Here is a 230,686-nt window from a genome sequence, read left to right as displayed (position 1 = left end):
CGACCTCTCGCTTGAGGCCGCACGCCAGCTCCACATGGTCAACCGCGGCGTTACCCCTGTCCGGCTCGAACTGGTCGCCTACGACAGATAGTCTGCCCGATAAATCCGTCAGGATCTCCGTCGATCATCTAGCGGGATCACCAGTTTGCGAGTAACTTGGGGGAACGATGCCGAATCGTTCCCTCAAGCTATTTCGCGACCAACTCATTTACTTACTTGCACCTATAGCCTTTGTTTCGCTGCTGACCGTGCCCTTGGCTCGCGCTCAGATGACGATCACGACCCGCGAAGGCCGGGTCTCAGGCGCGCTCTCGCCGGACGGCTCCGTCGAAGCCTTCAAAGGAATCCCATATGCCGCACCTCCGGTAGGAGCACTGCGCTGGCAGCCGCCCCAGCCTCCGGTCGCATGGCAGGGAGTCCGCAAGGCTGATCACTTCTCCGCAAGCTGCATGCAGGTTATCCGTGGCGAGCACCTGCCCTGGACGCGGGAGTTCATGGCGCAGTATCCCATCAGCGAGGACTGCCTCTACCTGAACGTGTGGACGGCGGCCAAGCGCCCAGCCGCTCTCCGCCCAGTGCTCGTCTGGATTCACGGCGGCGGGCTGGTCGAAGGCAGCGCCGCCCCTGCGGTCTACAACGGCGAGCACCTGGCCGGGCAGGGAATCGTCGTCGTCTCGATCAACTACCGCCTCGGCGTCCTCGGCTTCCTGTCCCTTCCCGAGCTCACCAAGGAGTCGCCGCACCACGCCTCCGGAGACTACGGTCTCGAAGACATCGTCGCCGCGCTCAACTGGGTTCACCAGAACATCGCCGCCTTTGGAGGCGATCCCAGCCAGGTCACCATCGCCGGCCAATCCTCCGGCGCAGCCGCCGTCATCTACATGACCGCATCCCCACTGGCCAAAGGTCTCTTTCGCGGCGCAATCGCGGAGAGCGGCGCCTACATCTCCCCTCCCGCGACAACGACGCTGGCCGCGGCCGAAGAGCAAGGCACGAAGCTCGCCGCATCGCTCGGCCTGCACTCCCTCGAACAACTCCGCACGCTACCCGCTGCCAGCCTGATAGCCGCCCAGCAGAAGACACGCTTCCGGCCCGACGTCGACGGCTGGTTTCTCCCCGACACCATCTCCGCCATCTTCGCCCGAGGCAAGCAGAACGACGTCCCCACCATCACCGGCCTGAACGCCGACGAAGACAGCGCATCCTCAAAGTACGGAAAGCTGACTCCGGCCCAGTTCACGCAACAGGCCCACGAGCGCTACGGCGACCAGGCCGCAGAGTTTCTCAAACTCTACCCATCCGCCACTCCCGAGCAGGCCTCGCTCGCACAAAAGGCCAGCTCCCGCGACGACAACCGCGTAGCCATGTATCTATGGGCCGCCAACCGCGCGAAGACCGCGAAGACGCCCGCCTATACCTATTACTTCAATCACGCGATACCCTGGCCCGGCCATCCCGAGTTCGGCGCCTTCCACTCAGCCGAGATCCCCTACTGGTTCCGCAATCTCGACAAGCTCGACCGGCCCTTCACCCCAGCCGACCGCCAGCTCTCCCGCGAGATGTCGGCCTACTGGCTGAACTTCATCCGCACCGGCAACCCAAATGGCGCGAACCTGCCCCACTGGCGCGCATATCGCGGAGGCAGCAAAACCACGATGGAGCTCGGTTCAAAGCCGGGCCCGATTCCGGTAGCAGGCACCGAAGCATTTAATTTCTGGCAAAAGATCGAGCTGAAGACAGAAAAATGAGCACCACACGGGTGCTCATCTCATTGGAATCACTTGGTGCCGAAGGGGGGACTCGATTTATCGAGGCTCACTGAAAACACGTAAGTTACAGAAAACACGAGCCGCACGAAACGCGAAAAACGGCACTTACGCGGTATTAACACACGTATTACACACGCGGGATTCAGCGTGGCTTGCGATCAATAATGAGAAATGGAATCAGCATGGACACGAGCAGACCCGCGGTCGTTCTTGCTGAAGTATCGAATATCGGCGTGAACGCCGCCGCGAGCGCGACCAGAAAAGCGATATAGAGAAGCGAACGGTTCCAATCTACCTCGGCACTCGTCTTACCTCGGTTTTGATAAACCATCCCGATCAACGCGACCGGAATTGCAAGCCAGCTCGCCAGGTACACATTATCTTTCAGCCAGTGCATGGGGATAAGTGTACTTGCAATACCGCATGGATATGCTTTGATTAAGTTAGGTTCGTCCTTTGAAAACTTGGGGTACTACACAACATTTAAATGGATTTTTCAAAAGCCCTTGACGCTATCAAGGCGGGCAAGCGCATTGGGCGTACCGAATGGAAGAACGCCCGGTATGTATTTTTGGTGCCAGGTAGCAAGTTCGAGGTGAGCCGCGAACCGCTCAACGAGTTCTTCCCAGCAGGTACAGAGGTAGAGTATCGCCCGCACATAGACATGTGTGGTGCGGACGGAACGATAGGCACATGGTCGCCATCAATGGTCGATTTGATCGCAGAAGATTGGACAGAAGTCGAATAAACTAACCGCCCCAAGTTTTTAGAGCGTGTAACTGAATTTATGTCGTGAGATAGAACCGACTTCACACACGTATCCCACACACGTATTTTTCGATTTGCTTCCTATCCCATTCACAGCAAACAACTAATCTCTGGTGCCGAAGGGGGGACTCGAACCCCCACATCCTTGCGAATACATGGACCTGAACCATGCGCGTCTGCCAATTCCGCCACTTCGGCAGCGATCGAAGCGCCTCTGATCTTGATGACCGGGACACACTCACCGCGAAGTTTTAGTGTTACAAACAGCGGCCTCCGTGTCAAACTGCGCTCGCGCGGTACTCTCTGAGACTTCCTCAACTGGATCGCGTCTACCCTCAAGAGGTAATGTGTCTGGCATGACGGACTCGAACCACAGAAGTATCCCGGCGCTGTCCGGTGATGAGAACATACCCGAAGAGCACGCGGTCGAGATTCGCCGTCTGGCCCACGACCTCAGCAACGCACTGGAGATCATCCTCCAGACCAGCTACCTGCTCAGCACGGTCGAACTGAAGGCCCCCGCCAAAGACTGGCTCGAAATGCTCGACAGTGGAGTCAGCCGCGCCCTCGAGTTGAACCTTGCACTCCGCACCTACATCAAAGAGCACACACCAGCCTAGCGGGACCGCGAAGCCACCCGCTTTTTCGTAGCAGCCTTGGCAGGCTTCTTCGCCGGCTTTTTAGCGGCGGCTTTCTTGGCGCGAGGTCTCACCGCAGTCTTCTTAGGTGCCTTCGCTGTCGGCTTCTTCTTCCTGGAATTAACCTTGCTGCCATTCATCTTCGCCAGCTTGGCCTCATGAGCAGACATCAGGTTCTCAATCTGTTCAATCAGAATGCGCGTATGGACAGGCTTGACCAGCAGCTTGTCCGCGCCCATCTCCTGCCAGTCTTCATCAGCCACTGGAAACGCTGTCAGCAGCGCGACGGCAGGGTGGTTCGCCGCTGAGCGCGCCGCTTCGATTACCTCTCTGCCAGCCTCATCGTTCTCCATGCGCATGTCGGTGATGATCATCTGGTAGTCGTTCTTGTGCAGCATCAGCTTGCCCTCGCGCGCCGAGGCAGCAGTGTCCACCTCGAAGCCGCTGATCTCAAGCACAGCCTTCATGGTCAGCAGCACGGCCACCTCATCGTCCACCAACAGAATGCGTCGCGCCATTACGAAAACTCCTCGATGCGGTTTGCAAGTCACCATACAGCATAGCTGCAACGAACGCCAAAGGCTTTCACCGTCAAAATACGGCGTTGTCACTGGTGCTATACTTCACCTTACGGCGCGGTGGCTCCGTAGTCAGGGGTTCGCGCATCAAATTTTAACCAGGCATGGCGGAGATGAACTCCGCTGTGGAGGCGACTTATTCCACCAATCGACAAACGCTCCGCAAAGTCTTTTATCCGCACCAACGAACGTATTCGCGCACGCGAAGTCCGCGTCATCGACGAGAATGGCGAACAGCTTGGCGTCATGGCTCCCTTCGAGGCACTGAAGATCGCTCGCGAACGTTCACTCGACCTCGTCGAGATCTCCCCAAACGCCGTCCCGCCCGTCTGCAAGATCCAGGACTACGGCAAGTTCCTCTACGAGAAGGACAAGAGCGAGCGTGCCGCGCGTAAGAAGCAGAAGGTCATCACCATCAAAGAGGTCAAATTCTCGGTCACGGTAGACGAGCACGATTACCAGACCAAGAAGAACCAGGCCCTGCGCTTCCTGACGGAAGGCGACAAGGTCAAGGCTTCGCTGCGCTTCAAGGGCCGTCAGATGGCCCACCGCGACCTGGGCTACAAGATCATCAACCGTCTCATCGGCGACCTGGGCGAAGCCGCCGTCGTCGAGTTCATGCCACGCATGGAGGGCACCACGCTCCACGCCATCCTTGCTCCGGGCAAAAAGAGCGAAGCGGCTCCCAAGAAGCCAGCTCCAGCTCCGGCCGCACCTGCCTCAAATCCTCCTGCTGCCATCGAAGCCTGATCTCATAACACCCCCGCTACAGTGACCGTCTCGGTCGCGTGCGGGGGTGTCGCATTTCCTACACCCTACATCATCCATCGCATGGCGCTCTCAACGGCGAAGTACCGTTTGTGCGCCACACAAGCCTTTGCCGGCGTACGTAGGGCCTTGTAGCCCTCAAGAAAGGCCGCAAGCCTCGATCATGTGTCTACAAGCTGGCTAAAACCTGGCGTGACAGCGGTTGCTCGCCCAAATTGCAACCGATTTTGCACTTGACTGCCCTGAGGCCTCTTCACCGCCCATAAGCCGCTTCCGCACGTCTGAATCCGGAACTTTATTCCGCAAAATGCAAGCGTGAAGATGCTCCGGACGAGGGAATTGGGCACTTCCGTTCCACTACCATCATGGTCACTATGCAATGGTTTGCGTATACGATCAGTTAACTGTTACCTCGGTAACATTACACTATTTATAGTGCTGTATGTTTTTGAAACCATTGGACTTATACCCGGAGTCATCCTAGAGTACACCTAGCTGGATTGTCCAGCAAATTCGTTACTAGGTAAATACAACTTTAGGGGTAGTCATCATGAAGAACATTGTCCGCGCTTTCGTCGTTGCTCTCGCTCTCACCGGTTTCGCGGCCTCCACGCAGATCACCAACACAGCCTCGACCTCCAGCAAGGTCACGATGGCCAAAGTCAGTGCTGCCCCTGTCCCAAGCTGCCCCCCAGATGATCCCAATGCCTGTGGCATGAAGGGCTGGTAAGACCAGTTCTATTGACGTGATTGGCGGTCTGCTGGGTGGCAGACCGCCAGTAGTAATGCAAATTCTTGCAGAATTCCTTAGATTTTTCTTGTGTCCGTCCCAACTCTAGGCTACGCTTGAGGTTGCCGTAGAGGGGATCGACCATGACCGAAATGTCGGTTATACATTTCCTGACTTGCTTATCACCAATACTTTGCATTGTTGTCGTCTATCTGCTGCTGCGCTCTAAAGTGGCTCGTGCATACCTGTATTTGGTGGCTCTGCTTTCTGTAAAGGCTCTTAGCACATGTGGCCTGGTGGCTTTGCTCTATCTTGTTGGCCACGGCGTGAGCAAATACAAGCTGTACCCCATCTACTTCTACACGTATTGGTCGAGCTTCGCAGTTGAGGGTGTTCTCGCACTTTTTGTCATCTATGGCATCTTCCTGCTTGCGATGGATCCATTGCCAGGCCTGAAAAAGCTAGGCGTGCTCATCTTCCGCTGGGTCGGCGCCATCTCTATCGCAGTGGCGCTCGGGGTTGCCTTCACGCCTCATGCATCAGGCATCAAGTTCATGACGGCGACAATCACTCAGCTACAGCAAACTACGAGTATCCTCACACTCTGCTTGTTGCTATTTGTCTGCTTCGCGATTCGTCCGATGGGTCTCTCTTACCGCAGCCGTATCTTCGGAGTTAGCCTCGGTCTTGGCATGATGGCCACGGCGAGTCTCTGCACTGCCGCCATGATCTCGCACAGTGGGAACATGTATACGACGCTGAGCATCGTCTGTGTAATCGCTGAGTGCTCCGCGCTCCTCACCTGGTCGGCGTACTTCACCTTCCCGGAGCCGCAGCGCAAGATGATTCTGCTGCCGACAACATCGCCCTTCCTCCGTTGGAACCAGATCGCAATGGTTCTCGGCGACGAGCCGGGCTATGTTGCTCTTGGCGAAGTTTCCCCGGACGTCTTCGCTCCTGCCGAGCTTGAGATCATGCGCCGTGCCTCTGCCAAGATGCAGCCCGCGCTCGAACCTCCGGCCGCAATGCACTCGCTATCGGCATAGAGTTTTCAACTTCTCTTCTAAGAAGACAGACGCAATAAGCACCAACAAGAAGGCCGTCCCACTCGGGACGGCCTCCTTATTTCTTGTTGCGTTGAACTACTCGCGTTCGGACTCCGACCGCTTCCAGTTGATCAGGTCTCCCAGCGTGGTGCTGCTCGACGAGGACGACGACGAGCTGCCCTTCGGCGACTTCTCGCGCTCCTTGTAGCTCTCCACCTCGGCGCGGCTGGCTTCCTCGCCCACGGCGCGAATGCTCAGGCCAACCTTCTTCTCTTCCTGATTCATCTTGACGATCTTGAACTCGTGCTCCGAGTCCACATCCAGATGCACAGGGTGGTTGCTCTGGTCGACTGCCTCCGACACATGGCACAGGCCCTCGACGCCTTCAGCAATCTCAACAAAAGCGCCGAACTGCGCCGTGCGCAGGACCTTGCCCTTGATGACATCGCCCACGCGGTGTTGTGCGAAGAACGTATCCCACACATCCGGCTGAAGCTGCTTGACGCCGAGTGACAGGCGGCGGTTTTCCGGCTCAACGCCCAGAACAATCGCCTTCACCTTCTCGCCCTTCTTGAGAACCTCAGAAGGATGCTTGATGCGCTTGGTCCAGCTCAGGTTCGAGACGTGAACCAGGCCATCGATGCCATCCTCGATCTCAATGAAGGCACCGAAGTCGGTCAGGTTGCGCACGCGACCCTCGACGATCGAGCCGGTAGGATACTTGTCCTCTAGCTGCTCCCAGGGATTGTCCTGAAGCTGCTTCATGCCAAGCGAGATGCGGCGATCCGACGGGTTCACGCTCAGAATGATCGTGTCAACCTCGTCGTTGGGCTTGACCAGCTTCGAAGGATGCTTCATCCGCTTCGACCAGGTCATCTCCGAAACGTGGACGAGGCCTTCGATGCCCTGTTCCAGCTCGACAAACGCGCCGTAGTCGGTCACAGAAAGCACGCGACCGCGCACCTGCGCGCCAATCGGATAACGCTCGATCGCGTCCAACCATGGATCAGGCGTCAACTGCTTGAAGCCAAGCGAGACGCGCTGCTTATCCTTATCGAACTTCAGCACCTTCACCTGAATCTCGTCGCCGACGTTGACCAGGTCACGGGGATGCGTCAGCCGTCCCCAGCTCATATCGGTGATATGCAGCAAGCCATCGAGGCCGCCCAGATCAACGAACGCGCCGTAGTCGGTCAGGTTCTTCACGGTGCCCGTCAGCACGCTGCCCTCTTCAAGCGTCTGGAGCGTGACGGACTTCTTCTCGTTCTGCTCCTCTTCGAGCATTTCCTTACGAGAGATCACGACATTGCCGCGCTTCTTATTCAGCTTGATGACGCGGACTTCGATCTCGGTGCCGATGTACCCGTCCAGATTGCGGACCGGGCGAATCTCCACCTGCGACCCAGGCAGAAATGCCTTGATGCCGATGTCCACGGTCAGACCGCCCTTGACGCGGCTGAGCACCAGGCCCTTCACCGGGGTCTTGTCGGTCGCGGCCTGTTCGAGCTTGTCCCAAACCTTGTGGCGCAACGCTTTCTCGTAGCTGACGAGATATCCGCCCTCTGGTTCCTCGCGCTCGACGACCACTTCGACGACATCGCCGGCCTGGAACTTCGGCACGCCGTTAATGTCCAGTACCTGGTCAAGCGGAATAAGGCCCTCGGACTTCAGTCCGATATCGACGACCACATGCTTATCGGTGATCTTGATGACAGTTCCGTTGACGATCACCTCTTCGGCGGTCAGCGTCTGTGCAGCTGCGGACTCAGCGGCCTGCTCGCGGTCAAAGTTGGCGAGTGCCGCGGCGAAGTCTGCTGCGTCATAATTCAGGTCGTCGTCGGAGATCTCTGCGGCAGCCGTCACCGTAGCGGTGTGGCCATGCGCAGCGGATGCTTCATGGGCGGTCTCATGGGTCTGGGTTGAGGTGGAATCAGACAGCGCGGTATGCTCCGCTGTCGCTTCGGGCGCGAGGACTTCGGTTTCGGTGGTCAGGGGTTTGCTCTCGTTATGATCGGAATGGTTGTCTGGCATGTGTACGCGGACTCCGGGATCCAGTGGACCCATCCCATCCGGACGTCGGTTGTGGCGGAGACGATGAGGCGGCCGGCTGGTTTGGCTGGCCGTTTTTCATCCCCGGAACAGCTTGGGCGGGAAGAGATGAATCAGGTCTTGCTTTGAATCCATTGCCTGGCTCCCACACGCAATGGCTCACAGATAAAGGATAGAACTTTGGCCTACCCGAGTCAACAAACGTGCGGCGAATTCACTAGGCTTCTACATTCTTCCCGCCGCTATACTCCTCGATATGGATCGTCTCTGGACCCCCTGGCGTTACAACTATGTGACTCAAGCCGAACCTCAGGCACGCACCGGGGTTCCACCCGCGCTGAATGCCTGGCCACCATCGGAGGCCGAGGATCGCCACTGTGTCTTCTGCAACATGGTTGCCGCCACCGACTACGCCATTGCCCGTGGAATGCAGCGCGACGACGCAGAGAAGGCAGCCAACATCGTCCATCGCGGTCTGCACTGCTTTGTGTGCTTGAATGCGTATCCATATTCAACCGGGCACGTGCTCATCTCGCCGTACCGGCACGTCGACTCGCTCGCGAAGCTCTCGCCGGAGGAAGCGCACGAGTTGATTGAGATCGCACAGCGCGCCGAAACAGTGTTACGGGAGGTCTATCGCCCAAGTGGTCTGAACATTGGTTTGAACCTGGGTGAAGCGGCAGGTGCAGGGGTCGCCGGACACCTTCACCTGCACGCTCTGCCACGCTGGACGGGCGACACAAATTTTATGACTGTCACTGCAGAAACTCGTGTACTTCCCGAGGCACTGGATGTAACATGGACGAAATTGCGGAGCGCGTTCCGCAGTTGATACAACCAACATGCACGTCAAGCCCATCGAAAGTTAGTAAGAAGGCGACGACTACTCGCCAGTATCGAGGGTCCAATGACATCGTTGCAGAGCACCTCCCCCGCCTCTCTTAGGTCAGGTTCCCCGTCTGTACGCGAACACCGCGGCGGCTTGGTTTCTGATCAGCGTCCTTACATTATTAACGGTCAACGTCGTAAGCCTGCTTCCTCTGTGCAGCAATATCTCTCCCTGTTTCCTCACGAGGCCGAAGATGCGCGCCTCACCGGTTCGACTCGCTCGCTTTTTCGCAGGCTGTTGGCTTTGAATCTTCCCAATGCCCAGGCAGATGTGAATGTCTCGCAGGAGCTTAAATGCGAGATCATTCAGGGTCTTTTCGGACGTTCGCGCTCGAAGATTGCCTGAACCCTACTCTGGTTGTTTGAACCTTGAAAAGTGAAGAGGCCTCGCCACTGGCGAGGCCTTTCGCTTTGCACCAATCTCATTCCATGACGCGCGCGGAGAACTAAGGCTGCGACGCTGAAGGCGGTGCGCTGCTGGCGTCTTCACGATGGTGGTGCATATCTCGCGAAGGCACGCGTGTCGCCTCAAAGCTGGTGATCTTCCAGACCCCATTCGGCTGCCGCTGGTAAACCCGCGTGTACCGATAGGTGCCTTGGATCGTGACGCCGTCATTTGTTCCCGTTACATCGGCGCGCGAGGTCACAATGGCGATGGCGCCCACCAGCTTAATCTGCATATCGCCCAGGTCAATCCGTGTCAGCACGACGCGGTGGTCGCGCACGCGGCTCAACTGCTGCGCCTTCGTGCTCACCTGTCCTGTCATCGAGATGCCGATGTAGTCGTCAGAGAGCATCTTGTCCATGGTGGCAATGTCGCCTGCCAACCGGGCCGTACGCCATTGTTCTTCAAGCGCCTCGACCTGCTTTTTGGCATCATGTTTCCGCTCGTGCAGGCCTTGATTGGCAAAAGCTGGCCGCGCCGCTTGTCCCACTGTTGCCAGTAACACCGTGGCCGCCACCAGAGAGCCCCGAATTGGACGACCACTGAACCTCATAGGCGTACCGGATGGTAGACCGATTTAGCTCCTCAAGTCAAAACAACTTTCGTGGCATCTCGTTACCAGTCTCTTTATTAGACGCTCAGAGGACGCAACCGCGCTGTACGAGCACTGGCCGACGAAAATCGCATTAACAGATCGCAGCCAGGTCTTCCATCTCGCGGCCAAGCATCTTTTGGTACAGCCCACCCGCCGCATACTTCTGGAAGTGCGCCGACGCGCGATGATGGTCCAGCGCCGCCTCGTCCACATATTGCTCATACAGCAGCACCGTGCAGGGTTCGCCTTCGACGAAGTGCGGAATATAGCTGATGCAGCCCTCTTCCTTCCGGGTCTCCTCGGTCAGCTTCCGCAGAATCGCGGCAATCTCCGCCTGGTCTTCATGCTCGAACTTCATCCGGACAGTAAAGCTCACCATACAGCCTCGCTTATGCCTTCAGCGCTTCTTCAAACGCAGGCAGGTTCATCGTCTGTTCACGGTCAGGCCCAGTCGAAACCATGCCGATCTTCGCACCCGATTCCTTCTCGATAAAGTGCAGGTACTCCTGCGCCAGCTTCGGCAGCTTGTCGAACTCCGTGATGCCCTCGGTCGAAGCCTGCCAGCCCTTCAGCTTCGTATAGATCGGCTCAATCGCGTCAAACCCGCGCATGTCCGCGGGAATCACGTCTGTGACCTTGCCATCGATCTTGTACCCGGTGCACACAGGAATCTCCGCGCACTCGTCCATCACGTCCATCTTGGTTACGACCAGCCACTCTGTGCCATTAATCATATTGCTGTAACGCAGCAGCGGCAGGTCCAGCCATCCGCAACGCCGCGGACGCCCCGTCACCGCACCATACTCCTGCCCGCGCGCCCGTAGCAGGTCGGCCGTATCGTCATGAATCTCGGTCGGGAACGGCCCTTCACCCACGCGCGTCACATAAGCCTTCGTCACGCCGATCACTGTGCCAATCTGCGTCGGGCCCACGCCCGTACCCGTCACCGCGCCGCCAGCCGTAGCCGACGAAGACGTCACAAACGGATACGTCCCATGGTCGATATCCAGCAGCGCGCCCTGCGCTCCCTCAAACATCACCTTCTCGCCATTGCGAATCGCATCGTTCAGCATCACGGCCGTGTCGGTCACGAACGGAGCTACCTGCTCCGCCGCGCGCGCGTACTCCTCATACATCGTCTTCGGGTCCAGCGGCTCGGTACCGAAAAGAGCATGAGCGATCGTGTTCTTCTCATGGCAGGCATTTTCGATGTGCGTCCGCAGCAGCGCCGAGTTCAGCAGATCGACCACGCGCAGCCCGCTGCGATGCATCTTGTCCTCATAGGCCGGACCAATGCCGCGACTGGTCGTGCCAATCTTCGTGCGCCCCGGCGCATTCTCCGCCGCCAGCTCAATCATGCGGTGATAGGGCAGAATCACCTGCGCGCGGTTCGACACAAAGAGCTGCCCATCCACCGGAAGCCCCGCATCTTTCAGCTTCTTCACCTCGTTCAAAAAGGCCATCGGGTCCAGCACCACGCCATTGCCGATCACGCCCTTGCACCCCGGCCGCAACACGCCGCACGGAATCAACTGGAGAACGAACTTCTTGCCCTGAATAATGACGGTATGCCCGGCATTGTGGCCGCCCGCGTAACGCGCTACCACGGAGAACTTCTCCGACAGCACGTCCACAATCTTGCCTTTGCCTTCATCGCCCCACTGGGCACCCAAAATAACCGCTGATCTCGGTTGAGTCACTTGAGGTAAATTCTCCGAAAAGGATTGGTACGGCCGGAAGTCGCGCAACCTGGTCGATCGCGCGCTTACATCTAATGATATCGTGTCCGAGTCCCCAGTGACTGCATCGAATAGCCGGAGCCGATACCATGCCAGCCAAAGTCAACCGCCAGACCGTCGATCTCTCCGCATATCCCGACCTTGTCGTCATCTATCTGGGAATGCGCGTCAAGCGCCTCACCGGCCTCAAGACCCTGATAGGCCAGGGCCCGGAGATTGCCAAATCTGTAGAAGCCCGTCCCGACGGCCTTCTCCTGCACGAAAACTTCCTCTTCTCGCTGTTTCCCACTCACGCAGGAATGCGTCAGTATTGGCGCGATCTGGACTCGCTGCTGCGCTGGACGCGCTCGGAGCCGCACCGCATCTGGTGGACAAACTTTCTCAAAGATTCCGGAGGCACCGGCTTCTGGCACGAAACCTATCTGCGCAAGGGCGGCATGGAGGGCGTCTATGTCGACGTGCCAGTCAAAATAGGCTTCATGCACTTCGCCCCGATCGTTCCAGCGCGAGGCCCCATGTTCTCGGCCGCCCACCGCGCGAGCCAGTCACAGCCAGGCGACCTGAAGCCAGCCATCAGTGAAGAAGAACTCTACTCGACGGAGTCTGAGCGTAGTAGCCGGTCCGTGTCCGGGCAATAAGTCCCGCGCGGTTCACCTGCACCACGATGCTGTGGTACTCATCCGGCTTCTCCGCCGGCGCCATCTGCAATTGCAGCACGTAATATCCATCGGCATCGGCAACACACCGCGCAATCTCGCCCGCGATATCGTTGCTCGAATTCAGCACCATGCCTCCGCTCTGCACCGCCAGCACCTGCAGCGCCAGGTTGCCCGACTGCACATTATTGATCTTCTTCACGCCATCGAGAAATGACTTGTAGTAGAACTGCTGCGTCGATCCCGCATCCGACATGCCCAGCGGATCGACCGCATACAGCGTGATCTCAGCCCGCCGCAGCAGCGCCGACATGGCCACTACATTCCGGAAGAGTCCGTTCAGCTCTCTGTTCGTCATCTCGATATTCGGTCCGGAGAGCATCGGCCATCCCGGGCTGATCCACACCACCAGCTTGCGCCCCGGCGTGCGCGCCTCTGCATCGGTCAGCGACTCCAGCGTCTGCAGCGAAAGCTGATATCGCTCAGCCGCGCCATAGAATCCCGCCGACCGGCGAATCGTGCGCATCCTCGCCTCGTGCGAGTCCAGGGTCGCCAGCAGCGCAGCACCATCTGCCGAGGGCGCATTCTGCATCTGAACTCCGTTATCGCTGAAGAAAGCCAGCGTAATCGGCTGCGTCATCTTGCCACCGTTCTGCATGAAGAAATTCTTCAACTGCTCGCGCTCATAGGCAACCACGCTGTACGCCGTGTTCACCTCGTCCACCAGCAGAATCACCTTCACCGGATCGCTGCTATTCGGCTCAACCTCGCGGAACGAGTCCACCTTCTGCGGCTTCTTGTTATCGAACACCGCAAAGTCCTGCTGGTGCAGCCCCCGCACCAATTTGCCAGACTTGTCCGTCACGGCCACATTCAGCGTCAACGTGGTTTCGGGCGCCGCTTCCGTCGTTTGCTGATTCGCAGCCTCAGGCTGTTGTGCCAGGGCAGTGAGAGAAAGGCACAGCAGACACAGCCACGTTCCATAGCTCTTCATCGCAGTCTCCCCGCTGGCGTCGCAGCGTCGCTTCCGCACGAAAGCGAAGCACCGTAAACCGCCGCGCCAAGCCACTACATCCTACAGCTTTCCCCCCGCAGCCGCTGCGACAATCCAAGGCTCAAGGCAAAGTTGGGTGGTGAGTGCGGTTTTACCCGACCACCTATACTTGCACCATCGCCATGCCCGAACTTCCCGAAGTAGAGACCATCGCCAACGGCGTCCACCAGCGCACCCACGGCCAGACCATCCTCGCCGTCTGGACCAGCAACAAACCCCAGACCTTCAAGTCGCCCCCCGCGCAAATCGCCGAAGTCCTCACCCAGTCGCGCATCGACCGCGTCCACCGCGTCGGCAAGACCATCGTCCTCGACCTCACGCATGGCCAGCGTCCGGCGCAGTTCCTCGTGCATCTCGGCATGACCGGCCGCCTGCTCGTCTCCACGCCCGAGACCCCGCACCCGCCCCACACCCACGCCATCCTCACGCTCGACGGCGGCCCAGATGGAATCAAAGAACTCCGCTTCGTCGACCCGCGCCGCTTCGGCCGCCTCTCCGTCACCGAGGCCGAGTACACAGGCCCAGGCCGCGAGCCGCTCACCATCTCCATCGAAGACTTCATCGCGCTCTTCCGCAAACGCAAAACCCCCATCAAAGCCGCGTTGCTCAACCAGTCGCTGCTGCACGGCGTCGGCAACATCTACGCCGACGAAGCCTTGTTCCACGCAAAAATCCGCCCTACCCGCCACGCCGGACGCCTCACTCACGACGAGCTCACCCGCCTCCGCGCCGCGCTCATCAAAGTCCTCAAAGCCGCAATCAAACTAGGCGGCTCATCCGTCTCCGATTATGTCGACGCCGAAGGTGTAGCCGGCTTCTTCCAACTCCACCACCACGTCTACAGCCGCACCGGCGAACCCTGCCGCGTCTGCAAAACCCCCATCAAGCGCATCGTCCTCGCAGGCCGCAGCACTCACTACTGCCCCAGCTGCCAGAAGTGAAGAGAAGCGGTAAGAGCGCATCTCCAGTTGGCCGGTTACCCCGCCAAAACCCCACGCACGGTATAAACTTGCGGGCTGAGGTGATCTCCGTCCGAGATGGAGAGAGGTGAGGATGACTCTGCAGGAGCAGTTCGGGCAGATTGATGTCTACCTGTTCGACCAGATATTGCGAGGGAATATCTCGCCGGGGATGCGGGTGGTGGACGCGGGGTGCGGCGGCGGCCGGAATATTCAATATCTGCTGCGCGAGGGGTATCAGGTCTTCGGCGTGGATGTAAGCGCCGAAGCGGTCGCAGCGGTGCGGAAGATGGCAAGTGAGCTGGCGCCGGGACTGTCGGCTGAGAACTTCCAGGTGGCCCGTGTAGAGGCAATGCCGTTCACAGATGAGTTTGCTGACGTAGTGGTGTGCCACTCGGTGCTGCACTTTGCGCAGGATGAGGCGCAACTGGAGGCGATGGTGCGAGAGCTGTGGCGTGTGCTGCGGCCGGGCGGGATGCTGTTCTGCCGGCTAGCGTCGACGATCGGCGCGGTGCCAGGGATGGCGTTCGAGCCGCGCGGCGGACGGCGCTTCCGAATGTCACATGGGGTAGAGTGGCTGCTGGTGGACGAAGCGCTGTTGATGGAACTAACGCGCACCCTGGGCGGCGAACTGGTGGACCCGCTCAAGACAACCGTGGTGCAGAGGCAGCGGTGCATGACAACGTGGGTGCTGAAGAAGAAGGCGCAGCAAGGGGAGGAGCGGACGTTCGTCAGCTCGGGAATGCCGGCGCTAAGGCCTTAAAGACAAGGCGTATCGTCGGCCGGAGACCGCACGACTACCAGAAAGCAGCTTCGTTGCGAAATCCTCCGGCGAGTGCCTTAAATCCCCGCCGCCTGCTCCGCCGTCACCGCCGCGCCAATCACCCGCATCTCCGGCACATCGTCCACCGCTTCCAGCGAGTAGCTTTGCAGCGGACTCATCTTCACCATCTCCTGCATATAGAGCCGCAGCATCGTGATGTCGAGAAAGTGTAGATTCGGCCCCGTCAAATAAACCTTGCTTGGCCCGCTCATATGAATCGAAGTCGCCGTCGCTGCCGCCAACGCGCGATGCCACAGCCGCTTGAACTCAACGCAGCGCGGATCGCCCTTCTTCGCGCCAGCAAACACCTCTTCCGGCTCCATGTCGAGAAACCGCAGCCGCATCGCGCGATGCCCCATGATGCCTTCAAGATGTCCGTGCCCACCGCATCCGCAGTAGCGCTCCTTCTCGTCGAGCGTCACCACCGTATGTCCACCCTCCCACGGTCCCGGAGCAAACGGATACCGCCCATACCCAATCCCATTGCCCAGCGTCCAGACCCGAATCATGCTGTCCAGCTTGCCATGCGCCGAAGCCAGCCCCGCTGCCATGCCATCGGCATCGTTCAGCACCGTCACGGGAGCGTCAATCCCGCGCGCCTTCAACTGTGCCGACAGCAGGTCTCGCATCCGCGCGCCCTTCAACTGCGGCAGATTCGGCGACTCTTCCACCACGCCATCCTTTACCAGTCCCGGCAGCGCCAGTCCTACAGCTGCAATGTCCTTCGCGCCACCTGCCACCATCCCGGCAAGCTCCGCAATTTTGTCCACCAGCGCCTCGGTGTGCAGCTCGATCAGTGCATCATCCTCATCGTGGTTCTCCGGAAAACGGCGCACCGGCCCCGCCAGCTTGTGGTCTATCACAAGCCCCACCGCAATCCGCTCCGATAAATTCACACCAATCGTCTTCGCCATCGACAGCCCTTGCCCTTTCCCGTGCATGCGCGCCCGCTAATCGAGCTTGCTTACACGGTTCAGCCCATTGAATGCGGCCACTTTGTAACACTCCGCCAGCGTTGGATAGTTGAACACCGTATCCACGAAGTAGTCCAGCTTGCCGCCCAGCGCCATCACCGCCTGGCCAATGTGCAGCAGCTCGCTCGCTCCTTCGCCAATAATGTGCACGCCCAGAATCGAGTGGTCCTTGCGATGAAAGATCAGCTTCAGCCGCCCCGTCGTGTCGCCGCGAATCTGCCCGCGCGCAATCTCGCGATAGTACGCCACGCCCACCTCGTACGGCACGTCCTCTTCCGTCAACTGCTCCTCGGTCTTGCCAATAAAACTGATCTCCGGAATCGTATAAATCCCATACGGATACAGCCCCGGATTCGACAGCATCTGCTCATCGCCAAACGCCCGCGCCGCCGCCACGCGACCCTGCTCCATCGAAACCGAAGCCAGCGAAGGAAACCCAATCACATCGCCCACCGCGAAGATCGTCGGCACCTTCGTGCGAAAGTCCTTGTCCACCGGAATGCGCCCGCGCGAGTCGGCATCAATCCCCACAGCCGCCAGGTTCAACTCATCCACATTCCCCTGCCGCCCAACCGCATACAGCAGCGCATCGCCCTGCACTTTTTTCTTACTCTCCAGATTGGCCACAACCGACCCATCCGGCATCTCCTCCACCGACTCGACCTCTTCATTCAGCCGCATCGTCACCCGCGAATCGCGCAGGTGATAGCTCAGTGCCTCCACAATCTCCTGATCGGCAAACTCCAGCAGCCGCGGACGCTTCTCAATCAGCGTCACCCGCACACCCAGCGCAGCAAACATGCACGTATACTCCACGCCAATCACACCGCCGCCCACCACAATCATCGTCTTCGGCAGGTTTACCAGGTCCAGCACCAGATCGCTATTAATAATGCTGTGCCCATTGATCGGCACCTTCGGCGACGACGCCGGCTTGGTCCCCGTGCCAATCAGCACATTCTTCGTCTCATACACCGACGAGCCGCGCGAGTTCGTCACCTTGATATGCGTCGCGTCCTCAAAGCTCGCCACGCCCACCAGCATGTCAATGTTGTTGCGCGAAAGCTGCGCGTCAGTCACATCGATCTCGGTCTTGATCACATGCTGCACCCGAAACGCCAGGTCCGCCATCGTGATCTTTTCTTTCACCCGATAGTTCATCCCATAGATCGACTTGTAGTTGTATCCCGAAAGATGCAGCACCGCCTCGCGCATCGTCTTCGAAGGAATCGTGCCCGTATTGATGCACGCTCCACCCACCACCTCGCGCATCTCCACCAGGGCAACTTTCTTGCCCAGCTTGGCGGCATAGATGGCCGCCCTCTGCCCGGCAGGCCCGCTGCCAATAACGATCAGATCGTAAACGCTACTCATATCTTCAATGGCTCACAAAACGACACCATCCCACGACGGCGCAGATGGTCATTCCCGTTATCGGCCCTGTCAGTCCCCGTCGTGAGGAGGCCGCTTATCGACCACGCCGCCGAATCTCTGCACAAGCGAAACTACCACAAGGATATTACGCCTTCCGCTTTGCAGCGATTTGAGGCGGCGAAAGAACAAGTACACCGAAAATGGGAGACGTTGTCGCTGCGCCACGAATCAGTCGTAGAACATCGCTGTCTCAATCCCAGTCGCCCAGGCCCGAATGGCTTCGCGCTCGTTTTCCGGCAGGGATTCCCAATCTTCCTTCGGAATGATCTCGCTCCGGCCTCTTTTAGCATGCGGCCCGGACACAATACCCCATCCCTCTCTGGTAGTTCGTGGGTCCTTCCGGCCCACCGCAAACCACCACTCCAGAAAGCTCTTGTACTTAATATCGGAATCTGGAATCAGGCAGAGGGGTCGTCCCGCAATCAAGCCATACCCCAGCGGAGGATCGAACATCTGCTGCGCGAGGATGAGTTGATGAATCCGCTCAACTCTGGCAGCATCCTCTTCACTCAGAGGGAAAATATCATCGTCATCCATCCTGCAAGTCTACTGCTACGCGGGTGAGTCTCCTGGTGCCCATCCATCGCGTTTTTGCGATGGGTGGGAATGTACAACTCTGCCCAGCCTGATTTTGGCGCTCCCATCCACCGAATCTTCCGCTGGTCCTAAACTCAAAAGATGATGCACCGCTACGCCATCACCAGTCGAGCACTCTTCTCAGGCGACGAATCCGAAAAGCAGGCCGCGCTCATCACCCAATGCGCCCGCTGGTCCCGCGAAGGCACCGACTTCATCCAGCTCCGCGAAAAAGATCTTCCCGCAGCCGCACAATCCCAGCTCGCACGAGACATCCTCCAAACCATCGCCGGAAGCAAAACCAAACTCCTCATCAACACCCGCGCCGACGTAGCCCTCGCCACCGCCGCCCACGGAGTCCACCTCACCGCCGCACCCGGAGAACTCACACCCACGCAGGTCCGTCAGCTTTACGCAACAGCCAACGCACCAGAGCCAATCATCACCATCTCCTGCCACACCATCGAAGAAGTCCGCCGCGCCATCCAGCACAAGCCGTCCGCAATCCTCTTCGCGCCAGTCTTCGGCAAAAAGATAGCGGGCGAAGCCGACCTCCCAGCCGCAGGTCTCGACAAGCTCCGCGAAGCCTGCATCGCCGCAGCCCCAATCCCGGTCTACGCGCTAGGCGGCATCACCCACGAAAACACTCCATCCTGCATGAAAGCCGGAGCGGCAGGTATCGCCGCCATCCGCCTATTTCTGGGGTGATTCACTGTCCTTTCGAGGGTTCCGGTTTGCCGCAGACATCGCAAAGATGCCTAGTAGCCCACACAGGACAGCGAGGCATAGGTCGCCCATCTCAGCAGACAGCCGATTCGCCCCCGTGAAGCTCCGGATGGCCCATCCTTTTCCTTTGTCCCCATCCAGGCAGGCCATGCCGCCGATGAAGAACAGCAGCCACGCGGCACCTTGCAGAAAGTTCTTCCAGATGGATTTCTTCGCGGCCATAAGTGGGTGCCAGAATAGCACCCACTATCTTACTGCCCGCTAAAACCGCTCATCCGCCGAAGGCCCATACAGCGCCGGGACCAGCCCTTCATTCAGCCTGAGATACACCGTCAACTGCCCGCGATGGTGCGCCCAGTGATTGATCACGCCCGTACGAATATTTTTGTACCGCGGCAGATTGCTCACCTCATATCCATGCGCAAGCAGCCGCCAGTTCGTCATCAGGTGCTCATCGGTCGTGCTCTTCAGCGCAGCCTCGGCCTTGGCAAGATTCTCATCGAACTGCGCCAGCAGCTCCGCGCGCGTCGTCCACTCCTTCGGCTTGTCTTTGTTCTCGCCCACAGGAGCGAAGTCCAGCTCATCGCGATTGATCATCGCGTCAATCCACCCCGGCATCGACGCCACCAGCGAAGCCAGATACCCCAGCGGCATCGACTTCTCATGCGGCTTCCAGTCATTCCGTCCCTCAGGCACGCGCTCCAGCGTCTTTCGCGTTCCCGCCGCTTCCTGCTTCAGCTCATCCAGAAACATCTCCGTCATCTTCATCGCTGTTCATCCTCCATGCCGATTCGATTCGCCCACGACCTGAAAGTATCCTCTCCCTGCTGACACCCTCCTGTCAGCAGCCTTCACCGGCACGTTTAAATCCCGTTGCTCAGGAATCCAGTATGATGTTGCGGCCGGGCCCTGAACCCATTTCCGAGGACCATGACATGATCCGACTCACCCTCGCCACAGCCTTTCTCGCCGTAGCCACCGCTGCGCTGCCAGCCCAAACCACACCGCAAACAGCCCCGGCCCAGGCTCCAGCAGCCGCAACAGCAGCGGCCCAACCCAACCTCTCCGGCGCCTGGAAACTCAACGTCGCGAAGAGCGACTTTGGCCAGGTTCCGCCGCCCAACAGCGAACTCGAGATCATTCAGCAGACCGCCACTGCCATCACCATCGCCGCCGCCAACGACAGTGACGACACCGGCAAGCAGATCTACATCCTGCCCATCCCCATCGCCGCAACTGAAGCATCCACGCCCGCCGGAAACTTCTCCACCACCGACGATTTCAAAATCCTTAGCTCAAAAGCCCAGTGGCAAGGAGCAACCCTCGTCGTCGACCAGAAGATGAACTACAAGGGCTCCAACGGCACCGTCCACTCCGTCTACTCGCTCTCCGCCGACGGCAAAACCCTCACGCGCCAGACGCACTACTCTCTCGACCTCGGCGAGTTTGATGTCACATACATCTTCGACAAGCAATAAACCGGCATCCCACTGCATCTAAACATCAGCGGCCTTCAGCGGCTCCCTGACAAAGAGCCAAAAGGCCGCTTCATCGTTTCGTCCGAAGCAAGGCAGACCAAATGACACTCCAGTTCTTCGCCACAGTCACCGGCAGCATTCAAGGCGCATTCAAAGGCGAAACCCTCTCCACCAAGCTCGCCAACAAGATTCCCGGCGTAGCCCTCAGCTACAGCGTCCTCGAACCCGAAGGCGCAGCCACCACGAAATGCCAGCAGCGGCCCGTCCTCTTCACCAAGCTCTGGGGAGCGTCCTCACCGCAGTTCTACCAGGCCGCCTACACGGGCGAAGTCCTCACCTCGGTCCTCTTCGAGTTCTTCCTGCCACTCTCTGACGGCAGCCAATCCCTCGACCACACCATCCTGCTCTCCAACGCGACCGTCTCCCTCTCGCGTCAATCCGTCCACGCCGGCCAGCACGACGGCCCCCTCATCGACACCCGCTACCTCCACGAGATCGGCTTCCGCTTCGAGAAAATCGAGATCACCAGCCTCACCGCCCACACCGAAGCCCACGGCCAGTGGTAGTGACTACTGCTTTGTTAGATCAGATCCGCCGCTTTTGTTGGCACACTGACCGCCGGAAACGGTGAACATTACAGGATTGATCTCCGTTTCACTCATGTCTGTAAACGGTCCATAGAAAGTCAAATTTGACCCATCGTCCATAACAAAACCCATGGTGACGAAGTTTCCAGCGATCTCATTCAGATATAGGCTGCCTGTGGTCGTACCCTGTTTGAAGCATGATGATCCCTGCACCGAAATAGTTCCGCTCAATGGATATCGAGTACGTGTGCTCCCGTTCGTCGATTGAATCGTCTGCGGGATATCCTCGGAGATCTGCACACTCGCGCTGACGCCAGAACCAAGCTGCACGCCGCTAATCGCTCCGGCATAGGTTCCAGCGACCGGCGCAAAGGGAACTGCTGTGAACGTCTCTGTCTGGTTCAAACTGCAGCCGGACGCCGCGGCAAGATTGATCGTATAAGTTCCGTTCCACGAACTGCTGTTGTTCACCGGAACAGTCCCATCAATCGTGACCTGAACGGTGTCGGCTACTGGCTCTGTCACATGAAATGTGCCATCAGGCGCAAGCGTGCCGGTAAATGCCAGAGAGTATCCTCCAATGAGCGGTGTGCCCGATTGGCATTGAATTTCTAAGAAGCCACCGCCTGTTATTTGATTGCCATTGACTGTCAGAGTTGTCGATAGCGGCGGATGTTTGAGCTGTGAATCTGCAACCAGATTCCAATTTCCATTCAATCCCGCACCCGAAACTGGCGCAGTAGCGGTCCCGCACGAAGTCAGCCCGACCAGCATCAGGCAAACCGAGGTACACAGTAACTTACGGTCCAAATTCATAGTCAGGTGTCGTAGGCAGCCATCTTAGCATTGCCGCAGCTCTCCACAGTTCAGCATTTGACCCCCACCCTCAACCTGCATACCCTTAAAAAGTGCTTATCACCCCCATCCAACTAGTCGAAGAGCCGCTCCACTTCGACGAGACCATCGCCCCCGGCGCGCTCGACTACGCTCCAGACGTCCGCCAGATCACCCCACTCCCCATCAAAGGCCAGGCCGACCTCGTCGTCGAGCACCACGGCGCCGACCCCTTCACCCGCGGCGCCGCCCACGATGTCAACGACATCCGCCTCCGCGCCCACTTCGCCGCCGGGTTCGAGGTCCAGTGCGGTCGTTGCCTTGAGCCCGTCCAGGTTCCCGTCGAGGGCGACTTCGATCTCATCTTCCGCCCCAACTCCGCCGAAACCTACTCCGGCGAGCACGCCATTACCCCCGACGAGACCGAAATCGGTTATTATCAAGACAGCGGTCTTTTGCTCGAGGATGTGGTGCGCGAGCAGGTGTTGCTCTCCCTGCCCAGCCGTATTCTCTGCAAACCAGACTGCCAGGGGCTTTGCCCGCGCTGTGGTCAGAACCTGAATCAAGCGAAATGTTCCTGCTCGTCGGTCCCCGACGATCCACGCTGGAATGCGCTTGCCGGTCTGGCCGAAAAGCTCGAGCCGAAGCACAAATAAGGTTTTGCCGCGCCAGCACCATTCGGCGGCGGCCATCGAAAGGGAACAGCAATGCCTAATCCAAAACGGCGTCACTCCAAGCAGCGCACCGCAAAGCGCCGCAGCCACGACTTCCTCACCCCGACCGGCACCTCCGAGTGCCCGAACTGCCACGAGCGCAAGCTCCCGCACCGCGCCTGCAAGAAGTGCGGCGAGTACAAGGGCCGCTCCGTCATCGCCACCAAAGAAGCCGTAGCTTAACACTCACAACCCCAAACCCTGCTACGATTCGCTGATGCCGATTGACATCGTTGTAGACGCGATGGGTTCCGACAAGGCCCCCGAACCAGAGGTTCGCGGGGCTGTTCTTGCTGCCCGCCAGTACGACGTCCGCGTCCACCTCGTCGGCCCCGAAGACAAGATCCGTCCTCTGCTCCGCCAAGCCCTCCGCGGCCAGCGCCTGCCCGTCTTCATCGTCCCCGCCAGCGAGTGGATCACCATGGACGACAAGGCCGCCCAGGCCGTCCGCGCCAAGCGCGACTCTTCCATGCGCGTCGGCCTCCGCATGGTGCGCGAAGGCCTCGTCTCCGGCTCGACCCACGGTCCCGGCAAGGCCGCCGCGTTCTTCACCGCAGGCAACACCGGAGCGGCCATGGCCACGGCCAAGATGGTGCTCGGCATGCTCGGCGGAGTGCATCGCCCTGCGCTCGCCACCATCATGCCCACCTCGCGCGGCGTCCCCTCGCTGCTGCTCGACGTCGGCGCCAACGTAGACTGCGACCCCGACAATCTGGTCCAGTTCGCCGTCATGGGCAACATCTACGCAAAGAACGTCCTGCACATCAACACCCCACGCGTCGGCCTGCTCTCCATCGGCGAAGAGGACTCCAAAGGCAACTCGCTCACCCGCGACACGCTCCCCATGCTCCGCGCCCTTCAAGGCATCAACTTCATCGGCAACGTCGAAGGCCGCGACCTCTTCAACGGCCACTCCGACGTGACCGTCTGCGACGGCTTCGTCGGCAACGTCGCCATCAAATCGATCGAAGGCTGCGCCCACCTGATGAGCCAGTCCCTGCGCGAATCGCTCAAATCCACCGTCACCTCGCAGGTCGGCGCGCTGCTCTCCCGCCGCGCCTTCGCCGACTTCAAAAAGCGTCTCGACTACTCCGAGTACGGCGGCGCACCACTGCTAGGCGTGCGCGGAGTCTGCATCGTAGGTCACGGCTCCTCAAACGAACGCGCCATCATGAACGGCATCCGCGTAGCCGCCGAATTCGCCCAGGCCGAAGTCAACTCCGCCATCGAATCCACCCTCCAATCCGCCTGAAGGCACAGGTGTATCGTGCCCCAAAGCACGCCATCCGACAGAGATAGCACAGGTGTATCGCGCCCCAAAATTCACGTCATCTCGACCGGAGCAGCGCGGTAGTATCGCGCTGCGCAGTGGAGAGACCCCCGCATTTCGCTTTTGCTGTTGCTTGTTTTCTCGACCCACCCAGCACCCACGAGTGATACATTGGTCAGCGTCATGAAAACCTCTGCAAACGTTTTCTCAATCGCCATCCTTGCAGCAACTCTCGCTCTGCCCGGCGCGCGATCCCAGACGACCGCCTCCATCCCCCATCTCGAAAAGCGCGGAGCCACCACGCAACTCATCGTCGACGGCCACCCCATGCTCATGATCGCCGGCGAGCTCTACAACTCCAGCTCCTCCAGCCTCGACTACATGAAGCCCGAGTGGAAGCAGCTCGCCGACATGGGCATCAACACCGTCCTCACGCCCGTCTCCTGGGAGCTCGTCGAGCCCGAAGAGGGCCGCTACGACTTCACGCTCGTCGACGGCCTCATCGCACAAGCCCGCGAGCAGCACGTCCACATCGTCTTTCTCTGGCTCGCCGCGTGGAAGAACGGCGTCTCCAGCTACCCGCCCGTCTGGGTCAAGCGCGACACCCAACGTTTTCCGCGCGTCATCATCGACGGCCGCCCCACCACCACGCTCAGCACCTTCTCGTCCGCCCTGCGCGAGGCCGACGCCAAAGCCTTCCACGCGCTCATGGAGCATCTCCGCACCGTCGACACCGACCACACCGTCCTCATGATGCAGGTCGAAAACGAAGTCGGCGTCCTCGGAGCCTCGCGTGACCACTCGCCCGCCGCCGAGCAGGCATTCGCCGGCCAGGTCCCCGAGCAGTTGATGAGCTACCTCACCACGCACAAAGCCTCGCTCAACGACGAGCTCCGCACCCTCTGGGACGCCAACGGCGCCAAAACCCGCGGCACCTGGACCGAGGTCTTCGGCGACAGCGCCCGCGCCGACGAGATCTTCATGGCCTGGCACTACGCCCGCTACCTCCAGGCCATCGCAGCCGCCGGCAAAAGCGCCTACCCGCTGCCCATGTATAACAACACCTGGCTCGGCGGCGGCGACACGCCTCCCGGCAACTACCCCAGCGGCGGCTCGCAGCCCCGCGTCATCGACATCTGGAAGGCCGCCGGCAACTCGCTCGACATGCAGTGCCCCGACCTCTACGCCTCCGACTTCTCCGGCTGGACCAGCCGCTACCACCGCCCCGACAACCCGCTCTTTATCCCGGAAACCAACGGCGGCAGCACCGGCGCAGCCAACGTCTTCTACGCCTTCGGTGAGCAGGCTTCCCTCGGCTTCTCTCCCTTCGCCATCGACGCCGGAATGCACGGCGACACCTGGCCCGGGCTCAGCCTCGAAAAGATCACACAGGGAAGAGACGAACTCGCCGCCAGCTATCACGCAATCGCCCAGATCGAACCCTTCATCCTCACCGGCCAGCAATCCGGCGACATCCACGGCTTCGTGCTCAGCCAGGACCACCCCATGGTTGACTTCGTCATGCACGGCCTCACCGTCCACGTCAGCCTCGACCAGATCTTCGGCAACGGCGCAAAGAGCGGCTACGGCCTCATCCTCGAAGAAAGCCCCGGCCACTTCCTCGGAGCAGGCAAGGGCTTCCGCGTCTCCTTCACGCCTCGCGACACCAAAGCCCCCGAGGTCGGCATCGCCTCCATCGACGAAGGCCGCTTCGACAACGGAACATGGATCGCAGGCCGCCGCCTCAACGGCGACGAAAGCGACCAGGGCGGCTACTGGCGCTTCGACCAGCGCGAAGTCCACATCGAACGCGTCGTCCTCTACGAGTACAAATAATCACCGCACACACGGATGCGGGTGCCCCACAGCCTGCCCTGAGCCTGTCGAAGGGTCTCGCTTTGAGACGTGGGGTTTTTCGTTGAAGGGCAATTCTCTCGAAGCACACGATTCGTCCGCGCCCAATACCTTGCCGCCCATCCGCACGTCTCAAGCCAATCCCTTGCCCCGTTTGTGGGATTTAATTCCAAAGCAATCAGCGTAATGTGATTCCTGAAGAGTCTCGTTTTGCTGGTCATTCCTGAGCGCTGTCCGGAAGCACGGACACAGAGCAGCTAAAGACCAGGGAGGCAGCATGCTTACGTTCACTGTAGGAATTCTGATTGCTGTAGTGGTTCTCTTTGGTTTTGGTTTCATCGCGACGGCTTCCATCGGATGGTTCTTCAAATACCGAAAACCACAAGACTAGCGATCAGCGAAAACATCTCGATAAGATTCGCGCCGCTCAGGGAACATATATCAATCCAGGCCCGTAAGATTAGCGCATGAGAGCTGTTCTTTTCCTGCTGATATCTGCGCTGATGATCACTTCGGGCGCATCACGTCTCGCTGCACAAAATCTGGCCATTGCAGACGCAACCGTCTACACCTCGCCTCATGCGCCTGCGCTTCACCACGCGACCGTCGTAATCCACGATGGAACAATCACTGCTGTCGGCCAGCACGTGCATGTGCCACAGGGAGCGGACACACTGCAATGCAATGGTTGCGTAGTACTGGCTGGCTTCTGGAATGCTCATGTGCATTTCATGGAGCCGAAGTGGGACGACGCTGCCCATCAGCCCGCGGAGAAGCTCGAAGGCCAGCTTCAAGCAATGCTGACGCACTCCGGCTTCACCACCGTCGTCGATTGCGGATCGGACGGAGAAAACACCATTGCTCTCCGCCGCCGTATCGAAAGCGGCGAAATCGCGGGACCAAAGATCTACACCGCAGGCGTGCCCATCTTTCCTGCGCACGCACTCCCCTATTACCTCGACGGCATCCCCGTTGCCTTGCGATCCAAACTAGGCCAGCCCGAAACTCCCGCCGAAGCGGCGGCCTTCGTGGATAAGAACGTTGCCTTGGGCACCGATATCACGAAGCTCTTCACCGGCTCGATCGTGAAACCCGATCAGATCACTCCCATGGCCCTGCCCATAGCGCGAGCCGCAGCCGAAGAGGCACACCGCCACGGCCAACTTGTCTTTGCCCACCCGTCCAACTTGGAGGGGACGCGCGTCGCGGTAGAAGCTGGCGTGGATGTGCTCGCACACGCTCCCGAGGCAACCCGCGGCATCGACGAGCCGTTCCTGCGCAAAATGGTTGCGCAGCATATGACAATGATTCCGACGCTGAAACTCTTCTCACAAGACAAGACCATTGCCCAGATCCGCGACCTGGTGAACCAATTTCACACCATGGGAGGACGGCTGGTCTACGGCACGGACACCGGCTTCTTGCCCGACTACGACCAGAGCGAAGAATTCCGCCAGTTGAGCCAGGCCGGCCTCGGTTTTCGCGAAGTCCTCGCCATGTTGACGACTGCTCCCGCCGAATTGTTTAAAGTAGCCAGCAATCAAGGCAAAGTCGCACCCGGCATGCGCGGCGATCTTACGGTGCTAACGGAAGACCCCGCGTCAGGCGATCCCATTGCGTTTACGAAAGTGCTCTACACAATTCGCGGCGGCAGAGTCAACTTCCGAGCGCAATAAGCCAGGATCGTCCAACTCGCCGCGCAACGTCGGCTTAAGCTATTCAGAAGAGCCCGGCGTGGAGGTCTTGTAGCATGGCGAAGCTCGTGTATGAATTGAACCAGTCCCTGGACGGATACGTCGACCACCAGAAAATGGGACCACCCCGTCCCGCGCTCTTTCGTCATTTCATCCAGCGGGTGCGCGGCTTGACCGGCATGATATACGGTCGCGGCATGTATGAAGTCATGCGTTATTGGGACGATGACCTTCCGGATTGGGATGCGGAGGAACGCGACTACGCTGCGGCATGGCGAGCCCAGCCGAAGTGGGTTGTGTCACGCTCCCTGAAGTCTGTCGGTCCCAACGCCACACTCGTCGAAGGCGACGTGGAGGCGGCGATACGCGGGCTGAAGATTCAGCATGACGGGGAGATTGAAGTTGCCGGACCAGTCTTGGCAGGAAGCCTGACCGGCCTTGGTCTTATTGACGAGTATCGAATCTACCTCCACCCCGTCGTGCTCGGTCATGGCAGGCCATTCTTCACCGGCCCTCGGCCGCCGCTTCACCTGGTCGCCAGCGATCGAATTGTCGAGGACGTGATCAGGCTGACATACGTTCCTGCGTAATCGTGCGACTCGTCCGACGGACTGCGCCGGCTCATCGCCTAAACCAAATCCCGTACAGGCTCCCGGGCACTACGCTTTACCCCAATATTCACCGCCACAATCAAGGCCGCCGCACCAATCACCCACGTAATCAAAAACGCCGTAAAGGGAAACCGGAACCCCGCAGGCGATCCAACCAGCTTCGGCACAGAAGCAAACCACGTATCCGGACCCCACACCAGAAACGCAAAGATCGCCAGCATCGCCGTTTCGATAAAGGCCGCCTTCCGCGCCAGCACATTCGCCAGCAATCCCAGCCCACAGGCCATCTGCCCAATGCCGGTGATATAAGCCCAGCTTATCCGCGAGGGCAGCCACGCCGGAACCAGGCTGGCCGTGATCTGCGCATAAACCAGGTGTGAAAGTCCGATAGGAAGCAACGCCGCTCCCATCAGGATCGTCGCCGCGCGCACTCCGCGCTCACCCGTGATGTACCTGAAAAAACCACGACTCTCCACTTCCGAGAAGCGCGCAAACAGCACCCACCCGCCAGCCAGCAGTACCGCAGTCTCGCCAAACCCAAGCCAGACGCCCAGAATCTTCGGGGCCGCAATCAGCGCAGGAACCTTCAGGCACTGCCACACAATCAGAAAAGGGAAGAGCACACGCACAGCGATGCGGAACGTCGGACGAAACACCAGCAGAACACTGAGCGCCATCATGAAGAGCCCGCAGGCCACGGCAACCATTCCGCGACCGGCAAACGCCGGAACTGGCTGCCACGTATACGCAAAGTCCCGAGACACAACCGAGACGACACCCATGGCGAAGATTCCGGCCGCCAGAAGATACACTGCAAGCTGCTGACCACGAACCATTGCACTCTCCATTTTCGTTTCGCGGCAATTCTATAGCAGAGGTAAAGCGTTTGAGCACGAAATAGAAGACAAAACCGCTGTCAAGCCCCCAAACTGCTGAAAAGCCCCGTAACCATCACAAACAAAACAGGATATTTTTCAGGAAAACCTGGCGGTTTAGTTTCTCCCACCCCGCTAAAATAGAGAGATAGAACACAAGAAGGCCCCGGAAGAACTCCGGGGCTTTTGCACGCCTAAACCATTTCTTCAGAAGACTTTACCTTCAAGCCCAATCAAATGAAGACTTTGCCAAATCTCGCGCAGCCTAAACCATTTCAATCGAAGACTTAGCAATTAAAGACGGGGGAGGGGGGTCACTCCTCGTACAGCGCCACCCCATACTTCTCCCCAACGGTCCCCAGCAGCTCGAGATCCGGAGCGGTGGGCTTCGTCGGACGGGTCGCGGCAGTCGGCATCCCCAGCTCCAGGAAGTACCCCTCCATCGACCCCGGGGCGACCACCGTCTGGAAGCTCGAAACCTCCTTCGCCACATTCCGGTACCCGTGCGGCACGTTCGGCGGCATGTGTACCATGTCCCCCGCCGAGGCCCGAAAGACCGAAACCTGCCCATCCCGCACCGCGTGGAACTCGAACTCCCCATCAAGAATCTGGAACGTCTCCGCAGCCGCGTGACTGTGCATCAGCACCTTCGCCCGGCCCGGAGGCACGGCAGCCTCAAGGATCGCGTAAGCCCCCTCCGTCTCAGCACTGCGCACCTGAAAGGTGATGAGAGACCCAAAGAGGTCGAGAGTCAGGCTGGATTCAGGCGTGACCGGTTCATGCTCAGCGTGGTCATGGGGAGTCGCCATCCGTCAGAGTCCCTTCCGTGGACGTAAGTTCCAAGTTTAGAGTGTGGTACACGCAACCCGGTTGTCCACCAGGAAAAGAACTCACACCACGGGTGGAACCCCAGCGATTACTTGAGCCACTCCTCCACCACACCAGCCGCCTTGGCCAGAGTCCCATCGAGAGCGCCGGCGTCCGATCCGCCGGCCTCGGCCAGATCAGGCCGCCCACCGCCCTTACCGCCCACCAGCGCCGCAAGCTGCCCAACCACTTTCCCCGCCTGGACTCGCGAGGTCAGGTCCTTAGTCACCCCCACGATCAGCGACACCTTGCCATCCACCGCCGCGCCCAGCACGACGACGCCCGAGCCGAGCTTGCCGCGAAGCTGGTCCACCAGCTCCCGCATCTGCGCCTTCTCGATCCCATCCACCCGCTGCGCCAGCACCTTCACGCCCTTCACCTCAACGGCCGAGGAAGCCGCATCGGCCACAGACGAAGAAGCAGCCTTCATCCGGACAGCATCCAGCTCGCGCCGCAGCTTCTTCATCTCCTCGTCCTGTGCGGCGAGCCTGTGCCGAAGCGCGTCCGCCGGAGCTGCGTCGGTCGCGCCAACCACCTGCCCAACGACGCGCGTCACATCAAACCCGCGCCGGAACTCACTCAGCGCGCCCGTGCCCGAGACCGCCTCGACACGCCGTACACCGCTCGAAACCGAGCTTTCGCCAACCAGCTTCAGCAACCCGATCTCGCCGGTAGCAGCCGTATGTGTGCCGCCGCAGAGCTCAGTCGAAAAATCGCCAATCTTCACCACGCGGACGCGGTCGCCATACTTCTCGCCAAACAGCGCCATCGCGCCCAGCTCGTTCACGGCAACATCGATCGGAACATCGACCAGCGTCTCGACTTTGGTATTGCCCATCACCTCGCGGTTCACGATGTCTTCAATGTCCTGCAACTCCTCATCAGCCACAGCGGAGAAGTGCGAAAAATCGAAGCGCAGCCGCGAAGCATCGTTCAGCGAACCAGCCTGCTTCACATGCGTCCCGAGAGTCTGCCGAAGCGCCGCATGGAGCAGGTGCGTTCCGGTGTGATTCCGCTCGGTCGCGCGCCGGTTCACAGCATCGACGACGGTATCGACCGTATCGCCAACCGCAAGCGTCTGGCGCGCCACAACCTTATGCGCAAAGACGCCCTGCACCGGCTTGGTCGCGCCGCGCACCTCGGCCACGACGGAGTTGTGATCGCCCGAATACAGCCAGCCGATGTCGCCAACCTGGCCGCCCGAGTCCGCATAGAAGCTCGTCGCGTCCAGCACAACCTCGCCCTCGTCGCCAGCCTTCAGCTCAGGCACGCCGACGCCGTCTTTCACCAGCGCAAGAACGCGAGCGCCATCCACCCGCAGCGCGGAGTAGCCTTCAAACTCCGTCTTCGGCAACTCACGATAGACAGGAGCCGCAGTCTTCTGCGAACCACCCTTCCACGAAGCGCGAGCACGGGTCTGTTCTTCAGCACGTGCTTGCTCGAAGCCTTCCATGTCGAAAGCGACGCCTGCGTCACGCGCTGCATCGACCATGAAGTCGAGCGGCATGCCGAAGGTTTCATATAGGTGAAACGCAGCCGCTCCAGATCGCAGCGTTTCTTCGGTCATCTGCCGCAAGCCTAGCTCCAGCGTGCGTGCAAACTGCTGTTCTTCGGCGAGCACAACCTTCGCCACGCGATCAGCGGTCTCCTTCAGTTCGGGATAAGCCGCAGCCATCTCATCGCGCACGGCGTAGACCATCTCGTGCATGAACGGCTTCTCCTGCCCGAGCAGCCGACCGTGCCGAATCCCGCGCCGCATGATCTTACGCAGCACGTAGCCGCGTCCTTCGTTGGCAGGAAGCACGCCGTCGGAGATGAGGAACGTGGCCGCGCGCGAGTGGTCCGCGATAATGCGCAGAGAAGCTCGCGAACGCTCGTCGATCTCGTGGTCTGCTTCCACTTTGTGCCTGGTCAGCTCTTCGGCGCGCTTGATGAGAGGAGTGAACAGGTCGGTCTCAAAGTTCGAGAGCACGCCCTGCAGCACGCAGGCGATGCGCTCAAGCCCCATTCCAGTGTCAATCGAAGGCTTCGGCAGCGGAGTCAGCACACCGTCACTTGAGCGGTCGAACTGCATGAACACGAGGTTCCAGATCTCGACATACCGCGCATCATCTTCACCAAACAGCTTATCGACGGACGGATCTTCACCAGCAGCCTGACCGAGATCGTAATAAATCTCCGAGCACGGCCCGCAAGGCCCGGTGTCGCCCATGGCCCAGAAGTTGTCCTTAGCGCCCATCTCGAAGATGCGCTCTTTGGGCACCCCCACGTCGAGCCAGAACTGGTACGCCTCGGCGTCGCGCGGCACCTTCGCATCGCCCTCGAAGATGGTCACGTACATCTTCTTCGTATCGATGCCGAACCAGTCCGGCGAAGTAAGCAACTCCCACGCGTAGGCGATGGCGTCTTTTTTGAAGTAGTCGCCGAAGCTGAAGTTGCCCAGCATCTCGAAGAAGGTGTGATGGCGGCGAGTGAAGCCGACGTTTTCGAGGTCATTGTGCTTGCCGCCCGCGCGGACGCACTTCTGCGAGGTAGTTGCGCGCGAGTAGTCACGCTTCTCCGCACCAAGGAAGACGTCCTTAAACTGGTTCATGCCCGCGTTGGTGAACAGCAGCGTGGGATCGTTCGCCGGCACCAGCGAAGAAGAGTGCACCCTCCGGTGTCCCTTGCCTTCAAAAAAACGCAGAAAATCTTCCCGAATCTGGTTGCCTGAACGATTGATCATAGATGGTTCAAGTTTATCAGCGACAGCTCAGTGACCGCCTACTCCGGGGCGCCATGTGATTCCTTCGAGGCGCAGCAGCGGCTTGCGTGTGGCACGAAGAGCTGAAAACTCTTCACGCACCTGAACCATCTCCATCGCGCAGACCAGCGCGTCGAATGCATCTTCGCTGGCGTAAGCCTTCGCCAGCACGTTGCGCGAGAGCGTTGCATAAGCCACGTCGTTTCTCCGCTTCGCCGCAAGATAGGACTTGCGTGCAATTGCGTTGCTCTTGGCGACCGCTCCCGTCAGAAGGCGCGTATACATCTCGACCAGCAGCGGCGCGGGCTTCTTCGCTCCGATTGCGGAGTGCTCAAATGGCCAGACGCGAAAGCCCGCTTCGTGCAGCCTCAGCAGAAACGGCATTGCGCGGAGAGAGCCAGTACCTACGCTGCCGCTGCCGCCGATCTGAAACGGCGACTTCGGCGTGATGCCTTTTACTTTTGCTGCGCGCTCGGGATCGCCTGTGAGCATCTTCGGGGTGATCTTGTTATCCATGTCGGTGAAGCGCATCGAGCGCGCAAGCCCTTCGCCGCAGAACTGTGCTGGCCGTTTGTGCGGCGCGCCCCAGAAACGTTCATCGCGGGCGACTTCCTTGCATTCCCGTGCGAGCCATCGCTCGCCTTGGCCTGCGGAGGCGAAGCGCCAGAAGTCAAACACGGTTGCGCATTGGTGCTCTTCAAGAAACCACGCCGGAAAGCTGAAGCAGCAGTCCACGCCGACGACCATGCGCGGAGTCTCGCGTGCCATCTCGATCAGCCATGCGGCCAACTCATCGCGCGTGCGACCTGATTCGAGCGCCACTCGCCCGGTTGAAGCCGTCCATACCCCTGCCCAGATCTTTTTGCGCTGGCCTGATCCCTTATCGCCTGACCAATCGACCGCGACCACCCTTTGTAAGTCATTCGACGGCATCATCTTGAATCATCCCACCGACGCCGGAACTTTTCATCTTCGTGCGGCGTATCTTGCAGTGGAGACGAATCGATGCTCAAACTCCTGCTCTTCTGTCTGTTGTTGCTTTTTTGTTGGCCACTTGCGATTGCTGCGCTTCTGCTGTATCCACTCATCTGGCTGGTATTGCTGCCGTTCCGGCTGGTGGGGGTCGTCGTTGGTGGAACGTTTGAATTGATTGCCGCGCTCTTTTATCTGCCCGCGCGGCTTGTGCGAGCGATTTAAACAGAGCTATCGGGCCCGCTGTCCTCAAGGGATTCTTCCACGGCAACCTCGTCAACCTCAATGTCCCATTCGCGCAGGACTTTGTAGATGGCCCCCGCTGAGAAGCCTGCCCGCTGTAACCGGCCCATTACGCGGGCAGTCTCCTTTTGACGGTTCTCGTCGCTTGGCTGCTTGATCCGTTTGCGCGCGATGTATTCGCGGGCAAGCGCGGCCTCGTCCACGTCTTCGTAGACCGATTCGATCGTCTTTGCGATGAGGTCTTTGTGGACGCCTTTTTGCATCAGGTCCTGCTGGACTCGGCGGCGGCCGTACTTCTCGTTCTCTTTACGCAGGCGCGTGTAATCGGCGGCAAAGCGCGTGTCGGAGAGGTACTGCCGTTCTTTCAGACGCGCCACCACGCGGTCCATGTCGCGTTCGCCAGCCTCGCCCGCTTGGGCGCGTGTCTTCATCAGGCGCTTGAGGTCGCGCACGGTACGCATCTTGCGCGCCAGTGTGGCGACGGCATACTCGAACAAGGCGTCTTCGCCGAGGGGTTGCTTACTCTTTCGGGAGGTGAACGCCATCAGTGTGTCCCTGCCATCTGCTCTTGGAATCTGCGATTTGAGCAGCAATGCATCCGATATCTCATCGCGCAAGTCTACGAGGCTGAGGGCGCGAGCGCCAGTGCCTGATCTTAAGCTACTTCGCGTGCAGGATGCGAGGCGCTGCCAACGGGCAGCTCTACCATGACAGCTGCTCCGTGAGGGTGCAGGTTGAAGGCGCTGATCTCACCGCCGTGCTCGCGAACAATGCCGTGACAGAGGCTCAGCCCAATCTTCGCGCCTTCGCCCGCCTCCACGTCAGCGCCGGTGTAGAACGGATCGAAGACCCGCGCGGGTTCGCGGAAACCAGGTCCGGTGTCGCTGATGATCAGGTGCAACGTGCGCTCATCGCAGTTGACCGTCACTCGAATTAGGTGTGCCTCGCTGTCATCGTCTAGTGGCGAAGCGACGCCGAGTTCCATAGCCTTGCCCACTGCCTGGGCTGCATTGTTCAAGAGATGCTCCATGACCTGTCGCAGCCGCTCCTTATTGCCGCGAATGATCGGAACCGCGTCTGCTGTTTCGACAACCAGCCGGATTCCGCGTCGCTCAAGTTTTTCCGAGCACACGACAGACAACTCATCGAGTAGAGATGGTATCTCGACTAACTCGTCACCGCCAGCAATGGGCTGCCAGTAGTTGGAAAGGCTGTCTACGGTCTCGCGCATTCGTCGGGCTTCTCGTGCAATCATCTGGGCATCTTCGCGCACGCGCGGCTCTTGTGTGGTGTCGGCAATCAGCTCGGCGAAACCCAGCACCGAGGTCAACGGATTGCCCAGGGCATGGGCGACGCCTCCTGCAAGCAGGCCGAGTCCTGCCAGCTTCTCCGCCTTGAGCAGACGCTCAGCCAACGCCGCGTTCTCTATGGCCCGTGCCAGTTTGGCTGCGAGTGCTTCGATGTTTGCCATTGCTTCGACCACAGCGCTTCGTCGTACGCTCAACAGGCCATCGGCGCAGACAACCAGCGCACCTAGAATTCGACCGCTGGAGCCCCACATGGGGGTGAAGACTGCGCGTCCACAGCCTGTGTCTTCGGCACCTTTGCCCAGCACGATAGCAAAGCTGTTCGGCGTAATACGCATACCGAATTCGTAGGTCCCGTGATTTGCAGTCTGGCCGCGCTCAACTTCCATCAACGATTCACACCAGGCATCCAGCGCTTGTGCGGTTTGTTCGTCCAGACCTTTGCTATCTTCGGTTTGCAGACGACCTGTAGCGCCGCGAACAAGCATTGCAGCGCGGGAAAACGCACTCTTTTCGGCCACCATGCGGCATACTCGGTGTGCCAAGCCTCGCATCTCTCCTTCGTCAGGAATGCGGGTATCTAGCCGGGTGTAGGCTTCTAACTCTTCATGCAGTCGTGTTTTCTGCCGTTGCCGGGCATCCTGAACGCCGGCCTTGCGTCGCGCAATCCATGCCGATCCAGCCAGACAGGCGACTGCCCCAGGCCAGAGCCAGCGCACGGCCGCAGGCCAGGCTTCAAGATACGGCGATGCCCACATCACCAAACCTCCACAAATAGCGTCTATCCTTGGTTAGGATGCTTCGCGACGCATAATGAGCTTGCGTCATCTTGAACGGGAGTTCCATGCGATGAAAAACCTCTCCACTCGGTTTACTCCAGCTTCTTTGCCTGGTCTTGTTGTGGTATCGGCGGTCGTGGTGTTTCTGCTTGCATCTGTCGCAAATCCATACGCTTCCGCACAGGAGGGTTTTGGTCCGATTGACGCCACCCTGCCCGCTGGGCTGACTTCACAGCAGATCGTCGACAAGTTTGCGGCGCGCGAGAGCGTCTTCGATGTGGCACGCCGCAACTACACGTGGCAGCGGTCAGTAAAGGTGGACACTATCAACGACGACACCAATAAGGTGGATGGCGAGTATTACGAGGTCACAGACATCGTCTTCGGTGAAGATGGCAAACGTGCAGAACACGTGGTTTTTGCGCCACAAAATACACTCCAGCGTGTCATGATGTCGCCAGCGGACTTCCAGGACATCGAGCACCGATTGCCCTTCATTTTGACCACCGAAGATCTACCCCAGTACGACATTACTTACGTTGGCCGCCAACATGTGGACGAGATCGACACATACGTCTTCGATGCCAAGCCCAAAGTCATTGAGAAAAACCATCGTTACTTCCAAGGCCGCGTTTGGGTCGACCAGCAAGACTTCCAGATTGTGCTTGTTAACGGGAAAAATGTTCCTGACGATCTGCGTAAGGGGCACGAAGATCTCTCACCACCGTTCACGACCTACTACGGCCAGGTCGATGGCAAGTACTGGTTTCCTATCTATACCAAAGCAGAGGGCATTCTCCATTTTGGACTAGAGGGTGGTGGAGATGTGCATCTTCGTAGCGTCGTCAAGTACACCGACTACAAGCAGTTCCACACTTCATCTCGCATCATCTACAACGGACAGGACATCACCAACAACAAAACGCCGGATGATTCAGGCAAGCAGACGAAGTAGTTACGACCAAAGCGCGTTGCGCACGCCCTGAGGAGTTCAATTTCTGCCGCTATCTGTGATAGCTTCAGCGGCAGGAGAGATGCGGGATGTCTTACAGCGAGAACTACGAATGTGATGTGTGTGGCGACCAAAAGGGCGAAGAAGGAGATTGGTGGCTGGCCTGGGTGGATTGCTTTCAGGGATCGAAGCCAGAAGACAATCAACCGTTAATTAAGCTGACCCGGTGGGAACCGCACCAGGCTCGGACTGACGGAGTGAAGCATCTATGCGGCGCGCGCTGCGCGGGGATGCTGCTCGATCGCTGGATGAATGAGCAACACGCTGACCCGGACGCGCACTGCGAGACGAAGTAATTGAAGAAAAGTATGAGGAAATTTCGCCGGTAAGGGGTATCGGCGGGAGTAACCGGCGTTGTTTTCACAGGAGGGGTGTTCATGCGACCTCTTAAACTTGGGTTGTGCAGAGCCTGATGAAGAGAACGTGGAATTGGTCTGGATGTGGGGTTTGCGCGGCAGTTTTGTGCTGCGGCCTATCGGTGGGAAGCGCATGTGCGGCAAGAGTGGGGAGGACCCCTATGCGGCATCATGTGGAGTTAAGTCTGTGGGAGCAGGCCGAGCGCGGGCGTGAAGCGTTGGAGGCGACTCCTGAAGATAGCCGTACACGTGCCGACTATACACGAGTCATGGACGAATTTCGTGCTGTCTATCACACGAATCCTGCGGACATACATGCACCGGACAGCGTGAACGCAGTGGCTGAGTTGCTGGCCGAGCAAGGCCGCAAGCTGCACGATCAGAAATATTTGAAAGATGCCATCGGACAATACGAGTTTTTGCGGACGCAGTATCCCGGCAGCTCACTCCGCGTGCCTGCGCTGCTGGCCGAGGCGCAGATCTACGAGAACGATCTGCACAACAAGAAAGCCGCACGGGCAACCTATGCGTTGTTCCTGAAGAAGTATCCAGGAAGCGAGTTGGCCGAGGAGGCTCGTGCAGGGCTCGATTCTTTGAATCAGGAACGTGGGGCTGGAGAAGATGGATCAGGGAACAGCAAACGAACAGGTTCGAACCCTTCAGTTGCTCTGAGCCCCACTCATCGCAATGTAGATACGAGTGCTAGTGCGGGTTCATTTGCTCCGATGCCTACAACCGGCGCAGCCGATCGCGTCGAACCAGCCCCCTCTGCGAATGCCAGCGGCGATACGGCTGCAGCGCTTGACTCTGCAGGTGTCCCTTCGCAAGCCGTTCCCATGCATGTTGCCAACGCTCGTGCGCGACGCCATGGGCAGTTGGCGCTGGTCACAGGCATTCGGCATTGGTCTACGCCAACCTACACACGAGTAGCCATTGACCTGGGGGACGATGTGACATACGAGGCGGCACGCGTGCCCAATCCCGATCGCATCTACTTCGACCTGCACGGGACGAAGCTTGCTCCGGGTTTGGCGGGCAAAAGTTTTGCTGTTACGGATGATGGTTTTCTGAAACGGATTCGCGCGGCGCAATTCTCGAATGACATGACCCGCGTCGTGCTCGATGTGAACGATGTGACGGAGTATTCAGCGTTTCTGTTGCCGAATCCTTATCGGCTGATTATCGATATTCACGGAGGCAAGCCCGGGAGCGGAGAGTCGGGCGCTCAAAATACCGAGGTGGCCGCTAATGGCTCTGCGCCTGCTCCTGCAGCTGCTGTGGTGACGCAGCCGACAGCGAGCCGTCCTGTGCCGAACACCGTTGCCGAGAAGACCGCAAACGCGGCCGATGTGGCTGATCTAAGCGCGCTGCCGGGACGTGTGGATGCAACTGCACAGCCAACATCGCAGCCTATCTCGGCGGTTGTAAAAGAGTCCGCTAATTCGACGAAAAATGCGGATCGCCGCCTGAGGCATCGAAAAGTTGAGACTCCCGGAACTCCTGCTCGGGCAGCCATACCGACTGCTGACGGTGAAACTTCATTGGTACGCGCGCTTGGCCTGAAGATTGGGCGTATTGTGATCGATGCAGGTCATGGGGGACACGATTCAGGCACGTTGGGCGTGGGCGGCATTGAAGAAAAGGATATTGTGCTTGACGTTGCACTACGGCTGGGAAAATTGCTTCACGATCGTCTCGGCGCAGAAATCATCTACACTCGCTCTGACGATACGTTCATCCCGCTCGAGACTCGAACCGCTATTGCGAACAAGGCGCAGGCGGATCTATTCATCTCGATTCATGCCAACTCTTCGTCCGATCCCGATGCGCGCGGAGTCGAGACCTACTACCTGAACTTCACGACGCAGCCGGATGCTCTGGAAGTGGCAGCACGAGAGAACGCAGTCAGCGATCAGTCAATTCACCAATTGAGCGATCTGGTCAAGAAAATCACTCTTAAGGACAAGATCGACGAATCGCGGGAGTTTGCCGCCGACGTGCAACAGAGCCTCTATGATGGCCTGCGTAAAGGAAACGCTGGTCTGAAAAATCGTGGCGTGAAGAAGGCTCCATTTGTGGTGCTGATCGGCGCAAACATGCCATCTATCCTGGCTGAGATCTCCTTTGTCACCAATCCTGAAGATGCAGAAAAGCTTCAGGAGCCCGCATACCGCGAGCGAGTTGCCGAGAGCCTCTATCGTGGCGTGGCCAAGTATGAGTCCGGTTTGAGCGGAACGCGGATCAAGATGGAGAGAGCGAGTGCAAACTAGGCAGAAGCACCGGTGGTAGGCGTCTCGCTTACTTATCTCCTCTGGTGTAGTCTGACCGGTAGCAGGTTCGAGTTCGATGTTGCGCCGTCCGATGAAATTCCGAGTAATGACTACGCTGTTGCTGTGCCTTGGACTAGGTGGGGTGTCGACATGTCTGAGTGCGCAAGCCACAAGGCTCGTTGAACCTCCTGCGCCTTTGTTGCCAGCTAAGCTCGGCAAGTGGGTCAAGGCAAGTGCATCCGGCGTGAGCGGCGCACAAGTGCAAGCGAGCTCAGACGCTCCTCTGTTGGCCGAAGACGGCATTCAGCGCAGTGAACGCGCGGTCTATCATTCGTCATCGAACACAACCGAATCCGTCTCTGTCACTGCCTACCAGTTTGTAGATGCAACGGGCGCGCATGCGGCTTTCAGTTACTTCCTGCGTCCCGGGCGGCAGTATCGAGGACCGAAGATCGGCGATGAGACAGGTGATGGCTATCTCTTTCGCAGTGGCGCAACGGTAGTCTCGGCTGACTCAAAGATCAGCGCGGTTGCTACAGATGCCATGCTCCAAGATCTGTCGCAGCGGTTGCCGAAGATCGGCGGATCGAAGGGCTTGGCGCCACTCCTTCCTACATATCTTCCTGCTAAGGGTCTCAGAACCGAAACTGTGAAGTACGCGGTGGGGCCTATTGGTTACAAGGCAATGGGTGGTGTGCTTCCCCCTGAGATCGTCGGTTTCGACAAAGCAGCCGAGGCTGTGATGGGAAGCTATGAGGGTGAAGGCACGCTGACTTTGCTGATGTACCCGACACCGCAGATCGCCGGTATCCATGGCAAGTTGATCGAGGTGGAGATGAACCATGAAGGTCGCGCTGCAGGAACCGTGCGACTTCGTCGCGATGGGCCGTTGCTGATGCTTACAACTGGACCGTGGAGGCTTGTCGACGCGCAAAAGATGGTGGAAGGCATCCATCTGCGCGAGGTGATGACCTGGAACAGACCTTTGCCACCCGACTTTCATACCGAAGTCACGAAGACATATAGTCTCCTGACAAGCATCGCCATTTTCTGCGGCATGGGCGCGCTGGCGGCAATTGTGCTCGGGCTGTTTTTTGGTGCAGGTCGAGCAGCCATCAGGGTGTTGCAGGGCAAACCGGCTGCAAGCGAGCCAGAGTTTTTGCGCATCGACCTGAGTGGAAGCTCAACCAAGTTGCGAACCGGCTCTCCGGGTACTGAGCCTCCTAGTTAAATCGGTACTGCACATACATTGGTGCAACGATGAGGCTAAGCGGCTGATTTGATAGTTGTTTGAAGGTGCGCTCTCTGCCAAAAAGCGAACAAAAAGAGAAAATGGGTGTCGTTGTTGTAGAATGAGTAACTCCCGTAACTATCTCCTAAATAACGACTTATTTTGAACCAGATTTGGCCTTGACACCGGATTTTGCCAACCATAGTATTTCGCCAGAAAGTTCTGATGGCTTTGCCTCCGTTGGAACTATTCTCCCTAATGAAGAGGCCACCCTGTTGCCGGGTGGCCTCTTCGTCTATACATGCCGAAAATGCTCGCATAGCGCACTGGCAGAATCTACGTAACGAGCTAGCGATGGATCTACATGGCTGTATGTTCAATTTTGAAGAGATCATATGATTCAAATCACCTCCGTTATGTTAGTTTTGGCTAAACGAGCAAGGAGGTCGGACCAATGTTGCGTTCGATGGGGTGGATTTTTGTCTCTCTAACAGTGGGTTTGTGTTGGGGACAGGATACGCGTGTGGTGACGGAGCCGAAGATTCCAGCATCCTGTACGGAACTCGCCGCGCATTTGAAGTCTGTGGACAGCAATATCGTTCTAGCGGATGAGAGCAAGCTCGATACAGAGCGCATTCAGGCCGCAGTGGACTCCTGCAAGCCAGGAATGGCTGTCGAATTGAAGGCTGCAGGAGGCAACGATGCGTTCCTGACCGGGCCCCTCGAGATGCGTACCGGCGTTACACTCCTGATCGACAAGGGCGTCACGCTATACGGTTCGCGCGACCCAAAGGTGTATGAGTGGCAAGGTTCAGGTGTCGCTCCTGGTTTGTGTGGGACCATTGCACCTGTCATTCCAGCGGTCTTTCCTGCGCCGCAGAAACCTGCTCCGTTGCGCGGAGGGTGCAGGCCTCTCATCAGCATCATGAATGCGAAGAATGTTGGCATCATGGGCGACGGCGTTATCGATGGCCGTGGCTACGCGCAGCTTATCGGCAAGGACTATAGCTGGTGGCAGATGGCGCGCAAGGCCGAGCCGAAGAACCAGCGCTACTTCACTCCGCGCATGATCGTCGCCAGCCACGCCGATGGGCTGGTGCTCTATCGGATTACGCTGCACAACTCGACCAACTACCACGTCAGCGTGAATGGCACGGATGGCTTCACGGCATGGGGAGTGCATCTCGAAACGCCGACCACGCGCGGCATGGACGCGCGCAATACCGACGGCATCGACCCTGGCTCCTCGACCAACATCACCATCACACATAGCTGGATCGACAACGGCGACGACAACATCGCCATCAAGACCGGCGTCACCCACATGAGCGTGATCGACAATCACTTCTACAACGGACACGGCATGTCGATCGGCAGCGAGACATTCACCGGCGACAGCTACATTCTGGTAGACCGGCTGACCGAAGACCATACCACCAGCGGCATCCGCATCAAGAGCAACGTCACGCGCGGCGGACTGGTGCACGATCTGGTCTATCAGAACATCTGCATGCGCGGGGTGAAGAACCCCATCGCCATCAGTCCCTACTACACAAACCAGACGACGGAGGGGTTTGAGGATCCGCATTACACGGGCAACCGCATCCCCGACTACAAGGCGATCACTCTTCGGAACATCGAGGATACGACGTCTGGGGACGTGCTGATTGCCGGTATCGATGATGCGCATCGGACCGAGATCACCCTTGACGGTGTTAAGGTGAATGGCATCAGGCCTGATCAGGTGCATGGCCGATTTGCCACAGTTACAGTGGGGTCGGGAGGAACAAACCTCGATTTCAGCAAGACAGAGATCAAGGTTGTTCCGTCTGACGGAAGCAATGGCGCGGACACGCTATCAGGCTGTACAGACAAGTTCGTTCCGATGCAGTAGATATGCGGAGGGCATTGCATGCCAGGCTACCGTCAAGTTCGAACTTAACCGCAATCCAGGGCCGAGGATTTTGCATCGCCAGCGTTGTCCGTTAGAATGATGGAGGCAGGCCGATGTAGCTCAGTTGGTAGAGCAACTGATTCGTAATCAGTAGGTCAGCGGTTCAACTCCGCTCATCGGCTCCATTCCTCCCTTGTAAAACTTTATCTTTAGAGAAATTCATCTAAGCAATTCATCTGAGACGAGATCCGGCTCCTCTCGTTTTCAGTCGATGTCCTTGCGCAAGCAGAAAAAGGCCCGCACGGTTTTGCCGTGCGGGTCAACTGGAGGTCTTTATGAAAAGATCTATATGTCTTTTGCCAGTTAGATACGCTGGTAGCGGGCGTTCGGTTCAAAATTATTGTTTCAGTAGGTGGGTCAGATAATCGAGAGCCCGCGGGTCCTGCGACTGCCCCAGCCAGAAGACGGCTTGCCGGCGCACAATCGGGTCTTTGTTCGTTTCGGCTACATGAATGAGCTGCGTGACGGCATCGGGTGCGGGCAGGCGGGAGAGAGCGAATACGGCTGAGCGTCGCACCTGTTCATTTGGATCATTTTCAGCTGCGTCCGTTAGGTTAGCCGTGACAAGTTTACCTCCCTTAGCAGCCATCCAGAACTGGGCTCTTTTGCGGACATCGGGCGAAGCGTCTTCGTGCGCCATGCGAATCAGCTCGGTCAGGGCCTCGGGCTCTTTGGAAAGGGTGAGATCAAAGGCAAGCTTTTCTCGGAACTCGGGATCGGCGTCGGTACGAGAGAGATGCTCAATGGCAGACAGTCCATCGTGACCGCGTTGATTAGCGAGCCAAAACGCTGACTTTTCGCGTAGCCGTAGATCGTTTCCTGGACTGGCAAGCTCGATCAGCGTCGTTGTCGCCGAAGGTGCGGCATGGATAGAAATGGCGAAGATCGCGCTGTCACGAAGATGTGACTCGGTCTTTGCACTCGCCAACGTGTTGAGCAGTTGAACGCTCTCATTGGGATTTGCGTTCGTCAGCCAGACGAAGCGGAGTCCGCCTGCGTCGAGCTGGCGGTTGGGCGATTCAAAGCGAAGTTTCGTGATAGCACCGGCCTCTATGCGAAAGAGGATATTGGTGTGGTCGAAGGTCTGCTTCGCCTCGTCTCCGGTGGATTGTCGTCCGGAGTTGTGGTCGTTTTCAAGGTATGCGACCTGGTCGTTACCCCAGCCTGCGGAGAATTTCTGCGTGGTGGGCACAGCATAGCCAATCCATAGCGGGCCGGTTTGATGTTCGAGTGAATCGATGGTGCTGGCAAGATTGCCCGCAGACTGTGTGCTGACCTGGGCGTGGAGGACTTCTGGCTGCTGCGCGTGGATCGCAGGCGCGACAGCGAGGGCGGCGATGACAACAGCAGTGGTGAGGATGCGCATGGTGTGGCTCCTGTAGTGTTGGTCGAGATGTTTGGCGTGGATTACTTGCTCAGCAGTTCCAGCATGTAGTCAGTCGCGGCCTTGTCATGCATCAGGGCGAGCCGGCTGACGATATCGCGCTTCATGTCGAGGTTCTTCTCGCTGCGGGCAAGCTCAACCATCCGTGGCGCATCCTGCGTGATGAAGAAGGCGTTGATGACAGCGCGCTTGACCTCGGGGTCGGATGTGGTGCGGTAGACCTCGGCCAGGGTATTGTTCGCGCTCTTGCCCTCGAAGACGGCCATGGACTGTATGGCTTCGCGTTGAAGGCCCGGGTCCATCTTGCCGATCACGGCGTCGTGGAGGATGGATTGGGCTTCGGGCGATTTGTTTTGCGCGAGGATGAAGATGGCGCGGTGCTTCATCCCGAGCGAGGACTTGTTGTCGGCAAGGATGTTACGCAGGATGGGCAAGGCCTTGGCGGGGTCTTGGCGAAGCAGCGAATTCAGCGCGAGCATCTTGATGTCTTCGTTCGGATCATCGTGGCCGGAGTGCATTTGAAAATGAAACTCCGGTGTGACGTTGACATTGGGGTTGACCTGAATATCTGGATCGACGTGGATGTCGGGAATGTTCACCTGGACGTGCATATCAAGCGCGAGCGCCTTGCAGTCGCGGTTCCAGTGGCTGTCTGGAAACTGTGCAAGGAGCTGGTCGCAGGTACCAATAGCGATCTGTCGATTGCCCAGCCTGTTGAGCGAGTATGCCTTCCAGTAGAGGGCTGCGTCAGCACGTCTGCCGTGTGCATTGATGACCTTGTCGAAGTCGGCGATGGCGTCGCTCCATCGCTGCTGGTTCATGGCGCGGGTGCCGGCAGCGTAGTCGGCATCGCTGCTTGCGCTGGGAGCGGCAAGGGCATGCGTGGGCGACGCGACGGCGAGCGTAAGAAGCAGGGCCGGAGAGAGAAGTACGGTTCGGAAAAATGTGTTCATTGGATCGTTCCTTGTTGCTGGTGGGTTGGGGTGTCGTTCTGGTGCAGCACGCGAAGGTCAAAGAGAAGGCCGCTGGTGTTCATCTCGATGCGGAGTCGCCAGGCGCTTTCGGGTGTGGGTGGCTCGTTGTCGAGCGTGGTAAGCACGCGGCCCAGATCGTCGAGCACGGCCGCTTCGGCGAGGTCGCCGCTGTTGCGCGCTTGCCGCACATAGACAGCGTTGGTCAGGAGAAGTGCGTGGGCTTGGTCGCGTGTCTCGCTGTCGAGCGGGCCTTGCGTGTTGTTGACCTCGGTCAGCAACCGCTCGGCGGCATCGATGTGGTTCGCAATGTTCGGGTCAACGGGCTGAGTCGTCAGCGGACCACGGCCGTTGATGGCGTAGTTAGGCTTCACCAGTCTGCGCGAGTGAATGCCAATCGCTGCAATCAGAACGAGCGCGGCGGTCATGAGTCCGATGGTGGGCCACACCCAGCGAGTCCACCGGAAACTCTTGCTCTCCGGCGCAAGTACGCGCAGGTTGCCGCGCAGGCGCTGCCAGTTGTGCTCAAGGTTGGGCTGAGGAACAGGATTGGCCGAGAAGATGCGGAGTGTTTCGGCGATCGAGTCGGAGACGGCCGCGCACTCTCCGCAAGTGTCAAGATGGCGGCGGATGGCATTCTCATCATCACTCTCGTGAAGCTGATAGGCAATCAGTTCCTCTTCGGTGAAATGCTTCATTGCACGCCTCCTGCAAGTGGGGCAAGTGACCGGCGAAGTTTGCCGACGGCCCGAAACACGGCTTGTTTGGCAGAGTTTGCCGGCACATTCAGCGCGGCGGCGATCTCGGAGATAGGCATATCCTCCATGTGGCGAAGTGTGAATGCGGTGCGCTCCATGGGCGTCAGCGTATCGAGCGCCGCACGTCGCAAGCTGGCAGCCTCGCCGTCGAGCAGCACACTCTCCGGACTGTGCGCGTTTGTCGCGGCGACGGTCACTGTGCCTCCGTCTGTTGAGGGCTCGTCAGCGATACGCGGTGCGTGGTAGCTCAGGTCACGGTTGCGGCGTTCGACGAGATTGATGGCGGTATTCATGGCGATGCGCGTAATCCAGGTAGAGAAGGCTGAGTCTTGTCGGAAGCTCGGAAGTTTGTTGTAAGCGCGGAGGAATGCTTCTTGCGCAACCTCCTCGGCGTCGGCCTCATTGCCGGTGATGCGAAAGGCGATGCGATAGACGGAGTGAAAGTTCCGTTCCATCAGGACACGGTAGGCGTCCCGATTGCCGGTCAGTATCTGTCGGATCGCCTCTGTCTCCGCTTTGTCCATTCGCCACTTAGACAACGGTTCTCACCCACGGTTAGGTCGCGATTGCGGAAAATTTATCTCTGCTCCAGACCAAATGCAAATCGGGGGCCGCAGCGGTTAGATACCGCACGACCCCCGATGACCCCGCCTGTACTGCTCTGCTAGGTCAGGCTTTATAACCCATTCCGGCCAACACTCCACGCATGTATGCGAAGCTCTCAACGACGCCCGGCATGGGGTCGTCTTCGTGAATTTCATACTCCAGATCCACCTGTCCGGGATAGCGTATATCGATGAGTGTGCGGAAGATATCGCGCACAGGCATTAAGCCCTCACCTACGGCTACCTGGCTTTCCTTCACCCGAGCCTGAGCCAAGTCCTTCATGTGAATGTCGAACAGGCGCGGGCCCGCCTTGCGGATGGCCTCCACCGGATCGGTTCCCGTTCGCATCGTATGGCCCACGTCAATGCAGCAGCCAATGCGCGGGTCCATGTTCTTGACGGCGGCCAGTACGTCGAATGGCGAAGGAAAGTTCTTGTCTTCAGGGCCGTGATTATGGATGCCGACGCGAATGTTGTATTGCTTGATGAACTTCTCGAGGCGCGGTAGTACTTCGTGTGTCGGTGCGCCGACGATCAGAGGAATGCCAGCAGCTTTGACGTATTCGAACTTTGCTCGCATGTCGTCATCATCGTCCTTGTTGAACGTGATGGTGCCTGCGGCGGTCAGCTTAAATCCAGCTGCGCGATATTCTGCAGCGCGCGGGGCAACTTGGTCGAGCGGCTTCATGGGCAGGTGAACGTCTTTCAGGTTCAAGTAGGGCGTCTTCAGTTGATGCATGAAGTCGATCAGGTGAGCCTGGTCAAATTTCCTGAAGGTGTAGCTGGCAATCCCCAGCCGGATAGGGGAGTCTGGCATCGGGCGCGGGGGCGCTGCGAACGCGCTTGCAGGTTTGGAGACAAGTGCGGCGGCGCCCAGCATGGCACCGCCGCGCAGGACAGTGCGCCGGGAGATGGAATGGCTCATGCACGGCATCGTACCGGCATGAAGGTAGCGTAGTCCAGGGTTTTTGTTGTAAATATGGATTATTTCCTGGAGCAAGCCTTGTGCGGGGCAAAGTCTGGCGTTTAAGATGCTCATGCGCTTGAATCCCCCTGATGGCGTCGCTCAAAAGAGATGCGCTGCGAAGCAGCAAAGGAGCACAAATGCAAGAGTTTTCCAGACGTAGTTTTCTTGCCGGGGCCGGAATGACGGCCGCGGCGTGCGCGGCGCGACCGCTCTTTGGTATGGCCGCAGCCTCGGGGTCACCTTTTAAAGTCTCTGTCATCACTGACGAGATCTCGCAGGACTTCGATCATGCCTGTTCAGTCGCATCGAAGGAGTTCGGCCTAGGCTGGGTCGAACTACGCGGCATGTGGAAGAAGAGCCTGCATGAGCTGAGCGACTCGGAGCTTGGCCAGGTAGAGTCGATCCTGGCGAAGTACGATCTGCGTGTGACCGATATGGCCAGCCCAGTGTTCAAGACTGATTGGCCAGGCGCGCCGAAGCGCCATCCGGACAAGAGCCAGGACTTCGGTTCGAACGAGACATTCAAGCAGCAGAGCGAACTGCTCGCGAAATACATCGATCTAGCCAAGCGTTTCAAGACGAATAAGGTTCGGTGCTTCGACTTCTGGCGACTAGAGAACGTCGCCCCCTATCGCGCGGGGATTAACGCCAAGCTGGCTGAGGCTGCGGCCACCTGCGGCAAGCAGGGCACTCTGCTGGTGCTCGAGAATGAGTTCGAATGCAACACGGCTACTGCGCGCGAAGCTGCCGATACGCTCGCTGGCGTACCCTCGCCTTATTTCGGCATGAACTGGGACCCTGGCAATGCCGTCATGCGTGGAGAACTTGACGCCTTTCCTGCTGGCTGGAACTTGCTGCCGAAGAAGCGCATCTTCCACTGTCACGTAAAGAGCGCCATGAAGGATGCCTCCGGCAAGATGGTTTGGGCGCCCGTAGGCAAGGGATACGTAGACTGGACAGCACAGTTCCGCGCGCTCAAGCAGATTGGCTATCACCAGGCCGTCAGCTTGGAGACGCATTGGCGTGGCGCTGGCACTCCTGAGGCGAGCACCCGCATCAGTTTTGCGGGCATGAAGCAAGCGCTTGAAGCCTCCGGTACTTGGTAAGGGCTGCGTAGCAATAAACTGCCCCAGTGAGGAGATTCACCACTGGGGCAGAGCCATATTTAGTAGAGGTACGTTCTCAAAGCTCTACTCAATGATATAAAGGCTGGCAGATGAAATCGTTGTCGTGCGCGTACCGTCTAACTGATACTCAGCAGGCAGCAATGCATCGGGATTCTAAATCAGACTCTTCAGCTTCTTCCTAAAAGACCAGTCCATGCAACGTTTTCTCTTTACGCGCAAGCAGACCGCCTCGAACAAGACGCCACGCTGGATTAATCGCAACCTGCTCTTTAATCTCATCCGTACGCGCCAGTCTGTCTCGCGCGCCGATCTCGCGCGCCTTTCAGGGTTGCAACGTAGCACGGTCTCACTCATCGTTGAAGAACTGATCGCTGACCGCTGGATCCTCGAGGGTGCAACCGGGCGCTTGCCGCGCGGACGCCGCCCCACCATGATTCAGCTGAACGATCAGCGGGCTGTCATTGCGCTCGACATCCATCCTTCACAGACAACTGTGGCTGTAGCTGACTTGGGTGGGAAGATCGTTGCTCAGAGTGTCATCTCGCTCCCACACGGCGCGAAGGAAGCGTTGCCGGCGATTATCGCGGGGATTAAGAAGATGATCGCCGCACACAAGGAGAAATCATTCGACGGCATCGGCATCTGCCTTCCCGGCCGTGCTGACCTCCACCTTAAGAAGCTCATCTTCGCGCCAAATCTGAACTGGCCAGTCATGGGTATCAAATCGCGCATCGAGCGTGCTACTAATCTGCGCGTTGAGATGGACAACGTGGCCAATGCCTGCGCGCTCTCTGAAGTCTGGTTCGGCGACAGCGATGGCACGCATGACCTTGTCGTGGTCAATGTTGCTGAAGGCATCGGTACCGGAATCTTCGCCAATGGTCAATTGCTGCGTGGAGACAATGGCATGGCAGGTGAGTTCGGCCATGTGCAGATTGATCCTGACGGGCCCCTCTGCGGTTGTGGCAACCATGGCTGCTGGGAGACGCTCGCCTCGAACCGCGCGGCGCTGCGTTATTACGGAGACCTCGCATCTTCGCAGCCAAAGGCTACCTTCGATCAGCTTCTCCGTCTTTCCCAGGCTGGCGACCAGGTTGCGAACGAGGCCCTCTCGAAGATGGCGGTTCAGCTTGGGCGTGGAATCCGCATGATCTCCTCTGCTCTTGCGCCAAACGAGATTATCGTTGTCGGAGACGTCACCGCGGCTTGGCACACGCTTGGCCCCGTCGTTGAAGCTGAGCTCAAGAAAAACTCACTCCGTGCCAAGCTGCCGCATTTGCGTCCTGCGTACGATGGCAACGCAGCGCGACTGCGTAGCGCGGTGGCGCTGGTACTGAGCGAGAGTTCCGTATAGTTGCGACAGAAGGCCCTGCAACTTAATCCAATCCAAAGGCACGGCAGATGAAGCGTCAATATATCGGAGAGTTGATTGCGGAGACGATAGCGGTCTTCATCATCATTGCATTTGGCGACTCGGTGGCCGCCATGTACACGCTGTACTCTCCCAGCCCGTATCAGGGAGCATATTGGGGCGTGTGCATTGCATGGGGGCTCGCTGTGACCATGGCGATCTACGCCACCGGATCAGTCTCGGGCACGCACGCAAATCCGGCGGTCACGCTGGCGCTTGCCATGTACCGCAAATTTTCGTGGGCCAAGGTCGTTCCCTATTGCATCGCGCAGGTGGTGGGAGGATTTCTAGGTGCGGGGCTCGTCTACATGCTGTACTCACCCGTCATCAACCACTTCAATCAGGTCTCGAACCTGACACGTGCGGCTGGCGGAGCTGCTGGAGTGTTCTTCACCCATCCCGGCCTGGCGATTACTCCCATGCACGCCTTCGGTGACGAGATTGTCCTTACGGCGGCTTTGATCTTCGGAATTTTCGCAATCACCGAGCAGTACAACGAGATGGCTCCCGGCGCGAACTCTGGCGCACTGATCATCGGCTTGCTCGTGGCCCTGATAGGCGCATCGATGGGCTATCTGGAAGCTTGGGCCATCAACCCTGCCCGCGACTTCGGCCCGCGCTTCTTTTGCTTCTTTGCCGGATGGGGAAGCGCAGCGTTGCCATCACCACAAAACTACTGGTGGGTACCAATTGTCGGCCCGTTGATCGGCGGTGCCCTTGGTGGCGCAGTCTATCAGTATTTGATCCGTCCATATCTCCCCGCCCATCTCCGCGCGTTGAGCGGCGAATCAAAATAGCCGCACGGTGCTAACTGATCGCACCGGCTGCTATTACTATTCGTGTCCTTCCCAATCCTGCGCACGGCCCAGCGCCTTATGCCACAACGCGCGAACCTTACTCCGTGATTCAGCGCCAATTTTCGGTTGGAACACTCGGTCTACCTGCCATTGCTGCGCAATGGAGTCGACGTTCGGCCAATAGCCCACAGCAAGTCCAGCAAGATACGCTGCACCAAGCACGGTAGCTTCAGCGTTTTTCGGTCGCACCACCGGAATACCCAGCACATCTGACTGAATCTGCATCAGCAGATTATTCTGCGAGGCTCCTCCGTCCACGCGCAGTTCGGCCAGTGGCACCCCAGCGTCCATCTGCATGGCCTCCAGTACATCTGTCACCTGAAGCGCAATGCCCTCAAGCGCAGCCCGCGCAATGTGTGCTCGCGTCGTTCCCCGCGTCATCCCCAGCAGAGCTCCACGTGCATACTGATCCCAATGCGGAGCACCGAGCCCTGCAAAGGCGGGCACCATGACTACGCCGCCAGCGTCCACAACCGACGAAGCAAGTTCTTCGATCTCTGCTGAGGTGCGAATGATCTGCAACTCATCTCGCAGCCATTGCACCACTGCGCCTGCCATTAGCATGCTGCCTTCTAGCGCATATTCCACTGCATCGCCGATCTGCCAGGCGATCGTTGTTAGAAGGCGGTTCTGCGAAGAAACAGGTTTCGTGCCTGTATTCATCAGCATAAAGCTGCCTGTGCCGAAGGTGCACTTTGCCATACCGGCTTTGCTGCACATCTGCCCAAACAGTGCGGCCTGCTGATCGCCGGCGATGCCGGCAATCGAAACTCCGTCAAGAATGCCCTTCGTCGTCCCGCAGTGACCGCTCGATGCAACCACCTTCGGTAAAACCGCTCGCGGAACACAGAAGAGCTTCAGCAACTCTTCATCCCAATCGAGAGTGTGGATGTTGAAGAGCATCGTCCGGGACGCGTTTGTCGCGTCGGTGACGTGCGCCCTTCCTTGAGTCAGCTTCCAGATGAGCCAGCTATCCACCGTGCCGAAGGCGAGTTTGCCCGCTTCGGCGCGTTCGCGTGCGCCCGCAACGTTGTTCAAGAGCCAGTTCAGCTTGCTGGCGGAGAAGTACGCATCAGGTAACAAGCCAGTCTTTGCTTGGATCATTGCCGCTTCGCCACGCGTCCGCAGCGCATCACAGAACTCCGCCGTCCTCCGGTCCTGCCAGACGATTGCGTTGTAGACCGGTTCTCCCGTCTCGCGGTCCCACAGCACCGTAGTTTCACGCTGATTCGTGATGCCGATGGCGGCGATATCGCGCTCAGTAAGGTTTGCCTCTGCGAGGGCCTCCGTAGCGACCCCACTCTGTGAGGACCATATTTCTGTGGGGTTGTGCTCTACCCACCCTGGTTGGGGAAATATTTGCTGGAAAGGGTGCTGTTTGATGGAAACGACGCTGCCGGTCTCGTCGATGACCATGGCGCGCGAACTGGTTGTTCCCTGATCAAGTGCAAGAATGTACTGCCTGTTGGCCAAGTTGAACACCCCTCTATGTTTCGGCTTCAGAAAGCAGTCACGTCCTTATTTTGCGACGTATTGCGGTCTGGAAGTTTGCCGTAAAGGATTCTACCCGTAGCCCCGCATCGGAGAAAACGTTCTCACTAAAATAAATATTAGTTTTTTACCTGGATAAATTAATCAAGGTGTTCTGCTGTTCACCTTCGCAAATTCCAAGTCAATAGATAAATGCTGAAAAATTTATGCACATGGAACTTTTTCTACAAGAACATCCTTGCGAATATTATGATGAGAGCCTCGGAAGTTCAGTAAAATTGTGGCATATTTTCCAATGGAAATATAAATAGATCGCTCTCTCTGGCCAAAGTGATAAGGACGCTGATGACAGCATGTTTGAACGGGAAGACGGCAGTAGTGATTGGAGGTACGCAGGGAATTGGCCGCGCAATCGCACTTGGCTTGTCTGGCGCAGGTGCTGGAGTCGTTGCAAGCTCCCGCTCCGCGCAGTCTGTTGAACAGATGGCGCAAGACCTGGAGGCATACGGGGCTGCCACGCTCCGGATCGTCTCCGACGTGGCAGATCGTAGCTCTCTTGAAGCCTTACACGATGCCGTGATCGCAGCATTCGGCAAGGTGGATATCCTCGTAAATTGTGCAGGCATGACCTCGCGCGTCCCAACGCTTGAATGCTCTGAGGAAACATGGGACCGAATCATGGACGTCAATCTGACTGGAACGCTGCGCGCCTGCCAGATCTTCGGCAAATCAATGCTCGAGCGGGGGTACGGCAGAATCATCAATATTGCGTCACTTTCCACCTTCGTTGCCTTTCACGAAGTTGCTGCCTATGGCGCCAGCAAAGCTGCTGTCGCTGCATTGACACGCTCTCTCGCTGTCGAGTGGTCGTCCTCCGGAGTCTCGGTCAATGCAATTGCACCAGGCATCTTCCCCACGGACCTCAATCGCAAGATTATCGAGTCGCCGCGAGGCAAAGAGTTGCTCCTGCGTTCGCCAATGCGCCGGTTCGGAGCAGTTGAAGAGGTTGTAGGTGCGGCGGTGTATTTTGCCTCCGACGAAAGCTCATACACGACGGGCCAAATCATCGTCGTGGATGGTGGGCAGCTTGCCAGTGGGGTCAACCAATAGGAGCCGCGATGCCTGAAAAGGTTTCAGTTGCGAATGGAAGTGCCAAAGGTGTGAATCGGGTAGATCTTGCCTACTCCAAACTCGCCTCCAGCGAAGTCGCACGCGATATCAATCGCGACATCGTGCTGGAGTTGGTGCGCACGCGTCAGCCCGTCTCTCGCGCCGATCTTTCGCGCATCTCGGGACTCCAACCAAGCACGATCTCGGCCATCATCGAGCAGCTGCTCACTGAGAAATGGGTCGTCGAAGGTGCTGCGGTACAACGCCCGCGTGGACGCCGACCAACACTCATCTCGCTGAACGACGATCTCGTTATGCTCGCCGCAGACATCCGGCCCAACCAGGCGATTGTTGCAGTTGTGGACCTGAACGGGAGGTTCCTCGCCCGCGAGGTCATTCCTCTGGTCTCCGAGCCTGAGCGGGGTGTTAACAACATGGTCGAGTGCATGAAGCGGATGCAGAGGTCACATCCGAGCAAGACGTTCGAGGGCGTTGGCATTAGCCTGCCCGGCCGCGTCGATCCAGCCACGCAGAGGCTAATCCTCTCGCCTAATCTCAAGTGGTCGCAGTACGACATCAAGAGCGCTGTCGAAAAGAGAATCAGTCTGCGCGTCGAGTTAAGCAACGCCGCCAACGCCGCGCTTCTGTCGGAGATGTGGTTCGGCCGCATGGATGGTGTGCGCAATGCTGCACTCATTACCATTTCCGAGGGCGTGGGCACGGCCATTCTCGCCAATGGCCAGATCATCGTGGGTAAAGATGGGCTCGCCGGCGAGTTCGGTCACATCCCCATCGATCCCTCCGGTCCACAATGTGGTTGTGGCATGAAAGGCTGCTGGGAGATGTTCGCCTCTTCGCGCGCCGCTCTTCGTTACTATGCGGAGCTCAATCAGGGCGCGCCACCCATTACAATTCAGGAACTACTACATCGCGCCGAAGACGGTGACAAGCACGCCGTCTCCGCCCTTACGAAACAGGCAGCGCACCTCGGTCGCGGCCTCCGTCTCGTTACTGCTGCGCTCTCGCCTGAGGTCATCCTGCTGACTGGCGATATCACCGCGTCCTGGTCCACCTTCGGGCCAATCGTTCAGAATGAGCTTGAATCCCAGATGCTTGCCGGCACAGCACCTAGAATTATGATCACAAGCGATGGCGAACTTGCCCGTCTGCGCGGAGCCGGTGCAATTGCATTACAACGTCACTCAGGCTACTATCACTCCCCACATGCGGCGCAACACGAACGCACTACGCACAAGCCCGTCTCAAGGAGACGGCGTCTTGCCCCAACCAACGGTAAGCGCTAAACGAAATTAGAGCAGCTTACCAATTGAACAGTGTTCCATCCTCAAGCCGTGCCACAGGAAGGTACATCCGTTTATACGGAAACCGCGCCGCCAGCTTTTCGTCAATGTCCACGCCATGTCCGGGTTGCTCACCCGGCTGCATGTATCCATCATTGAACGTGTAGGCATGGGGAAAGACCTCATCGGTCTCGGCGCAGTGTGGCATGTGCTCCTGAATACCGAAGTTCGGAACGCTCAGTCCAAAATGCAGAGCGGCACCCATGCAGATGGGAGAAACGTCCGTCGGCCCATGGCAGCCCGTCTTCACTCCGTAGAGCTCGGCGAAGCTGGCGATGCGGCGCATGTGCGTAATTCCTCCTGCGTGCGCAACTGAAGCGCGAACGTAGTCGATCAACCGTTCCGAAATCAGCTGTTGGCAGTCAAAGATCGAGTTGAATACCTCGCCTACAGCCAGCGGCGTAGTCGTGTGCTGTCTCACTAGCTGAAACGCCTCCTGGTTTTCTGCTGGAGTCACATCTTCAAGCCAGAACAAGCGAAATTCCTCCAGGCTTTTGCCCAATGCAGCTGCCTCAATCGGTGTCAGTCGATGATGCGCGTCGTGCAGCAGCGCCACATCGAAGCCGACCTTCGCACGCACGGCTTCCATCATCTTCGGAGCAAAGCGCAGATACTTCGGTGTGGACCAGACCTCCTCGCGCGGGATGCTCGCGTCAGCCGGCTCATAGGGCTTGTCGCCATGCGGAATTCCATAGGCGTCAGCTACACCAGGTACTGCGCACTGCACACGCACGGCCTTATAGCCAAGCTCGATGTGATGGGATACCGAATCCAGCAGTTGCGCAATATCGTGACCGTTCGCGTGCGTGTATACAGTCACGCCCTCGCGGCATTTGCCTCCGAGCAGTTGATAGAGCGGCATATTCGCGCGCTTTGCCTTGATATCCCACAGAGCCGTGTCCACGGCGGCGATGGCCGCCATTGTCACAGGCCCACGCCGCCAGTAGGCTCCGCGATAGAGATACTGCCACGTGTCCTCGATGCGGTCCGCGTCCCGCCCAATAAGGCAGGGAACCACATGCTCCTGCAAATACGCTGCAACTGCCAGCTCGCGCCCATTCAGCGTGCCGTCACCCACGCCGTAGACGCCGTCTGTAGTCGTAATCTTCAGCGTGACGAAGTTGCGTCCAGGGCAGGTGACAATGACCCGCGCGTCAATGATCTTTGTTTCCATGAATCTCCTCTTGCGGACCCTTTCGTCGTACTGACCGCTCTGAACCAGAGGCAGGGGTTATCTCAAGATAATCGATTGGCGCCGGCTCCTTACCATCCGGCACGCCAATGATGCTGATGCGATCACCAGAGTGTAATGCGACGTCGTGAGAGGTATGTCGCGTCGATGTGTGCCCATCCAGCTTCTGCGAAGGCAGCGTGTCATCCGCTTTCCACGTGTCGATTGCCGTGCCATTCACCTCAAGCGTGAACCTTGAAGCGCCTTCGCGCAGATCAAAGTATTGCACCGCAATGTCATACCATCCAGTTGCACGTGTGAACCCCATGCTGGCCGAACACGATGCTGTGTGACAAACCACCGCTTTGCCGCCTGATGCTGTCTCCCAGGGTGTCACGGCAACCGGAACGTACCTCTCAAGCTGCATCGCTTCGGCTTCAGTGCGGTCAGGATAGTTGCCCACGCGTCCCTTGTCGTCGGCAATGCCTGACATGCGATGGAACCAGTTCACTACTGCATCGCGCCATACCAGCGAGTGACCGGCCTGATAATTCAGTCGCCGCAGGACCTCAAAATATGTTCTGTCCGGAACCTTGCCTTCCAGCGTCTCCCACGCCGGAACCTGCACCGCAGCCGCGGTGGCTCCCGCATAGTGCGTGTCATAAATGTACTGAATCACTGTCTTGTGGTCATGAAGCCTGTAGGTGTACGGAACGTGGTGCATGAACAACAGCAATTCATCGGGACACGCCTTCAGCGTTTCGTATTCCGCTGCCAGGCCGGCAGGATACTGTCCGATGTACCCGGTCCCCGTTGCTACCGTGCGGTCCATACCGATGCCATTGTGATCGGCGCGAATCCATTGTCCCCACCCGTTCCGCTCAGCCGATTCAATTCCCGGCCCGTAGTGCACGCCGATGATGTCGGTTAGTGTCCCCACGCCGAGCGGTCCGGTGTACTCCTCATAAATGTGCCATGAATTCAATAGCAACGTGTCAACAACGCTCCGGACATCTGCATCGTTGCCGAACGTCAGCCGTGTCCATTCATCGCTGATCGTGGCCGACGAGAGCACGGGGTCCCATGCCAACCTGCCAAACCCATACAGATTAGCCATTGCCAGCGGATGCCCCAGCCAGTAATCATCAAGCCCAACATTGGCAACGCCGACAAATCCGCCCATCGGCCTCCTGAACGTTCTGCCGGTCACGATGTCGCGCACCATGCTGTAGCGCATTCCCGATACATGCATATCGGTATCGAGCGCTGTCTTCCACATCGGCACGAGGAATACCAGATGCCGTTGTTGCCCGGTATACTCCTGCGTAATCTGAAGTTCGATGGCTTCGTTGGTCTTATGCAATCCGGCAAACAACGGTGATACCGGCTCACGCACTTGGAAGTCAATTGGCCCATTCTTGATTTGCACAATCACGTTGTCGTCGAATTGTCCGTCGAGCGTATGGAAGTTGTCGTAGCCCGCGCGCGCACGATCGGCCTTCGGATCGTGCCAATCCAGATGATGGTTATAGACAAAGCCCCGATACAATACCACGCCGCCATGCGGCTTGAGTGCCCGGGCCAACACATTGGCCGCTTCGGCTGGAGTTCTCCCGTACTGCAAGGGTCCGGGCTGACCCTCTGAGTCTGCTTTGATGATGACGCCGCCAAAGTCCGGAATGGCTTTATAAATTTCATCCACTTTTGCGCGCCACCAGGCAGCGACCTCCGGAGCAAGCGGATCAAACGTCGAAAGCCTCCCAATCGCCTGCGGACTATTCATCGCAATTGAAAGTGACAGCTTCACTCCATACGGACGAAATGCAGCCGCAATGCGCGCAATCTCAGCGAGCTTCTCCGGTCTCAACAGGCTCGGATCTGCATTCACGTTATTGATCGTGCAGCCATTGATTCCCACGGAAGCCAGCAGCCGCGCGTACTCCCTGGCGCGAGACATATCCTGGCGCACATCGCCTTTGTCGAAGAAGATCGACCGCCCCGCATAACCGCGCTCAATCGATCCGTCGGGATTGTCCCACTCATTCGTCCAACGCACCGCTGCAGACGGGGCCTCGACATCATCAAGCTGAGTTAGAGGTCGCTCCTCGGCAATCATGCGCAGTAGTGTGAACGCACCGTACAAGGCCCCGCGTTCATCCGCGCCCTCAACAATCAGCAGCGAATCCTTGCCCGCAACAACACTTCGTAGACGAAACCCCTCAGGCTGAAGAGGTTTCTTTTCGCGCAGTGACGGCCGCCATGCAGCAATCTCCTTCGCTGTGCCTATAACGATCAGGTCATGATCTTTGCTAGCTTGTACGGCATCGGTATCAAGCCGCAGAATCCGATGCAACATCCCCTCGAATCCACGATGCAGTTCGTCCGCAGCCGAAATCTCCACCGCCGAGTCCCCCAACCTCAGCACCGTATTGGGCATCGCAGTCCCGGCAGGGAAGACACGCTGTGCGTCCACGGCGTTGTAGGCAAGCCAGGCTGCTTGGGGATCGACCGGCTGTCGCGCTCCCGGTACAGGCGAAGCGAACAGCACGCTTGCCGAAACAAGCACGCACGACCCGAGCAAGAAAACGGCCCGTCGCACATTCAACCATGCGACAGGCCATCTGCTTTTGTGTTGAAACGCGTCCATTATCGTGGCAGGTCCTTGTCTCCCACAATGCTGAAGCTCTTCGTCTCGCCCTCATTGGTCTCGCCTGGCTGTGCTCCTCCCACGAAGATCGAGTACTCGCCAGCTTGAATGCTGCGCTTACCGTCAGCTGCAACGGTGCTAAGGCTGCGCGGTCGGATCACGATGTGGATATGCTGCATCTGTCCAGCCTCAAGCGGTGTGCGGGCAAATCCAACCAGCGCATGAATTGGCGTTGTCGGCGAAGCCGGAGCTTTCAGGTAAATCTCCGATACCGCATCGCCTTTCCTTTTGCCAATGTTCTTCACGTCTGCATCCACAGTCAACGGCTCTCCCGCCGTCAGCTTGTTGGTCGAAAGCTTCACGTTGCTCCACTTGAAGCTCGTATAGCTCAGACCATAGCCAAAGCCCCAGAGCGGAGTCCCCTTGAAGTACCGGTAAGTTCGGTCAGCCATCGAATAATCATCAAATGCCGGCAATTGTTTCGTGCCTTCATAGAAGGTCACCGGTAGCCTGCCTGCTGGATCCGTGTCTCCAGCCAGCGTTTCCGCGATCGCCGTTCCGCCCTCTTCGCCGGGATACCACGCCTCCAACACCGCCGCTGCATGCTCTTTGGCCCACTGCATTGCCAGCGCACTGCCGTTCAGCATCACCACGATCACTGGCTTGCCCGTAGCAGCTACTGCCTCCAGCAGGTGCTTCTGAGCATCTGGTAATTCGATCTCAGTACGGTCGCCACCGTTGAATCCCTCGACATGGATGTTCATCTCCTCGCCCTCCAGATTCGGAGAAAGCCCCACGAACACCACAGCGACATCGGCCTTCTTTGCTGCTTCGACGGCATTCTCTCGCTCTGTATCGATTGGGGGCATCCACTCAAATGTCAACCCAGCGCCAAACAGCCGCGCATGGTGTGAATACTCAATGCGCAGCTCATGCGGTTTTGTATCTGTGAGATTCAGAGTGAACGGCTCAAGACCATTCGAGCGAAACTCTTTGGCTGGCGTCTGTGTGTACGAGACCTGTTTGCCATCCACAAACACGCGAACATTCTCCGCGTCCCCGCACGGATAGCAATGCGCCAGCTTGAACATGAACGGATAGCTGCCCGGCTTCGGCGCTGTAATTGTGCCAGTCCAGCGCACACCAAACGCCGACATATCTGTGCCGGGGCCTGGCGACGCAGCGTCCCAGTCGAAGTCGATGAACTGGTCCACTCGGGTGAATACGGGCGAGCCTGTGAAATCGATGTTGTTGAAGTACTCGCCCTTCAGGCCAAATCGTTTGTCGCCCTTCGCCGGATGCAGCAGAGCGCGTGGCACCACCACTGGCAATTCCGAGACATACGGCGAACCCTGCGCATACAGAATGTTTGTCGCGCCAAACTTAGCTCCCATACCTCCCAGCGGCAGCACCGGATGCGAGGGAATCGCGTTGTAGTTGCCTTCAATCGCTGCCAGCGAAGCTGCATTCGGCCCAATCACAGCAATCGTCTTCACGCTCTTCTTGAGCGGAAGAATCCCGTCATTCTTGAGCAGAACCATCGACTTCTCCGAAACCTTAAGCGCCAACTCACGGTGGGCCGGAGAGTCCACTTCCGAAAACGGAATCCGCGCATAGGCCACGTCTGCCGGCGGATCGAACATCCCCAGCTCAAACCGTGCCGTAAACAAACGCTTCACCGAGATATCAATCTCGCTCTCCGAGATCAACCCATCGTGCACGGCTTTTACCAGCGTGGAATACTCCTTACCGCAACTCGTATCCGTACCCGCGCGCACTGAAACAACCGAGGCGTGCTCGAGGTCTGGAGCGAACTTGTGGCCTTCGGCAACGTCCGTAATCGCTGCGCAATCGGAAGTGACATAACCTTTGAAGCCCCAGTCCTTGCGTAGAACATCCTTGAGCAAAAACGTGTTTGCGCACGCGGGCTCACCGTCAATCGCGTTGTATGCGCACATGATGCTGTCAGCCTTGGCCTCTGTTATCGTCGCGCGAAACGCGGGCAGATACGTGTCCTCCAGATCGTGTGGCGAGACGTCCACGTTGGCAACGTGCCGCGTGCTCTCCGGTCCCGAATGCACCACATAGTGCTTCGGCGTGGCGATCGTTTTGTAGTACTTCGGGTTGTCTCCTTGCAGGCCCTCGACAAACGTGACGCCCATTCGAGATGTCAGGAACGGGTCTTCCCCGTACGTCTCCTGTCCGCGTCCCCATCTCGGATCGCGAAAGATGTTAATGTTCGGCGACCAGATATCGAGTCCATAAAAGATGCTATGAATGTTGTGCCGCACTGCCTCGGAATGCTTTGCCCGTGCTTCAGTTGAAATCGTCGTTGCAACCTCGTGCATCAACGGAACGTCCCATGTTGCGGCCAGCCCAATCGCCTGCGGAAACACCGTCGCGTAGCCCGACCGAGCGATTCCATGCAACCCTTCACTCCACCAGTCGTACTCCGGAACATCCAGACGTGGAATGGCCGCTGCATGGTTCTGCATCTGCGACACCTTCTCTTCGAGCGTCATTCTTCCCACAAGGTCATCCACGCGCGCCTGAACAGGCTGTGAAGGATCGAGATAGAGCGGCGCCTTCTGTGCCATGGCAGCGGCAGAGGATAGCGTGACCGAGGCAAGTGCGGCGAGTCGCGCATAACGCAAATACAAAGACGGGACAGTCCTGGTCTTCCGAGGCATGGGACCTGCTTTCAGCTAAAAGGATTTCTGCCCTGCCACTGTATCCCGTCGGAACAAGAATAGGCAATAGTAAATCGAATTAGTAGAGATTTTCGCTTATACATGGGGAGGCGCGGTTTCGTCCTCGCCTGCGCGCAGACGCCGCCCTCGCACCATATACACGGCCGCGCCCGCAACCAGAATCACCGCCACAATCCGCATCTGCTTCAGAAAGTCCGGACGTGAGAACAAAATGAAGCTGAATCCGCTCAGTGCAAGCAGAACTGGCAACGGGTAGAGAGGCATCCGAAAGCCGCGCATCCTGCGTTCCCGCCGGTGTTTCGGCAGAAGCACTGCAATGCCCTGCAACAGAAACTGAAACAGAATGCGGACGACGACCAGCGTCGTAATCACCTCCTGCAACCGGAAGACGCAGCACACGAGCGTGACCGCACCCAACGTCAGCAAAGCGCGTTGCGGAATGCGGTGTTTCGGATGCAGCACACCAAACCATGCAGGGAAGTTGCCGTCCCGCGCTGCAGCAAACGGAATACGCGAGTATCCCATCAGGAGCGCAAAGACCGACGCCATCGCTGCCAGCGCAATCAACACGACCACAACGCCAGCGGCCCGGTGTCCATAGATGCGCTCCATGAAGACAGCCATGGTGAACATCCGCGCTCCGCTCGACTCACCAGCCATCTCTTGCCATGGCAAGACACCCAGCACGCTGATGTTCATCAGCAGATACAGCGTGCCGACGATGGCGATTGCGCCCAGTACCGCACGCGGAATCGTCCGCCCGGGATCGCGCACCTCTGCGCCCAGAAAGCACACGTTGTAGTAACCCCAGTAGTCGTAAGCCGAAATCAGCATTCCCGCGCCCAGCCCGGCAAAGAACGCACCGCCCAGGTGGAACGCGCCGGCAGGGAAGTCGAAGGCCATGTGCGGATTGAAGTGAGTAAAGCCAGCAAAAATGAGAAAAATGAGTGTCAGCCCAACTGCGAGCCCCAACCACCTCGCTACGCGCCCAATAAATCCGATGCTCCGATTCAGAAGCAGCAGTGCGATCACGCAGACACCCATTGCCATCAGCGTCTGCCCGCTCAGAACGACGGGCACGCCCAGGATTTTTGCGGATGCAAATGGTTGGACCGCCTTCGGCACAAAGAACGAAAGGTACTGCGAGAAACCAATGCAGCCCGAAGCAATCGACAGCGGCGCACTGAACAGCACCTGCCACGCATACAGAAACGCGAAGACGCGCCCCAGTCCGCGCTCGCCATATAAGTGCTTCAGGTAAGCGTAAGAGCCGCCGGCCTCAGGATACGCGGTGCCCAACTCACTCCACACAAGCCCGTCACAAAGCGACAGCGCCGCACCCATCAGCCATCCAAGCATTGCCTGTGGCCCGCCCATCACTCCGACGATCAGCGGTAGCGTCACGAACGGGCCCACGCCTACCATGTCGATGACGTTCAACCCCAGCGCCGAGCCAGTGGAAAGACCACGTTGCAACTCTTTCGGGTTGTCGGAAGAAAGCGCCATCGTTTGCGAGCCGTTCCACTGCTGATGTGCCCGCACCTGCGGGCGATTCTCATTTATAACTAGACATATCCCCCGAGGTATACACAGGTAATGATTCCTGCCAGCAGAACCTTTCCTCACGCCATGCTGCGTGAGATATTCGAGCAGCCCACCGCCATCGCCGACACCCTTGCCGCATACACCGAAGGCTCGAGCCTCCGTGAGGATACCTTCCTCGATGCTCGCCAGGCGCTGGCTGGCCGAGAAAGCCTGCTCATCTCCGCCAGCGGCTCCAGCCGCCACGCCGGCCTGATGGCCGAGATCCTCTTCGAAGACCTGGCCGGAATCCCCGTCGACGTCGAATACGCCAGTGAGTACATCTACCGCTCCACCCAGACGCTCAAGAACCCATGCTTCATGGTGATCTCGCAGTCCGGCGAGACGGCGGACACCTCCGAGGCTTTGCGTGAAGCGACCGCGCGAGGCACCTCCACCATTGCCATCACCAACAAGCGCGATTCCACGATGGCAAAGCTAGCAACCTGCTCGCTGCCTACCATGGCTGGCATCGAGCGCGCCATTCCAGCCACGAAGAGCTTTACCACCCAGCTTGTCGTGCTCTCGCTGCTGTCGCTTTACGCAGCTCGGATTCGCGGCCGCATGACCCGCGCTGTGGTTGAATCGCATCTCCACAACCTGCTTGAAGTACCCGCCGAGATGGCTCGGATGCTGCCCGAGTGGGAGTCGCAAATCGCCGCTCTCGCGCCGCATCTTCACAACGCCGAGTCATTCCTCTTCCTCGGACGTGGCGTCCACTACGCCATCGCCCGCGAAGGCGCTCTCAAGCTGAAAGAGTCGGCCTACATCCAGGCCGAAGGCTATCCGACGGGTGAGTTGAAGCACGGCCCCAACGCACTGGTTAATCCTCAGACCCCGCTGATCGCCTTGGCGACGCGCGACCCACACGCTCCCGATTCGCTGCTTCGCTATGAGAAGACGGCAAACCTGTTGAGCGATATGAAGCAGCAAGGCGCAGAGGTCGTCGCGATTGTCAGTGAAGGCGACAACCGTATCGCGCAGCTGGTTCAGCACACCATCCATGTACCTCAGGCAGTCGAATACATCTCACCACTCTACGAAGTTGTGCCCTTGCAGCTTTTGGCTTATTTCATGGCTATCGGCCGCGGCGTCGACGTGGACAGCCCCCGTAATCTGGTCAAGGCAGTCGTCCGCGAATAGCTATGTGGTATGACCAATTCCGGGTATGATGCTCCTTGAGCGCATTTCGCGCCACAGGGAGACAGTATGGGCAGATTTTCTATCCGGTTAGTCGCGGCGGCAGCCGTTGCGGCAATGTCGCTGCCGGCGTTGGCGGCGGGCAAGGTCTGCAACGTGCAGACCTATGGGGCAAAGGCTGACGGTACAACCAAAGACACGCACGCTATTCAGGCAGCTATCGACGACTGCGCCAAAGCAGGCGGCGGTACGGTGGAACTCTCGGGTGGAACATTTGTCTCCGCGCCCATTGTTCTCAAGAGCAACATCACACTCGACATCGACAAGGGCGCGACGCTCTTCGGCTCGTCAGATCATGCCGACTATCCCGCGAAGACAGAGTTCCGGGCACCGGGTACGCAATCGCTGGTCAGCGCCACCGATGCCGAGAACATCACAATCACCGGCGGCGGCACCATCGACGGCAACGGTGCAAGCTGGTGGGAGATGGCGCGCTCCGAGCGCGGAGCAGGCATCGTAGGCAAGGTCGTCTTCCGTCCCCGCCTGGTCGTCTTCGACCACTGCAAGCACATCCGGCTGGAGAACATCACCGTCCAGAACTCACCAAGCTGGCAGATTGTTCCCTATTACACCGACGACGTCGTGATCCGCAACGTGCGCGTGCTCGCGCCGCAGCACTCGCCGAACACTGACGCCATCGACCCGTTCAGCTCCTCGAACATCGTCATCGACCACGTCTACGCCGATGTAGGTGACGACAACATCGCCATCAAGAGTGGCCTCATCAACTCGCCAGGTCCGGACGCACCGAGTAAAAACATCACCATCACCGATTGCGACTTCATGCACGGTCATGGCCTCTCCATTGGCTCCGAAATCGCAGGCGGAGCACAGAACATCCATGCCGAGCGCATCCACTTTAAGGACACCGACCAGGGCATCCGCATCAAGGCCAATCGCGACCGCGGCAACGATGTCAGCAACATCTCGTTCAAGGACATCACGATGGACAATGTCCGCACGTCGATCCTTATCAGCGAGTACTACCCGAAGGTGCTGCCTCAGGGTGATGTTGCGCCCGCGCCCGTCGGCAGGCTCACGCCACACTTTCACAACATCACCATCGAAAACGTGAAGTCGATCAATAGCCCATGGGCCGGTGTGATCGTTGGCCTGCCCGAATCGCCGGTCAAAGACATTGTCCTCAAGAACGTCGATATTCAGGCAAAACGGGGCATGACGATTGCGTATGCGACCGTGACTGGTACGAACGTAAAGATCACAGCGGAAGATGGGAAGGGAATCACGCTGGGACCGGAGGGTACAGCGACGTTCAAATAACCGATAGCTTCAGCACGATTCGATAGGCAAGAGCGCGGCCTGAACCTCAGCCGCGCTCTTGCCTGTAATACGAAGCACCTTGCTGCGTCCGGAAGCGCCGCTCACCAGCGAGATGCGCGTACGCGGCACCTTGAGCAACGCGGCGAGATAAGCAATCAGCGCTTCGTTCGCGCGACCATCGGTAGGCGGAGCTGCAATCGAAATCTTCACCGCTCCAGCATGAAGACCAGCGACATCATTCTTGCGCGCGCCAGGATGCACACGAACAGCAAGCGTGCATCCATCTTCTACGTTCTGCACGAAGCTGGAAGGTTCGTAGTTCATGCGCTTGACTCTTCTTTGAAGTACACGCGCTTGCCGAAGATAGCCGTACCAATGCGCACGCAGGTGCTGCCTTCTTCGATAGCGACGGCGAAATCGTTGCTCATCCCCATCGACAACTGCGCAAGCGCAGGGTGCGCTTTTTGAGCAGCATCACGCAAGCGGCGCAGCTCACGGAAATAGGGCCGCGCAGTCTCCGCATCCTCAGACCAGGGCGGAACCGTCATCAATCCGACAGCCTCAAGAGCGGGCATCTCCGCGATAGCGTTAAGCAACGCAGGTAACTCAACCGGAGCGAGTCCATGCTTCGTCTCTTCATGGCTCAGCTTAATCTCGACGAGCACCGGCAACTTCTTTCTGAGCGCAGTCGCCGCGGCGTTCAGACGCTGAGCGATCTTCAGCGAATCGATCGCATCAATCGCATCAAACAGCTCAGCCGCTTTATTCGTTTTGTTCGATTGCAGTGGGCCAATCAAGTGAAACCGCGCGTCAGTAAGCTGGCTCAGGTGCTCAGATTTCTGTTGAAACTCTTGCACACGGTTTTCGCCAAAGAGCCGGTGGCCAGCAGCGTAAGCTTCCAGAATGGCCTCGACCGGGTGCACCTTGCTCACGGCCATCAATGCAACCTCCGCCTGTGGCCGGTTGCAGCGTCGGCAAACGGTAGCGATCTGATCGTTCAGACGCGCGAGATTCTCAGCAATAGACATATTCCATGATTTTAGAATCAAGAGATGCTGTGAGAGTTTGGCCAGATTTTATGGGTGGCGATGTAGCACGTGTGTGGCGATATCTGGCCAGAATTCGCGGAAGGTATTGGTCAGAGCATCGCGTCCGAGAGCATAGGCATACTTCTCTGAGATCTGACCGACGGTGCGAGTCTTGCTCGGATAATACGTCGTTGAGATGGCCTGAGCGATGCCACGCCCGAAGATCTCCGAGTTGTTGAAACGTTCATTACCGCTGTAAGTGCGGGTAATGAACACGCGGCTGGAGGCGTAGAAGGCACGATTCCAGATACTGCCCTCACCTTTAGCGAAGTACCGCTCGTCCTCGTGGAAAACAGTCGGCAGCGCGAAGATGACAAGGTAGTTGCCATCTGTCTTGTCCACGAAGCCTCGCCAATAATAGCGGCCGAAACCAGCAACACCTTTGCCAAGCTGAGGGTGCGAGTCATTTCCCTCTGCCAACAGCGATGTAATGCCGACGAAGATGTAGGAGGAGTAATCGAAGCTGTTCTTCGTTGCGATACCAAAGGCTTCTTTCGGTGTCGGTGGCGGAGGAATTTCTCCCGCACTGACAGCGCGATAATTTGGCATGATGCCGAGAATACGCTTGGGCTGTTGCTTAGAGGGATTGACCGCAGATGCTGGCTTTACTCCGTCAGCGTTTTGATCGCTACAACTTGAGGACGACTGACCATTGTCGGCAAGCGCAGCAATTTGCACATCGGGTACAGGAGCGTCCGGAAGCGCCGCAGGTTGCTGAGCATACACCGCTAGCGTGGACATCAATACAAATGCGAGTAGAAAAAATATCAAACTTGAGCTCTCTGAATTAAATGCCTCCCACCCATCCGCGTCATGAAATTGGTCGGATAACGTTTAAGTTAGATACATTTTTTGTAATAAAGGTTCCTTTTAAAGGCGCAGCAGCCCTATTAGTCACCGCTTCGGATGAGATTGAGGGCCTTTCATCTCGTAGTTACACGGTGGGCAAACGAAGTCGAGGCCATGCCGACCCAGCCATTACTCTAAGATCTCGCTGTTCTCCGGCTTTATCGCCCGTGCTCTTCCAGATATTTTTCGACCTCAAGTGCCGCCATGCATCCTGAGCCTGCTGCGGTGATAGCCTGGCGGTACCGGCGATCCTGAATGTCGCCACACGCGAAGACACCCGGGACGATCTCCTCGTTCAACGTAGTGAAAACGTTGCTTTTCGTCAGAATATATCCATCGGGATCGAGATCCAGCAGGCCAGTAAACGCCTTCGCGTTGGGTTCGTGCCCGATGCCAAGGAACATCGCTGAGACAGGCAGGATCGATTCTTCACCACTGGCTCGGTTCTTGAGCCGCAAACCCTTTACGTCCTTTTCCTCAACGCCCAACACCTCTTCGACCGTCGTGTTGGAAAGGAACTTGATCTGCGGATGGGCCATTGCGCGCTCAAGCATGATCTTCGATGCGCGGAAGCGCTCGCTACGGTTAATAAGCGTAACTTTGGTCGCAAAGCGCGTCAGAAATAGTGCCTCTTCCATCGCGCTGTCTCCGCCGCCAATGACTGCTATCTCCTTGCCAGAGAAGAAGAACCCATCGCACGTGGCGCACGAGCTTACACCATGGCCAATCAACGCTTGCTCCGATGGCAGGTTGAGCCAGCGCGCGCTCGCTCCCGACGCAATAATCAGCGTATGCGTCTTGATGACGTCGCTGCCAATCTTCAACTCAAACGGATGCTTCGATAGATCTACAGAACTAAGATGAGCCATGCGCAACTCCGCGCCAAAGCGGACGGCCTGCCTCTTCATGTTCTCGATCAGCTCAGGTCCTTGGACGCCTTCGGGCCAACCAGGAAAGTTCTCAACCAGGGTCGTAATGGAGAGCTGCCCGCCAGGTTCGTGGCCTTCCAGCACAAGCGGCTTCAGGTTCGCGCGGGCGGTATAGATGGCAGCAGTGAGTCCGGAGCAGCCGGAACCCAGGATGACAGTGTCGCGTGTCGTATTTTCGTGCATATTGGCTCTCTTAGTGTAAATGCGTTGCGAACGAAAAGGATGCAGGGACGGTTTTGGTGAAAGAATTGGCTATGGCAAACCTGACACTGGTCTACGGCATGAGACTGCTGCCCGCCGACGAGATCGCCTCAGTGGGCGACGCCCCGATCCAGCTTAAAAACGGCAACGACGCGCGCGTCACGATGCATGTTTTAGAGGGCAGTCGTGATGAGATCGAGGCTCAGTTACGTATGAGTCTCGATGCGTTCTTCGATTTCTACCCCGAGATTTAGCGGCCCGGCGTAACGTTCCGGTTGGCTGTCCCGAATTGAAGCACTCAGGCTGTTCCGTTAGTCCTGTGACGAAAGTACAGGAGAGAGCGGAGGAGAGGTCTGGTGCGGTTTCAAGGGATATCTGGGTGCCTATTCATTATGACCGTCTTGGCGCTGTTGTCCGCGCCTCCAACCGGTTACGCACAGCTTGCGTCGGGCGCAAGCGCGCCGCCCGCAACCCTCGACGATGCGCTGCACCAGATGGCCGATAAGGCTGATGTAATCTTCGCCGGACAAGTCATCGCAATCCATCAACATGAGGGACAGAGCGGGGCCTCGGGCTTCGTCGAAGTCGATTTCCGTGTCGATCAGGCAGTACGCGGCTGCGCTGCTGGCATGCCATATGCACTCCGCGAATGGGCGGGCCTCTGGGAAGGGGGTGCTAGACGTTATCACGTAGGCGAGCAATTGCTGATGTTCCTCCACGCGCCTGGCCCCTCAGGCCTTAGCTCGCCCGTCAGCGGGATGGACGGTGCAGTGCCGATTCACGGTGGCAGCTCACCACTGACGGCAGGAGCGACCACGGCCCAGTATCCGATGGCCGATCTTCGTTGGGTTGGTACGCACGTCATGCACCCAGTCTCTTATCGTGCCGAACTCCCTCATTTCAATCATCGCTCCGGTGTGGTCATACCCTTTCTTGATCCGCGGCCAATGGTGCGGGCAAATGCGGAGAGCGCAGTGAGTGCGAACGTGCCTGTAACGTCTACGCTCGAATATCTCACAACGAACACAGCATCTGCTTCTGCGCAGCAGGCGCCCGTGCAGTCAGTGATTGGCATGATTCGCTCATGGCAGAAGGCGAGCGATGCTACGCATTGATACTCTTCAGCCACGTGCGGTGCGCTCGGTAATCATGTTTGCAATCTCCTTGCTGGTGATTGCCCCATCTCTCTTCGCAGGTGGACCACGCTGGGCGACAGGGTACCCGTACTTCACAACGGAAGGGCAGCCCATCGTCTGGTACACGAACCAGCCGCAGTATTTCACCGATCCAGGCGATCTCAGCATCTATGTGAACCACGCAGCCGCAGATGCCTTGGTTGCCGCCGCAGCCAATGTATGGAACGTATCTACGTCGAGCTTGGTCCTAAGCCAGGGCGGGGTGCTCGATGAGCATGTCAGCGGCGCCAACGTTTATCCTTCTATTTCCGGTCTGGTCTTTCCTTCAGATGTTCAAAGCACAAATTACCAGTCCAAACAAATCGCCATCATCTATGACTACGACGGCTCAGTAACAGATCTGCTGCTCGGCAGCGGAGCCAGTGATCCATCAAGCTGCCGCCAGAACGCTGTCACGAACAGCGTGGATCTGATCTCGCCCACCGGATACATTCAACACGCCATCATCGTGCTCAACGGCAGATGCACGGGTCCCGCTCCTGAGCAGCAGCTGCAGATGCAATACCAGCTCATGCGAGCCTTTGGTCGAGTCCTTGGACTGGCATGGTCACAGACCAACGATAACGTCTTCACCTACAGCCCGCAGCCCACCTATAACCAGGCAATGAACTGGCCGGTTATGCATCCCATTGACATCATCTGCGGGCCATACACCTACCAATGCATGCCGCAACCGTTCACCTTGCGGGCAGACGATATCTCCGCGCTCGATGAACTTTATTTCATTAGCCAGAGTCAGGCTCCTCCCGGAAAAACAGATACGTTATTGAATGCCAATCAGGTCTATGGTCTAGTCACGTTCCCGACAGGGCAGGGCATGCGGGGCGTCAACGTGCTGGCGCGCCGCTGGGAATGGTTTACCGCGACCTCTTCCGAAGAGGACTGGTACACCATATCTTCGGTCTCTGGTTCGCTTTATAAGAGGAGGTATGCAACTTCAGTCACTGGAACCGATAATTCAGCCGAAGGCAGCATGGGCACAACCTACAACTACTATGAGGGCTACTACGATCTTGCCCGCATTCCCATGTTGCCCGGAGGCTGGCAAAACGTCATCATCGAGACTGAACCGATAAACCCTCTCTACACAGGTCAGTATGCAGTCGGTCCCTATACCGACAACACCGTCGTACCGTCTGGTTCAAACGCGCCATCCATCGACGAAGTCTTGCCAAGTTATCGCGAATCGGGTTTCTGGATCAGTACAGCTAACTCCGCCAGCACCTGCAATCCTGGCAACGATGGCATCGAAACAGCTCCCGTCCCATCAGGGGCTACAGGTTGGTGGACGGGGCTTATCTGTCAGGATGGGCACACCTCATGGTCCACATTTTCCATTAAGGCGAATCGCACCTTTACCGTCGAGGTTGCCGCCCAGGACGAGCAGGGCTTTGCAACCTCTCAAAAGGCAATGCCGGTAATTGGTTTATGGAATGTCTCTGATCCAACTGGAACCTTGCCCACATTTGCCTCGCAAACAGAGCCATTCAACAGCCCTGCTATTGGCGTCACATCGTTGACCGCGCAAACCACGCAGGCGGCGCCGCTGCGCATGGCTATCGCGGACGAGCGCGGCGATGGGCGTCCTGACTACAACTACCAGGCCCGTATCCTGTACGCTGATTCGATCTCCCCTGCGCAGGTCGGCGCCGCTGGCGGCGTAGTCACTATCACAGGTACAGGCTTCCGTCCCGGCAACACCGTCACAATCAACTGTGTTGCCGCAACCGTCTCCAATTGGACTGCGAACACGATTACGGCAACCGCACCTCCACTGTCTGCGCTGGGCGGCGGCACTGCGCTGGTGGCCGATGTTGCGGTCAACGATCTTGTCACCGGCGGCACAACCATCATGTCGCAAGCGCTCACGTATGGGGCGCCACAGCCCAGCCTGGTCCTGGTCTCCGCTCCATTGGGGACCGTTATCTCCGGCGTAGCGGCGACCACGCCATTTTCAGTCCGGGCCGTGGCATCTGACGGTGTGACTCCAATCCCCGGTGAATCGATCACCTTCTCAGCAAGCATCGGCAGTATTGCATTTGGGGCATGTGGAGCAAGCACCTGCACCGTATCCACAGACGCCTCAGGCACTGCCTCCACTACGGTTACCCCGCTCACTGCCGGGCCGATCACATTATCCGCATCAGGCGCGCCGGGAACCATTACAGCTTCCTTCGTCGCTGCGACCGACGTCAGGACGCTCACGCCGGTGAATCCACTGGAGTACATTGCGGCGCAGGCCGTTACCACATGGCCCTTGACCGCAACTCTTAATGACAGCCTTGCGCCGGTGGCAGGAGTATCCGTCAACTGGCTTCCGGCAAGCGGGCCCATCAGCGTCTCGCCTCCTCAGTCTCTTGCGAACTCTTTGGGAACCGCCCAGGCGATGGCGACAGCAGGGCCGCTCGCCGCGGGTGCACAGGCCTCGATCACGGCCTGCGCCTGGGCGACAGTTTGTGGAACATTCACTGCGCAGGCTGTCGATCCCGCTAGCTTTCGATTGGTTCTCATCAGTGGAGCAGGTCAGTCTGTGCCCGCCAGCGAAACCCTTGTGCCCATCGTTCTCGAAGTCACTGACGGCGCGTCAAATCCCGTAGCGGGAGCATCCGTTCAAATTCACCAGACGATCAACGCGTGGCAGCAAGCGTGTCCCGCGCATGGCCGCTGCCCAACGACTCCTGTGAACTCCTCGTCCGCCTCAACGGTTCAGTCCGACGCCAACGGCCTCGTGACGATCACCCCCATGCAGTCCACTGGGACCGCTGAGATCACAAACATCGCAGCGTCCGCCGGATCACAGGGATTCGTCTCGCTCTCCATCCAAAAGCATCCCTAGTGCAAAGCCGCATCAGCAAAGCGAAAAGAACCCGTCGGCCCGTCCTGGGCATCACAATAGAGTAAAAGTTAAGAGTGGTTCGGGAGAGCGAATACATGGGACAAGCGGAGACGCCAGGCAGAGTAGGTGTGCGCAAACGAGTAGTAATTTTAGGAGGAGGCTTCGGCGGCATCAACGCAGCGATGCGTCTCGGCAATCTTCCCGTCGATGTCACGCTGGTCGATCGCAGAAACCACCATACATTCCAGCCGCTTCTCTACCAGGTTGCCCTCGCCGTTCTTTCTCCCGGAGAGATAGCGCAGCCCATCCGCTCCATTCTCCGCAATTACCAGAACATCGAAGTTCTCATGGACGAAGCCATCGGCTTCGACCTCACAGAGCAGCGTGTGAAGTTCAAAACCGGGGCGGAGCTTGAGTACGACTATCTCATCGTCGCCACCGGATCCACGCACTCCTACTTTGGCCGCGACGACTGGGCCAAGCTTGCTCCGGGTCTCAAAACCGTCGAAGATGCCACCGAGATTCGTCGTCGCGTCCTCCTCGCATTCGAGCTTGCCGAACGCCAGATGCAGGAGTTGGGAAGCCACCCACCGCTGAATTTCGTCATTATCGGAGGCGGGCCGACAGGCGTTGAGCTTGCGGGCGCGATCAGTGATATCGCAAAGCTTTACATGACGAAAGATTTTCGTCACATCGATCCAAAGATGGCGCAGGTCCTCATTCTCGAAGGCTCCCCGCACGTCCTCGCTGCATACCCGGAGGACTTGCAGGCGAGCGCTCTCGAACAGCTCACAAAGCTGGGCATCAAGGTCCGTACCAACGCGCACGTCAGCGATGTGCAGCCCGGCTATGTCATGGTCGGCGACGAGCGCATTGACGCTGTCGTCACCCTGTGGGCCGCCGGCGTGCAAGCCTCACCACTCGGCAAGCTGCTTGGCTTCCCGACCGATCGCAGAGGCTGTGTGCTCGTCGATCAACACCTCAATCCTCCAGGCCATCCCGAGATCTTCATCTGCGGCGACCTGGCGCACGTCGAGCAGGACGGCAAACAGGTTCCCGGCGTGGCGCAGCCCGCAATGCAGATGGGCGCTTATGCGGCGAAGCGCATAGCCCGCTTGGTCGCAGCTGATTTCGGCAGCGACGGCAGCGGCATCAACGCGCCGTTCCGTTATTTCGATAAAGGTGACATGGCGACGATCGGCCGCAAAGCCGCGGTTGCCAACATCAAGTGGCCGTTCAAAGGACGCTGGAGCGGCTTTCCCGCATGGTTCGTCTGGCTCGTCGTCCATGTCTTTTTTCTTATCGGCTTCCGCAACCGGCTTGCGGTTTTCAGCCAGTGGGCGTGGACGTACGTCACCTTCAACGACGGTGTGCGCCTCATCACAGGCTCACAAGACCTGCCCGGCTGGTCCGATCAACCGGGCGCAAAGCCGCTCGACCTCGGTTCCCCAAACGCATAGCGGCGCTTTCAGTGCGGAAACACCCGCATGGTCTCGCCTTCTTCCAGCACCTTGATCTTTTGCGAGATCCCTAGCCGCTTTGCTTCTTCAAGCAGCCGCTTAACCGGCTCGTCCATCGGCTCGCGCCCTAATTGAAAGGTCCCGAAGTGCATCGGCACCATGCGCTCTGCATCCATCTCGACAAAGCCGCGCAGCGCATCCTCGGGGCTGGTGTGTACGACACGATAGCTGTCAGGAAAATAGGCTCCGATTGGCATCAGAGCAACACGTGGCGTCAGGCGCTCTCCAATCTCGCGGAAGCCAGTAAAGTAAGCCGTGTCGCCTGAGTGGTACACGCTCTGCTTCCCGAACCGGATCACGTACCCGCCGTATCCCCGATACGTGTCGCGAAACATGCGTGCACCCCAGTGCTTGCACGGAGTCATCGTGATTTCGAGCCCTTGCACCTCGGCCATGTGCCACCACGCCAGCCGTCGTACCTTACGAAACCCCAGCCCCGCGACCAGGTCCTCAACGCCTTCAGGCACAACGACCTCAGGAGTCTGGCCCGTCTGTCGGCGCGTGGATCGAATAATGCGCCGGAGTGACGTGATGTTCAGATGGTCCATGTGTGCGTGGGTCAACAGCACAATGTCAATCGGCGGCAGCTCATCAATGCGCAGCCCTGCGCGCCGCTGCCTGCGCAACAAAATCAAATGGTTAGCAAAGACAGGATCAATCAACACACGACGCCCGCCGATTTGCACCATAAACGACGAGTGCCCAATAAATGTCACGCCCAGTTCGTCGGGCCCAACGAGTACAGCAGGTTGCGGTGTGCCTGTCATTGGCCGTGCGTGACTCTCCCGCGCCAGCCGCGCTAGCTGCCTCATCTTCGTCACCAGAAACGGCTGCTGTCGCCACCAACTGATCATAGGCCGCCCACGAAAGAATAGATGCCGTTCCGGGCACACGCGCATCACGCTCGCGTTATTTTGCAGCCACCGCCCTTGCCGCCTCGTCTTCGGCAGCCTTCATCTTCGCTGCCCATGATGCATAGGTCAGTTTGTCTTTCATGGCCAGCCAATCGGCATCGGGCAGCACCATCAGGTCTTCGCGCCTGATCGCGGGAAACCCAGTCCCCAGTGCATCCAATCCGCCTCCGCGGTCTTCACGCATATAGTTCCTGGAGATGTCTGCATCAGTCGCGCGTGCCCATGTGCTCACGTGCGTCGTAGGCTCATTCACAATCGTCTTCTCATCCCATATCGCAAAATGAATCTGTTTGTTGAGCCACTCCACACCATCGCGATCCACCCACGAAGGTCTGTGGTCGATTCCGGGGTAGAAGATCGTCGTAAACATGTTCTTCTCTGTTCCGCGAATTGCAATCGCCCGCTCGCGCAGAGCGGCGAACCATGCAGCATCGTGATGCGGAATGTCCATCACGCGATCAGCAGCGCCGTTCATCACATACATCGGCCCCCGCGCAGCATTCAGCGCATAGAGAACCGCACCACGATCGCCCAGCACCTCAAGCGAGCGGTACGGTGGCGACTGGCAGGGCAGGGGGTTGGAATCGAAATAGCCTCCCGGCCCGTCGAAGTCGCCACCACCGCTCAACAGCACCGCATGAATCCGCGTATCGATAGCGCCGTTGATCCCTGTGATGAACGATCCCATCGAAAATCCCACAGTCGCAATCCGCGAAGGATCGACCTCAGGCCGAGAGATCAGATAGCTTACCGCCTGCATCACATCCACCTGCATCAAGCCCGCAAGCCGCTGCCCCCAGTCTGTTCGTGGCAATCCAGCAGGAGGGTCGACCCATTTGTCATGCGCCCCCGCGCGAGACTTCTTGTCGATGTTCCTTTCGCCCTCGCCAATCGGGTCATACGTCACAACCACCGCGCCGGCCTTCGCGAAGAGCATCCCGCTGTAGAACGCATACCAGGTGAACTTGTCCCCACCATGTCCATTCACCACAACAATTCCGGGTAGCTTACCCTTCCACTTCACCGTCTTTGGGTCAGGCCGATAGACGATCGCAGGCACAACCATGCCGTCAGCAGTGTTGTAAGTAACACGGTCAGCCAGTACGCCAGGCATCGGCGAAAACGTAGACCACGTCTTCGCATCGAGCTTCGGCAGCGGCGAGGGAATGTACAGTTGCTTACGAATCGTCTCCCGCCACTTTGCCAGCCGCGCAGCCTGTTGCTTTGCTGTCAAATCCTTTGCCGGAACCTCCGGCTTCACCGTCGCACCAACACCTGCCGTGCGCCTCTGTGCCGCCGTTGGCTGCTGAGCGTGAAGCGTTCGAGCGCCAAAGCAAACAAACACGACCAATCCAGCACCGATCCAACTCCACCTCGCCCGCAAACGCACTATGCAACCTCCGCTTTCATAACCAAGTTACACATCTGTCTCCACACGCTACAATCTCCCTGCACCTATGAACCTTTACATCGCCGTTCTGGCCATCATTGTTTTGACGTTGCTGATCGTCTCCTTGACGCGCCTCAGCAAAACCAAAACCAAGGCCGACTATCTCGTCGCAGGCCGTTCGCTGCCCGCCTTCGTCCTCATCTTCACGTTGCTCTCAAGCTGGATCGGCTCCGGCTCGCTGCTCGGCGGCGCTGAGAACGCCTACAAGCACGGCTTCGTCGCGCTATGGCAGGGTGGCGGAGGCTGGGCCGGACTCTTGCTCATCTACTTCATCGCGCCGCGCGCCCGCAAGTTCGCGCAGTTCACCATCCCCGACCTGCTCGAAGCCCGTTATAACCAGACCGCCCGCGTGCTCGGCGTCATCGCCATCCTCTTCACCTACACCGCAATCACCAGCTATCAGTTCGTCGGCGGCGGAGACATCCTCCATCTCATCTTCCCCACCTTCATCACGCCTGCGTTCGGCCAATACATCGTCGCGGTCTTCGTCATCGTCTTCACGATGATCGCCGGCATGGGCTCGGTCGCTTACATGGACGTAGTCATCGGCCTATTAGCCACCTTCGGCCTGCTCGCCGCGCTGCCGGTACTGGTCCACGAAGCCGGAGGATGGTCCGCCGTTCATGCCGCTCTTCCGGCAACGCACTTCCGCCCGCTCGGCGACCTCGGCTTCATCCGTGCAATGGAATTCTTCCTGCCCACCTGCCTGCTTCTGCTCGGCAACCAATCGATGTATCAGAAGTTTTTCTCGGCGAAATCCGAGAAGGCCGCCTCGCGCGCCGTCGTAGGCTGGCTCATCGGCACGGTCATACTTGAGACGGTTATCGTCGTCATCGCCATCGTCGGCTCCGCTCTCTTTCCCACCGGCGAAGTCTCAAAAGCCCCGCGCGAAATCCTCGCCTACTGCGGCCTCCACGGCCTCAACGCTGACGGCCCGCTGCGTCTGCTCGGCGCGCTGCTCGTAGGAGCCATCTTCGCGAAGATCGTCTCCACGGCCAACAACTATCTCTTCTCGCCCGCAACCAATCTTGTCAACGATGTCTTCGTCCGCTATCTCTCGCCTGGCGCATCCAACAAGCGCATCCTCATCGTCAGTCGCCTCATGGTTGTCTTCCTCGGCATCTGGGCGCTCTACCAATCGCTGCACGTGCAGTCGGTGCTCAAAAAATCTCTTTATGCCTACACCATCTATGCAGCGGCTCTAACGCCGGTCATCCTCGCTGCATTTTTCTGGAAGCGCGCCACCGCAACCGCAGCCGTCGCCAGCATCGCCGTCGGCACCTTCGTCACCCTCTTCTGGGACACGCCGTTCGTCCATCACAATATCCCACCCATCATCAGCGATCGTGACGCAATCTTCCCTGCACTCATCGCTTCGGTGGTTTGCCTGCTGATTGTCAGCTTCTTCACCACGCCGCCCACCCGCGCGCAGCTTGAGCCATTCGGCGAAGCTTGATTAAAAGTGAATGGCCTCCGGAACATGTCGGTTCCGGAGGCCATCCGCGTTAGGTTAATCCGCACCCATCGAGAAGGTTGCCAACGCATCTTCCGGATACGCTCCCATACCGAACTCAGGCACATCCAGGCCAGCCAGTTCGGATTCCTTCGAAACGCGCATTGAGCGGATCGAGTTGACAATCTTGAACACCACGAAGGTCAAACCGAATGCATAGACAGCCATCAGCGTGGCTCCGCACAGCTGCACCACAAACTGCTTCGGGTCCCCGTGAAGCAGCCCCGTCACGCCCTGGCCAGCCTTGCCCAGATAGGACGCAGTGCCCACGCCGTTCCAGCCCGCCCCGTAGGTTCCGTCTGCGAAGATGCCAACGCATACCGCGCCAAACCAGCCGCAGTATCCGTGAACTGAGATTGCTCCGCACGGGTCGTCAATCTTCAGTACGCGCTCATTGAACAGCACGCCTCCGCATACAATCGCGCCCGCGATCGCGCCGATGATTACAGCTGATGTCGGCGAGACAAACGCGCACGGTGCTGTGATCGCCACCAAACCAGCCAGCATTCCGTTACAGGCCATCGTCACGTCCGGTTTCCCGAACATGAAGTACCACAGTGTCAGCGCTACGGCCGCGCCGGCCACTCCCGCCAGGTTGGTATTGACTGCGACGATTGAGATCCGCAAATCAGTGGCGCCCAGCGTTGATCCGGGATTGAAGCCCATCCAGCCAAACAGCAGGATGAACGTTCCGGTCACAACGTAGACGAGATTATGCGCCGGAAACGCGCGAGGCTTGCCGTCAGGCCCATACTTGCCCAGCCGCGGTCCCAGCACAACCGCTAGCGCCATTGCCGCGAATCCGCCCACGCCGTGTACGACGGACGATCCGGCGAAATCGATATAACCATGCGCCCAGTGCTCGGACAGACCCAGTTGCGACATCCAGCCGCCACCCCACACCCAGCACGCAAATACCGGATACAGCAGTCCGCCGATGAAAAGTTCGCATAGCAGAAACGCCCAGAACGTAATCCGCTCGCAGATTGCGCCAACGATGATATAGCCGGCGGTCTCCATGAAGACGACTTCGAACAGGATCAGGCACATCGAGCTTGAGTCATACGCCGGGCCGCTCATAAAGAAGCCCTTGCCGCCAAGAATGCCGTGCAGCCCGCCGCCTATCAGGAAGTGGTTCAGCGTTGGCGAGCCGCCGATAGTGGCGGGCGCGGCGTTAATCGCAGTGCCTCCGTACTGGAACGCAAAGCCGCAGACCCAGTAAGCCAGAAACGCGAAAACGTATGCGGCGAAGTTCAGCATCATCAAGTGGCCTGCATTCTTCTTCCTCACCAGGCCGCAGGTCAGCAACGCAAAGCCCGCCTGCATGAACAGCACCAGATATCCGGTCAGCAGCGTCCACGAGAAGTTTGTAGCAATCTTCAGATGGCCAACCGCGTCGGCTACATGAAGTGCAATCGGCTCGCGTGCGGCCGCAGCCTGATAGTCGTCATAGGCCTTCTTCGCCGTTGCATAGTCTGGCGCGCTGGGATCAGTCGGCGCGGCAACCACAATCGGATTGCCCGCCGCATCAGTCACAGCAGTTCTGTCTCCGGTTGCCAGGCCTGCGGGGTCGGGCTGCGGGGCCTGCTGTGCCAGCGCAATATTGATGGTGCCGCTCAGTGCCAGCACAAAGGCAAGGGCCAAGGCTTTCTTCAGCAGACTGCGTATGGGACGTCTCAAAAAGTCTTGCTGCATTTTTGTCGTTCCTTTCTTCTCACGGTTACAGTGCATCTCGGCAATGTTGGCAACAGCGCGGATCTCATATCGCGGTTGGGCCACGCTCGCCTGTCCTTATGCGGACAACCTCGTCCACCGAACTTACAAAGATCTTTCCGTCGCCGATCACGCCGGTCCGAGCGCTTGTAATGATGGCCTCCAGCGCCGGCTCGAGCATCGCGTCATTCACCACGACACTCAGGCACAGCTTGGGCAGCAAATCAACCGTGTACTCCGATCCGCGATACGTCTCGGTATGCCCCTTCTGCCGCCCAAACCCACGGGCCTCCTGAATGGTGGCGCCGGTGATTCCTAAGTCATGAAGGCCTCTCTTCACCTCATCCAGTTGTGAGGGCCGGATTACAGCATCTATGCGCTTCATCGATAAGTTCTCCTTTTTCACTCGCCAGAGTGAACAGCGAACGATGGGTAGTTTGAAGATTGCTTGAATGGCCAGAACCTACTATCGTGATTTTTCGTTGTAAATATGGAATTTTCCGCACCGCGTTATTGCGATAGAAAATCGCCAGCTCAGCTATCTTGCGCAAGCCGCAAACACTGATAAACAGAGGAGATGCGGCGACGCCGGCGTATTATTATGCGCCCCATCAAAGTTTTTTATCGCTGTGCTTCGCCATGGGCCGCAACCAGAATTCATACCCGCCAGCATCGCCTGCGAGACGCCTTCAGGACCTAATCGCGGCCATCCGTCTGCTGCGTCTAAACTGTCAGAACAGACCAATGACAATGCGCCGTCTCATTCCGGCAAAATACTTTGTAAAACTGTTTGCTCTGGTGCTGACAGTCGGACTCGCCCTTACAGTCGTCCCGACCGCTATGTCGCAGCAACAGCCGAAGGCACTTCCCCCGCCGGACGCAGCCGCTACAACGGCGCCGCACCGCACGCGCCTTATTCTCAAAGACGGAAGCTACCAAATCATCATGAGCTACCGCGTCGTAGGCAACGTCGTGCACTACATCAGCGCCGAGCGTGGTGGCGAAGAAGAAGAGATCCCCGCTTCACTCGTTGATTTCGACGCCACGCGCCGCTGGGACCAGGCGCACTTTGGCCCTTCAGGTGACAATGCCAACCCAAATCAGCCGCCTCCAATCGACCCCGAACTCCTGAAGGAAGAGGCAGACCGCGCTGCATTGACGCCAGAGGTAGCCAAAGACCTCCGCCTACCGGAAGACGACAGCACTCTCATCCTCGACACCTACCGTGGCACCCCGGAACTGGTTCCTCTGGCCCAGTCCGACAGCGATCTCAACCGCGACACGGGCCACAACATCCTGCGCGCAGCAATCAATCCGCTTTCTGCCGCCCACCAGATCATCACCCTCAAGGGTGAGACCGCCAACGTACAGGTCCATGTCGCCCAGCCAGTCCTCTATCTTCGCGTAGGCGACGAAGCTGTCCCATCCACAGCCGGAAAACCCTTCACTGTGGACACGCACGGCGCCACGAGCATCGTTAAGAGCGGGCCACCAGGAGGCTCGCCGGAAAGCCGCTACGTCATCGTCCGCGCCGACGTACGCACCGGAGAGCGCGTCATCGCAAGTTTCCAGATCCCTTTGCTCGGCACCGGCCACCTTCAGGAAGATGTCGTCGAAACCACTACCGAGCTTCTACCCGGCGGTCACTGGCTGAAGATCACGCCCACTCGTCCACTCGACTTCGGCGAATATGCGCTGATGGAGGTCATCTCCGACACCGCGGTCAACCTAAGCGTCTGGGACTTTGGCGTCCACCCAGTCGCTCCGGAAAACCGCGATGTGATCAAGCCCGAGCCTAAACGCCCAGCGACGCTCGAGCGTCGAACGGCCGGGCAATTTTAGGATTCAGATCGATCGAACCGGTCCGCGCTCCACATAAAGGCCGCCAACGGCCTGCCTCGAATCACGGCCGATTTGCGTCACGCGTTCCCGTTCCATCAAGAGTCCCTTACCCGCGACGGCAATATTGTCGCGCGTCGTCTTGGCCTCATACATCATTGTGTCGGCTGCTTTCAGAATCGTCGGTACGGTATCGCCATCTTCAGGAAAAGTTGCCAGCCCAAAGCTTCCAGACAAGTTCAGCGCCAGTCCTGCGCCTTCCAGAAATTTGCTTGAACGCAGATCGTCGCAAAGCGCCATAACCACACCTGTTGCAGCAGCCTTACCCATGCCGGGCAACAGTGCCACAAACTCATCTCCTCCATACCGGAATGCCGAATTGTTCGGCCCCAGCAGGCGCTTCATCAATCCACCTACTTCAGACAGAAGACGGCTCCCAATCAGATGCCCATGCGTGTCGTTGACCGACTTGAAGTGGTCCAGATCCACAAACAAGAGGCTAAACGGCTTGCCTGTTTTCACCTCGTCCGCAAGCATCGTGTAAAGATGCCGTGCATTGAACAGTCCGGTCACATCGTCCGTGATAGTGAGTTCCTGAATCAGCGTCATCGAGCGCGCATTCTGGATCGCAATTGCCGCATAGTCGCACAGAATTCTCAGAAACGAGACCGAGTACTCCGAAAGAAGGTCCATCTTGCTGTTGAGCAGTTGAATCACTCCCAGCGTCTTATTGCCGGACCGTACCGGCACGCATGCAATCGACTGGATATTCAACTCCGGATGGCTCGCCGCAAACTTCGCCCAGTTCTTATCCAGCTTCACGTTCGGCACAACCAGTGGATTGCCCGTCGACGCCACCCACCCGGCAACACCTTCACCCATCGCTACGCGCAAGCCTTTCAGGCTCTCCGCATTCTCGCCCACTGCAATGGCGTAGTAAAGCTCATTTGCTGTCTCATCTACCATCAGGAAAGACCAGCGCTCTGGCCCGAAGAACTTAGCCATCTTATCCATGATGGCGCCCAGAATCTCTTCCAGTTCCAGACTTGCCGTCAGCGCGCGCGCCACATCGTGGAACACCCGCAGGTGATCCATCTGCCGGCCATCGATGACTTCAAACTGACGTTTGTCTCTCAAGAGCTTCCTTCAGTAGCCAATCGTACGTTTTGTCTTGCAACTTTATGTGAATGAAGATACGGGCCCGGTCTGCTGGTTGTTCCATGTCCAATCTATTGGTCTGTGGTGGCGGAAAGAGTTCAACGGGTTAATGCTTGGGCCTGCCTTCTCTATATGAGCCACAATGCATTCAACGGTCTAGGCATCCAGGAAATTTGCTGTCATGATCGTCGCAAGTTCACGGACGCCCGCAGCAAACAACCTTAAGCCCCTACCATCGAATACCTCTATCAAGAGGTATCGCTAGTCGCAAGAAAATGCAACTAGCGATAAGCAAAGTGTCCAAAATGAAGTAACAAAGGGGGTTGATAGATGGCTCTTACCCTTTTGCCGCCTGCACGGCCTTTGTCAGGGCCGGAACCACTTCGAACAAATCACCCACCACCCCGTAGTCCGCTACCTCAAAGATGGGCGCGTTCTCATCCTTGTTGATGGCGATCACAGTTTTCGAGCCTTTCATCCCAACCAGATGCTGAATCGCGCCCGAAATTCCGACCGCAAGATACAGCTTTGGCGAAACCGTCTGCCCGGAACTACCCACCTGCCGCTCCATTGGCAGCCAGCCGTTGTCACAGATGGGGCGCGAGGCTGCCAACTCGGCGCCCAGTGCCTTCGCAAGCTCGTCCACAATGGCAATGTTCTCCTGCTCGCCGATGCCGCGGCCGACAGAAACAATTACCGGCGCCGCGCTCAGATCCACCGTCTGAGCCGATTCGCGGAACAACTCACCCGGCTTCGTGCGAATCTGCGGCAGCTCAAGCGTTGGCGCAAACGTCTCGACCGCTGCACTTCCAGTCTCGACTGTATCGCCACGAAACGTTCCAGCCTGCACCGAGACAAAGCACGGCCCAGCACCAGTATGGCGATAGTCGGCATTCAGCTTGCCCTGCAGCAACTGTCGCACGAAGACCGGCCCGTCATGCACAGCGATCACGTCACTAATCAAGACCGAGCCAAACCGCGTCGCCAGCGCAGGGGCGAAGTCCCGGACCTGATAGGTATGGGGCATCAGCACATAAGCTGGAGCAGCCTGCTTAATCACCTGCTCCAGCGCTGCCACATAGCCATCCGGAGTGTAAGTTTTGAGCAGAGCGTGTTCCACTGCATACACCTTAACGAGCTTCTTGCCGCTTAGCTCTGAAGCCAAAGCGCTCACGCCTTCCGCCACGACTGCAGCAGAGCACTCAACCCCCAGCTTCGCCGCAAGCTGTTGCCCGGCGGCGAGCGCTTCAAAGCTCATGCGATTCCATTGACCACCGCGCTGTTCCATCACTACAAGAACGCCGCTCATATCACCCTCACCTCAAACTTCAACTTCTCCACGATCTTCGCCGCGACCTCTGCAGGCGAGCCAGTCAGCATCTCTGTCTTCTTCTGCTTCTCCGGCAGATACACGCGCTCGAGCGTAATAGAGGGCGACCCGGCCGCAGCCGCAGCCTGCACGGTCTTCGTCTCTTTGGTCTTAGCTTTCTTGATGCCCATCAGCGTGGCGTAGCGCAGCTTGTTGCCTCCACTCTGAATGGTCAACAGCGCAGGCAGAGGCATCTCGACATGCTGAAACCAGCCGTCTTCAAGCTCGCGTTTCACCTTCAGGCCGTTGCCCGTCACCTCAACCTGCATGATGATCGTCGCGTGCGGAATCCCCAGCAGCTCCGCCAGCACCACGCCAGTCTGTCCCAGCCCCAGGTCGTCGGACTGCAATCCGGTCAGAATTAAATCAGGCGACTCAGCCTTCATCGCATCCGCAAGTATCTGTGCAACGCCCAGAGTATCGCGCGCGCTCAGGTCGTCGGCCTCGATGTGAATAGCACGGTCCGCACCCTTAGCCAGCGCCTCGCGCAGCGTGCTGGTTACGCGCTCCGGCCCCGCACACACGACCACCACCTCACCGCCGTTCTTTTCTTTCAATTGCAGAGCCTCTTCCAGCGCATACGCATCCGGCTCGTTGATCGTGTAATTCAGATCGCTTTCGTCAATCCATTTGCCATCGGAGGCCACGTGTACCTGCGCGTCCCGTTCAGGCACCTGCTTGATTGCAACCAGTATCTTCATCGCTCTCCTGTTCCTAATCCCTATTCCCCGCATCTGGCAGAGCGCGCGCCGTCAGTTGTGCAATGTCCAGCAACTGCGGAGGAGTCTTACTCACCTCTGCCAAAGCATCCCGAAACATCGTATTGCAGAAGGGGCATGCCGTGCCCACCACCTTCGCGCCCGTCCCTGCCAACTCAGCCGCCCGGACGTGGCTCACCCGCTCGCCCTTCTCTTCACCAAGAAATGCAAGCCCGCCGCCAGCGCCGCAGCAGAAGCTTCGCTCGTGCGAACGAGGTGCTTCAACCAACTTTCCAGCCTGTTCGACCACTGCGCGTGGTTCATCGTACACATCGCGATACCGTCCCAGATAGCACGGATCGTGATACACGATGCTCTCGCCGTCATCTCCAGCAAGCGTCTGCTTCGGCAGCATGCCGATGTGCCTGGCCATGAACTCCGAGTGGTGCTCAATCTCCGGAGCAACGCCATACTCGCGCCAATCGTTCGCAATCGTTCTGACGCAGTGCGGACAGATGGCGACGATCTTCTGCACCTTCGCCGTCTCGAATGCCTTCAACCCAGCCTCAGCGAGTGTCTGAAACACAAGGTCATTGCCCAACCGCCGCGCAGGATCGCCCGTGCATTTCTCTTTCTTCAGCACACCGAACGTAGTGCCCAGGTAGTTCATCACACGTGCAAAATCAGCAATAATCTCGCGCCCTTTAGGGTCGTAGCCGCCCATGCACCCAAGCCACAGGCAATACTCCTGCGTGCCGTCGAAGATGGGGAAGCTTTCCTTCTGAATAAACTTGTCACGCTCCATCGCGCTCAACCCCAGCGCATTGCCATTCTTTTCAAGCGCCAGAAACAGCTTCGTCCCGTAGTTGTCTTCCCATGCTCCAGTGTTGGTCGCGCCACGCCGCAGCCCCACAATCACCGGCACATGCTGAATCCCCACCGGACACTGATACTCGCAGCTTCCGCACGTCGTGCACTCGAAGACCGCCTCCATCGAGAGCAACTCAGCAAATTTGGTCTCCGGCCTCGCCTCGGCCAGTAGCGCAACGTCGCTTGCGGGCCCGAGTTCGTTCAGGTAGCTCCGCACACCCAGAGCAATCTCTTTCGGATTAAGCACCTTGCCCGTGTTCGCCGCCGGACAGTGCTCCGTGCATCGCCCGCACTCAACGCAGCTATACACCTGCAGCGCGACCAACTGAGTTACATCCTTGCCCGTAACCAGCCCGAAATCCTCATCACCGCTCAGCGGAGGAATCTTCGAGAAGCCATCGCGCTTCAGAAACACCGTCACCGGACTGATCACGAGATGCAGGTGCTTGGTATGCGGAATCAGCGGCAGAAACGCCAGCAGCGTCAGCGTGTGCGTCCACCACAGCGCCTTCACCGCCGCGCTGCCCGGGCTCACGAAGAACGCCCCCAGATAGCTCACCATCAGCAGGAAGATCAAAAACGCAATCCACCCGGACTCGACCGAGACCTTCTTGCCCAGCCAGATCGGCCTGACAAAGAATCTCCGGATGAACAAGCCAGTAATCCCGATGGCAACTAGTACAGCCCACGCCGCCGCAAACGAAAAGTAGAACTCCCCGACGTAGCTCTCAGGAGAGAGAAACCCCACATGCAAACCGTTCGCGATATGGTTGGTCGTCACCAGCGCAAACGCCAGAAACCCCCAGAAGACAAACGCGTGGGCCAGTCCCGGCAGCGGCCGCTGGCGAATCACCTTGCCCTGGCACAGAACCTCCCAGAAGAAGTCCCACACCCTGCGCCCGATGGGCCGCAGCGAGAAGTCAGCATCTTTTTTTGAGTGCAAAATTCTGTTCAGGATTGGCCCGAAGCGCTGGAAGAACAGCGTCACAGAGACCGCAATGCCACTCAGCAGCAGAACTACTTCGGTTGTCGAAAAATGTTCCGGTTCAGCCAGCGTATGGGGGAGCCATGTCCCAATCAACGGCAGCGCTCCCGAAGATCCAGCGCCCGACACAGCGACAAGCGTCACATCGACCATCCGAACCCATCCGCTCACGGCGTATCAAACACCGCAGACAAAGCTCAGGCAGCAGTCGTCAACAGCCAAGGTCCGCAACATGACGGACCAACTAGTAGCTGAAGAACTCCGTGCTTCCGCGCCGATAGCGAATTCCCATGACCGCAAACACGATGCAGCCCAGAAACAGCAGTGCGTCCCAATAGACCATTGGCTTGTCCCAGCCTGGCGACAAAGTCCAGTCCTGCCCGGCCCAGCAGAGAACCAGCAGGGCCACAATCAGGCACTGCCAGCTCAGCGTCAGGCATGTTTGCCCGCGCCGCCGCCGCCGGTCGAGTTGCTCGACCTCATCCGGGCTCAAATTCCGTTCTTCAATGGGAAGCAGTGTATTTGCCATGTCTCTTCCAGGTATCTCCCGCGTCTGGTTCGGTTTTGAAGGCGCCGCGTCCCGCCGGACAACGGCTAGCAACCATTAAAGCACAGCGCCTCTGCTCACCGAAGCAGCGCAGGAGAAAAGCGGTCAACTTCTTCGACCCGAAGCATATCTGAATCTGTATTCATCAGTAAAGCCCATGCAGAGAAGCAGCTTCTGGTGTGGTCCAATCGGACGACCCAATCTAGATGAACGCTACCGACTGGATTCCTACCACATCAAACCGTTTCCGGCAGCGAACATTCTTGCAGCCCACCATGTCGTCGCGCCGCACCATGTAGCTTTGGGCCTTGGCGAACCGCGCACGGTCGCGCTCATCGGCCCCTCTGGGCAACTGTGTCTTCTTCCGCCGCACCAGCCAGCTCAACTCATACTCCCCCTGCTGCCCGCAGTGCGGACAGGTCATCACATGCTTCCTTTGCTCTGCCCGCTCATCAAAAAAGTCGCGCTCTTCCATACCCGCACCTCGTGGCCGCAAGCAGGATGCTTCTATGCCACCCTGCCATCCTGCACCACAGTGGGCGCGATCGGCAAGAGTAGGGCATAATCTCCCATGTGCCGGAAAGGGCCACAGTTCGATGACAAAACCGAAGCGGCAGACATTCTCGAAGGTCAAGGCGGTCAAAGCCAACGCCCGCGAACGCGTCGGAACGCCTCCGCCTGAGCGCGTCCTGCCCGATCCGAAGCAGAAGCGCGCCGCGAAACCCAGGCACAAAACCACACTCGCAGACCTGCTCAGCGCGACCGAGCACCAATAAGGAGAACTCCGAATGAAGCCAATCCAAGCTCTCGCGAAGAACAACCGCATCTCGGCGCTCGCAGGCGCACTCGTCATGGCTGCCTCGCTCGCCGCAATGCCGGCGTCTGCCCAGACCATTCAGGTCAACAAAGAAAACCGCACCATCGCGGTCACGGCCACAGACAAAGTCACTGCCATGGCCGACACAGCCACCGTGCACGTTGGCTTCATCGACTACGGCCCCGACAGCGCCTCAGCCTACGCCACCGGCTCACGCATCTCGAACGCCATCATGGACGCTCTTACCGGCGCTGGCATTCCGAAAGATTCCATCGAGAGCGAGAACCAGAACGTCTCCCCCGTGCAGCCCTATCAGGTCGAAAAACTCTCCGAAGCCGAGCGAGCCAAGCGGCAGTTCCAGGTAACGCAGAGCTGGACCGTCCGCGTGCCAGCCGCCGACGCCGCAAAGACACTCGACCTCGCCGTCAAGGCCGGAGCGAACCAATCCGGCCAGATCGACTGGTCGTTCAAGGATGAGAACGCCCCGCAAGCCGAAGCCGCGGCCAAAGCCCTCAAGCATGCCCGCGAACAGGCCGAGCAGATGGCCCAGAGTCTCAACGCCAAACTCGGCGCGTTGCTCTACGCCAGCAACCAGGTCGAAGCCGCCCCGGTCCGCCCGCTGATGATGAGCATGGCAGCTAAAGCGCAAGCCGAACCTGCACCGCTCGCCATCAATCCTCGCCAGATTGAAAAAACTGCCACCGTGTATGCTGTCTTCGCCATCGAATAGCGGGTGAGCCCTGGAGGGAACACATGACTGTCCTTAACTACCGCGATCCCAGACCTAGCCCTGAGTCCGAAGCCATCTACCGTCGCTGGCTCTCGCAGCTCAACGACGACTTCACCAGACACCAATCCCCTGACCGCCGCTCAGAGATCGTCCGCAACGAGCTTTACCAGATTTACCTCGGCCGCGCCCACAGCGGACGCTCCACAGCCTCGCTCACCACCGAACTCGCCTCGAACGTCCTCGTCGAATCCTTCGACCCGCGCAACATCACGCTCGAACCCGAGTACTACGGCGACGTCAACCCCGAGCAGTACGCCATCCGCAAACCTCTCATCTATTTCTGGCAGATGTTCGACCGCTCCCCTCTGGGCCTGAACAACTGGCTCGGCTACCGCTTTCGCTGCATGTTAGGCCGGCACGTCTTCAAGCACCTCGGCAAACACGTCAAAATCTTCCACAACGTCGAGTTCACCTTCGGCTACAACCTCACCGTCGAGGACTACTGCACCATCCACAAAAACGTCATGCTCGACGACCGCGGCGAGATCATCCTGCGCGAAGGCACCAGCGTCTCCGACTACGCCAACATCTACTCCCACTCGCACGACATCCACCAGCAGGCCGACGTCACCAACAAACCGACCATCCTCGGCCCCCGCGCCCGCGTCACGTATCACGCAACGGTGCTGGCCGGCGCTAACATCGGCGAAGACACCATGCTCGGCGCAATGGCCGTCGCCACCAAGCCCATCCCGCCGTCGGTCGTCGCTGTCGGAGTCCCAGCCAGGACGAAGCGCCAAAAGACACAGCCCAGCGCGACGGGATTCTACAAAGAATAGGAGCGCAAGGAGTAACCAGCCGGACGCGACGAACCCGCACCGTCTCCGATAAGCTGAAAGAGACATGAATCAGGAAGCCTTACTGATTGCGTTTCAGGTCGTGGTCCTTGTCCTTGCCTTTAGCGTCCACGAGTGCGCGCATGGCTGGACGGCATGGAAGCTCGGCGACCCCACCGCCCGGATGCTGGGCCGGGTCACGCTCAATCCGCTCAAGCACCTCGACCCCTTCGGCTCCGTCCTGATGCCTCTGATTGCGCTCGTCTACCACTGGCCGCTCATCGGCTGGGCCAAGCCTACGCCCGTCACCCCGCGCAACTTCAAGCATTATCGACGCGACGACATCCTGGTCACACTCGCCGGGCCCGCCAGCAACCTGCTCTCTGCCATCGTCGCCCTGATTCTGCTGGTGATTATCAAACACGTGGCTCGCGGTGGCGCCAACGCCGTGGCTACCGCAGTTGCACTGGTGAGCAATATCCCCGGAGTCGTAGCCGCAGGTCTCCCTGTACTCACACCGGTCGCGCTGCTCCTGTATTACGTCATCCTGATCAACCTTCTGCTCTTCGTCTTCAACCTGATCCCCGTGCCTCCACTGGACGGCAGCCACATCCTGCGCCACTTCCTGCCCTATAAGGCGCTCCAACTTTACGATCGCATGGGCATGGTGCTTCTGATTGTGCTGTTTCTGGTGGGCGGCAGCTTTATCTTCACGCTCTTCAATCCGCTCTTCAGCACCTTCAACCACCTGCTGTTTACGCTTTAGGCTTCACGCGAAGCCTCTTTGCATTTCCATTCCGTAGCGGAGCGGAGGAATCTGCTGTTTCTGCCCAACCAACAGCTTTAGGCGGACGGGCGCGAATCATTTACCCTTGCACTTGAACCGCAAATGACTGACAACACCTCCAACTCCTCACGCCCCCGCGTCCTGAGCGGCATGCGACCCACAGGCCGCCTGCACCTGGGCAACTACATGGGCGCGCTCTACAACTGGGTCCGGCTCCAGCACGACTACGAGTGCTACTTCTTCATCGCCGACTACCACGCCCTCACGACCGACTACGCCGACCCCAGCCTGCTCAAGCAGAACATCTTCGAGGTCGCGCTCGACTTCCTCTCCGCCGGTCTCGACCCGGAGAAGTGCACCATCTTCGTCCAGTCGCACGTGCCCCAGCACGCCGAGCTGCACCTGCTCCTCAGCATGATCACGCCGGTAAGCTGGCTCGAGCGCGTGCCGACGTACAAAGACCAGCAGGAGCAGCTCCGTGAGAAGGACCTCGCCACCTACGGCTTCCTCGGCTACCCGCTGCTCCAGTCAGCAGACATCCTCGCCTACCAGCCCGACTTCGTTCCCGTCGGCCAGGACCAGGTCTCGCACGTCGAGCTGACCCGCGAGGTCGCGCGCCGCTTCAACTACTTCTACAGCCCGAAGCGTGTCGTCTCCGGCGAAGGCTCCGCCGTCATCACCGAACCGGACCCAGACCATCTGCTATTACCCGAACCACAAGTGCTCCTGACGCCATCGCCGAAGCTGCCCGGCACCGACGGTCGCAAGATGTCCAAGAGCTACGGCAACAGCATTCTGCTCTCAGCCACGCCCACCGAAGTCGCGTACAAGATGCAGAGCATGACCAACGGCGGCCAGCGTCCCACGGCAGATGTTCCCGGCGACCCCGACATCTGCCCCGTAGGCGACATGCACCGCCTCTTCAGCTCCGAGCAGGTGCTCACCCAGATCACCACCGGCTGCCGCACAGCGGCCATCCGCTGCGACGAATGCAAATTGCTCGCGGCCAACTCCATCAACCACCATCTCGCTCCCATCCGCGAGCGCCGCGAAGAGCTCGAAGATAACCCCAACAAGGTGTGGGAGGTGCTGTATCTCGGGCGCATTGAAGCCGAGAAACGAGCAGAGCAGACGATGCAGGCCGTCCGCGCCGTTACTGGCCTCTCACGCGACCGTTCCGGCGTCCGCCTCGAGCGGGCTGCATCCAGCGTGCAGGATGCCGAGGACGCGCGTAATCTGTCCAGCTTCAAGCACTGGTGGGACTCACCCGCCCCTCTGCTCTCGCGCAACCTCAGGGAACTTTGGAAGAGAGACCTCGTCCCGACAGGCACACCACTCAAGCCCGATGCCGATGGCGTCTGGATTACACAGAACAACCGCCGCATCTTCGTCGCCACAGCTACGCAAAGCAATGGCAACGAATCGTGGAACTTCTCCGTCAAACCCAAGTCCTACGAGATGCTGGTTCTCCTCTGCTGGGGCAGCGACTACCGCCTCCGCGACTTTGTTGTTCCGCAGAAGCTCTATCTTGCCCAATGGGTCGCTGCCAAAAAGCAGGCAGGAAAGAATAACATCGAGTTTTCGGTGAAACACGAAGGCGGCAAATATGTCCTCAACCTTCCCGGTGCGTCCGGCATCGATGTCACCGCAACCGAAGCGGGCTATCAAATTCTCGGCGACTAAAACAACACCGCATGGCTGACGAAATCATCCAACCCGAAGCTGCCGAGCAGCACGAAGCAGGCGCAGAGCCGCAGGAGCCATTCCAGCTCCAGCACCCACCCGTGCCCGAACCACCGCCCGCCCCCAAACCGACCGCCGCCGAAAAAGAGAAAAAGGAAAAAGAAGAAGCCTCGCAGTTTCCTTTCTCCGTCACCGTCGGCCTGGTCTACGACGGCCCGCTCGACCTTCTGCTCGACCTCATCCGCAAGCAGAACATCGACATCTACGACATCCCCATCGCCCGCATCACCAGCCAGTTCCTCGACTACACGCACCACCTGAAGCAAGTTGACGTAGACTCCGCCGGCGAGTTCATCTACATGGCCTCCCTCCTGATTCACATCAAGTCGAAGATGCTCCTGCCGCGCGACCCCTCCGACGTCACCGGCGCCGACGCAGAAGACCCGCGCCGCGAACTGGTCGAGCGCCTGCTCGAACACGAGCGCTTCAAAGCCGCCGCGCAGATGCTGCTCCAGAAGCAGCAGATCGAAGAGGCCACCTGGTCCAACCCCGGCCTCAGCAACTTCCGCCGCGAACAGGGCGAAGACGCCAGCCTCGAACAGGAGATAGCCGCCGACACGGTCGATCTCGTCCGCGTCTTTCAAGAGATCCTCACGCGCCTGCGCGAGCGTCCCGTCCTGAACGTCGATGAGGAGTCCGTCACGGTCGCGCAGATGCTCGACTACGTCAAGCGCCGCCTCATCATGGAAGACAAGCCCGTCAGCCTGCGCCGCCTGCTGCACAACACCCACACCGAGCGTGCGTTGATCTGCATGTTCCTTGCCATGCTCGAGCTGGTGCGCCTCCAGGCTGTACTCCTGCATCAGCCCGCACTGCACGGCGACATCCTCGTCAAGAAATCCGCAAACTTCGATCAAGCCGTAGCCGACCACGCCCAGGCCCGCGACGACTGGCGATAGGGCAGGGAAGCTGCATCATTTGCATTTCCATTCCGTAGCGCAGCGGAGGAATCTGCTGTTTGCATGCTGATGCACGATCCCTACCGCGCCCTCGCCTCATCAAAGCTCTTCCGCATAGCAAAGAACGCAGGCGTAGGCTTGTAATCCGCATCAAACGGCAGCGGCCTCTGCGCCCGCGCCGGATGCAGCGGCCGAAACTTTGTCCCTCCATTCAGCCACGTATTTTTATCCGTAACGCCCCACGTCAGCACAGCCTTCACCTCCGGCCCACGCAGCACGGTATCCAGATAATTCCCATAAACCTCGGCAACGGTCTTATCGCGCACAGCGATATCGTCCGAGGCGACACCATCATCCTTCACATCCATCTCGGTGATGAAGACCTGCAAGCCCATCCCGCCCGCGTCATCAATCAACCGGCGAAGCCCTTTGCCATACGTCTCCGTCCCGCCCGCATGAATGTGCGACTGAATCCCAAGCGCATCAATCGGCGTCCCTGCCGCCTTAAACCTTCGCAGCAACCCAAGCACTGCATCGCGCTTCTTCTGCTCTTCATCTGTGTCGTACTCGATGCCGTAGTCGTTGTAAGTCAAAAGCGCATGAGGATCAGTCTCGCGCGCAGTCCGATAAGCAAGATCAAGATAATCCGACCCTAGCATCTCGAACCACGGCGACGAAGACCGCAACCCATCCGCACGCCCATCCTTGATCCAGATGGCCTCATTCACCACGTCCCACGAGTGAATCTTCCCCTTGTACCGACCGGCAACCGTGTTGATATGGTCAACAAGAAACTTCCGCGCGTTGTCTTTGTTCACCGTCGTGTTGAACCATTTCGGCAACGCCTCGTGCCACACAAAGTTATGCCCACGCACCTTGATCCCATGCGCCTCGGCAAACGCAACCAGAGCGTCCGCATCAGTAAAGTTGTAGCTGTTCGGCGCAGGCTGCAGATAGCCAAACTTCATGCAGTTCTCCGGCACAACAATGCTGTACTGTTGCGCAATCAGCTTGCGAAAGGCCGGATCACTGCGGAAAAGCCCAGCATTCACGGCGCAGCCGGTCAGCAGCCCGCGCGCGGCGGCATGTGCCTTCAGCGAACCCGCACCCGTAATCTCGTCACCATCCGAAGTGTCGCCAGTCTCCGCCAGCAAGCCTGGCACGGAAGAAGCCGCAGCCAGCACAGCCGCATGTTTGAGCCATTCTCTGCGAGTCAACTCTCTTGGGGCCTGCGTCATTTGCCTGGGGTCTCCTGTACTCGCAAGCAATCATAAGCGGTGTTGGGTATGCTTAGGGAAGACCACAGAGACCATGAGCCTCAAAGCCAAAATCGAAGCCGTCATCTACGCCTCGGAAGAACCCGTCACCCTTGCCCAGCTCGTCGGCCTGCTTGGCCACGAGGGCCAGTCCGAGCTCGATCACATCGAGTCAGCGCAGCAAGCGCTCTCGTTAGAAGAGCAGTCCACCGAGGCAGACGAATTCGGCGAAGCCGAGCAAGCCGCCGAGCGCGACCGCGCCCTGCACGAAGCCGCCGAGCACGAGGCCGCAGTGCTGCGCGAAGCTCGTCACCATGCACAAATAGACAACGCCGCGATGAGTTCGGAGGACGATGCCGAGCCCTCCATCGATGCGGCCATTGCCGAACCCGAACCCGCGCCAGCAGAGCAGGCAAGCGCACCTGTAACACCCGAGGACAAGGACGAGAAAAAAGCCGCGCGCGAGAAAGAGCGCAAACTGCGCGAGTATTTCCGCGCTATCCTCGACCAGCTCATCGGCGACTACGCCAATGGCGACCGTGGTCTCGAAATCCGCGAGGTCGCAGGCGGCTATCGCATGGCCACCAAGCCCGAGTACCACGACGCCGTCCGCGGCTTCGTCAAATCGCTCAAGCCGCCCCTGAAGCTCTCACTCCAGGCGCTCGAAACCCTGGCCGTCGTTGCCTACAAGCAGCCCGTCACCGCGCCAGAGATATCCGAGATCCGTGGCGTCGACTCCGGCGGCGTGCTCGGCTCGCTCATGTCGCGCAAGCTCGTCACGACTGCGGGCCGCAAACAGGTCATCGGCCGTCCCATCCTCTACAAAACCACCCGCGACTTCCTCGTGCGCTTCGGCCTCAAGGACATTGGCGAGCTGCCCAGCATCGAGGAGTTCGAGAAGATGGCCGGCGAGCTGGCCGAGCAGGAAGAGATTCCCATGCAGCACCCCGCCGAAGAAGCCGAGCAAGCGGAAGGCGCAACATCGCCAGACGAAGACGAGCCATCAAGCACGGTTGAAGCTGCCAGCGCAATGACAACCGACGAAGCAGCCGAAGACGCTGCTGCAAAAGAAAGCCAGCCAGAGACCGAGCCCGAAGCTCAACCCACAGAGTGACGATCTGCACATCGACTCGAAGTTTGCTTCGAGTATCTTCGCCTCAGGCGCGAAAGGCGCAGACAGGCGATAATAAGTCTCTATGTCTCAGAACACCGAACCCCAGGGCGACCGCCTGCAGAAGATCCTGGCCCAGGCAGGCATCGCCAGCCGCCGCAAGGCCGAGGAGCTCATCCTCGCCGGCCGCGTCCAGGTTAACGGCAAGGTGGTCACCGAGCTGGGCACCCGCCACGACGCCACGCGCGACCACATCCGCGTCGACGGCAAGCTGCTCCACGGCCCCGAGCGCCATCGCTACTATATGCTCAACAAGCCGCGCGGCTACGTCACTACCCTCGACGACCCCGAAGGCCGCCCCACCGTCATGGACCTGATGGCAAAGCAGAAAGGCCCGCGCAGTGAGCAGGCGCGCCTCTACCCCGTAGGCCGCCTCGACTACCTCAGCGAAGGCCTGCTGCTGATGACCAACGACGGCGAACTCGCCAACGCGCTCTCAAAAGCTGCAACCGGCGTCGAGAAGACCTACCTGGTCAAAATCAGCGGAGCCCCATCCTCCACCGGCCTCGACCAGATCCGCCAGGGCATCATGATCGACCGCGGCCGCCTCAACGAAGTCCGCTCCGGCCGCCGCGATCGTGTCATCACCGCTCCGGCAAAGGTCGAGCAGGTGCGAGGAGGCGACAATCCCTGGTTCGAGCTCACCTTGACCGAGGGCCGCAACCGTCAGATCCGCAAGATGTTCGAGGAGATCGGCCATCACGTCGAAAAGATTCGCCGCATCGGTTACGGTGCACTCCGCCTCGACGTCCCCCCCGGCGAGTTCCGCGAGCTGACCCCCGGCGAGGTAACGGCGCTCGGCCGCGCAGCCGAAGGCAAAAAGGTCGTCCCCAAAAAGAGAACGCCCGAATTTGCCCAGCTCAAATCTCCAGCAAAAAAGAAGGCCGCAAAATCACCTCGCAGCTATACCGCAAAGCCAGCTCGCAGAGGCAATTCCCGTCAGGGCCATCGCACGGAGCGGTGAAGGGTATCCACCTTGGCTCCCCCATTCATCTAACACTTTCGTCTCTTGACTCGCTGCGTTGGCGGCGCAAGAATACTTCCCGCTGTGTAGCCTGAGGTGCAACAGGTTTCCTCAGGTTTTAATCATGAGGGTGATGACAATCGGCCGGTGAAAAGCATCCAATACTGGTAGTGAAGGAGCAATACGCAGTGGCAATTGAAACAGCGACCTTTGGTGCAGGATGTTTCTGGGGAGTAGAAGCCCGATTCAATGAACTCACAGGTGTTATCGACACGGCCGCAGGATACGAAGGCGGCAACCTCGAACACCCAACCTATCAGGACGTTTGTACGGACCGCACCGGCCACGCGGAAGTTGTTCAAGTCAAGTTCGACCCATCGCGTATCAGCTTCGACGCTCTGCTCGATGCATTCTTTGCGCTGCACGACCCTACACAGGTCAACCGCCAGGGTCCGGACTTCGGCACCCAATACCGCAGCGTCATCTTCACCCACAACGACGAGCAGTTCCGCGAAGCCAAAGCCCGCATCGCCGAGCTAAACGCCTCAGGCACCTACCGCAACCCCATCGCTACGCAAGTAGTCCCGGCAATGTCGTTCTGGAAAGCCGAGGAGTACCACCAGCGCTACCTCGAAAAACGCGGCATGGTCAGCTGCCACATCTAAGTCCAGGGCGGAGGTGTAACACACCTCCGCCGGTCAACGCGAAACCCCAGTGCCTTCGTGCGGAGATAGCTTCTCGCGCCCACTGCTCTCAGCTTCCTGGATGAGCTGTTGCAAAGCCCTCTGCGCCATCTCCACACTGACCTGCGCGAGACAGTGAAGTTCTGTCGCCACGCACTCCGTCGTGCATGGTGCGAGCTGGTACTCTGGCTGCACAATAGCAACCCATGGTCCAAGCGGGTGAGAGCGGAGCGGCGATGCATGATGGCTCGGTCTGCTGCCGCTCGCAAAGGCAGTCACCAGCAACGACGGCACGCCGCACGCTCCGGCTACATGGGTTGTTCCGGAGTCATTGCCAATAAAGCACTGCGCTCTTCCGCAAACAGCGGTGAGCTGTTCGAAGTCCGTTTTGCCTGAAAGGTTCAGCACGTCTCCGCCAAGATATTTGCTGATAGTCTCGGCGGCTTCGGCTATCTCGGGTCCGCCAACGATTACCGTCCGCCAGCCACGAGACAAAAACTCCAGCCTCGCCAGTTCAGCAAAATCCCGGGCGGGCCAGGCGCGTCGCGGCAACGACGCTCCGGGACCAATCACAGCATAAGGCCGGTTTGCCAGGCCAAGGCTCGCCAGGTAATCCCGCGCTTTCTCGCTCCTGGCAATGGCAACCATGCTCTCTACGGGTTGCTGAATATCGACCGGCTTCTTCAACAATCCGGCAAGCTGTAATACTTCGCTTGCTCGAGAGACTTCGTGAATGCCGTGCATCTCCCGCACCTCTGCGGTCAGCAGCGGCGAGATACCGAACTGGCTCTCCCATCGTTCGGGTTCCAACTCGGGGCTGTAAGCCACGCGCGCTTTGCCGCCAAGAAGCCAAGCGAGGTGATGAGAAAACCAAGGCTCGACACCGCCCCGAACTACGACAACCGTATGAAAGCGCAGAGGTCGCAGATCACGCCGCCACCAACCGATTACGTCAAAGAAAAAAGGGCGCGGCAGGAGACCCTTCTTTGGCCTGCGCGCAATTGAGTAGAGGTGATCGACTGCGGGATGCAAACCGATCAATCGCCCAGCTCCCGACGTGAAGTAGCTGATCTCCAGATCAGGGTTTTCCCGGCGCAGCGCGTCCAGCAGCGGGAAGATCATCACCTTGTCACCGAGGTGAGGAATCAGATCGCAGATGGCGAGCTTGCGAGGCCGTTCGGCCTTCTCCGGTGGCGATTGCGGAGCATACAGCTTGAACAGGCGCCCTGCTATAGCGAAGTTAAACCCGAAGCGGAGGATTCTTTTCAGTCTGGATACCACACGTCTGCGCCTCCCTAAGTCTGCGGTGTCACACTCAGAAGCATACAAACCGCTGAAGTGACGGCTCAAATTTGAACCGTCACTTCGGACGACCCGGCGTGTAGCCTCTTAAATCGTAACGCCACTGGATACCAGAGTGGGGTAGCAGAATATGCCCGATTGGGAAACAGACGGCGCATAACTCTTTGTCTAAAACTGCGCTTGTACGCGTCTTCACACCAGAATGGAGATTGACGAATCTTGTCAGGAAAAAACTGTTCGAAGGGCGTGAATAATTTAGACAGCGTCTTCGTGGTCAATTGATACTCAAAAAAACGACTGCGTGAATGATATTCAAGAGTTGCGACAAAAATATCGCCCCTGAAACAATCGTTGATTGCTTTTACTATGCCGCTGCGGATTTCATCCGGAATATGTTCAAACACAGAGACAGAAGCAATGTGGGTTATCTGTGGATTTTGTTGCAATAATTGTGCGAGAGACTCATAGTTCCCCAGGCTGCGATGAAAGATGATGTTAGGAAGGCAGCCTGTTACTTCCCCAATGTTCATATCCAGCACATGCACTTCACGAACAAAGGGGGCGATCACTGTCGTAAAAAAACCTGCTCCCGTAAGCGGTGAACCTCCGCCGATATCCAGTACGACGGAGTCAGGCGTGAGATCAAGCAATTCGATCGTTTGATGATATTCCCAAAATCGCTGGCTTAATTTGCCCCCGCCGTAGTTAGCTCCATCCCATTCCGCCGGACTGTTTGTGTTACCGTATGCCTTCCAAAGGGCCGCCTTGAGTTTCTCTGTGATAGGTGACATCTCGTAAAGTTATACCTCGATCGAAATTTGGTCTGAACGGAAAACGCGGAAGAGAAGCCTAGGCTCTACTCTTAAATGACATCCACCTGAATCTTCCCCTCGTGGATTGGGTTTGACGGTAGATATCGGCCTTGCAAAATCTGCCGTACCTGCCATGTTGCGGGAAATACGATAAATAATACATAAGAGACGATCGTTGCTGATAAGACCCCGATCACTCCAAGGCGCTGCACAAGAACGATCGAGAGCACAAGATTCACAGCCGCTGCGACACCCGAGTAAATGGCCTGCAATTTGAGTTGCTCGGTGGCCGCCAGCAAAGCTCCCTGGTTGACAGTTATGGCCAGCAGAATTATCCAGAAGCACATACTCCATAAAAGGAGCCGATCCGGGACTGCGACTGACCCAGCCCACACCCTGATAATCCACCGTCCCGCAAATCCAAGGAACAGAGCGGCCGACGTGACGGTCAATACGGTAGCACGCATGATCCGGCGATATGCCGAGCGAATCCAGACAAGATCATGTCCAGCGTACGCTTCCGAGAGCGCCGGCCAGAGAGACGGTATCAGGAGAGACTGCAATACAGAGGCATAGCTCACCAGCTTCCAGGTAACCGCATAGGGCGTCACGTGTTCGGCTCCCAGGAAGTGCGCGATGATGAGATTGTCCGTGTTGAAAACCACCAGTCCTGACAATTGAAGAATAAAGAAGAGCATTCCCTGGCTCATGATCTCTCGTACCAGGGACAGGCGCACCCTTTGCGGTGCGGGACGGATGTGTGGTTCATGCCGAAGCGCCATCCACAGATTCAGCAGGACGGTTCCACTCAGCATCGCTGCGCAGAAGGCCGTCATCAGTGCAACGACCGAGCCTCGTAGCTGGACCACCAGGATGATCGCAGCCAGGCCCAGCACGCTGCTGATGATGGTGAAGGTATTGGCTACAGGCACACGCTGATAGCCGCCCATGACCTTCGCGGCAAGGCCAAGCGGCAGCGTAAGCAGAAAATACACATACGAGATGGCCGCGCAGATCTCCGCATTGCGGGCCATGACCGGATCGCTCAATCCGAACAACTTCCCCCAGTCGATGAAATGCCAGCCGAAGGCCCCAACGGCCCCTAAAGCCATAGCGACGGCAAACGTGGCCCAGAACGCCGTAGCGTAGTAGCGCTTGGCCATATCGTCGGACTGCTCCGCATAAGCGCGCGAGATGCAGTTGACCAGCGTATTGGCTATACCGAGATCAAACACCGTCAGCATGGTGACGGTGGTGCTGATGGTCACCCAGAAGCCATACTGCTCGGGGCCCAGGTAGCGAACCGTAATCGGCAGACCGATCGCGTTGACTAGAACTGCCACTACCTTTGCAACGGCACCCGACGCTCCACCCATGAACAGACGGGCCAACCGCTGGTCGTTCTTTAATTTGGAGCGCAATGCCTGAATCATCAATGCCTAGTTTACTCGTTGAACTTGTCCTGTCAGGAGACAGCGCGGACCCGGTAGCTGGTCATCTGTGCTATACTGTAGGTGTACTCGTCGAATCGGGTGCGGGCACCGCAGGCAAGGACCGCTGGAACATTGCCGGTCTGGCCAGAGACTGCGAACGGCCTATTCCCACCGCTTCTTTTCCGAACGAACGGAAACCGCGCTGGTTGCTCTGGCTTGAGAGGCGTCATCGGACGCATCTCGCCGTCGAGCAGCAACGCCAAGTCCATGACGACAGCAATGCTGATCTCTTGAAATCCACGGTACTCGTGTACCTCTGCATGGAGCCATGCAGACTGAACCTCCCTAAAGGAAACATTTTGACGACCGCAATACTCGACCAGCCGGAAACCATCCAGGCCGCGTCCACAACCAACTCCACCGAAGCGCGTCAATCCATGCGCTTCAACGATCTCAATATCTCCGATTCTCTGAAGTCCCGCCTCACGCAGGCAGGCTTCATCACCCCGACACCCGTACAGGCGCAGGCCATTCCACCCGCGCTCGAAGGCGCGGACGTTCTCGCCACGGCCTCAACCGGCACCGGCAAAACCCTCAGCTTTCTCGTCCCCATCATCGAGCGGCTCGAAGCCACTTCCGCTCCAAGCACACGCGCGAAGCGCAACCCCATCCGCGCACTCATCCTGTTGCCCACGCGTGAGCTGGCCATGCAGGTGCTCGAGGTCTACTGGAAGCTCGTTCCCCATGCGAAGCACGACGCCGTGCTTGTCTGCGGCGGCCTCTCTGAGAACACCCAGCTCGACCAGCTCGACCGCGGACCGCGTCTCGTCGTCGCCACGCCGGGCCGTCTCGAAGACTTCCTTCGCCGCCGCGAGATCTCCATCAACGCGGTCGAGATGTGCGTCCTCGACGAAGTGGACCGCATGCTCGACATGGGCTTTCTGCCCGCCATCCGCCGCATCGCCGCTGCGATTCCGCGCCAGCGTCAGACCATGTGCTACTCCGCAACGCTCGACGCCAACATCCAGGAGATCGTCCGAGACTACGTCCGCAACCCGGTCCGCATCGAGATCGGCCAGACCTCCAAGCCCTCCGACAGCGTCGAGCTGCGTGCCTACACCGTCATGCAGGACCAGAAGCTCGGCCTGCTCGACCAGATGCTCAACGAGGAGCAGGGAACCTTCCTCGTCTTCTCCCGCACCAAGCACGGCGCCGATCGCATCAGCCGCAAGCTCGAAAAGCTCGGCCACGACTCCGACGCCATCCACGGCGACCGCTCGCAATCGCAGCGCACCGCCGCGCTCAAGGGCTTCGCCAACGGCAAGCACCGTGTCCTGGTCGCCACCGATGTCGCCGCACGCGGCATCGATGTGCAGGACATCGCACACGTCGTCAACTACGACCTGCCCAACGCCAGCGAAGACTTCGTGCACCGCATCGGCCGCACGGGCCGGGCAGGCGCGAAGGGCATAGCCTCGACCTTCGTCATGCCGCAGGAAAGGTCCGACGCCCGCAAGCTCGAGCGCGAACTCAAAATAAAGTTCGACTGGCGCGAGGCCGATAAGAATCTTGAGAAAGAGGAGCGCAACAAGCCCCTCGATCTTAATGCACTCAACAACGTCACAGCGACGCCTGACCGCGGACTCGAAGCCTTGCTGGCACTCGAGACGCGCACCTGGCGCAAAGACTCTCCAGCCGCCCCAGACAACAACTCCGGCAGCAGCGCAAAGGGAAAGTCGCGCCGCCGTCGTCGCGGCAACGCGGGCGGACAAAACCCATCCTCGCCCGGCAGTCACGGACATGCAGGCAATCGCAGCAGCTCACGCGGCAGCCATCCACGCGGACGCTCCGGTCCTGCGCGGCGCGGACACTAACAGCCACATTGCAAATCCAGCTTCGCCCGCCCGGTCAACCAGCCGCGCGGGCGAAGACGCGTATCATCGAAACAAGCCGTGTCCGACAACATCCCAAACCTGAACGAACTCTCCGAGATCGTCGAAGACGATCGCAACTTCGTCCTGCGTATCGTACAACCCGGCCTCGCCGGTCTCATGGACGGCTCAGTCTCAACGCTCGCACCCATCTTCGCCACGGCCTTTGCCACCCACAGTTCGCACACCACGCTGCTCATCGGCATCGCCACCGCAGTCGGCGCAGGCATCTCGATGGCATTCTCCGAGGGCCTCTCCGACGACGGCTCGCTCACCGGACGCGGCAACCCCGTCTTCCGTGGCATCGTCACCGGCCTGATGACCTTCATCGGCGGCTTCCTCCACACGCTGCCGTTCCTGATCGCAAATGTCCACCACGCCCTCACCCTGGCCTATGTGGTCGTAGGCGTGGAGTTGATTGTCATTGCTCTCATCCGCCACCGCTATTTCAAGACCAGCTTCGCACTCTCCTGCCTGCAGGTCATCGTCGGCGGAGGCCTCGTCTTCGCCGCTGGCGTGCTGATTGGCCAGTCTTAAAGCCGCATATTCCATTAGCAAAACTGTTTCTGCAAATGACAATAATTGTCGGCGATTGACAATTATTGTTTGGCCCATTAATAATTCTCCGAGAAAATTGGACAGACCACTTATTGCCCGTTCGCTCTGTCCAACCTGCGTGAATTTCTTGTGAGGCCCTTGTATGCGTACTTTGAAATTTAGCCTATTTATCCTGCTTTTTTCCCTCCTGCCCGCGCTTCTCGTTGGACAGGCCGACCGTGGCGGCATCAGCGGTCGAGTCACAGATAACACCGGAGCGGTTCTACCTCAGACCACAGTCACGCTTCGCAACGAGGGGACTGGCGTCGTCCAGACAGCCGTCACCAACGCCGACGGTGTCTACACCTTCCAGAACCTGAACCCCGGCAGCTACGACATCACGGTCAACCGCTCCGGCTTCAAGAAGGTTGAGCACGCCCACACGGTTGTCGACGTCAATCAGGTCAACCAGCAGGACATCTCGCTCCAGATCGGCGGCAACTCCGAGGTGGTCGAAGTCACCACCGGCGTCCAGCAGCTCCAGACCACCAGCGGCTCCATCGGCATGGTCGTTGAGCAGCGCTCCATCCAGGAACTCCCTCTCGTCTACAGCAACCCGTTCACGCTCGAAGTCCTCGCACCCGGCATCCTCGTCTCCGGTGTCAACCCGGATATCCACGCCTACGACAGCAGCACGGCAACGGTCTCCGTCAACGGCTCCGTACTGAACTCGCTCGAGTACCGCCTCGACGGTGCGCCCGACAACCGCATCCGCCTCTCCGCTTACACACCCGGAACCGAGTTCATCAACCAGTACAAGGTAGAAACAGCCAGCTACGATGCGACCGAAGGCCATTCCTCCGGCGGCTTCGTCAACACCTCGCTCAAAAGCGGTACCAACCAGTTCCACGGCGTAGCCTTTTCTTCCTATCAGAACCCCACGCTCAACACTAACTACTGGCACCTCGCGCCTGGCATTCCTGCCAAAGCGGTCTGGTTGCGCGAAGGCGGAGCAATCGGCGGGCCCATCAAGCGTGACAAGCTTTTCTTCTTCACCGGCTACGAGCACAGCCGTGCGGCCACACCAAATGTCCAGACGCTGACCATCCCCAGTCTCGCCGAACGTGGCGGCAACCTCTCCGAGCTCTACGCGCTCGATCCCAGCCATCCAGCAGGAACCAGCAACAAGTATCAGCTCTATGACCCAACCACTGGCCAGACTGAAACGGGTGGCCCTTGCGGCACTGGCAAGACCTGCGTAGTCCGCCAGCCAATCCCTGGAAACATCATCACCAACATCAACCCAATCGCTGCTGCTGCGCTCAAGTACTACCCCACGCCCAACACCACACCGAATTCAGCAGGCGGTGGCAACTTCTCCTACGCAGGAGCCGAGCCTGACTACTACTGGGCGACCATTGCGCGCGTCGACTACACCATCAACCCCAAGCAGCAGCTCTTCGGCCACTGGGTCCAGAGCCGTCGCTTCCAAAAGGGTAAAAATGCATATTTCACGCCCGTCAGCGGAACCAATCTGACCTATCAGAACAAGGGCGCGGCCTTCGGCTACACCTACACCATCAACCCCACGCTCGTGTTCGACGCACACCTCACCTGGACGCGCTTCGTCAACCAGAACACCGTCCCTTCACAGGGCATTCTCAACGCAACGACGATCGGCATGCCTAGCTATCTGGTCGACGGCCTCGGGCCCACTGCGGACTTCTTCCCGCGCCTCGACATCACCGGCTACCAATCGCTCGACTCCGATAACGGTGTCCTCTCGCACGACGACGTGACGCTCGGCTCCGTGCAGATCAGCAAGCTCGTCGGCAAACACTTCCTTCGCGCCGGTTATGAGTACCGCATGTACAACACCAACGGCGGCATCAATACGCAGTCCAACGGCCGCTATCAGCACAACGGCTCCTACACCACGGCGACTAACTCGACCTCCGCACAAAGCATCGGCTTCGGTCTTGCGCAGTTTGAGTACGGCCTGCCCCAATCCTCGGCCATCACCATCAACTCCGATCTCGCTTCGCGCTCCAACTACATGGCAGAGTGGCTGCAGGACGACTGGAAGGCGCAGCCCAACCTCACCATCAACCTCGGTGTGCGTTTCGAGTACGAGGGCCCCAACAACGAGCGCAACCAGAAGGCGAACACCTACTTCGACTTCAACGCCGTCAATCCAGTGGCTGCCGCTTCGCAGGCAAACTATGCTGCCATCGCGCCCACCAACCCGCTGCTTCCCGCAGCTTCGGCCTTCACGGTCAACGGAGGTCTTCGCTTCCTTGGTGATCCTTCCACCCCGTTCCCTGGTCACCAGACCTACCACACACAGATCCTGAACGTCCTTCCGCGCGCGGGCTTCTCTTATGAGTTCGCCAACAACACAGTCGTGCGCGGCGGTTTCGGTATCTTCGACGACTCGCTCTCCACCTTCTACATGTCAGGTGGCAACTCCGGCTCGACTTCAACATTCCTGCTGAACCAGCAGGGCTTCACCCAGACCACCACAGCCAGCGGCTCGCCCGACAGTGGACTCACCTTCACCAGCACGTTAGCGAATCCCTTCCCGGCAGGCATTGCGCAGCCGACAGGCAGCTCGCTTGGTCTTGAAACATTCATCGGCCAGTCTGTCACCTTCCAGCCCACAAACCCGAAGACGCCCTACAACATGCGTTGGAGCCTCGGCCTCGAGCACCAGTTCGGCGCGTGGCTGGCAGACATGGCATACGTCGGCAACCACGGCGTGCACCTGCCCATCCAGAAGGATTACGACGCCGTTCCCGCGAAGTATCTCTCCACCTACACTGCGGGTTACGACGCCAACATCAACTCCGCGATGTCCGCGACAGTGAACAACCCCTTCTACAAGGTGCTTCCGAACACCGTAAGCCTCGGCTCCTCGAAGACGGTCGCCGTCAGCCAGCTTCTGCGACCCTATCCCGAGTTCACCGATGTCACTGCCTACATCACGAGCGGCATGTCCATTTACCACTCGTTCCAGGCAACCGTCGTTCGCCGCTTCACCAACGGGGCCAGCTTCACCTCGGCCTTCACCTGGTCGAAGTCGCTCGACGCAACCCAGTACCTCAACCCCTCTGATTCAGCTCCGTGGTATGGCCTCTCAGCAAATGATCGCACCTTCCGTATCGCCAGCTCGGGCATATATCAGCTCCCGTTCGGGCGCGGACGTCGCTTCCTCAACCAGGGCGGCATCGTCTCCGCAATCACCGGCGGATGGCAGGTGCAGGGTGTCTACCAGGTGCAGAGCGGTCAGCCACTCAGCTTCACCGGCTCAAGTCTGCCCATCTATCTCGGCACAGGCAGCCCATCCAATTCAGCCTGGGGACGCTCCGGCTATAAGAAGAGCATCTCCGGTCCTGGCAACCCGGGCAATTGGTTCAACACCGCTGACTGGGCCACGACGACCAGCAAAGCGACCAGCGGCCTGATCCCCGGTGTCTACGGCAACCAGTATCAAATCCGCACCATGGGTCTCCGTTTCGACGGACTTCGCGCGGACTTCCTCAATCAGTTCGATGGCGCCATACAGCGCGACTTCTCGCTGTCCCGGGTCTACGAGCCTCTCGTGCTCCAGATCCGTGGCGACTTCATCAACGCCTTCAACCACCCTGTCTACAGTGCTCCCAGCAGCGACTGGACCAACAGCACCTTCGGCGAAATTACTGCTCAGGGCAACCAGCCGCGAATCTATCAGTTCGAGGCGTTCCTCCGCTTCTAGCCAGACAAGTAGTGCATCCAAGGGCAGCGCGGCATGCGCTGCCCTTCTTTTTTGCTCGAAAACCATTGCCAGCCGCATGAGAAAATAGATAGCGATGATCTCCGTTTCCAATGTCACGATGCGCTATGGCTCGAAGCTCCTCTTCGAGGATGTCTCCGTCACCTTTACCCAGGACCGCCGCTACGGTCTCACCGGCCCCAACGGCGCCGGCAAGTCCACCTTCATGAAGGTGTTGACCGGCGAGATCGACGCCCAGAAGGGCACGGTGGTACGCCCAAAGAAATTGGGCGTACTCAAACAAGACCAGTACGCCTTCGACGACTTCCGCGTGGTCGACACCGTCATCATGGGCAACAAAGCCCTCTGGGCCGCGCTCGCTGAACGCGAAGAGATTTACGCCAAGCCCGAACTGACCGACGAAGACGGCTCACGCCTCGGTGAGCTCGAAGGCATCGTCGGCGACGAGGACGGCTACGAAGCCGAAGCCAACGCCGCCGTGCTCCTCCAGGGCCTCGACATCCCCGACGAACTGCACGAGCGCAAGATGTCCGAGCTGCAGGGCGGCCAGAAGGTCCGCGTGCTGCTGGCGCAGGCGCTCTTCGGCAACCCGCAGGCGCTCCTGCTCGACGAGCCCACCAACTACCTCGACCTCGACTCCATCCACTGGCTCGAAAACTTCCTCAACCGCTACAACGGCACGGTCATCACCATCTCGCACGACCGCCACTTCCTCAACTCCGTCTGCACGCACATCGCCGACATCGACTACGAGACCATCATCACCTACACCGGCGGCTACGACGACATGGTTCTCCAGAAGACCCAGGTCCGCGCCCGCATCGAGAGCCAGAACGAGCAGCGCGAAAAGAAGATCGCCCAGCTCAACGACTTCATCGCCCGCTTCTCCGCCGGCACGCGCAGCTCGCAGGTCAACTCGCGCAAAAAAGAAGTCGAGCGCCTCGCCACCACCGAGCTTGCCCGCTCCAACATCCAGCGCCCCTACATCCGCTTCGAGATGCTCCGCCCCTCCGGCAAGCACCTGCTCGAGTTCGAAGGCGTCAACAAGAGCTACACCCAGCCCGACGGCAAGGTCGAGCACGTCATCCGCAACTTCTCCGCCTCCGTCATGCGTGGCGACAAAGTCGTCCTCATCGGCCGCAACGCGCAGGGCAAGACCACGCTCTTGAAAGCCCTGCTCGCCAACGTCGGCCTCGACGAATCCGACGCTTCAGCCATCGACTCCGGCACGGTCAAATGGGGACATGAGGCCCAGGTCGGCTACTTCGCCCAGGACCACACCTCATCGATCCCGAAGGGCACCACCGCAGCCGAGTGGCTCCACACCTTCGACCCCAAGGCGACGAAGGAAGACATCCGCGGCATCCTCGGCCAGATGCTCTTCCGCGGCGAAGAGGGCATGAAGAAGACCGAAGCGCTCTCCGGAGGCGAAGCCGCACGTCTGCTCTTCTGCAAGCTCATGCTCCAGAAGCCCAACGTCCTCGTCCTCGACGAGCCCACCAACCACCTCGACCTCGAAGCCATCAACGCCCTCAATCAGGCTCTGCAAAAGTACGAGGGCACCGTCCTCCTCGTCACCCATGACCAGGACCTCATCGAGGAAGCAGGCACGCGCATCTGGCACTTCGAGGGCGGCCCCACCGACTTCCGCATCACCGACCACAAAGGTCCCTACGAAGAGTACGAACAGCAACTCGCCCTCACCGCCAAGTAGCACCAAAGACCGACCACGGATTTCGCGGATTAAACGGATAAGGCTTTCCAGTCTTTATCCGCGCCTATCCGTGCAGATCCGCGGTCGGCTTTCTTGCCTACAATAGAACAATGCCGACCACCGAACCACAGAAAGCCCCAAGCCGCAACGTCCTCGGCCAGCCGCTCGCCACCTGCGGCCGCGAACCCACGAACCCAACGACCGGCTTCTACCGCGACGGCTGCTGCAACACTGGCCCTCAGGACCTCGGCCTCCACACCATCTGCTGCATCGTGGACGAGCCATTCCTCGCCGCATCCAAAGCACTCGGCAACGACCTCTCCACCCCGCGTCCCGAATTCGGCTTCGAAGGTCTCAAACCCGGCGACCGCTGGTGCGTCTGTGCCGCCCGCTGGCTCCAGGTTCAACAAGCCGGAGCCGCCTGCCCCGTCGTCCTCGAAGCCACACACGAAGAGACCCTCCAGATCGTTCCCTTCGAGATCCTCATCCAGTATGCAGTGATTCCTGACCAGCTTCACTAACGCCGCCGCCGCGCTTTGCGTCAACGCCGTCGCCCCCAACAAACTGCACTGTGCGCGGTCGCCGGAAGCCCATCTCTCTCAATGAATTACGGGTATGGCTCTTCCATAAAAAATTGACATGGTTTTGACACCAAAACCCCAGCTTCGCGCATCGAACCACTAGAATTAAGTCATCCATTTCAGATTGCACGAAATTTGCGTATGCGGCAGACACCACAGCCAAAGCGCATGTATATTGGGCACCCTCATTCACACACCACTCTTGTTATCGGTGTCGGTCTTGTACCTTTTTTGCTAGGAGCCAGTGATTATGAACCATATATCTTGCTGTAAACGTGTAACTTATCTCGCCGTAGCGGCAATCCTCACCTTAGCGTTAGCGCTTCCGGCCCGCGCCCAGACCTCCGGTACCGGAACCATCAGCGGCACCGTCACCGACACCACCGGCGCGACCGTGCCCAACGCCCAGATCATCATCACCGACACCGACACTGGAGTCGTCCGCACCCTCACCACCAACGGCGACGGCATCTACACCGCCACCTTCCTCCAGCCCGGCCACTACGAGGTCCTCATCGGCGGCGGGGCCTTCAGCAAGATCGACCGCAAAGACCTCGTCCTCACCGTCGGCCAGACCCTCTCGATCGACGCCGCGCTCTCCGCCGGCACCGTCTCCACCCAGGTCGAAGTCTCCAGCGAAGTCCCCATCCTCGACACCGAAAAGACCGAGGTCTCCCAGACCATCGGCCAGCAGATCATCAGCAACCTCCCCGTCAACAGCCGCAACTGGAGCGCCTTCGTCCTCAACACCCCCAACGTCGCCCCTGACGGCGGCACCGGCCTGGTCAGCTTCCGCGGCATCTCCGGCCTCTACAACCAGAACTACGTCGACGGCGCGAACAACAACGAGATGCTCTTCTCCGAGGCGCGCGGCCGTTCCTCAGGCGCCCCCTACGTCTACTCGCTCGACTCCATCAAGGAGTTCCAGGCCGAAACCTCCAACTACTCCGTCGAGTTCGGCCAGGCCGCCGGCGGACAGGTCAACGCCATCACCAAGTCCGGCACCAACAACATCCACGGCGACCTCTTCTACTACCTCCGCTACCCGTCATTAAACGCACTCGACCCGCTCACCAAGTGGAGCGCCCTCTACAACACGCCGAACCCGCAGGCCGCGGCCTTCCTGCTCACGCAGCCCATCCATCAGCAGCAACAGTTCGGCGGCTCCGTCGGCGGCCCCATCATCAAAGACCGCCTCTTCTACTTCTTCACCTACGACGGCTTCCGCCGCGTCGGCAAGGCGCTCTACTACAACAACAATCCCGTCTCGCTCACGCCGACCGCCAGCAACTCCGCCGGAACCGTCATCTCACCCACGCAGTGCCCCACGACGATCACCGCCACACAGTGCACCTCGGCCATCAACTTCATCCTCGCCAACGGCTACGGTGCGCCCTCGCGCTTCTCCAAAGAGAACATCTTCTTCCCGCGTCTCGACTGGCACATCAACAGCCGCAACGACGCCTTCGTCAACTACAACTTCGCCGACTTCGACTCCACCTACGGCTACAACGGCTCGAACACCTTCAACGGCAGCTCGCCCACGACCAACGGCCCCACCAGCTATCACGAGCGCTTCCTCGTCGGCGGCCTCACCACGCAAGTCTCCGGCATCTCCATCAATCAGGTTCACTGGCAGTACGGACGTGACCTCGAAACCGCCGGAGCCAACGCCGCCGCGCCCAGCATCGCCATCGGCACCTTCACCTACGGCATGCCCAACGCGCTTCCTCGCACGGCAGAGCCCGACGAGCACCGCACCCAGATCACCGATGTCTTCTCCACCACGCGCGGCCATCACACGCTCAAGTTCGGCGGCGACTTCAACCTCGTCCACGAGATCATGATTAACCTCTACCAGGGTGGCGGCGTCTACTCCTACGGCGGCAGCACCAACGCCCTCAACTTCCAGAACTGGGCCACCGACGCATTCGCCGGCCAGCCCGGCGACACCGACCCCTACGCCGGCTACCGCTTCACCAGCTTCGTCCAGACCATCGACCAGGTTAACCCCGCTTCCAAGGCTGGCCAAGACGACTTCTGGATGAAGATGTTCGACGGCTTCGCCGAAGACGCCTGGAAGATCCGCCCCAACTTCACCCTCACCGCCGGCATTCGTTACGACATCCAGATCACGCCGGCGCCCATCAAGAACAACACCAACTTTCCCCCACTCTCCACCTACTACAGCAGCACCATCAAGAACACCAACCGCATCCAGCCTCGTCTGGCCTTCTCCTGGTCGCCCTACAACGGCACCGTCGTGCGCGGAGGTTACGGTCTCTTCTCCGGCCTCAACCAGGGCAGCACCTACTACGCCATGCGCGTCGAAAACGGCGTCATTCAGGTGAACTACAACTTCACCGGCTGCGGCACCAGCCTTGCCGCAAGCACCCCGACCTGCAACCCCACAGCCGTCGGCCTCTCCTTCCCCGACGTCCCATACCCGGTCCCCGGCCCGCCGCTTTCGACCGCCGCGCATCCCGTTGGCGGCAACGCGCCAGCCGTCTCCGGCTCCGGCGTTCTCGGTGCGCAGAGCTTCCACGGCCTCGATCCCAACTTCGTCCCACCGCTCGCGCACGAAGCTGATCTCGGCGTCGAGCAGGCCCTGCCCGGCAAGATGTCGCTCGCCGTCGGCTACGTCGGCACGCGCGGTCTGCGCCTGCCCGTCTTCGTTGACGCCAACCTTCGCGGCCGCACGCCCTCGGGAGCACGCACCTACAACGTCGTCGACGCGAACAACAACCTCATTCGCCAGATGACGGTTCCGGTCTATCTTGTCTCCGACCGCGCCATCCCCACGCTCCAGTCCTACAACACCGGCTTCTCGGTGGCCAACACCTGGTACCACTCGCTCGCCGTCACCGTGCGCCGCCCCTTCGCCAACGGCCTTGAGCTGCTGGCCAACTACACCTGGGCCCACTCCACCGACACCGGCCAGGTCGGTGGCGCCAGCGGCACCTTCTACGGCGGCGACGTTCCCCTCGATCCCAACAAGCCGAGCCGCGACAACGGCAACTCCGACACCGACATCCGCAACCGCTTCGTCATGAGCTTCGTCTACCAGCCGAAGGTCATGCAGGACAACAAGTGGGTCAAGCTTGCCTTCGACGACTTTCTCTTCTCCGGCGGCTTCACCGCATCCGGCGGCCAGCCCGTCTACCTCAGCATGAGCGGCACCGTCTACTCGGGCGGCGCGGGCAGTTACGGCTCCGGCGGCAACATCTACGGCGGCGCCATCAGCTCCGGCTCCGGCTTCGCCACCTCCGGCCGCCCGCCACAGATCGGCCGCAACAGCATCTACGCCCCCGGCTTCAACAATCTCGACATGCGGGTCACGCGCGACATCCCCATCCATGAGAACGTCAAGCTCCAGCTCATCGGCGAAGCCTTCAACGTGCTCAACCGTCGCATCATCACCGGCGTCAACGGCACGTACTCGATCTACAACACCGTCGCCGCTCCCACAACCAAGGCACCCAACCCGGCCTGCAACTCCGCCACGCAGACCCCCGGCACGGCAGCCGCTCCACTCCAGGGCTGCATCGCACCATTCACCGCAACCGGCTCCTCCGCGTTCGGCGCCCCATCAAGCACAGCCAACACGCTCTACGGTCCACGCCAGTTGCAGGTCTCAGCCAAGCTCTTCTTCTAAAGAAGCGAGGCGCAACCAAAACCAAGCGGCTCCGGTCATCCGGAGCCGCTTTCATTTTTGCGGCTTCTGAAGCGAACGGACGATGGTGAGCAGCCTCCCAAGGTTTTCCATTTTCCGTCAGCTATGAATGCAGATGCTTGCATATGCGCAGACAGGAACCTCATTAAACCCGGGAAATCCGAACCATTCATTTGGCATGTTGCGTGCACTCAATTCCAACGGCTAATCAAAATGCTGTCTCTCCAGCTAGGGCTCAGGTACAGGTTGGGTCTTAATCTCTCGTTGCGTGCTGGGTGCAGCGTCATGCCTTGCATGTAACGGTTTCAGGCAATCAATCCACTTAGACCAACGTTCTGAGGAGAGGGCAATGAAGATCAACTGCTTTGCAACACTCGCTTTGGTAGCAGCTGTTGCGCTGGCACCGGCTGCCATCGCCGACCAGCTGGATTTCTCATTCAACGGAAACGGCATCAGCACTTCCGGTTCGTTCACCTATACACCATCCACCATCGTGCCCGGTGCTGAGGAAATCACCGGAATCACAGGAACATTCTCCGACTCCAACGTAGGCGTCTCCGGCGCAATTATGGGTCTGTATTCGCCTGTGAGCTACGTGAATACCATCCCTGGCGTAGCCTCCACGACGGGCGGCCTGTCCTACGATGACCTCTTCTTTCCTGGCGGCAACTCTCCCCAGGACTGCGCGGGCTATCCGTTCACCGGCGGTGTGTTCGACATCTTCGGCGTCGCATTTAACGTCGGAACCGCCGGCTACGTCGGCGAGATCTGGAGCAACGGCGACATCCCCGGTCTGGGCACTGTTTACGCGGCAGGGCTGGCGAATGCGGACGGCCTGGTCGACAATCCCAACGCAGGCCCCAGCGCTCCTGTGCCTCCAGGCGAGTATGGCGACCTGACCATCACACCCGAGCCCTCGTCCGTGCTCCTCCTCGGCAGCGGACTGTTCGGTCTGGCTGGACTGGTAAAAGAGCGCAGGAACCGCCGCAAAGCGTCTCGTTCGTAAAAATACTTTGCCAATGCCTGCCTGCCCATCTCGGCAGGCAGGCATTTTTTGTCTAACAGTAGATTGCTATCTCCTCTGCGCTTATAAGGGCCAAAGGCCCGCTTCATACCAGCCTGGAGCGCAAGCCCCAGGTTAGGAATCCGCGAAGATCCAAAGGGCTGAAAGCCCGCCTCATCGATGTAAAGAAGAGATAGAAGGAATGGTGCGCCCGAGAAGATTCGAACTTCTGACCTACAGCTTCGGAGGCTGCCGCTCTATCCAGCTGAGCTACGGGCGCGTATCTTTAGCCTAACAGCTACAGGCGTCCTCAGAAAAGCCGCGCGCGTCTAACCATTCGGGCCCACCCAAACCTATGGCAGGCATCACACTTGCTGTAAAGTAGTCAGTTGCCATCCTTCCGCGCAAGCGGGAGGGTCGGCTCCTCACCCTAACTTCACCGTCGCCACTAATCCTCGCACGAGAAAGAGAGACCTCATGACCAAGTTCCGTTCGCTGAAGATGCTGTCGCTCGCCGCCTGTCTCCTCTTCGTCGTCACTGCCGCCCACGCGCAGACCGAAGCCCCGAAGAAGCCGATCCTCAGCCCGCCAGCCACCGCCGAAGTCACCCTCAACGGCCAGCAGATCACCATCCACTACAACTCCCCATCCATGCGCGGCCGCAAGATCATGGGCGGTCTCGTCCCCTACGACAAACCCTGGCGCACCGGCGCGAACCCCGCAACCACCCTCATCACGCCCGTCAATCTCAAGATCGGCACCCTCGACGTCCCCGCCGGCACCTACACCATCTTCACCCTGCCCAGCCAGACCCAGTGGCTCTTCATCGTCAGCAAGAAGACCGGCGAGTGGGGCATCCCGTACCCCGAAGGCAACGACCTCGGCCGCACGCCCATGACCGGCGCCACGCTCCCCAGCCCGCAGGAGTCCATGTCCATCTCCTTTGAAAACACAAAGGGCAACACAACCGAGCTGCACGTCAAATGGGAGACAACCGACGAGTACGTAACCGTCACTGCCCAGTAGAGTCCGCGGCTTCCTTATCCAGTCGCAGCCGCTCCATCACCGCGCTCACCAGCTCCTTCGCGCCGGTGATGTTCTCAGTCACTGCCTGCAAATCGAGCGCCGGAACATTCGGGTTCCGCGCGCTCGTGCAGTACACGCCATGCTGGCCAATCAGGATCAGCGCATCGGTCAGCGCGTCCAGCGTCACCGCCAGCCGCCCCCGCGCCTCGCCCATCATGAACTCATACTTCTCAAGCTCATCCTTGCGGTCATAGAAGACAGACACGCTACCACTCCTTCGCAGCCGAATCGACCGCAACCGGAGTCGAAGCCGCAGGAGCTTTCCATCGCAGCACAGGCTTCCGAGCCGCCGTCGTCTCATCCAGCCGCTGCGCCCGCGTCGTATGCGGAGCCGTCTGCACCAGCTCAGGATTTTCCTCCGCCTCGCGCGCAATCTGCTTCAGCGCATCGATCAGCAAATCAAGCTCCTCGCGGCTCTCGCTCTCCGTCGGCTCAATCATCATCGCGCCCGGCACCACCAGCGGAAAGCTGACCGTGTAAGCGTGGAAGCCATAATCAATTAGCCGCTTGCCCATATCACCGGTCTTCACGCCATTCTTCGCCTGCCGCTTGTCCGAGAAGACAACCTCATGCAGCGAAGGAGCCTTGTACGGCAGCTCAAACGTATCCGACAGCTTCGCGCGAATATAGTTCGCATTCAGCACCGCATCCTCAGTCGTCTGGCGCAAACCATCCGGCCCATTGGCCAGAATGTAAGCCAGCGCCCGCACAAACATCCCGAAGTTGCCATAAAACGCGCGCACACGGCCAACAGTCTGGGGCCGGTTGTACTCCAGCCCAAGCGTCCCATCCGCGCGCGTCACCAGCACCGGCGTAGGCAGAAACGGCTCCAGAATCTTCTTGCAAGCCACCGGCCCCGAACCCGGACCACCACCTCCATGCGGAGTCGAAAACGTCTTATGCAGATTCAAATGCATCACGTCCACACCAAAGTCGCCCGGCCGAGTCTTGCCGCACAGCGCATTCATGTTCGCGCCGTCCATGTAGAGCAGCGCGCCCTTCGCATGAAGCACATCGGCAATCTTATGAATCTCGCTCTCAAACACGCCAATCGTCGAAGGATTCGTCAGCATCAGCGCGGCGGTATCTTCATCCACCAGCCGCTCCAGCTCGGCCACATCCACCATGCCCTGCGCATTCGACTTCAGGTTCGCAACCTCATAGCCGCACACCGCAGCCGTCGCCGGGTTCGTCCCATGCGCCGAGTCGGGAATCAGAATCTTCTTCCGCGGATTCCCCTTCGCCTCGTGATACGCCCTTGCCAGCAGAATCCCGGTGAACTCGCCATGCGCACCCGCCGCCGGCTGCAGCGTAATCGTGTCCATGCCGGTAATCTCAACCAGCGCATCCGAGAGCACCTTCATGATGCCCAGGCACCCCTGCGACAGCGACTCCGGCTGATAAGGATGCGCATCCGCAATCCCTTCAAGCCGCGACACCAGCTCATTGATGCGCGGGTTGTACTTCATCGTGCACGACCCCAGCGGATACATCCCCAGGTCAATCGCATAGTTCCAAGTCGAAAGCCGCGTGAAGTGCCGAATGATCTCAATCTCACTCAACTCCGGCATCACACCCAGATCGGTACGCGCCGCCGCGCCGAGCAGGGAAGCAGCATCGACAGCCGGCACGTCCAGCTCAGCCAGCCGATAAGCTTTCTTCCCCGGCGAAGACTTCTCAAAGATCAAGTCCTCATTCTGATTGACGTGTGTCGTCGCCTTTTTCGGGCTTCCAGCAAACTTTTGCTGCTTGTCTGAGATCTTCTTGGATATCTTGTTCACTTCGGAAGGGGGTGTTATCTGGGACATGCGAACTCACCTTCTTAATTCTTTCTGCAGTTTCTCGGTCAGAAACATAGTTATTTCGTTCATACAAAACTCCAACGGAGAGCGCACATACAGCGAAGACAGCATCAACGACCTGCTTCTTTCGCAACGAGCTCCTACCGACTAACCAAACAGCAGACGAGAAGATTAGCAGTATCAGTATTACTCGCGGCAGCGCTCTAAGGGTTCTCATCGGCGTTCTCCAATCTTGTACGCACCACCAAGATTAGCGATTCGAGAATTAGGGGCTCTCCTCAAGCATCTCCGTTGCCGCGTCCATTTGCGCCCTCGTCGTCAACTCCGTCACGCACCAAAGCGAAGCATTCGGCCCAAGCTCTGGATACCACTTCGCCAACGGCAGGCCGCCGATAATCTTCTTCTCCAACAGATCGGCATTCACAGCCTCAGCGCTCTTCGGCGTCTCCAGCACAAACTCATGGAAGCGCGGCGCGCCCTCAAACAACACCTTGCCGTGCTTGCCAAGTGCGCTCTTCAAATAAGCAGCCTTCGCAAGATTTTGTTCAGCCAACTCCTTCATCCCCTGCTTGCCATACACCGTCAGGAAGATGGTCGTCATCAGCGCCACCAGCGCCTGATTGGTGCAGATGTTCGAAGTCGCCTTCTCGCGCCGAATATGCTGTTCCCTCGTACTCAAAGTGAGCACAAATCCGCGCCTGCCGTCCTTGTCCTTCGTCTCGCCGATCAGCCGCCCGGGCATCTGCCGCAGAAACTTCTCCTTGCACGCAATCACGCCGCAGAACGGCCCGCCAAAGCTCGGCGCAACGCCGTAACTCTGAGCCTCCATCGAAACGATGTCCGCTTCAACTGGAGGCTTCACAATCCCCAGCGAAATCGCCTCGGCAATCGACACAATCAGCAGCGCACCCTTCGCATGAGCAAGCTCCGCAATCGCGGCAACATCCTCAATCGTGCCGAAGAAGTTCGGCGACTGAATCAGCACGCAAGCCGTGTCCTTCGTAATCGCCGCATCGAGCGCAGCCAGATCCACGCGCCCATTCGCGCCGTAGCCAACCTCGGCGAGCGGAATCTCCTGGTGCTGCGCGTAAGTCGCCACCACCTCGCGGTACTCCGGATGCACCGTCCGCGCCACTACCGCGCCATCGCGCCCGGTCACGCGCACCGCCATCATGATCGCCTCCGCCGCGCCGGTCGAGCCGTCATACATCGACGCGTTGGCGATCTCCATGCCGGTCAGCTCGCAGATCATCGTCTGGAACTCGAACATCGCCTGCAGCGTGCCCTGCGAGATCTCCGGCTGATACGGCGTATAGCTTGTCAGAAACTCGCCACGCTGCACCAGCGAATCGATAATCACCGGCCGATAGTGCCGATACACACCCGCGCCCAGAAAGCTCGCATAACCGGCAGCGTTCGCGTCGGCAAACGCACGAAAGCGATCCAGAATCTCCGACTCGCCATGCTGATGAGGAATCTTCAGGTCGCGCTTCAGTTGATACTCAGCAGGAATGCTCTGGAACAGATCATCGATCGACGCCGCACCAATCTCGGCCAGCATCTCTTCACGGTCCCCAGGGGACTTCGGCAGATAACGCATCGTTAGTGTCCGGTCTCCTCGGCAATAAACTTCTCATAATCGGCAGCCGTCAGCAGGCCATTGGTCTGGCTCGCATCGGTCAGCGACACCTTAATCAGCCACGTCGTATTCGCGTCCGTGTTGATCAACTCCGGCTTGTCCTTGAGCGCGTCATTCACCGCCGTCACCGTACCAGACACCGGCGCGAACAAGTCCGAGACCGCCTTCACCGACTCGACCGAGCCGAACGTCTTGCCCGCCTCGACCGCATCGCCCACCTTCGGCAGGTCAACAAAAACAATGTCGCCCAGCGAGTCCTGCGCGTAGTCCGTAATACCCACGCTGCCCGCCGAGCCGTCAGCCGCAATCCACTCGTGTTCCTTCGTGTACCTGTAATTCGCCGGATAAGCCATATTGTTGGGGAATCTCCCTCTCCATTGTAATGCGGAAAGCAGACTACACGAGTGCGCCCGGACGAGTCCAAAGCGCGGATGTGGATTATTCGGCTGTAATTGCGCCTACTTCTTCGCCCGCTTATAAAACGGCAGCGGCACCACACGCGCCTTCACCATCTGCCCGCGAATCTCCACCGCAACCTCTGTGTCCACCGCCGAGAACTCCACCGGCACATAAGCCATGGCAATATTCTTCTTCAAAAACGGCGAGGGCGACCCGCTCGTAATCTCACCCACCCGCTTCCCATCGAGCGAGAACACCGGATACCCATCCCGCCCAATCCCGCGCTCCACCATCTCCAACCCAACCAGCTTGCGCTTCGGCCCACCGTCAGCCTGAATCTTCACCAGCGCATCGCGCCCAACGAAATCGCCTTTGGATTCGTAGTCGAGCTTGGCATACCGCCCCAACCCAGCCTCAAACACATTGATCGTGTCCGAGATCTCATGGCCATACAAAGCCATCCCAGCCTCCAGCCGAAGCGTATTCCGCGCACCCAGCCCACACGCCAGAATCCCAAACTCCTTACCGGCCTCCAGCACCTCAGCCCACACCCGTGCGCTGGTCGTCTCGTCCGAAGGAATGTAAATCTCAAATCCATCCTCGCCGGTGTAGCCAGTGCGGGCAATCATCACATTGTGCAAGCCACACACCTGCCCCCACGTAAACCAGTAATTCTTAATCGTGCTCAAATCCGTCGAAGTCAGCTTCTGCAAAGTCTCCGCAGCCTTCGGCCCCTGAATCGCAATCTGCGTGTAGAAGTCGCTGTAGTCGTTCATGTGAACGCCGGGCATCCCACCAATCACCCCGCGCACCCACGCCACGTCCTTCTCGCGAGTACCAGCATTGATCACGATCAGGTAGTCGTTGTCCGAGAGCTTATGCACCACCACATCATCGACAAACGTCCCATTCGGATAAAGCATCGCCGAGTATTGCGCCTGCCCCACCTGTAGCTTCGACGCATCATTCATGCACAGCTTCTGCACCGCCGCCAGCGACCCCGGCCCGCGAAATTGAATATCGCCCATGTGCGACACATCAAAGACGCCCACGCCCGTCCGCACAGCCATGTGCTCCGCAATCAACCCGCAGCAATCGACAGGCATATCCCACCCGCCAAAATCAACCATCTTCGACTTGGCGGCGCGGTGAACAGCATTCAAAGCAGTCTTGCGCAGTGCGCTCGTTGCAGTAGATTCAGACATCGTTCAGAAGACCTCGCAGGCGCATCGCGCGCAAGCCCTATCGTATCGACCGACAGTTCCGAGGGTCAATTTACCGCGGAGAAATCAAACCGTCACCGACTCCCGATACTCCCCAAACACTCCACGCAGCACATTCGCAATCTCGCCCACAGTCGCATAGCTCTCGACCGCACGCAAAATCCGCGGCATCAGATTCTCCCCGCCACGCGCAGCATCCTCCACGCCGCGCAGCGCCGCAGCATGAACGCCAGCATCCCTCCGCGCACGCAGCGCCCGCACGCGCTCCACCTGCCGCTGCTCCAGCGCAGCATCGATCCGCTGAAGAGGAACCACAGCCTCCTCCGCATCTGAACCAGAAGCAAACTCATTCACGCCGACCACAACAGCCCGCTTCTCATCCACATCGCGCTGGTAAGCATAAGCCGCATTCTGAATCTCCCGCTGCACATACCCCTGCTCAATCGCGCGCAGCATCCCATACTTGCCGCCCCCGCCTTTTGAAGAAGCATCGAATCGCGCAATCGCCGCCAGATACTCCTCCGCACGCCGCTCAATCTCATCCGTCAGCGACTCGACATAGTACGAACCCGCCAGCGGATCCACCGTCTGCGCCACGCCACTCTCATGTGCCAGAATCTGCTGCGTCCTCAGAGCAATCCGCGCAGCATTCTCCGTCGGCAGCGCCAGCGCCTCATCAAACCCATTCGTGTGCAGGCTCTGTGTTCCGCCCAACACCGCAGCCAGCGCCTGCAGAGTCGTGCGAACGATATTGTTCTCCGGCTGCTGCGCCGTCAGCGTCGAGCCAGCCGTCTGCGTATGAAACCGCAACATCCAGCTCCGCGGGTTCTTCGCGCCAAACCGCTCACGCATCACGCGCGCCCACATCCGCCTCGCCGCGCGAAACTTCGCCACCTCTTCCAGCAGATTGTTATGCGCATTAAAAAAGAAGCTCAGCCTCGGAGCAAACGCATCCACATCCAACCCCGCATCCAGCGCAGCCTGTACGTAAGTCATGCCATTGGCCAGCGTGAACGCGACCTCCTGCACCGCCGTGCACCCGGCCTCGCGCATGTGGTAGCCCGAGATCGAAATCGTATTCCACTCCGGCACCTCCTCCGCGGCCCATGCAAAGATATCCGTCACCAGCCGCATCGCGTGCCGCACCGGATAGATGTACGTCCCGCGCGCGATGTACTCCTTCAGGATGTCGTTCTGCACCGTGCCACTCAGCCGCCGCACCTCTGCGCCCGCACGCCGCGCCACCGCAACATACAGCGCCAGCAGAATAGAAGCCGTCGCATTGATCGTCATCGAGGTCGAGATCGCATCCAGCCGAATCCCCTCGAACAGCCGCTCCATATCCTCGATCGAATCAATCGCGACCCCAACCTTCCCCACCTCACCCATCGCCATCGGGTCGTCCGAGTCATACCCAATCTGCGTAGGCAGATCGAACGCCACGCTCAACCCTTTGGTCCCATGCGCAAGCAAAAATTTGTAGCGTTTATTCGACTCCTCAGCGTCGCCCATCCCCGCATACTGCCGCATCGTCCACAGCCGCCCGCGATACATGGTCGGCTGAATCCCGCGCGTAAAAGGAAACTCCCCCGGCGCACCCAGCTCACGCGCAGCATCGAACCCCGCCAGGCTCTTCGCGTCATACACCAGTTCGACCGGAATCCCCGAACTCGTCGTCGGACTCGCAGGATCAGCCTTTGGCGATTCAGTATTTGACGAACCAGTCTTCGGCGTCTCGCTCATGCCGCACAAGTGTACAGCCGATGTGTTGTCTTCGAGGCCGGGTGATCGCGCGAACGTATCCCTGTCAATTGTCATCCTTCCGCGCACCGGGGTCCCCGGCGAGCTTGCTCGCTGGGGTGAGAAGCGGGAGGACCTGCTTTTGCTTTGCTAACCAGACTCCTACTGCCCGCGCCCTCTACGCCGAGCCTTCAGAAAGCTCGTCACACAGAAGTACGCAAACACCGCCGCCATCACCACCGCCCACTCGAACCGCTCATGCGCCAGATGATTTCCCGCCACCTCATGCATCGCCTCACGCCACTTCCACGCCCCACCCACCGCAGACAGCGCAAAGATCCCAAAGAACACGCCGGTAAGCTCCAGCCAAAGCACGCCCGACAGCTTCACCACAGGATGCCAGACCGCCTGGCCAAACCGCTTGCTGCCTTGCTTCAACCCTGCGCTGCTCACCGACACCTGCGAAGCCGCACGCGCCGCCTGCTGTCCCAGCCGCTCACCCGAAGTCGCAGCCGCAGCCGCCGTCTTCTTCGTGCCGGCAGGCTTCGTCCCAGCCGAAGGATTCGGTGCAGCAGCCGCGTCTACAGCCGAGACCAGCGTCTTAGCGGCAGCCCGCGCTCCCACACCAAGCGCCCGGCCAAAGCGAACCGAATCCATCCTTTAAGTGTAGCCGTTATTCGCGCACTCGCGAAACTCTGCCAAAAACAGCAATCCCGCGCCACACCTCGCGCATCTCATCCATCAGGTATGGCCGAGAACGCAAGCACGTCGAGCATCAAGGCCCTCCTCTGGACGGTTGGCGGAGTCTGCGCCGCAGCCGTGGGTCTTCTCGTCTGGAACCCCTACAAAAAACGCATCGTCGAAGATTTGGCAAACAGTTTGCATACACCTCATACGCCTGTTGACCAGCCCGAAGAGCAACTCGTCCCCCATCTCAGCGCCGACGACTGACCCCGATTTCCACCGCGTAAAACCGTTGCGGCGCTCAAGAATTTCGGCGTATGCTGACTCCAGAAGACGTGCCCGCAATGCCGTTCCCGCGTGTCTCGTGCGCCGGGAATACCCGATGCGAGGTTTGGATTCAAAACCCACCCAGCCCGGAGGCGGCATTGAACCAGAAGGTCAAAAATCTCATCCAAAAACTTGGCGAGGCGATCCACGAGTCCGTCGCCGAATCCGAGGACATCGCAGGTGTCGTCCGCAACATCCGCGAGCAGGGCTTCGACGTACTTCTCATGCTTGAGGCGACCATCGGCCTCAACGAAGTCGAGCCCGAAACCGCCGACAGCGAAGCCCACGAAGAGCCGCAGGGCCCCTTTACCGCAAACGACCTCTCGTTCCTGAAGTCATTGCGCATCAGCCTTACCGAAGACGGCCATGCTCCCGAAACCATCTCCGGCGACAGTTCTCCCGGTCTGACAGACGAACCAGAGCAAGACAGCGAATAACCAATCTGCCTTCAAAAAGCCCAGCTCAAAGCCGGGCTTTTTGCTTGTGTCCTGAAAAGAATTCTCATCAGTGGAAGGTTTGTCGTTCTAAGTGGAGTCTGGGTGCAGGGTCACTTTAAATCTTGCTTGCGTTTGTTCATTCCCGCACCAAACGCCACTCCGAGCGCCACTCCGATTGCGATTCCGACTGCAATGTTATGCAGCGCAACCCCGATGGCGACTCCTAAGGCTATTCCAATGCCAATTCCCGCGCCTGCATTGTTCTTCATGTCAGCCATGCTCTCACGGCCTCCGCTTAGAAACGGGCCCGATAACTGGTAGTGATCTTATCCGATCCTGCCGCTTCTATGCACAGAAGAATTGCCAGCCAAAACCCAATGCCGGGTGCCCATTCATGTGCAGTTTCATTGGCATAAATGGGGTTCCGAAAGACCGAGAACAGCCTCCGCATCCGTGCCAGTGCTCAGTCACACATCGCAAACCTTAACCTCCGCATGGTAGACTCCCCTTTCTCCCGGAGACGCGCGGCCTCATTCGCGCATCCCAGAAGAAAACAGCAGTTGCAGTCATTCATCTGTCGAGGTAGTTGGAGCTATGAAAGATACTCTCGGAGTTCTTCTTGCCGGCGGCGCCGGTGAACGTCTCTTCCCCCTCACCCGCGATCGCGCCAAGCCGGCCGTGCCCTTCGCAGGCCAGTACCGCATCATCGACATCACCCTCTCCAACTGCATCAACTCCGGGCTGCACCGCGTCTACATCCTCACCCAGTACAAAGCGCTCTCGCTCAACCGCCACATCCGCGAAGGCTGGGGCTCCGTCGTCGCCAACGAGCTCGGCGAGTTCATCGAGATCCTCCCGCCCATGCAGCGTGTCAGCAAAAGCTGGTACCAGGGCACAGCCGACGCCGTCTACCAGAACATCTACTCCATCGGCTCCGAAGAGCCCAAGCACGTCCTCATCCTCTCCGGCGACCACATCTACAAGATGAACTACGCCCGCATGCTCCGCCAGCACAAGGACTCCGGCGCCGACGTCACCCTCGCCACCCTCCCCATCAGTCCCGACGAGGTCTCTTCCTTCGGCGTCGTCGAGGTCGCCCGCAACGGCGAAGTCACCGGCTTCGTCGAAAAGCCAAAAGAGACCAACATCCGCTCGCCCTTCACGCCCGACATGGTCGACGTCTCCATGGGCATCTACATCTTCAACACCGACGTCCTCATCCCCGAGCTCATCAAGGACGCCGAAGACCCGCAATCCAAGCACGACTTCGGCCACAACATCCTGCCCAAGCTGCTCGGCCGCTTCAAGATGAACGCCTACAACTTCGTCGACGAGAACAAGCAGAAAGCGCTCTACTGGCGTGACGTCGGCACACTCGAGGCCTACTACGAGGCCAACATGGACATCGCCGGCGTCACCCCCACCTTCAACCTCTACGACAAGACCTGGCCCATGCGCACCCGCCCCTACCAGTACCCGCCCGCGAAGTTCGTCTTCGGCGAGCCCGGCCGCACCGGCATGGCCATCAACTCCATCGTCTGCGCCGGGTCCATCATCTCCGGCTCGGTCGTCCGCAACAGCGTCGTCTCCCAGGACGTGCGCGTCAACTCCTACGCCGACGTGGACTCATCCATCATCTTTTCCCACGTCAACATCGGCCGTCACTGCCGCATCCGCCACGCCATCATCGACCGCGACGTCCATATCCCCGACGGCACCGTCATCGGCTACGACCCCAACGAAGACAAGAAAAACTACTTCGTCTCCGCCAGCGGCCTCACCGTAGTCACCCGCGACTACTCCGTCTACGAGAACCCCGTCTCACCAGAGTTCCTCCAACACGGCAACTCCTGACGAAGCAAGGACAGGGAGTGAAGTACAAGGTTCGTTCTGCTTAAGGGCATGGCTTTAGCCGTGCCGCAAACGCTGCAAATACTGAGGAGGCTTTAGCCCCTGAGGTACGGCTTCTTTCAGCAATGCCGGGTGCCCAAGGTCTCTTGTCTCTGTTGTTGTCGTTGCCTCTGAGATAGGCCCGGACTTCAGTCCGGGCAACACCAGCCGCCCCAAAAAGGGGCTTCAGCCCCTGGGACAGGCCCATCACAAATCAATCATCCCCCAGCGGGTTCGCCATCGCATAATACCCACGCCGAGCCTGCACCTTCGTGTCCTTCCCGCAATCCACCTGAAGCGACCGGAACGTCCCATCCAGCTTCAGATTGGTCGGCGTATAGCTGGCCAGGTACTGCGTCCTGAGCTCATCCTGAATCTGATCAAACGCCTCCTGCAGCTTCTTCGTATTCCTGCCGACATTGATCACGCGCCCGCCCGTATCCTTGGCCAGCTTGTCCATTGCAGCCGAGCCCGTGTAACCAATCCCGAAGCTGCCATACGCATACGGATCAGCCAGCAGAATCACATACACAATCGCGTTCGACTTCTGCGCCGCCTCTGTCGCCGTCTTCAGCGTCTCCTGCGACCCCTCATCCTGACCATCCGTCAGGATGACGAGAATCTTCCGCCCCGCCTCCTGCCGCAGCTTGTCATGCGCCGCCAGAAAGACCGCGTCATACAGCAGCGTCCCGCGCGGAGTCGCATTGCCCGTCACCGAACCCGTACCCGCGCCCGTATTGATCTCCGCCTTATCCATCGCCCGCTGTATCTCACGCGGCGAGTTCGTATAGTCCGCCAGCAGGTTCACATTAATATCGAACGAGATCAGAAACGCCTCGTCCTTCGGCGTCAGCACATCTTTCAGAAACTCTGCCCCCGACGCCTGCTCCATCGGCAGCACATTCTGTTGGCTTCCGCTCGTATCCAGCAGAATCCCGATCGTCAGCGGCAGGTTCTTCTCCTGCGTAAACTTCTTGATCGTCTGCGGAGCATGGTCTTCGTCGATGTGGCAATCGTTCTTCGTCAGGTTGGTGATATAGCCGTTCTTGTCCCGCACCGAAAAGTACAGGTTCACCAGGTTGACGTTGACCTTCAGGGTCTCCATCGGGTTATTGCTGTCCACAGGCTGGGCCGGAGCATCACTGGCGGGCGGAGGCATATCCGGCGAAGGTGCCTCCTGCGCCCGAAGGGCAGGGACGAGGCACAAACACACAACAACAGCGGCAGCAAACAGGCGCATACCTCATTAGACGACGAACCCGCCCCCGAGTCAGCGAAAAAATCCTCCACACTACTCCCCAACAGCCGTCATCCTGAGCGAAGCGACCGCAGGGAGCGGAGTCGAAGGACCCCGACACCGCCAACCCCACCCATATCCTCCAACCCTTTCAGCCACAAAGCCGGGTGCCCCACTCATGACGCAGCTTTATCGCGTCGTGAGTGGGGCTGTTGCTGTTGTCGTTGCCTCTGAGATAGGCCCGGACTTCAGTCCGGGCAACACCAGCTGCCCCAAAAAGGGGCTTTAGCCCCTGGGACACGCCGGGGCAAAAAACCAGGCACAACATCCACCCGCTCCCCCGCGTCCAAACCATAGAAACTGGCGGCGCACCTGACGCGCTGATATTCTGGTAGTTGCTACATTCCAGCCGACAGGCTGGCTTGGAAGATGGGGGTTTGAGTGGTAAGAACAAGCATACTGGCCGGCTCACTGACGTTGGCCCTGATCGCGTCCGCGGCATACATGCCCGCGCAGAGCGCATCTCAGCAGCAGGCGATTCCCGACGCACCCAAGCCCCAGGCGAACCTGCCCGTTGACGGCATCACCCCCGGCATCGGCACCACGCCCACCGACGCCGGCTTCTCCACGCAGTCCACATCGTCCGACGACCAGGCCCCACCCAGCAGCCTTCCGCCGACGACCCAATCGCCGCAAGACGTAGGCCCCAAGCCCGACCTCCCGGCCGCCGGACAAGGCCCGCAGTACGTCCTCCACGTCCGCACCAACTTCGTCGAAGTCCCCTTCACCGTCAAGGACAACAAGGGCAGCCTCGTCCCCGGCCTCACCTGGCGCGACGTGCGCGTCTACGAGAACGGCCTCCGCCAGCAGCTTGCCCTCTTCACGACCGACCCATTCCCGCTCTCCGTCGCCCTCGTCATCGACCAGAGCATGACCTACGACAACATGACCAAGGTGAACAACGCGCTCGAAGCCCTCCAGGGCGCATTCGCACCTTACGACGAGGTCGCCGTCTTCACCTACAACAACGGCCCGCGCATGCAGACCGCCTTCACCGGCGCGCAGAGCGCCCGCCTCACCGCCGTGCTCGATCGCTCCAAGAGCACAGGCCGCGAGCCCATGTACTACGATCAGGGCGGCCCGCTCAGCCAGAACATCAACCTCAACGGCGGCGCACTCGCCCACATCGACCCCAATACCAACTCCACGCACGGACGCTCCATGAGCGGCATCCAGAACGTCCCCCGCGACCCCCACACGCTCAACGACGCCATCCTCGCCGCCGCCACCGAGCTCGCCAAGGCCCCCAAAGGCCGCCGCCGCATCATCTACGTCATCAGCGACGGCCGCGAATACGGCAGCCAGGCCAGCGTCAAAGAGGTCATCAAGTTCCTCCAGACCAACAAAATCGCCGTCTACGGCACGCTCGTCGGCGACTCGTCGCTTCCCGTCATCGGCTTCCTCAATCACATGCACCTGCCGCTCAGCATGCGCGACAACGTCCTGCCCGTCTACACCACCGCCACCGGCGGCAACCTCGACGGCGAATTCCGCCAGCGCGGCATCGAGCAGAGCTTCGCCAAGATCGCCGAAGAAGCCCGCACCCAGTACACCGTCGGCTACTACACGCACGAGCCTTTCATCGACGGTAAGTACCGCACCATCGAAGTCAAAGTGATGCGTCCGAACCTGACGGTCATCGCCAAGAAGGGCTACTACCCCACCGCCGGCGACGCCGCCCCCGACATCACGCGCACGCACTAAGCGTCGTTACAGTACTAAAGAACTTGGTGCCCCACCTTCGGCGCAGTTGTATCGCGCCCAGGGTGGGGTTCGCTCTCGACATTACCCATCAAGCCACATGGACCTGCTCCTTCACGCCAACGCCCTCTTCGCGCTCGCCGCCGCCGTCCTCTGGGGCGGCGGAGACTTCTCCGGCGGCATGGGCGCCAAGCACGCCGGCGGCTCCATGGGCTCCGCGCTCCGCGTCATCCTCGTCAGCCACGCCACCAGCTTCACCGCATTGCTCCTCATCGTCTGGCTCCGCGGCGACCCCTTCCCGCACGGAGCCCCGCTCGTCTGGGGCATCGCCGCAGGCGTCACCGGAGGCCTCGCCCTCATGTGCTTCTACGTCGCTCTCTCGCGTGGAGCCATGGGCGCATCCGCCGCCGTCAGCGGCCTGCTCGCCGCCGCCATTCCCGCCGCAGTCTCAGCCGTAGCCGAAGGCTCCCCGGGCCTGCTCCACATCTTCGGATTCCTCGTCGCAGGCCTCGCCATCTGGCTCATCGCCGCCGGACCCAACGCCGAAGCCAAACCCGCATCGACCGGCACCATCTGGCTCGCCATCGCCGCCGGCATAGGCTTCGGCATCTACTTCGTCGCGCTCAAGCAGGCTGGTGCAGCAGGAGTCTTCTGGCCCATGGCCACCGCCCGCATCGGCAGCCTCAGCACCTGCTCCCTTGCACTCATCGCAGTCATGCTCACAGCAAAGCGCAATCGAAAATCAAGCGCAAACACAGGCAGCCTGAACCGCCGAGCCATCACCTGGGCGCTCTCGACCGCGTTGCTCGACACCTCCGGCAACCTGCTCTTCATCGCCGCCACGCGCGCCGGACGCCTCGACGTAGCCGCCGTCCTCGCCTCGCTCTACCCCGCCTCAACCATCCTCTTAGCCGCATGGATGCTACGCGAACGCCCCACCCGCCGCCAGGGCATCGGCATGGCCATCGCCGCCGCCGCCGTAGTCATGATCACGCTCTAAGCGCCATCCTTCCGCGAAGCGGAAAGCCGCACCAGCCCACGCGCGGCAGTAGAGTACTCTGACAACAAAATGTCTCTCTCCATCAAGAACACCCGCCTCCACTGGCTGATCCTTGCTCTATGCCTCGCAGGTAGCGAGCGCAGCGCGCCAGCGCAAACGCAGACCCACACCGCATTCACCAACGGCGCCGTAACCGAACACCTAGCCTGGCGCGACACCGCCGGAAACCTGATCAACGCCCACGACGGCGGCATCCTCTGGGCCGACGGCAAGTACCACTGGTACGGCATGGCACTGCGCCCGCTGCCCGCAATCAACGGCCCCGACGGCGGCCAGAAGACCACCCTCGGCGTAATCATGTACAGCTCCACCGACCTCTACAACTGGACCTACGAGGGCGTGGTGCTCGCCTGTTCGACCGACCCGGCCAATCCGCTCCACTGCCCCATGCGCTTCGAGCGGCCCAAGATCCTCTACAACGCCCACACGAAACAGTACGTCATGTGGTTTCACTACGTCGGCTATCCCGGAGACCACGGCAACACCATCGGCGCCGGAGACGCAGGCGTCGCAGTCAGCAGCCGCGTCAACGGCCCCTACACCTTCAAGGGCTACTCCAGGCCAATCGACGCAAAGGGCATCGTGCGCGATTGCACGCTCTTCCAGGACGACGACGGCTCAGCCTACTTCATCTACGACCGCGACGTGCGCGAGCCCGGCCCAGGCTTCGGTCGCGTCCTGCACATCGTCAAGCTCACCGACGACTACCTGGGCTTCTCCAACAAGTGGTACAAGATCGCGAACGCCGAGCGCCGCGAAGCCCCCGTCATGATCAAGCGCAACGGCACGTACTACCTCATCACATCAGCCGAGACCGGCTGGAAGGACAACGCCGCAAACTACTATCGCGCGACGAACATCATGGGTCCATACACCGAGCTTGGCAATCCAACCTCAGGGCCGTACGCCGATGTGACATATCACGCGCAGGGAACATGGGCATTTTCCCCGCACGGCCACAAGCATGAAGTCATCTTCATGGCCGAGCGCCACATCACGTCAAAGATGACGGACAGCTCCTACATCTTCCTCCCGGTACATTTTGGCGCGAAGTCCACCCTGACCTTGCCGTACAGAACATCGTGGCAATGGAAGCTCTGGCCACACTGAAAACGCATCGGGTGCGGGTGCCCCAGAGCCTGCCCTGAGCTTGTCGAAGGGTCTCGATTCTGAGACCTGGGTTAATTCGAGCAAAGCTCGAACCGCCTTCCCATCCCCGCCACAGATCTGTCATCTCGACCGGACTCTGAGCTACTTCCCAAACAGCTGTCATCCTGAGCGAAGCGACCGTAGGGAGCGGAGTCGAAGGACCCGATACCGCCAGCTCCCGCCCATACCCTCCAACCCTTTCAGCCACAACACTCTGGCATTTAGCCGGGTGCCCCATTCATGACGCAGCCGTATCGCGTCATGAGTGGGCCATTCGAACAAAGCTCGAACCGCATTCCCTCTCACTCACAGAACTGTCATTTCGACCGGAGCGGAGAACTGGGGTGGAAGAAACCCGCTTTTCTACCACCACGAACCACAAACGCACGTCATCTCAACGGAGCGCGCAACGCGGAGCGGAGAAACCCGCTGTTGCCGTTGTTCTTGTCGTTGTCGTTGCTCTTGCTGTTGTCGTTGTTCTTGCCGTTGCTTCTGAGATAGGCCCGGACTTCAGTCCGGGCAACACCGACACGCCCCCAAAAAGGGGCTTTAGCCCCTGGGACATGTTTCATTCGCAAGACGCAAACCGTTTTCTCGAAAGTCAAATCAGAACTGCACCAGGCGCACCGGCAGCCCACCACCGCCAGCCCGAAGCGCAGGCGCTACTTCGTGGTCGTAGGGGTGGTCGTCGAATCCGTCTTCGCCGCGTCGGTCACGCTCTTCTTGGCGTCGTTGGCGTCGTCCGTAATGCCCTTCATGCCTTCCTTGAAGCCGCGCAGACCTTCGCCCAGGCCCTTGCCCAGCTCAGGCAGCTTCTTCCCACCAAACAGAACAACGACGATCAGCGCAATCAGAATCAGATGCCACGGTTGTAGTAGATCACCCATACTCTTCTCCCGCAGCCGGAGACAAATACGCGCACGGCTGCATCCCTTTATTGTCGCACATCGGGAGGCATCCAGAATACGTGGCCCCCACCCCGTCAGATGTGCCCCGAAACGTTATATCTTGGATAGTGACACACAAAGCTGGTTCAGCTCGAAAAGCACGTGCGAGTCCCGGCGCGGAGAAGGATGTTGCGATTGAAGAACGCTGTATCGAAGGCAAAGCAAACCATGACGGCACGAGCGCCAAAACACACAGCGCTCACAATCCTTGGAATTTTCGCGGCAGCGGTCCTCACGGCAGGCGCAGCCACAGCGCGCGCGCAGGACTCATCCACCCAGCAGACGACCTCCATCACACTGCCCAGCAAGATCGCCGTCGCCGCGCCCGTCACCTACGACAACAAGTACGAGCTCTACGGCGGCCTCAGCTTCATGAACTTCCAGGCCGGTCAGGCCCTGCCCAAACGCATGAACCTCGGCGGCGGCGAGCTGCTCGGCACCTACTGGCTCAATCACAAGCTCGGCCTTGGCCTCGACTACCGCGGTGAAGCCGGCACCACCCCGGTCTACGCCAGCGCGGGCCAGTCTCCGTACAACATCAGCCGTCCGCTGGTCTACATGAACATGCTCATGGTCGGCGCGCAGTACCGCGGCCCGAAGAACCAGTTCATCGCCGTCAATTACCACGGCTACATCGGCGCGTCGAAGGGCATCTTCAACGCCACGCAGAAGCAGAACCAGCCGCAGTTCTACAACCTCACCGGCCTCTACACCAACCGCACCAAGCCAATCGCCGCGCTCGGCGGAAGCCTCGACTTCAACCTCAGCAAGCGAGCTGCAATCCGTCTCCAGCCCGACCTGATCCTGGAACACTTCGGCACCGAAACCCGCGAGTTCTTCGGCATCTCCGGCGGCATGGTCTACCGCTTCGGCAAGCGGTAGTCCGCTCTCGTTTTTGTCATTCCCGCAAGGAATCTGTATTTGTCTTCTTGTTTGTCATCCCCCCGCAAGGGGGGATCTGCTTTTACCCGAAGCCATCCTCCCGCTACCCAAAGCTCGTCATCCTGAGCGGAGCGCGCAGCGCGAAGTCGAAGGACCCCGAGGCCGCACACTCACCCATACCGCTGACCCCTTTCAGCCACAAAACCACAAAATCGCCGAATGCCCATGTCCTGATTCCGGAACAAGGTCATTCGAGCAAAGCTCGAACCGCTGCCACCGTCGCAGAGGGCCAAAGGCCCGACTCATACCAGCCTGGGGTGAAACCCCAGGTTTGCGAACAAACAGAACCACGGAGGGCTGAAAGCCCGATTCATAGCTTTCGAAGAAAGCACTGGATTCAAACGCCGCGCGCCTTTGTCTTTGCTGTTGTTTTTGCCTTTGTTGTTGCCTTTGCCTTTGCTGTTGTTTTTGCCTTTGTTGTTGCCTTTGCCTTTGCTGTTGTTTTTGCCTTTGTTGTTGCCTTTGCCTTTGCTGTTGTTTTTGCCTTTGCCTTTGCTGTTGTTTTTGCCTTGCTGTTGCCTTTGTCGTTGCTTCTGAGATAGGCCCGGACTTCAGTCCGGGCAACAAACGGCCACCACCAAAAAGGGCTTTAGCCCCTGGGACATGCCGTCATCCCGCCGGGTGTCCCAGAGACTGCCCTGAGCCTGTCGAAGGGTCTCGATTTTGAGACCTGGGTTCATTCCGAGTCCGCCACCCAACAATTGTCATCCTTCCGCGAACGGGGTCCCCAGCCAGCTTGCTGGCTGGGGCAGGCAGCGGGAGAACCTGCTTTTCTCTTTACCATCAATCACCTACAAGAAAACCCACAAAAATCCCCAGCAAAATCCCTTGTCAAGCCCCCAAATCACATAAACCTCTCAATCCACAAGACTTGGACTTGGCGGTCTCTGCCACCCAAAACTGCTAAACTTAAATCATGGAGCAAAACCAAAGCCTCAGGGGAGCGACCCCAGAGGCTTACTCTTTTCTTATGAAGACTTTACCATTCAAGTCCAAGGCTAACCCAAATCGAATGAAGACTTTGCGCAAAAAGCAGGGGGAGGGCCCCTCGTGCTGATTCCCTCCATCGACCTCCTCGGCGGCCGCATCGTCCAGCTCGTCCAGGGCGAGCGCCTCAAACTCGCCTTCGACGACTTCGACTACTGGATCGACCGGTTCTCCAAGTACCCCATCGTCCAGCTCATCGACCTCGACGCCGCCATGCGTCAGGGCGACAACCGCCAGCTCATCGAGATGTTCGCCAGCCGCCTGCCCTGCCAGGTCGGCGGAGGCCTCCGCACCGCCGCCGACGGCCGCGCCCTCCTCGACGCCGGTGCCCGCCGCGTCATCTACGGCTCCAGCCTCTTCGGAGCCTCCGGCGTAAACAAGGAATTCGCCGCCGGTCTCAGGAAGGAGCTCGGCGAAGACTCCCTCGTCTTCAGCGTCGACACCAAAGCCGGCCGCGTCGCCGTCAAGGGCTGGAAGGACTCGGTCGACCTCACCCCCGAGGAAGCCATCACCTGGCTCGAAGACTACTGCTCCGCCTTCCTCTACACCCACGTCGACACCGAGGGCACCATGTCCGGCTTCCCCATCGACGTCGCCGCAATCCTCCGCTCGACCACCGCGAAGCAACTCATCGTCGCCGGAGGCATCAAGGAGAAGGCGGAGGTAGACGCTCTCGACGCCATGGGTGTCGACGCCGTCGCCGGCATGGCCGTCTACTCCGGAGCGATGGAGGCCTGACCGAGCAACTCCGTCAGGCAGGGATATGACGCGAGACGAAGACAAGGTCGAGAGGACATTCCGCCGGTTCCGCAAGTCGCTGGACCGCATCCTGCGCACCAACGCGCCGAAGGAAGTCCACGACCTCCGCACCCGAAGCCGCCGTCTCGAAGCCGCCATCCACGCCCTAGAGCTCGAAGACGAGCCCGCCGCGCATCGCCTCCTCAAAACCACCACCCGCCTGCGCAGGAGAGCAGGCAAGGTCCGCGACCTCGACGTCCTCACCGGATTCACCCGTCAGCTTGCCGTCCCGGGACAGGAGGAAGCGCTGGCCGCCCTGGCCGAGCACCTCTCCGCCCAGCGCAAGAAAGCCGCTCGCAGGCTGAAGTCCACCGTCTCCAATCACCGGGAGGCAGCTAGGCGCGCTCTGAAGCGGTGCCGCAAGCAACTACTGGCTCACCTCGACGTCCAGGAGAAGATCGAGTTCGCAGCCGCCACCCTCCAAGCCGCTCTGTCCATCTCACCTCGGATTGGCGCCGCAGATCTTCATCGCTACCGAATCAAGCTGAAGGAGCTGCGCTACACACTCGAGCTCTCCGCCAACAGTGACGCAGAGCTGGTAAGCACTCTGGAGGAAGCGACAGGAGCCATCGGCGAATGGCACGACTGGAGCGAACTCCAATCCATCACAACCGAGCTCTTTCAAGAGAGACAGGAGTTCGACCTGCTGAACGCAATCCGCTCCACTGCCTCCGCAAAGCTCCACAACGCTCTCACGCTGGCCGGCGAACTGCACAAGCGCTACTTCAGCAGGGCAACCGCACACTAACGCCAGCGCGCTGCAACTCAGTCTTCAGCTCCCGCGAGTCGGTCACGCCAAAGTGGAAGATGCTCGCCGCCAGCGCCGCATCGGCTCGTCCGCGACCGAAGACCTCAGCAAAGTGCCCCGCAGTTCCCGCGCCGCCCGACGCGATCACCGGAATCTGCACCGCCGAGCTCACCGCCGCTGTCAGCTCGCAGTCGAAGCCTGAGCGCATCCCGTCAGTATCCATCGAAGTCAGCAAAATCTCACCAGCGCCGCGTTCCTCAGCCTCACGCGCCCACTCGACGACCTTCTGTCCGGTAGGCTTCCGCCCCCCGCTCACGTAGACCTCAGCATCCTCAACTCTGCTCTGGCCGCGCCGAGCGTCGATCGCAACGATCACCGCCTGCGCCCCGAAGCTGCCGCCGATCTCACCAATCAACTCGGGCCGCGCGATGGCCGAAGAGTTGATGCTCACCTTGTCCGCCCCCGCACCGAAGACCGCCGCCGCGTCCTCGGCCGAGCGAATCCCGCCGCCGACGGTGAACGGAACAAACAACGCCGCTGCGGTCCGCTTCACCGTATCGAGCAGCGTCCCACGCCCCTCGTGTGTAGCCGTAATGTCGAGCAGCACGATCTCATCGGCCCCCGCGGCCGCATGGCGATGCGCCAGCTCCGCCGGATCGCCCGTGTCGATGATGTCCACAAACTGAACACCCTTCACGACCCGCCCGCCGCGCACATCGAGACACGCAATGATTCTCTTCGTCAGCATCACAACTCCACGAAGTTCTTCAAAACCTGTAAACCAACCGCACTCGACTTCTCCGGATGGAACTGCACACCCATCACGTTGTCGCGCTCCACCACACCAGTAAACGCACCACCGTAGTTCGTTACCGCCGCAGTCCCCTCAACCAAAGGAGCACGCCACGAGTGCGTGTAGTAAACGAAACCGCCATCCTTCACGCCGCGCAGCAACTTCGAGTCCGCACGCACGTCTTCGAGCGAGTTCCAGCCGACGTGAGGTGACTTCAACTCCGCGCCGTCGTAGAGAGTAGGGAAGTGCTCGCACGCGCCAGCAAAATGCCCAAGACCAGCCGTACCCGGAGCCTCCGTCGAACCTTCAAACAACCACTGCAACCCAACACAAATCCCGAGAAACCACGCACCACGAGCCACACTCTCGCGCACAGCCTCAGTCAAGCCGAGATCATGCAAAAGCTGCGTAGCCTGAAAATGCCCAACGCCAGGAAGCACAATCTTGCTCGCCTTACGCACCTCGTCAGGCGACTGCGTAACATGAGTCTCCGCGCCAAGATAATTGAGCGCCTTGAGCACGCTAGTCAGGTTCCCCGCTTTGTAGTCAATGACGGCTAACATGTCTGCACCATCCACAACATCCAACTGATCCAAAGATACGAAGAGATCACGGCTCCAGTTGCGAATGCGAGGCGCTTCCAGCCATTGCCAAACAGGGACAAAGTGAGAGCAACAAGAGCAAGAAGTAAACCGCACCATAACCCGAGAGACCGCTGCCGACAGATATCAGAAACGCGAATATATTGCCAAGCAATAAGGAATATGAGGTCAACGAGTAGCACGCAAAAACTAGTCCAAGCTAGCTTCCTTCGCAAATCGAGAGGAAGGCTCACAGTAACCCCTTCGTGCTCGGCAGCATCTCGCGCATCCGTTCATCGCGTGAGCAGGCTCCGCGCAACGCCCTCGCGAATGCCTTGAAGATTGCCTCGATCTTGTGATGATTCGAGCGGCCATACATTGTTTTCACGTGCACATTCGCCTTCGCTCCACGAGCGAAGCCGTCGAAGAAGTCGGCAAGCAACTCGCTCTGAAAATCGCCTACGAGCCGTACCTTTACCTTGTCATCGACGACATAAGCGACGCGCCCGCTGAGGTCCACGGCAGCAACGGCGAGTGTCTCATCCATCGCCATCACAAAGTAGCCAGCGCGCATGATGCCTTTCTTGTCGCCCAGAGCTTTGTTAAAAGCTTCGCCCAGAGCGATGCCAACGTCCTCAACCGTGTGGTGCTGGTCAACGTCGAGGTCGCCCTTGCAAGCGAGCGTCAGATCAAACCCGCCATGTCGTGTGAAGAGCTCCAGCATGTGATCGAAGAAGCGAATGCCAGTCGAGACTTTGTAGGCGCCCTGACCGTCGATGGTGAGTTTTAGCGCGATCTGCGTCTCAGTTGTGTTGCGCTTGATTGTTGCGGTTCTTACGTTCTTCGCCATTACTCGAACTCCCTTATGCCGCTGCTCGCTGAGCCAGACGGCCTGCTGATTTGCTCCTTGCTCCAGCCAATCTCCTTCAGGCAAGTCTTTAACGCCTCAAGGCCGCGTGTCACATGCTCCTCAATGCCAATGGTGATGCGGACATATCCATCGCAGCCTGGATCGGCGGAGCGGTCGCGCAGTAGCACACCATGTGCACGCATCGCTGTGACCAGCTCTTTATGTTTCGGGCCAATATTCATGAGCACAAAGTTTGCCGCGCTGGGAAAGAACGGCACGCCAAGCTGGCGAAGGCTGTCCATCATGCGCTCACGCCCGACACGAACTTGTTCGACATACCAACTCAGATACTCTTCATCCGCAAGAGCCACAGGCAGGCAATCGAGCGCAACGCCATTCACGTTGTAAGGCGAGCTTACTTTGCGCAGATACTTCACCAACTCCGCATTGCCGGCGAGCATCCCGATGCGCAGGTTCGCGAGGCCGTAAGCCTTCGAGAACGTTCGCGCCACGATCAGGTTCGGCACGCTGGCCAGGTCCTGCATGACCGATTCACCGTGAAAGTGGTAGTACGCTTCATCCACCATCAGCACAGCCTTCGGCGCAGCTCTGGCAATTGCCAGCAAATGCTCCCTGCTCACGGTCGCGCCCGTCGGATTGTTTGGCGAGGCAATGATGATGAGCTTCGTGCGCTCCGTAATTGCTTCCATGAAACGCCCAAATGGGAACTCTAGCGTCGCGTCCGCCTGGACTCTCTTCAGGTGCGACGTCATCATTTGTATGCTCACGTCATACATAAAGAACGACGGTGTGCAGATGATCGCCTCGTCTTCAGGTTCCAGAAAAGTGCAGCACACTAGATGGATTGCCTCGTCCACGCCGTTGGCCAGGAGCACTTTGCCCTCGCCCAACCCGAAGTGCGCAGCAACAACCTTCTCCACGCCCTCGCGCTCGGGATACTTCGTGAGCCCCTCGGCTGTAATCTGACTGAGCCTTTCCATGACGCGTGGAGAAGGAGCCAGGGTGTTTTCGTTGAAATCCAGCCGTAGCGCGGTGCGCTCGGCGAGAGGAGGATGATACTCTGGCATCTCTTCGACCAGTCGGCGCACTTTCACTCTGCTCTTATTTGTAACAGTATCCGTTACACTCATCGCATCCTCACTCGAACGCTTGCAGCGTGGGCAGTCAGCCCTTCGGCTTCTGCAAGCGTAATCGCGTGCGGGCCAACTTTTCCGAGTCCTTTGCGCGTGTACTCCTGCACCGTAATAACTTTCACGAAATCCGTCACGCTCAAGCCACCACGAATACGACCAAAGCGGCCAGTGGGCAGAACATGATTTGGGCCAGAGACGTAGTCGCCCATCGACTGCGGAGCATAGTCGCCCACAAACACACTGCCTGCATTGCGAATCCACTTGAGATCAGCAGGCGAGTCCACGGTGAGGTGTTCTGGAGCCAGACGGTTAGTTAGATCCTGCGCCGCTGCAGCGGTTTTGGTAATGAAGATTACACCCTGCGCAGCAAGCGACTTTTTTGCAATCGCATTGTTCTTGGATTGTATTTTGACTTCAGTCGCAACCGCACGTGCTAGGGCCTCATTGCTCGTAATTAGCACGGCAAGCGCTTCCGGATCGTGCTCTGCTTGTGCCGCAAGGTCCGCGGCGATTCCTTCTGCTGAACCTTTCTCACTCGTGACGACAATCTCAGTCGGCCCAGCAGGCATGTCGATGCCGCATTCGCTGGAGACGATAACCTTTGCTGCCGTAACAAAGAGGTTTCCCGGTCCGACAATCTTGTCCACGCGCGCAATGGTTGGTGTGCCATAGGCCATCGCGGCAATCGCCTGCGCTCCGCCCACGCGGTAGAATTCGGTTACGCCGGCCAGCCACGCGGCTGCCAGTGTCTCACGCGCCGGCTTCGGTGAGCACACAACAATGCGCTCCACCCCTGCAACCTGCGCTGGCGTGACTGTCATCAACAATGTCGAAGGTAACGGATACCGACCTCCTGGCACATAACAGCCTACGCTCCCAAGCGGGCGCACAATCTGTCCAGTCTTCACACCATCTGCTGGCGCGAAGCTCCACTCCTTCGGTAACTGCGCTTCGGCAAAAGCGAGAATGTTTCCACGCGCCACCATCATCGCTGCCTGTAACTCGGGAGAGGTGTCTTCCCATGCCGCGTGCATCTCTGCACGTGAAACCTGCAGTTCTTGCCCTTTCAGGCCATCAAATTCTGCGGCATATTTCAGCACAGCCTTGTCGCCATGTTTGCGTACATTGACTAAAATCCGCCGGACGACCGACTCTACGCGCGCTGTATTCACGGCGCCGCGCTGCTCCAACGTCTCGATCAACTTTGCTGCGGCCATCGTGCTGCGGCCAAATGTCTTTACCAGCTTCATCAGAAGTGCCCCAAAGTCAGCAGTCAGCTTCCGAGTCTGAATAAAACCCGGGAGCTGACTACTGAAAGCTGTTCTACACAACTACTTTGCTCAGCGGATACTCAACAATCCCCGTCGCGCCCACTGCTTTCAGCTTCGGAATCACGTCACGCACCAAAGACTCATCGAGGATCGTATTCAACGCGACCCACGCCGCATCACTCAACTGTGAGACAGTCGGCGAGTTCAATGCAGGCAACACGCCGAGCACTTTATCGAGATCTGCTTTGCGGGCATTCAGCATCAGGCCTACGCGGCCCTGCGCAGCAATTGCGGCATTCAACATCAACGCGATGTTCTCAATCTTGTTGCGCTTCCACTGGTCCTTGACTGCTGATTTGTTGGCGATCAACTGGGTTTCACTTTCCATCAGAGTTTCGATGATGCGCAGGCGGTTTGCCTTGAGCGACGATCCAGTCTCGGTTACTTCGACGATGGCGTCGGCCAGCGTCGGCGGCTTGACTTCAGTTGCGCCCCAGCTAAACTCCACCGTCACAGGAATCTTCTTTTCGGCAAAGTATCGCTTGGTAAACTCGACGAGTTCGGTGGCAATCGTCTTGCCAGCGAGATCTTCGGGCTTCTGGAACGGCGAATCCTCAGGCACTGCGAGCACCCAGCGCACCTTCTGACGGCTCTGCTTGGAGTAGGTGAGGCTAGTAATGTATTCGACGTCCGTCTGATTTTCGAGCACCCAGTCGTTACCCGTCAGGCCTGCATCGAGCGCGCCATGTTCAACATAACGGGCCATCTCCTGTGCGCGGACGAGCATGCATTCGATCTCGCTGTCGTCGATCGTTGGAAAGTAGCTGCGCCCATTGGCGAAGATGCGCCAGCCTGCGCGCTCAAACAATGCGATGGTCGCATCCTGCAGACTGCCCTTGGGGATACCAAGCTTCAGTTTCTTTGTCACGTCAGCCATTACTTTGTCTCTCCCATCACAGCGATTGGTTTGGTGAAGCAGCTAACAGTTCCCTCGTGGCACACCAGTCCATCCCCTTCGACCTCAACTTTGAACAGCAGCGCATCGTTGTCGCAATCGGTCGAGGCCGAGATCACGCGCAGCCGGTTGCCGCTCGTCTCGCCCTTCATCCACAGCTTCTGCCGGGTCCTGCTCCAGAAGGTGACAAAGCCCGACTCCAGTGTTTTCTGGTAGCTGATTTCGTTCAGGAAGCCGAGCATCAGCATCTCGCCTGTCTTCGCATCTTGGACGATGCCCGGAACCAGGCCGTCCATCTTTTCAAAGTCGATCTTCACTGACATTTTCTTGTTCTCCATATATTTTCGTCTAAGGGCCGCGGCGCGCCCGCAAGCAGGAAAAAGGCCCGCTCGCGGAGTGCGCGTTAGCGGGCCTTTTTGAATCCTTGGTAAGCGTTCGTTACTTCGCTACGCCGGACACAGCCGCCAACACGCTCATCGCATGATGGTGATGGTGCCCGTGATGGAAGCCCTGAAAGCTCATCTGTGCTTTTAAGACTAGCCGTCGCGTGATTAGAAGTCAACCGCAATGCCCAGATTCCTCAGAATTTCATGCAAATCCGCGCTCTTGCGTGCCGGCAAGGCGTTCAGAGGGTCTGGTATTGACGTGTCCGGCACACTACCGTACTCTTTCGCTTGAACGTCCTGAGCTTTACCACTTTCCCTACGGAGAAAATACCCTATGCGTAATCTTCGTCATAAGCTACTTGCTGTTGCGCTTCTTTTCGCGTCGGCGCCGCTCTTGTCCGCTGCCCAAACGAAGAGCACATCCAAGGCGGCCAAGCCTGCGGCCTCCTCATCCTCTTCGGCTGCTCCGCTTGACATCAACACAGCCACAGCTGATCAGCTCAAGGCATTCAACGGCATCGGTGATGCGTATGCCGCGCGCATCATTGCTGGGCGCCCTTACACTGCGAAGAACCAGCTTGTCACTCGTGGCATTATCCCGCAGGCAACGTACAACAAGATCAAGGACCAGATTATTGCCAGCAAGCCGAAGAAGTAGTCCCAGCAAGTTGCCACAAGCAGAAGCTGGCCGTTTTCAAATGGCCAGCTTTTGCTTTGTGAGCGAGATGTATTTCTTTTATTTCAACTCCATTATGACAATTCTTCCGTCGGAGTTAAATCTGCCTCCTGTGGCAGTCTTCGCCGTTTGTAGCGGATTATCCGGAGTCACATAAGCCGCGCTTGAAAACACGCCTGCAGCGTCGAAGCTCTGCAACAGAAAGTCTCGTTCTTTGTCGATCTCGGGATCGATCTTGTGAGTGACACCGCCGTTTCTCTGGTCTTTTTCAAACCCTATGTCGTGCGTGGCGGAACCTACCCACAACGGCTTCCCGTCGATCATCTGGTCCGTCTTCCACGCCCGCAGATGGTGCCGTTCCGCTGCGACCATCAATGGGTCGGCGCGCGCAAACGACAGGTCCTGCGGCCTGCCAAACAGGTACAGCGTGCTCATCGGCATCTCGGTATAAGCCTCATGACTCATTGTTGCCATTAGGCCATGTAACAGAGCATCGCCCACGCTCTTGTCCACGGATGTCCATCCTGCGGTCTGAAATGCGGCCTTTACCTGGTCTTCTGTTCCCACTAGGGCGTAGTTCACCATGTCGCCCTCGTGCCCATCCATGTCTGACACGCGTCGGGGAATATTGGCGAACGTTGACGGTGAGACTAATCTGCTGACATTGGTGGCAGCGGTAGTTGTTTGCGCAGCAGCTTTCGGTTCTGCTGCAAACGTTACCTTGACCTTGTAGTTTCCCGTAGCGGTGAGATCGTCGCTCAGGTTTGCACGAAGATATAGCCTGCCTCGCGTCGGAACCGTAACCTCACTCTTTGCGCCGATCAGAAAGGGAACCGATGCATTGACATCGCTTACCCGGCCAATCAACGCTCCAGCGTTGGCGCTATTTAGCGGAAACTGCCGCAGCAAGTCCTTCCATCCGCGTGCTTCGCCATCTGGGCCAAGCGACTGACCATTTGTCAGGTTCATTGTTCCCGTTGTCGTAAAGCTTGCTTTCTCGCCGGCTTCGAGCACCACACCTGTGTCGAGCCAGTCGCTGCCCGTCACGGTGAACTCGTAGCTGCCTTTATGTGTGGTTGCCGCGTCAGCTTTTGCCGTGTTGGCGCTGGCAATGGTTCGCATGCTGACGATGGCCTGAACACCCGGCAACGCGACGGGTGGCGTTGCAGGAGATGAAGATGTTGTCGAGGCAGACTGTCCCGCCGCAGCCAGCGTCAGCACACCAGGTACCATCAACGTCATCCCCAGTACAACTTTTGCTGCACATGCTGCCATCTCTCTGCCTCCGGGTTCCATTAAAATCATATTCAGGAATCTCTGCTGCTCTTGTTAAGACGCGCAGTGCTGACGGACAGTGAATATGCTTCCCACGCGCTTCCAACTCGTCCAAGCATCAGTCCGCCTCGCGGCGGCTATGGCGATTCTCGCGACACTGACGGGCTGCCAGGCGATGGTGGGCAATCCATCTACCGCGCAGGTCCGCGTCGTTGATGCTTCGCCAGATGCCCCGAGCATCGACCTCTATCAGGACTCAGACGGCATTGCCTACAATCTGGGCTTTGGCGCAATTTCCTCGTACGTTCCCACTGTGCCCGGTACGTATACCATCTCGGCTGCGACTGCCGGAACTCACCAGGTGCTCTCCTTTGTCAAACCGACACTGGCAGCCGCAGGACAATACACCATTCTGATTGGCGATACTGCTGGCAATCTCCAGCAGCTCACACTCAAAGACCAGAACCAGCCCGCACCTGCCGGGGAAACCTCGCTACGTTTCTTAGATGAAGCAACGCGCTCCGGCCCGGTTGATGTTTACCTCGTCCCATCGGGGCATGCGCTTGTAACGGTAAACCCTCTTCTGACCAACGTCAGCTTTGGCGCGAATACTGGCTATCAGAACATTCCCTCGGGGACTTACTCGCTGGTTGTTCTGCCTGTAGGGGCAAATCCTGCCAGCACAGCTGCTGCCAGTTACACAGGGGCGAAGGTGACGTATCCAGGCACAGCCGCTCGCACCCTCATCTTCATCGACCAGCCGCTGGCCTCCATGCCCGGCATCCAGGTCATCACTGCGGACGACTACGACAACCCCGCCTGATCCTTCTTTCGACTCCCATACGCGTGTAACCTCCGAGGCATCCATGTGCGTTGAAGCGTGCGCGTACCCAGAAAAACCGCAAATGTCGCGGCGCCTTCGAGAAATATAAAACCGCACGCCACCGCAACACCCGCAAATCACCTGGGTCTATCCGAACCGTAAGCGGCAGCAAGCAGCGCCAAATAGCCGCCGAGAAAGCATAAGAAGGAGCCTCGTCATGCATCTCACTAAACTCGCCCTCATCGCCTCGCTCACACTCGGCCCCGTAGCCATCATTGCTCAGTCAACCACCAGCACCCCAACCACTACGGCGCCAGTCCACCGCGATATCAATCAGCGCAAAGAGAACCAGCAGGACCGCATCGGGCAGGGAGTCAAGAGCGGCCAGCTCACCGCCGGCGAAACCTCGCATCTTGAGAAACAGGAGTCGGCAATCAACCACGAAGAGCACAACATGCGTGCTCAGGACAACGGCCACCTGACCAGGCAGGACCGCCGTACCATCAACCGGCAGCAGAACCAGGAATCCCGCCGCATTTACCGCGACAAACACAACGCTAGCAAGCAGTAGTGTTTCTGTAGTTTGGTGTGCCAATGAGGTGTCGAAATCGAGATTTTATGAACACCCACCAACAGAAAAGCCGCGGAAGGGTTTTCTTCCGCGGCCTATGTTTTCCTCGTACAAAAACTAGTAACGATACTGCTCTGACTTGTACGGCCCTTCTACAGGAACACCCAGATACTCCGCCTGTTTGGGAGAGAGCGTCGTCAGCTTTACGCCAATCTTTTCCAAGTGCAGCCGTGCTACTTCTTCGTCCAGCTTCTTCGGCAGGATGTAGACGCCGGGCTTGTATATATCTTTGTTCGTCCAGAGATCCAGAGCCGCTAGCGTTTGGTTCGAGAAGCTTGACGACATCACGAAACTCGGATGTCCTGTTGCGCAACCCAAGTTGACCAGCCGGCCTTCGGCTAGCACAAAGATGCTGTTGCCGGTAGCGAACGTGTACTTGTCCACCTGCGGTTTGATGTTCAACCTCGTTGCATCTTTGGCTTCATTCAACTGATCCATCTGAATCTCGTTGTCGAAGTGGCCAATGTTGCAGACAATCGCCTGGTCCTTCATCAGCCGCATGTGCTCCAGCGTGATGATGTCCACGTTGCCCGTGCAGGTTACATAGATATCGCCGCGTCCCAGCGTCTCTTCGAGCGTCGTGACCTCATAGCCTTCCATCGCAGCCTGCAGCGCATTGATCGGGTCGATCTCGGTCACCACGACGCGGGCGCCCATGCCGCGCAGCGAAGCTGCCGAGCCCTTGCCCACGTCGCCGTAGCCGCAGACTACGGCAATCTTGCCCGCGACCATCACGTCGGTGGCGCGCTTGATGCCATCGACCAGCGACTCGCGGCAGCCGTACAGGTTGTCGAACTTGCTCTTGGTAACGGAGTCGTTCACGTTGATGGCCGGTACCAGCAGTTTGCCCTGCTCCATCATCTTGTACAGCCGATGAACGCCAGTCGTCGTCTCTTCGGCGACGCCCTTCCATTCCTTCGCCAGCTTCGTGAAGTACGTCGCGTCTTCGGTATGAATCTTCTTGAGCAGGTTCTTAATCACCTGCTCTTCCTGATTGCCGGACGGAGTATTCACCCAGCCATCGCCCTGCTCCAGCTCGACGCCCTTGTGAATCAGCAGCGTCACGTCGCCGCCATCGTCGATGACGATCTGCGGGCCCAGGCCGCCCTTGTGCCGCAGCGCCTGATCGGTGCACCACCAGTACTCTTCCAGGGTTTCGCCCTTCCACGCAAACACGGGCACGCCCGCCGCAGCGATTGCTGCCGCCGCGTGATCCTGCGTCGAAAAGATGTTGCAGCTCGCCCAGCGCACATCAGCGCCGAGAGCAACCATCGTCTCAATCAGCACAGCTGTCTGGATTGTCATGTGAAGTGAGCCGGTCACGCGAACGCCCTTGAGCGGCTTGTCCTTCGCGTACTTGTTGCGGATCGCCATCAGGCCCGGCATCTCCTGCTCGGCGATGTCGATCTCCTTGCGTCCAAACTCCGCCAGCGAAAGGTCCTTAACCTTGTACTCCGTCGCCACTTTATCAACCGTTGCTGTAGCCATCACTACCTCATCTGAAACATTGGTTTTTATAGATTCCGTGCCCTTCTAGAATACCAGCCGAAGGCTGTTTTACACGGGTTTGGGTCAACTTGTTACCTTTGCAGCAACCGTCTTCGGACGCCTTACCGCCAGCGCTAGCAGCGCCGCCACAACAGCCATCCCGCTCATCACGAGCAGTCCTCCGGTAAAGCTATGCGTCGCATCGCGCAGCCTGCCTGTCATATACGGACCGGTAAACCCACCCACTCCGCCGACGATCTGCAAAATCGCCACAGCACCTGCCGCCGCAGTACCACCCAACATGCTTGTAGTCAGCGTCCAGAAGGGGCCCATCATGCTCCACAAGCCCACGGCTGCAAGCGTCATCGCGCACAATGCAATCACCAACCCATGCGCAACCGCAGCCCACGCAAACCCAATTGCCGACAGGAGCAGACACGCGGCAATGTGCCATCGTCGCTCATCGCGCCTGTCCGAGCTCCATCCCACCACCAGCGTCATCACCGCTGCCGCAAGATAAGGCAGCGTGGAATAGCGGTCGATCAGAATGGAGCTCACCGCACCATGAGAAACGCTCGTCAGAATCAGCGGCATCCACAAGTTCACGATATACACGCCCACCTGGCTCACAAAATAAGCCCCAGCCAGCACCCACAACGCGCGCAATTTGAACGCATCACCAAGTCGATGACGCGCCGCCGCACCCGAAGCCTCGCTGTCGCGTTTCAATTCTTCATCCAGCCATGTCTTCTCTTGCGTCGTAAGCCAGCGCGCCTCATCCGGATGGTCGCGCAGCAAAAACAGCACAGAAATGCCAAGCAAAATCGTTGGCATGCCTTCGGTCAGAAATAGCCATTGCCATCCGGCCAGCCCGTGCCAGCCATCCATGCGCAGCACTGCGCTCGATAGCGGCCCACCCACAACGCCAGCCAGCGAAGTCGCAATCATAAACCGCGAGATTGCGCGCGCTCGTTCCTGCGTAGGAAACCAATAGGTGAGATAGACGATCATGCCAGGAAAGAATCCGGCCTCGCTCACGCCAAGAAGAAATCGCAGCACATAAAATGACTCTGCCGACTTCATAAACATCAGGCAGGTCGAGATCACGCCCCACGAGATCATGATCCGCGCCATCCATCGCCGCGCGCCGACGCGCGTCAGCATCAGGTTGCTCGGCAGATCGAATAGCGCCGACCCAAGAAAATAGATGCCCGCGCCGGTGCCATAAACGGTATTGCTGAAGTGCAGGTCGCGCTGAATATCCATGGCCGCGAACCCCACATTCACGCGGTCCAGGTAGTTCACGATGTACAGCAGAAACATATACGGAATCAGCCGCCAGGTAATCTTCCTGTACAGTGCCCGCGCATTTGCGGTATCAAGGCCCATTCACTTTCCTCAGTGATCCACTCGCGACTGTTTTTCTTTCATGCCATCAGGACCAGACGTCGACCATTCGATCAGCCTCCCATCGTAGCGAGCGCAAAGCGCGCTTTTGTTCGTTGAGACTGCTGACGCCGTCTCAAAATTAGCAGGCACCGTCCATTGAAAGGCATCTGCATCAGTCAGGTCCCTGCGGCTGTCTCCGGGGCGCAGACCGTTGCGGTTATTGACGTAATATGCATGGGAGGCACTATCGTAGGCCAATATCTGGCGAACGTTCGGCCCGAGTAGAAGGACCATCGACACGTAGTAACTAGGATATCCGCCGGCATCGACAAGCACTACTTCACTGGCGTATGAGTTGGCTTCGAGGTGTTCTTTCAATTGTGTGAAGTAGGCCCGATCAAGATCTGCACCGAAAGTGCCCCATATGTAGCCACCAGATGGATAAAGCGCAGTCTGCATCAGGCGGATTTCGAGGAAACCGCTTACGGCTAACAGACAGAAGATGAAACAACTTATGCGCGCATGCCGACTTCCCAGCTTAACGGGGCCGAAGCTGGTAAGGGAAATGGCCAGCGCAATGCTTAGCCAGAAAGAGAAAAGCGCGCCGTAGTAGGCGGCAACATGAGACGGGAGAAAGAAGAATAAGGTGATGGATGAAAATGCAGCTACCAGCAGAAATGCTATGTCTCGCGGCCGTGGCCCGAATATGCGCGGACACTTCCATGCCAGAATGCCCACGGCCAGGGTCAACGACACGCCCAGCAGGAGAATGAGGTTATTGAGCAGTTTGAATGCAGCGGGGAATCCTGTTCCAAGCAAATACCAGGAAATAAATCTGAAGGGTACAAGGACTCCGCCCAGCGTTGCTTCAATCGGATAAGGTGTGCGCGACTGCATCAGCGACTTGGCGTGAAGGAAGACAAATGCGGCCGTCGCCGAATAGACCACGAACGCAATCACGGCGCTACGGATTCTATGGGACATCTTGACGACAGGGACCGGTCCTGGGTGGAAGAAAAGGAGCGCTGCGATAATCAGCGGCATCACAAACGAACTTTGCTTCGTCAGAGTCGAGAGAAAGAACAGCCCCCAGGCAACAACATGGTATGCGATTGCTTTGCGACTCGTACTCCTGCAGGCCCGTAGTATGGCAAGCGTGGCAAGAGCACACAGCAGAACGACTGCCCCATCGCAAACATCACAGGCCCAGGCATTTTCCGTGAAGAGCAGACCCCGGGACATGTAGAGAACGGAGGCTGCCGCTCCTGTAACTTTGCCATAGCCCAATTCGCGGGTCAGCACAAAGGTAATCATGCTTCCGAAGAGGTTGATGACGAAGTTGCAAGCCAGAAATGCGTGTGCGTGAAGTCCGAAAAGCTTCAGCATATAGCCGAAATACAATACCGTGCTGAGCGGGCGGAAGTTTCCGTCGATCGAATCCAACGCATGCCAACTGTAGATCGGGTGAAGCAGGACTATCTTGCGAATCGAGGCTGCCGCGAGCAACATCCAGTCGTCTTGCACGAAGCCGCCGGCGAGGAAGACGGGCAGCCAATATAAACAAAAGGCTCCGGCAAGAGCAGCAAATATATATACAGCGGAGACACCTTCAAAGGCGGCGGATCTTGATAACAAGATGCGCAAGACAACAACAAGTGCCACGAATAAAGACGCTGCAAGCAGTGCCGGCCCTAGGTGCTCCATGCCATACGCGACCCGAAGATTATCAGGATGGATATGAGCATGCAAAAGGCTTGCCGTAGTGCCAGTAAGAAAAAGGCATATAGAAAGTAGTACAAAGAAGATATTCTCAACTTCGGAAATTGCGTCTCGCATCCACAACCTGGCCTCTCACTGATCTGCTGAAATCTTGCCGGAGTATAGCATCGCCGCTTGAAACGTTGGATGCGCGCGATGCATTCTCAATCAGTGTTTCTGTTGTGTCTTTGCCGATCTCTCCACCGCCAGCAGCTTTTTCTTGCGCTCCACTCCCCACCGATACCCCGCGATTGATCCATCGCTGTGAATTGCCCTGTGGCACGGCACCAGCACAGCCAACGGATTCGATCCAATGGCCGAGCCTACAGCCCGCGCGGCTTTCGGCATCCCCAGCTCGCACGCGATCTCGCCATAGCTCCGCGTCTCTCCACGCGGTATCTCTCTGAGCGCCTTCCACACTCGCTGCTGAAACGCCGTGGCCCGCACATCCAGCGGAAACTTCGCCGCACGCGGATGCTCGCTCATCTGACTGGCCACAAACTCGACCGCCTCTGCAAACCAGCCTGTGTCTGCCTTTGCCTGCACCAGCTCGGCCTTCGGAAAACGCCCACGCAACTCCTCCACCAGAGCTGTATCGTCTTTGCCAAATGCAATCGAGCACACGCCCGCATCGGTCGCGGCGACCAGCATCCGCCCCAGCGGGCTCGCCGCCGTTCTATATCGAATCACCAGTCCCGCACCGCCAGTCCGCATCTTCTTTGGAGTCATGCCCAACACCTCGCTGCTGTTTTCGTACAACCTGCTGCTCGAACCAAATCCGGCGTCATAAATCGCGTCGGTCACTCGCCCCATACGCACCTTTTCACGAAACCGACCAAGCCGTTGCTGCCTGGCAAACTCTGCCGGACTCACGCCCAGCACGCGCTTGAATCCGCGCAGCAGCGCGAGCCTGGAGATACCCATGCTCCTGGCCAGGTCTTCCAGCCGCGTTCGCTCATCCGCATGGGCGCGCAGATATTCAGCGGCCGCAAGCACAGCCCGTTCCTGCCGGTCAGGGCGAGCTCCCGCCCGCTTCGGCTCGCAGCGTTGGCACGATCTGAATCCGGCTTCTTCAGCCAATGCAGGGGAAGGGAACAGGACGACGTTCTTCCGCGCCGGCTTGCGGCTTGCGCAGCTTGGCTTGCAATAAATCCCCGTCGACTTCACTGCATAGACGAACCTTCCGTCCGCGCTCCGGTCGCGTTCAAGCACCTGCTGCCATTCGACGGCAGAAAAATAGTCCGGCTCTGCTGCTTTCGCGGTCTCAGCTATGGATGCCATCGCCATATCAGTATCCTCCCGCAGGGGTGCCGCGCGCACTCCGCTTTGTTCACTTGAACTTCAGGATTTGGTTGCGATCGAGCGTTTGAACAGTCTGGCCGATGAGCCGGGAAGAGGCACGTTAAATGACCAGGAGCAGACCATGAGGTCTGCTCCTGGATGATTCGAATGCAGGTTTTGCTATGCGCTCGCTGTCTGCTTCAACCCAGCCTGCTGCCTCAGGGCATCAGCCTTGTCTGTCTCTTCCCACTTGAAGCCCGGTCCACTGCGTCCAAAGTGACCATAAGCCGCGGTCGCCTTGAAGATTGGCTTGCGCAGGTCCAACGTCTCAATGATGCCTTTCGGCGTTAGCGAGAAGTTCTTCCGCACCAGCGCCTCGAGCTGTTTCTCATCAACCTTGCCAGTGCCGAAGGTATCAACTAGCACGCTCACGGGCTCAGCCACACCAATTGCGTAAGCTAGCTGCACTTCGCAACGATCAGCCAAGCCAGCGGCAACGATGTTCTTTGCTACGTAGCGCGCCATGTAAGCAGCCGAACGGTCAACTTTCGTCGCGTCCTTGCCGCTAAAAGCTCCGCCGCCATGCCGACCCATGCCGCCGTAGGTGTCAACAATGATCTTGCGGCCAGTCAGGCCGGTGTCGCCCATCGGTCCACCGACCACGAAGCGCCCTGTCGGATTGATGTGGTATTTCGTATCCTGGTCCAGCAGGTTGGCAGGAATCACAGCCTGGATCACGTTCTTCAGAATGTCGGCGCGCAGTTCATCATTGCCAACGGTCTCAGCGTGCTGGGTCGAGATAACGACTGCGTCCACGCGCACTGGTTTGTGGTTGGCGTCATATTCCACTGTCACCTGGCTCTTGCCGTCAGGCCGCAGATACGCCATCTTCCCGTTTTTCCGCACCTCGCTCAGCTTCAGCGCCAGCTTGTGCGCCAAGGAGATTGCTGTCGGCATCAGCTCAGGCGTCTCGTTAGTGGCATAGCCGAACATCATGCCTTGGTCGCCCGCGCCGCCCGTGTCAACGCCCATCGCAATGTCGCCCGACTGCTTGTTGATCGTAGAGATCACAGAGCAGGTGTTCGAGTCGAAGCCATACGAAGCGTTGTCGTAGCCAATCGCTGCTACTGTGCCGCGCACCAGCCCCTGAACGTCCACATAAGCCTTTGTCGTAATCTCGCCTGCTACAACCACTAGGCCAGTGCAAGTCAGCGTTTCGCAAGCCACACGGCTGTAGGGATCCTGCGCAAGGCAGGCATCAAGAATTGCGTCTGAAATCTGGTCGGCAATCTTGTCGGGATGGCCTTCGGTAACGGATTCACTGGTGAACAAAAAACGGTCGCGTGTCGCCAAAACAAACTCCTTGGGGAAGTAGGTGTCTGCCCGCACAGGAAGTCCGAACAGTGTCCAACCTTTCTATTTTACCCACCTCCTGCCGCTCGCGCCAAGCCACACATCGACTCGCTAGTCGCTGCATTGAACGGCAATATTCAGCATTGAGTGGCGTAACAGGGAGACAAAAGAATCGGCGCTTGCCATCAGGCAAACGCCGTAAAGGGCAGCATTAACATCAATTGAAGGCTAGAAGGTAAATTTTCCGGCGAACTGTACGATGCGCGCATCGCGGTAGCCCGTAACTTCGCCAAAAGTCGAAGAAGAGCCGACCGAGGTGGTTACTGACTGCACATTCGTATGGTTCACTGCATTGAAGGCTTCTGCCCGGAATTGGAAGTTTAGCCGCTCCCAGATGCGGAAGTTGCGATAGATGCCGAGGTCAACTCGGTTGAAACCAGGGCCATTGATCGTGCCGCGCCGCGCCGTTCCAGGAACGGAGCTACTCGGTGATGGAGCCGCAAACGCACCGGTATAAAACCACAACTGGTTATAGCCCTTGTTGTGAATTTGCACACCGTGCCCACTGTTAGGATCGCCAATCTGGTCTGGGCGAAGGCCGGCATTTGTATTTCCGAGTGCGCTCAAGCCCGCGTTGTCTGTGATGTAGCCCGTATTGGTGCGCCCGTTGTAAACACTGGTCACACCGCTGGGTAGGTTGTAGGAAGGCGAGTAAGCCGAACTGGACGATACCGTCAGCGGAAGTCCCGAGTTGATCGCGTAGATACCTGAGACCTCCCATCCGCCAATCAATCTTCCCTTCAGGCCATGCTGGCTGCGATACCACGGCAATTCCCATACGCCATCGAAGTTTAGGATGTTGGTACGATCAACTGCGGCACGGCCATAATCTGCATTGATGTTGAAAATGTTTTGGATAAAGCCAGAGTAATCGGCCTGAGCATTGGTCAGGTCGCGGGACCAGGTGTAGTTTGCATCGATGTAGCTCTTTCCGCTAAAGCGTTTTGTCACTTTCACCTGGAGCGAGTTGTAATTCGAGCTGAAGATAGTGCGAAGCGCATCAATTGCAAAATATCCTATATATGGCTTGATCTGGTTCAACACACGATCGCAGGTGGAGTTCAGGAACGATTGCTGACCGGTGTCCGGGTCAATGCAGGCGCTTCCAGAGTTCGAAGGCTGCACCTTGCCTACCCACGCGCCTGGTGCAGGCTGGTTCATGTTGAGTGCCCCCAACAGATGTGTGCCATGATCGCCAAAGTAGCCCACATCCATCATCATTGTTGGCGTGATCTGTTGCTGAATGTCCAGCGAGTACTGCTGCACGTAGGGGGTCTTGTAATCAACAGGAATGGCTTGAATGCGCCCGGGAGTCGACGAAAGCCCGGTCAATGCGCCGCCCGCCGGGCTGTCGAAAGAAGTCTGGCCAACAGAGTAGGTGGCAACAGAAGGCGGATTGCCGAACACGGTTGTCTCGTAATAGCTGACTTCGGCATCGTCGAAGCCCCAGCCATAGCCGCCGCGAAGTGCAGTCTTGCCATCGCCGAACACATCAAGCGCAAAGCCAAAGCGTGGAGCGAAGTTCGTCTTCTGCGCGGCGCCCACCTTGTTGCCATACGGAGAAGCCTGATTGTTGTTCGCCGAACTCGGCCCATTGAAGATCATGCCATTGATGTAGTTGATCCCCGCATAGTCGGCGCTGCCATTCGGTGTCGTAGGCTGCCCCGCATTGCTGCCCGTCTGATTGCACGGCGCTGTGAAGCAGATCAGCCCATTGGCTGAGATTGTGGGCGCTCCCGCTGCGCTGTACTTCGACGGATCGAAGTTGCTCAGCAGGCCGTTCGCATCCCAAGGCTGTCCATAGTACGCATAGCGCACTCCAAGATTCAGCGTCAGCCGAGGCGTAGCCTTCCAGTTGTCCTGCAAAAACGCCTCGTACAGAGATTCTTTGATGTCAGTGACAGGGTCCTTCGAAAGCTGGCTGAAGCCGCCGTTCGCATTTCCTGTCAGCAAGTTTGCAAATCCTTGTGCCTCCGCCGCGCCTGAGTTGCTGTTTGTGGGAACGCATCCCGGCGTCGGGCCAGAGGCTGGGCAGGCATACTGTGAATCATTGGCGAAGCTAAACGAGCCCTGCGTTCCGGTCGTATTGTTTTCGAGCTTCTGATAGTGGTTATAAGAGAAACCCGCGATGATGGTGTTGGTGTGCAGGGTCTTCGTGATATCGCCGAAGACCTGGTGGTTTGTTCCGTGATCGGTATAAGCGACCGAACCATTCAACGTGGTCATTCCGCTCACACCAATCGTGGGCACCAGGCCAACCGTGTTGGCATAAGGCAGCGTCGGCTTGATGTCGGGAGATTGAGCCGAACCGAGGAAGCCGGCCGGCGTACTTACGATATTGCCATTGGAATACGCATAGCCTGCGTTTACCACCATGGTCGGATTGATGATGTATGTGCCATGTCCCAGTTGTTGTGTTCCAGGATTGACGACCGTTGCCGTATTCGCACCTGGAATCGGCACTGTGGTGAATTGCCCCTGAGACAACACCTCGGGGAAGGTATCGTGCAGATAGCGATAAAACACGGTCAGCTTCTGCCCAAACTGCTGGTCAATGCGGATAACTGAGTCCAGATTATTAAACTGGTTCTTGAAACTCGAGAAGATCGAGTGCGGGTCGGAGTTGTGCGCGATGTCATAGGACTCATCCGGCACAGGGACTCTGCTGTACACATCCTTCATATAGGACTGCGCTATCGGAGAGAGGTTCGTCACCTGCGTTCCCGTTGCCGTACAGGTGTTCGTTTGGTTTGCGGAGTTGGTCGTATATGCGGTGCAGACCGTCACCGGACCAGTCGTCCAGGCCCCATTAATCTTCTGGCCTGACTGGGAGAAATCGCCTGCGCGCTCCGATGCCTGAGGCACAAGGGCCTGCACGCCCGAAGCGTACTGAATAATCCTCTGCCACTCCTCGGAGATAAAGAAGAATGTCTTGTCCTTGCCGTTATAGACCTTCGGAACAAAAACCGGCCCACCCAGCGAAAACCCAAAGATGTTGTAGCGATAGGGAGTCTTCGGGAAGCCCAGATAATCGTTAGCATAGCCGTTGGCATCGAACGCATCGTTGCGAAGGTATTCATACGCGCTGCCGTGGACTGAATTCGTTCCGGATTTTGTGACGACATCGATCTGCCCTGAAGCATTGCGGCCGAATTGAGCGCTGTATTGTCCGCGCAGAGTCTTGAACTCTGCAATTGCGTCCGGGCTGGGATAGGTATAGAGCGTCAGGTTTGCGCCGCGATCGACATTATCGGCGCCATCTATGGTCCAATTGTTCGAGGTATTACGTCCGCCGTTTACCGAGAAATTCACCACACTCGAAGCGCCGCTCAGACCTGAAGGTCCACGGGTCAAGTCGTCTGTGCTGCCGCCGTAGGCCACGCCCGGCTGAAGATTCATTAGCGTTTCATAGTTCCGCGTCACGAGCGGCATTTCGTTCAATTGTGTGCTGTTGATCAGACCGGCTGAGGTTGCATCCTGCAGATTAACCCGGGCCTCTTCAGCGCTCACCGTCACCGTCTCGTTCACATCGCCAGCCACCAGCACCCGGTTGACTGTAAGTGCGTCGTTCACGTGCAGCACAATGCCAGTCACATTCACCGGCTTGAACCCCGAATCGGAGATGTGAACCGTATACGTGCCCAAGGGAAGCGAAGTGGCTGTAAAGTAGCCTGTGGAATTGGTCATAACGGTGCGGATCGTGGCCCCGCGGTCCGTGTTCGTCATCCCGACTGTAGCACCCTTCACTGCCGCCCCTGTCGCATCGGTAATTGTTCCGCTAATGCTGCCGGTCGTCGTATCCTGCGCCCGGGAACCAATACAACCGATTCCGGTTATCGCTACAATCATGGCCGCATTCCGTAAGTAGCGTCTTAATCTGTTCATCTCAACTGCCTCCTGAAGCTTTCCTCTGATTGCCCTCTGCTGAATCTTCCGTTCCCTATAGCCGACACGGCTTGCTTCGCTTAGCCAGCCCCGAGACAGCGCATCGTGGCGCCGCCACCCCCAGATATCTCAACGGATCGCGCGCCGCACTCAGGTGCACTCATCACCGAACCGTTGATTCAAGAAGAACCAAATGTGGATTACTTGGTTCAATTGGTACAGATGTTCCGGAAATTGATGTAACGTTAATCCGGCATGGCACGAGTGTCAAGAGGTTTCTCGGCTGTCAACAGCCGATTCCTTACACCAGCAGCTATGCCAGGCACTATGCAGCCAGAGAATATGGTTGACATCACGGCATCCGGTGACGAAGGTGGTTCCATGCCCCTCAGCAAGGAACATCGCCACTTTGCGTACCAGCCTCAGCTGGCGCGCCCGCTGGACCAGCTCAGCGAGCGCCATCAAAGCATCATCCGCCCTGTCTTCGAGGGTCCGCGAGACTTCGTTTTACTGAATGTGCGCGACATGGCGAACCGTTTGGGTACCGCGCCCACTACGGTTGTCCGCATTGTTCAGTCGCTCGGCTTCGGCAGTTATAAGGAGTTTCAGCACTACCTCCACGATCTCTCAGTTACCAGCACCACCATCCTCGATAGCATGCAAGCCGCCGGCCACACCGACCAGCCCCCACGTTTCCTCCGCGACCTGCGCAGGCAGATCGTTGAGAACCTTGATTTTGTCGAGGGTCACATCGACCTCCAGCAGATCCTTGAGATAGCTACACGCATTCACGAGGCAAGAAAAACTCTGCTACTCGCTGGCGACATGGCTTCGCCCCTTGTCGATTACATGGAGTATCACCTGACGATCGCTGGCCTGCCCGTCCTTGCAGCCACAGCGCCCGGCCGCGCAACCCACCTCGTTCGCTCCACAGAGAAGGGGGATGTTGTCATCGGCATCAGCTTCCGGCGAGGCCTGCGCATGACCATCGAAGGTATCGAACATGCTAAACAGAACGGAGCTTACTGCGTTGGTATGACCGACTCGATGCTCTCGCCACTAGCTCGTTTCACTGACGATCTGCTGGTTGTGCCCATCGACAGCCTTTCATTTGCCGCGAGCTACGTCGCCCCGCTTGCGGTTATAGATCTAATCACTGCCGGTGTCGGCAGTCTGCGCCGCAAACAGGTTGTCAAGCGCCTCAAAGAGGCCGACCAGGAGCAAAAGCACGGATACCGCTGGTATCAGACCGAGTCGTAGTATCGAACGCTAAAACAGTCGCTCGTGCATGGCAAACCGCCATACGATCCAACCAAGCGCTATCAGCGCCGCAACCATCACTGCTACGCCAACCCACCTTATATCGGCAGCCTGTCTTGCCCCACTCCGGTTTCGTCGGACATTCTCAGCAAATTCTGCCCAGTCATCTTCGGTTCCAGAAGAACCGCTTTCGCGCAAACTTGCCTCAAACCGTTCAATCCAAGGGCTCTCTTCCAGTCCTACAGCCCGAAGATAGCTGCGAACAATGCCCTTGCGAAAGACGCCACCGGGTAGGGAAGAGTACTCTCCGGCCTCTAGCGCCAGAAGATGGCGAGACGAGATCTTGGTCTCCTCGCTGATCTTCTCCAGCGGGATCCGGCGTCGTTCCCTTTCTCCTCGTAACTCGTCTGAGAATCGTTCCATTCGTCCGTTAGTATTCCGAGGCACAGGATAAGCCCATTCCGTCAGCCCTGATCCAATCGCAGAATAGGCCTGCATCCCATTGAAGTCAAAGTAGTTTCGTTGGTATGTCACTCTTTATATAATCCTCCGAATGAAACAAGCCGTATAAGACATGCAAGACGCTATGCTGCTTTTTGTACTACCTCGCGATGGCTTTTGTTGCTCTTTCGCGGAACGATAAAATTCGCGTATGCGGCCACAACAATCGCAGTCAGGAGCATTGGCGGAAGTGAAGTATTGCATGGACTCCGATTTTGAAAATATGTGAACCCGAACATCCAATTGTGCTTGAGGAACCATGCACCGTATTTACAGCACGTCCTTGGATGCAAATGCGGAAATCCGCACGGCACAGAGCAGTTCGCAAAAACACTTCCCCCGGATGTGCACACTTCTATTTCAATCCTGAGCGGCAATGGGGCGGAGAGGCACCTGAAACGCCAAAGTAATTAGCCCGGTTATACTCAGTTCTACACAGATCTCTGCTCGCAAAACGGGTTAATCGGGACTTTATGACGCAGGCACTCTTCGACAAGTACTACTATTCAAATGCGAATTTTGAAGGTGGAACGCGCCCGTTTTTCAGGCTCTGCAAGGAGCAGATACCCTCTGGTGCCAGAATTCTTGAGATTGGCTCTGGGCCAGGAAACGAATGCTCTCAAATGCTGAGCGGAATTGGTACAGTTGTCGGCCTGGACATCGATCCGGATGTCAAGAACAATCAGTGGCTCTCCGAAGCGCATGTCTTTGATGGCAAGCGGATGCCATTTGCGGATTCTTCCTTCGATGCCTGTGTCTCCAACTTCGTTTTGGAACACGTATCTCACCCAGCGGAGCACTTCGCGGAAGTCTCTCGTGTTTTGCGTCCAGGCGGCGTCTACTGTCTCCGCACACCAAACCTCTTCCACTACGTTTCGGCCTGCGCTCACCTCATGCCTCATTCCATGCATTTGATGCTCGCCAATCGGTTGCGCAAACTGGCCGAGGATGCTCACGATCCTTACCCCACATGGTTTCGTGCCAATACGCGCAATCGGCTTAGAGAATTATGCCAGGCCAATGGTCTGGGAGACCCGGTCGTGACAATGATTGAGCCGGAGCCCTCCTATGGCCGCGCACACCCTCTGCTCTTCTATCCCATGATGGCCTATGAGCGAATCGTCAACTTATCAGATTTATTGTCGGGCTTTCGCATCACAATGCTGATGGTCACTCACAAGTGTGCTTAAAATGGGCTATCAAGAATATAAAACGAGCAACTGAACCGTGCGCCTGCCCTTTCCAGAACGCGTTTCGCCGTTTCACGCTGCAATGTTCGCGGCTCTTCTGTGCTTCGTCCAAATACTGGAAGGAACATCGCCGGCCTTTTCTCTCTGCTGCTTCCTTTTCATCTTTGTTGCGACCGTTGCCTTCAATGTCGCCGGTGGGTTTACCCGCCCTTCGGGTTCGTACATTTTTTTCTATGCGGTATTGACCGTCATCTTCGGATTGGTATGGAAGGCCATTCTGGGGGAACCAGCCGATTCAAACCTCGCGGCTCCGCAGCTCACGATCGAAGTCTTCCTTGGCGGGATATGTTCCATGCTTGCTGCTGTCTATATCAGTCGCAGGTTGACCACCAAAAAGCCCATCCTGGGAGTGATGATCGAGCCTGCAAGGATGTTCAACGCCACCATGGGATGCATGCTCGTCGGCACCCTCATCACCGTGCTGATCATAATTTTCCCTCCGAAGGACGGCACTGTACTGAGCGCAGTCCGACAGGTTAACAGTTTTCTGCCCATGGCCCTCATCATTGGGGTTATTTACCAGATCCGTAAGACTGGCGGCAGGAGCACCCTTAATTTTCCGGTCGTATTGTGCTTCACTGTGATCTTTGCTTATGGGCTCCTTGGGTTTAGTAAAGAGGGAATGCTCACGCCCTTCCTTTGCTGGCTGATTGGCGCCAGCTCCATGCGCTACCGCATTTCTTTCATCCAAATTGTCTTTGGCATTTGCATCGGGATATTTACCTTTCAATTCTTAGTGCCTTATTCGCAGTATGGCCGAAATTTTCGAGGCGCAACCTTCAGCGACAATCTCTCTAGCGTTGTGACTGAATTGTCTGAACTTGGAGATGTACGCAAGCAGTACCATGAGCAGGAGGCTGCTACAGGCGAAGAGCAAGCAGTCCATTATTTCAATACACCTCAGGGCTTCTTCGATCGCCTTCAAATGGTAGCCATGGATGGCGCCCTTATCAATGTAACCGCGCAAGGACACGTCTTTGGTCTCTCTCCTATAGGGGCTGGTTTTGCGAACTTGGTTCCCCACTTCCTCTGGGCAAACAAGCCCAGGCTTCACTATGGAGACATATATGCCGATGAGATCGGAGGAATCCTCGCCGAAGACGATACCACCACCGGCATCTCTTTCTCGCCTAGCGGAGAAGCGTTTCATCTTGCTCGGTGGCTTGGGGTACTGGTCGTTGCTCCCGTGCTCTGGATTATGTTGTTCACCCTCTATGATTCTTTGTGCGGGGACACTCGCGAAGCCCCCTGGGGCCTCGTCGCCATCTTGTTGCTTGCTCACCTCGCTCCAGAAGGGGGATTGTTAGGCGTGATCTATATGCTTGGCTATGGCACTGTAGCGCTTGTCTTCGCTGCAGTTGTTGCTTCGTACGTCATGCCCATTTTAGGAACCCTGATCGCTGGACCTGAGAGACTCACGTTTCGCCGAGTCCCCCGCGCTCGCAGCGCCGTCGCTCGATCCTCTTTATCTTCTTCGGGTCGCTGAGGTCTCTTCGGACGGCTTTCTTCGCGAATTCCCATACACTGATATATAGGTATGAACAAACTCGTCGTCGGCAATCTTGTCCACCGCCCCTTGCGCTCGCTCATCAGCGTCTTTGCTGTAGCAATCGAAGTCATCATGATTCTCTCGATTGCGGCCATCATGCTTGGCATGCTTAACAGCAGCCGTACGCGCACCAGCGGTATTGGCATGGATATGGTGACGCACCCCGGCGTCAGCTCCAACCTCGTGGGCATGTCGGGTGCGACCGCATCGATTCAAGTGGCCGATGTCCTCCGTACGCTCCCCCACGTCAAGGTTGCGGCACCGGTCAACATCCAGCTCACATCCGGTCATAGCCTCGAAAATATCTACGGCATCGACTATGCCTCCTACAACGCGCTGAAGCCGTTCGTCTTCCTCTCCGGAGGCGCATTTACCGGCCCAAACGATGTCATCATTGACAACTACGAGGCGGCGCGTGGCTTCAAGGTTGGCGACACGATGGACATCATGCACCACAGCTTCCGTATCTCAGGCATTGTCGAGAATGGCAAGGGAGGGCGCAAGTTCATCCCCATTGACACGATGGATGAGATCGGCGGAACGCCCGGCAAAGCCAGCCTCTTTTATCTCAAGCTCGACGATCCGAAGAATACAGCGATCGTCCGCAAAGAGATCCTCGCCACACCAGGCATGTCGCAATACGATATCCAGACGCTCGATGAGGTCCTCTCCCTGCTCACGCCTGACAAGCTGCCTGGCTTTAACATTGGCCTGCGCATCGTCATTGGAACAGCTGTCATCATCGGTTTTCTCGTTATATTCCAGTCCATGTACACGGCCGTGCTCGAGCGCACGCGAGAGATCGGCATTCTCAAGTCACTTGGCGCATCGCGAGCGTATATCGTAGCCGTTGTCCTTCGTGAGACTGCCTTGCTCGCGATCGCTGGCATGGCGCTCGGCATCATAGTCACTTATCTCATGCGTGCTATCTTCCATTTTAAATTTCCAACACTGGCTTATGACGTCACTTTCGGATGGGTAACGGCTTCAGTAATCATTGCTTTTTCAGGAGCCATGCTGGGTGCGCTTTATCCTGCTCTCAAGGCGGCCCGCAAAGACCCAATTGATGCTCTATCATATGAGTAGATTAGGTTGACACTCATATACCCCTGAGTTTTCTGATTGTGTAGAATCGTTACGCATATCAAATTGCCATCTTCCTACGCAGAGCTTCATGGCAAAAAGAATTGATCAATTGGACGGAATCCGTGCGGTAGCTATCTCTTTGGTAGTTATCCATCATCTTTTTCATGTCCGGCTCCTTTGGATGGGGGTCGACCTCTTTTTTGTTCTCTCGGGGTTTCTGATCACCGGGCGTTTGCTCGAAAACAAAGGTAGAAGTATCAGGGGGTATTTCGGGCACTTCTACGCACGCCGTGCGCGCCGCATTCTCCCTCCATATCTTCTTCTATTGCTCATTACCGTACTTGTTTTCGGCACATGGTGGCTTCGGTCGTGGTATATCTGTCTCTTCTTAACTAACTTTGCTGTTGTTGTGGGCGCGCAACTGCCCGAATCACTCTGCATTTTGTGGTCGCTCGGAGTGGAAGAACAGTTTTATCTTGCATGGCCCTTCGCAGTCTATTTCCTTGGTGAAGTGACAATTGCGTGGCTGGCTGCTTCGTTGATTTTTGTTGCTCCATTGCTGCGCTGGTTCTGCACGCCACTCTTTCCCAGCGTCTGGTTTATCTACACGCTTACGCCATTCCGCATGGATACGCTTGCGGCAGGCGCCCTAATCGCAATCATCTGGCGACGCCGCCAATATTGGATTAAGCAATTTGGCCATTTTGGCCCCATTCTCTCGCTGGTGGCAGCTGGAGTCCTTGGTTTGCTCGCAAAAAACTCCCGATTCACAACATCGGCAAACACACGAGAGTCAAACACGTTCATCTATGAGCTCACCCTGATAATCGTGACGGGTATCGTGCTATGGGCCTTGAGCGGACGGGCTGTACGCATCCTCACATTCGCCCCTGTGCGCTATCTTGGGCGAATTAGCTACACGGTCTATCTTGTTCACCTCACTGTCTTCGCATTGGTGGCTCGCTATGTGAGGGGAACGACCGAAACAGTTTTGGCAACCCTCTTCATCACACTCTTGTTTGCATCCGCTTCCTGGTTCCTACTGGAAAGACCAATTCTCGGGAGGCCAGAAAACAAAGTGATCTCCTCAATAAGGCCCATTCCTCCGGTCGACGAGCTCGAGCAGCAGACGATTCAACTCAAGGGAGCCAGGTTTACCAGCCTGCCTTAAGCGAAGCTAAACAACCCCTAAATATAGCGTTATCAATGGGACTCCAGCCTTAATGGTCCTGCTGGTGCCTCTACGTGGGAAGCCGCTGCCGGGTGATTCAGCATCGCTATTTTCATCTTTCCAGAACAAAAAGCCGTAACCAAAATCTGTCAGCAGGCTTCTAACCGTATAACAGAGAGCCAGCCATGGCAAACTGTACACCCAGGAGGATGTAGATGAAGAATTCACTCAAAGCAATGATGTTGAGCGCGGCGACAGCCGGTCTGCTCGGCGGTGGCGCCGTTACTCTCAACGCTGCTCCGCTGCACAGCACCTCGGTTTCGTCTGCAAGCTCGTACCTCGGTCAGTCTGCGACCTCGACGAGCTTTAAGAAGGACAAGCACTCCTGTAAGGGCAAGAACGACTGCAAGGGCAAAGGCGGTTGCAAGTCCAGCGACAACGGATGCAAGGGCAAGAACAGCTGCAAGGGCAAAGGCGGCTGCGCAACTGACGGCTCCAAGATGCCGAGCTAGTCTGGCGAAACGAACGGGGGCTTTCCTGCGAAGCGGCTCTCAAAAATCTTCGCGGGAAAGCGCCTGGTTTGAACATCTGGTTTGGCAGCAAAATGACAGGGTGAGCAAGCGCGATGCCGGCAAATCGCTTTAACGGATTTACGAACTACGGAGTTGGCATTGGTCTCCGCGTGCCGCACTACAGTCACATCCTGGAAAAGAAGCCAGTCGTCGACTGGTTTGAAATCATCTCGGAAAACTACATGGTCGACGGCGGCCGCCCTCTTGCCGTTCTCGACAGCATCCTCGATCAGTACAAGGTCGTCCAGCACGGCGTCTCCATGTACTTCGGCTCGGCGGACAAGCTCAGCCGCGACCATTTGAAACGCCTCAAGGCGCTCGTGCGCCGCACAAAAACCCCGTGGCTCTCCGACCATCTCTGCTGGGGCAGTGTCGATGGCCGTTACACGCACGACCTGCTCCCCATGCCGTACACCTTCGAAGCCGCAAAGATCACCGCGGAAAAAATCCGCCAGGTACGCGACTTCGTCGAAGTCCCCGTCGTCGTCGAAAACGTCAGCAGCTACGCCGAGTTCCACGTCTCCGAGATGACCGAGTGGGAGTTCCTGAACGAGGTCGTCGAGCGCGCCGACTGCGGCATCCTTCTCGACGTGAACAACATCTACGTCTCATCGCAGAACCACAACTTCGACCCCAAAGTTTACGTCGAATCGGTCCCCGCCGATCGCGTCGCGCAGATCCACATCGCCGGTCACTCCAAATTTGAGAAGTACATTCTGGATACGCACGACCATCCCGTACTCGACCCCGTCTGGAAGCTCTACGCCCGCGCCATCGAGCGTTGCGGCCCAACAGCAACCCTGCTCGAGTGGGACGACAACATCCCATCCTTCGACGAAGTCCACGCCGAAGCACTCAAAGCCAACCGCTATCTGCAAGCCGTCGCGGCCAAAGAAAAAGAAGCTGAGTGCGTGCGATGAGTAGCGCTCTCGAACAAATCCAGCGTCGCATGGCCGCCGCCGTCATGCAGCCGCTCACGCTCTCCGAGCAGATGAAGCAACGCAACCCCGCAGGCCGCTCAAACGCAACCGAGGCCGCCGACTTCATCAAGCCAAACGACCGCCTCACCTCCTTCGAGCGCCTCGAAATCTACAACCGCCAATACTGGTTCCGCCTCTTCTCCAGCTTTCAGGAAGACTTCCCCGGCGTTGAGGCCATCGTTGGCCGCAAGCGCTTCCAGTCACTCATGCGCGCCTATCTCGAAGCCTGCCCTTCGACCTCCTTCTCTCTGCGCAACCTTGGCTCGCGTCTCGTCGCCTGGCTCGACGAAAACCCATCCTACACCGGCCCGCACATCGAGGCCGCCCGCGAGATGGCCGCGCTCGAATGGGCACACATCGAAGCTTTCGACGGCCTCGCGCTCCCACGCCTCGCACCCGAGATGCTCCTCGGCGTCGGCGAAGACTCGCAGATTGCGCTGCAACCCTACCTTGGCTTTGTTCGTGCCCACTACGCCGTCGACGACGCGCTCCTCGCAGTCCGCAGCGAAACCGGCAGCAGCAACGGCTCCAGCAACAATGCCTCCACCGGCTACATCGCGCGCAAGCTCCGCACCATCCGTTCGCTCCCGCGCGAAGACGTCTTCCTCGCCGTGCACCGCCACGACGACTCCGTCTACTACAAGCGCCTCTCCCGCGAAGACTTCCAAATACTCTCCGCTCTCCGCGACGGAAAAACATTAGGCGAGGCAATCGAATCAGGCTTTGATGGTAGCGACACACCCGAAGATCAGCGCCCCGCATATCTCCAGTCCGCCTTCGCCCACTGGATGGAACTCGGCTGGTTCTGTATCCCGCCCGAAGAAAGAGACCGCGCGTAATGAAGATCCTCGCCAAACTCTACTTGAACTGCGCCCACTGGGCCTCATCGCTCAAGTCGCCGTTTTTGCTCATCATCCGGCTCTACTGGGGATGGCAGCTCATTCAAAGCGGCTGGGGCAAGCTTCACCATCTCGACCGCGTGACCGACTTCTTCACCAGCCTCAACCTGCCTGCGCCAGGTGTGACTGCGCACTTCGTCTCCAGCCTCGAGCTCATCGGTGGCATTGCGCTTGTCCTCGGCGTCGCCACGCGCCTCTTCGGTCTCATGCTCACAGTCAACATGCTCGTCGCCTACTGGACTGCCGACCGTGATGCCTTGACTGCGTTCTTCTCAGACCCCGGCAAGTTCTACAACGCCGACCCCTACACCTTCCTCTTCGCCGCGCTCATGGTCTTGATCTTCGGCGCAGGATTCTATTCAATAGATGCGCTCCTCGAAAAGCAGTTCCGTAAGCATCTTGAGCAGCCATGACGGAAGTCGTAACAGTTCGTGACGAATCCGCAATGATCGCCGCCATTCTCGCCGGCGACAAGCGCCAGTTCCACGACCTCATCCGTCCCTTCGAGCGCAGCGTCTATCTGATGGCCTTCTCGCTTCTCCGCAACGAAGCTGAAGCCGAAGAAGTTGCGCAGGAGGCATTTCTCCGTGCCTTCCGCAGCCTCGCCAGTTTCCGGGCGCAATCAAAATTCTCCACTTGGCTCATCAGCATTACGCTCAACGAGGCCCGCACCCGCCTCCGTCGCAGCCAGCGATTCAAAGTGGAATCGCTCGATGCACCCGAAGATGACCAACGCCACATCACGCCCGCCCTCCTGCGCGACTGGCGCGAAGTTCCCTCCGAAGCTGTCGAGCGCAGCGAAGTTCGCGCCATCCTGAGGCAGGCAATCGAAGAACTTCCGACGATCTACCGCGAGGTCTTCATGCTGCGCGACGTCGAGGAGATGAGCGTCAACGAGATTGCAGAAGCGATGAACCTCGGCGTCAGCGCTGTGAAGGTCCGTCTGCACCGTGCGCGCCTGATGCTGCAAAAGCGGCTCGCGCCCGAGCTCAAAAGCCGCGTAACCCCGGAAAAAAGGAGGTGGCGATCATGGTTTTAGAGTGCAAACACGTGTGGGACCACATCTCCGACTATCTCGACCACTCGCTAGACCCCGAGATGCTCGCGCTCGTCGAGAAGCACCTCGAGCACTGCGAACTCTGCTCGGCCATTCTTGACTCCACGCGTAACATCCTCATCCTTACCGCCGATGATCGCGTCTTCGAACTCCCAGTTGCCTACAGCGAACGCCTCCACGCCCGCCTCGACGACGAACTCGGTCTTGCTAGTGACCATGATGGATGATGTGGTGCAGGATGCTTTCCGACGCCACTAGCACCAGAGTCAAATAAGCCAGCGCAATCTGTATTCGCTCCGACCGTACCTGCTTCGGCGTCGCTGGCTTCACTCGCCACGCTGAAGCAGGTCGAGCCCGTAGTGAGCGAATCCGCCAGATCACATACAGATTGACGAGCGATCCGACGGCCGCTAGCGTCAGCATCGGAATACGGATCGCATTCTGGTGATACCCGATGGCGGGTCGGTCGATGCCGACGGTGGCCACCGCCAGCGCGCCCAGCCCAATCAGCACGCGAACCCCGCTGATCGCCATCACAGCAGTACATGCGCTCTGCACAAGAACAAAAAAAAGACTAGTCAGATTCAGTGCCCAGGTCTTTGCGCCAGTAGTTTCATCCATCAAACAATTCTAGAAGATCCAGTATTCAAAGGGGTTACTTCCGCGCTTTGGAGTTAAATAAGCGCAAGCTCAAATTTTTGAAAATTAATATAGATTAATAAAAAAACTATATTGACAAAACCTATTTTCATTAATTATTGTCACGAACTAAATACAAATTCCTGTTGGCGTTTCTGACAGCCGCAGGTTAGCGGGCCAAGAGACACCACCGGCATCTTCGAGAGAAGTGATGGTGAAACGTTACACACATGCTGGAATACGTTTTCTTTGGCCAAAAATAGGAGGCTGATAACGATGATCAGCAAGATAAGCATCAATGATTCATATCCGAGACCACAGATATCTTTCGGACTCCCCACGCAGGCAATGAGCGCAACCGTCAAGCTACTTCTGGCGCTACTGGTCGTTGCAGGAGCGTTCACGACCGCTGCCTACGCTCAATTTTCGAGCAGTCTCCAGGGTACGGTGTCGGATTCCACCGGCGCTGTGATCCCGGGCGCGACCGTCACATTGACAGACACCGACACCCGCGTCTCGCAGACGGCTACCTCCGGCCCCAAAGGAGACTACCGGTTCATCAGCGTAGCGCCTGGTCCCTATGACGTAATTGCAACCGCCAAAGGATTCGCATCCCACACCACCTCCGTGCGTCTGCAGACCGACCAGATGATGAACGTGCCATTTACGCTGACCATTTCGTCTCAATCCCAGACTGTCGAAGTGACGGGGCAGGCCCCTGTTCTCGACACTGCTGAAACGCGCACCCAGATGACCATCACAACCGATCAACTGGACTCGCTGCCTCTACCTGCCCACAGTTTGCTTTCGCTCACGACTCTTGCACCGGGCGTTACTGGCCTCGGCGCAGAGGGAACCGACAACTATGCGGCTGAAACCGAGGTCGCGGCAAGCGCGAACGGCCGCAGCAACCTGGGCAATGTCTATGTCCTTGATGGTCTGGACATCACCAGCGACATCACTCCCGGCGTTTTGAATCTCGTTCCAAATCCTGACACCGTGCAGGAAGCCACCGTCCAGGTGAATACCTATAACGTGGACTACGGTCGCAACAGCTCTATCGTGGAAGTAATGACCAGCCGCGCCGGCACGAACAAGTATCACTTGATGGCCAGCGACTATTACACTGCTGACTGGCTGCAGGCGCGCACAGAGTTCCAGCCCGAACAGACCACTAAAATCGCCAAGTACCACCTCAACAACATGTCGTTCACGCTCGGCGGCCCCGTCCCGAAGTTGAAGCAGACCTACTTCTTCACTGGCTGGGAGCCTCTTATTCAGCAAGTCCCCGGCACCTCACAGACGACCTATGAGGATCCGGCGTTCACTTCCTGGGCAAAAACACAGTGGCCAAACTCGATTGGAGTAAAGCTCCTCTCGCAGTTTCCAGCCAGCAACGCCTCCACGACCAGCGTCGCAACGTACGGAAGCGACCTCTATCCGACCACCTGCGGCACTGCATCAGCCGCATACATTCCGTGTGCGTTGCCGATCATCGATAACGGTGTCTTCAACGCGTCCACCACGCGGAACGGCCTGCAGTACAACATTCGCGGAGACAAATACTGGAGTAAAGACCGTGTCTACGTGAACTACTACCGCACCGGCCTCGATCTCGGCGGGCCGTCCGTCCGCGTGGACCACGGCACGCCGCAGCACTACATTGTGCGTTCCGTTCAGGGCAATGAGACCCATACCTTCAATGCCAACACTATCAATGAGGCTGCTTTCGGCTTCCTCCGCATGGAGGGCCTCAACAACGCGACCGGCCCGTTCCATGTGCCCATCATTACTGTTACTGGAGGATGGGCAACGCAGCTCGGTGTCAGCCAGGCCGACGAAGACTACGTGCAGCACCACTACATCTGGCGCGATGCGGTCACTCACCTCTACAAGTCACACAGCATCCAGGTCGGTTATCAAGGCTTCCACGGTGACAACCTGACCTTCTTCGGGCCCTGGTTCTCGCAGCCGGTATATAACTTCCAGTCCATCCCTGCGTTTTTACAGGATCAGATCTATACCGAGACGGGTGTTGCTTATAACCTCGTGACCGGCCAACTGGCAGGGATCACAGGCGGGAGCGTGCAGGCACATGGCGGTACCATCGGCATCTTCGCCCAGGACACCTGGAAGGTAAATAAGAAGCTCACGCTCACCTACGGCCTCCGTTGGGACAACTTCGGCAACCCCGCTCCCAACAGCGGATTCACCGAGGCCACGTTCTTCTATGGCCAGGGCACAACTACCGAGGACCGCGTTGCGAACGGCTACGTCAAGCAGGTCCCGCATTCCTTCAGCAGTAGTCCGAAGGCATGGAGCCCGCGCATCGGCGTTGCGTTCGATCCGACCGGACAAGGTAAGTGGTTTGTCCGCGGCGGCTGGGGCATGTACCACGACTGGATCACGCTCGGGAACATCCAGAACGAATTCGGCAACCCGCCCGCACCCGTTACCGTCACCTTCCAATCGAACTCGAGCGGCCCCGCGCCAATCTACAGTGTCGGCACCTCTGACACCTACCCATTCGGATTCACCTATCCGCAAATCCCAACGACCGGTCTGAACAGCGCGGGCGGTATCACCGGCATCCAGTCCAACATCGCCGCGAACGACTTCAACCTGCACGCGTCCAACACCTTCAACTACAACGTCACGCTCGAACGCTCTCTCGGGATTAACTACTCGATCGCAGCGGGCTACTCAGGGTCACACTCCACCGGGCTGTTCACCAACGCCGCGGGCCGTTCCGGCAATGCATACTACGGCGTCGACATCAATAACTTCCCAGGCAGCCTGATCCAGAACAACGGCAAATTCGTCCGTCTGAACCAGAACTTCGGCAAGATCATGTACACCACGAACGGCCCAACCGCCACCTACAACGCGTTCATCGCCGAGTTCAAGGGCCGGTTTCTGCATCGTGGTTCCATTGACACCTCCTACACGCGCTCAAGCAGTTGGGACGACGACGGCAGCTACCCAACGGTCCAGTCCAACACCGGCAACTACAAACAGTACTGGTCGCACTCGTACTGGGACGTTCCCAGCCGTGTCTCGATGTTAGTCGACTATGCACTGCCTGGCCTGCATGCCGGACCGGGTTTTCTTCACCTCCTGACGAACGGCTGGAAGCCGAGCGCCATCACCATCCTCCAGAGCGGCACGCCCTTCACTGTGGCGAATGGAAATGCATGGAAATCAGGAGAGGTTGCAGGCAGCGTGCTCTCGAAGACGTCGCCCGGAGACTATAACGCCGACGGCACCAACAGCGATCTACCAAACGTTCCCACCTATGGATACAAGATCCCAACCGACAGAAACCACCAGCTTGCCCGCACATCAAACGGTAGCGGTTTCACTACGGGTCCTGGAGTCTTTGCGGTCAGTGATTTCACAGCTCCCTCAACGCTTCCGGGCGAAGGGAATGAAGTCATCAATGGTTATCGTAATCCTGGGTATGCCAACACTGACTTCGCGCTACTGAAGAACACACGCATCCGTGAGCGCGCAAACCTGCAACTCCGGATGGAAGTCTACAACCTCTTCAACTACGCCAGCCTTGGTGGAATCAACGGCAGCACGAACAGCTCCTCTTTTGGCAAAGTAACCAGTCAGCACAACGCTCGCTTCCTGCAACTCGGAGCAAAGGTCGAGTTCTAGAAGGGTACTGAAGAATCTACCTTACGGCACGGGGTCTACCCGTGCCGTAAATTTTGTCCTGCTTAAGGTGACATGACCTGTCCGTTCAATCTTCAAAACAGAAAGCGCATTTTATAGTTACCGCAAAATCAAAAATCCATCGGCTTTTTCCCCTCTTCACTCGTCACTACACCAAAGAAACAAATCAGTACGATGGGAGAAAGACCGACCATGAAGACCAGTCGTCGCAAGTTCCTTGCCACTGCACTCTCAGGAGGCGCGGCGATCGCAGCACTTCCGCACGCTGCACATGCGCAGTTCCTGAACGCACCACGCCACGGTCTGCCAGGAACGCTCGAAGAGCGCTACGCAAAACTCGACGCCATCCTCAAACAACCCGTCTTCAAGCGCGAGCTCTTTCACGATCCCGTCATCATCGAGAGCGTCGAGCTGCTCGTCAACGGCAAGCAATATCTCTGCCGTGTTCGCTCAAAAGACGGCCACGAAGGCATCTCCGTCTCGAACGCCGAACAGATGTCTGTGCTCTACCCCATCTTCGTCAAGCACATCGCCCCATTCTTCATCGGCAAAGACGCGCGCGATCTCGAATGGCTTATCACTGAATCCACCATCTATCACAACAACTACAAGGCCAAGGGACTCGCCATCTGGGTTCCCATCTCTACCATCGAGTTTGCCATTCTCGACATGTTCGGCAAGATGGCCAACCTCCCCATGGGCCTGCTTATCAGCGATAAGATCTACAACCACAGCATCTCTGTCTACCAGGCCAACGGCGAGCGCGGCATCTCTGCCGAAGAGACCATCGAGCATCTCAAGGAAGAGGTCGCCATCTCCAAAGCGAAGGCAATCAAGTTCAAGCTCGGCGGCCGCATGAGCCACATCGAAACCCCACCGGGCCGCAGCGAGAAGCTCATTCCGCTCGTGCGTAAAACCTTCGGCGACCAGATGATCATCTCCGCCGACGCCAACGGCTCCTACAACGTTGCCGAAGCCATCCGCATCGGCAAGCTCATGCAGCAGTACAAATACGCGTTCTTCGAAGAGCCGGTGCCGTTCGACTGGTACGAAGAGACAAAGCAGGTAGCCGACGCACTCGAAATCCCCATCGCCGGTGGTGAGCAGGAGCCCAGCACGCACAACTTCCGCTGGCTCGTCGCCAACGGCGGCCTCTCCATCGTCCAGCAGGACATGTTCTATTTCGGCGGCATGGTGCGCTGCATGAGGGTTGCGCGCATGGCGAACGCCTTCGGCAAGCAATGCATCCCGCACATCTCCTCAACCGGCCTCGGCTACGTGTACATGATGCATTTCGTCACTGCCATCCCGAACTCCGGCCCGTACCACGAGTTCAAGGAGTTCAACAACGAGCTGCCCTATCACTGTGCTACATCCACCCTGCGCAGTGACAGCAACGGCGTCATCCGCGTTCCCACTGGCCCCGGCTTCGGCGTAGATATAGACCCTGATTTCCTCAATCAAGCCACCGTCCTCAAAGCATAGAAAAAGACGAGGAGGATCTACTATGATCCGTGAGCATATGCTGTCTGAAGCTGAAGAACGGCTCTGAGTGGCGCGGAGATTTCAAGATCGATGAACACGAAGCACGTGGTTGTAATGGGAAGTTACGTAGCTGACGTCGCCTTCCGCACCACGAAGCTGCCGGCCTGGGGAGAGACCCACATGGGCGTCGAATTTAAGCTCGGCCCCGGCGGCAAAGGCTCCAACCAGGCCGTCGCCGCGGCACGCGCAGGAGCAAGGGTCAGCTTCATCAGCAAACTCGGCAACGACCCCTTCGGCGATCTCGCCCGCAAAACCTACCGCGAAGAAGGTATCGACACGCAATATCTGCTGGAGACCGAATCTGCAACCGGAGCAGCCGCGATCATCATCGACGCGGCCAAAGGCGAGAACGCCATCATCGTCGTTCCCGGTGCATGTTACGAACTCACGCCAGACGAGGTAGATCAGGCGCGGTCTCTCATCGCAAACGCCGCCGTCTTCATAGCGCAACTCGAACTTTCGCTGCCAACTGTTGAGCACGGCATTCGTCTTGCACACACCCTCGGCGTCGCCACTGTGCTCAATCCCGCGCCAGCCTGCACGCTGCCCGAAACCCTCTTCCAGTACTGCGACTACCTCACGCCCAACGAAACCGAAGCGGAAAAACTCACCGGTATCCGAGTCGCGTCTATTGCCGAAGCCGAGCAAGCGGCAGACGCGCTGCTTGACCGAGGCGCGCATAACGTCATCATCACCCTTGGCTCGCAGGGAGCGTTCGTCAAAAACGCAACCGTCAGCCAGCATGTACCCGCCTTCGATGCAGGCCTGGTCGTCGAAACAACCGGCGCAGGCGACGCTTTCAACGGAGCCTTCGCTGTAGCACTGGCAGAAGGGAAGGGGATAGTCGAAGCAACCCAATTCGGCTGTGCCGTAGCAGCCATCTCCGTCACCCGGCCTGGCACAGCACCATCAATGCCATATCGCACCGAGGTAGACGCGCTGCTCCAGCGTCGATAGCGGTAGTGGGCCCGCACGCACTATCATGTTCACGGTGAAGCCCATGGCTATCAGGCAACAAGAACAACACGCCGCTCCGGCAGTCGAGCTCAACGGTCACCCGCTCGAGCCCAATCGCTGCATCCCGCTCAACCTCGACTGGATCGAAGAGGTCCGCGTCAACACTAGTGCCGTCGAGCGCCGCGCCTCCACCATCGACACCCGCCGCTCGGTCAAGAAGCAGTGGCAAGCCGCCTGGCTCCTCCGCGCCATCGCCTGCATGGATCTGACCACCCTCAGCGGCGACGACAGCGTCGAGCGCGTCAAGCGCCTCTGCGCCAAGGCCCGCCACCCGCTCCAGCAGCACCTCGTCAAAGGGCTCGGCATCGAAGACCTCCACCTCACCACAGGAGCCGTCTGCGTTTACCACGCCTTCGTCGAAACAGCAGTTAAGGCTCTTGAAGGAACGAACATCCCCGTCGCCGCCGTCTCGACTGGATTCCCCGCAGGCCTCTCGCCTCTCGAACAGCGCGTCGCCGAGATTCGCCGCTCCGTCGAAGCTGGAGCACATGAGATAGACATCGTCATCACTCGCTCACATGTCTTCAATGGCGAATGGCAGGCGCTCTACGACGAAGTCGCCGCCTTCAAGGAAGCCTGCGGCCCCGCGCACATGAAAGCCATCCTCGGCACCGGCGATCTCCTCACGCTCCGCAACGTTGCCCGCGCCAGTATGGTTGCCATGATGGCAGGGGCAGACTTTATCAAGACCTCGACCGGTAAAGAAGCTGTCAACGCCACAATCCCTGTTTCGCTCGTGATGGTCCGCGCCATCCGCGAGTACGCCGAGCGCACCGGCTACGCCGTCGGCTTCAAGCCGGCTGGCGGCATCAAGACCGCTAAGCAGGCGCTCACCTGGCTGTATGTCATGAAGGACGAGCTAGGTCGACCCTGGCTTGAACCCAGCCTCTTCCGCTTCGGTGCCAGCAGCATGCTGGCCGACATCGAGCGCCAGCTCGAGCACCACCTCACCGGACGCTACTCCGCCGCCTACCGCCACCCCATCGCCTGAAGGAGACCATCGTGAGCAACCCTATCGTCGAAGAGTTCTACGCTATGGACTACGGCCCTGCTCCTGAAGACCCGAAGGAGACGGAGCGCTGGCTCGACGGCCACCATCGCCGCTTCGACCTCTTCATCAACGGCGAGTGGCGCAAGCCGTCCTCAGACGAGTACTTCACCACCAGCAACCCGGCCAACGGAGACAAGATCGCCGATATAGCCCAGGCCACTGCTGCTGATATAAACGCTGCTGTCGCCGCCGCGCGCAAGGCACTTCCCGCATGGCAGGCGCTCAGCGGCCACCAGCGCGCCCGTTATCTCTACGCGCTCGCGCGGCAGGTGCAGAAGCACTCCCGCCACCTCGCCGTGCTCGAGACCATCGACAACGGCAAGACCATCCGCGAAAGCCGCGATCTCGACATCCCGCTCGTCGCCCGCCACTTCTACCATCATGCCGGCTGGGCGCAGTTGTTAGAGAGCGAGTTCCGCGGCTACAAGCCCTGCGGCGTCGTTGGGCAAATCATCCCGTGGAACTTCCCGCTGCTGATGTTCGCCTGGAAGGTCGCCCCTGCGCTCGCGGCTGGAAACACCGTCGTCATCAAGCCAGCCGAGTACACGCCGCTCACTGCGCTTGCGATGGCGGAGCTCGCGATGGAGATTGACCTTCCACCCGGCGTGCTGAACATCGTCAACGGCGACGGCCGCACTGGCGCGCTTATCACAGAGCACGAAGGCATCGACAAGATCGCCTTTACTGGCTCGACTGAAGTAGGCCGCATCATCCGCAAATCCACCGCAGCCTCCGCCAAAAAACTCTCGCTCGAACTCGGCGGCAAGTCGCCCTTCATTGTCTTCGACGACGCTGACCTCGACTCCGCCGTTGAAGGCCTGGTCGATGGCATCTGGCTCAACCAGGGCCAGGTCTGCTGCGCTGGCTCACGGCTGCTGGTGCAGGAGCGCGTCGCAGATGTCCTGCACGAGAAGATTCGCACCCGCATGAAGACGCTCCGCATCGGCTCGCCGCTCGACAAATCAGTAGACATCGGAGCCATCGTCGCGCCGGTTCAGCTTGAGCGCATCCGCTCGCTCGTCGATCAAGGCGTCGCCGAAGGAGCAACCTGCTGGCAACCCTCTTCGGCACTTCCCGCCAAGGGCCTCTACTTCCCACCAACGCTGCTAACCGACGTCCAGCCCACAGCGACGGTCGCGCAGGAAGAGATCTTCGGCCCGGTGCTCACGTCGATGACCTTCCGCACACCGGCCGAAGCAGTCGAACTCTCCAATAACACCGCCTACGGTCTTGCCGCCTCCATCTGGAGCGAGAGCATCAATGTCGCGCTCGACGTCGCCTCGCAGGTCAAAGCGGGAGTGGTCTGGGTCAACAGCACCAACCTCTTCGACGCCTCCTGTGGCTTCGGCGGTTACCGCGAAAGCGGCTACGGACGCGAAGGCGGACGCGAGGGCATGTACGAGTATCTCGAACCGGCATGGCTCACGGAAAAGCCGAAGAGCAGTTCCACGACTGCACCCGCACAGCACATAGCGCAAAATGGCCAGAACCCCGGTTCCATCGACCGCACGGTGAAGCAGTACATCGGCGGCAAGCAGGCGAGGCCGGACTCCGGCTACAGCTTCCCCGTCTACGCACAAGACGGCGCGCTCCTCGGCGAAGCCCCACTGGGCAACCGTAAAGACATCCGCAACGCAGTCGAGGCAGCGCGCAAGGCTGAAAAGTGGGCGAAGACCACCGCGCACACGCGAGCCCAGGTGCTCTACTACCTCGCCGAAAACCTCATGCAGCGCAGCGCTGAGATCGCCTCCCGGCTCGCACGCGTCGTCGGCGAAAAGCAAGCCGCAGCCGAGGTCGAACAGAGCATCGAGCGCATCTTCACATATGCGGCATGGGCCGACAAGTACGACGGCCAGGTGCACAACCCTCCCATGCGCAACGTCACCCTGGCCATGAACGAAGCCATCGGCGTCATCGGCATTATCTGCCCGGACGAGGTTCCTCTGCTTGCATTCTTCTCGCTCGTGCTTCCAGCTATAGCTGCGGGCAATACGGTGGTCGCGGTGCCATCGGAAAAATACGCAACTATTACGGCCGACCTCTACCAGGTCTTCGACACCAGCGACCTCCCGGGCGGAGTCGTGAACCTCGTTGCCGGACATCCCTCTGAACTGGCAAAGACGCTCGCCGAGCACGATGACGTGGACGCCATCTGGAGCTTCCGCAGCCTGGAAGATGCAACGCTGGTCAAGGCCGCATCCATCGGCAACCTGAAGCAGACCTGGACCAACGACAAGTACAGCCTTGACTGGTTTGACGCCGCGCAATGCAATGGCCGCTACTTCATGCGGCATGCCACGCAGGTCAAAAACATCTGGGTTCCATATGGAGAATAGGGGGTTTGCTCTAAACCTGGGCAAAGCATCAAATCGATGCGACTAAAGCCGTACCTCGGCAATATAATATGCTGCGAGCATAATATAGATTATCGGCATTGCGGCCTCTGGACGTAGATTCGGGAGATCGGACACCTACCGTAGATGAACATTCGAGAAGTTGCCAAGCGAGCCGGAGTCTCCACCGCCACAGTGTCCCGGGTTGTGAATGGGACGGTCCCTGTCAGCACTCACACCGAACGCCGCGTGCGCAGCGCCATCAAGGCCCTGGGCTACTACCCGAACTCACACGCGCGCACCCTCGGCTCCGGCAAAAGCCACATGTACGGACTCATCATCTCCGACATTACTAACCCATTCTTTCCCGATATTGCCAAAGGATTCGAGCGCATCGCCGTCGAGCACGGTCAGGAGCTGCTCATAGCCAACACGGATTACCAACCCCAGCGTATGCAAGTCTGTGTCCGCCGCATGCTCGAACGCAAAGTTGACGGCGTCGCCATCATGACATCGGAGATGGATCAGCAATTGATTCAGCTTCTCAATAAGCGTGGTATCCCCATCGTCTTTCTCGACACCGGCAAAGTCGGCAGGATGACCAGCAATATCTTTATCGACTACGACATCGGTATTGAACACGCTATCGCTCACCTTGCATCGCTCGGCCATGAGCGAATTGCATTTATCAGCGGTCCTCCCACGCTGCCTTCGGCGCAGACCCGCAAAGATGCATTTCTTCGTTCCTTGAAGAATCGCGGCATCAAGCCCAGGCCGGATTATATGAAGACGGGCAACCATCATATTGACGGTGGCCAGTCCGCGATGGCGCAGCTTCTGAAGATGAGCACCATACCGACGGCAGTGCTGGCTTCGAATGATCTGACAGCGATTGGGGTTATCGGCGCGATTCATGCGGCTGGGCTGCGCGTGCCGGACGATATCTCAGTCGTGGGCTTCGACGACATTGAACTGAGCCAGTATCTGCAACCACCCCTGACCACCGTGCGTGTTCCGCGGATGGAGATTGCCTCGCGTGCATTCACTGCCTTGTATGCCGCTAGTCACAAAGGCGCAGATCATGGCATTGAATACCAGATCGCTACCGAGCTGGTCATTCGCCAGTCCACGGGGCCAGTCAGGTCCGTCTAGAACGCGTAATAACGGAACCGGTCTTTCTCGACACAAATCATACTCGTCGAAACAGCTTGCAGCGGTATCTGCAACTGGCTCCCCATTTACGTCTATATGCGGGAAGTCTGTTATGGGCTCCTCTGCCTGCCTGCCCGAAGTATTTGCTGGCAAAATAAATATGTAATTAGTAAAAATTTTCTTGACAGTAGGTTTCGGCGGCTTGTAGATTTCCATCTGCAATGAATTTGTTTTATGTGCGAATCATAGGAGCCAGCCATGCAAGCCATTCGAACGCTAGAGAAAAAGTTCGCCCAGTTCAGGGCGACGACAATCGTCACTCTCATATTGATGTGCGCGGTGAGCCTGACCGTCACAGCCTTCGCTCAAACTTCCTCGTCTTCTATTAATGGTGTCGTAACCGATCCAGCACAGGAGGTCGTGCCCGGGGCCAAGGTCGTGCTGAGGAACATAGCGACCAACGTTGAGCGCGAGACGGTTTCGAATGGAGCCGGAGACTATTTTTTTTCCAGCGTGCCGCCTGCGCGTTATACCCTCACATTCTCTGCGCCGAACTTTCAGAGTGAGACGGTTGCTGCCTTCGACGTAGCGGTAGCACAGGCCGTGACGATTAATGCTGCACTCAAAGTAGGCGACGTGGCCCAGACCGTCACAGTGCAGGCGGTAGGCAGTCAGGTGGAGAGTTCGACTGCGCAATTAGGTACAGTCATTGGCGAGAAGGCAGTGAACGATCTCCCCCTGAATGGCCGCAACTTTACGCAGCTCCTCACCCTGACGCCAGGCGTAACTCCGATCAGCACAGGACAGAACGGCAGTGCGAGCAATACTGCAGTCGTTGCCTCCAGTAGTTACTCATTTCCTTCCATCAACGGAGCGGGTAACCGGTCCACGATCTATCTGGTGGATGGCATGAACGACAACTCGGCCTGGTACAACACGTACGCCGTCCCGCCAATCATCGACACCGTGCAGGAGTTCAAAATCAACTCGCACAACGACTCGGAGTATGGTGGCTCGCTGGGCGGGGTTGTAAACCTTGTCACGAAATCGGGAACAAACAACCTGCATGGATCTGCGTGGGACTTCCTGCGCAGCAATAGCTTCGATGCGCAACCATTTTTCTCCTCGCCACCGGCGTATCACCTGAACATGTTTGGTGCGCAGGCGGGTGGCCCTGTGATGCTTCCACGGCTCTACGACGGTAGGGATAAAACATTCTTTGAGGTTGGTTTCGAGGGGTCGCATTACTCCAAGGCCGGATCAACCAAAATTTTGATTCCTACGCCGGCCCAGCTCAATGGCGACTTCAGCAGCGCGCAGACCGGTGTGACCAAGAGCGGGACTTGCGTTGCCGGTGACACCAAGGTGGAATCCTACCCGTGCCAGCTCTATGACCCAACCATTGCCAACAATGCAGCGACACCAGCCCGTCCGGGGTACGCAGGCAATCAGATACCCCTGTCCGAGATGAATCCGTACTCGCTGGCCTTTGTCAACGCTGTATTTGGTGGCCTCACTCCGATTGTCATTCCAGGAATTGCTCCGACGACGGATAACTACCAGATCACAAGCCCGACGAGGCAGGAGACATACAACTATACGGGCCGGATTGACCAGCACATTGGCTCGAAGGACTTCATCTTTTTCCGCTATGCGGCGATCCAGTGGTATCAGACCGCGCCCAGCACACTTCCAACCCTGTTTTCTTCGACGCAGATTCCCGCGCAGCAGTATGGAGCAAGCTGGATGCACGTCTTCAGTCCAACGATGAGTATGCAGGTGCAGTACGGCAAAACACACGTTGAAGACGATGTCATCACCCAGTTCAACAACCACAAGCTATGGCAGACGTATGGATGCTCCGCCGATATGTGCAACTCGTTTGTAGGGGGAGCAACGGTGCTGGTTACTCAGTCGGTGACGGGCGGTTTCGGTGGCGGTGAGGTTAACAGTCCGACATCGAACCTATCGAGCATTCATGAATGGTCGGGCAGTCTCATGAAGACCCTGGGGAACCATCAGTTCCAGGTGGGCGGCGCGTGGGACGAGGTGAACTATACTGCCGAGCTGCGCCAGGGGCAGGTGACGTTTACCGGAGCCTCGACCGCTAACTTTGCCAAGAACCCGGATTCTCCAGCGGGAATGACTACCGCGCAGATCAGCGCGCAATCCGGTTTTGGCCTGGCGGACTTTCTGCTCGATTATCCGAACAACGAGAACAAGCGCAACGTTCTGCTGACGGAGCGTCCCGGTGGTATCGGCAGTGCCTATGTGCAGGACAGCTGGAAGATGACTCGTAACCTGACCGTGAATTACGGCTTGCGCTATGACCGCAGCGTCATTCCCGCATATGGAACTCAGGCGTCGGTTGGATTGCAGGGCAGCATTGAAACCGGAGACTTCGACTTCAACACAGGCGACTACATCGTCCAGCAGTTGCCTCCTCTTTGCAGCGTGCGTCAACACGCTCCCTGCCTGCCTTCGAGCACTCTTCCAGCGCATGTGCGGGTCGCCTTAGGCGGCAAGATACTGCACGGGAGCAAGGACAATATCAGTCCACGCTTCGGCTTTGCGTATCGCGTGAACGACAAGATGTCAGTTCGAGGCGGCTTCGGCATGACCTACGACAACTGGGCGGCCATCATCCAGATGACGCAGAACTACCAAGGGTCGTGGCCGGATACGGGTACGTTGCAGATCAACAACACCAATACACCGGGTACGCCATACACATCGGCGCAGGATCCTTTTGCCGACAATGGAGGCAATCTTCCTTCGGCGACGCCGTTCAGTTCGTCGAATGTGAATTACATGGTCGATCCGCTCTGGAAGAACCCCTACTCGGAGCAGTACAACCTCGGCGTAGAGCAGCAGTTTGGCGGTCATACGATCCTCTCGATGAATTATGTAGGTTCTGCATCGCACCGCATGGATGTTGGCGGCTACTACAACACCGGCACTCCAGCCGTTGCACAGTCGTTTGCGACGCGGCCGGCAGGAACTACCGGTCAGCCCTTCCCCTATACGGTTCCGGAAAAGTCATGGGACCACAGTGCGGCCAGCGCGTCGTATAACGCTCTACAGGCATCGCTGGTGCACCAATTCAGCTCCGGCTTCGGCTACACCCTCTCCTATACGTGGAGCAAGACGCTCGATGAAGGAGGCGACGGCTACTTTGGAGTTGAAGGTGGCGTCCCGGAAGATCCATATAATCCGCGAGGCAGCCGTGGCCCGGCCAGCTTCAGCATTCCTCAGATGTTCTCGGCAAACTTCCTTTACGAGCTTCCCTTTGGCACCGGTAAGCAGTTCTCCACCGGCAATCATCTGGTGGACTATATCGTCGGCAACTGGCAAGTGAACGGCATATTTACCGCACGAACGGGGCAAAACTTCAACGTCATGGCGGGTGGAGATATCGCAAATACGGGCAATGCGAGCACGTATGAGCGAGCAAACCTGGTCGGTAATCCGTACCAGACTGGACCGATCGCAGCAAACCCATCCTGCACGCCGCCCTCGGGGTCGATCCATACCACTACCCAGTGGTTCAATCCGTGCGCCTTTGCGACGCCGGCGATTGGTACGCTGGGAAATTCCCCGCGCAACTTCCTGCACGGCCAAAATCTCTGGAACATGGATACGTCGGTTCACCGGCTGTTTCCGATCCGAGAAGGGGTAGCCCTGAAATTGGACGTCGAAGCCTTCAATGTATTCAACCATCCGGTACTGGGCAATCCAGCAGCCACTGTCACGACGCAATCAACATTCGGTCAGATTACAGGGACTGCCAGTACTCAGAGAATTCTCCAATTCGCAGCGAAGGTTCAGTTTTAGCTGAAGCTGTTCTCGCGGGCCGGCGCCTATGCCGTTTCTTGGCGCAGGCCCGCAAACACCCAATGATTGCTGAGGCAAAAGTTTGCAATCGAACAGCAGATGATGGCAATGACATTTGCGACAAGCAGCGGAAGATGTTCCTGCTGAATAAACAAGCGCATCAGAACAAGGTTTCCCAGCATCGAGACCAATCCATTCGAGAGATGAAATCGAACAAGTTGAGAAATCCACGAAGCGCTGCCACTACGATCCCGCCAGGTGAAGTGCAAGTGCCAGACAAAGTTATGAAGCAGAGTCAGCTCAACAGCTACAGCTGAAGCCAGAAGATAACGTCCATCGCTCAGGTGGTTGAAGAGGGCGAGTGAGGCGAGCTGCAACGCCATTCCCATCGCTCCAACCAGATTAAATTTGACCCACCGAAGAAAAGCGTTCATGCCAACGGCTCTTCTCGGTAGAGTTGCACCGTATGTTTCACCGCAAGAACAACGGTGGTTAGAAACATGCAAGCAGCGGCAATAGTTCCTCCGACATCGAAGAGCATCATCCGGTGCCCAAAGATAGTTGCGTAAGGACTGCGTACCAGCGCCAGTGTGCCGATGATGAGCAGAATGCGGATCTCAGTGGGGCCAAAAATCCCCTGCGACAACTCAAAGCGCGACAGTGTATAGGTAGCCAGATAGCTCTCGCCTGCAAGTAGCAGAAATCCCACCAGTATCGCAATTGCAATCTGCCAATGCACAAAACCGGAGAGCCCTAGTCCGCACATGAGAGCTGTAGCCCCAAGAATGTCCACGATGTGGTCCACATAGAACCCATAGCGTGGACGCTGCTGGTGGCGAACACGCGCAAGTGTGCCGTCCATACTGTCTCCAAGCCAGTTGAGTGCGACGCACGTAATCGCCAACAAAAGAAAGCGGCGGTCATAGCGGGACAAAGCGTAGCTCATGCCCGCAGCAAATTGCGCACTGAAGCCAAGCACCGTAAGTCGATCCGATGTGACCCAGCGTGGAGCGCGCTCAGCCATCCATTCAAGCGCGCGCTTCTCGATAGATGCAGTCAGGGACCGGTTCACACGATGAGCCGATGTGAATGACGTTTTCCCCTGTGTGGAAGTTGGCATGGTTTGAGTGTTCATCGCGTCCTTTTCTAATAACCTGCGGATATCGTGACTAATGGCCAATCGCGCTGCAGACTGAGCGCAGCGTAAACTCCAGCGACTCACGCGGAACGCTCTTTACATACGGGCCTATAACCCAATCGAGCCCAAGCGGAATCGATCTCGTGAGCGAGACAGATTCGACCTGGAGATAAAGCCCGCCATCGCGCTCCTCGTAGCTCCAATAAGTGTTTTGCCGCCACAAAAATCCGTGACTCTCACCGGGACCGAGACTGCGCTCAGAGCTTGTACCTGGCGATTCAATCTCAGAGATCTGCATGCTGCGCGAGTTGCTATAACCATGCTGCGCGTCGAGCCGCCCGAAGGAGACCTCGTAGGAGCTATCCATTACCACGGTGATGACATGCTTCTGACGCACACGCATCCATACCTGCATGTGGTCTCCGTTTCGTGAAAGCACTTTAGCTTCGACAACCTGCGGAGAGAAATACCGTGGGTAGGAATCGAGATCTTGCATCAGCCGAACAAAGTCCGAAGCCTTGGCTCCAGGAGCAAAAGCAGTGGCGCGCCAATGGTGTAGCAGCGCACCCGAGCGCTCGGCATCCGCGGGACTGAGTTGCTCGATGATGAGCTCTCCCCTGCGAAGGCGCGCATTCGCATCCTCGGGGCTTGATGACGTTGCCAAAAAGCCCTCCGCGGACTGGTGTTGATGCGCGAGCCGCGCCTCAACCTTTGCGCAGTAAGCGTTGTAAGCAACAATTGCCCCAGGCGTTGGTGCCTCTGCAATCAGTCTGCACGGGGCCAGAAGCAAGAGCATCAGAAAGAAACTTGCAGCAATCGTTCGGCCGAACACCTTGAATCGTCTCTTCATGTACAGCATCGTGCCTTCTTTGACGAGGCGAAAGCAATGCTGGAGACATCACGCAAGGAAAAGTGTTCCTCACGGTGCAACAGATTCCAAACACAAGGCTTCGGGAGATTCCTCGCAAGCAGCCCTGTCTTGAATCCTCGCTCACTTCCGGTACACTGAGCAGACATGGCGGACACACAGCCGGCCAAACGCTATCGCTTCGGAGTCTTCGAGGCAGACTCATCTACAGGTGAGCTGCGTCGCAAGGGCATCCGAATCAAGCTCCACGCTCAGCCCTTCCAGTTGCTCTTCATGCTGCTCGAACGCCCAGGCGAAACCCTTACGCGCGAAGAGATATCCCGCGAGCTATGGCCCGAAGGCACGTTCGTCGACTACGAGCACGGCGTCAACTCCGCGATCAATCGCCTCCGCGAGGCGCTCGGAGACAAGGCTAGCAATCCCAGGTTCATCGAGACACAGGCCCGTCGAGGATATCGCTTTGTCGCGCCTGTCGAGAGAATCGTGCTTGCCGAAAGAATTGCCTCAGAGCAAGATTCTTCGACCGCTACAGATCAGAAGACCGAGGAAGCATTATCTACACAGATGGGATCTGTGAGCGGAATCTTCGACCGCTTGTTGGCTACTCCCGAAGACCTGCCAAAGACTTCGCATCCAGTTGCTCAGACGCTCTTTATCCTGCTTCAGCTCATGTATCTCGGTTTTTATATTGGAGCATTAGCCAATCTGGCCGAGATTAACGAACTTCTCTCCCCGCTCGCCTCCGCTACAGAGATATTCCTCGCAATCATCGTGACATCAGTGCTGTTGATCCCCGTCCGCGCATTTCTTCTTTGTGCCGTGCTCTTTCGCGCCCCTCGGCTGTGGGAGAAGTTCAAGAAGTTATGGTGGCTTCTCTTACCGCTAGACATCCTCTGGGCCCTCTCGCCATTTCTACTGCTTCACCACATCAACTACGGATTGGCGCTGGCATGCATGGCGCTTCTGGTCTACGCGCCATTCGCGCAGCGATCACTCATCCTGATGGGTGACGGCAGAAGCCACACCAGCAATCTCTAATGAAGCCGCAGCTTAAAAGCGAAAGGGCAGACGCTATAGAAGCGCCTGCCCTTCGGTTAAGGGTTAGTTAGAACTCATACTTCAGAGAGAACTGGAAGAAGCGTGAGTCCGGAGTGTAGCTCTGGAAGGAGCGCGCTCCGGTAATTAGACCGCCGGTGCTAGAGATACCAGTGGTGCTGGGATCGCCATAGGCCGGGGTGTTGAGTAGGTTGAAGACGTCCGCCCGGAACTGAAGATACTGTTCGCGGAAAGTTGGGAACGATTTGAACACCGACCCGTCGATGCGGAAATAGCCAGGGCCATAAATCTGTCCACGCGGACTGCCGAGGTACGGAAGTGCTGCCGAGCCCGCGACTGTGTTGGGAATCAACTGCCCAGTCGGAGAGTCGGAGTACTTCTGTGTGGTGTAGGTTAGGTTGTCTGCTTCAGGGTTCGAGAATGCACAGGGGTTATACCAGTTATTCACAGTCCGAACATTTGCCGGGCAGTTGATACCTGGGTTGGTTGAGTTAGCCGTGCCGCCACCGCTATACACATTGCCGGTGCGGACTGCTCCCGCGCTCGACCCACTAGGAGTATTGATGTTGTTCGTGCCGATGGAGATTGGCTCTCCGGTCTGCGCACGGAAGACAAAGCTGCTCGACCAGCCTCCGACGATGTAATCCATCGGCCCTGTCGAGTTAAGGTGCGCACGCCCATGTCCGAATGGCAGGTCATAATTGCCATTCAAAGTAAAGCGGTGACGCACATCGAAAGGAGAGTTGCTGTAGTCGGCGCCGATTCCCGTGATGAGCGGGTTGCGGTAGCCGGAGTCAGAGGTGCTGCCCAGAGGCGTCGGAGCGTCATCCAGCGAGTGCGACCAGGTATACGTCGCCAGGAAGCTCAGGCCGTTGGTCAGACGCTTCTGGATCTTGCTCTGCAGCGAGTTGTAGTTGGATACACCATCGTAGGCCGTGAACGATATGCCTCCGAAGTGCGGGTAGGGTTGCAGCGGGTTGATCTTGTCTCCAGCAGCATCGACATATCCGCTGAAGTTATGCGGTGCAAGAGCAACCTGAGCATTCGGATTGGGGAACGACTGCAGGTGGCGCGAGACTGAACCTACATAGGCGACAGATCCAACGAGTGAGTTGCTGAAGCCATACTCCGCGGCGAGGTTGAACTGCTCGCTATAAGGAGTACGAACATTGGCCTCGCTGCCTCGCAGTGCAGGCTGCTGAATCGAGTTCAACAACCCGTTTTCGATGGCGTTGGTAAAGCCCGTCTCCAGCGTAAAGCCGTTATTGACGCAGGAACCGCCGGCAGTGCAGCTTCCGGCAGCAAATCCCGAATCGAACTCAAACGGGAAGTTCTCGCCGAGGTTGGGATAATAGCCCGTGCTCTCCAGTCCTCCGAAGAAGATGCCGAAGCCTCCGCGGACCACAGCCTTGTCCGATGCCTGATAGGCAAAGCCAAGACGCGGAGCGAAGTTGGTCTTCTGCGGATTGACCAGATAGCGGTTGTTGCTGAATTGAATCGTGATGTTGTCCAGCGCCAGCAGTCTGGTGAAGGCCACCGGTAGAGTCAGACCCTGCTTGCTCTTCGGAATCAGGTAAAGGCCGGTACTCTTACCTTGAGTGGCTGGGCTGGTAGGAATAAAGGCAGCCTGGTTGTCATGGCGCTCCAGATACGGCGTGGAGTAGTCGTAACGAAGGCCATAGTTGAAGGTCAGCTTCTGGGATACCTTCCAGTCATCCTGGAAGTAGACGGAGCGGTTGAAGCGAACATCGTCCGAGTTGAAGACGTTGGAGACGGCCGCATTGTTCATGTTGTTGGTCAGGAAGTCGGCAACACCATAGCCGGTTCCCGATGCTCCGCCCTTGCTGGTGTAGACGCCGTTGAAGGTATAAGAGCCACGCGGTTGTGTTGGCTGTGAAGTGGAGAAGCGAATGCGCTGAATATTCACTCCGCCCTTCAGAGTATGGTTGCCGATGACCTTGGTCAGGTTATCGAGGATCTGGTACACATTCTCATACTCGTTCGTGGCATAGAACGTCGGCGAGCCGAAGCCCGACATCCCTGACACACTGAACGCAGGCAGACCACCGTTGTTCGGCGCATACGGAATGCCGCCAAGTCCAAGGCTCGTAGCAGCATTTGGATTGTTAGCGTTGTTCTGCAGTCCGGTGTAGTGACCGTAGTTGTAACCGAAGCGGAATTCGTTGGTCAGCGTCTCGGAGAACTCATGCGTTTCGCTACCGGCAAAGTTCTCGCCAAGTTGAACAACCGCTCCGGTATCGCCGAAGCCACCACCGTCAAGCAGGGGGCCAAACGGTGCAGGGTGGTTGGCAGGTTCGTGATTGTAACTATACCGTCCGAATGCCTGGTCGCGCGTGCTGATGTTCCAGTCCATACGCGTGTCCCACTGGAACGTGTTGTCGGTTGAGGTGGTCTGGTCCGTGTAGTTGGAGTAAGTCTGCCCTGTAATGCCCTGATTGGGGGAAGGGAACAGGCTCAGTATCTTCAGCGCGACCGGATCGAGCGTCACACCCGATTGCTGATCAAGACGATTGCCAGCAACAGGCGTGGTTCCGTTGGCCGTTGGGTTGGGAACGTAGAGCTGGATTGGAGTGGTCGCCCCAGTCAGACCTGTGTTCAGCAGCTCGCTGAAGTCGCCGGTGCGCATCTTCGCAGTTGGGACAGCGAGGCCAGAGTGCGTCTCACCGAAGACGATGCGGTTAGCCTCCGTGTCACCAAAGAAGAAGAGCTTGTTCTTGATGATGGGGAAGCCGAGTGTAGCGCCGAACTGGTTCTGGCGATACTTCGCAATAGGCGAGTTGCCCTGGAAGAACTCGCGGACGTCAAAAGCATCGTTCCGGATATACTCCCACGCACTGCCGTGAATGTTGTTCGTGCCTGACTTGATGCTGGCGTTGATGACCGCGCCGGCAGAGTGGCCGAACTCGGCGCTGTAGTCGCCGGTCTGCACCTTGAACTCTGCGAGCGCATCCGGTGGAGGCCGCACAACGTAGCTGGCGCCGTTGAAGAAGTCCACGACGTTCACGTTGTTGTCCACGCCGTCCATGATGTAGTTGTTCTGCTCGGCGCGCTGACCGTTGGCATCAAAGTCGCCGCCCTTCTGGCCGCGTGCACCGTTGGACGGCGCCGCGCCGGCCGTGAGCTGAGCAATAAACACCCAGTTGCGTCCGTTCAGCGGAGTATCGTTGATTGCCTTAGCTGAGATCACCTGCCCGGTCGAGCCTTCCTGCGTCTGCAGCAGAGGAGGAGCGTCCGTCACGGTTATGGATGTGCTGGTTTCACCGGCCTTGAGTTGTACATTTACCGCAACCCGGTCCTGTACGTGGACCTGGATGTTCTCCTGCGTAGTCGTGGAGAACCCCGGAGCAGAGACGGCAACCTTGTAGTTGCCGATCTTGATCGGCGAAAATACATAGTTTCCGCTGTTGTCCGTTTTGGTTGTTAGTGTAAGAGCGGTATCTACGTTGGTGAGAGTGACTTGTGCGTTAGGAATGACTGCGCCCGTCGGGTCCGTAACGAACCCTGTAATCGCGCCCTGGTCAGCTTGCGCCAAAGCGTGACGGGTGAGCACTCCGAACATCAGAACGGCGATCAGCAGCACGCCGAGATGTTTGAGTGTCTTATTGTTTCGGAGTTGTGGCATTTCTGGTCCTTTCGGTAATCGTTTACACGTAAGCGGTTACAAATGGTGCCCAATGGTAAGCGGTTACATCTTTGAGAGTTTCTATTTGCCGGAACAATCTTCACTCCGGGTAACTGGCCTGTTGAGTGATACGGTTTCTTGCTAAAGATAGGACTTCAGCCCCTAAAAGCAGTCAAATCAACCTGATGCAAGTAACCGTTGACTTGATGGGGCTAAAACGGTCTAACTGCGACCACAGGCAGGTTGTCAGATGGGAGAAGGCATTGTCAAGAGATTTTCATCATCTGATGATGTTTTTCTCCACCCAGGGATGGAGAAGCCTTTAACCGAATAGTCGGGTCTGCCCTTACAGCCCTGTGATTGGCAAAAGGTGCTTCTAGAGCCGGTTCTAACACTCAGGAAGACGGAAGTCACGCATCTCGAAGGTTTGCACGAAGTGAAATTTTGATTGCGCGAAAACGATTCCTTCCATGCTATGTTCAAGGAAATCGTGATTCAGAGCTTTCAGGCACAGATAAATTAGTCCGGTTATGCGGCGTCCTCCTGAAAACCTGTTCAGCACTGCCTGTAAACCCCAATATGTCTATTGTGTATGAGGTGAGATGACACTTCCGGTACGCTCAAGAAAACCGTTACATGCTGGATTGATCTGCATTGCCGCGCTTTTGGGAGGCTCGGTCTACGCGAATGGCCAGACCGCATCCGCACCTCAATCTGCCTCGAACCAGGCCGCAACTGCGCCGGACGAAATGACAAATGTGCTCTATGGCGCTGCCTACTACAACGAGTACATGCCTTACGAGCGTCTCGACAAAGATGTCGCCATGATGAAGGCCGCAGGCTTGACCGTAGTCAGAATGGGCGAATCCACATGGAGTCTCTGGGAACCTGAAGACGGCAAGTTCGAGTATGCATGGATGGACCGCGTAGTTGATGCGATGGGCAAAGCGGGCATCAAGGTCATCATGGGCACTCCCACCTACTCCATTCCCACCTGGATGTATCGCGAACATCCCGAGATCCTCGCGCGTCCTCTCGGTGGCGGCGACACCGGATACGGCATGCGCCAGAACATGGACACAGACAGCCCCGCATTCCGCTTTTATGCCCAGCGGCTCATCAAAAATCTGGTCGAACACTACCGCAACAACCCAAACGTGATCGGGTGGCAGATCGACAACGAGACCTCCTCCTACGGTGCCGCTAATAAAGACGTCTACATTGGCTTTGTGAACCACCTCAAGCAGAAGTTTGGAACGACCGACAATCTGAACAAGGCATGGTTTCTGAACTACTGGGGCGAAGACGTAAACGGCTGGGAGAATATGCCCACCCGCGACCACGCCACCAGCACCAGCTACAAACTGGAGTGGTCGCGATGGGAGCAGATGCGCGTTACCAACTATCTCGACTGGCAGGCAGCGCTCGTGCGCCAATATCGCGCCCCCTCGCAGTTCGTCACGCAGGACTTCGGCGGCTCCATGCGGCGCGATGTAAACGAGTATGAGGTAGCAAAGGCGCTCGATATCGTCGCGAACAATCCGTATCACGGCACGCAGGACCACATGGACGGCCAATCGCAGGCCGAACAGGGCGACTACAGCCGCTCGCTCAAGCACGCAAACTTTCTCGTCACCGAGACCAACGCCCAGACAACCGACTGGTCATCCGCATATCAATACCCTCCCTACGACGGGCAACTGCGGCTCGATGTCTACACCCATCTCTCCAGCGGCGCAAACATGGTTGAATACTGGCACTGGGCCTCCATCCCCGCAGGGCAGGAGACCTACTGGAAGGGCGTTCTCTCCCACGACCTCGAACCCAACCGGGCCTACGCAGAGGTGTCGCGCACAGCGCACGAGTTGCAGCGCATTGGCCCGCACCTCGTCAATCTCAAGATCAAAAATGAAGTCGCTATCCTCTACAGCGTTGACTCCGCCAACGCGCTCGACTTCATGCCCTTCGCCTTGGCGCCTGCCGCTCAATGGAGCTTTGGCAAGCCGGTTGCCACCTACACCACGCTCATCAATCAACTGCACAAAGCCTTCTACGACGCGAACGTAGGCACCGACTTCATCTTTCCCGAAGACCCGGACTTCTCGCGTTACAAACTCGTCGTGATCCCTGCGCTCTACATCTCCGACGACGCGCTCCTCCAGAAGATCTCCGACTATGTAAAGAACGGCGGCCATGTTCTGATGACCTTCAAGAGCGGCTTCGCCAACGAAAACTCAGCCGTCAGGTGGGTCATGGCTCCCGGACCACTCCGTGAGGCAGCAGGCTTCAGCTATCAGGAGTTCTCCAATCTCGAAAAGCCCTTGGCGCTGAAAGGCGATCCATTCCACGCAGGCACTGGCAACCAGGTGATGTACTGGGCCGAGTTCCTGAAGCTCGAACACGCCCAGCCTCTCGCCTACTACGACCACTCCTTCTTCGGAAGATGGCCCGCAATTACCCGCAACGAATATGGCAAGGGATCATTGATCTATGAAGGGACATTCCTCTCCGACGAGTTGCAGCACAAGATTGTTCTCGATGCTATCCACGACGCTCATCTCGATCTCCAGGCCCAGCCAGACTTGCCCGACAAGGTCAGGGAAAAAGATGGAGTGAATGGTTTAGGCAGAAAACTACACTACTACCTGAACTATTCTTCTGACACACAGACCTTCCACTACGCACATGCTCGTGGCGAAGAGTTGCTCAGCGGCAAGCAGATGGCTCCCGATCAGCAAATCACATTGCAGCCGTGGGACGTGGCTATCGTCGAAGAGAGACCATAGCATAAACATCGATGTTCAGAAGTATCTCCAGGCCGATCCTTCCTCTGCTGTGTTGCGCGGTGCTCACCTGCACGCACGGAAGCGCACAACAGAACAAAGCGCACGAAGCCGCGATGCCCAGCGCGGACGCAGTCTCGCTCGACCACGCGCTGGCTGCCTACGACGCCGGCAACGGAGCATCTGCCATGCCTGAGCTCGTGCGGCTTGCGCAAAAGTATCCAGGCAATTTCCCCGCAAACGAAGCGCTGGGACTTTTGTATATTGACGCTGGCAGCTACCAGCAGGCGATCCCATTCCTGCGCCATGCAGCAGAGGCAGCGAAGACCAATGCCGCGGCGCAGGCAAATCTAGGCGCCGCATATCTCCAGACAGGAGACGCGCATCTCGCACTCGATCCCCTTCGCAAAGCAGCATCCCTCGAACCCAAAAACGCAGAAGTGCTCTCCAACCTCGGTCACGCGTTGTTCCTGGACAAGCAACCCGCGGAGGCTGCAGCCGCGTTCGCAAGATCCGCCGACGCAGAGCCGGCGAACATGGACACGCGATACAACTGGGCTCTCGCACTGCACCAGGTAGGCAAAAATACACAGGCAGACAAGGCCCTGCGAACCATTCCAGATGCAGACAGAACTGCCGCCATCGAATCGCTCTGGGGAGACATCGCCGAAGCGAACGGTCAATTCAAAGACGCAGCCACCCACATGCAGGCGGCAGTGAAGCTCAATCCCACCGAGCAGAACATCTACAACCTTGCCGTCGAATGGCTTCGCCACTGGACCTGGCAGCCCGCTCAGGACGTCGCGCAATACGGCATCGAGCGCTTTCCAGACAGCCGTCGCCTCATGCTCGCCAAGGGAATTGCATTCTATGGCAGCGGCCACTATGTCGATGCGGCAAACACCTTCGGCGCGCTGCTCAAACTCGATCCCGAAAACGAAGGCTATGGAGACCTGCTGGGAAAGAGCTGTTCAGCCGCAGGCGGCGACGACGCCGCGCAATGCAGCACTCTCATCGCCTTTGCCGACAAACATCCGGACAACGCGAAGATAGCCGTATACGCCGCGGCAAGCATTCTTCACGGTCCCGGCCAGCAAAATGATCTGGACCACGTACAGCAACTGCTCCAGCGCGCAATCGCAACCGATCCTCATCTACCCGAGGCCTACTACCAGTTAGGAGTCCTCGAACAGCAGCGGCTTCAGTGGCAGCAAAGTGTCGCTAGCCTGAAGAGTGCAATCCAGTTGCGCCCATCCTATGCTGAGGCGCATTATCGTCTCGCAAGGGCATACTCACACCTGCACCAGACAGACCTGGCCGCCAAAGAGATTGCGCTTCATCAGCAATACGCACAGCAGGAGAAAGAAGAGTCTGACGCAAGGCTCAAAGAGGTGACGACATTCCTAATCGCGTCGCATTAGATCAGCATCTCCGCGGAATCGCCGCGCAGCAATCCTTCAATCGAAGGCAGTTTCTCCGCACCGTCACAGGCGCCGGAGCAACAGCCGGGCTCATGGGCTTCACGCCCTTGCGTGCCATGGCCCAAAGTCCCGCACAAAAAGTCGTCGTCGTCACCTTTGGCGGCGGCGCACGCGATGAAGAGACATTTGCGGTGGAAGGCCAGCAGTACATTCCTCACCTGCTCAACGATCTCATCCCGCAAGCCACATTCTTCACCCAGGTCGTCAACCGCGGAATCCTCGGCCACTATGTCGCGACCGCCAGCCTTGCAACTGGCACCTACGAAACGTTCGATAACTTTGCCCCAGTCGCTCCTGAAAGCCCAACCATCTTCGAATACTTCCGCCGCGACCAGCACCGTCCCGCGCACGATGCCTGGGTCATTGCGCCGAGCAACGGCTTCAACCGCATCGGCCAGAGTGACAATCGACTCTATGGCAACGGCCTTGGAGCCTACGTGGTGCTTCCAAAACAACTCCTCAGCAACGCGCTCGGTCATGGCACATCCGACTACGAAAGCCTGCTGCGCGACAACTACGAGTCTCCCGTGCAGTCGCCGTACTCATCCAATCAAGTCGATCTGCACGAGCTCGCCAACCTGATGCAGCTCTCCGTCGCCGAATTCATAACGCACGCCCGCACCGTCTCCAGCCCCGACGAGCTCTCCGTCTACATCGCGCACCAGGTCATGAAGCAGCTCGCCCCCAGTCTTCTCTGGATCACCCTGCACGACATCGACATCGCCCACTCCGGCGCATTCTCTCTCTACACCGACGGCATCCGCCGCACCGACCGCCTCTGCGCCGAGCTGTGGAACTCAATCCAGTCCAACCCAGAGTACAAAGGCAAGACCAGCATGTTCATCCTGCCCGACTTCGGCAGAGACGCCGACAGCGATCCCGGAGGTAACGGCTTCCAGCACCATCGCACCGGCGACCCGCTCTCGCGCACAACGTGGATGATCGCGATGGGCCCGGGCATACGTGAGAACTTCACGGTCAATCGCATGGTCGAGTCAGTGGACCTCGTGCCCACACTTGCCGCCGTTCTCAAATGTAATGCACGCTTCTCGTCAGGCAAGCCTTTGCAGGAGGTGCTGTAAGAATGCAGGCACAACTGCGTGAATCCGATTTTACGAAGTACCCTCCAGAGGCCAGGAAGCTTGCGCTCCAGCACTTCGATCTCATCGAACAGCTCCCGGTCGCGTTTGCGATCGTGTTTCTGCGCCAGCTGATCGACTACGACTGGCGGTTCCCAGCCGAGCGCGCCGAAGTCGACGATCAACTCAGCTACCTCGGCGCCATGTCTTCAGACAAATTGCAATCGGCAATGGCGGGCTTCGCCTCGTTGTCTGCTGCATCGTCACTCGCCAATGAGCATTGGTGGGCAGACCCGATTGCATCCACCGAAAAGCTCACCGCACAGTTGTGGGCGCAGCACCAGATGGACCACTTCGGCAATGTCGCCCAGCAATACCAGCACGATTTTCGTGCCGCCGTTCCGGAATCAGAGCCGGCAATCCCAAGACTATGCATTGCAATCGTCGGCAAAGACGCCGCTCCAGGCACAAAGCTGTTCGAAAAGCTGCGCCCGTACGGAACCTACTTCACGCAGGTCAACCCCACAGACGGCGTGAACACCCTGCTCGCCGCGCTCAATACACGAGCGCAAGCCAGCCCCGCTCCCTACGCGCATTGGTACATCGAAGGAGGCTCCGCTCAACCTGTTCCGAACAAGCAAATCGCGACCGTCTCCTACGATGCCCTCACTCCCGTGCGTGAAGCGTTGCTCGAAAAGATGACCACCGTACGACTCTCCGGCGCCGTAGGCGGCCCGGAGAATCTGCGCAGCGTTCTCGCCGAGCTTCGCCCCGACCAGATCCGTGCAGCCGGAGCCCAGGGCGATGAAGTCCTGCAGCACTTCCAGCTCAGCCTGTTGACCGAAGGCTCGGGAACGCAAATCTTCAGCACGACATTCGTGCAGTGGGCAGCGCGCGAGGCGCTGCGCCGCGCCAGGCCGCTCACGCTCGTCACGCGCTACTCACCACGCCAGACGCAGCGCCCGATGAACGAGATGTGGATGGCCTCCAGGGGCCCGCTGAAGGTCGACCCACAAGGCTCACTCATCGACGCCGACATGGGCGCCTACTATACGTGGATCAATCAGAGGAGATTGACCGGCGCAGGCTCATCGCGCTTCATCGCCTGGTTTGAAGATCAGCATGAAGCCATCGTCGTCGCTCCTGCCATGGCAAAGGGAACAGTCTCAACCTCACCCTGCGATCTTCCTAAAATCCTGAGCTGGATCGCATAGTTGCCGCAACTGCAACGAAGCTGGCATAAAAAAGAGCAACGGTCTACAGATAGACCGTTGCTCTTCGTGCATCCTGAAACAAAGTACAGCGTCAACCACTAGTGCGAGTCTGGCGTGACGGTGAAGTTCTCCGTCAGCGTCTCGCTCGCAGCGAAGTTCCCCTGCGCCGGATACTCCAACGTAACGGTATGCGTACCCACGCCGGGATGAGCCACTGAAAAGCGCGCATTCCCATGGTCAAGCCGCACGCTCGCCGGAGCGCCATCCACCGTGTATTCAAGCGTGCCCGCCGGAGCGCCCGCGTCCGAACTCACGTTGGCGAAGCAGGTGTAATTGCTGCCATACGGAACGCTCGCGTTCCAGCACCACGCCGAAAGCCTGACAGCCGCAGGAGCAACCACCACGCTTGTCGCTGTCGAGAAGCCCGGCGGAGTGTCTTCATCTCCGGTGTACGCAGCCGTCAGTAGATGCGTGCCTGCACCCAGCGGAGAATGGATATCCCAGTAGGCTTTTCCATCCCGCATCAAAGGCAGCGTCGCAATGCGCGTGCTCCCATCGAAGATGCGCACGATACCGTGGGTTCTGCCTTCACTCGTTCCCGCAACCGTCACCACTACCTTAGTCGAAGCAGGATAAGTCAGGTTCGCATCCGAGACACTCAGCGTCACCGGCGTCCCCGTATTCGCGTCAAGACTTGTGCTTGTGAAAGCGGCAGTGCCAAACGTCGCCGTTCCTCCCGAAGCCGCAACAAGTCCTACACGCGACGTCTCAGGCAGGGTCGCGTTGGCAATCCCTACCAGCCGCCAATGCGAACCATCCACACTGATGTACCCGGCATAGGTACCCGACTTGCGCACAACACGCAGCCAGAGCGGCGTAGGACCATGACGCAACTGCACCCCATTTGCGCTCTGTCCATCTGCATTACGCGAGAGAAGAGACACGCTGCCGGAGCTATCGGCCACCAGCGCGACAAACGCTGAGTCCGCATCGTTCGACCCGCGGACCATGATGCCGCCCTCAGCCATCGCATCAGAGATCGAGAGCAGCTTCGTCGTGAAGCTGCCATCCACGCTCCAGGCCTGCGAAGCAAACTGCCCTGCATCAAACGTTGTCGAAGCGTTCTGTCCGCTGCCGATCAGCAGCCACTCATCCTTGAACGGATTGTAGGAGCTTGCTCCCGCCATCGGAGTGCCCGCAATGTCTCCCGCGCTCCACGGCGCAGGAAGCACCAGGCTATTGATGTAGACCTCAAGATTGGTGTAGCCAGTCGTTCCATACTGCACGTTGCCCGCAGAGGCATCGCTCGTGCTGATGCCGTTTGCCGCAGCCCAGTAGTCGGCGATTCCATCACCGCTCTGGTTCGGAAATTCTGTTCCGCCAGTCAGCGTTCCATAGCCGTCATTCGAAAGACCGGTTACTGCCTGGTCCTTATAAAGCTGGCCTTTCAGGCCAAGCGAAGCAGCATCACCTGTAACGAAGTTATCGACCTCATCGCGCGGAAACGCACCCGCTCCAGCCAACACACTCGGGTAAGCGTCAGCAGCGCTCAACGCAGGAATAGACGTCGTCGTAGCGGCCCACGGCGCATTCAAAATCAGCGAACTGCCGACCGTATTGTTCGACGCGCCATTCAGAATGCCGTCTGCCGTGCTGTCCACCATATTGCCGGTTGCATACACACTTTGGTTGGCGTTCATCTGAAAGAACGCATCGCTCGGTGTAGACGTCATCGGGCCTGCGATGAAGTAGTTGTTGATGATGTCGTGCGAGAACTTGCCGCCTGTGTTGCCGGACGTATACCCAAGCTCGTAGTCATAGATGATGTTGTTGATGTACTGCGTATTGTCCTTCGACAGCGGCTGACGGTTATGAACGTTCACCCAAAGGTTGCGGTAGAAAGTCGACGGGCCAACTTCCACATGCGCGCCGAACTGCTGCTCGATCGGGTCCGCAATGATCGAGTTCTGCACCGTGAAGTTCACTCCTCCCACTGCATCCACGCTGTCCCACTGCCCATATTCAAACGAGCAATGGTCAAGGATGATGTCCGATGAGTCGCTCATACCGAGCGCGCTCTTTCCAGTCAGCGGGTCCAGATTGCCCTGACGTATCCTCACATTGCGCATGATGATGTTGCTCTTATTGCTCAGAGAAACCTCACCACCCATAATGCCGATTCCTCCGCCCGGAGCCGTCTGTCCGGCAATGGTGAGATTGCCGTTGACCGAGACCGGAGACTTCAGCACGATATAGCCGCCAACGTCGAAGACGATGATGCGGTCAGGCTGACTGACTGCATCGCGGAACGAGCCTGGACCCGAATCGCCCAGGTTGGTTACGTGGTAAACCGTGCCGCCACGGCCTCCAGTTGCGTTTGCGCCAAAGCCGTAGGCGCCAGGAAAAGCAGGCACCTGCGCACACGCCGCAGCCGTCATCAGGCTGGCAGCAGAGACAAGTACAGCCAGGGTTCTTCGGGAGAGCCTTATCACTTAAATCACCTCTGGAGAATGGTTTGCGCCCACCAGAACACGCCATGCCGAAAGCATCGCTGGGGAGGTTCTGATGAGCGTCATGGACTATACTCGAACTGCAATAGAAAAATAAAGTCCTATTTGGAAATTTAATTTTCACCCATCTAACTGAAATGTTGCCGGTAAAAACAAAATAGGCCAAGCCGTGTGTTCTCATGTATTTCTCAAATGAAAATTTATTTCTATTGACAAACCTGTAATGCTGTCCATACGATTCATTCCGTCATAGAAAAAATATCAATCAAGGAACATAAGGGCCCATGTCCGAACTTCGTGCTGTTACGCGCCGTGCCTTGCGGTTGGTTCTCCCCATTTTGCTTTTACCGCTCATCCTGCTTCCTCCCGCGAACGCACAGATAGCTGGACAAGGAGCCATCGCAGGCACCGTCACCGACCCCACCGGCGCCGTCATTCCCGGAGCGACCATCGCGGCGACAGAGAATTCCACTGGCGTCACCACCACGCGGAAGTCCACGGGCAACGGCTACTACGTCATGTCGCCCTTACACCCCGGCGTGTACACGGTGGTCGTCACGGCGCCCGGCTTTCAAAGCTTCAAGCAGCAGAACGTCACAGTCGACGCGCTCAACACCGTCGGCCTGAACCCGAAGCTCACCGTGGGCAGCACGTCGGACACCGTGACCGTTTCGACCGCGCCTCCTGCACTCCAGACGCAGAACGCCACACTCGGCGCAGTCATGGAGAACTCCACCTACTCCGAGCTTCCGCTGCAGATCACCTCCGGCGGTCCGCGTGACCCGACCAGCTTTGCCTCGCTGATGCCCGGCGTCAACAGCGGCGGTCGTTCCGGCATCTTCAACGGCGCAGGCTCCGGCAACTCCAACGAGATGTACATCGAGGGCGTCCCGCAGACGACCGTCGACTCGCAGGGCGACAACCGCAAGCTGAACCAGAACCTCTCCGTCGACGCCGTCGATCAGTTCCAGGTCCAGACCAGCGGCTCCTCGGCGCAGTATCAGGGCCTCGGCGTCGAAAACTATTCCATCAAGCAGGGCAGCAACACCTTCCACGGCGGCGCGAACTTCTTCATCCGCAACACTGCATTCGACACCTGGGGCTACACGCAGCCCTGGACGAAGATCGTCTTGCCCAACGGCACCACAGGCTATCCGACGTCGAAGACGCCCGAGCATCAGAACGAACTCTCGCTCTCGCTCGGCGGCCCCATCCTGCACAACAAGCTCTTCTTCTTCGCCAACTACGACCGCTTCCACTTCCGCGGCACGACGAACCCGACCTACCAGACCATCCCCACACCTGCTGCTCAGGGAGGCGACTTCACCGCCTACGCCGCGGCAAACCCCGGCTACAACATCTACGATCCAACTACGGTTGCGTCCTGCACTGCTGCAAACGGTGGCGTAACCTGCGCCAAACAGTTCATGGGCATGAAGAACGGCCTGCCGACAGCGAACGTCATTCCATCCTCGGAGATCTCAACGATCTCGCAGGCGATGCAGAAGTATATGCCGCCGGTGGCGAACTCTTCTCTCACCAACAACTACCTCGCCGGTCGCGTCACCGGGCTCGATGTCTGGGGCTTCACCGGCCGTCTCGACTACACGCTCAACTCGAAGCAGCAGATCTCGCTGATCTCAACCTCCGGAGTCAAAAACATTCCTCCGTATGACTACGGCGCGAACTCGGTTCTGCCATTCCCCTACACCAACGGCACGCTCGTCACCGAGTCCACAACGACCGACATCATCAAGCACACCTATATTGTGTCTCCGCACGCGGTCAACCAGCTTCGCTACGGTCTCACGCGCTTCTGGGCTCCGGTCAAGAACGCCACCGAGGGCGGCTCCGTGACGGCAAGCAGCCTCGGCATCGGCAATCTTCCCGTCGGCCTTGCGTCCACCACCTTCCCCGGCGCATCGTTCTCCGGCGGCGTCGATGGCCCATCGGGCTTCTCCGCTCCCACCGGCTATCACGAAGCAGTCAACACCTACACGCTCGGCGACGAATTCCAGTGGGTGCACGGCCACCACTCGTTCACCTTCGGCGGCACGTACCAGTGGCTGCAATTCAACCAGTCCGTATCCGACAGTGCATCGAAGCCTGTCAGCTTCACCTACAAGAACACCACAACCGCGGGCTACAACAGCAAGGGACAGATCATTCCCACCAGCGGTTTCTCCTACGCCAGCTTCCTGCTCGGGGCGGTCGACTCAACCTCGCTCTACATCCAGAACTTCTCCACACTGGGCGCTCGCTACAAAGCGTTCTCGCCCTACGTGCAGGACGACTACAAAGTCACCAAGAACCTGACCCTCAACCTCGGCCTCCGCTGGGACCTCTACACTCCGTTCACCGAGGCGGAGAACCGCTGGTCCGGCTTCAGCCCAACACTCATCAATCCTGCGACGAACAGTCCCGGTGCGATGTTCTACATGGGTAAAGGCAACGGCACCTGCAACTGCACGACAACCGTCAACACCTGGTACAAGAACCTCGGGCCCCGCGTCGGCGCCGTCTATCAGGTATCTCCTCGCGATGTTGTTCGCGGCGCATTCGCCATTATGTACACGCACAGCGGCGGTGTCGGCGGCTCCAGCGGCGGCAACTACAACGGAACCGGCCAGACTGGTCTCACGGTAAGCGCACCCTTCGCCGACTCCGGCCAGGGCGGCCAGCCGGCCTTCTACCTGAATTCCGCGCTGGGCAACACAGGCATCCCGGCGTATTCAACCGCGCTCAATCCAACCGCGACAGCCAACACAGGCAACTACCTCGTCAATGGAGTCGGCACGACGCCATCCGGTGTCTCCTACGCGGACCCGTATCTCTCCGGTCGCGCACCGTACACCGAGAGCTGGAACTTCGGCATCCAGCATCTGCTCACCAACGACCTCACACTCAGCGTCGACTACGCTGCCAACCAGGCCCACTTCCTCGTCGCCGGACTGCGCGGCTACTACAACAACCAGATGGCGCCGCAGTATCAGGTGCTCGGCAGCCTGCTCAAACAGTTGCCAGGCAGCGTGGACAGCACCACCCACAAGACCTACCTGCAGGAAGCGCAGGCCATCATTCCCGGCATCGCGCTGCCCTACGCAAACTACGGTGGCTCGACCGCGACCATCGGTCAGATGCTCAAGCCCTTCCCTCAGTACTCCGGCGTAACCGACACCTGGGGCGACGTAGGCAACAGCAACTACAACGCTCTCCAGATCAGCCTCGCGCAGCGTACCTGGCACGGGCTCAGCTACACACTCAACTACACCTTTGCTAAAACCATCGACGACATTGCCGGTTCGCGCAGTGGCTACGCGATCCCGAACAACGTCATCGACGGCGGCCATGGCACGGTGGAAGCGAACCGTATCGACCGCACCGTCAGCTCTAACAACATTCCCAACAACCTTCGCATCTTCGGCGTCTACAGCCTTCCGTTCGGCAGCGGCCGCCAGTTCGGCGCCAATAATTTCTGGGTCCGCGCCTTCGCAGGCGGATGGAAGCTGTCGTTCATCTTCACGAAGATCTCCGGCGGTCCGCTCTCCATCTCAGGAACAAGCTGCCAGACACCGGGAAGCTGCTATCCCAGCTACAACACCGCGCACTCCGGCCCTGTCCGCATCAACGGCGGCTATGGCAAGGGTGTCACGGCAACAACGTTTGGCAACGTCAAATACATCGACTCCTCCGCCTTCATCGCAACACCCGGCAACGGAGGCTATAACTTCGGCAACGTCGACCGCAGCGCGCCGTACAACCTCTACGACACAGGCAACTACAACCTTGACGCAGGAGTCCGGCGCGAGTTTCCCATCTACGAGCGTGTCAACTTCGTCTTCCAGGCCGATGCGCTCAACGCCACCAACCACACGCAATTCGGCGGTCTCGGCACTTCGCTCTCGAGCGGCTCCTTCGGAACGCTCTCCAAACAAAACAACGGCTCACGCGACTGGCAGTTTGCCGGAAAGCTCAACTTCTAACCTGATCATGAACTCGCGGCCGCGGAGATTGCTATCATGCAGTCTCCGCGGCCGTCCTTCTTTTATGCGCGACAAATCAGCATGAACAATCTCCCCTACTGGACACGCCGCCGCTTCCTCGCAAACTCAGCCGCAGCCGCTCTCGCCGCACAAGGGCCACTCGCATTCGCGCAAAAGCATCGATCGCCATACTCCGCGGCAGCGTCGCCAGAAGAGATCACCGGCAAAGTGCGTGGCCTGATGAAAGGCCAGACAGCGCGCCCCATGCGCTATCGCCCCGGCAGCGGAGGCTTCTTCGTCCAGAACGGCACTGAGTTCTTCAACCGCCCACTCTACGGCCCAAACAACGCATTTCGTGTCGATGCCGGAGACCTGCCCGAGTTCTCGCTCTATCTCCCCGGCCACGGAGGCAACCTCCGCCTCGGCATCGCCGCTGCAGGCGCATCCAAATGGCTACACGAAGCGCATGAGATCAACGCAGTCTATCGCGCAGGCCGCATGTTCTACGAGGTCCGCGACCCGCTGCTTCAGCACGGAACACTGCGCATCGAAATCATGACCATGGCCGAAGGCTCTGGCATCTACGTCCGCGTCGAAGCAGCAGAGATTCCCGCCAGCACGCGCCTGCTCTGGGCCTTCGGCGGCGTCAGCGGACGCAAAGGCAAGCGCGGCGGCGACATCGGCTGCGAAGCCCAACCCGTAAGCCTCTTCTTCCAGCTCAGGCCCGAGGAGTGCAAAGGCAACACCTACACTCTCCGCGAAAACAGCGCGTCCGTTCACAGCAAAGCTGCGGATCTGTCTCTCTACTTCCCACCCAACTCCCAGCTCGCACTCAGCGATGCAACGCAGTGGAACGCAGGTTGGAACGCGCTGTCCCATCTACCATCCAGCGAAATCACACTGCCCGTTTTGATCGGCTCAGTAGAAATCGAACCCGGCAAACCACTCTCGATTGCATTACAACGCCAGACAGAATCGCTGCCGCCTCTCAACGAAAATCTCGAAGACGCAATCGTCGCCCGCACCCGGCAGTTAGACACCATCGCAACCCGCGTCTCTGCCACTACGCCCGACGAATACATCAACCTCGCCGCCAGCGCACTCAACACAGCAGCCGACGCCATCTGGGACAGCGCACAAGGCTGCGTCATGCACGGCGCCGTAGCCTGGCGAGTCCCGCTCGCCGGATGGCGCGGCCCCTACGTGCTCGACGCCACAGGCCAGCACGAACGCTTCCGCCAGCACGCGCGCCACTGGATCGCCCGCCAGAACCACTCCCCGGTCACAACATCCGATCCAGCAACCGGCCATCCCGACCCCGGCTCGCACCTCGCGCGCACCGAAAATCTCCTTCACAGCCAGGGAGACATCTCGCACAACCACTACGACATGAACCTGGTCCTCTTCGATGCCGTCCTCAGGCATCTCCAGTGGACCGGCGACCTCGACTTCGCAAAAGAAGTATGGCCCGCGCTCGTGCAGCATCTCGCCTGGGAGCGCCGCCTCTTCCGCCGCACCTACACGGTCGATGGCGCAACGCTCCCGCTCTACGAAGCCTACGCCTGCATCTGGGCCAGCGATAACCTGCAATACAACGGCGGCGGCGCGGCTCACTCCACCGCCTACAACTACTATGCAAACAAATGGGCGGCGCGCATAGCAAGGCTCATCGGCGAAGACGCCACACTCTACGAGCGCGAAGCCGGGCTGATCCACGAAGGCATGAGCAAACTCCTCTGGCTGCCCGAGCAAGGCACCTTCGCCGAATCAAAAGACATCCTCGCCACGCAAACCGCCTACACCTCGCCCGCACTCTGGACCATCTACCACACCATCGACTCCGAGGTAGCATCGCCCACCGAAGCCCAGCAGATGGTCACCGAACGCCTCACCGCGCTCAGACACATCCCCATCCACGGCGAAGGCGTTCCCGCCGAAGACCTCTACATGCTGTCGTGCTCGGATTGGATGCCCTACATCTGGTCACTCAATCTCCTGCTGCTCGCCGAGAACATGCACATGGCGCTCGCGCTATGGCAGGCAGGCATGGCCGACGAAGCCTTCCGCATCTTCAAAGGCAACCTCGTCGACTCCATGTTCCAGGGCCTCTGTCCCGGCAACTTCCACATGACCTCGCAGCTCGACGTGCACCGTCAGGAAGCGCAGCGCGACTTCGGCGATCCCATCGGCATCACGTCGCGCGCGCTCGTCGAAGGCCTCTTCGGCATCAAGCCCAACCTGCTCGACGAGTCCGTGACGATTCGCCCCGGCTTCCCGAGCACATGGAACCACGCCACGCTCGACCATCCCGACATCCATCTCCAATGGCAGCGCGCAGCACACCGCGAGTCATTCGAAATCGCCTCGCACTTCGCCAAACCCATCGATCTCATCCTGCAACTCAACGCACCACGCACACGCAATCCATCCATCCAAGTCAACGGCTCACAAGTCAAAGCAACGCACCTTCACAACTCATCAAGCGCAGCGCAGATAAAAATCCACGCAGGCAAAAGCACATCGTGGCACATCGAAGTGGAGTGGTCAGGCGAACTCATCGCGTCGAAACCAGCTATTGCCTCGCGCTCTCAAGCACCCGCTCAACAACAAGTCCGCGCCATCAGCAACAGCACACGCACAGAACCCATCGACCTCACCAACGTACTCAAACATCGCATCAGCGATATCTTCACACGCAGCTACACCGCGCCACGCTCGCCCTACTGCTCGCTCTCAATCCCAGAGCAGGGAATCGGAGCATGGGCCGCCTTCGACATCCAGCCGCGCATCGACGACTCCGGCCTCTGCCGCGACAGCGGCGCCCTCGAAACCCCGCTCAACATTCCATTCCGCGTTCCAAAAGATCGCAGCGCGCCAAACTGCATCTTCCTCTCCCAATGGCAGCAGGACCGCTCATCCCTCGAAATCCCACTCACAGGCAAAGCAAGCGCGCTCTATCTTCTCTTGGCAGGCACAACCTTCCCGCAGTGCAGCCGCATGACCCACGCTGTAGTGCAGGCGCATTACATCGACGGCACCACATCCACACTCGATCTGCGCAACCCCGAAAACTGGTGGCCCATCGAGCAGGACTATCTCATCGACGACTATCTCTTCGTCGACGAAGCCCCCTGTCCACCACGCGTCGATCTCCGCACCGGCGCCGTCCGCATCCTCGATCCAGTCACCTTCCGCGGGAAGGGCACCACCGTCGACGGTGGTGCGGCAAACATCGTGGAGCTTGCGCTCGATCCACACAAATCGCTGCGCAATCTCTCCATCGAGGTAAAGCTCTACGGAATCATTGTAGGGTTGCTATCCGCCACGCTGGTGCGCACCTAAGCCAGGTCCAGCATCGCGTAGCAAATATTACAGACACTATTGGCTAGGCTTCGGCGCAAAGTATCCCTTTTGCGCGCGCACATGGTATCGCGGGTCCAGCGCCTGCAAATAGATCGTTCGAAACGCTCCATCCTGCTTGAAGTCCGCTGGGCGATACACAAGCTGATACTGGCTGCGCAGTTCCTGCTCGATGTTACGAAATCCCTGCGCCACGTCTTCAATCTTGACCGGGTAAAAAGCCTGCCCACCCGTCGCATCCGAGATCTGCTTCAGCACATCGTCGCCATGGTCGCGGCTGGGGCTGACGTTCGTGCTGATCGAATACACAATCGTGTCCGCGCGCTGACACATCTTGATAGCGTCCGACTCCTCAGCGCGACTGTAGTTATCGTCGCCGTCCGAGACAAGAATCAGCGCGCGACGCACCGCAGTGTTGTCCTGAATCGTCAGCATCTGGTCGCGGCACGTCTTGTACAGCGCGTCGTACAGCGCCGTACCACCGCCAGGCCGCAGTTTGCGAATACCCGAGTTCAGCAGGTCAATGTTATTGGTGAAGCCCTGCGTCACGTCGGTGTTGATATCGAAGCCCTCAACAAACGCCCGATCGTTCAGGTGAAGAATCTGCAGCAGAAACTCAATCGCCGAGTCCTGCTCAAACTGAAACCGCTGCCGGATCGAGCTCGAAGTATCCAGCATGATGCCCACTCGCAGCGGCAGATTTGTCTGCTGGCTGAAGCGCAGCACCTGTTCCGGTGGACGACCATCATCCAACAAGCCAAAGTTCTGCCGTTGCAACCCGGTGATGAAGCGGCCCTTCTTGTCCGTCACGGTAAAGATCAGGTTGACCTCGTTCACCTGAATCACGATGGTCGGCGCCGTCTCTTGCGGAGAAGCTGTCTGTGCCCCATTTGACTGGCCCGTCGTCTGCGTAGTCGACGCCGCCGCCTGTGGCGTAGCCGGCGTGCTCGCCGAAGGCTGCTGCCCACGCGCCACAACGGGCACGGCTGCAAGTACGAGCAAGAGCAGGGAGGTCGTAGCCCATCCTGCGAAGGAGCGGTCAATGAGGCGGCGTTCAGTCACTAAAACCATTCTATCGAACTCCCTGTAAAGCCGTCCTGACATCATCGAGAAACGCACTCAGTTCGACAGGCAGGGGTATCGAAAAGTCAACCTGCCTATGTGTTTGAGGATGCGTGAATTTCAGGTGCGCAGCATGCAAAAAATTCCGATCCAATTGAAGTTCTCCCTTTGGCCCTCGCACCGCATGTGGAGCCCCATAAAGCGTATCCCCCGCCACCGGATGCCCCAGCGCCTGCATATGTACGCGAATCTGGTGTGTACGCCCGGTCTCAATCCGCACCTCCACCAGCGTAAACGCGCCATACGCCCCGGCAATCCGCTCCAGCACCTTCACATGCGAGACCGCATGGCGCACACCCTCCGACCCCAGAGCCCTCCGCGTCGTCATCCTCGTGCGCCGCACCAGGTCACGCCCAATCGGCAGGTCGACAGTCGCTTCATCCTTGGCAAGGTTTCCATGCACCAGCGCGATGTACGTCTTCTCCACCTCGCGCGCCGAGAACATCTCTCCCAGCTTGCGATGCGTGCTGTCATCCTTTGCCACCACAATCAGCCCGCTCGTCATCTTGTCCAGCCGATGCACAATCCCCGGCCGCAAATCGCCTCCAACAACTGAAAGATGATTGAAGTGATGCAACAACGCATTCACCAGCGTGCCCGCGTTGCGGCTGTCCTCCGTCGCTCCCGAACCAGCATGGACCATCATCCCCGCCGGCTTATTGATGATCGCCAGGTGCTTGTCCTCGAAGACAACATCCAGCGGAATATCTTCCGCAAACGCATGCAGCGGTGGCGGAGCAGGCGAGCCTTCCATCTCAATCGCTTCGCCGCCCTTGAGTTTCTGCTTCGGCTTGGCCGCATGGCCATCCACGCGCACCTGTCCGGCCTCAATCAAAAGCTGCATCCGCGCCCGGCTCACATCCGGAATCGCCTGCGCCAGATACTGATCCAGCCGAAGTCCAGCGGCCTCCGCCGCAGCCGTAAACGTGCGCACACCGTCTTCAGCAATCTCATCCTCTAGATCAATCGTCGGAATCACAGGCGGCGTTTCAGGTTCAACATCACGAGTCGCGCGATACTCCGGCTTCACCGTATGCCGGCGCTTGCCCTTGGGAAGCATATGTCTAGACGGCATCGTCAGCCTCCCGTTCTCTGAACAGAAAAACAATTCCAGCCGCAACCATCATCGCAAGCGCAATCCACTGAATCGGATCAAGCGCGCGGATGAACGCCGTGGAATCAGAATACAGATACGGCTGCCGGAAAAACGTCAGCGCAAACTGCGCAACGCCCGCGGCCACAAGCGCGGCAGAGGCCACGCTCCCCGGTCTCCATCTCCGGCGCAGCAACACCAGCAGCGCAACCGTAAGGATCGCCGCCGCAATCACCGCATACAGCGCCACCGGGTGCAGCTTCGGAGCGTCATCCGGCGGAATCGCCAGCCCCCACGGCAGCGTCGTCGGCAGCCCGGCATCGCTGCCTTCAGCAAAGTGCCCAAGCGCAAGAAAACCCCAGATCAGCGTCGCGCACGGCGCCCACGCATCCAGCGTCTTCAGTAGCGGCAGGTGTCGCAGCCGCAGATAAACAATCGCCACAACAATCGTTAGCACAATCCCCAGCGGGGTCAGCGAAGGCACCATCAGCAGCAGAACGGGATAGTGCAGAAATGTTCCAAGGTTCCCCACCACCAGCAGCAGCCGCGAAAGAATAAAAGCAGCCAGCAGCGTAAACAGCCCAGCGTTCCAAAGCGCATCCGCCGACAGCCCTGTCTTTCGCGCCGTGAACAGGCTCAGCGTCAGCCCAGCCATCAGGCCCAACGCCGCAAGCACGCCAAAGGTGGGAACGAAAAGATGTCCGGAGTGGAGAATATATGGATACACAGCTTAGGCACTCACCAATCCGAGCGATTGGTGCAGTGCCGCAAAAAAGAAGACCGACCCACTGGGCCGTGCCGCGAAGCGCCGGTGAACCCGTCCTAAGACGGCGGGATCCTGCCGTGGTTCTTTAGGCTTTCCTGACTGGAGGACTGCACACCGAACCATGTATACGAGCCAGACCCCTGTTCAATGAATGTTGGTTCAACCAGCGTGGATCGCTGCACCTGCTTTGCAGGCCGGTTTCCATGTTGGATGCTAAACCGCGCTGGCTACGATTGCAAACGGCCCAATCCGCCTCTATTGATAACGCATTACTTGAGTCCTTCTTCAACCAGCCGCTTCATCTCCAGGCTCTCCACCGTGCCCAGCTCCTCAAGTCCCTTCACAACCCCCGCGCGGTTCTCCGCCGACTGATTCTGGCTCACCTTCCACTTGCCCTCAAGCCGCGTAATCGTCAGCTCAACCCCAACGATTCCCTTAGCAATCGCATGAATGTACTCCTCAGGAGCATCACTGACCCGCCACGGAGCAGGCGATCCAACCTCATGAACATCAGTCAGCGTCTGAACGTTCTTGAGCAGCCAAGCCGCATCTTCAATGACAGCGAGCCTGGCATAAGCGTGAACCACCGCATAGTTCCACGTAGGAACAACCCTGCCACTCTTCGCCTTCTCCGCATACCAGTTCGGAGTGATGTAATGATGCGGCCCGGAAAAGATCACAAGCGCTTCAACAACGGCAGAGAAATCGCGCCACTGCCTGTTCGCACGCGAGATATGCCCTCGCAAAATCCCAAGAGTCCCACCATCACGATCCAGCACCACAGGCAGATGCGTCGCAAACAACCCTGCCGACCCCAGCGTCACAAGCGTCGCAAACGGATGTGCCTCCATGAACTCCTGAAGCACATCTATTCGCGTCTCTTCATGGGTCTTGGGAATATACATCGAGCCTCCGCTGATACGGTTACGAGTACCGCGCGATGCAGACAATTTTATTGTGACTTAGAGCCTGCGCTGGTTGCAGTCTGCTGTTTGCTAGTCGATGTATCGCTGGCAAGCAGTGCGCGGACCTTTCCGCGAATGTCCCCTTCAGGCCCTGTGACACGAAGCCGGACCATACCATTGCCATCGAGAACGATGTAGGTGGGGATCCCTTCAACGTGAAAGAGATCATTTATGCCATCGAAGGAATCCCGGACCTGAATGCCGAGCATATCGTTGTCTTTCAGATAGTTTTTCCATACAGTCTCATTCTTGTCTGAACTGATGCCGAGCAGAACGAAGTTGCCTTTCTGAAACTCCTCCGCGATCGACTGAATGTAGTCTCGGTCACGATTGCAGGGAGGGCACCACGTCGCCCAGAAATCGATAAGGACGACCTTGCCGGCTAGTGAATCGAGAGTGACCACGGTTCCGTCCGGGCGCGTAATGGTGAACTCGGGCGCCTGCTCGCCTCGCGCCAAGCTGGGGTCGTGGGCAAAGTTTTTTGCACGAAGGCATTCAACAGGTGTGGCCCCAGACGACGCAGCGCATGCTGAAAACTCGTCCTTTGCCTCCGCATCCATCTTCAGTGTGGCCAGCACGCGGCCACGGAGCAGGTGGATGGCCGGATCAGATGGGTTGTCGATGGAAGCCTGCTTAAGTACATCATCTGCCTGACGCAGGAGTGAGTCTTTGGGTTTCTGGCCGTAAAAAGCCATCAAAGATCTGGCTTCGAGGAGCTCCGCCTGCGATCTCTCTACAGGGGTGGATGCATGGGCTGACCATGCGCTTGCAGACGACACGGCGTCTTTAGGCAGCTCCATCCTGAGTTGAAGCTTAATGACAGCTTCGTAGCACTCCGCGCAGACGCCTCCGGCAAGCTTCAAGGCACGGCGGTCGCTGTCCAGTGCGGACGAAAGCTGATGCCGCTGCTCAAATTGAGCGCCTTCCGCCAACGCGGCATGCGCCGATGGGTTCAATGATGTTGTCTGCGCGAAGACCGCTGCAGAACCAGTAATCATGAAACAAAAAATAAACAGCACCAGCAGAAAACGACCAAGCGAGAACCGTGTCATTGAATCTCCAGGCCTAACATCATGGCGTAACGCATTTGAAGATACACGAGGTAGCGCCACCGCTTGCAATGTTTGTCTATTGGCCGATGGCAGCCAATGCCGAATTGGCCTTCGCGTTCTTTGCCTGCACAATCAACTTCCTCAGCCGCGACTCCACGTCGAACCCCTCGCCCATCAGCTCCGAAGCAATCACACCATTCGAATCAATCGTGTAGTAGCTGGGAATCCCCTCGACCTCAAACAGCCGTCCCAGCTTATGGTCCACATCACGATACTGCGGCCACGTCATCTGGTTCTTCTCGACAAAGTCCTGCCAGGTCTGCTCATCCTCATCCCAACTCACGCTCAAGATGACCAGCGGTTGCCCGGAAAAATCCTTCGCAATTTTCTTGATCTCCGGCAGCTCCTTCATACACGGCACGCACCACGTCGCCCAGAAGTCGATCAGCACCACCCGTCCCTGCATCTGATCAAGATCGAACCTCGCCCCATCCAGCGTCTTCACCGTAAACGCCGGCGCAAGCTGCTCGAGCGCCAGGGCCGGATTGTCGGCGAAGCGTTCCGCCCTCAGATAGAGAGCATCCCCCGGCTTAATCGCAGCCACGCAAGCCTTGAACCGCGCCCGCGCCTCCTCGGCCTGCCCAAGATGCACCAGCACCTCACCATCCTGAAACAGAGCCGTCGCATCTTTAGGATCAGCCGCAAGCGCAGCCTTGAAGGCATCATCAGCCTTAGCCAACAACGCGGCATCATAAGGCGCGCCATTCTTCTCCGGCTCAGCCTTCAGAAACAACGCACGCCCGCGGCTGGCCGCAGCGTACGACTTCTCCGCAGGAGTCGCCGCCAGCGCCTCAAACCTGCCCGCCGTAACAACAGCGTTGTCGTAATCACCATTCTGTATCTGAAGCTCAAGGATGTTGCGCAGACAAAACTTGTCCTTGCCTCCCGCAATGCGGTTCGCCTCCGCATAGGCATCGATGGCCAGGTCATACTCCTGGTCTTCAGCCAGCACCTGCCCATCGCTGATGGCGGTCCTATATTTAGGATTGTCGCGAGAGTCGCGCCGCGTCTGCGCAAGCAAGGGGCACGAGAGCACAAGCAGAATTCCCGCTAACGAGAGTGCGCGAGCAAGATGGCGCATCAGTTCTGTTCCTGCGTGTGCTTAGCCGGCCTTGCGTTCGTCCAGCACTTCGTCGAGCATATGCGCAATCGTGCCGGCGCGCGAACGCAGCGACTGTGTCGAGTTCTGCAGGCTTCCTGCAACCGAGTCATACCGCTGCCGCGCACAGCAAAGCTCATCGGCGATATTCAGCGCGGCCAGCACAGCCACGCGCAGTGAATCCACCGTGCCACCATGCGCGGAGACAGCGCGCATCTTTGCATCCACAATCGCGGCCAGCCGTTCGATATATTCAGGGTCGATCCCGCGCAGGTGGTACACCTGGTCGTAGATATCGACGGAGACAGACTGGGCCTCCACAGGAGGCACTTCGTTGGCTGTGGTTTCCGTCGGATCGAGGACCTGGTTCATCGCGTCTCCTTGGTTACGACAAATGCCTTTTACAGCAATTCGTCCATCTGCTGAAGCATCTTCTCCACGCGCGTGCGCACAGCCTCGCGCTCCTTCGTAAGCGTGCTGATCTCGGACTCTGCCGCGCTCGATTCGCTCTTCAGCGCAGCGATCTGCTGGCGCAGCGAAGCAACTTCAGCTTCAGCGGCGGCGCGTGCTTCACGCTCGCGCTTCACTACTTCAACAGCACGGAGAACTTTCTGTTCGAGCGCCTGAAACTCATCGGCGCTAATCGTAGGTGTAGTCATGTTCTTCAAAGTATAGACGCCGGAACCGTGGATTTCGTGGCCCAAATCGCAGGTATCTAGCTGGGTGCAACCGTTGCCGGCTTACGCCCGCAGCGTCCCACCAAGCCCGGTCAAAGCCTCGATGATCCGCGCAGACCACGCCGCAAGCTCCTCATCCCGCAGCGTCCTCTCCAGCGACTGAAACACCACCCGCACCAGCATCGAATGCACGCCCGGATACTTCTTCCGGTCTCGCCAATCCTCCACCGGCCTGAAGCTCTGCAACTCCGCAATCCCCAGCACACCCAGCGCGCCCGCCACATCCAGCCATCGCACCGCATCAGGGAACGTGAACGAGAAGTCGCGCTCCACCGCCTGGAACCGCGAAAGCTCCCGCGCCATCGCCCTGCGCAGCTGGAACGCATAAAGCCGCGCCAGATCGACCTGCGCCAGATACACCGGCTGCCGCAGCTTCAGCCGCGAAGCCTCCTCCCCAGCCAGCTCACCAAAGCAGGCGATAGCCTGTCCATCCACAACCACCGATGCCGCCCGCCCAGCCTCCAGCCACTTCGGGCCCTCGGCAACAAACGCAACCGCACCCATCGCAAACAACGACAGCACCGACTCCATCGCGCCCTTCATCTCAAAGAACGGCACATCCTCCGTTGCATAAAGCTTCACGCCTCCGGCGCCAGCCGTAGTCAACCCCAGCGTCAGCTGCGCCGTCTCGACCACAGCTTCCGTCGAGCCGGTAAAAATCTGTCCCTGCTCAAACAGCCTCGCCTCGCGAACATCGCGGTTCAGATTATTCGCGAGCATCGCAACCATTCCCGGCACGAGCGAAGGCCGCAGCAGACCAACCTCCTCCGAGAGCGGATTCTCCAGCGCAATCGCACCCTTGCCCGCGTCGCCAAACGACTCCGCATCCCCATGGCTCGCAAACGTGCTCGAGACAGACTCCGAAAATCCAAGCGCCAGCAGCCGCGCCCGCACAGCCGCTTCTTTCGCGGCCAAAGGATGCGCAACGACGGGCAGCGGCGCAGGCAGCGTATTCGCAAACCGGTTGTACCCATAAACGCGCGCCACTTCCTCGATCAGGTCAATCTCACGCTCCAGATCAAGCCGCCAGCTCGGCAGCGCAACCGAAAACGCATCGTCCCCTTGCGCCGCAAGCGTGCAACCCAGCGCCGTCAGATACTGCGCAACAATCTCCCTGCCAATCCCCGCCGCATCAATCGTCTTCCCCAGGTGCCGCTGCACCTGCTTCACCGAAAGCTTCACCGGAGGCCGCGCCGCCGTCCGAGCCTGCGCCTCAGGCACAACCACATCGACCATCGCGCCCTCAGCCGCGCCACCGCTCTCCAGAATCAGCGCCGACACCAGCCGGTTCGCCACCGGAGCAGCATTAAAATCCGCCCCACGCTCAAACCGATGGCTCGCATCCGTATGCAGCCCATGCCTGCGCGAGCTGCGCCTTACCGTCGCCGGATCGAACCACGCCGCCTCCACCAGAATGTTCTTCGTCTCGGCGGTAATCATCGAGTCCCATCCGCCCATCACTCCAGCCAGCGCCAGCGCCTTCTTCTCATCGGCGACAACAAGATCATCCGCCTCAAGCACACGCTCAGTCCCATCCAGCAGCTTCAGCCGCTCGCCCTTCCGGGCCAGCCGCACGACAATGCCACCCTCCAGCTTGTCCAGGTCGAACGCGTGCGTCGGATGCCCCATGCCCACGAGCGTGTAGTTGCTCGCGTCCACAGCATTTGAAATCTGCTTCTGCTCCAGCAGGTTGAAGTACTCGGCAATCCTCCCCGCACTCGGAGCAATCGTCACCCCACGCAAAACTTGCGCCGTAAAACGCCCGCAAAGCTCCGGCGCCTCAATCCGCACCGGAAACGCCTTCTCCGAGCCATTCGCAGCCAGGGAAGCATCCACTGGAGCCAGCGGCAGGTTGTAGATCGTCGCCGCCTCGCGCGCGATGCCGTAGTGGTTCATCGCATCCACGCGATTGGTCGTAATGTCCATCTCAAACAGATGGCCGTTGCCATCCCCAAGCGAGTGCACGCCCTCCACGGCAATGCCGCGCAGCGTCAGATCATCGGCAAGCTCCCGGTCAGAGACAGACAAAGACGGCAGGTAGTGGCGAAGCCAGTTAGTCAGAACTTTCATAGTGGACAGCTATCAGTCTAAATGCTGGCCCCGAAATACTCGCTTCAACGCCAGCGCGCGGCAAAGTCTCATTCGCACTTTCACGCCAGTCAGGTATGCTTTTGGAGCGGTGGGCCCGCCGTAGATTTGTTTCTAAAATCCTGATGACCTGAGGTTGCTATGCTGCGCATACTGCTGCAATGGATTCTCAACGCGATCGCTCTGCTGCTGGTGTCCTATTACGTTCCAGGCTTTCACGTATCGAACTTCGTCTCCGCGCTGATTGCCGTCGTCGTGATCGGCCTGTTCAACGCGACACTGGGCCTGCTGCTGAAGTTCGTAACCCTGCCGCTGGGAATCCTCTCCTTCGGCCTGTTCTTCCTCGTCATCAACGCGATCATTCTCTGGTTCTCAAGCAAATTTGTACCCGGATTCTCAGTGACAACGTGGAAGGGAGCATTCCTGGGCGCACTGGCGCTGGCGATCCTGCACCTGCTCTTCGGCTTCATCAAAGGCAAGGCAAAGGCATAGTTTTTTGCATTTCCATTCCGTAGCGAAGCGGAGGAATCTGCTGTTCTTCCGCTTTCCGGAAAGCTCCGCTCAAGCAAACTGCTCCAAAAACCGCATGTCTCCCGAATAGAAGTGCCCAATGTCGGAGATGCCGTGCTGGATCATCGCAATCCGCTCCACGCCCATGCCAAACGCAAACCCCGAAATCTTCTCCGGGTTGTAGGCATCGTCCGCAGGGTCGGTCTTGCGACGTTCGCTCGTAACAGCGGCAAACACAGCCGGATCCACCATCCCGCACCCCAGCAGCTCAATCCATCCCGAGTGCTTGCACTTCCTGCAGCCCTTCCCACCGCAGAAGATGCAGCTGATCTGCACATCCGCGCTCGGCTCCGTAAACGGAAAGAAGCTGGGGAAGAACCGCGTCTTCACCGCTGAGCCAAACAACGCCTTCATCGCATGGTCCAGCGTGCCCTTCAGGTCAGAGAAGGTAATGTTCGTATCAACACACAGCCCTTCCACCTGATGAAAGATCGGCGAGTGCGTCGCGTCCGCTGCATCATTCCGATGCACCTTGCCGGGAATCACAATCCGCACCGGCGGGGCCTGCGCCACCATCGTGCGAATCTGTACCGGACTCGTATGCGTGCGCATCAGCAGCCGATCGCGCGAAGGCTTCTTCTGCTGATCGGCCACCAGCAGCGTGTCCTGCGTATCGCGCGCCGGATGGTTTGGCGGAAAGTTCAACGCCTCGAAGTTATAAAAATCCGTCTCCACCTGAGGTCCCAGGTTCGTCGAGTACCCCAGGTTGTGAAACACAGCCACAATCTCATGCATCGCCTTCAGCAGAGGATGCTCGATCCCCGGCTCGCGCACCAGCCCCGGCAAAGTGATGTCGATTCCCGCAACCGCCGTCTTAGGCGCACCAGCCTGCACTTCCAGCGCCTGCTCAATCTGTTGCTTCAGTTGATTGAAGCGAATGCCCAGCGGCTTGCGCGCCTCCGCAGGCGCAGACTTCAGCCACGCCTCGCTGATCAGCTTCAGCCGCCCCTGCTTGCGGCCCAGCCAGTGCAGGCGAAAGTTTTCCTGCGCCTCAGCGGTGGTCAACGTGGCAGCTTCCGCGCGCACCTGGGCTTCCAGCGTGGCAAAAGCCTGGTCGAGCGCAGCTTCATCATGGGACAACAACTGGGGAATAGCGTCTGTCATGGATACTCAGGCAGGGATGGGCATTCTGGTAACGCGGGTAGTGGGTTCGGGGACGGTCTCCCCATCGGCCAGCAGTCCTTCAATGTGGAAGACGATGCCTTCGCGAATGAGCTGTTCCGTCGCTTCATAAGTTGGCCCTGCTACACCAAGGCCGGGAAGGTCGGGCACGTAAGCGCTCCATCCTGTAGAAGTCTTTTCGAATACGACGGCATACTCTCTCATGGCTTTAGCCCTGCCTGTTTGAAGATGCTCTTACGGGTTCCCTCATCCATCTCCTCGGAAGGATGGCCAGCGATGGTAACTCTGCCAGGTTTCAGAGGATGCTTAAACTGCCGGTGACTGCCGCGCTGCCCTACCTGATACCAGCCGTCCTCGTGGATGAGGCGCAAAATGTCTCGCGTCTTCATTCTTTCTTCTTCAGTGTATCGCAGCCGTCACAGCGCCGAAATCACAATCGCCACCACCACCAGCCCCATCAGCAGCGACTTCCGCTCCGTAATCGCATAGACCACCGGGTCTTCATTCAACATCCCACGCGACGCCACCAGCCACAACCGGCTGATCCACCACAACAGCATCGGCACCAGCAGCCACAGCCGATGCGAGTGCCTGTACAACTGCGCCGCATCCAGGTTCGAGATATACAACGTCAGCACGGCAACCGACACATATCCGCTTGCCGACCCAAACGACCGAAGCTGTTCCAGATCGGCAACCTGGTAGCCGCGTCCTCGCGCCATTGCACCGCCGCGCTCGCGCAATCCCTCGAGCTCCGCAAACCGCTTAACGAAGGCCAGCGACAGAAAGAAGAAGATCGAGAACCCGGCCAGCCACGTCGAAACCGCAACTCCCGTCGCCGCCGAACCCGCAAGAATGCGGATCGTATACAGCCCCGAGAGCACGATCACATCTACAATCACCATCCTCTTCAGCCGCAGCGAGTAAGCCAGTGTCGTCACCGCATACGCCACCAGCCAGAACAGAAAGCGATCCGGCAAAGCCAGCGCCAGCCCCGGCGAGAAACGCTCGACCACTTGAGGGACCATCAGCGCCAGCGCCAACGACCCAGCCAGAAACAGCACAATCACCACCATCCCGGACAACGCCGAGATATCGCCCGCCGCAAACGGACGCCGCCGTTTCCTCGGATGAATCCGGTCTGCATCCAGGTCGAGCAGGTCATTCACAATATAGGTAGCCGAAGCGCAAAGCCCGAAGCTCAAAAACGCCAGCAGCGCCGCCAGCACCAAACCCTTGGCATGCTCATGCGCCAGCAGCAGCGGCAGAAAGATCAGCAGGTTCTTTGCCCACTGATGCATCCGGATCGCCTTCGGCCACGCCTTCAGCGGCGACGCTCGCTCGGTAAAAGTACGCACCGGAACAATCCCTGCGCTCTTCAGCCCGGCCCGCAGCCCCGCCGTAGGATTTGCGACCATCGGCTCCTTGCAGGCCCGCAGAATCGGCAGATCGGCCCGCGCGTTGCCGATATAGGAGAAGTTGTCGCCGAACTGCTCCCGAAACGCAGCTAATTTATTGCCTCCCGACAAGTTAACCGCGCCATCCGAAGCCAGCACCCCGGCAAACAATCCCAGGTGCTCGGCCACTCTCCGCGCGATAGCCGCGTCCGCAGCCGTAGCCAGATAGATAGGCCGGCCCGTAGCCTGTTCCTGTTCCAGAAAACGCAGCAGCTCACGGTTATACGGCAGATATTCGGTGTCCAGTTGGACCGTCGAGGCCACCTGGCGCTTCAGCGCCGCCTTGCCCTGAACCAGCCATCCCGGCAGCTTCACCAGCGCCTCCGGATGATGTCGCGCCAACGCCAGCGTCGCATCGTGCAGCGTGTCCGACTTGACCAGTGTGCCGTCCAGATCGACCAATAGAACCGGCTGCGAACTATGATTGGGAGCAGGGGACGGAATGGGCAAAAGGGGTTTCCTTCCTAAGGGCATCATCTCATGCAATTTCTGCATGGTAACGTGCCGCAAAGACTGAATAAACGGTTAAAATCAGCGCTTACGGCTATATCGAAATCGGGCGAAACCTTACAAGCCCATTCAACGTCATTATCATTTAAACCTATGTAGCAGAGTAGCTGCTTTCCCTAAGATTCAGAGAAATGGTGAACCACTGATGTCGTCAGCAGATACAAGCGTGCAGGAGTCCCCGGCCAGTTTGCCGCCTTCAGGCCAGGGAAGTACTTCGCCGGAGCCAGAGCAGCCGCAGGGCTCCATCTTTCGGAAGATACTTGTTGTTCTTATCATTCTTGCTGCCATTGGCGCGGCAGTCTGGAAGATCCACAGCAACACCGTCGCTGAAAGCGCCACCAGCGCCAAGCTCGCCGCCGCGGCTGATCGTCCCACTCCTGTGCAGGTCATGCCTGTCGTTCAGAAGACGATGCCCATCTACCTCACCGAGCTGGGCACGGTCACGGCCTACTACACCGTCACACTGAAAACACGCGTCGATGGTCAGCTCATCCGCGTCAATGTGCGCGAAGGCCAGGCGGTTCGCAAAGGTGAGCTTTTAGCCGAGATCGATCCCGCTCCATATCAGGCTGCGCTCGCGCAGGCTCAGGGCCAGCTCGTCAAAGATCAGGCCAACGCCGCCAACGCGCAGGCTGAAGCCTCCCGCTACACCGCGCTCTTCAACGCAGGCGTCGTCTCCAAAGAAAGCCAGCAGGCACAAGTCTCCACCGCAGGCCAGGCGCAGGGCTCCATCGATGCCGACAAAGCCGCCATCGAAGCCGCCAGGGTCAACCTCAACTACACCAAAATCACCTCACCCATCGACGGCGTCGTCGGTCTCCGGCTTGTTGATCCGGGCAACATCGTCCACGCTACCGACACGACCGGTCTTCTCGTTGTCACCCAGCTTCAGCCCATCGCCGTCATCTTCACCCTTCCTGAAGATCAGCTCCCGCAGGTGCTCGAACTCATGCGCGGTGGCAACCAGCTCGCCGTCGACGCCTACGATCGCTCCGGCACCACCCACATCGCCACCGGCCGCGTTCTCACCGTCGACAACCAGATCGACCCCACTACCGGCACCGTCAAGGTCAAGGCCGTCTTCAACAACAAAGACGGCGCGCTGTTCCCAAATCAATTCGTCAACATCCGCCTCATCCTGCAACAGCGTCCCAACGCTCTCGTCATTCCCGCCTCTGCACTCCAGAGTGGAGCGCAAGGCAACTTCGTCTTCCTCGTCAAACAGGGCAATCCTCCTTCCAGCAAATCCGACAACGACAGCAGTGCTGCATCTCAACCGGAGAGCTCGGGAAGCGCATCCTCCTCGTCCAGTGCGAGTGGCCAGAAGAAGCCGCACTCTAACGCCTACGTCGTCGCCCAGCCCGTGCAGGTCGATCTCACTGAAGGCGCGCAGGTCATCCTGAAGAGTGGCCTCACTCCCGGCGATCAAGTCGTCGTCGATGGCCAGGAGAAGCTCAAAGACGGCAGCCGCGTCACCGTCCATACAGCTCAGAAGACGCCCAACCCCATCACCACCTCGTCCGACCAGCAGATGGGCCTCACCAACACCGAGATCACCGGCCCCGTTCCTAACCCAGCCAAAGCCAATCTCGCCGCACCCAACGGCAAGGACCAGCTCGGCCTTCGCGCACCCAGGCGTCAGCAGCCCGCCGGCGGCCAGCAACCAGGTAAAGGCCAGCCCGCAACCGGTCAGGCAAAGGGGCAACTTCCATGAGTCCATCAAGGCCGTTTATTCTTCGGCCCGTGGCCACCTCGCTCCTGATGGTGGCCATTTTGCTTGCGGGCTTTGTCGCGTACAAGCAGCTGCCCATCTCCGCGTTGCCTGAGGTGGACTACCCCACCATCCAGGTTCAGACGTTCTATCCCGGCGCAAGCCCCGAAGTGATGGTCTCCTCCATCACCGCGCCGCTTGAGCGGCAGTTCGGCGAGATCCCCGGCCTCAGCCAGATGACCTCCATCAGCTCCGGCGGTGGCAGCGTCATCACCCTCCAGTTCTCGCTCGACGAATCCATCGACGTCGCCCAGCAGGACGTGCAGGCCGCCATCAACGCCGCCTACAGCTACCTGCCCGCCGACCTGCCCAACCCGCCGATCTACAGCAAGGTCAACCCCGCCGACGCGCCGATCATGACGCTCGCGCTTTCCAGCCCCACGCTGCCGCTCACTCAGGTCGAAGACCTCGCCGACACCATGTTGGCGCAGAAGATCTCCCAGCTCTCCGGCGTCGGTCTCGTCTCCATCAACGGCGGCCAGAAGCCCGCCGTTCGCATCCAGGTCAACCCCACCGCACTCGCCAACTACGGCCTCTCGCTCGAAGACATACGCTCCGCCCTTGGCACCGCCAACGTCGACCAGGCCAAGGGCAACATCAACGGTCGTACACAGGCCTACACCATCGGCGCGAATGACCAGCTGCTCTCCGCTGTCGACTACGCCAAGGTCATCATCGCCTATCGCAACGGCAATCCCGTGCGCCTGTCCGACATCGCCAACTCCATCGATGGTGCTGAAAACATCTTCCAGGCCGCCTGGATGGGCATCGCCCCAGAACCTGCCACGGCCAATCAGCCCGAAAAACCCCTCACCCTCACACCCGCAGTCATCGTCAACATCCAGCGCCAGCCCGGCGCAAACATCATCGGCGTCGTCGACGAGGTGCAGAAGCTCCTCCCGCAGTTGCAGACCTCGCTGCCCGCCAGCGTGAAGCTCCAGGTCCTCACCGACCGCACCACCACCATCCGCGCCTCGGTCAAAGACGTCGAGTTCTCGCTCCTGCTCACCATCGCGCTCGTCGTGATGGTCATCTTCCTCTTCCTCCGTTCTCTGTCAGCAACCATCATCCCGTCGGTCGCTGTGCCACTCTCCATCGTCGGCACCTTCGGCATCATGTACCTGCTGGGCTACAGCCTCAACAACCTCTCGTTGATGGCCCTCACCATCTCCACCGGCTTCGTCGTCGACGACGCCATCGTGATGATCGAGAACATTGCCCGCTTCCTCGAAGATGGCGACTCTCCGATTGAAGCCGCTCTCAAGGGCTCCGAGCAGATCGGCTTCACCATCCTCTCGCTGACCATCTCGCTCATCGCCGTGCTCATCCCGCTGCTCTTCATGGGCGACATCGTCGGCCGGCTCTTCCGCGAGTTCGCCGTCACCCTCGCCGTCACCATCCTCGTCTCAGCGGTCGTCTCCCTTACGCTGACGCCGATGATGTCCTCCCGCCTGCTCAAGCACACACCGCCCTCCGAGCAGAACGCCTTCTACCGCAAGAGCGAAGAGTGGTTCAACTACGTCATCGACAAGTACGCCGTCGGCGTCCGCTGGGTCCTGCGTCACCAGACCTTCACCCTGCTGGTCACGCTCGCCACCCTCGTCCTGACCATCTATCTCTACATCATCGTGCCCAAGGGCTTCTTCCCCGTACAAGACACAGGCGTCCTCCTCGACATCACCGAAGCCCCCCAGACCATCAGCTTCGAAGCCATGTCCGAGCGCCAGCAAGCCGTCGCCCGCGTCATCCTCCAGGACCCCGACGTCGTCAGCGTCTCGTCCTTCATCGGCATCGACGGCACCAACATGACCGTCAACACCGGACGCATCCAGATCAACCTCAAGGACAAGGACTCACGCAAAGCATCCGCGACCGACATCATCCAGCGCCTTGAGCCGAAGCTTGCTCGCGCCACCGGCATCCAGAGCTACCTCCAGCCCCTCCAGGACCTCACCGTCGACGACCGCGTCAGCCGCACCCAATACCAGTACTCCATGGAAGACGCCAACTCCGACGAGCTCGCCATCTGGTCCGCTCGCATGATGGCAAAGATGCAGCAGATCCCAGCCATCACCGACGTGGCCAGCGACCAGCAGCTCGAAGGCCTCGGCGCTCATCTCGTCATCGACCGCGACACCGCCGCCCGTCTCGGCATCACTCCGCAGAACATCGACGACACCCTCGACGACGCCTTCGGCCAGCGCCAGGTCTCCACCATCTTCACCCAGCTCAACCAGTACCACGTCATCCTTGAGGTCGAGCCGAAATATCAGCGCACGCCCTCCTCGCTCGACAGCATCTACGTCAAGAGCTCCAACGGCACCCAGGTCCCGCTCTCCACCTTCACCCACTTCGAGCAGCAGCAGGTCCCGCTTGCCATCAACCACCAGGGCCAGTTCCCGGTCGTCACCCTCTCCTTCAACCTCGCCCCCGGCAAATCCATCGGCGACGCCGTCGATGCCATCAACAAAGCCAAGGCCGACCTCAATCCGCCCGCCAGCATCGATGCCGAGTTTGAAGGCACCGCCCGCTCCTTCGAGGCCTCGCTCTCGAACGAGCCCTTGCTCATCCTCGCCGCGCTGATCGTCGTCTACATCGTGCTGGGCGTGCTGTACGAAAGCTACATCCACCCCGTCACCATCCTTTCGACGCTCCCCTCGGCAGGCGTCGGCGCCATCCTCGCGCTGATGCTCTTCCATACTGACTTCAACGTCATCTCGCTGATAGGTCTCATCCTCTTGATCGGCATCGTTAAAAAGAACGCCATCATGATGATCGACTTCGCCCTCGAAGCCGAGCGCGAGCACGACATGGAGCCCGAGCAGGCCATCTACCAGGCCTGTCTCCTGCGCTTCCGTCCCATCATGATGACGACCATGGCCGCATTGCTCGGCGGCCTTCCGCTTGCCATGGGCACAGGCACCGGCAGCGAGCTGCGTAAGCCGCTCGGCATCGCCATCGTCGGCGGCCTGCTCGTCTCCCAGGTCCTCACCCTCTACACCACCCCGGTCGTCTATCTCTTCTTCGATCGCATCGGCCGCAAATACCTCCACACGCGCGAGGCCGACGCCGAATTCCGCGCGCATGAACACGAAGTGAGTGCCGACTAATGGCAGAACCCAACGCCAATCCGGACCTCACCGCTGCCCGCAAGAGCATCGCCGAGCGCGTCACCAAAGGGACGGTCCACTTCTCCGCGCCCTTCATCAAGCGGCCCGTCGCCACGTTCCTGCTCTCGTTCGCCATCATCCTCGGCGGCGTCGCAGCCTACACGATGCTCCCCGTCTCCAACCTCCCCGAGGTTGAATACCCCATGATCTCGGTTGGCGCCACGCTGCCCGGCGCCGATCCCGAAACCATGGCCTCCGCCGTCACCACCCCGCTCGAGCGCCAGTTCTCCAAAATCGCCGGCATCAACGAGATGACCTCGTCATCCTCGGACGGCTCGGCTTACATCACCCTTCAGTTCGATCTCAGCCGCGACATCAACGGCGCCGCCCGCGACGTCCAGGCTGCCATCAACGCCGCTCGCAGCCAGCTCCCTGCCAACCTGCCCTCGAACCCCACCTACCGCAAGATCAATCCCTCCGACTCGCCCATCCTCATCCTCGCGCTCACCTCGAAGACGATGACGGTGCCCCAGCTCTACGACTCCTGCGACAGCATCCTCGCTCAAAAAATCGCGCAGGTTCAGGGTGTCGGACAGACCTTCTGCGGTGGCGGCGCCAAGCCCGCCGTCCGCATCGAAGCCAACCCTATGCAGTTGGCCAGCTATGGTGTCGGGCTCGAGGCCCTCCGCGCCGCTGCCGCTACCATCAACGTCAACAAGCCCAAAGGCTTCCTCGAAGATTCCATGCAGCGCTGGAGCATCAGCACCACCGACCAGCTCTTCGGCGCCGCCTCCTACGCTCCGCTCATCATTGCCACTGACCGCGGCGCCGTCAGTACTGCCGCAGCAGCATCCGGTCTGCCCGCATCTGAAGCAGGAAACACCGGCTCCAACAGCGGTGCCAGCGCCAGCTCTGCATCCAATTCCACCAATACCCAGCAACTCTCCGCTTCCGCAGCAGTCGGCAGCAGCGCCGTTGCTGGTCACGGAGTCGTTCGTATCCAGGACGTCGCCCGCGTCTACGACGGCGTCGAAAACATCTACAACAGCGGACGCTTCAACGGCGAACCAGCCATCTTCCTCATCGTCTTCAAACAGGCCGGCGCGAACGTCATCAACACCGTCGACCAGGTCATGGCGACCCTGCCGCAGTTGCAGGCATCCATTCCTCCCGCCATAGAAACCCACGTCGCCATGGACCGCACGCTCACCATCCGCGCTTCGGTCAAAGAAGTCACCCAGACGCTCATCATCTCTATCCTGCTCGTCATCATGGTGGTCTTCCTCTTCCTGCGCGAGGTCCGCTCCACCCTCATTCCCTCGGTCTCCGTGCCGCTCAGCCTGCTCGGCACCTTCGGCATCATGTACCTGCTCGGCTACTCGCTGGACAATCTCAGCCTGATGGCCCTCACCGTCTCCACCGGCTTCGTCATCGACGACGCCATCGTCGTCATCGAAAACATCAGCCGCCACCTCGAAGCAGGCAAGTCGCCCTTCGAGGCCGCGATGATCGGCTCCAGGGAGATCGGCTTCACCGTCCTCTCCATGAGCACCTCGCTCATTGCCGTCTTCATCCCCATTCTCCTGATGGGCGGCATCGTCGGACGTCTCTTCCGCGAGTTCGCCGTCACCCTCTCGACCGCCATCGTCGTCTCGCTCGTCGTCTCGCTCACCACCACACCCATGCTCTCAGCGCGCTTCCTCGAGCCGCACTCCAAACGCAAGCATGGCCGCTTCTACAAAGCAGGCGAACGCGCCTTCAACTGGCTCACCTCTGAATACGACCGTGGCCTCCGCTGGGTGCTCGATCACCAGCCCACGATGCTCGCCGCCACGCTCATCACCGTCGCGCTCACCATCTACCTCTACGTCCTCGTGCCCAAAGGCTTCTTCCCGCAGGAGGACACAGGCCGCATCGGCGGACAGGTTCAGGGCCAGCAGGACGCCTCCTTCTACTCCATCAAACCCAAGGTCGAGCAGATGGCCCAGATCGTCCAGGCCGACCCCGGCGTCGCCAACGTCGTCTCCTTCGTCGGCGCAGGTCCCGGCGGCGGCACCGGCGCCTCCGGCCGCATGTACGTCGCGCTCAAAGACGACGCCGAGCGCTGGAAGAACGGCGACACCGCCGACGTCATCATCAACCGGCTCCGCGGCAAGACCGCCAACATCCCCGGCGTCCGCCTCTACCTCCAGTCCTACCAGGACGTCCGCGTCGGCGGCCGCAGCACCGCCACCGAGTACCAATACTCGCTCACCTCCGAAAACCTCTCCGACCTCAACGAGTGGGCGCCCAAGCTCATGGCTGCCATGGAGAAGCTCCCGCAGGTTAAAGACATCGCCACTGACCAGCAGCAGCAGGGTCTCCGCGCTCAACTCGTCATCGACCGCGACACCGCATCCCGCCTCAGCATCACTCCCCAGGCCATCGACTCCACGCTCGCCGACGCCTTCGGGCAGATCTTCGTCTCCACCACCTACATGCCGCTCAACCAGTACCACGTCGTCATGGAAGTGGACCCGCGCTACCAGATGAACCCCGACCAGATGCGCGACATCTTCATCAAGAGCTCAACCGGCGCAGAAGTCCCGCTCTCTGCCCTCACGCACTACGAATCGCAGCGCATCCCGCTCGTCGTCAATCACCAGGGGCAGTCGCCGTCAGTCACGCTCTCCTTCAACCTCGCGCCAGGCTTCGCACTCTCCGACGCCGTCGCCGCCATCGACACCGCGCGTGAAAACATCGGCATGCCGTCCGCTATTCGCGGCGGTTTCCAGGGCACCGCGCAGGCATTCCAGGCATCGCTCGAGTCCGAGCCCATCCTGATTCTGCTTGCTCTCTTCGCCGTCTACATCGTCCTCGGCATCCTCTACGAGAGCCTCGTCCACCCGCTCACCATCCTCTCCACGCTTCCATCCGCTGGAGTCGGTGCACTCGTCGCTCTTCTCCTCTTCAAAGTTGAACTGAGCGTCATCGCCATGATCGGCATCATCCTCCTGATCGGCATCGTCAAAAAGAACGCCATCATGATGATCGACTTCGCTCTCGTCGAAGAGCGCGAAAACGGCAAGTCCGCGCGCGACGCCATCTACGCCGCCTGTCTCCTGCGCTTCCGCCCCATCATGATGACGACCTTCGCCGCTCTGCTCGGCGGCCTGCCGCTCGCCCTCGGCACCGGCACCGGCAGCGAGCTGCGCCGCCCACTCGGCATCACCATCGTCGGCGGACTCATCGTCTCGCAGGCCCTCACCCTCTTCACCACCCCGGTCGTCTATCTCTACTTCGACCGCCTCCGCGCCCGCGTCGCCACCCTCCGCGGCAAATCCGCCAAAATGCATCCCCTCCCGCAAACCGTCTCCGGCGACTGATCTCCCAGCCCTGAACATTCGGGTGCCCCATCCGTACGCGCTCTTTGCGAACGGGTGGGAGAGTAGACCTTCACCCTGCCGCTGCTGCATCTTCCCGCCCGCACTCAAAATTCCAGCAGCATTTCCTCTTGACAAATCCATAACCAAACAGTTATGGTTTGTCCATGAAGTCGGCCCCAGCCAATCACGTCTTCCGAGCCCTCGCCGACCCCACCCGCCGCGCGATCTTCGAAGAGCTCACCCGCCAGGGCGAGCAGACCGTACACGCCCTCACCCGCTACGCCGGCGTCTCCCAGCCCGCCGTCTCCAAACACCTCACCGTGCTCAAGCGTGCCAAACTGGTGCGGCACCGTCGCGAAGGCCGCGAGACCCACTACCGCGCCGAGCCCAAAGCGCTCGCCCCCATCGTCGACTGGCTTGAACACTACGGCATCTTCTGGCAAGACCGCTTCAACCATCTCGAATCTCTTTTAGAAAGGATGAAACCATGACCCACACAGCAGAAAGCAATCCGACAGAAACCCGTACCCTCGTCGTCGAGAGAGTCTTTTCACATGCACCCGAAAAGCTCTGGCGCGCCCTCACCGAAAGCCCACTCATCGCCCAGTGGCTGCTCAACAACGACTTCGCACCATCCATCGGCCACAAGTTCCAGTTCCGCTCCGAACCCGTACAAGGCTGGAACGGCATCATCGACTGCGAAGTCCTCGCCCTCGATCCTCCAAAGCAGCTCTCCTATACCTGGAGCTCCATGGGCCTCGACTCCGTCGTGCTCTTTACCCTCGCTCCAGCCGAAGGCGGCACGCACCTTCGCATGGAGCAGTCCGGCTTCCGCGCAGACCAGCAGCAAGCCTACGGCGGCGCAAAATACGGCTGGAACAGCTTCTTCAACAAGCTGGAGAACGTGCTCGGCGAGAGCGCAAAATGAGCGCCTCCGGCAAAGCATCCAAAGGTCTCGTCATCACCTTCTGGATCTTCACCGCGCTCTTCTGCGTGGAGATGCTCTTCACGGCATACTTTGAGCTGATGATGCTTCCGCAGGCGGCGCAGGCATTCACGCGCCTCGGCTTCTCAGCCAACGCCTTCCGTATCGAGCTCTCATGGGCCAAAGTAGCAGGCGTAGCCGCGCTGCTTTGGCCCATGGCCCGCGGACAACGCGGACTCATCTCGACCCTCAAGGAATGGGCCTACGCCGGCTTCGCCATCAATCTCATCTCCGCGCTCATCGCGCATCTGTCCATCAGCGACCGCCCGCTCGCACTGGTTCCCTCCGCAACCACCAGTGTGCTCTGGGCGTTCTCCTACTTCTCCTGGCGCCGTCTGCAAACGCAGCCCATGGCCGATTGACGATGCTTCGCAACTGGAACGCACACGCCTCATCGGCGTTCCATTGCGAAGCTATCTTGTACGCTATCTAATCCACGCTACGCATCAATGCCCATGGTTATCCTTCCCATGCCACTGGTTGCCATGTGCATCGCGGTCGCTTTTCCCGTGGAAGTTCTGCGGAGAAAATCCACGGTGGCTGTCGGCATGTTCGCCACGCTGAGGAAGGTGGCCATGGTAGCCATGGTGCGGGTCAAAATGATCGTCGACATGTCCATGGAAGTCACGCGATCCATGAAACCACGGTCCGGCGCCAACAAAGACGCCACCGCTAAACCACTCCGGGCCATAGTAGCCATAGGGCGCACAGTTGTACGGCGCGTATGCATAGTAGCCATAAGGACAAACAGGCGCGGGCCCTATCTGGATACTCAATTGGGCCTGTGCTTGAGGAGCTGCCGCCGCTGCCAGGCAAACAGCCGCAACCGCAGTCATTGCGGCGATGTTGAGTTTATTCATTGCAATCACCTCCGAGCCCATTAGAGGCAGCGATGCATCCGGCTGGTTGCCGTAGGCAGCAAAGTCGGTTTAGCCATATCACCGCTATCTGCTGAAATCATCCGGCATCAGGCAACCGAACACCCTCCTTCTCCATCGTCCGCTCGCGACGGTTGCAGGCAACGCCGCGCGCAGCTAAATTAGCTACGAGAACCGGAGGTTCCCATGAAATCCGCCTCTGCATCCATCGACGCAAAGATCAACCAACTCGGCGACTGGCGCGGCAAAACCCTCGCGAAGGTTCGCGAGATCATCCACCAGGCCGACCCCGGGATCACCGAAGAGTGGAAGTGGGCCAAGGCAACATCGCCGGGAGTTCCCGTCTTCTCCCTCGGCGGCATCATCTGCACGGGAGAGACCTACAAAAACGCCGTCAAACTCACCTTCGCCAAAGGCGCCTCACTGCCGGACCCGGCAGGCCTCTTCAACTCCAGCCTCGAAGGAAACGTCCGCCGCGCCATCGACATCCACGAGGGCGACAAGATCAACGAAGCCGCCCTCAAGAACCTCATCCGCGCCGCCGTCGCCTTCAATCTCCAGGGCAAACCGAAGCGGGCAACCGCCCGGCGCTCTGTCTAGCCCATCCGTTCGACTCTGTGTCACATCAAGGGCCCCTGCGTTACCTGCCACAACAATGTTGAGCAAACGAGGAGGAGCCTGTGTCACTCAGTGAGCGAAATTTAAAACCGCGAAGTATAACCCTGCACATGGTCGCAAGCCTTGATGGTTTTATCGCGAAGAACGACAACACCGTATCGTGGCTCGATGGAAATGGAGCCGTCTACGAAGCTGGAGTCTCCGTTTCGCCGGAGGAAGCCGCGGCCTTCGTCAAGACCATCGACTGCTATGTCCTCGGTTCCCGAACCTATGAGCACGCAATGGAACTGGGTTGGCCCTATGGCGATACTCCGGTCGTCGTCGTCACCAGCAGGGAACTGCCGCAGGCAACCAGCGCTGTCCAGTTTTATTCGGGCGATCTCAGAACATTAGTGGATATGGAACTCGCGCCTCGATATCGAAACATCTGGCTCGTAGGCGGAGCCATGTTGTGCCGGCATTTTCTCTCGCTCGGCCTGGTAGACGAAATCAAGCTGACAGTGGCGCCCGTCCTATTGGGCGAAGGACTCCGTCTGTTTAATGGCTCTATCGCGGAAGAAACATGGAACCTGAAGAACGTAGTCGCGTATAAAAACGGCTTTGTCGAGCTGTCCTACTCCTCCCCCGCTTCGTGAAGCCTCATCATCGGTTGTCAAGCCCATCAAACCAGCGGAAATCACATATATCGCACAAAATAAACCGGATATTTTATCGGCAGAGTTGGCGGTTTAGTTTTCCCCACCCAACTACAATAGAAATAGATATAGATACAGAAGACAAAAGCCCCCGAAACCCGGGGGCCTTTTCATTTAACAAACCCATTGAAATCAAGACTTTGGAACTAAGTCAAATAAAATGAAGACTTTGCAAAATCAGCTTCTATCCAAACCAAATGAAATGAAGACTTTACCCCAAAAGTATAGGGGAGGGGGCTACCGGAGCCCGGCCTCAAACACCCGGAACCGCCGCTCCAGCTCCCACTGCTCCGCCGCCTTCTCACTCGACCCGAGGAACTCCCCGCACCTCCCCGAAGGCGTCGTCCCCAGCACCTGTCCTGAGCACGCCGGAGCCACCCGCGAGAAGTCATCCTCCCGCGCCCACAGACTCGCCCCCGGTAGAAACCCGTGCTCCAGACTCGTCCGCGCCATCCCCTTCAGGTCCAGGTATCCCAACCCGAAATCCTCCACCGCCCGCACGTACTCGTGCGTCAGGGTAATCCGCGACACTCCCTCGTCGTCCGTCGAGAGCGCCACCGGAACTCCAGCCGCCCGGTACACCGGCAGCGGGTGGTGCCGCCCATCCACTCCCAGGATCACCGCGTTCGAGGTCAGGTTGATCTCCACCATCACGTGCCGCGCCGCCATCTCCTTCAGCAACCCGTGCGGATCGTCCTCGTACATCACGTCCACCCCGTGCCCGATCCGCTCCGCATGCCCCAACTCCACCGCCTCCCGGATGTGGAACCGCAACCCCTCCGGCGGAACCAGCCCCGGAGCCAGCTCCCCCGCGTGCAGCGTGATGTGCACCTTCGGGTAGACGCCGTGCAGGTAGTCCAGCATCATCATCTGCCGGTGGTACTCCGCCATCGCCAGGTAAGCATCCTCCGGCTGCACGAAGTTAATCCCCACCACATCCGGGTCACTCGCCGCCAGCTCGAAGTAAAGAAGCGTCTGGGCGAAGACCTGCTCCGGCGGAAACGCCCGCAGCACCTGCCCCAGGAAGCGGATCTTCACTGAGCAACCCGCCGCCGCGGACGCCGTCCCGCACCGCTCGATCCGGTCCCGCGAAGCCAGCGCGTCACTCAACTCCTTCCGGTCCGCCGCAACCTCATCCCGCAACCCTCCCGCCAGCAGTTCCTCCCGCAGACGCGTCAACTCCGCCCGCGAGTCACCCTCACCCGCAGGCCACCCGAGCGACTCCCCCAACCGGGCCGCCGCCGAGAAGTCCGGCGTGTGCATCACCTCGAGGTACTGCTCGTTCTGCGCCGCCGCCCGCGACGCCACCTCGTCCAACCACTCCCCGAGATGCGACCTGTCGATCCCCCCGAACCGAGCGAACGTCGCGAAGAACTGGTCGTGCCCGCTTACACCCGCACTCGGCACGAAGCTCCGCATCGAGAAGGAGTCGACGAGCCGGTCATAGAGTCCCTGGTCCCTGAAAGCATCCGACGCCCGCACGTTCCCTTCGCCACACACCGGCTGCGGTGGCAGGCTCCGCGTCGTAGCCGCCGGCTTGAAGAGGTTGAGCGTCTTCGGACTAACACAGAGTCCATCCTCTGCCGCATCCTTCAAAAACGTCTCCGCGTAGACTGCGCCCGAGAGATGCATGTGCAGATCCGCTCCCTTCGGCATCCGGCGAAGGAACGCAGCCAGTTCTAGCGGATTCTTCTTTGCTGTATCGAATACCTGCATTGCACGCCGCTCACCTGTAGTTACAGTCGCGCGGTTGGTGCTAATTCGAGACTGCGCCCGGGTAACGGCACAAAGCAACAACACCTGAACAAAAACGAAAATGCGGCGCAAGGGGTCTCCTCACTGGTCAGGAATCAGATGAAACAGGATAGCGCGCGTGGGATAGTTGGCGGAGAGACACTTGGTTGCTATACTTGAATCACGTTTGGTTGTCGGTTTCCACCGGCGACAAGCTCCCTTGAAAAAGCCGGGGCAACAGATGTATCGCAGCGCGCGGGTGTTCTTGGCGTTCCCCGACCTCAAGCGCTTATGCCAAGGCCAGATAGCTCAGTGGTAGAGCGCGGCCCTGAAAAGGCCGGCGTCGGCGGTTCGATCCCGTCTCTGGCCACCACCTGCATTACACACTTTTTCCCAACTTGACGAGTCATTGAAGCCTTCACGGCTAGGCTCATGGCGGTTCGGTCCCCGCCAAAGAGGTCAATATCTCCGGAAACCTCATAGACCGGCCCGTCTTCTGCCCCGTGTGGGGTTAGGATGAGCTTCCCGATATGGTTAGCCAGAATTTGGCGGGCCTTCTCAGGCTCCAGATCAAAGGCAAGAAATACTTCCACCTGGGACTGTTGGAGATCATTGTGATCTTCTTCTCCGCAGATGTACCTCATGTCTGCGATTCCGGGCCAGAGCGTGTCCAGACCGGTCTCTCAATGCGCACAACGGATTTGCCGCAGAACGGACCAAGGTATCAATTGCTCACGAAAGCCGAATACGATCCCCTGATCCGGCCGCTCGGTCTCCTGGGAATCGCCGTGGCGATCGCGATTCGCTGGCATGATGAACCGCAGTAGCTGTTGTACCTTGCCAAAATTCCATCCGGATCCAAATAGGCCTGATTCAGGGACGCAGAGGCATTTCCGGGAGAGATTTCCAACTGGA

197 protein-coding genes, 4 tRNA genes and 1 other RNA gene (1 of these 202 cut by a window edge) are annotated in these 230,686 nt (G+C 58.6%); 107 read left to right on the top strand and 95 right to left on the bottom strand.

Annotated features, from left to right (window positions below; all coding sequences use genetic code 11):
- On the top strand, positions 1-91 hold the 3' portion of the coding sequence (locus IEX36_RS10235; RefSeq protein ID WP_188759937.1) for a septal ring lytic transglycosylase RlpA family protein. Its footprint begins 245 nt before the window's first position; the window shows 91 of its 336 coding nt (coding positions 246-336); its start codon lies off the left edge, out of view; it ends in the stop codon at positions 89-91.
- Positions 92-167: 76 nt separating this feature from the next.
- Positions 168-1,748 carry a carboxylesterase/lipase family protein gene (locus tag IEX36_RS10230; RefSeq protein WP_188759222.1) on the top strand — a complete coding sequence of 527 codons (1,581 nt, stop codon included), beginning with the start codon at positions 168-170 and terminating at the stop codon, positions 1,746-1,748.
- A gap of 163 nt (positions 1,749-1,911) precedes the next feature.
- Here IEX36_RS10230 and IEX36_RS10225 read toward each other — a convergent pair whose 3' ends face one another.
- Positions 1,912-2,166, bottom strand: coding sequence for a hypothetical protein (locus IEX36_RS10225; protein ID WP_188759221.1), 255 nt, complete (start codon positions 2,164-2,166; stop codon positions 1,912-1,914).
- A 90-nt stretch (positions 2,167-2,256) separates the two neighbouring features.
- Between IEX36_RS10225 and IEX36_RS10220 the strand changes: the two genes are divergently transcribed.
- On the top strand, positions 2,257-2,517 hold the full coding sequence (locus tag IEX36_RS10220; RefSeq protein ID WP_188759220.1) for a DUF2829 domain-containing protein: 261 nt from the start codon (positions 2,257-2,259) through the stop codon (positions 2,515-2,517).
- A 131-nt stretch (positions 2,518-2,648) separates the two neighbouring features.
- On the opposite strand, the gene IEX36_RS10215 is transcribed toward IEX36_RS10220, so the two are convergent.
- Positions 2,649-2,735 (bottom strand) — tRNA-Leu (locus IEX36_RS10215).
- A gap of 158 nt (positions 2,736-2,893) precedes the next feature.
- Here IEX36_RS10215 and IEX36_RS10210 point away from each other — a divergent pair.
- Positions 2,894-3,157, top strand: a complete 264-nt coding sequence (locus IEX36_RS10210) for a hypothetical protein (RefSeq protein WP_188759936.1) — start codon at positions 2,894-2,896, stop codon at positions 3,155-3,157.
- On the opposite strand, the gene IEX36_RS10205 is transcribed toward IEX36_RS10210, so the two are convergent.
- A complete protein-coding gene (locus IEX36_RS10205) occupies positions 3,154-3,693 on the bottom strand; it encodes a response regulator (RefSeq protein WP_188759219.1) in 540 nt (179 codons plus the stop codon). The two genes, IEX36_RS10210 and IEX36_RS10205, sit on opposite strands and share 4 nt — an antisense overlap.
- Before the next feature lie 183 nt (positions 3,694-3,876).
- Here IEX36_RS10205 and infC point away from each other — a divergent pair, with 183 nt between their 5' ends.
- The 3 genes from infC to IEX36_RS10190 all read left to right on the top strand — a co-directional run bounded on the left by infC (position 3,877) and on the right by IEX36_RS10190 (position 6,297).
- Positions 3,877-4,503 carry a translation initiation factor IF-3 gene (gene infC, locus IEX36_RS10200; RefSeq protein WP_317891458.1) on the top strand — a complete coding sequence of 209 codons (627 nt, stop codon included), beginning with the start codon at positions 3,877-3,879 and terminating at the stop codon, positions 4,501-4,503.
- A 568-nt stretch (positions 4,504-5,071) separates the two neighbouring features.
- Positions 5,072-5,251, top strand: a complete 180-nt coding sequence (locus tag IEX36_RS10195) for a hypothetical protein (RefSeq protein ID WP_188759218.1) — start codon at positions 5,072-5,074, stop codon at positions 5,249-5,251.
- Between the two features lie 296 nt (positions 5,252-5,547).
- Complete coding sequence (locus IEX36_RS10190; RefSeq protein WP_229668859.1) at positions 5,548-6,297, top strand: hypothetical protein; 750 nt, start codon at positions 5,548-5,550, stop codon at positions 6,295-6,297.
- 96 nt (positions 6,298-6,393) lie between these two features.
- Here IEX36_RS10190 and IEX36_RS10185 read toward each other — a convergent pair whose 3' ends face one another.
- Positions 6,394-8,328 (bottom strand): 30S ribosomal protein S1, encoded by a 1,935-nt coding sequence (locus IEX36_RS10185; protein ID WP_188759216.1) that lies wholly within the window; start codon positions 8,326-8,328, stop codon positions 6,394-6,396.
- A 274-nt stretch (positions 8,329-8,602) separates the two neighbouring features.
- Between IEX36_RS10185 and IEX36_RS10180 the strand changes: the two genes are divergently transcribed.
- Together IEX36_RS10180 and IEX36_RS10175 are read left to right on the top strand one after the other, a co-directional pair.
- Positions 8,603-9,178 (top strand): HIT family protein, encoded by a 576-nt coding sequence (locus tag IEX36_RS10180; RefSeq protein WP_188759215.1) that lies wholly within the window; start codon positions 8,603-8,605, stop codon positions 9,176-9,178.
- Between the two features lie 75 nt (positions 9,179-9,253).
- The gene (locus tag IEX36_RS10175; protein WP_188759214.1) at positions 9,254-9,580 is read left to right on the top strand and encodes a hypothetical protein; all 327 of its coding nucleotides are present in this window, start codon (positions 9,254-9,256) and stop codon (positions 9,578-9,580) included.
- Between the two features lie 100 nt (positions 9,581-9,680).
- Here IEX36_RS10175 and IEX36_RS10170 read toward each other — a convergent pair whose 3' ends face one another.
- The 3 genes from IEX36_RS10170 to IEX36_RS10160 all read right to left on the bottom strand — a co-directional run bounded on the left by IEX36_RS10170 (position 9,681) and on the right by IEX36_RS10160 (position 11,974).
- Entirely contained in the window at positions 9,681-10,184 is a 504-nt protein-coding gene (locus IEX36_RS10170) for a nuclear transport factor 2 family protein (protein ID WP_229668858.1), read from the bottom strand.
- A gap of 181 nt (positions 10,185-10,365) precedes the next feature.
- Positions 10,366-10,653, bottom strand: a complete 288-nt coding sequence (locus IEX36_RS10165; RefSeq protein WP_188759212.1) for a putative quinol monooxygenase — start codon at positions 10,651-10,653, stop codon at positions 10,366-10,368.
- 10 nt (positions 10,654-10,663) lie between these two features.
- A complete protein-coding gene (locus tag IEX36_RS10160) occupies positions 10,664-11,974 on the bottom strand; it encodes an adenylosuccinate synthase (RefSeq protein ID WP_188759211.1) in 1,311 nt (436 codons plus the stop codon).
- 128 nt (positions 11,975-12,102) lie between these two features.
- Here IEX36_RS10160 and IEX36_RS10155 point away from each other — a divergent pair, with 128 nt between their 5' ends.
- Positions 12,103-12,651 carry a monooxygenase family protein gene (locus tag IEX36_RS10155; protein WP_188759210.1) on the top strand — a complete coding sequence of 183 codons (549 nt, stop codon included), beginning with the start codon at positions 12,103-12,105 and terminating at the stop codon, positions 12,649-12,651.
- Here IEX36_RS10155 and IEX36_RS10150 read toward each other — a convergent pair.
- Positions 12,587-13,663: a VWA domain-containing protein gene (locus tag IEX36_RS10150; protein WP_188759209.1), complete on the bottom strand. Its 1,077-nt coding sequence runs from the start codon at positions 13,661-13,663 to the stop codon at positions 12,587-12,589. The two genes, IEX36_RS10155 and IEX36_RS10150, sit on opposite strands and share 65 nt — an antisense overlap.
- A 182-nt stretch (positions 13,664-13,845) precedes the next feature.
- Here IEX36_RS10150 and mutM point away from each other — a divergent pair, with 182 nt between their 5' ends.
- A complete protein-coding gene (gene mutM / locus IEX36_RS10145) occupies positions 13,846-14,664 on the top strand; it encodes a bifunctional DNA-formamidopyrimidine glycosylase/DNA-(apurinic or apyrimidinic site) lyase (protein WP_188759208.1) in 819 nt (272 codons plus the stop codon).
- Positions 14,665-14,776: 112 nt separating this feature from the next.
- Positions 14,777-15,445, top strand: coding sequence for a class I SAM-dependent methyltransferase (locus IEX36_RS10140; RefSeq protein ID WP_188759934.1), 669 nt, complete (start codon positions 14,777-14,779; stop codon positions 15,443-15,445).
- 77 nt (positions 15,446-15,522) lie between these two features.
- Here the strand turns inward: IEX36_RS10140 and IEX36_RS10135 are convergent, their stop codons facing one another.
- The 3 genes from IEX36_RS10135 to IEX36_RS10125 all read right to left on the bottom strand — a co-directional run bounded on the left by IEX36_RS10135 (position 15,523) and on the right by IEX36_RS10125 (position 18,450).
- Positions 15,523-16,419 carry an ROK family protein gene (locus IEX36_RS10135; RefSeq protein ID WP_188759207.1) on the bottom strand — a complete coding sequence of 299 codons (897 nt, stop codon included), beginning with the start codon at positions 16,417-16,419 and terminating at the stop codon, positions 15,523-15,525.
- Positions 16,420-16,455: 36 nt separating this feature from the next.
- Positions 16,456-17,853 carry a Si-specific NAD(P)(+) transhydrogenase gene (gene sthA / locus IEX36_RS10130; protein ID WP_188759206.1) on the bottom strand — a complete coding sequence of 466 codons (1,398 nt, stop codon included), beginning with the start codon at positions 17,851-17,853 and terminating at the stop codon, positions 16,456-16,458.
- Between the two features lie 228 nt (positions 17,854-18,081).
- Positions 18,082-18,450: a hypothetical protein gene (locus tag IEX36_RS10125; RefSeq protein ID WP_188759205.1), complete on the bottom strand. Its 369-nt coding sequence runs from the start codon at positions 18,448-18,450 to the stop codon at positions 18,082-18,084.
- A 141-nt stretch (positions 18,451-18,591) separates the two neighbouring features.
- Between IEX36_RS10125 and IEX36_RS10120 the strand changes: the two genes are divergently transcribed.
- Positions 18,592-19,197 (top strand): thiamine phosphate synthase, encoded by a 606-nt coding sequence (locus IEX36_RS10120; RefSeq protein ID WP_188759204.1) that lies wholly within the window; start codon positions 18,592-18,594, stop codon positions 19,195-19,197.
- Between the two features lie 279 nt (positions 19,198-19,476).
- On the opposite strand, the gene IEX36_RS10115 is transcribed toward IEX36_RS10120, so the two are convergent.
- Positions 19,477-19,983: a DinB family protein gene (locus tag IEX36_RS10115; protein WP_188759203.1), complete on the bottom strand. Its 507-nt coding sequence runs from the start codon at positions 19,981-19,983 to the stop codon at positions 19,477-19,479.
- 167 nt (positions 19,984-20,150) lie between these two features.
- Between IEX36_RS10115 and IEX36_RS10110 the strand changes: the two genes are divergently transcribed.
- Together IEX36_RS10110 and IEX36_RS10105 are read left to right on the top strand one after the other, a co-directional pair.
- Complete coding sequence (locus IEX36_RS10110; RefSeq protein WP_188759202.1) at positions 20,151-20,693, top strand: hypothetical protein; 543 nt, start codon at positions 20,151-20,153, stop codon at positions 20,691-20,693.
- Between the two features lie 101 nt (positions 20,694-20,794).
- Positions 20,795-21,259: a type VI secretion system tube protein Hcp gene (locus IEX36_RS10105; protein WP_188759201.1), complete on the top strand. Its 465-nt coding sequence runs from the start codon at positions 20,795-20,797 to the stop codon at positions 21,257-21,259.
- Positions 21,260-21,262: 3 nt separating this feature from the next.
- Here the strand turns inward: IEX36_RS10105 and IEX36_RS10100 are convergent, their stop codons facing one another.
- Positions 21,263-22,096, bottom strand: coding sequence for a hypothetical protein (locus IEX36_RS10100; RefSeq protein WP_188759200.1), 834 nt, complete (start codon positions 22,094-22,096; stop codon positions 21,263-21,265).
- A gap of 92 nt (positions 22,097-22,188) precedes the next feature.
- On the opposite strand from IEX36_RS10100, the gene IEX36_RS10095 reads away from it, so the two are divergent.
- The 6 genes from IEX36_RS10095 (at position 22,189) to IEX36_RS10070 (ending at position 28,235) form a co-directional block, all read left to right on the top strand.
- On the top strand, positions 22,189-22,770 hold the full coding sequence (locus tag IEX36_RS10095) for a YceD family protein (protein ID WP_188759199.1): 582 nt from the start codon (positions 22,189-22,191) through the stop codon (positions 22,768-22,770).
- 51 nt (positions 22,771-22,821) lie between these two features.
- On the top strand, positions 22,822-23,010 hold the full coding sequence (gene rpmF, locus IEX36_RS10090) for a 50S ribosomal protein L32 (protein WP_188759198.1): 189 nt from the start codon (positions 22,822-22,824) through the stop codon (positions 23,008-23,010).
- A 34-nt stretch (positions 23,011-23,044) separates the two neighbouring features.
- Positions 23,045-24,079 (top strand): phosphate acyltransferase PlsX, encoded by a 1,035-nt coding sequence (gene plsX / locus IEX36_RS10085; protein ID WP_188759197.1) that lies wholly within the window; start codon positions 23,045-23,047, stop codon positions 24,077-24,079.
- A gap of 201 nt (positions 24,080-24,280) precedes the next feature.
- On the top strand, positions 24,281-25,933 hold the full coding sequence (locus IEX36_RS10080) for a GH35 family beta-galactosidase (protein WP_188759196.1): 1,653 nt from the start codon (positions 24,281-24,283) through the stop codon (positions 25,931-25,933).
- Between the two features lie 485 nt (positions 25,934-26,418).
- On the top strand, positions 26,419-27,627 hold the full coding sequence (locus tag IEX36_RS10075; RefSeq protein ID WP_188759195.1) for an amidohydrolase family protein: 1,209 nt from the start codon (positions 26,419-26,421) through the stop codon (positions 27,625-27,627).
- A 74-nt stretch (positions 27,628-27,701) separates the two neighbouring features.
- Positions 27,702-28,235: a dihydrofolate reductase family protein gene (locus IEX36_RS10070; protein ID WP_188759194.1), complete on the top strand. Its 534-nt coding sequence runs from the start codon at positions 27,702-27,704 to the stop codon at positions 28,233-28,235.
- Between the two features lie 38 nt (positions 28,236-28,273).
- Here IEX36_RS10070 and IEX36_RS10065 read toward each other — a convergent pair whose 3' ends face one another.
- The 4 genes from IEX36_RS10065 to IEX36_RS10050 form a co-directional block, all read right to left on the bottom strand.
- Positions 28,274-29,092: a DoxX-related protein gene (locus IEX36_RS10065; protein WP_188759193.1), complete on the bottom strand. Its 819-nt coding sequence runs from the start codon at positions 29,090-29,092 to the stop codon at positions 28,274-28,276.
- Between the two features lie 353 nt (positions 29,093-29,445).
- Positions 29,446-29,940 carry a cupin domain-containing protein gene (locus tag IEX36_RS10060; protein ID WP_188759192.1) on the bottom strand — a complete coding sequence of 165 codons (495 nt, stop codon included), beginning with the start codon at positions 29,938-29,940 and terminating at the stop codon, positions 29,446-29,448.
- 107 nt (positions 29,941-30,047) lie between these two features.
- Entirely contained in the window at positions 30,048-32,723 is a 2,676-nt protein-coding gene (alaS, locus tag IEX36_RS10055) for an alanine--tRNA ligase (RefSeq protein WP_188759191.1), read from the bottom strand.
- 27 nt (positions 32,724-32,750) lie between these two features.
- The gene (locus IEX36_RS10050; RefSeq protein ID WP_188759190.1) at positions 32,751-33,677 is read right to left on the bottom strand and encodes a hypothetical protein; all 927 of its coding nucleotides are present in this window, start codon (positions 33,675-33,677) and stop codon (positions 32,751-32,753) included.
- Between the two features lie 69 nt (positions 33,678-33,746).
- Here IEX36_RS10050 and IEX36_RS10045 point away from each other — a divergent pair, with 69 nt between their 5' ends.
- Entirely contained in the window at positions 33,747-33,938 is a 192-nt protein-coding gene (locus IEX36_RS10045) for a hypothetical protein (protein WP_188759189.1), read from the top strand.
- On the opposite strand, the gene IEX36_RS10040 is transcribed toward IEX36_RS10045, so the two are convergent.
- Positions 33,935-34,501: a regulatory protein RecX gene (locus IEX36_RS10040; protein ID WP_188759188.1), complete on the bottom strand. Its 567-nt coding sequence runs from the start codon at positions 34,499-34,501 to the stop codon at positions 33,935-33,937. The genes IEX36_RS10045 and IEX36_RS10040 overlap by 4 nt on opposite strands.
- 110 nt (positions 34,502-34,611) lie before the next feature.
- Complete coding sequence (locus IEX36_RS10035; RefSeq protein ID WP_188759187.1) at positions 34,612-36,021, bottom strand: sensor histidine kinase; 1,410 nt, start codon at positions 36,019-36,021, stop codon at positions 34,612-34,614.
- Positions 36,022-36,076: 55 nt separating this feature from the next.
- Here IEX36_RS10035 and IEX36_RS10030 point away from each other — a divergent pair, with 55 nt between their 5' ends.
- From IEX36_RS10030 to IEX36_RS10005, 6 genes are all read left to right on the top strand, one after another.
- A complete protein-coding gene (locus IEX36_RS10030; protein WP_229668857.1) occupies positions 36,077-36,997 on the top strand; it encodes a LolA-like protein in 921 nt (306 codons plus the stop codon).
- A gap of 86 nt (positions 36,998-37,083) precedes the next feature.
- Complete coding sequence (locus IEX36_RS10025; RefSeq protein ID WP_188759186.1) at positions 37,084-37,350, top strand: hypothetical protein; 267 nt, start codon at positions 37,084-37,086, stop codon at positions 37,348-37,350.
- Between the two features lie 221 nt (positions 37,351-37,571).
- Positions 37,572-39,680, top strand: a complete 2,109-nt coding sequence (locus IEX36_RS10020; protein WP_229668856.1) for an N-acetylmuramoyl-L-alanine amidase — start codon at positions 37,572-37,574, stop codon at positions 39,678-39,680.
- A 259-nt stretch (positions 39,681-39,939) separates the two neighbouring features.
- Positions 39,940-40,911, top strand: a complete 972-nt coding sequence (locus IEX36_RS10015; RefSeq protein ID WP_188759184.1) for a DUF6599 family protein — start codon at positions 39,940-39,942, stop codon at positions 40,909-40,911.
- 454 nt (positions 40,912-41,365) lie between these two features.
- Complete coding sequence (locus tag IEX36_RS10010) at positions 41,366-42,805, top strand: glycoside hydrolase family 28 protein (RefSeq protein WP_188759183.1); 1,440 nt, start codon at positions 41,366-41,368, stop codon at positions 42,803-42,805.
- A gap of 109 nt (positions 42,806-42,914) precedes the next feature.
- Positions 42,915-42,990: transfer RNA gene (locus tag IEX36_RS10005), tRNA-Thr, on the top strand.
- A 212-nt stretch (positions 42,991-43,202) separates the two neighbouring features.
- Here IEX36_RS10005 and IEX36_RS10000 read toward each other — a convergent pair.
- The 5 genes from IEX36_RS10000 to IEX36_RS09980 all read right to left on the bottom strand — a co-directional run bounded on the left by IEX36_RS10000 (position 43,203) and on the right by IEX36_RS09980 (position 47,508).
- Positions 43,203-44,231 (bottom strand): HEAT repeat domain-containing protein, encoded by a 1,029-nt coding sequence (locus IEX36_RS10000; protein ID WP_188759182.1) that lies wholly within the window; start codon positions 44,229-44,231, stop codon positions 43,203-43,205.
- Between the two features lie 41 nt (positions 44,232-44,272).
- Entirely contained in the window at positions 44,273-45,202 is a 930-nt protein-coding gene (locus IEX36_RS09995; RefSeq protein WP_188759181.1) for a HEAT repeat domain-containing protein, read from the bottom strand.
- Positions 45,199-45,918: a hypothetical protein gene (locus tag IEX36_RS09990; RefSeq protein WP_188759180.1), complete on the bottom strand. Its 720-nt coding sequence runs from the start codon at positions 45,916-45,918 to the stop codon at positions 45,199-45,201. Before IEX36_RS09990 ends, IEX36_RS09995 begins: the two co-directional genes overlap by 4 nt.
- Positions 45,915-46,517, bottom strand: coding sequence for an RNA polymerase sigma factor (locus tag IEX36_RS09985; RefSeq protein ID WP_229668855.1), 603 nt, complete (start codon positions 46,515-46,517; stop codon positions 45,915-45,917). The genes IEX36_RS09990 and IEX36_RS09985 overlap by 4 nt, the downstream gene beginning before the upstream one ends.
- 130 nt (positions 46,518-46,647) lie before the next feature.
- Positions 46,648-47,508, bottom strand: a complete 861-nt coding sequence (locus tag IEX36_RS09980; RefSeq protein ID WP_188759179.1) for a TIM barrel protein — start codon at positions 47,506-47,508, stop codon at positions 46,648-46,650.
- 179 nt (positions 47,509-47,687) lie between these two features.
- Between IEX36_RS09980 and IEX36_RS09975 the strand changes: the two genes are divergently transcribed.
- The 3 genes from IEX36_RS09975 to IEX36_RS09965 all read left to right on the top strand — a co-directional run bounded on the left by IEX36_RS09975 (position 47,688) and on the right by IEX36_RS09965 (position 50,885).
- The gene (locus IEX36_RS09975) at positions 47,688-48,656 is read left to right on the top strand and encodes a sugar phosphate isomerase/epimerase family protein (protein WP_188759178.1); all 969 of its coding nucleotides are present in this window, start codon (positions 47,688-47,690) and stop codon (positions 48,654-48,656) included.
- A 214-nt stretch (positions 48,657-48,870) separates the two neighbouring features.
- Positions 48,871-50,031: an ROK family protein gene (locus IEX36_RS09970; protein ID WP_188759177.1), complete on the top strand. Its 1,161-nt coding sequence runs from the start codon at positions 48,871-48,873 to the stop codon at positions 50,029-50,031.
- A gap of 47 nt (positions 50,032-50,078) precedes the next feature.
- Positions 50,079-50,885 carry an MIP/aquaporin family protein gene (locus IEX36_RS09965; protein WP_188759176.1) on the top strand — a complete coding sequence of 269 codons (807 nt, stop codon included), beginning with the start codon at positions 50,079-50,081 and terminating at the stop codon, positions 50,883-50,885.
- Between the two features lie 36 nt (positions 50,886-50,921).
- Here IEX36_RS09965 and glpK read toward each other — a convergent pair whose 3' ends face one another.
- Positions 50,922-52,418 carry a glycerol kinase GlpK gene (gene glpK / locus IEX36_RS09960; protein ID WP_188759175.1) on the bottom strand — a complete coding sequence of 499 codons (1,497 nt, stop codon included), beginning with the start codon at positions 52,416-52,418 and terminating at the stop codon, positions 50,922-50,924.
- A 363-nt stretch (positions 52,419-52,781) separates the two neighbouring features.
- Here glpK and IEX36_RS09955 point away from each other — a divergent pair, with 363 nt between their 5' ends.
- Together IEX36_RS09955 and IEX36_RS09950 are read left to right on the top strand one after the other, a co-directional pair.
- Complete coding sequence (locus tag IEX36_RS09955; protein WP_188759174.1) at positions 52,782-53,546, top strand: SDR family NAD(P)-dependent oxidoreductase; 765 nt, start codon at positions 52,782-52,784, stop codon at positions 53,544-53,546.
- Positions 53,547-53,554: 8 nt separating this feature from the next.
- On the top strand, positions 53,555-54,850 hold the full coding sequence (locus IEX36_RS09950) for an ROK family protein (RefSeq protein WP_188759173.1): 1,296 nt from the start codon (positions 53,555-53,557) through the stop codon (positions 54,848-54,850).
- Positions 54,851-54,866: 16 nt separating this feature from the next.
- Here IEX36_RS09950 and manD read toward each other — a convergent pair whose 3' ends face one another.
- The 4 genes from manD to IEX36_RS09930 all read right to left on the bottom strand — a co-directional run bounded on the left by manD (position 54,867) and on the right by IEX36_RS09930 (position 62,942).
- Complete coding sequence (gene manD, locus IEX36_RS09945; protein ID WP_188759172.1) at positions 54,867-56,081, bottom strand: D-mannonate dehydratase ManD; 1,215 nt, start codon at positions 56,079-56,081, stop codon at positions 54,867-54,869.
- Positions 56,062-58,644: an alpha-glucuronidase family glycosyl hydrolase gene (locus tag IEX36_RS09940; protein ID WP_188759171.1), complete on the bottom strand. Its 2,583-nt coding sequence runs from the start codon at positions 58,642-58,644 to the stop codon at positions 56,062-56,064. The genes manD and IEX36_RS09940 overlap by 20 nt, the downstream gene beginning before the upstream one ends.
- An 80-nt stretch (positions 58,645-58,724) precedes the next feature.
- Complete coding sequence (locus IEX36_RS09935) at positions 58,725-61,415, bottom strand: glycoside hydrolase family 3 protein (RefSeq protein WP_188759170.1); 2,691 nt, start codon at positions 61,413-61,415, stop codon at positions 58,725-58,727.
- 96 nt (positions 61,416-61,511) lie between these two features.
- Entirely contained in the window at positions 61,512-62,942 is a 1,431-nt protein-coding gene (locus IEX36_RS09930; protein WP_188759169.1) for an APC family permease, read from the bottom strand.
- A gap of 90 nt (positions 62,943-63,032) precedes the next feature.
- On the opposite strand from IEX36_RS09930, the gene IEX36_RS09925 reads away from it, so the two are divergent.
- Together IEX36_RS09925 and IEX36_RS09920 are read left to right on the top strand one after the other, a co-directional pair.
- Positions 63,033-64,160, top strand: coding sequence for an SIS domain-containing protein (locus IEX36_RS09925; protein WP_188759168.1), 1,128 nt, complete (start codon positions 63,033-63,035; stop codon positions 64,158-64,160).
- A gap of 66 nt (positions 64,161-64,226) precedes the next feature.
- Positions 64,227-65,498 carry a glycoside hydrolase family 28 protein gene (locus IEX36_RS09920; RefSeq protein WP_188759167.1) on the top strand — a complete coding sequence of 424 codons (1,272 nt, stop codon included), beginning with the start codon at positions 64,227-64,229 and terminating at the stop codon, positions 65,496-65,498.
- 9 nt (positions 65,499-65,507) lie between these two features.
- On the opposite strand, the gene IEX36_RS09915 is transcribed toward IEX36_RS09920, so the two are convergent.
- The 4 genes from IEX36_RS09915 to trxB form a co-directional block, all read right to left on the bottom strand.
- Complete coding sequence (locus tag IEX36_RS09915; protein ID WP_188759166.1) at positions 65,508-65,822, bottom strand: DUF167 domain-containing protein; 315 nt, start codon at positions 65,820-65,822, stop codon at positions 65,508-65,510.
- Positions 65,819-66,526 (bottom strand): YggS family pyridoxal phosphate-dependent enzyme, encoded by a 708-nt coding sequence (locus IEX36_RS09910; RefSeq protein ID WP_188759165.1) that lies wholly within the window; start codon positions 66,524-66,526, stop codon positions 65,819-65,821. The genes IEX36_RS09915 and IEX36_RS09910 overlap by 4 nt, the downstream gene beginning before the upstream one ends.
- A gap of 48 nt (positions 66,527-66,574) precedes the next feature.
- Positions 66,575-67,327 carry a hypothetical protein gene (locus IEX36_RS09905; RefSeq protein ID WP_188759164.1) on the bottom strand — a complete coding sequence of 251 codons (753 nt, stop codon included), beginning with the start codon at positions 67,325-67,327 and terminating at the stop codon, positions 66,575-66,577.
- A 266-nt stretch (positions 67,328-67,593) separates the two neighbouring features.
- Entirely contained in the window at positions 67,594-68,547 is a 954-nt protein-coding gene (gene trxB / locus IEX36_RS09900) for a thioredoxin-disulfide reductase (RefSeq protein ID WP_188759163.1), read from the bottom strand.
- A 71-nt stretch (positions 68,548-68,618) separates the two neighbouring features.
- Here trxB and IEX36_RS09895 point away from each other — a divergent pair, with 71 nt between their 5' ends.
- From IEX36_RS09895 to IEX36_RS09880, 4 genes are all read left to right on the top strand, one after another.
- A complete protein-coding gene (locus IEX36_RS09895; RefSeq protein WP_188759162.1) occupies positions 68,619-68,819 on the top strand; it encodes an allantoinase in 201 nt (66 codons plus the stop codon).
- Between the two features lie 138 nt (positions 68,820-68,957).
- Entirely contained in the window at positions 68,958-69,680 is a 723-nt protein-coding gene (locus tag IEX36_RS09890; RefSeq protein ID WP_188759161.1) for a hypothetical protein, read from the top strand.
- Positions 69,667-72,597: an IPT/TIG domain-containing protein gene (locus IEX36_RS09885; protein WP_188759160.1), complete on the top strand. Its 2,931-nt coding sequence runs from the start codon at positions 69,667-69,669 to the stop codon at positions 72,595-72,597. Before IEX36_RS09890 ends, IEX36_RS09885 begins: the two co-directional genes overlap by 14 nt.
- Before the next feature lie 95 nt (positions 72,598-72,692).
- On the top strand, positions 72,693-74,057 hold the full coding sequence (locus IEX36_RS09880; RefSeq protein ID WP_188759159.1) for an NAD(P)/FAD-dependent oxidoreductase: 1,365 nt from the start codon (positions 72,693-72,695) through the stop codon (positions 74,055-74,057).
- A gap of 8 nt (positions 74,058-74,065) precedes the next feature.
- On the opposite strand, the gene IEX36_RS09875 is transcribed toward IEX36_RS09880, so the two are convergent.
- Positions 74,066-74,929 (bottom strand): MBL fold metallo-hydrolase, encoded by an 864-nt coding sequence (locus tag IEX36_RS09875; RefSeq protein WP_229668977.1) that lies wholly within the window; start codon positions 74,927-74,929, stop codon positions 74,066-74,068.
- A 97-nt stretch (positions 74,930-75,026) separates the two neighbouring features.
- Entirely contained in the window at positions 75,027-76,376 is a 1,350-nt protein-coding gene (locus tag IEX36_RS09870; RefSeq protein WP_229668976.1) for an alpha/beta hydrolase family protein, read from the bottom strand.
- A 112-nt stretch (positions 76,377-76,488) separates the two neighbouring features.
- Between IEX36_RS09870 and IEX36_RS09865 the strand changes: the two genes are divergently transcribed.
- Entirely contained in the window at positions 76,489-77,937 is a 1,449-nt protein-coding gene (locus tag IEX36_RS09865; RefSeq protein WP_188759157.1) for a sodium:solute symporter family protein, read from the top strand.
- Positions 77,938-77,991: 54 nt separating this feature from the next.
- Here the strand turns inward: IEX36_RS09865 and IEX36_RS09860 are convergent, their stop codons facing one another.
- Positions 77,992-79,638, bottom strand: coding sequence for an ammonium transporter (locus IEX36_RS09860; RefSeq protein ID WP_229668854.1), 1,647 nt, complete (start codon positions 79,636-79,638; stop codon positions 77,992-77,994).
- 115 nt (positions 79,639-79,753) lie between these two features.
- A complete protein-coding gene (locus tag IEX36_RS09855) occupies positions 79,754-80,092 on the bottom strand; it encodes a P-II family nitrogen regulator (RefSeq protein ID WP_188759155.1) in 339 nt (112 codons plus the stop codon).
- 359 nt (positions 80,093-80,451) lie between these two features.
- Between IEX36_RS09855 and IEX36_RS09850 the strand changes: the two genes are divergently transcribed.
- Positions 80,452-81,549, top strand: a complete 1,098-nt coding sequence (locus IEX36_RS09850) for a hypothetical protein (protein WP_229668853.1) — start codon at positions 80,452-80,454, stop codon at positions 81,547-81,549.
- A 3-nt stretch (positions 81,550-81,552) separates the two neighbouring features.
- Here the strand turns inward: IEX36_RS09850 and IEX36_RS09845 are convergent, their stop codons facing one another.
- The 6 genes from IEX36_RS09845 to IEX36_RS09820 all read right to left on the bottom strand — a co-directional run bounded on the left by IEX36_RS09845 (position 81,553) and on the right by IEX36_RS09820 (position 87,597).
- On the bottom strand, positions 81,553-82,683 hold the full coding sequence (locus tag IEX36_RS09845) for a sensor domain-containing diguanylate cyclase (RefSeq protein ID WP_229668852.1): 1,131 nt from the start codon (positions 82,681-82,683) through the stop codon (positions 81,553-81,555).
- 358 nt (positions 82,684-83,041) lie between these two features.
- Positions 83,042-84,013 carry an electron transfer flavoprotein subunit alpha/FixB family protein gene (locus IEX36_RS09840; protein ID WP_188759154.1) on the bottom strand — a complete coding sequence of 324 codons (972 nt, stop codon included), beginning with the start codon at positions 84,011-84,013 and terminating at the stop codon, positions 83,042-83,044.
- The gene (locus IEX36_RS09835) at positions 84,010-84,774 is read right to left on the bottom strand and encodes an electron transfer flavoprotein subunit beta/FixA family protein (RefSeq protein ID WP_188759153.1); all 765 of its coding nucleotides are present in this window, start codon (positions 84,772-84,774) and stop codon (positions 84,010-84,012) included. The genes IEX36_RS09840 and IEX36_RS09835 overlap by 4 nt, the downstream gene beginning before the upstream one ends.
- A gap of 13 nt (positions 84,775-84,787) precedes the next feature.
- Positions 84,788-86,797, bottom strand: a complete 2,010-nt coding sequence (locus IEX36_RS09830) for a (Fe-S)-binding protein (protein WP_229668851.1) — start codon at positions 86,795-86,797, stop codon at positions 84,788-84,790.
- Between the two features lie 73 nt (positions 86,798-86,870).
- Positions 86,871-87,155 (bottom strand): hypothetical protein, encoded by a 285-nt coding sequence (locus IEX36_RS09825; protein WP_188759152.1) that lies wholly within the window; start codon positions 87,153-87,155, stop codon positions 86,871-86,873.
- Between the two features lie 220 nt (positions 87,156-87,375).
- Positions 87,376-87,597: a hypothetical protein gene (locus IEX36_RS09820; protein ID WP_229668850.1), complete on the bottom strand. Its 222-nt coding sequence runs from the start codon at positions 87,595-87,597 to the stop codon at positions 87,376-87,378.
- 172 nt (positions 87,598-87,769) lie between these two features.
- On the opposite strand from IEX36_RS09820, the gene IEX36_RS09815 reads away from it, so the two are divergent.
- The 6 genes from IEX36_RS09815 (at position 87,770) to IEX36_RS09790 (ending at position 92,985) form a co-directional block, all read left to right on the top strand.
- Positions 87,770-87,949 (top strand): hypothetical protein, encoded by a 180-nt coding sequence (locus IEX36_RS09815; protein WP_188759150.1) that lies wholly within the window; start codon positions 87,770-87,772, stop codon positions 87,947-87,949.
- 12 nt (positions 87,950-87,961) lie between these two features.
- The gene (locus IEX36_RS09810) at positions 87,962-88,720 is read left to right on the top strand and encodes an SIMPL domain-containing protein (protein WP_229668849.1); all 759 of its coding nucleotides are present in this window, start codon (positions 87,962-87,964) and stop codon (positions 88,718-88,720) included.
- Positions 88,721-88,743: 23 nt separating this feature from the next.
- The gene (locus IEX36_RS09805; RefSeq protein WP_188759149.1) at positions 88,744-89,559 is read left to right on the top strand and encodes an acyltransferase; all 816 of its coding nucleotides are present in this window, start codon (positions 88,744-88,746) and stop codon (positions 89,557-89,559) included.
- Between the two features lie 64 nt (positions 89,560-89,623).
- Positions 89,624-90,322 (top strand): site-2 protease family protein, encoded by a 699-nt coding sequence (locus tag IEX36_RS09800; RefSeq protein WP_188759148.1) that lies wholly within the window; start codon positions 89,624-89,626, stop codon positions 90,320-90,322.
- Positions 90,323-90,445: 123 nt separating this feature from the next.
- On the top strand, positions 90,446-92,026 hold the full coding sequence (gene trpS / locus IEX36_RS09795; protein WP_188759147.1) for a tryptophan--tRNA ligase: 1,581 nt from the start codon (positions 90,446-90,448) through the stop codon (positions 92,024-92,026).
- Between the two features lie 11 nt (positions 92,027-92,037).
- Complete coding sequence (locus tag IEX36_RS09790) at positions 92,038-92,985, top strand: segregation and condensation protein A (protein WP_188759146.1); 948 nt, start codon at positions 92,038-92,040, stop codon at positions 92,983-92,985.
- An 80-nt stretch (positions 92,986-93,065) separates the two neighbouring features.
- Here IEX36_RS09790 and IEX36_RS09785 read toward each other — a convergent pair whose 3' ends face one another.
- Complete coding sequence (locus IEX36_RS09785) at positions 93,066-94,223, bottom strand: endo-1,4-beta-xylanase (RefSeq protein ID WP_188759145.1); 1,158 nt, start codon at positions 94,221-94,223, stop codon at positions 93,066-93,068.
- 73 nt (positions 94,224-94,296) lie between these two features.
- Here IEX36_RS09785 and scpB point away from each other — a divergent pair, with 73 nt between their 5' ends.
- The 3 genes from scpB to msrA all read left to right on the top strand — a co-directional run bounded on the left by scpB (position 94,297) and on the right by msrA (position 97,041).
- Positions 94,297-95,355 carry an SMC-Scp complex subunit ScpB gene (gene scpB / locus IEX36_RS09780; RefSeq protein WP_188759144.1) on the top strand — a complete coding sequence of 353 codons (1,059 nt, stop codon included), beginning with the start codon at positions 94,297-94,299 and terminating at the stop codon, positions 95,353-95,355.
- Positions 95,356-95,437: 82 nt separating this feature from the next.
- The gene (locus IEX36_RS09775) at positions 95,438-96,376 is read left to right on the top strand and encodes a pseudouridine synthase (RefSeq protein ID WP_188759143.1); all 939 of its coding nucleotides are present in this window, start codon (positions 95,438-95,440) and stop codon (positions 96,374-96,376) included.
- A gap of 188 nt (positions 96,377-96,564) precedes the next feature.
- Complete coding sequence (gene msrA, locus IEX36_RS09770) at positions 96,565-97,041, top strand: peptide-methionine (S)-S-oxide reductase MsrA (RefSeq protein WP_188759142.1); 477 nt, start codon at positions 96,565-96,567, stop codon at positions 97,039-97,041.
- Between the two features lie 33 nt (positions 97,042-97,074).
- On the opposite strand, the gene IEX36_RS09765 is transcribed toward msrA, so the two are convergent.
- The 3 genes from IEX36_RS09765 to IEX36_RS09755 form a co-directional block, all read right to left on the bottom strand.
- The gene (locus tag IEX36_RS09765; protein ID WP_188759141.1) at positions 97,075-98,340 is read right to left on the bottom strand and encodes a glycosyltransferase family 9 protein; all 1,266 of its coding nucleotides are present in this window, start codon (positions 98,338-98,340) and stop codon (positions 97,075-97,077) included.
- 65 nt (positions 98,341-98,405) lie between these two features.
- Entirely contained in the window at positions 98,406-99,152 is a 747-nt protein-coding gene (locus tag IEX36_RS09760; RefSeq protein ID WP_188759140.1) for a class I SAM-dependent methyltransferase, read from the bottom strand.
- 71 nt (positions 99,153-99,223) lie between these two features.
- A complete protein-coding gene (locus tag IEX36_RS09755; RefSeq protein ID WP_188759139.1) occupies positions 99,224-100,606 on the bottom strand; it encodes a lipopolysaccharide biosynthesis protein in 1,383 nt (460 codons plus the stop codon).
- Positions 100,607-100,608: 2 nt separating this feature from the next.
- Here IEX36_RS09755 and IEX36_RS09750 point away from each other — a divergent pair, with 2 nt between their 5' ends.
- The 7 genes from IEX36_RS09750 to IEX36_RS09720 all read left to right on the top strand — a co-directional run bounded on the left by IEX36_RS09750 (position 100,609) and on the right by IEX36_RS09720 (position 113,820).
- The gene (locus tag IEX36_RS09750) at positions 100,609-102,480 is read left to right on the top strand and encodes a DEAD/DEAH box helicase (RefSeq protein ID WP_229668848.1); all 1,872 of its coding nucleotides are present in this window, start codon (positions 100,609-100,611) and stop codon (positions 102,478-102,480) included.
- 78 nt (positions 102,481-102,558) lie between these two features.
- Complete coding sequence (locus tag IEX36_RS09745) at positions 102,559-103,074, top strand: VIT1/CCC1 transporter family protein (protein WP_188759138.1); 516 nt, start codon at positions 102,559-102,561, stop codon at positions 103,072-103,074.
- Between the two features lie 163 nt (positions 103,075-103,237).
- Positions 103,238-106,828, top strand: a complete 3,591-nt coding sequence (locus tag IEX36_RS09740) for a TonB-dependent receptor (RefSeq protein WP_188759137.1) — start codon at positions 103,238-103,240, stop codon at positions 106,826-106,828.
- Between the two features lie 94 nt (positions 106,829-106,922).
- Positions 106,923-108,560: an ABC-F family ATP-binding cassette domain-containing protein gene (locus IEX36_RS09735; protein ID WP_188759136.1), complete on the top strand. Its 1,638-nt coding sequence runs from the start codon at positions 106,923-106,925 to the stop codon at positions 108,558-108,560.
- A 110-nt stretch (positions 108,561-108,670) separates the two neighbouring features.
- On the top strand, positions 108,671-109,081 hold the full coding sequence (locus IEX36_RS09730; protein WP_188759135.1) for a DUF2237 family protein: 411 nt from the start codon (positions 108,671-108,673) through the stop codon (positions 109,079-109,081).
- A gap of 310 nt (positions 109,082-109,391) precedes the next feature.
- Positions 109,392-112,796, top strand: a complete 3,405-nt coding sequence (locus tag IEX36_RS09725; protein WP_188759134.1) for a TonB-dependent receptor — start codon at positions 109,392-109,394, stop codon at positions 112,794-112,796.
- A 367-nt stretch (positions 112,797-113,163) separates the two neighbouring features.
- The gene (locus IEX36_RS09720; protein ID WP_188759133.1) at positions 113,164-113,820 is read left to right on the top strand and encodes a PEP-CTERM sorting domain-containing protein; all 657 of its coding nucleotides are present in this window, start codon (positions 113,164-113,166) and stop codon (positions 113,818-113,820) included.
- 200 nt (positions 113,821-114,020) lie between these two features.
- Here IEX36_RS09720 and IEX36_RS09715 read toward each other — a convergent pair.
- A tRNA-Arg gene (locus IEX36_RS09715) sits at positions 114,021-114,097 on the bottom strand.
- A 197-nt stretch (positions 114,098-114,294) separates the two neighbouring features.
- Between IEX36_RS09715 and IEX36_RS09710 the strand changes: the two genes are divergently transcribed.
- A complete protein-coding gene (locus IEX36_RS09710) occupies positions 114,295-114,843 on the top strand; it encodes a DUF2911 domain-containing protein (protein ID WP_188759132.1) in 549 nt (182 codons plus the stop codon).
- Here IEX36_RS09710 and IEX36_RS09705 read toward each other — a convergent pair.
- The 7 genes from IEX36_RS09705 to IEX36_RS09675 form a co-directional block, all read right to left on the bottom strand.
- Complete coding sequence (locus tag IEX36_RS09705) at positions 114,830-115,108, bottom strand: hypothetical protein (RefSeq protein WP_188759131.1); 279 nt, start codon at positions 115,106-115,108, stop codon at positions 114,830-114,832. The genes IEX36_RS09710 and IEX36_RS09705 overlap by 14 nt on opposite strands.
- 1 nt (position 115,109) lies before the next feature.
- Positions 115,110-116,711 carry an aminomethyl-transferring glycine dehydrogenase subunit GcvPB gene (gcvPB, locus tag IEX36_RS09700; protein ID WP_229668847.1) on the bottom strand — a complete coding sequence of 534 codons (1,602 nt, stop codon included), beginning with the start codon at positions 116,709-116,711 and terminating at the stop codon, positions 115,110-115,112.
- Between the two features lie 259 nt (positions 116,712-116,970).
- Entirely contained in the window at positions 116,971-118,305 is a 1,335-nt protein-coding gene (gene gcvPA, locus IEX36_RS09695; RefSeq protein WP_188759130.1) for an aminomethyl-transferring glycine dehydrogenase subunit GcvPA, read from the bottom strand.
- 2 nt (positions 118,306-118,307) lie between these two features.
- The gene (gene gcvH / locus IEX36_RS09690) at positions 118,308-118,697 is read right to left on the bottom strand and encodes a glycine cleavage system protein GcvH (RefSeq protein WP_188759129.1); all 390 of its coding nucleotides are present in this window, start codon (positions 118,695-118,697) and stop codon (positions 118,308-118,310) included.
- 105 nt (positions 118,698-118,802) lie between these two features.
- Positions 118,803-119,948, bottom strand: a complete 1,146-nt coding sequence (gcvT, locus tag IEX36_RS09685) for a glycine cleavage system aminomethyltransferase GcvT (RefSeq protein WP_188759128.1) — start codon at positions 119,946-119,948, stop codon at positions 118,803-118,805.
- A gap of 84 nt (positions 119,949-120,032) precedes the next feature.
- Positions 120,033-121,784 (bottom strand): acyl-CoA mutase large subunit family protein, encoded by a 1,752-nt coding sequence (locus tag IEX36_RS09680; protein WP_229668846.1) that lies wholly within the window; start codon positions 121,782-121,784, stop codon positions 120,033-120,035.
- An 84-nt stretch (positions 121,785-121,868) separates the two neighbouring features.
- The gene (locus tag IEX36_RS09675) at positions 121,869-122,363 is read right to left on the bottom strand and encodes a hypothetical protein (protein WP_188759127.1); all 495 of its coding nucleotides are present in this window, start codon (positions 122,361-122,363) and stop codon (positions 121,869-121,871) included.
- Between the two features lie 90 nt (positions 122,364-122,453).
- On the opposite strand from IEX36_RS09675, the gene IEX36_RS09670 reads away from it, so the two are divergent.
- Both IEX36_RS09670 and IEX36_RS09665 read left to right on the top strand, forming a co-directional pair.
- Positions 122,454-122,657, top strand: a complete 204-nt coding sequence (locus tag IEX36_RS09670; RefSeq protein ID WP_188759126.1) for a hypothetical protein — start codon at positions 122,454-122,456, stop codon at positions 122,655-122,657.
- 158 nt (positions 122,658-122,815) lie between these two features.
- On the top strand, positions 122,816-123,154 hold the full coding sequence (locus IEX36_RS09665) for a hypothetical protein (protein ID WP_229668845.1): 339 nt from the start codon (positions 122,816-122,818) through the stop codon (positions 123,152-123,154).
- A 110-nt stretch (positions 123,155-123,264) separates the two neighbouring features.
- On the opposite strand, the gene IEX36_RS09660 is transcribed toward IEX36_RS09665, so the two are convergent.
- Positions 123,265-123,432, bottom strand: coding sequence for a glycine zipper domain-containing protein (locus IEX36_RS09660; RefSeq protein WP_188759125.1), 168 nt, complete (start codon positions 123,430-123,432; stop codon positions 123,265-123,267).
- Between the two features lie 262 nt (positions 123,433-123,694).
- Between IEX36_RS09660 and glgC the strand changes: the two genes are divergently transcribed.
- The gene (gene glgC, locus IEX36_RS09655; RefSeq protein WP_263364951.1) at positions 123,695-125,008 is read left to right on the top strand and encodes a glucose-1-phosphate adenylyltransferase; all 1,314 of its coding nucleotides are present in this window, start codon (positions 123,695-123,697) and stop codon (positions 125,006-125,008) included.
- Positions 125,009-125,258: 250 nt separating this feature from the next.
- Here glgC and IEX36_RS09650 read toward each other — a convergent pair whose 3' ends face one another.
- Positions 125,259-126,284 carry a VWA domain-containing protein gene (locus tag IEX36_RS09650; protein WP_188759123.1) on the bottom strand — a complete coding sequence of 342 codons (1,026 nt, stop codon included), beginning with the start codon at positions 126,282-126,284 and terminating at the stop codon, positions 125,259-125,261.
- 438 nt (positions 126,285-126,722) lie between these two features.
- Here IEX36_RS09650 and IEX36_RS09645 point away from each other — a divergent pair, with 438 nt between their 5' ends.
- The 3 genes from IEX36_RS09645 (at position 126,723) to IEX36_RS09635 (ending at position 130,212) form a co-directional block, all read left to right on the top strand.
- A complete protein-coding gene (locus IEX36_RS09645; protein ID WP_229668844.1) occupies positions 126,723-128,045 on the top strand; it encodes a VWA domain-containing protein in 1,323 nt (440 codons plus the stop codon).
- Between the two features lie 97 nt (positions 128,046-128,142).
- Positions 128,143-129,042, top strand: coding sequence for an EamA family transporter (locus IEX36_RS09640; protein WP_188759122.1), 900 nt, complete (start codon positions 128,143-128,145; stop codon positions 129,040-129,042).
- Between the two features lie 69 nt (positions 129,043-129,111).
- Positions 129,112-130,212, top strand: coding sequence for a family 43 glycosylhydrolase (locus tag IEX36_RS09635; protein WP_188759121.1), 1,101 nt, complete (start codon positions 129,112-129,114; stop codon positions 130,210-130,212).
- A 701-nt stretch (positions 130,213-130,913) separates the two neighbouring features.
- Here IEX36_RS09635 and tatA read toward each other — a convergent pair.
- Positions 130,914-131,138, bottom strand: a complete 225-nt coding sequence (gene tatA / locus IEX36_RS09630; RefSeq protein ID WP_188759120.1) for a twin-arginine translocase TatA/TatE family subunit — start codon at positions 131,136-131,138, stop codon at positions 130,914-130,916.
- Positions 131,139-131,324: 186 nt separating this feature from the next.
- Here tatA and IEX36_RS09625 point away from each other — a divergent pair, with 186 nt between their 5' ends.
- From IEX36_RS09625 to IEX36_RS09610, 4 genes are all read left to right on the top strand, one after another.
- Positions 131,325-132,080, top strand: coding sequence for a hypothetical protein (locus tag IEX36_RS09625; protein ID WP_188759119.1), 756 nt, complete (start codon positions 131,325-131,327; stop codon positions 132,078-132,080).
- Between the two features lie 47 nt (positions 132,081-132,127).
- Positions 132,128-132,682: a hypothetical protein gene (locus IEX36_RS09620; protein ID WP_188759118.1), complete on the top strand. Its 555-nt coding sequence runs from the start codon at positions 132,128-132,130 to the stop codon at positions 132,680-132,682.
- Between the two features lie 508 nt (positions 132,683-133,190).
- Positions 133,191-133,865 carry a 1-(5-phosphoribosyl)-5-[(5-phosphoribosylamino)methylideneamino]imidazole-4-carboxamide isomerase gene (locus IEX36_RS09615; RefSeq protein ID WP_188759117.1) on the top strand — a complete coding sequence of 225 codons (675 nt, stop codon included), beginning with the start codon at positions 133,191-133,193 and terminating at the stop codon, positions 133,863-133,865.
- A gap of 25 nt (positions 133,866-133,890) precedes the next feature.
- Complete coding sequence (locus IEX36_RS09610) at positions 133,891-134,673, top strand: CHAD domain-containing protein (protein ID WP_188759116.1); 783 nt, start codon at positions 133,891-133,893, stop codon at positions 134,671-134,673.
- Here IEX36_RS09610 and hisF read toward each other — a convergent pair.
- From hisF to hisI, 7 genes are all read right to left on the bottom strand, one after another.
- Entirely contained in the window at positions 134,651-135,421 is a 771-nt protein-coding gene (hisF, locus tag IEX36_RS09605; RefSeq protein WP_188759115.1) for an imidazole glycerol phosphate synthase subunit HisF, read from the bottom strand. The genes IEX36_RS09610 and hisF overlap by 23 nt on opposite strands.
- Complete coding sequence (gene hisH, locus IEX36_RS09600) at positions 135,421-136,029, bottom strand: imidazole glycerol phosphate synthase subunit HisH (protein WP_188759114.1); 609 nt, start codon at positions 136,027-136,029, stop codon at positions 135,421-135,423. Before hisH ends, hisF begins: the two co-directional genes overlap by 1 nt.
- A 268-nt stretch (positions 136,030-136,297) precedes the next feature.
- Positions 136,298-136,897: an imidazoleglycerol-phosphate dehydratase HisB gene (hisB, locus tag IEX36_RS09595; RefSeq protein ID WP_188759113.1), complete on the bottom strand. Its 600-nt coding sequence runs from the start codon at positions 136,895-136,897 to the stop codon at positions 136,298-136,300.
- The gene (hisC, locus tag IEX36_RS09590) at positions 136,897-138,012 is read right to left on the bottom strand and encodes a histidinol-phosphate transaminase (protein ID WP_308422292.1); all 1,116 of its coding nucleotides are present in this window, start codon (positions 138,010-138,012) and stop codon (positions 136,897-136,899) included. Before hisC ends, hisB begins: the two co-directional genes overlap by 1 nt.
- Before the next feature lie 32 nt (positions 138,013-138,044).
- Positions 138,045-139,301, bottom strand: a complete 1,257-nt coding sequence (gene hisD / locus IEX36_RS09585; protein ID WP_188759111.1) for a histidinol dehydrogenase — start codon at positions 139,299-139,301, stop codon at positions 138,045-138,047.
- Positions 139,302-139,374: 73 nt separating this feature from the next.
- Positions 139,375-140,259 carry an ATP phosphoribosyltransferase gene (hisG, locus tag IEX36_RS09580; RefSeq protein WP_188759110.1) on the bottom strand — a complete coding sequence of 295 codons (885 nt, stop codon included), beginning with the start codon at positions 140,257-140,259 and terminating at the stop codon, positions 139,375-139,377.
- On the bottom strand, positions 140,259-140,615 hold the full coding sequence (gene hisI, locus IEX36_RS09575; RefSeq protein ID WP_188759109.1) for a phosphoribosyl-AMP cyclohydrolase: 357 nt from the start codon (positions 140,613-140,615) through the stop codon (positions 140,259-140,261). The genes hisG and hisI overlap by 1 nt, the downstream gene beginning before the upstream one ends.
- Before the next feature lie 382 nt (positions 140,616-140,997).
- On the opposite strand from hisI, the gene IEX36_RS09570 reads away from it, so the two are divergent.
- Positions 140,998-141,321 carry a ComEA family DNA-binding protein gene (locus IEX36_RS09570; protein ID WP_188759108.1) on the top strand — a complete coding sequence of 108 codons (324 nt, stop codon included), beginning with the start codon at positions 140,998-141,000 and terminating at the stop codon, positions 141,319-141,321.
- Positions 141,322-141,399: 78 nt separating this feature from the next.
- On the opposite strand, the gene IEX36_RS09565 is transcribed toward IEX36_RS09570, so the two are convergent.
- Positions 141,400-142,614, bottom strand: a complete 1,215-nt coding sequence (locus IEX36_RS09565) for an LssY C-terminal domain-containing protein (RefSeq protein ID WP_188759107.1) — start codon at positions 142,612-142,614, stop codon at positions 141,400-141,402.
- A gap of 139 nt (positions 142,615-142,753) precedes the next feature.
- Between IEX36_RS09565 and IEX36_RS09560 the strand changes: the two genes are divergently transcribed.
- Together IEX36_RS09560 and IEX36_RS09555 are read left to right on the top strand one after the other, a co-directional pair.
- Entirely contained in the window at positions 142,754-143,437 is a 684-nt protein-coding gene (locus IEX36_RS09560; protein WP_229668842.1) for a DUF4397 domain-containing protein, read from the top strand.
- 217 nt (positions 143,438-143,654) lie between these two features.
- Positions 143,655-144,008, top strand: a complete 354-nt coding sequence (locus IEX36_RS09555; RefSeq protein ID WP_188759105.1) for a hypothetical protein — start codon at positions 143,655-143,657, stop codon at positions 144,006-144,008.
- Positions 144,009-144,125: 117 nt separating this feature from the next.
- Here the strand turns inward: IEX36_RS09555 and ahcY are convergent, their stop codons facing one another.
- The 6 genes from ahcY to IEX36_RS09525 form a co-directional block, all read right to left on the bottom strand.
- Positions 144,126-145,556 (bottom strand): adenosylhomocysteinase, encoded by a 1,431-nt coding sequence (ahcY, locus tag IEX36_RS09550; RefSeq protein WP_188759104.1) that lies wholly within the window; start codon positions 145,554-145,556, stop codon positions 144,126-144,128.
- Between the two features lie 84 nt (positions 145,557-145,640).
- On the bottom strand, positions 145,641-146,945 hold the full coding sequence (locus IEX36_RS09545; protein WP_188759103.1) for an MFS transporter: 1,305 nt from the start codon (positions 146,943-146,945) through the stop codon (positions 145,641-145,643).
- A gap of 9 nt (positions 146,946-146,954) precedes the next feature.
- Complete coding sequence (locus IEX36_RS09540) at positions 146,955-148,781, bottom strand: hypothetical protein (protein ID WP_188759102.1); 1,827 nt, start codon at positions 148,779-148,781, stop codon at positions 146,955-146,957.
- 90 nt (positions 148,782-148,871) lie between these two features.
- Positions 148,872-149,990 carry a bifunctional DNA-binding transcriptional regulator/O6-methylguanine-DNA methyltransferase Ada gene (ada, locus tag IEX36_RS09535; RefSeq protein ID WP_188759101.1) on the bottom strand — a complete coding sequence of 373 codons (1,119 nt, stop codon included), beginning with the start codon at positions 149,988-149,990 and terminating at the stop codon, positions 148,872-148,874.
- A 174-nt stretch (positions 149,991-150,164) separates the two neighbouring features.
- On the bottom strand, positions 150,165-151,337 hold the full coding sequence (gene metK / locus IEX36_RS09530; protein WP_188759100.1) for a methionine adenosyltransferase: 1,173 nt from the start codon (positions 151,335-151,337) through the stop codon (positions 150,165-150,167).
- A gap of 228 nt (positions 151,338-151,565) precedes the next feature.
- Complete coding sequence (locus IEX36_RS09525) at positions 151,566-155,246, bottom strand: TonB-dependent receptor (protein WP_229668841.1); 3,681 nt, start codon at positions 155,244-155,246, stop codon at positions 151,566-151,568.
- 417 nt (positions 155,247-155,663) lie between these two features.
- Between IEX36_RS09525 and IEX36_RS09520 the strand changes: the two genes are divergently transcribed.
- Positions 155,664-156,542, top strand: coding sequence for a MurR/RpiR family transcriptional regulator (locus tag IEX36_RS09520; RefSeq protein ID WP_188759098.1), 879 nt, complete (start codon positions 155,664-155,666; stop codon positions 156,540-156,542).
- 9 nt (positions 156,543-156,551) lie between these two features.
- On the opposite strand, the gene IEX36_RS09515 is transcribed toward IEX36_RS09520, so the two are convergent.
- A complete protein-coding gene (locus tag IEX36_RS09515; protein ID WP_188759097.1) occupies positions 156,552-157,076 on the bottom strand; it encodes a helix-turn-helix domain-containing protein in 525 nt (174 codons plus the stop codon).
- 440 nt (positions 157,077-157,516) lie between these two features.
- Here IEX36_RS09515 and IEX36_RS09510 point away from each other — a divergent pair, with 440 nt between their 5' ends.
- The 10 genes from IEX36_RS09510 (at position 157,517) to IEX36_RS09465 (ending at position 165,834) form a co-directional block, all read left to right on the top strand.
- On the top strand, positions 157,517-158,233 hold the full coding sequence (locus IEX36_RS09510) for a class I SAM-dependent methyltransferase (protein ID WP_188759096.1): 717 nt from the start codon (positions 157,517-157,519) through the stop codon (positions 158,231-158,233).
- A 37-nt stretch (positions 158,234-158,270) separates the two neighbouring features.
- On the top strand, positions 158,271-159,779 hold the full coding sequence (locus IEX36_RS09505; RefSeq protein WP_188759095.1) for a hypothetical protein: 1,509 nt from the start codon (positions 158,271-158,273) through the stop codon (positions 159,777-159,779).
- A gap of 51 nt (positions 159,780-159,830) precedes the next feature.
- The gene (locus IEX36_RS09500; RefSeq protein ID WP_188759094.1) at positions 159,831-160,928 is read left to right on the top strand and encodes an ABC transporter permease; all 1,098 of its coding nucleotides are present in this window, start codon (positions 159,831-159,833) and stop codon (positions 160,926-160,928) included.
- An 88-nt stretch (positions 160,929-161,016) separates the two neighbouring features.
- A complete protein-coding gene (locus tag IEX36_RS09495; RefSeq protein WP_188759093.1) occupies positions 161,017-162,099 on the top strand; it encodes an acyltransferase family protein in 1,083 nt (360 codons plus the stop codon).
- A 215-nt stretch (positions 162,100-162,314) separates the two neighbouring features.
- Positions 162,315-162,611, top strand: a complete 297-nt coding sequence (locus tag IEX36_RS09490; protein WP_188759092.1) for a hypothetical protein — start codon at positions 162,315-162,317, stop codon at positions 162,609-162,611.
- Positions 162,612-162,724: 113 nt separating this feature from the next.
- A complete protein-coding gene (gene bufB, locus IEX36_RS09485; RefSeq protein WP_188759091.1) occupies positions 162,725-163,591 on the top strand; it encodes an MNIO family bufferin maturase in 867 nt (288 codons plus the stop codon).
- Positions 163,588-164,490, top strand: a complete 903-nt coding sequence (locus tag IEX36_RS09480; RefSeq protein ID WP_188759090.1) for an HvfC/BufC N-terminal domain-containing protein — start codon at positions 163,588-163,590, stop codon at positions 164,488-164,490. Before bufB ends, IEX36_RS09480 begins: the two co-directional genes overlap by 4 nt.
- Positions 164,490-164,963 carry a DoxX family protein gene (locus tag IEX36_RS09475; RefSeq protein WP_188759089.1) on the top strand — a complete coding sequence of 158 codons (474 nt, stop codon included), beginning with the start codon at positions 164,490-164,492 and terminating at the stop codon, positions 164,961-164,963. The genes IEX36_RS09480 and IEX36_RS09475 overlap by 1 nt, the downstream gene beginning before the upstream one ends.
- Positions 164,960-165,589 carry a sigma-70 family RNA polymerase sigma factor gene (locus tag IEX36_RS09470; RefSeq protein WP_188759088.1) on the top strand — a complete coding sequence of 210 codons (630 nt, stop codon included), beginning with the start codon at positions 164,960-164,962 and terminating at the stop codon, positions 165,587-165,589. Before IEX36_RS09475 ends, IEX36_RS09470 begins: the two co-directional genes overlap by 4 nt.
- Positions 165,580-165,834 carry an anti-sigma factor family protein gene (locus IEX36_RS09465; RefSeq protein WP_188759087.1) on the top strand — a complete coding sequence of 85 codons (255 nt, stop codon included), beginning with the start codon at positions 165,580-165,582 and terminating at the stop codon, positions 165,832-165,834. The genes IEX36_RS09470 and IEX36_RS09465 overlap by 10 nt, the downstream gene beginning before the upstream one ends.
- On the opposite strand, the gene IEX36_RS09460 is transcribed toward IEX36_RS09465, so the two are convergent.
- The gene (locus IEX36_RS09460; RefSeq protein ID WP_188759086.1) at positions 165,815-166,228 is read right to left on the bottom strand and encodes a hypothetical protein; all 414 of its coding nucleotides are present in this window, start codon (positions 166,226-166,228) and stop codon (positions 165,815-165,817) included. The two genes, IEX36_RS09465 and IEX36_RS09460, sit on opposite strands and share 20 nt — an antisense overlap.
- A 366-nt stretch (positions 166,229-166,594) precedes the next feature.
- Between IEX36_RS09460 and IEX36_RS09455 the strand changes: the two genes are divergently transcribed.
- From IEX36_RS09455 to IEX36_RS09425, 7 genes are all read left to right on the top strand, one after another.
- Complete coding sequence (locus IEX36_RS09455) at positions 166,595-169,909, top strand: outer membrane beta-barrel protein (protein ID WP_188759085.1); 3,315 nt, start codon at positions 166,595-166,597, stop codon at positions 169,907-169,909.
- Positions 169,910-170,119: 210 nt separating this feature from the next.
- Positions 170,120-171,412, top strand: coding sequence for a mandelate racemase/muconate lactonizing enzyme family protein (locus tag IEX36_RS09450; RefSeq protein WP_188759084.1), 1,293 nt, complete (start codon positions 170,120-170,122; stop codon positions 171,410-171,412).
- 90 nt (positions 171,413-171,502) lie between these two features.
- Positions 171,503-172,429: a ribokinase gene (rbsK, locus tag IEX36_RS09445; protein ID WP_188759083.1), complete on the top strand. Its 927-nt coding sequence runs from the start codon at positions 171,503-171,505 to the stop codon at positions 172,427-172,429.
- A gap of 43 nt (positions 172,430-172,472) precedes the next feature.
- The gene (gene deoC, locus IEX36_RS09440) at positions 172,473-173,480 is read left to right on the top strand and encodes a deoxyribose-phosphate aldolase (RefSeq protein WP_188759082.1); all 1,008 of its coding nucleotides are present in this window, start codon (positions 172,473-172,475) and stop codon (positions 173,478-173,480) included.
- 11 nt (positions 173,481-173,491) lie between these two features.
- Positions 173,492-175,876, top strand: a complete 2,385-nt coding sequence (locus tag IEX36_RS09435; protein WP_229668840.1) for an aldehyde dehydrogenase family protein — start codon at positions 173,492-173,494, stop codon at positions 175,874-175,876.
- 144 nt (positions 175,877-176,020) lie between these two features.
- Entirely contained in the window at positions 176,021-177,025 is a 1,005-nt protein-coding gene (locus tag IEX36_RS09430) for a LacI family DNA-binding transcriptional regulator (RefSeq protein ID WP_188759081.1), read from the top strand.
- A 258-nt stretch (positions 177,026-177,283) separates the two neighbouring features.
- Entirely contained in the window at positions 177,284-180,859 is a 3,576-nt protein-coding gene (locus IEX36_RS09425; protein WP_188759080.1) for a TonB-dependent receptor domain-containing protein, read from the top strand.
- A gap of 26 nt (positions 180,860-180,885) precedes the next feature.
- On the opposite strand, the gene IEX36_RS09420 is transcribed toward IEX36_RS09425, so the two are convergent.
- The 3 genes from IEX36_RS09420 to IEX36_RS09410 all read right to left on the bottom strand — a co-directional run bounded on the left by IEX36_RS09420 (position 180,886) and on the right by IEX36_RS09410 (position 182,661).
- On the bottom strand, positions 180,886-181,293 hold the full coding sequence (locus tag IEX36_RS09420) for a GtrA family protein (protein ID WP_188759079.1): 408 nt from the start codon (positions 181,291-181,293) through the stop codon (positions 180,886-180,888).
- On the bottom strand, positions 181,290-181,883 hold the full coding sequence (locus tag IEX36_RS09415) for a CDP-alcohol phosphatidyltransferase family protein (protein ID WP_229668839.1): 594 nt from the start codon (positions 181,881-181,883) through the stop codon (positions 181,290-181,292). Before IEX36_RS09415 ends, IEX36_RS09420 begins: the two co-directional genes overlap by 4 nt.
- A gap of 145 nt (positions 181,884-182,028) precedes the next feature.
- Positions 182,029-182,661 carry an SRPBCC family protein gene (locus tag IEX36_RS09410; RefSeq protein ID WP_188759077.1) on the bottom strand — a complete coding sequence of 211 codons (633 nt, stop codon included), beginning with the start codon at positions 182,659-182,661 and terminating at the stop codon, positions 182,029-182,031.
- A 351-nt stretch (positions 182,662-183,012) separates the two neighbouring features.
- Between IEX36_RS09410 and IEX36_RS09405 the strand changes: the two genes are divergently transcribed.
- Positions 183,013-183,903: a winged helix-turn-helix domain-containing protein gene (locus IEX36_RS09405; RefSeq protein ID WP_188759076.1), complete on the top strand. Its 891-nt coding sequence runs from the start codon at positions 183,013-183,015 to the stop codon at positions 183,901-183,903.
- 67 nt (positions 183,904-183,970) lie between these two features.
- Here IEX36_RS09405 and IEX36_RS09400 read toward each other — a convergent pair whose 3' ends face one another.
- Positions 183,971-187,564 (bottom strand): TonB-dependent receptor, encoded by a 3,594-nt coding sequence (locus tag IEX36_RS09400; protein WP_188759075.1) that lies wholly within the window; start codon positions 187,562-187,564, stop codon positions 183,971-183,973.
- 602 nt (positions 187,565-188,166) lie between these two features.
- Here IEX36_RS09400 and IEX36_RS09395 point away from each other — a divergent pair.
- The 4 genes from IEX36_RS09395 to IEX36_RS09380 all read left to right on the top strand — a co-directional run bounded on the left by IEX36_RS09395 (position 188,167) and on the right by IEX36_RS09380 (position 194,121).
- Entirely contained in the window at positions 188,167-190,350 is a 2,184-nt protein-coding gene (locus IEX36_RS09395) for a beta-galactosidase (protein WP_229668838.1), read from the top strand.
- Positions 190,351-190,361: 11 nt separating this feature from the next.
- The gene (locus IEX36_RS09390) at positions 190,362-191,768 is read left to right on the top strand and encodes a tetratricopeptide repeat protein (RefSeq protein ID WP_188759074.1); all 1,407 of its coding nucleotides are present in this window, start codon (positions 190,362-190,364) and stop codon (positions 191,766-191,768) included.
- 92 nt (positions 191,769-191,860) lie between these two features.
- Positions 191,861-192,910: an alkaline phosphatase family protein gene (locus IEX36_RS09385; protein WP_188759073.1), complete on the top strand. Its 1,050-nt coding sequence runs from the start codon at positions 191,861-191,863 to the stop codon at positions 192,908-192,910.
- A 2-nt stretch (positions 192,911-192,912) separates the two neighbouring features.
- On the top strand, positions 192,913-194,121 hold the full coding sequence (locus tag IEX36_RS09380; RefSeq protein WP_188759072.1) for a hypothetical protein: 1,209 nt from the start codon (positions 192,913-192,915) through the stop codon (positions 194,119-194,121).
- 98 nt (positions 194,122-194,219) lie between these two features.
- On the opposite strand, the gene IEX36_RS09375 is transcribed toward IEX36_RS09380, so the two are convergent.
- The gene (locus IEX36_RS09375) at positions 194,220-196,613 is read right to left on the bottom strand and encodes an Ig-like domain repeat protein (protein ID WP_188759071.1); all 2,394 of its coding nucleotides are present in this window, start codon (positions 196,611-196,613) and stop codon (positions 194,220-194,222) included.
- A gap of 302 nt (positions 196,614-196,915) precedes the next feature.
- Here IEX36_RS09375 and IEX36_RS09370 point away from each other — a divergent pair, with 302 nt between their 5' ends.
- Together IEX36_RS09370 and IEX36_RS09365 are read left to right on the top strand one after the other, a co-directional pair.
- Positions 196,916-200,614, top strand: a complete 3,699-nt coding sequence (locus IEX36_RS09370; RefSeq protein WP_188759070.1) for a carboxypeptidase-like regulatory domain-containing protein — start codon at positions 196,916-196,918, stop codon at positions 200,612-200,614.
- Between the two features lie 36 nt (positions 200,615-200,650).
- Positions 200,651-203,956, top strand: coding sequence for a DUF4450 domain-containing protein (locus tag IEX36_RS09365; RefSeq protein ID WP_229668837.1), 3,306 nt, complete (start codon positions 200,651-200,653; stop codon positions 203,954-203,956).
- A gap of 36 nt (positions 203,957-203,992) precedes the next feature.
- Here the strand turns inward: IEX36_RS09365 and IEX36_RS09360 are convergent, their stop codons facing one another.
- From IEX36_RS09360 to pheT, 10 genes are all read right to left on the bottom strand, one after another.
- Positions 203,993-205,045, bottom strand: a complete 1,053-nt coding sequence (locus IEX36_RS09360; protein ID WP_229668836.1) for a VWA domain-containing protein — start codon at positions 205,043-205,045, stop codon at positions 203,993-203,995.
- Between the two features lies 1 nt (position 205,046).
- Positions 205,047-206,171 (bottom strand): RluA family pseudouridine synthase, encoded by a 1,125-nt coding sequence (locus IEX36_RS09355; protein WP_188759069.1) that lies wholly within the window; start codon positions 206,169-206,171, stop codon positions 205,047-205,049.
- Positions 206,161-206,916, bottom strand: coding sequence for a prolipoprotein diacylglyceryl transferase (locus IEX36_RS09350; protein ID WP_188759068.1), 756 nt, complete (start codon positions 206,914-206,916; stop codon positions 206,161-206,163). The genes IEX36_RS09355 and IEX36_RS09350 overlap by 11 nt, the downstream gene beginning before the upstream one ends.
- A 51-nt stretch (positions 206,917-206,967) precedes the next feature.
- Positions 206,968-207,154: non-coding RNA, 6S RNA (gene ssrS / locus IEX36_RS17775), on the bottom strand.
- Positions 207,155-207,224: 70 nt separating this feature from the next.
- On the bottom strand, positions 207,225-207,860 hold the full coding sequence (locus tag IEX36_RS09345; RefSeq protein WP_188759067.1) for an FMN-binding negative transcriptional regulator: 636 nt from the start codon (positions 207,858-207,860) through the stop codon (positions 207,225-207,227).
- Between the two features lie 47 nt (positions 207,861-207,907).
- On the bottom strand, positions 207,908-209,032 hold the full coding sequence (locus IEX36_RS09340) for a TlpA family protein disulfide reductase (RefSeq protein WP_229668975.1): 1,125 nt from the start codon (positions 209,030-209,032) through the stop codon (positions 207,908-207,910).
- A gap of 16 nt (positions 209,033-209,048) precedes the next feature.
- Complete coding sequence (locus IEX36_RS09335; protein ID WP_188759065.1) at positions 209,049-210,113, bottom strand: TlpA disulfide reductase family protein; 1,065 nt, start codon at positions 210,111-210,113, stop codon at positions 209,049-209,051.
- A 21-nt stretch (positions 210,114-210,134) separates the two neighbouring features.
- Entirely contained in the window at positions 210,135-210,503 is a 369-nt protein-coding gene (locus IEX36_RS09330) for a cell division protein ZapA (RefSeq protein WP_188759064.1), read from the bottom strand.
- A gap of 29 nt (positions 210,504-210,532) precedes the next feature.
- Positions 210,533-210,790, bottom strand: coding sequence for a hypothetical protein (locus IEX36_RS09325; protein ID WP_188759063.1), 258 nt, complete (start codon positions 210,788-210,790; stop codon positions 210,533-210,535).
- 81 nt (positions 210,791-210,871) lie between these two features.
- Positions 210,872-212,938 carry a phenylalanine--tRNA ligase subunit beta gene (gene pheT / locus IEX36_RS09320; RefSeq protein WP_188759062.1) on the bottom strand — a complete coding sequence of 689 codons (2,067 nt, stop codon included), beginning with the start codon at positions 212,936-212,938 and terminating at the stop codon, positions 210,872-210,874.
- A 159-nt stretch (positions 212,939-213,097) separates the two neighbouring features.
- On the opposite strand from pheT, the gene IEX36_RS09315 reads away from it, so the two are divergent.
- Positions 213,098-213,448 carry a phage holin family protein gene (locus tag IEX36_RS09315; protein WP_188759061.1) on the top strand — a complete coding sequence of 117 codons (351 nt, stop codon included), beginning with the start codon at positions 213,098-213,100 and terminating at the stop codon, positions 213,446-213,448.
- Positions 213,449-213,517: 69 nt separating this feature from the next.
- Here IEX36_RS09315 and pheS read toward each other — a convergent pair whose 3' ends face one another.
- Genes pheS through IEX36_RS09295 form a run of 4 tightly spaced genes read right to left on the bottom strand, consistent with a single transcriptional unit; the run spans position 213,518 to position 216,555 of the window.
- Positions 213,518-214,630, bottom strand: coding sequence for a phenylalanine--tRNA ligase subunit alpha (gene pheS, locus IEX36_RS09310; protein WP_188759060.1), 1,113 nt, complete (start codon positions 214,628-214,630; stop codon positions 213,518-213,520).
- Positions 214,631-214,636: 6 nt separating this feature from the next.
- The gene (locus tag IEX36_RS09305) at positions 214,637-214,852 is read right to left on the bottom strand and encodes a type II toxin-antitoxin system HicB family antitoxin (RefSeq protein ID WP_188759059.1); all 216 of its coding nucleotides are present in this window, start codon (positions 214,850-214,852) and stop codon (positions 214,637-214,639) included.
- Positions 214,849-215,037, bottom strand: coding sequence for a type II toxin-antitoxin system HicA family toxin (locus IEX36_RS09300; protein WP_188759058.1), 189 nt, complete (start codon positions 215,035-215,037; stop codon positions 214,849-214,851). Before IEX36_RS09300 ends, IEX36_RS09305 begins: the two co-directional genes overlap by 4 nt.
- 27 nt (positions 215,038-215,064) lie before the next feature.
- Positions 215,065-216,555 (bottom strand): UbiA family prenyltransferase, encoded by a 1,491-nt coding sequence (locus IEX36_RS09295; RefSeq protein ID WP_229668835.1) that lies wholly within the window; start codon positions 216,553-216,555, stop codon positions 215,065-215,067.
- A gap of 205 nt (positions 216,556-216,760) precedes the next feature.
- Here IEX36_RS09295 and IEX36_RS09290 point away from each other — a divergent pair, with 205 nt between their 5' ends.
- From IEX36_RS09290 to IEX36_RS09265, 6 genes are all read left to right on the top strand, one after another.
- Complete coding sequence (locus tag IEX36_RS09290; protein WP_229668834.1) at positions 216,761-218,329, top strand: efflux RND transporter periplasmic adaptor subunit; 1,569 nt, start codon at positions 216,761-216,763, stop codon at positions 218,327-218,329.
- Entirely contained in the window at positions 218,326-221,496 is a 3,171-nt protein-coding gene (locus tag IEX36_RS09285) for a multidrug efflux RND transporter permease subunit (RefSeq protein ID WP_188759056.1), read from the top strand. Before IEX36_RS09290 ends, IEX36_RS09285 begins: the two co-directional genes overlap by 4 nt.
- Positions 221,496-224,861 carry an efflux RND transporter permease subunit gene (locus tag IEX36_RS09280; RefSeq protein ID WP_188759055.1) on the top strand — a complete coding sequence of 1,122 codons (3,366 nt, stop codon included), beginning with the start codon at positions 221,496-221,498 and terminating at the stop codon, positions 224,859-224,861. The genes IEX36_RS09285 and IEX36_RS09280 overlap by 1 nt, the downstream gene beginning before the upstream one ends.
- A 164-nt stretch (positions 224,862-225,025) precedes the next feature.
- Positions 225,026-225,352 (top strand): ArsR/SmtB family transcription factor, encoded by a 327-nt coding sequence (locus IEX36_RS09275; protein ID WP_188759054.1) that lies wholly within the window; start codon positions 225,026-225,028, stop codon positions 225,350-225,352.
- Entirely contained in the window at positions 225,349-225,789 is a 441-nt protein-coding gene (locus IEX36_RS09270) for an SRPBCC family protein (protein ID WP_188759053.1), read from the top strand. Before IEX36_RS09275 ends, IEX36_RS09270 begins: the two co-directional genes overlap by 4 nt.
- Positions 225,786-226,208 carry a DoxX family protein gene (locus IEX36_RS09265; RefSeq protein ID WP_188759052.1) on the top strand — a complete coding sequence of 141 codons (423 nt, stop codon included), beginning with the start codon at positions 225,786-225,788 and terminating at the stop codon, positions 226,206-226,208. The genes IEX36_RS09270 and IEX36_RS09265 overlap by 4 nt, the downstream gene beginning before the upstream one ends.
- 84 nt (positions 226,209-226,292) lie before the next feature.
- On the opposite strand, the gene IEX36_RS17480 is transcribed toward IEX36_RS09265, so the two are convergent.
- Positions 226,293-226,706 carry a hypothetical protein gene (locus IEX36_RS17480; protein WP_229668833.1) on the bottom strand — a complete coding sequence of 138 codons (414 nt, stop codon included), beginning with the start codon at positions 226,704-226,706 and terminating at the stop codon, positions 226,293-226,295.
- A 204-nt stretch (positions 226,707-226,910) separates the two neighbouring features.
- Between IEX36_RS17480 and IEX36_RS09255 the strand changes: the two genes are divergently transcribed.
- Positions 226,911-227,324, top strand: a complete 414-nt coding sequence (locus IEX36_RS09255) for a DUF1801 domain-containing protein (RefSeq protein WP_188759050.1) — start codon at positions 226,911-226,913, stop codon at positions 227,322-227,324.
- Between the two features lie 80 nt (positions 227,325-227,404).
- Positions 227,405-227,977 carry a dihydrofolate reductase family protein gene (locus IEX36_RS09250; RefSeq protein ID WP_263364920.1) on the top strand — a complete coding sequence of 191 codons (573 nt, stop codon included), beginning with the start codon at positions 227,405-227,407 and terminating at the stop codon, positions 227,975-227,977.
- Positions 227,978-228,274: 297 nt separating this feature from the next.
- Here the strand turns inward: IEX36_RS09250 and IEX36_RS17625 are convergent, their stop codons facing one another.
- A complete protein-coding gene (locus IEX36_RS17625) occupies positions 228,275-229,864 on the bottom strand; it encodes an adenosine deaminase family protein (RefSeq protein WP_263364919.1) in 1,590 nt (529 codons plus the stop codon).
- Between the two features lie 205 nt (positions 229,865-230,069).
- Here IEX36_RS17625 and IEX36_RS09240 point away from each other — a divergent pair.
- Together IEX36_RS09240 and IEX36_RS09235 are read left to right on the top strand one after the other, a co-directional pair.
- A tRNA-Phe gene (locus IEX36_RS09240) sits at positions 230,070-230,144 on the top strand.
- Between the two features lie 157 nt (positions 230,145-230,301).
- Positions 230,302-230,598 (top strand): hypothetical protein, encoded by a 297-nt coding sequence (locus IEX36_RS09235; protein WP_188759048.1) that lies wholly within the window; start codon positions 230,302-230,304, stop codon positions 230,596-230,598.
- The last annotated feature ends 88 nt before the right edge of the window (positions 230,599-230,686 follow it).

The sequence above is a fragment of the Edaphobacter acidisoli genome (assembly GCF_014642855.1).
In the GTDB taxonomy this organism is placed as follows: Bacteria; Acidobacteriota; Terriglobia; order Terriglobales; family Acidobacteriaceae; genus Edaphobacter; species Edaphobacter acidisoli.
This window is presented reverse-complemented; position numbering and strand designations above follow the sequence as displayed.

Coding starts and splice junctions, on each gene's coding strand:
- IEX36_RS09495 (WP_188759093.1), top strand. CDS start 161,017: ATGGCAAAAAGAATTGATCAATTGGACGGAATCCGTGCGGTAGCTATC.
- IEX36_RS10065 (WP_188759193.1), bottom strand. CDS start 29,092: ATGGTTCGTGGTCAGCAGCTTGCAGTGTATCTTCTGGCGGCCGGAATC.
- IEX36_RS09735 (WP_188759136.1), top strand. CDS start 106,923: ATGATCTCCGTTTCCAATGTCACGATGCGCTATGGCTCGAAGCTCCTC.
- IEX36_RS10070 (WP_188759194.1), top strand. CDS start 27,702: ATGGCGAAGCTCGTGTATGAATTGAACCAGTCCCTGGACGGATACGTC.
- IEX36_RS10155 (WP_188759210.1), top strand. CDS start 12,103: ATGCCAGCCAAAGTCAACCGCCAGACCGTCGATCTCTCCGCATATCCC.
- IEX36_RS09355 (WP_188759069.1), bottom strand. CDS start 206,171: ATGCCGTCTAGACATATGCTTCCCAAGGGCAAGCGCCGGCATACGGTG.
- IEX36_RS09650 (WP_188759123.1), bottom strand. CDS start 126,284: ATGCGCCTGTTTGCTGCCGCTGTTGTTGTGTGTTTGTGCCTCGTCCCT.
- trxB (WP_188759163.1), bottom strand. CDS start 68,547: ATGCACGAAAATACGACACGCGACACTGTCATCCTGGGTTCCGGCTGC.
- IEX36_RS10030 (WP_229668857.1), top strand. CDS start 36,077: ATGAGCTTGCGTCATCTTGAACGGGAGTTCCATGCGATGAAAAACCTC.
- IEX36_RS09875 (WP_229668977.1), bottom strand. CDS start 74,929: ATGAGGCAGCTAGCGCGGCTGGCGCGGGAGAGTCACGCACGGCCAATG.
- IEX36_RS09975 (WP_188759178.1), top strand. CDS start 47,688: ATGCAAGAGTTTTCCAGACGTAGTTTTCTTGCCGGGGCCGGAATGACG.
- IEX36_RS09725 (WP_188759134.1), top strand. CDS start 109,392: ATGAACCATATATCTTGCTGTAAACGTGTAACTTATCTCGCCGTAGCG.
- IEX36_RS10075 (WP_188759195.1), top strand. CDS start 26,419: ATGAGAGCTGTTCTTTTCCTGCTGATATCTGCGCTGATGATCACTTCG.
- IEX36_RS09385 (WP_188759073.1), top strand. CDS start 191,861: ATGGGCTTCACGCCCTTGCGTGCCATGGCCCAAAGTCCCGCACAAAAA.
- IEX36_RS09380 (WP_188759072.1), top strand. CDS start 192,913: ATGCAGGCACAACTGCGTGAATCCGATTTTACGAAGTACCCTCCAGAG.
- IEX36_RS09890 (WP_188759161.1), top strand. CDS start 68,958: ATGACCGTCTTGGCGCTGTTGTCCGCGCCTCCAACCGGTTACGCACAG.
- IEX36_RS09815 (WP_188759150.1), top strand. CDS start 87,770: ATGACAAAACCGAAGCGGCAGACATTCTCGAAGGTCAAGGCGGTCAAA.
- IEX36_RS09325 (WP_188759063.1), bottom strand. CDS start 210,790: ATGACTACACCTACGATTAGCGCCGATGAGTTTCAGGCGCTCGAACAG.
- IEX36_RS09500 (WP_188759094.1), top strand. CDS start 159,831: ATGAACAAACTCGTCGTCGGCAATCTTGTCCACCGCCCCTTGCGCTCG.
- IEX36_RS09430 (WP_188759081.1), top strand. CDS start 176,021: ATGAACATTCGAGAAGTTGCCAAGCGAGCCGGAGTCTCCACCGCCACA.
- IEX36_RS09330 (WP_188759064.1), bottom strand. CDS start 210,503: ATGAACCAGGTCCTCGATCCGACGGAAACCACAGCCAACGAAGTGCCT.
- IEX36_RS09370 (WP_188759070.1), top strand. CDS start 196,916: ATGTCCGAACTTCGTGCTGTTACGCGCCGTGCCTTGCGGTTGGTTCTC.
- IEX36_RS09905 (WP_188759164.1), bottom strand. CDS start 67,327: ATGTCCACGCTAGCGGTGTATGCTCAGCAACCTGCGGCGCTTCCGGAC.
- IEX36_RS09475 (WP_188759089.1), top strand. CDS start 164,490: ATGAAGATCCTCGCCAAACTCTACTTGAACTGCGCCCACTGGGCCTCA.
- IEX36_RS09820 (WP_229668850.1), bottom strand. CDS start 87,597: ATGACCTGTCCGCACTGCGGGCAGCAGGGGGAGTATGAGTTGAGCTGG.
- IEX36_RS09570 (WP_188759108.1), top strand. CDS start 140,998: ATGCGTAATCTTCGTCATAAGCTACTTGCTGTTGCGCTTCTTTTCGCG.
- IEX36_RS09395 (WP_229668838.1), top strand. CDS start 188,167: ATGACACTTCCGGTACGCTCAAGAAAACCGTTACATGCTGGATTGATC.
- IEX36_RS10150 (WP_188759209.1), bottom strand. CDS start 13,663: ATGAAGAGCTATGGAACGTGGCTGTGTCTGCTGTGCCTTTCTCTCACT.
- rbsK (WP_188759083.1), top strand. CDS start 171,503: ATGAACACGAAGCACGTGGTTGTAATGGGAAGTTACGTAGCTGACGTC.
- IEX36_RS10040 (WP_188759188.1), bottom strand. CDS start 34,501: ATGGCGTTCACCTCCCGAAAGAGTAAGCAACCCCTCGGCGAAGACGCC.
- alaS (WP_188759191.1), bottom strand. CDS start 32,723: ATGATCAATCGTTCAGGCAACCAGATTCGGGAAGATTTTCTGCGTTTT.
- IEX36_RS10110 (WP_188759202.1), top strand. CDS start 20,151: ATGATCCGACTCACCCTCGCCACAGCCTTTCTCGCCGTAGCCACCGCT.
- IEX36_RS10225 (WP_188759221.1), bottom strand. CDS start 2,166: ATGCACTGGCTGAAAGATAATGTGTACCTGGCGAGCTGGCTTGCAATT.
- IEX36_RS09300 (WP_188759058.1), bottom strand. CDS start 215,037: ATGAAGACGCGAGACATTTTGCGCCTCATCCACGAGGACGGCTGGTAT.
- IEX36_RS09455 (WP_188759085.1), top strand. CDS start 166,595: ATGAGCGCAACCGTCAAGCTACTTCTGGCGCTACTGGTCGTTGCAGGA.
- IEX36_RS09990 (WP_188759180.1), bottom strand. CDS start 45,918: ATGAAGCATTTCACCGAAGAGGAACTGATTGCCTATCAGCTTCACGAG.
- IEX36_RS09710 (WP_188759132.1), top strand. CDS start 114,295: ATGACCAAGTTCCGTTCGCTGAAGATGCTGTCGCTCGCCGCCTGTCTC.
- IEX36_RS09545 (WP_188759103.1), bottom strand. CDS start 146,945: ATGGGCCTTGATACCGCAAATGCGCGGGCACTGTACAGGAAGATTACC.
- plsX (WP_188759197.1), top strand. CDS start 23,045: ATGCCGATTGACATCGTTGTAGACGCGATGGGTTCCGACAAGGCCCCC.
- IEX36_RS09865 (WP_188759157.1), top strand. CDS start 76,489: ATGAACCTTTACATCGCCGTTCTGGCCATCATTGTTTTGACGTTGCTG.
- gcvH (WP_188759129.1), bottom strand. CDS start 118,697: ATGGCTTATCCGGCGAATTACAGGTACACGAAGGAACACGAGTGGATT.
- IEX36_RS09360 (WP_229668836.1), bottom strand. CDS start 205,045: ATGGTTTTAGTGACTGAACGCCGCCTCATTGACCGCTCCTTCGCAGGA.
- IEX36_RS09675 (WP_188759127.1), bottom strand. CDS start 122,363: ATGGATTCGGTTCGCTTTGGCCGGGCGCTTGGTGTGGGAGCGCGGGCT.
- IEX36_RS09610 (WP_188759116.1), top strand. CDS start 133,891: ATGACGCGAGACGAAGACAAGGTCGAGAGGACATTCCGCCGGTTCCGC.
- IEX36_RS09785 (WP_188759145.1), bottom strand. CDS start 94,223: ATGACGCAGGCCCCAAGAGAGTTGACTCGCAGAGAATGGCTCAAACAT.
- gcvT (WP_188759128.1), bottom strand. CDS start 119,948: ATGTCTGAATCTACTGCAACGAGCGCACTGCGCAAGACTGCTTTGAAT.
- IEX36_RS09465 (WP_188759087.1), top strand. CDS start 165,580: ATGGTTTTAGAGTGCAAACACGTGTGGGACCACATCTCCGACTATCTC.
- IEX36_RS10195 (WP_188759218.1), top strand. CDS start 5,072: ATGAAGAACATTGTCCGCGCTTTCGTCGTTGCTCTCGCTCTCACCGGT.
- IEX36_RS09775 (WP_188759143.1), top strand. CDS start 95,438: ATGTCTCAGAACACCGAACCCCAGGGCGACCGCCTGCAGAAGATCCTG.
- IEX36_RS09280 (WP_188759055.1), top strand. CDS start 221,496: ATGGCAGAACCCAACGCCAATCCGGACCTCACCGCTGCCCGCAAGAGC.
- IEX36_RS10140 (WP_188759934.1), top strand. CDS start 14,777: ATGACTCTGCAGGAGCAGTTCGGGCAGATTGATGTCTACCTGTTCGAC.
- ada (WP_188759101.1), bottom strand. CDS start 149,990: ATGGCGATGGCATCCATAGCTGAGACCGCGAAAGCAGCAGAGCCGGAC.
- IEX36_RS10080 (WP_188759196.1), top strand. CDS start 24,281: ATGAAAACCTCTGCAAACGTTTTCTCAATCGCCATCCTTGCAGCAACT.
- IEX36_RS09950 (WP_188759173.1), top strand. CDS start 53,555: ATGCCTGAAAAGGTTTCAGTTGCGAATGGAAGTGCCAAAGGTGTGAAT.
- tatA (WP_188759120.1), bottom strand. CDS start 131,138: ATGGGTGATCTACTACAACCGTGGCATCTGATTCTGATTGCGCTGATC.
- IEX36_RS09540 (WP_188759102.1), bottom strand. CDS start 148,781: ATGCGAGACGCAATTTCCGAAGTTGAGAATATCTTCTTTGTACTACTT.
- deoC (WP_188759082.1), top strand. CDS start 172,473: ATGGCTATCAGGCAACAAGAACAACACGCCGCTCCGGCAGTCGAGCTC.
- IEX36_RS10165 (WP_188759212.1), bottom strand. CDS start 10,653: ATGGTGAGCTTTACTGTCCGGATGAAGTTCGAGCATGAAGACCAGGCG.
- IEX36_RS09460 (WP_188759086.1), bottom strand. CDS start 166,228: ATGGATGAAACTACTGGCGCAAAGACCTGGGCACTGAATCTGACTAGT.
- IEX36_RS09855 (WP_188759155.1), bottom strand. CDS start 80,092: ATGAAGCGCATAGATGCTGTAATCCGGCCCTCACAACTGGATGAGGTG.
- IEX36_RS09925 (WP_188759168.1), top strand. CDS start 63,033: ATGATTCCTGCCAGCAGAACCTTTCCTCACGCCATGCTGCGTGAGATA.
- manD (WP_188759172.1), bottom strand. CDS start 56,081: ATGGAAACAAAGATCATTGACGCGCGGGTCATTGTCACCTGCCCTGGA.
- IEX36_RS09405 (WP_188759076.1), top strand. CDS start 183,013: ATGGCGGACACACAGCCGGCCAAACGCTATCGCTTCGGAGTCTTCGAG.
- IEX36_RS10135 (WP_188759207.1), bottom strand. CDS start 16,419: ATGGCGAAGACGATTGGTGTGAATTTATCGGAGCGGATTGCGGTGGGG.
- IEX36_RS09850 (WP_229668853.1), top strand. CDS start 80,452: ATGACAATGCGCCGTCTCATTCCGGCAAAATACTTTGTAAAACTGTTT.
- hisG (WP_188759110.1), bottom strand. CDS start 140,259: ATGGCTGACGTGACAAAGAAACTGAAGCTTGGTATCCCCAAGGGCAGT.
- IEX36_RS09470 (WP_188759088.1), top strand. CDS start 164,960: ATGACGGAAGTCGTAACAGTTCGTGACGAATCCGCAATGATCGCCGCC.
- IEX36_RS09885 (WP_188759160.1), top strand. CDS start 69,667: ATGCTACGCATTGATACTCTTCAGCCACGTGCGGTGCGCTCGGTAATC.
- IEX36_RS09840 (WP_188759154.1), bottom strand. CDS start 84,013: ATGAGCGGCGTTCTTGTAGTGATGGAACAGCGCGGTGGTCAATGGAAT.
- IEX36_RS09490 (WP_188759092.1), top strand. CDS start 162,315: ATGAAGAATTCACTCAAAGCAATGATGTTGAGCGCGGCGACAGCCGGT.
- IEX36_RS09400 (WP_188759075.1), bottom strand. CDS start 187,564: ATGCCACAACTCCGAAACAATAAGACACTCAAACATCTCGGCGTGCTG.
- IEX36_RS10120 (WP_188759204.1), top strand. CDS start 18,592: ATGATGCACCGCTACGCCATCACCAGTCGAGCACTCTTCTCAGGCGAC.
- IEX36_RS10060 (WP_188759192.1), bottom strand. CDS start 29,940: ATGGCGACTCCCCATGACCACGCTGAGCATGAACCGGTCACGCCTGAA.
- IEX36_RS09755 (WP_188759139.1), bottom strand. CDS start 100,606: ATGATTCAGGCATTGCGCTCCAAATTAAAGAACGACCAGCGGTTGGCC.
- IEX36_RS10185 (WP_188759216.1), bottom strand. CDS start 8,328: ATGCCAGACAACCATTCCGATCATAACGAGAGCAAACCCCTGACCACC.
- IEX36_RS09555 (WP_188759105.1), top strand. CDS start 143,655: ATGCATCTCACTAAACTCGCCCTCATCGCCTCGCTCACACTCGGCCCC.
- ahcY (WP_188759104.1), bottom strand. CDS start 145,556: ATGGCTACAGCAACGGTTGATAAAGTGGCGACGGAGTACAAGGTTAAG.
- bufB (WP_188759091.1), top strand. CDS start 162,725: ATGCCGGCAAATCGCTTTAACGGATTTACGAACTACGGAGTTGGCATT.
- IEX36_RS09560 (WP_229668842.1), top strand. CDS start 142,754: ATGGCGATTCTCGCGACACTGACGGGCTGCCAGGCGATGGTGGGCAAT.
- IEX36_RS09895 (WP_188759162.1), top strand. CDS start 68,619: ATGGCAAACCTGACACTGGTCTACGGCATGAGACTGCTGCCCGCCGAC.
- trpS (WP_188759147.1), top strand. CDS start 90,446: ATGACTGACAACACCTCCAACTCCTCACGCCCCCGCGTCCTGAGCGGC.
- gcvPA (WP_188759130.1), bottom strand. CDS start 118,305: ATGCGTTATCTGCCGAAGTCCCCTGGGGACCGTGAAGAGATGCTGGCC.
- IEX36_RS09790 (WP_188759146.1), top strand. CDS start 92,038: ATGGCTGACGAAATCATCCAACCCGAAGCTGCCGAGCAGCACGAAGCA.
- gcvPB (WP_229668847.1), bottom strand. CDS start 116,711: ATGTCCCAGATAACACCCCCTTCCGAAGTGAACAAGATATCCAAGAAG.
- IEX36_RS09800 (WP_188759148.1), top strand. CDS start 89,624: ATGAATCAGGAAGCCTTACTGATTGCGTTTCAGGTCGTGGTCCTTGTC.
- IEX36_RS10025 (WP_188759186.1), top strand. CDS start 37,084: ATGTCTTACAGCGAGAACTACGAATGTGATGTGTGTGGCGACCAAAAG.
- IEX36_RS09680 (WP_229668846.1), bottom strand. CDS start 121,784: ATGACAATTGACAGGGATACGTTCGCGCGATCACCCGGCCTCGAAGAC.
- IEX36_RS09670 (WP_188759126.1), top strand. CDS start 122,454: ATGGCCGAGAACGCAAGCACGTCGAGCATCAAGGCCCTCCTCTGGACG.
- IEX36_RS09305 (WP_188759059.1), bottom strand. CDS start 214,852: ATGAGAGAGTATGCCGTCGTATTCGAAAAGACTTCTACAGGATGGAGC.
- IEX36_RS09730 (WP_188759135.1), top strand. CDS start 108,671: ATGCCGACCACCGAACCACAGAAAGCCCCAAGCCGCAACGTCCTCGGC.
- IEX36_RS09525 (WP_229668841.1), bottom strand. CDS start 155,246: ATGATTGTAGCGATAACCGGAATCGGTTGTATTGGTTCCCGGGCGCAG.
- pheT (WP_188759062.1), bottom strand. CDS start 212,938: ATGAAAGTTCTGACTAACTGGCTTCGCCACTACCTGCCGTCTTTGTCT.
- IEX36_RS09270 (WP_188759053.1), top strand. CDS start 225,349: ATGACCCACACAGCAGAAAGCAATCCGACAGAAACCCGTACCCTCGTC.
- sthA (WP_188759206.1), bottom strand. CDS start 17,853: ATGAGTAGCGTTTACGATCTGATCGTTATTGGCAGCGGGCCTGCCGGG.
- hisI (WP_188759109.1), bottom strand. CDS start 140,615: ATGGAGAACAAGAAAATGTCAGTGAAGATCGACTTTGAAAAGATGGAC.
- IEX36_RS09290 (WP_229668834.1), top strand. CDS start 216,761: ATGTCGTCAGCAGATACAAGCGTGCAGGAGTCCCCGGCCAGTTTGCCG.
- IEX36_RS09625 (WP_188759119.1), top strand. CDS start 131,325: ATGTTGCGATTGAAGAACGCTGTATCGAAGGCAAAGCAAACCATGACG.
- hisH (WP_188759114.1), bottom strand. CDS start 136,029: ATGTTAGCCGTCATTGACTACAAAGCGGGGAACCTGACTAGCGTGCTC.
- IEX36_RS10010 (WP_188759183.1), top strand. CDS start 41,366: ATGTTGCGTTCGATGGGGTGGATTTTTGTCTCTCTAACAGTGGGTTTG.
- IEX36_RS09450 (WP_188759084.1), top strand. CDS start 170,120: ATGAAGACCAGTCGTCGCAAGTTCCTTGCCACTGCACTCTCAGGAGGC.
- IEX36_RS09810 (WP_229668849.1), top strand. CDS start 87,962: ATGAAGCCAATCCAAGCTCTCGCGAAGAACAACCGCATCTCGGCGCTC.
- IEX36_RS09720 (WP_188759133.1), top strand. CDS start 113,164: ATGAAGATCAACTGCTTTGCAACACTCGCTTTGGTAGCAGCTGTTGCG.
- IEX36_RS09835 (WP_188759153.1), bottom strand. CDS start 84,774: ATGAAGATACTGGTTGCAATCAAGCAGGTGCCTGAACGGGACGCGCAG.
- IEX36_RS09265 (WP_188759052.1), top strand. CDS start 225,786: ATGAGCGCCTCCGGCAAAGCATCCAAAGGTCTCGTCATCACCTTCTGG.
- IEX36_RS09420 (WP_188759079.1), bottom strand. CDS start 181,293: ATGAACGCTTTTCTTCGGTGGGTCAAATTTAATCTGGTTGGAGCGATG.
- IEX36_RS09965 (WP_188759176.1), top strand. CDS start 50,079: ATGAAGCGTCAATATATCGGAGAGTTGATTGCGGAGACGATAGCGGTC.
- IEX36_RS09255 (WP_188759050.1), top strand. CDS start 226,911: ATGAAATCCGCCTCTGCATCCATCGACGCAAAGATCAACCAACTCGGC.
- IEX36_RS09915 (WP_188759166.1), bottom strand. CDS start 65,822: ATGAACTACGAACCTTCCAGCTTCGTGCAGAACGTAGAAGATGGATGC.
- hisB (WP_188759113.1), bottom strand. CDS start 136,897: ATGGCGAAGAACGTAAGAACCGCAACAATCAAGCGCAACACAACTGAG.
- IEX36_RS17480 (WP_229668833.1), bottom strand. CDS start 226,706: ATGAATAAACTCAACATCGCCGCAATGACTGCGGTTGCGGCTGTTTGC.
- IEX36_RS09660 (WP_188759125.1), bottom strand. CDS start 123,432: ATGGCTGACATGAAGAACAATGCAGGCGCGGGAATTGGCATTGGAATA.
- IEX36_RS09995 (WP_188759181.1), bottom strand. CDS start 45,202: ATGAACACATTTTTCCGAACCGTACTTCTCTCTCCGGCCCTGCTTCTT.
- IEX36_RS10100 (WP_188759200.1), bottom strand. CDS start 22,096: ATGAATTTGGACCGTAAGTTACTGTGTACCTCGGTTTGCCTGATGCTG.
- IEX36_RS09640 (WP_188759122.1), top strand. CDS start 128,143: ATGGACCTGCTCCTTCACGCCAACGCCCTCTTCGCGCTCGCCGCCGCC.
- IEX36_RS09635 (WP_188759121.1), top strand. CDS start 129,112: ATGTCTCTCTCCATCAAGAACACCCGCCTCCACTGGCTGATCCTTGCT.
- IEX36_RS09970 (WP_188759177.1), top strand. CDS start 48,871: ATGCAACGTTTTCTCTTTACGCGCAAGCAGACCGCCTCGAACAAGACG.
- IEX36_RS09315 (WP_188759061.1), top strand. CDS start 213,098: ATGCTGCGCATACTGCTGCAATGGATTCTCAACGCGATCGCTCTGCTG.
- IEX36_RS09345 (WP_188759067.1), bottom strand. CDS start 207,860: ATGTATATTCCCAAGACCCATGAAGAGACGCGAATAGATGTGCTTCAG.
- IEX36_RS10175 (WP_188759214.1), top strand. CDS start 9,254: ATGACATCGTTGCAGAGCACCTCCCCCGCCTCTCTTAGGTCAGGTTCC.
- IEX36_RS09235 (WP_188759048.1), top strand. CDS start 230,302: ATGGTTAGCCAGAATTTGGCGGGCCTTCTCAGGCTCCAGATCAAAGGC.
- IEX36_RS09880 (WP_188759159.1), top strand. CDS start 72,693: ATGGGACAAGCGGAGACGCCAGGCAGAGTAGGTGTGCGCAAACGAGTA.
- IEX36_RS10035 (WP_188759187.1), bottom strand. CDS start 36,021: ATGTGGGCATCGCCGTATCTTGAAGCCTGGCCTGCGGCCGTGCGCTGG.
- IEX36_RS10220 (WP_188759220.1), top strand. CDS start 2,257: ATGGATTTTTCAAAAGCCCTTGACGCTATCAAGGCGGGCAAGCGCATT.
- IEX36_RS10210 (WP_188759936.1), top strand. CDS start 2,894: ATGACGGACTCGAACCACAGAAGTATCCCGGCGCTGTCCGGTGATGAG.
- IEX36_RS10020 (WP_229668856.1), top strand. CDS start 37,572: ATGCGGCATCATGTGGAGTTAAGTCTGTGGGAGCAGGCCGAGCGCGGG.
- IEX36_RS09760 (WP_188759140.1), bottom strand. CDS start 99,152: ATGTCACCTATCACAGAGAAACTCAAGGCGGCCCTTTGGAAGGCATAC.
- IEX36_RS09425 (WP_188759080.1), top strand. CDS start 177,284: ATGCAAGCCATTCGAACGCTAGAGAAAAAGTTCGCCCAGTTCAGGGCG.
- hisD (WP_188759111.1), bottom strand. CDS start 139,301: ATGAAGCTGGTAAAGACATTTGGCCGCAGCACGATGGCCGCAGCAAAG.
- rpmF (WP_188759198.1), top strand. CDS start 22,822: ATGCCTAATCCAAAACGGCGTCACTCCAAGCAGCGCACCGCAAAGCGC.
- IEX36_RS09285 (WP_188759056.1), top strand. CDS start 218,326: ATGAGTCCATCAAGGCCGTTTATTCTTCGGCCCGTGGCCACCTCGCTC.
- IEX36_RS09365 (WP_229668837.1), top strand. CDS start 200,651: ATGCAGTCTCCGCGGCCGTCCTTCTTTTATGCGCGACAAATCAGCATG.
- IEX36_RS10180 (WP_188759215.1), top strand. CDS start 8,603: ATGGATCGTCTCTGGACCCCCTGGCGTTACAACTATGTGACTCAAGCC.
- IEX36_RS09750 (WP_229668848.1), top strand. CDS start 100,609: ATGCCTAGTTTACTCGTTGAACTTGTCCTGTCAGGAGACAGCGCGGAC.
- IEX36_RS10045 (WP_188759189.1), top strand. CDS start 33,747: ATGCTCAAACTCCTGCTCTTCTGTCTGTTGTTGCTTTTTTGTTGGCCA.
- mutM (WP_188759208.1), top strand. CDS start 13,846: ATGCCCGAACTTCCCGAAGTAGAGACCATCGCCAACGGCGTCCACCAG.
- IEX36_RS10230 (WP_188759222.1), top strand. CDS start 168: ATGCCGAATCGTTCCCTCAAGCTATTTCGCGACCAACTCATTTACTTA.
- IEX36_RS09980 (WP_188759179.1), bottom strand. CDS start 47,508: ATGAGCCATTCCATCTCCCGGCGCACTGTCCTGCGCGGCGGTGCCATG.
- scpB (WP_188759144.1), top strand. CDS start 94,297: ATGAGCCTCAAAGCCAAAATCGAAGCCGTCATCTACGCCTCGGAAGAA.
- IEX36_RS09930 (WP_188759169.1), bottom strand. CDS start 62,942: ATGGCGCTTTCTTCCGACAACCCGAAAGAGTTGCAACGTGGTCTTTCC.
- IEX36_RS09390 (WP_188759074.1), top strand. CDS start 190,362: ATGTTCAGAAGTATCTCCAGGCCGATCCTTCCTCTGCTGTGTTGCGCG.
- IEX36_RS09935 (WP_188759170.1), bottom strand. CDS start 61,415: ATGCCTCGGAAGACCAGGACTGTCCCGTCTTTGTATTTGCGTTATGCG.
- IEX36_RS10205 (WP_188759219.1), bottom strand. CDS start 3,693: ATGGCGCGACGCATTCTGTTGGTGGACGATGAGGTGGCCGTGCTGCTG.
- IEX36_RS10050 (WP_188759190.1), bottom strand. CDS start 33,677: ATGATGCCGTCGAATGACTTACAAAGGGTGGTCGCGGTCGATTGGTCA.
- IEX36_RS09910 (WP_188759165.1), bottom strand. CDS start 66,526: ATGTCTATTGCTGAGAATCTCGCGCGTCTGAACGATCAGATCGCTACC.
- IEX36_RS10115 (WP_188759203.1), bottom strand. CDS start 19,983: ATGAAGATGACGGAGATGTTTCTGGATGAGCTGAAGCAGGAAGCGGCG.
- IEX36_RS10000 (WP_188759182.1), bottom strand. CDS start 44,231: ATGCGCATCCTCACCACTGCTGTTGTCATCGCCGCCCTCGCTGTCGCG.
- IEX36_RS09740 (WP_188759137.1), top strand. CDS start 103,238: ATGCGTACTTTGAAATTTAGCCTATTTATCCTGCTTTTTTCCCTCCTG.
- hisF (WP_188759115.1), bottom strand. CDS start 135,421: ATGCTGACGAAGAGAATCATTGCGTGTCTCGATGTGCGCGGCGGGCGG.
- IEX36_RS09920 (WP_188759167.1), top strand. CDS start 64,227: ATGGGCAGATTTTCTATCCGGTTAGTCGCGGCGGCAGCCGTTGCGGCA.
- pheS (WP_188759060.1), bottom strand. CDS start 214,630: ATGACAGACGCTATTCCCCAGTTGTTGTCCCATGATGAAGCTGCGCTC.
- IEX36_RS09955 (WP_188759174.1), top strand. CDS start 52,782: ATGACAGCATGTTTGAACGGGAAGACGGCAGTAGTGATTGGAGGTACG.
- IEX36_RS09510 (WP_188759096.1), top strand. CDS start 157,517: ATGACGCAGGCACTCTTCGACAAGTACTACTATTCAAATGCGAATTTT.
- IEX36_RS09275 (WP_188759054.1), top strand. CDS start 225,026: ATGAAGTCGGCCCCAGCCAATCACGTCTTCCGAGCCCTCGCCGACCCC.
- IEX36_RS09805 (WP_188759149.1), top strand. CDS start 88,744: ATGACTGTCCTTAACTACCGCGATCCCAGACCTAGCCCTGAGTCCGAA.
- IEX36_RS09565 (WP_188759107.1), bottom strand. CDS start 142,614: ATGGCAGCATGTGCAGCAAAAGTTGTACTGGGGATGACGTTGATGGTA.
- IEX36_RS09480 (WP_188759090.1), top strand. CDS start 163,588: ATGAGTAGCGCTCTCGAACAAATCCAGCGTCGCATGGCCGCCGCCGTC.
- IEX36_RS09415 (WP_229668839.1), bottom strand. CDS start 181,883: ATGGCTGAGCGCGCTCCACGCTGGGTCACATCGGATCGACTTACGGTG.
- IEX36_RS09335 (WP_188759065.1), bottom strand. CDS start 210,113: ATGCGCCATCTTGCTCGCGCACTCTCGTTAGCGGGAATTCTGCTTGTG.
- IEX36_RS09520 (WP_188759098.1), top strand. CDS start 155,664: ATGCCCCTCAGCAAGGAACATCGCCACTTTGCGTACCAGCCTCAGCTG.
- IEX36_RS09825 (WP_188759152.1), bottom strand. CDS start 87,155: ATGGCAAATACACTGCTTCCCATTGAAGAACGGAATTTGAGCCCGGAT.
- IEX36_RS10105 (WP_188759201.1), top strand. CDS start 20,795: ATGACACTCCAGTTCTTCGCCACAGTCACCGGCAGCATTCAAGGCGCA.
- IEX36_RS10125 (WP_188759205.1), bottom strand. CDS start 18,450: ATGGATGACGATGATATTTTCCCTCTGAGTGAAGAGGATGCTGCCAGA.